This window comes from Ideonella margarita (assembly GCF_038066635.1).
Classification (GTDB): domain Bacteria; phylum Pseudomonadota; class Gammaproteobacteria; order Burkholderiales; family Burkholderiaceae_C; genus Ideonella; species Ideonella margarita.
In genome coordinates, this window is the sequence record NZ_JBBUTI010000001.1 from 110,702 (window position 1) to 334,852 (window position 224,151).

A 224,151-nucleotide genomic window follows, 5' to 3' on the forward strand; every position below is an offset into this window, starting at 1 on the left:
AGGGCCTGCAGGGAAGGGATGTTTCGACGCATGACATGCCAAACGCGGTGTGACTGTGGCGTGCAGTGTGGCGCATTTGAGAAGCAATTGGGCCTGCAATTTGCGCCCAGGTATGCGCTGTGTGCATGTCTGGGTGCGCAGAATTCGTTTGCCTCACAGTCGGCGGGCGCCTAGCATTCAAGCATTCACCGAACAACCGGAGCGAGACACCATGGCCAAAGCCACCTTCGACTGGAACGACCCGCTGCTGCTGGACAGCCAGCTGACCGACGACGAGCGCGCCGTGCGTGACGCCGCCCGGGCCTACTGCCAGGACAAGCTCGCCCCGCGCGTGGTGCATGCCTTCCGCAATGAGCAGACCGACCTGGCCATCTTCCGCGAGATGGGTGAGCTGGGCCTGCTGGGCGCCACCATCCCCGAGCAGTACGGCGGCGCCGGCCTGAACTACGTCTGCTACGGCCTGGTGGCCCGCGAGGTGGAACGCGTCGATTCTGGCTACCGCTCGATGATGAGCGTGCAGTCGTCGCTGGTCATGGTGCCGATCAACGAGTTCGGCACCGAAGCCCAGAAGCAGAAGTACCTGCCCAAGCTGGCGCGCGGCGAATGGATCGGCTGCTTCGGCCTGACCGAGCCCGACCACGGCTCCGACCCCGGCAGCATGGTCACCCGTGCCCGCAAGGTGGACGGCGGCTTCAGCCTGAGCGGCGCCAAGATGTGGATCACCAACTCGCCGGTGGCAGACGTGTTCGTGGTCTGGGCCAAGGACGACGAGGGCCAGATCCGCGGCTTCATCCTGGAGAAGGGCTGGAAGGGCCTGAGCGCCCCGGCCGTGCACGGCAAGGTCGGCCTGCGCGCCTCCATCACCGGCGAGATCGTCATGGACAACGTGTTCGTGCCGGAAGAAAACGCCTTCCCCGACGTGCGTGGCTTGAAGGGCCCGTTCACCTGCCTGAACAGCGCGCGTTACGGCATCGCCTGGGGCGCCCTGGGCGCCGCGGAAGATTGCTACACCCGTGCCCGCCAGTACGTGCTGGACCGCAAGCAGTTCGGCCGCCCGCTGGCCGCCAACCAGCTGATCCAGAAGAAGCTGGCCGACATGGTCACTGAAATTTCCCTGGGCCTGCAGGGCTGCCTGCAACTGGGCCGCATGAAGGACGCCGGCACCGCCAGCGTGGAAGTCACGTCCATCATGAAGCGCAACTCCTGCGGCAAGTCGCTCGACATCGCCCGTGTGGCCCGCGACATGATGGGCGGCAACGGCATCTCCGACGAGTTCGGCGTGGCCCGCCATCTGGTGAACCTGGAGGTGGTGAACACCTACGAGGGCACGCACGACGTGCATGCGCTCATCCTGGGCCGCGCCATCACCGGCATCCCGGCGTTCTCGAACTGACAGGTCACGGCAGTGAGCGCACCCCGGAGCCCGTCCAACAACGCTGAGCGCCAGGCGCCGCTGGCCGGGCTCAAGGTGCTCGATCTGTCGCGCGTGCTGGCCGGCCCCTGGGCGGGCCAGCTGCTGGCGGATCTGGGCGCCGATGTGGTGAAGGTGGAGCGCCCCGGTGCGGGCGACGACACCCGCAGCTGGGGCCCGCCCTTCCTCACCGATGTGGACGGCCGGCCGACCAGCGAGGCCGCCTATTTCCAGTGCGCCAACCGCAACAAGCGCTCGCTCACCGTGGACATGGCGCACCCGGACGGCGCGGCACTGATCCGCCGTCTGGCTGCGCAGGCCGATGTGCTGCTGGAGAACTTCAAGGTCGGTGGCCTGCAGCAATACGGGCTCGACTGGCCCAGCCTGCAGGCGATCAACCCGCGGCTGGTCTATTGCTCGATCACCGGCTTCGGCCAGACTGGCCCGTATGCGCCGCGTGCGGGTTATGACTTCCTCATCCAGGGCCTGGGTGGCCTGATGAGCGTGACGGGCCGCAGCGATGCCGAAGAAGGCGCCGGCCCGCAGAAAGTGGGCGTGGCCCTGACCGACGTGATGACCGGCCTGTACGCCACGATTGCCGTGCAAGGCGCACTCGCTGAGCGTGCGCGCTCCGGCCTGGGTCAGCACATTGACCTGGCGCTGCTGGACGTGCAGGTGGCGGCGCTGGCCAACCAGGCCTCCAGCTATCTGGTGTCAGGCCGGGTGCCGCAGCGCATGGGCAATGCCCACCCCACCATCGTGCCGTACCAGGACTTCCCGACGGCCGACGGCGACATGATCCTGGCGATCGGCAACGACGGCCAGTTCAGCCGCTTGTGCGCCGCGCTGGGTCATCCGGACTGGGCGCTGGACCCGCGCTTCGCGACCAACCCGCAACGCGTGGCGAACCGCGGGGTGCTCATCCCCTTGATGCGCCAGGCCACCGTCATGAAAACCACCGCTGAATGGGTGGCGCTGCTGGAATCGCAGGCCGTGCCCTGCGGCCCGATCAACCGCATCGACCAGGTGTTTGCCGACCCGCAGGTGCAGGCACGTGGCCTGCAGACCAGCCTGCCACATCCGCTGGCCGGCACGGTGCCGCTGGTGGCCAACCCGATCCGCTACAGCGCCACGCCGGTGGTGATGCACAGCGCACCGCCGCTGCTGGGCCAGCACACCGCAGAGGTGCTGGCGCACTGGCTGGGCGTGGATGATGCGGCCTGCCAACACCTGCGGGATCAACAGGTGATCTGAACTCGTCTGGCGGTCGAGAATGCAGAGGTCATCTGTGTTCACGAGACCGTCCATGACCTTGTCTGATCTTGCCCCTGTGCGGCTTGGTGGCGCCCGCCGCGCCGCCCTCGCTGCCGCCCTCCCTGCCGCTCTCACGGCGGCCTTCCTCCATGTGGCTTCACCCGCGCTGGCCGCGAAGCCGTCGCCCGAGTGGCTTACCCATGCCGAGCGCACCGCCTGGGTTGAAACCGGCCGCTATGCCGAGGTTGAGCAGCTGTGCAAGCGCATGGCCACGCGCTTTCCGAAGGCCGTGCGCTGCGAGACTTTCGGCACCACGCCGGAAGGCCGGCCGATGCTGGCCGTGGTGGCCAATACGCGTGGTGTGCTGAGCCCGGCCGCCGCACAGCGCGCGGGTGTGCCCGTGGTGCTGGTGCAGGGCGGCATCCACGCTGGCGAAATTGATGGCAAGGACGCTGGTTTTCAACTGCTGCGCCAGATGTTGACCGGCGAGGTGCCCAGCTTGCTGGACGAGCAGGTGCTGGTCTTCGTGCCGGTGTTCAACATCGACGGCCATGAGCGCTTCGGTGCCTGGCAGCGGCCCAACCAGCGCGGGCCGGCCGCGATGGGCTGGCGCACCACCGGCCAGAACTTCAACCTGAACCGCGACTACGCCAAGGCCGACAGCCCCGAGATGCGCGCGATGCTGCGCCTGGTGGAGCGCTGGGACCCGCTGGCCACCATCGACCTGCATGTCACCGACGGCGCGAAGTTCGAGCACGACATCGCCATCATGGTCGAGCCCGGCAAGGCCGGTGATGCCGCGCTGCAACCGCTGGGCCGCGCCCTGCGCGACGGCGTGATCGCCCAGATCGCCGACCGCGGCGCCTTGCCGGTGGCGTTTTATCCGAGCTTCGTGGTGGAGGACGACCCGGCCTCGGGCTTTGCCGAAGGGGTGTCGCCACCGCGGTTCTCGACCGGTTACTTCCACCTGCGCAACCGCTTCGGGATGCTGGTGGAAACACACTCCTGGCGGCCCTATGCCCACCGCGTCAAGCTGACGCGCGACACCATCGAGGCGGTGCTCACCCAGGTGGCTCGCCACGGTGCGGATTGGCTGGCGCAGGCTCGTGCCGCTGATGCCCGCTCGGCGCAGCTGGCCGGCCAGCCTGTGGTGCTGGATTGGCGCGTGACTGACGCGGCGCGCACCATCGGCTTCCGCGGTTATGCCTACACGCGCACGCCGTCGGAGGTGTCAGGTGCGCTGATGACGCGCTACGACGAAGCCACGCCGCAGCTCTGGCGCCTGCCGCTGCGCGACCAGGTGACGCCGCGCCTGCAGCTGCCCGCACCGGGTGCTGGCTACGTGGTGCCGCCGGCCTGGGCGGCGGATGCCGCGGCACGCCTGAGCGCACACGGCCTGCAGTTCGAGCGCCTGACAGTGGCCGTGCCGAAGGCCGCGCTGCAAACCTTCCGGGCGGCCAGCACCAAGCTGGATGCGAAGTCCGTGGAAGGCCACCAGCGCCTGACCGTGACCGGGCAATGGCGTGACGAGGCCCGCGATGTGCCGGCCGGTGCGCTGTGGGTGCCGATCAGGCAGCCGCGCGCCCGCTTGCTGATGGCGCTGCTGGAGCCGCAGGCCCCCGATTCCTGGCTGGCCTGGGGCGTGTTCAACAACGCCTTCGAAGCCAAGGAATACATGGAGCCCTATGTGGCCGAAGAGGTGGCGCGCCAGATGCTGGCGGCCGATGCGGCGCTGGCGGCGCGGTTCAAGCAGCGCGTGGCGGACGACGCCGCGTTTGCAGCTGACCCGGCCGCCCGGCTCGACTTCTTCTACCGCCTGCATCCGTCGTTCGACGAGCGGCTCAACCTCTATCCGGTCTGGCGGGCAGACCAGCCGCTGCGCTGAGGCTGGGCTTACCAGCTGCCCGTGTTGGCCATCGAGGCCCAGGGCTCTGCCGGGGCGAGCGAGGCGCCGTCCTGCAGCAGCTCGATGGAGATGCCATCGGGCGAGCGCACGAAGGCCATGCGGCCGTCACGCGGCGGGCGCAGGATGGTGACACCGTGGTCGGCCAGGCGCTGGCAGGCAGCGTAGATGTCGGGCACGGCGTAGGCCAGGTGGCCGAAGTTGCGGCCGCCGGTGTAGGTTTCCGGATCCCAGTTGTGGGTCAGCTCGACCTGCGCGTCTTCGTCGCCGGGAGCGGCCAGGTAGATCAGGGTGAAGCGGCCTTGCGGGTAATCGCGCCGGCTGATCACCTGCAGCCCGAGGGCGTCCTGGTAGAAGTGCAGCGAGGCGTCAACGTCGGTCACACGGACCATGGTGTGCAGGTATTTCATGCCTGAAGTGTGCCGTGTCGACGTGCGGCTTGCCCATGCTGGGGATATTGCCGGCTGACGGGCGTCGGCACGTACCATCGAGCTTGTCTTGAATTTTCCGAGAGAAAGCGAGTTGCGATGTTGCCGATCTGGTCCGTGGGCCTGCCGCTGGTGGCGGCCACCTTTCTCGGCCTGGGGCTGGGCTGGGGCCTGGCCGGTGTCGGTCTGTGGCTCGGTGCCGCCGCGTTGATGGGCGCGGTGCTGGCCTCTGTGCACCATGCCGAAGTGGTGGCGCACAAGGTCGGTGAGCCGCTCGGCACGCTGGTGCTGGCTGTGGCCATCACCGTGATCGAGGTGTCGCTGATCGTCTCGTTGATGCTGGCGGGCGGGCCCGACAAGGCCGCGTTGCCCCGCGACACCATCTTCTCGGCCGTGATGATCATCTGCAATGGCGTGGTGGGCCTGTGTCTGCTGTCTGGCGGCTTGCGGCACCAGGTGCAGACCTTCCGCACCGAAGGCGTGAACGGCGGGCTGGCTGCGCTGGTGGCGCTGAGCACGCTGTCGCTGGTGCTGCCGACCTTCACCACCAGCTCGGCGGGGCCGACCTACACGCCGGCGCAACTGGCGTTTGCCGCGGCCGCGTCACTGGCGCTGTGGCTGGTGTTCGTGTTCGTGCAGACGGTGCGTCACCGCGACTTCTTCCTGCCGGAGGACGATGCGCATGACCCGCATGTGCATGCCGCGCCGCCGAGCACCGCGCAGACCTGGGCCAGCCTGGGGCTGCTGATGGTGGCACTGGTGTCGGTGGTGGGCCTGGCCAAATTGCTGTCGCCCAGCATCGAGCAGGCCGTGGCGCAGGCCGGTGCGCCCAAGGCGGTGGTGGGCGTTGCCATTGCGCTGCTGGTGCTGCTGCCTGAAACCTGGGCGGCGGTGCGTGCGGCCGCCGCCAACCGGCTGCAGACCAGCCTGAACCTGGCCATCGGTTCGGCACTGGCCAGCATCGGCCTGACGATTCCGGCCGTGGCCGTGGCGGCGCTGTGGCTCGATATGCCGCTGGTGCTGGGCCTGTCGAACAAGGACTTGGTCATGCTCGGCCTGACCTTCCTGGTGAGTGCCATCACCTTTGCGCAGGGGCGCACGAACATGCTGCAGGGCGCGGTGCACCTGGTGATCTTCGCCAGCTTCCTGTTCCTGGCGCTGGTGCCCTGACGGGCGGCCTTCAGCGGACGGGCATCACCTGCCCGGTGGCCGCGAACAGGTCGGTCGGCTGGTTCAGCAGCCAGTCCACCAGGGCGGCCTCGGGCAGGGGCCTGCTGAACAGATAACCCTGGGCCAGGGTGCAGCCGGCGGCCAGCAGGGCATCGGCCTGGGCCGGTGTTTCAACCCCTTCGGCAATCACCTGCAGCTGCAGCGCTTCGGCCACCTGCACGGTCGAGCGCACCAGTGCAGCCTGGTAGCGGTTGTCGACCATCTTGATCACGAAGCTGCGGTCGATCTTCACGGCGTTCACCGGCAACAGATCGAGCGAGGCGAGTGAAGAGTAGCCGGTGCCGAAGTCATCCAGCGACAGACTGACGCCGAGGTCGCGCAGCTGCTGCAGCAGGCCCAGCATCGCGTCGGTCTGCATGGCCAGGCTTTCGGTCACTTCCAGGCGCAGGGCCGACGGCGGCAGATGGTGGTCGGCCAGCGTCTGGCGCACCACTTCCACCAGCGCCTGGTTGTGCAGCTGCGCGCGGCTCAGATTGACGGACACCGAGGCCGGCGCATGCGGGCCGAGATCGCGCTGCCAGCGGGCCAGATCCCGGCAGGCGCGGCGCAGCACGAACTCACCCACCGCCTCGATCAGGCCGGCCTCTTCGGCCACCGGAATGAACTCGACCGGCGGCACCAGGCCGCGCTGCGGATGCTGCCAGCGCGCGAGCGCTTCCACGCCCTTCACGTGCCCCGAGGCCAGATCGACGATGGGCTGGTAGACGACAAACAGATCGTCGTCGCGCAGCGCGCGCCGCAGGTCGGCTTCCATGTCGACCACCTTGCGAATGCGCTCGTGCATCGCCGGCTGGAAGGCCACGGCACGACCGCGGCCCTGGTGCTTGGCCTCGTACATGGCGGTGTCGGCGTCGCGCAGCACGCTCTCCACATCGGCCGACGAGACATCGCTGGTCAGCACGCCGATGCTGGCGCTCGACTGCACGCGCCGGCCCTGCAGGTCATAAGGTGCAGCCAGGGCCTTGAGCAAGCGGTTGGCCACGGTCATGGCGTCGTCCGGGTGGCGGATGCCGCTGAGCAGCACCACGAACTCGTCGCCACCCAGCCGGCCGGCCAGGTCACTGAGGTCGGCGCCCTGTGCCACGTTGTCGCCGGGCCGCAGCGTGGCGCGCAGGCGGCTGGCGATCTGGCGCAGCAGCTCGTCGCCGGCTTCGTGGCCGAGGCTGTCATTGACGACCTTGAACCGGTCGAAGTCCATGAACAGCACGGCGAAGTGCCAGTCGGGCTCCAGCTGCCGGCGGTCCACGCAGCGCCGGATGGCCTGCTGCATGCTGGCGCGGTTCGGCAGGCGTGTCAGCGTGTCGGTCAGGGCGGCGTCGCTCAGGGCCTGGGCCATGTGCTTGTGCGGCGTGATGTCGACATGCACGCCGGCCATGCGCAGGGCACGGCCTTCGCGGTCGCGCTCGATCACGGCGCCGGCGGCCATCACCCACAGCCATTCGCCGCTCTTGGCGCGCATCCGGAATTCGGTGCGGTAGGCCACCGAGGCATCGTTCAGGTGGGCGCGCAAGGCGGCCCGGGCCATGCTGGCGTCTTCCGGATGCACCAGGCGCATCCAGGCGTCGATCTTGTCGGGCAGCTCTGCCAGTGCAAAGCCGAACATGCGGGCCCAGCGGCCGTTGTAGCGGATGCGGCCACTCGGCAGGTGCCAGTCCCAGCTGCCCAGCCCGGCGCCGTCAATGGTCAGGTCGAGCATGCGCTGCTGCTCGCGCGATTCGGTTTCGTCGAGGAAGCAGGCGACCACGCCGCGCGAGCGGCCATCGCCGTGCAGCAGCAGGCGCGTGTTCACCCGCAACCATCGCCGCGTGCCGTCGGGCAACTGGATGCCGATCTCCGCGTCGGTCAGTGGCTCGCCGGTGCGCAGCGTGTGCATCGCGGGGTGACGCTCACCGGGCAGGTCCTGGCCCATGGCGTCGATCGCCGCCCACCGCGGGTCGAGCGGGGTCAGGCCCAGCAGTTGTTCCCGGGTCAGGTGCAGCACCCGCTCGGCTTCGGTATTGGCTTCGACGATGGCGCCGCTGGTGTCATGCACCACCACCCCGGCCGGCAGCGTGTGCAGCAGGGTGTGCAGGTCATCGAGCGGATGGCCTGTGGGGCGGATGTGGAGAACCGTGGCGGGCGGCATATCTCCGGGGATATCGGACAGCAGGCGTCACAACTTGACCCTGCATGTCGTCAATACGCACCGGGAGGGTGCGTTGCGCCGCTGCTCAGTTGCCCCGGAGTGGCCTGGGAAGTCGCCTCAGAACCCGCTCTGGCGGTCGGCGGTGCGGCCCACCGTGACGCGGCTGGCCACCGCCGCAGGCAGGTTGTACGGGTCTGCCGTCATCTGGCCCTGCACCACGTCGACGAGGTAGTAGCCGTCGTGGGGGCGCTGGGTCAGGTCGATGCTGCCACCGGCCTCCACGCGCCAGATCTTGAAGCCGCTGTAGGTCACTGGTTCAGCTTCGTTCTGGCAGCCGGCGGCCGGCTGGTCGGCCTGCACCAGGTAGGCGGTGTCGCCAAACACGGTGCCCCGGCCGTCGCGGTCGATCAGCAACACGCCGCCGTCGTTCAGGCCCAGACCCCAGGCCGAGGCCGAGCGGCCTCCGGCCACCTGACGGCACAGGAAGGTCATCAGCCGGCCCATGCGGTCGCGGCGCACGAAATGGCTGTCGGTCAGCAGGTCGGCCAGCGGGGCCCAGTCAAACAGGCGGTCGCTGAAGCTGACGCCGGGCTGGTAGGGCTCGGCCAGGGCCAGGCGTGAGCTGATGCTGCCGCGGCAGCCGTCGAACACCGCCAGCCCGCCCTGGATGGCCAGGCCGGCGCTGCCGCCGCCGGTGCCGCCGCCGCGCTCGACCAGCGCCTGCACTTCACGCACCGTGGCGCTGCCTTGCCAGCGCATGAAGTTGCATTGATCGCCGCCGCGGAAATAAACCACCTCGGCTTGCTGCAGGGCCGACACCACGTCGGGGTCGTCGGCGTCGTCGGCATCACGGATCACCACCGTGGTGCAGGAGTTGACCGTGGGCAGGCTGTTCAGCCGCAGACACTCGCCTTCGTAGTTGGCGAAGCTGGCGCCCAGCACCACCACGTCCAGCGGGTTGTCGGCGATGCGTTGGGTGAAGTTCTCGAAGGAGTCGAGTTCAGGCGGGCCATCGCCCTTCAGATACAGCGCCGGGCCGTGCAGCGCCGGTGCGGCGTCATCGGTGAAACCGAGGCGGCTGATGGTGACGGACGGGGCTGCCGCCTGCGCCAGGCCGGTCAGCAGGCACAGGCCCGCCGCCCACAAGCCCCTGGCTGCGCGTCGCTGCACGGCCAGCGCAACTTGGCGCGGGCGGGGCAGGGGGGCAAGGTGCTTGAACATGGAGCCACTCCAGAACATGAGAGGGATCAGCGTTGAGAGGGTTATAGCAAGGAACGGGCCGCTTCTTGATGACCACTGTGACCGGAATGGTGCCCCGCCAAGGTGCGATCATTGGCGCATGGGCATGCTTGTTGAGGGGTTTGGTGGATGTTTGGTTCCGTGAAGATGATGCGCTCGGTCAACCGGGGCACTCGGCGCATCAGGCTGTTCGCTGCTGGCTTGATCATCGCCGCTGGGTCGGCGCACGCACAATCCCCCCAAGTGACCGACTCGCTGGCGCAGCGCCTGCGGGCCTGCACCGCCTGCCACGCCGCCTCAGATCAAACCCTGTCGGACACCTTCGTGCCGCGCCTGGCCGGCAAACCGGCGGCGTACCTGCATGAGCAGCTGCGCAGCTTCCAGCAGGGCCGCCGGCTGTACCAGCCGATGCAGGGCCTGCTGGCGCCGCTGCCTGACGCCTACCTCGCCGACATCGCTCGCTTCTTCGCCACCCAGCCCGTGGTGCTGGCACCCCCTACGCCCTTGGGGGATGCCGCCCTGCGCACGCGCGGCGAGGCGCTGGCCCTGCGCGGTGATGCCGCCGCGAAGGTGCCGGCCTGCGTGGCCTGCCATGGCGCCGCGCTGACGGGCGTGCTGCCGGCCACGCCTGGCCTGGTGGGCCTGCCGCGCAACTATCTGGTGGCGCAGCTGGGCGCCTGGCGCAGCGGTGCGCGTCAGGCGCGATCGCCGGACTGCATGTCGCAGATTGCCCGGGCACTGGACCAGAACGACCTCGCCGCGGTGGCCGCCTGGCTGGCCAGCCAGCCCTTGCCGGCCGTGCATGACGCCGTTCCCCTCGCCAGCCTGCCGGCACCACCGCCGATGGCCTGCGGCAGCATCCCGGCCGTGGGTGCCGACAACCGCGGGGCGGTGCGACCATGAAGCGGTTTGTTGTCTTTGTTTCAGCGCTGGCCCTGGCGGCCCTTGGCGTTGCGGGCGCCCTGGCCGCGCGTGGTGGTTACTTCAGTGCCGGCGAGGTTGACGCGCGTCCGTCGTCGGCCACGCCCGAGCTGGTGGCGCGTGGCGACTACCTGGCCAAGGTCGGCGGCTGCGTGTCGTGCCACACCCAGGCCGGCCAGCCGCTGATGAGTGGCGGGGTGGGCATCACCACCCCGTACGGCGTGGTCTGGCCGGGCAACCTGACGCCGGACGCCACGACCGGCCTCGGCGCATGGAGCCTGGCCGACTTCCGTCGCGCGCTGCGCCACGGCCAGTCGCGCGACGGGCGTTTGCTGTCACCGGCGTTCCCGTACGCGGCCACCACTTTGTTGCCCGATGCCGATGTGCAGGCGCTGTGGGCCTGGCTGGGCACCTTGCCCGCCACCGCACGGCCTGCACCTGCGGCCACCTTGAGCTGGCCGACCAATGAGCGCTGGGCGCTTGCCATCTGGCGCGGCCTGTATTTCACGCCGGGTGAGCTGGCGCCGGTACCGGGCCAGAGCGCGGAATGGCAACGCGGCGCGCTGCTGGTGCGCGGCGTGGCCCATTGCAGTGCCTGCCACGACAGCCGCAATGCCCTGGGCGCCGCGCGTGAGCCGGGCTCGCTCGATGGGCAGTTGATGCCTGGCGGCGGCTGGCTGGCGCCGTCGCTGCTGCAGGCCGATCAGGCCGGCGTGCAAGCCTGGCGCACCGAAGACATCGTGGCCTTGCTGCGTGAAGGCCAGAGCCCGCAGGGCCGTGCCAATGGCCCGATGGCCGAGGTGGTGCATGCCAATACCCGCCACCTGACGCTGGCCGATGCGCAAGCGATGGCCACCTATCTGCGCGCCTTGCCTGTGCAGCCAGATGCCGCGCCGCAGGCACCGATGAAAACGCCTGCGCCAGCCACACCCGCCTCTTCCGCCTCGCAAGATGGCAGCGCGGCCATCGCCGTGCCGGGCGCCCGTCTGTATGCCCGCCACTGCGCCGAATGCCACGGCGATCAAGGCCAGGGCGTGCCGGGGGTGTATCCACCGCTGGCCGGCAATCGCCTGGTGACGATGTCTCGCCACAACAACCTGGTGCGCAGCGTGATGGAGGGCGGCTTCGCGCTGCCCACGGCCGCCGAGCCGCGCCCTTACGGCATGCCGCCCTTCGGCCCCTTGCTCAGCGACCCTGAACTGGCCGAGTTGCTCAGCTGGATGCGCACCGCCTGGGGCCACCAGGCTGCGCCGGTGAGCACGGTCGACATCAACCGCCTGCGCGGCGACCTGCAGCGATGAGCTTCCTGCGCGTGAGGCGCCTGCTTTCGCCAGCGCTACACCGCCAACGGGCGGGTGGCGTCTGGCACCAGCAGCGTCACATCGCGGCTTGCCACGGCCACGCAGGGCAGCACCCAGCCCTCGGCGCGCTCTTCGGCGCTCACGCCGGGCCAATCGATGCGGTAGCTCACCTCACCCGCCGTTATGCGGCACAGGCAGCGCCGGCAGGTGCCATTGCGGCATGAACGTACCAGCCGCACGCCCGCGCGTTCGGCGCTTTCCATCAACGACAGCCCGGCCTGCAAGGGCACTCGCCAGCCGTGCGGCGCCAGCAGCAGCACGGGGCCGTCGGGCGTTGGCGGTGTTGGTGAATCTGGCGGAGTTGACGGGGCGACCTGACACATGGCGCGATGCTAGCGCCACCCACCCGAGGAGATGAGCGATGGGACCGTTGCAAGGACTGCGTGTGATCGAGCTGGCCAGCATCGGCCCCGGGCCGCTGTGCGCCATGTTGCTGGCCGACCAGGGCGCCGACGTGGTGCGCATCGACCGCCTGCAGCCGAGCGGCCTCGGGCTGGATCTGGATGAGACGCAGGACATCGCGGCCCGTGGCCGGCGCTCGGTGGCGCTCGATTTGAAACACCCCGACGGCCTGGCCGCGGCGCTGGCGCTGGTGGCCGGGGCCGATGTGCTGATCGAGGGCTGGCGGCCGGGCGTGGCCGAGAAGCTGGGCCTCGGCCCTGCGGATTGCCATGCGCTGAACCCGGGCCTCATCTACGGCCGCATGACGGGCTTCGGACAGACCGGCCCCTTGGCCGCGGCGGCGGGGCATGACATCAACTACATCGCCCTCACCGGCGCGCTGCACGCGATCGGCACGGCGCAGCCCGGCAGCCCGCCCGTGCCGCCACTGAACCTGGTGGGCGACTACGGCGGCGGCGCCCTGTACCTGGCCTTTGGCGTGATGGCCGCGCTGTTCGAGCGCCAGCGCTCTGGGCGCGGGCAGGTGGTGGACGCGGCGATGGTGGACGGTGCCGCATCGTTGATGACGCTGTTTCACGGCCTGGCCGCCGGCGGTGGCTGGAACACGGCGCAGCGCGCCAGCAACCTGCTCGATGGTGGCGCGCCGTTTTATGGCTGCTATGCCACCTCGGATGAGCGCTGGGTGTCCATCGGCCCGCTGGAGCCCAAGTTCTTTGCCCAGCTGGCGGGTCTGATCGGGCTGCCGGCGCACTTCGTGAGCGGCCAGTACGATCGCGAAACCTGGCCGGCCATGCGTGCTGCGCTGTCGAGCATCTTTGCCAGCCGCACCCGCGACGCCTGGTGTGCGCTGCTTGAAGGCACCGACGCCTGTTTTGCCCCGGTGCTTGATTTGCACGAGGCCACCGGCCATGCCCACGCCGAGGCCCGCGGTGCCTATCTGACGATCAACGGCCTGCGCCAACCCGCACCCGCCCCGCGCTTTGGCCGCAGCGTGGCGGAGGTGCCTTCGCCGCCCCCGCAGCTCGGCCAGCACACCCACAGCGTGCTGCGCGAGGCGGGTCTGAGCGACGATCACATCGCCCGCTTGCTGGCCAGTGGTGCGGCGCGCCAGAATCCGGCCCCATGACCGCCCCCCGAGACTTTCAGCCCGCCCCGCAAGACCTGCAGGGCACCCGCCAGGCCGCCAGCCTGCTGTTGTTGCGCGACAGCCCCGCCGGCCCCGAAGTGCTGATGCTGCGTCGGGCCGAACGGGCGGACGACCTGCGCAGCGGCGTCTGGGTGTTTCCGGGCGGCGTGCTGGACCCGGTGGATGTCCGCCTGCATGCGCGGGTGACGGGCGCGGACGACGCGGCGCTGAGCGAGGACATGGGCCTGGCCGCTGGTGCGCTGGACTACGTGGTGGCCGCCATCCGCGAAAGCTTCGAGGAAGTGGGGGTGCTGCTGGCCGGGCCAGGCGAGGCGGCGCAGCGGGCGGCGCAAGAGCGCGACGGCTGCATCACCGGCGCTGACTTCGAAGCGCTGTGCCAGCGTCACGACCTGCAGTTGCAAGGCGATGCGCTGGTTTATTACAGCCATTGGCTGACCCCGCCCGGCATTCCCAAACGTTTCGATACGCGGTTCTTTGTGGCCCGCATGCCCGGTGGTCAGGCGGCAGTGGCTGACCGGGGCGAAGCCCAGGAGGTAGCCTGGTTCACGCCGGCCGCCGCGCTGGAGTCCGAGTTGAAATTGCTGCCGGTCACGCGCCGCACGCTGATGGACCTGGCCCGCGCGCCCGATGTGGACAGCGTGCTCGACCTGGCCCGGCGCCAGCCGCCCGAGCGTTGCATGATGCCGCGCTTAGGGCTGGGGCCGAAGGGTGTGCGCCCGGTGCTGCCCGATGAATGGGCCTGGGCTGAAATCGGCCGGCTGGACCCGACTGGCCAAGGCGATGTGGCGCTGGATTTGCAGCCGCTGCGCGCCGTGCCCTTGTCGCCCCGGGTGACGCGCCTGACCTGCGCCAATGGCTCGGTGATGACCGGCCCCGGCACCAATACCTACCTCGTGCGCTCTCCGGGCAGCATGGAGGTGGCCGTGATCGACCCCGGCCCCGATGACGCCCACACCGAGGCCCACCTGCAAGCCGTGCTGGCCGCAGCCGCGCCGGGGCGCATCACCCGCATCTTTGTCACCCACACCCACAAAGACCATTCACCCGCGGCGCAGCGGCTGCGTGCGCTGACCGGCGCGCCGGTGATTGGCCGGGTGGCTGATCACCCCGAGTGGCAGGACGCCACGATGCAGCCCGACCACGTTCCGGCCAACGGCGAATGGTTCGAGCTTGGGCCGGATGCGCACCTGCAGGCCGTGGCCACGCCCGGCCATGCGTCCAACCACGTCTGCTGGCTGCTGCCGCAAGAGCAGTTGCTGTTCACCGGCGACCATGTGATGCAGGGCTCGACGGTGGTGATCAACCCGCCCGACGGCGACATGGGGGCGTATTTCCGGTCGCTGGAAGCGATGCTGGCGCTGGACCTGGATTGGCTGGCGCCGGGGCATGGCTTCCTGATGCCTGAGCCGCATGCCGAAGTGCACCGCCTGCTGGCCCACCGGCGGGTGCGCGAAGCCAAGGTGATGGCCGCGCTGGCCGCCATCGGCCCGGCGACCGCCGAACAACTGGTGCCCGAGGTGTATGGCGACGTGCCGGTGGCCCGCCACGCCCTGGCTGCCCGTTCATTGACCGCGCACCTGCTGAAGCTGGCGGCGGAAGGGCGTGCTGTGCGTGGCGACGCCGAGGCCATCTGGCAGGTGGTGGCCTGACGGGCAGCACCCGCGCGGATGACCGCGGATGGCGCCGCTGCCGCCGTGCAGCGTTCTTGGGGCTTGAAAGCCCGGCGCCCATCCCCATGTGCACCGCTGGCCGCCCGGGAAAGCCGGGCGCGCGACTTCATCAAAACCCATAAACAGAGTCCTGACTCCTCGTCCCATCATGAGCAAACAGACCCATTCCTTCCAAGCCGAGGTCAAGCAGATCCTGCACCTCGTCACGCACTCGCTGTATTCGAACCGCGAGATCTTCCTGCGCGAGCTCGTCTCGAACGCGTCCGACGCCTGCGACAAGCTGCGCTTCGAGGCGCTCGACAACGCCGCCCTGCTGGAAGACGCCCCCGAGCTGGCCGTGCGCGTGCTGTTCGACGCCGACGCGAAGACCATCACCATCCGCGACAACGGCATCGGCATGAGCGCCGACGAAGCCGCTGCGCACCTTGGCACCATCGCCAAGAGCGGCACGCGCGAGTTCATGTCCAAGCTGGACGGCGACCAGAAGAAGGACGCCAACCTGATCGGCCAGTTCGGCGTGGGCTTCTACTCCGGCTTCATCGTCGCCGACCGCATCACGGTCGAAACCCGCCGCGCCGGCCTGCCGGCGGAGCAGGGTGTGCGCTGGTCGAGCGAAGGCACGGGTGAATACGACCTCGAAACCATCGAACGCACCCAGCGCGGCACCGACGTCATCCTGCACCTGCGCGAAGACGCCGCCGAATACCTGTCGACCTGGAAGCTGAAGTCCATCATCAGCAAGTACAGCGACCACATCTCGCTGCCCGTGCTGATGCAGAAGGACGAGTGGGACGCGGAAGCTGGCGCCCAGATCAAGACCGACGAGTGGGAGCCGGTGAACAAGGCTGCGGCCCTGTGGGCGCGCAGCAAGAGCGACGTGACCGACGCCGAGTACCAGGAGTTCTACAAGCAGATCAGCTACGACAGTCAGGCGCCGCTGGCCTACACCCACAACCGGGTGGAAGGCCGCACCGAGTACACCCAGCTGCTCTACATCCCCACCAAGGCACCGTTCGATTTGTGGAACCGCGACAAGCGCGGTGGCGTGAAGCTGTACGTCAAGCGCGTGTTCATCATGGACGATGCCGAGACGCTGCTGCCGGTGTACCTGCGCTTCGTCAAGGGCGTGATCGACTCGGCCGACCTGCCGCTGAACGTGAGCCGCGAGCTGCTGCAGGAGAGCCGCGACGTGAAGGCGATCCGCGAAGGCTCGACCAAGCGCGTGCTGTCGATGCTCGAAGCCCTGGCTGACAGCGACAGCGCCGAGGACAAGGCCAAGTACCAGAGCTTCTGGAACGAGTTCGGCGCCGTGCTCAAGGAAGGCATCGGCGAGGACATGGCCAACGCCGAGCGTCTGGCCAAGCTGTACCGCTTTGCCTCCACCCACGCGGACGAGGGCGTGAGCCTGGCTGATTACGTGTCGCGCATGAAGGAAGGCCAGGACACGATCTACGTGATCACGGCCGACACCCTGACGGCCGCGAAGAACAGCCCGCAGCTCGAGATCTTCCGCAAGAAGGGCCTCGAAGTGCTGCTGCTCACCGACCGCGTCGACGAGTGGCTGCTCTCGCACCTGCATGAGTTTGAAGGCCACTCGCTGCAAAGCGTCGCCAAGGGCGGCGTGGACCTGAGCAAGCTGCAGGACGACGAGGAAAAGAAGAAGGCCGAGGAAGCCGCCGAGACCTTCAAGCCGGTGCTGGAACGCCTGAAGGAAAGCCTGAAGAGCCGCGTCAAGGACGTGCGCGTGACGACCCGTCTGGTGGATTCACCGGCCTGCGTGGTGGTGGAAGAAGGCGACATGAGCGCCCACCTGGCGCGTCTGCTGAAGCAGGCCGGCCAGGAAGCGCCGTCGTCATTGCCGGTGCTGGAAGTGAACCCGGATCATGCGCTGGTGAAGAAGCTGGCCGATGACCCGCGGTTTGACGACCTGGCGCAGATCCTGTTCGACCAGGCCTTGCTGGCCGACGGCGCCCAGCTGGACGACCCGGCCGCCTATGTGCAGCGCGTGACGCGCTTGCTGGCGGCCTGAGCTTGAGCCGGCGCTGAGCCTTCGGGCTCAGCCGAGCAGGTCGCGCATGCGCTCGACCTGCTCGTTCAATTCGGTGGCCTGCTGTTGCCAGTAGCTCGGGCTGTCGAACCACGGAAAGCCGATCGGGAACGCCGGGTCTGACCAGCGCTCGGCGATCCAGGCGCTGTGGTGAATCATCCGCAGCGTGCGCAGCGGCTCTATCAGCAGCAGCTCCCGGTCGTCGAAGGGCGTGAAGTCGCGGTAGCCGTCGAGCAGATGGTGCAGCGCGGCGTCGGTGGCCTCGCGTTCACCGGGCAGCAGCATCCACAGGTCTTGCACGGCCGGGCCGGTGCAGCAGTCGTCAAAGTCGACGAGGTTCGGGCCGCTGTGCTGGCCTTCGTCGCGCCACAGCAGGTTGCCGGGGTGGCAGTCGCCGTGCAGGCGCAAGGTGCGCACGCCATCAAGGCGGGTGGTCAGCTGATCGATCAGTTCGAGGGCCTGGGCACTGGCGCGCAGCCAGCTGCCTTCGGTGTCCGGGTGCACGGTGCCACTGTCCAGCAGCCGTTGTCGGGCCGCGTGGCCGTAGGTCTGGCTGTTCAGCGTGCGCCGGTGCTCGAAGCGGCTGCGCCGGCCCACCGCATGCACGCGGCCGAGGAGGCGGCCCAGGCGCGCCAGCGTTTCCGGGTGTTCCAGCTCCGGGGCATGGCCCACGCGGCGCTCGGTCACGGCAAGGCGGAAGGTGCCGCCGTCCGGGGTGGTGAAGCGCCCCAGCTTGGGCGTGCACAGCACCAGGTCGGGCGTGCGCGGCTGCAGGGTCAGTGGCGTGACCACCGGCAGATCGGCTTCGGCCAGCTCAGCGGTCAGGGCATGTTCCTCGGCGATCTGGGCGTCGGTCCAGCGATTCGGCCGATAGAACTTGGCGACGACGGCGCTGCCGTCTTCCAGGTGCGCCATCCACACCCGGTTCTCGTAGGAGTTCAGCTGCAGCAGCCGCCCGTCGGCGTCAAAGCCGGCGGCGTAGAGCGCTTCGAGCACCGCCTGAGGATCGAGGCTGGCGTAGGGCGCCAGGGTGGGAGCGTGGTCAGATGCGGTGGGCATCGCCGCATCCTACGCGAGCAGGCTCACTCGATCGTGGTCTGCCGGGTCTTGCCGATGCCGGCCTTCACTTCCGAGAAGAAGTGCAGCAGCAGGTCCATGCGCTGTGCGTGGCTCTTCATCTGGTAGTCCAGCTCGGCGGCCTGCACTTCCACCATCTCCTCGACATGCGAGGCGAACGATTCAGGCGGCAGCTTCAGGCGGGCTTCCGACTCGCTGCCGTCGCGCACCACCTCGGCCCCCGACTTGCGGGCGATCTTCAGCATGGCGGTGTTTTCGCTCAGCGCGTGAATGATCATCGTGTCGACATTGCGGTTGCGGGCGTGCAGCACGGCATGGTCAAACAGGCGGCGGCCATAGCCGCGAGCGCGGGCCTTGGGCAGCACGGACACACCGAACTCGGCAGCCGCCGGCTCGTTGGGCAGCTCGGGCAGGTAAGCCAGGTGAGCCATGGCGATGAGCTCGAGCTTGCGGTTGAACACGCCAAAGACCTCGTCGCGGCGGAAGTCCAGCAGATCGACATAGCGGCCGATCTGGGCGTCGTTCGCTGCGTAGCCGAAGCGCAGATAACGGTCTTGCGGCTCCATGGCCAGCAGGTGCGTCAGCACACGCGGGCGGTGGCGCTCGGACAGCGAGCGGATCGGGATCCAGCGAAAGGAAGCAGGGTTGGCAACAGGCGTCACACCGGATTCGTCCATCGGGACACTCCAGGAACTAAGGGATTACCCGCAATGTACACGGCCCGTCTGGAGAGCGGTACCCAGAAGCCTGATGCGGCTGAGGCAGAATTCGCAGTGGACACAAAAGTTTTCTGCGATATACTCGCGGGCTTTCCCGCAATCGGCGGGGAGAGCGGGCCATTGTCGTGGCCATGTTCAGGGCAGTTGACTGACATGGCACGGCACCGGCGCCCGGTGTGACCTGAGAGGCCGCCGGTTGATGTGTTTTTCGAGAGTCAAAACTCTTCGGGCAGCGCACCAACCCCTCCAAAAGCGGTTCCGATGGCACTCGGCCAGCCGCTCATACAGCCGTAATTCTCATACAGAGACCATCTCATGAAGACCTTCAGCGCCAAACCGGCCGAGGTGACGCACGAGTGGCTTGTGATTGACGCCACCGACAAGGTGCTCGGACGTGTTGCCAGCGAAGTGGCACTCCGTTTGCGCGGCAAGCACAAGGCCATTTACACGCCTCACGTGGACACCGGTGATTTCATCATCATCCTGAACGCCGACAAGATCCGCGTCACTGGCAACAAGGCCAATGACAAGGTGTACTACCGTCACTCGGGTTTCCCGGGCGGTATCTACGGCACCAAGTTCAAGGACATGCAAGCCAAGCACCCGGGCCGCGCCCTGGAAAAGGCCGTCAAGGGCATGCTGCCCAAGGGCCCGCTCGGCTACGCCATGATCAAGAAGCTGAAGGTGTATGCGGGCGACACGCATCCGCACGCCGCCCAGCAGCCCAAGGCGCTGGAAATCTAAGGAGCGGTGATGATCGGTAATTGGAACTACGGCACTGGCCGTCGCAAGTCGTCCGTCGCACGTGTCTTCATGAAGAAGGGCACCGGCCTGATCACCGTCAACGGCAAGACCGTGGACGAGTACTTCGGCCGTCAAACCTCGATCATGATCGTCAAGCAGCCTCTGCTGCTGACGGCCAACGGCGAAACCTTCGACATCAAGATCAACGTGCATGGCGGTGGTGAGTCCGGCCAGGCAGGTGCAGCCCGTCACGGCATCACCCGCGCACTGATCGACTACGATGCAGCCCTGAAGCCCGAACTGAGCCACGCCGGCTTCGTCACGCGTGATGCGCGTGAAGTCGAGCGTAAGAAGGTCGGCTTCCACGGTGCACGTCGCCGCAAGCAGTTCAGCAAGCGCTGATACCGCGAAGCACCTTCGTGGTGTTTCATCTCAAAGGCCGCCCTATGCGGCCTTTGTCGTCTTTGGCCCCCGGTTTCAACCAGACACGGAGCGTTGCTGATGCGTTGGAAGTTGTTGCGCCGTCGCCTGTCCGTCAGTGCGCCGCGCATGATCGTCCGCAGTCACCTGCCGTGGCCCCTGCGTTGGGCCGTGGCGGCGGTCGCATTCGGTTTTTCTGCGGCGCTGGCCTTGTGGGCGTTCGAGTTCGGCAAGGACATTGCCGGCCTGGACCGGGGTGCCAAGGACGAGCTCAGCCGCCTGCGCAACGAGGCGGCCGAGCTGCGCGATGCCCGCGACAAGGCGCAGTCCATCGCCAACACCGCTGAAAGCCTGCTCAAGACCGAGCGGGTGGCGCAGGAGCGCCTGGCTGCGCAGTTGCGCCAGGCCGAATCCGACAACCTGACCCTGAAGGCCGACCTCGGCTTCTTTGAGCGGCTGTTGCCGGCCGCGGGTGCCGTTGAAGGCGCGCTGGTCTTGCGCGGTTTCCAGATCGAGCCCGACGGTGCCGGTTCCTGGAAGTACCAGTTGCTGGCCATGCAGAGTGGCAAGGCGAGCGGCGTGTTCAACGGCCGCTATGACGTCACGCTGTCGGGCACCTTGGACGGCAAGCCCTGGGCGATGAGCTTGCCGGCTGGCATGCAAACTTTGCAAGTGAAGCAATATGCAAGGGTGGAAGGACGCATCGCCGTGCCGGCATCGGCCGTGGTAAAAACCGCGCAGCTCAAGGTGGTTGATGCCAGTGGCGCCGTGCGTGCCAGCCAGACCACCCGACTGTGACGGCGCACGGGGTTGGATGCCCTGACGCGCTGCCCTGACAACTCGATTGGGACAATGGCTGATGCGCCCGCTACAAAGCAGGCCACGGCTGCTGTGGAGAACATCACATGTGGTTCAGCAAGAAGAAGCAACCCCCGATTCGCAGCCTGATTGGCGAAGGCACCGCGGTGCACGGCGAACTCCGGTTCACCGACGGTCTGCGCATTGACGGCGAAGTGCACGGCGACGTGATCGCCGAAAGTGGCACTGGCAGCCTGCTCGTGATCAGCGAAAATGCCCGTGTGGTGGGCAAGGTGATCGCGGGTCATGTGATCATCAACGGTACTGTTACCGGCCCGGTCATGTCCAATGAGCTGCTGGAGCTTCAGCCCAAGGCTCGCATCGTGGGTGATGTCACCTATGAATCGCTGGAAATGCACCAAGGCGCCACCATTGATGGCGGCCTGCAGCACCGTGCGGCTGGCACCAAGCTGTTGATTGAAGAAGACAAGCAGCCACCGCTGAAGCTGGCTGCTTCCAACGAATCCTGATTTTCCGAAAGGTCACCATGAACGCCGTCGCCGAAACCCTGACCCCCAGCACCGAAGGCATGCCTGCTCCGCTGGTCTTTACCGATGCGGCTGCTGCCAAGGTGGCTGATCTGGTGGCCGAAGAAGGCAACCCCGAGCTGAAGCTGCGTGTCTTCGTGCAGGGCGGTGGCTGCTCGGGCTTCCAGTACGGTTTCACCTTTGACGAGATCGTGAACGCTGACGACACCCAGATGGGCAAGAACGGCGTGACGCTGCTGATCGACGCGATGAGCCTGCAGTACCTGGTCGGCGCCGAGATCGACTACAAGGAAGACCTGCAAGGCGCCCAGTTCGTCATCAAGAACCCGAACGCCACCACCACCTGCGGTTGCGGCTCCAGCTTCTCTGCTTGAGTGGCCGGCACCTGCGGGTGCCTTGCCAGCGAATCAGCCACCTTCGGGTGGCTTTTTTTCGTTCGTACCTTGAATCAGGCGGGGTACAGCGCACCCAGCACGCGGGGCCCGCGGGCGCCCGTCACTTCGGCCCGATTGCCGGCATCGCGCTGGCAGAACGCGCGGGCCAGCCAGGCAAAAGCCACGGCCTCGACCTGCATGGCGGGCACGCCGGCCGAGTCGGTGGCCGCCACGCGCCAGCCGGGCAGCAGGGCCGCCAGGCGACGCATCAGGTGGTCGTTCAAGGCGCCGCCGCCGCACACCAGCAAGTCCCGGGTGCCGGGCAGGCTGTGCTGCGTCAGGGCGTCACAGGCAGCGCGGGCCGTGAATTCGGTCAGCGTGGCTTGCACGTCCACCGGCGCCACATCGCCATGGCTGGCCAGTTGGCGGGTGAGCCACGCCACATTGAACAGGTCGCGGCCGGTGCTCTTGGGCGGGCGCTGGGCCAGAAAGGGCTCTGAAAGCAGCTGTTCGAGCAGGGCAGCGTTTACCGTGCCGCTGGCGGCCCAGGCGCCGCCACGGTCAAACGGCTGGCCCAGGTGCTGCTGGCACCAGTGGTCCATCAGGGCATTGGCCGGGCCGCAGTCAAAGCCGGTCACGCGGCCTGCAGCGTCGTTGCGGGCGGGCAGCACGCTGAGGTTGCCGATGCCGCCAAGGTTGAGCACCGCGCGCGGCGCATCGGCCAGGGCGAACAGTTCGGCGTGACAGGCTGGCACCAGAGGCGCACCCTGGCCGCCGGCGGCCACGTCGCGGCTGCGGAAATCGCAGACCACGTCGATGCCGCACAACTCCGCCAGCAGGGCGCCGTTGTTGAGCTGGCAGGTGTAGCCGGTGCCGTCGAATTCAGCCGGGCGGTGCCGCACGGTCTGGCCATGTGAGCCGACGGCTGTGATTTCACGCGGCATGCAGCCGGTCTGGTCCAGCAACTGGTGCACCACCGAGGCCTGCAGGCGGGCCAGCGCGTTGGCGGCCAGCGTGCCCATGTGCAGCTCGTTATGGCCGGCCAGATTCAGGGCCAGCAGGGTCTGGCGCAGCTCTTCCGGCATCGGTGCAAAGACATGCGCCAGCGTTTGCAGCCGCGCGCCAGTGCCGCCTTGACCGCGGAAACGTGCAATCACGCCGTCCACGCCGTCGGTCGACGTGCCCGACATCAGCCCGATGAAGAGCGGGTCGGTTCCGGCGGGGTTGGCGTGTGGGGTGCCGGGCAGCGGCAAGTGGCTTACTCGATGCGCCGGCCGGGCTGGCCACGCAGATCGTCGGCCACATCCAGCTGGGTCTTCAGCTTCAAGGCTGCCTGCAGGAAGCGCGGACGCTGCTGCGGGTTCAGCGTGAAGGTTTCAGATGCCTTGGCGATCACCATCGGGTCTTGGTGGCGGCCGGCCACGCGGAATTCGAAGTGCAGGTGCGGCCCGGTGGCCCAGCCAGTGGCGCCCACTGCGCCAACACGCTGGCCCTGGTCGATGCGCTGGCCCTTGCGCACGTCAATGCGGCTCAGGTGGGCATACACGGTCAGGCGATCGCCGCTGTGGCGCACTTGCACGACATTGCCGTAGCCGTTCTGCTGGCCGGCGAAATCGACCACGCCGTCGCCGACGCTGCGCACCGGCGTGCCGGTGGGAGCGCCGTAGTCCACGCCCAGGTGGGCGCGCCAGGTCTGGTGGATCGGGTGGAAACGCATCGCGAAGCCGGAGGTGACCCGCGAAAACTCCATCGGGCTGGCCAGGAAGCTGCGACGCTTGCTCTGACCGTTGAAGTCGAAGTAGCCGCCCTTGCCCTCGCCGAACCACGCGCCCTGGTAGGTCTTGCCGTTGTTGATGAACTCGGCCGCCAGCACCTTGCCGCTGCCCTGGTTCCAGTTGATCGGCTCGCCGTCAGCCGTGAGTGCCTCATAGACCACGGCAAAGGTATCGCCCTTGCGCAGTTCGCGGTGGAAGTCGATGTCGCCCGAGAACATCTCGGCCATCTGCACGGCGACGGCGTCGGGAATGCCGGCGTCGTCGGTGGCAGCAAACAGCGAGGAGCGGATCGTGCCGCTGGCCAGGCGCGAGGTTTTCTCCAGCGGGGCCAGCTCCAGCGATGCGTGCCACTGGCCATCGGCCTGGCGCAGGCTCAACCGGGTGAACTGCTGGATGTCGGTGGCGTCGCCATTGGCGGGGTAGCGGGCCTGCAGCGATTGCAGGCGGCCGTCGGCGCCCACGCTGACGGTGACCAGCTTGCCGGCGCGGCCTTCCAGCAGCCGGCGGGCGACGCTGTCATTGCGGATCCAGTTGGCCGCGACGCTGTCTTGCACACCCAGGCGGCGCAGCAGCGATTCGGCGCTGTCGCCCGGACGGGTCACGTCGTTGCGTTGCAGGGCCATGCGCAGGCCTGCCAGCGCTTCGAGCTGGCTGTCGATGCTGCTGTGCGGCACGACGGCTTCCTCGATGACGCGCACCGGCAACTCGGCTGCGTCGGGCGCCATCGGCGCAATGCCGAAAGCTGCCACGCCGAAGCCAGCCAGGAGGGAGAGCACGGCCATCGAGATGCCGCGGCGGTGGGTGTGCAGACGGGTGCCCAGCGCCTGAGCGCGCTCGGGCAGGGTCTGCAGGAATCGGGAGACCAACGAAGTCAAGATGCGGATGCCGGTGCCGGAGTCAGTGTTCGGGGAAGCGCGCCGGGCGTGCTTCGTCGGAGGTGCTGTTTGCGCCGCCCGTAGAATCGGGCGCCTCCTGCAGACAGCTTGCAAGGAACATCACTAGCACGCTGCGTGCCCGTCTTTGCGGGCTGCGCTTCGCGCGTCAACGAGTATAACAATCCGGCTCCTGGCCCCAGACCCGGAAAACCACTGGCAGCTTCACCCATGTCCGACTCCGTTTCCGCCACCTCCGCCACCCCTGCGCCGGCCGCGCCCTTGAGCGACAAGGTCAGGGAAGCCCTGGCCGTCAGCCTGCGTGGTTGCGCCGAGCTCCTGCCCGAGGCGGACTGGGTCAAGAAGCTGCAGCGTTCGGAGGCCACCGGCCAGCCGCTGCGCATCAAGCTGGGCCTGGACCCCACCGCCCCCGACATCCACCTGGGCCACACGGTGGTGCTCAACAAGATGCGCCAGCTGCAGGACCTGGGTCACCGCGTGATCTTCCTGATCGGTGACTTCACCTCGCTGATCGGTGATCCGTCGGGCCGCAACAGCACCCGCCCGCCGCTGACCAAGGAGCAGATCGAGGCCAACGCCCAGACCTACTACAAGCAGGCCAGCCTGGTGCTCGACCCGAGCAAGACCGAGATTCGCTACAACAGCGAGTGGTGCGACCAGCTGGGCGCGCGCGGCATGATCCAGCTCGCCGCCAAGTACACGCTGGCCCGCCTGCTGGAGCGCGACGACTTCACCAAGCGCTACCAGGCCAATGTGCCGATCTCGATGCACGAGCTGCTGTACCCGCTGATGCAGGGCTACGACTCGGTCGCTTTGAAGAGCGATCTGGAGCTCGGCGGCACCGACCAGAAGTTCAACCTGCTGGTAGGCCGCGCCTTGCAGGCCGAGTACGGCCAGGAAGCCCAGTGCGTGCTGACCATGCCGCTGCTGGAAGGCCTGGATGGCGTCGAGAAGATGTCGAAGTCGAAGAACAATTACATCGGCATCACCGAGCCGGCCAACAGCATGTTCGCCAAGGTGCTGTCGATCAGCGACACGCAGATGTGGAAGTGGTTCACGCTGCTGAGCTTCCGCAGCGAAGGCGAGATCGCCGGCCTGAAGGCCGAGGTCGAGGCGGGCCGCAACCCGAAGGAAGCCAAGGTGCTGCTGGCCAAGGAGATCACGGCCCGCTTCCACGACGCCGCTGCGGCTGAAGCGGCCGAGCAGGACTTCAACAACCGCGCCAAGGGCGGCATTCCCGATGACCTGCCCGAGGTGTCGCTGAGCGGTGCGCCCATGGCCATCGGCGCGCTGCTGAAGGCCGCCAACCTGGTGGCCAGCGGCAGCGAAGGCCTGCGCATGGTGGAGCAGGGTGGCGTGCGCATTGACGGCGCCGTGGTCAGTGACAAGGCGCTGAAGGTGGGCGCGGGTACGATGGTGGTGCAGGTTGGCAAGCGCAAGTTCGCGCGCGTCACGCTGGCCTGAACCACTGACGATTCCGGAGACTGCCCATGACCCGTATTTCCTTGTTCGCCCGCCTCGCGCTGGCTGGTGTGGCCCTGGTGGGCGGCGCGGCCTTGGCCGCCGATGCGCCGGCCGCCGTGACCACGGCCAGCGGCCTGGTTTATCAAGAGCAGAAGGCTGGCCAGGGTGACAGCCCGGCGGCGACCGATGTGGTGCGCGTGCACTACCGCGGCACGCTCGCCAGCGGCAAGGAATTCGACAGCTCCTACGGCCGCGGCCAGCCGGCCGAATTCCCGCTGAACCGCGTGATTCCGTGCTGGACCGAAGGCCTGCAGAAGATGAAGATTGGCGGCAAGGCCCGCCTCACCTGCCCGCCGGAGATTGCCTACGGCTCTCGCGGTGCCGGTGGCGTGATTCCGGCCAATGCCACGCTGACCTTTGAGGTGGAGCTGCTCGGCATCAAGCGCTGAGCCTTTGGGGCCAGGCACGCGCCCGGCCTTGACGCACTTCACTCAAGGCGGCGGCAGGCCCAGCTCCTGCCGGGTGGCTTCCACCGCGTCCGACCAGGCGCGGTCGCCGGCTTGCACGCGGCGTGACGCCTGCTGCCAGGCCGCTGCAGCCGCAGCCCGCTGCCCCAACTGCTGCCGCACCACCGCGAGGTTGTTCCAGGCGGCCGTGCTGTCGGTCGACTTGGCCAGCCGCTCGAAAACGGTGGCCGCCTCCGCCGGCTGCTGCGTGGCCAGCAGCGCGTTGCCCCAGCCCATCGCCAACAGTTCTGATGCCGCGTGGCGCATGCTGCCGGCCCGCCACGCCGGCAGGGTGGCCGCAGGCCCCTGGCTGCGCTCGAAGGCCAGCAGCGTGGCGCCCAACGCGGTCGGGTCGGTCTCGACCGGCAACTCACCGGGCGGCAAGGCCACCATGGCCCAGTGCTGGCTGCGCGCCCAGGTGTGCTCCAGCGTGTGCAGCGGCCAGGCCGCGGCGGCCTGGGTGCCGGTGTGCAGCAAGGCCTGGTGGGCCGGGCGGTCCAGGCCCACTAGCACGGCGTAGTGCCAGCGCGGCCAGATTGGCAGACTCAGGTTCAGCAACAGGCCAGCCGGTCTGCCCTTCTGAAGCTCCTGCCACACGGCGTTCAGGGTGGGCTTGAGCACATGTGGCACCCGCCCGTGGCGTCGCGTGGCCGCCAGCATCTCGATCTGCAGGCTGCCATTGCGGCCGGGCAGGTAGACCTCGCGCACCAGTTGCGCCAGGGGCACCTTGATGCCAGACGCGGCCAGCAGCATGGCCAGCGTGGCCGGGCCGCAGAGCTCGTCGTCCTGCGGCACCAGCGGCGTCGCGGCACGAAGGTCGACACGGTCCGCCTGACCGGGGGCCGGTGCTTCACGCAACCAGCGCGCGGTCATCGGCGCGTCCAGCGCCGTCGCGCAACCGCCCACGCCGGTGGTGGCCCACGCCGCTGCGTGGGTGAGCCAGCGGCGGCGTGAGGCTGGCTGCATGGGTGTCAGCGGACTGAGCGGGTGAAGGGGAACACCTTGGTCAGGCCCAGGATGTCCGTCACCAGCAGCAGCACGAAGATGAAGACCAGCGTGCCGATGATGTCGCCCGCGCCGGCCGGGGCGGTATCCATCTGTTGCGCCATCCAGGCGGCTTCGGCGTCGCTCATCGCGTTCACGCGGGCCTGCACCTCTTCGACGCTCACGCCCCGGGCCTGCAGGCCCGCGACTACGTCGGCGCGCTCCAGCGCGGCCTGCACCTGGGCGCGGGCCGCGTCTTGCGAGGCGGCCGGGGCGGCCAGTTCAGCCGTGGTGATCACGCCGGCATGGGCGGTGGAGGCGAAGCCGGCGAAGCTCAGGCTGGCAGCAAGCAACCAGGTGAAGGGGCGTGATGAACGGGTCATGGAACTACTCCGGAAAGACAGGGGGTGGCAGGCCGGATGTGGCGCTGCATCGCGGGGCCGATGGTAGGCCCGGGCGGGCTGCCAGTTTGTCCATCCAGCATGGTGGATGTGTGCAGATGTGTCTGTGCGCTCGCGCGACAATGAAGGCAGATTGCCCTGCCCACCTACCTCGGACACCGTTTTCCCATGATGGCCTTGATCCAGCGCGTGCGCCGCGCCCATGTTGACGTCGCCGGTCAGACCATCGGCGCCATCGGGCCGGGCGTGCTGGTGCTGGTGTGCGCCGAGCCGGACGACACACCGGCCCACGGCCAGCGCCTGCTCGACAAGCTGCTCAAGCTGCGCATCTTCAGTGATGAGGCCGGCAAGATGAACCGCCCCCTGACCGACCTGGACGGGCAGGGCACGATGGGCGGCTTGCTGCTGGTGTCGCAGTTCACCCTGGCGGCCAATACCGCAGGCGGCAACCGACCGAGCTTCACGGCAGCGGCGCCACCCGCGCTGGGCCGCGCCCTGTATGACGACCTTGTGCAGCGGGCGCGCGCCGCACACCCTGATGTGGCCACCGGCGAGTTCGGTGCAGACATGCAGGTGCATCTGGTCAACGACGGCCCCGTCACCATCCCGATGCGGATCACGGCCTGAAACGGGAAAGGGCACCCGAAGGTGCCCTTGGTGCGCGGCTGAGCCGTGTGTGACCAGCTGGCGTGATTAGTCGGCGTATTGGCCAGCGGCCTTGATGACCGGGCCCCACTTGTTCAGCTCGGCTTCGACGAACTTCTTGTGCTCGGCCGGGTTGACGCGGGCATCGGTGACGATGACGGCGCCCAGGGCTTCTTCACGCTTGATGAACTCGGCGTCCTTCAGCGCAGTCTTGAGGGCGGCGTTGAACTTGTCCAGCACGGCCTTCGGCGTGCCCTTCGGTGCGTACAGGCCGTGCCAGATCGACACGTTGAAGCCCTTCAGGCCGGCTTCATCCAGCGTCGGCAGCTTCGACAGCGACGGCGTGGTCAGCTTCTTGGCGGTGGTCACGGCGAAGGCCTTGACCTTGCCCGATTCGATCTGGCTGGTCGTGTTGGTGGTCTGGTCGCACATGATGTCGACCTGGCCGCCGAGCAGGTCGGTCATGGCCGGTGCGGTGCCCTTGTACGGCACGGTGGTCATGTCGATCTTCATGCTCTGCTGGAACAGCAGGCCGCACAGGTGCGACGCTGACCCCAGACCCGCGTTGGCCATGTTGATCTTGCCCTTGTTGGCGTCGAGCCACTTGGCGAGTTCAGCGTAGTTGTTGGCGGGCAGGGTGCTGCGGCCGATCACGGTCATGGGCACTTCGTTGATCATGCCCATGTACTCGAAGTCGTCGAGCGTCTTGTACTGCATGTTGCGGTACAGGGCCGGCGACGTGGCCATGCCGATGTGGTGCAGCAGCACGGTGTAGCCATCAGGCGCAGCCTTGGCCACCTTGGTGGCGCCCAGCGTGCCGCCGGCGCCGCCGACGTTCTCGATCACGATGGTGCCGCCCATCGGCTTGCGCAGGGCTTCGGCCAGGTCACGGGCGACCTTGTCGGTCGGGCCGCCAGCGGCGAACGGCACGACGATGGTGATCGGCTTTTCCGGGTACTCGGCAAAGGCCGACACGGAGGTGGCCAGCAGTGCAGCGGCTGCGCTCAGGGTCAGGTGGCGACGAAGCATGGGGATGTCTCCTGGGTCTAACGACAAGTTGTGAGGGTGATCGTAGAGGCGGCTTTTGGCGGCGCCATCGCGGGAACTACGTAAGTGCACGCGGCGCCGTTACCATTTCGGACACCTTTTCACACCCTTGAGTTCCCACATGAGCGAGATCGTCGTTTTTGACCAGCCCGCCACCCCTCCGGTGATCGACCAACCCCGTGAGGAGCGCCGCGAGGTCGGCGTGCCTGACCGCCTGACCTGGTCGCTCTATGAAAGCGGCCCCGAGGGCCTGGCGGCCGGCATCTGGGAGTGCGGGCCAGGCCGCTGGCGCATTGCCTTCGGCCCGCGTGAGCACGAGTACTTCGTCGTGCTGTCAGGCCGGGCCCGCATCCACAGTGCGTCGGGCGCGGTGACGGACATCGGCCCGGGCCAGGCGGTCATCATTCCGGCGAACTTCCAGGGCTCGTTCGAAGTGCTGGAGCGGGTGCGCAAGCACTTCGTCGTCGTCGAGCAATGAGGCAGTCGCCAGCCTGACGCACGGGTTCACTGGTAGCTGCGGGCGTCCTCAATCACCTTGCCGTCGTTCGGCAGGCTGTTCGGTGTGCACCACACCACGTCGGCGCGCAGCTTGGTGATGTCGCGCACGCTGTGCGCCACGCGCTCGGCCAGCCCTTCAGGCACCTGGCCCAGTTCAACCTTCAGCGTCATGCGGTCGTTGGCCATTTCGCCTTCCACCACCAGGCGCAGCCGGCCCAGCTCCGGATGGCGTCGGCCCACCTCGGCCACCTGGCCCGGGTGCACGAACATGCCCCGCACCTTGGTGGTCTGGTCGGCCCGGCCCATCCAGCCCTTGATACGACGGTTGGTGCGGCCGGTCGGGCAGTGGCCAGCCAGCACCGCTGACAAATCACCCGTGCCGAAGCGGATCAGCGGGTAGTCGGGGTTCAGCGTGGTCACCACCAACTCGCCGACTTCGCCGTCGGGCACCGGGTCACCGGTGCCGGGGCGCACGATTTCCACCAGCACGCCTTCGTCAATCACCAACCCTTCGCGGGCCGAGGTTTCGTAGGCGATGAGGCCCAGATCAGCGGTGGCATAGGCCTGGTAAGCCGCCACGCCGCGTTCCAGCAGCCAGTCGCGCAGGCTGGGCGGGAAGGCCTCACCGGACACCAGCGCCTTGCGCATGCCGGCCACATTCACGCCGCCCTCAGCGGCCTTGTCGATCAGGATCTTCAGAAAGCTCGGCGTGCCGATGTAGCCCTGCGGCGCCAGTTCGGCCACGGCCTGCAATTGCAGCTCGGTATTGCCGACGCCACCTGCGAAGGTGGTGCAGCCGATGGCGTGCGCGCCGGTTTCCATCATCGAGCCGGCCGGCGTGAGGTGGTAGCTGAAGCTGCAATGCGCCAGATCACCCGGGCGGAAGCCGGCCGCCCAGATGGCGCGGGCCATGCGCCAGTAGTCGGCGGCGGTGCCTTCGGGCTCATAGATGGGGCCGGGCGACTGGAACACGCGGCGGGCACCGCGCGAGGCTTTCAAGCCTTCCCAGCCAATGGCGGAGAAGCCGCCGAAGGGGTCGCCGCCCGGGCCGGATTGGCGGCTGTGCTGCTGGCGCTCCAGCAGCTCGTGCTTGCGCACCACCGGCAGGCGCGCCAGAGCGTCGCGGCTGGTGATGGCGGCGGCGTTCACCCCCGCCAGCAACTCACCCATGGCGCTGCTGCGCGCCTGGGCATGGGCCACGCGGGCCGGCAGGGCGGCCAGCAGCGCGGCCTCGCGCACGGCAGGGTCACGCTGCTCGAGGGCGTCGTAGAACTCACTCATCGCGGTCACTCCAGGTGCTCAGTTGCTGTTTGATCTGCGTGAGCTGGTCACGCAGCTGGGCGCTGTCCTTCAGCACCTTGTCGCGCCACACCGGGCTGCGGCTGGGGCGCTCCGCCAGCGACACCACCAGCGTGTTGCCCGCCACCACCGCCTTCACCAGCGGCAAGCCGCGGCGCTCGAAGGCGCCGGCACGCTCGGTCAGGCCGGCTTCGCGCAGATCACGGCGCAGTCGTTGCAGGGCCTCGTCCGGCTTGAAGGCCGGCGCGGGGATGAAGAAGTCGCCGAGGTCGTCGCTCATGGCGTGTCGTCTCAAGCCAGCCAGCGTTTGCGGCGCTTGTAGCTCTTCACGTCCTTGAAGCTCTTGCGGTCTCCGCCGCCCATGCCGAGGTAGAACTCCTTCACGTCCTCGTTCTCGCGCAGGTCCTTGGCGGCGCCGTCCATCACGATGCGGCCGTTCTCCAGGATGTAGCCGTAGTCGGCATAGCGCAGCGCGATGTTGGTGTTCTGCTCGGCCAGCAGGAAGGTGACGCGCTCCTTGGTGTTCAGGTCTTTCACGATCTCGAACACTTCTTCCACGATCTGCGGCGCCAGGCCCATGCTGGGCTCGTCGAGCAGTACCATCTTCGGGTTCGCCATCAAGGCGCGGCCGATGGCGCACATCTGCTGCTCACCGCCCGAGGTGTAGGCCGCCTGGCTGGTGCGCCGGGTCTTCAGGCGCGGGAAGTAGTTGTAGACCTTCTCCAGCGTCTGCGCCACGGCGGCCTTGCCGTCGGTGCGGGTGTAGGCGCCGGTCAGCAGGTTCTCCTCGATGCTGAGGTGGGCGAAGCAGTGCCGGCCCTCCATCACCTGCACCACGCCGCGGTCGACCATGTCGGAGGTGCTGAGCTTCTCGATGCGCTCGCCGCGCAGCTCGATCGAGCCCTTGGTGACTTCGCCGCGCTCGCCGGCCAGCAGGTTGGACACCGCGCGCAGCGTGGTCGTCTTGCCCGCGCCATTGCCGCCCAGCAGGGCCACCACCTGGCCTTCGGGCACCTGCAGGGACACGCCCTTGAGCACCAGAATGACGTGGTTGTAGATGACTTCGATGCCGTTGACGTTCAACAGGATGTTCGGTGTGCTCATGCTCAGACCCTTCGTGTCTCTTGGCAGCACCGCACGGCGATGCTGGCAAGAGGGCCCGCCTCGCGGGCCCCGGGGATGCGCTCAGGCGCGTATCAGGATTGGCAGTCGGCCGGGGTACGGCGTTCCAGCTTCTTCTCGGCGGCGTACTTGTCGGCAGCGGCCTTCACCATCGGCTTCAGGATCTGCTGGTCACCTTCGTACCAGTCAGAGGTGAAGCCCCACTTCTTGCCGTCCCAGGTGTGGATGCGGGTCCAACCTGAGCCCATGTGGTCGACGCAGGAGGTGGACACCGGACGCATCACGCCAGCGAAGCCGAGGGCGTCGAGCTTCTTCTGGTCGAGGGCCAGGTTCTCCAGGCCCCAGCGGGTCTGTTCACCCGTCATGACCTTGCCCTTGCCGAAGCGCTCCTGTGCGCGCTTGACGCCTTCAACACCCAGCATCGCCGACAGCATGCCGCGCATGTAGAGCACCGAGCCGACTTCTTCCTTCGGGCCCGTGCCCTGGCCCTTGGCATGCACCTGGGCCATGATGTTCTGCACCACCTTGGCATCGGGTTGGGCGCCGTGCTGCATGGCGGCGGCGTTGTAGCCCTTGGCGTTGTCGCCCACGTCCTTCACGTCCGGCTCGGCGCCGGCCCACCACACGCCGTACATCTTTTCGCGCGGGTAGCCGGTGGCCACGGCTTCCTTCAGCGCGGCCGAATTCATCACGCCCCAGCCCCACAGGAAGACATAGTCCGGACGGCTCTGGCGCACCTGCAGCCAGGTGGCCTTCTGCTCGACGCCGGGGGCGGTGACCGGCAGCAGTTGCAGGTCGAAGCCGTGGGTGCGGGCGCGTTCCTGCAGCACCGGGATCGGCTCCTTGCCGAACGGGCTGTCGTGATAAACCAGCGCGATCTTCTTGCCCTTGAGCTTGTCCAGCCCGCCTTCCTTCTTGGCGATGTGCTGCACCAGCACGTCGGCGTTCACCCAGTAGGTGCCGAGCAGCGGGAAGTTCCACTTGAACACGCCGCCGTCGGCGCTTTCACTGCGGCCATAACCGGCGGTGATCAGCGGGATCTTGTCGGCCGGGGCCTTCTCGGTGAGCGCGAAGGTGATGCCGGTGGACAGCGGCTGGAACACGGTCGCGCCCTTGCCCTTCAGGCGCTCGTAGCACTCGACGCCGCGGTCCGTGGCGTAGCCGGTTTCGCATTCCTCGAACGTGATCTTCACGCCGTTGATGCCGCCCTGGGCATTCACCAGCTTGAGGTAATCGACGTAGCCATTGGCGAACGGCACGCCGTTCGGGGCGTACGCGCCGGTGCGGTACACCAGCACCGGGAAGAACTGCTCCTTCGCTTGGGCAAAGGCCGGGGACGTGGCCACGGCCGCGAAGCCGGCTGCTGCCAGCAGGGCCGTTTGGGCCAGGGTCTTGAACTTCATCATGTCTGCCTCCAGAGGGTGGAAAGAAGCACTCGTCAGTGCCGGGACTACAGGCCCGGGCCTCGTGGGGCCCGGTGTTTTGAACTCGTTGCGGGTCGGTGCGGCCAAGTGCAGCTCAGTGCGGGAAGGGCCACAGACGCAGCTTTTCCTTGGCCGTCGACCACAGCCGCGCCAGGCCATGCGGCTCGACGATCAGGAAGAAGACGATCAGGGCGCCGAAGATCATGGCTTCGAGGTGCGAGGCCAGTGCGGTGCTGATGGGAATGCCCATCGCCGCCGGGATCTGGTTCAGCGCGATCGGCAGGATCACGATGAAGGCCGCGCCGAAGAAGCTGCCCATGATCGAGCCCAGGCCACCGATGATCACCATGAACAGCAGCTGGAACGAGCGGTCGATCGAGAAGGCTGCCGGCTCCCAGGAGCCCAGGTGCACGAAGCCCCACAGCGCACCGGCCATGCCGACGAAGAATGAGCTGACGGCGAAGGCGGTGAGCTTGGCGTAGATCGGGCGGATGCCGATGACGGCGGCCGCCACGTCCATGTCGCGCATGGCCATCCATTCGCGGCCGATGTGGCTGCGCACCAGGTTCTTGGCCAGCCAGGCGCAGACGATCACGAAGCCGAGGCAGAACAGGTACTTGTCGAGCGGGGTGGTGATGTTCCAGCCCAGCAGCTTCAGGCCCGACACGCTGACCGAGCCCGACGACGAATCATTCGTGAACCACTTGATGCGCAGGAAGCTCCAGTCGGTGAAGAACTGGGCCGCCAGCGTGGCCACCGCCAGGTACAGGCCCTTGATGCGCAGCGACGGGATGCCGAACAGCACACCCACCACCGTGGCGCACACGCCGCCCAGCACCAGGGCCGCCAGCAGCGGCATGCCCTCGATGCGCACCATGAAGTTGTAGGCGCCGTAGGCCCCGATGGCCATAAAGGCGCCGGTGCCCAGCGAGATCTGGCCGCAGTAGCCCACCAGGATGTTCAGGCCGATGGCCGCCAGCGACAGGATCAGGAACGGCACCAGGATGGCGCGGTACATGTATTCGCTGGCCATCATCGGCACGGCGAAGAAGGCAAAGGCGATGAGCAGACCGATGACGACGCGGTCCTGCAGGATCGGGAAGATCTGCTGGTCAGCGCGGTAGCTGGTCTTGAACTGGCCGTTTTCGCGGTAGAGCATGTTGTTCTCCTTCTGCGCTCGCGCTCAGACGCGGTCGATGATCTTTTCGCCGAACAGCCCTTGCGGCCGCACCAGCAGGAAGCCCAGCGCCATCACGTAGGCGAACCAGATCTCGATGCCGCCACCCAGCAGCGGGCCGATGTAGACCTCGGAGAGCTTCTCGCCCACACCGATCAGCAGCCCGCCGATGATGGCGCCGGGCACGCTCGTCAGCCCACCCAGGATGACCACCGGCAGCGCCTTCAGGGCCACCTGCGACAGCGAGAACTGCACACCCAGCTTCGAGCCCCAGATGATCCCGGCGACCAGCGCGGCAAAGCCCGCCACCGACCACACGATGACCCAGATGCGGTTCAGCGGAATGCCGATCGACTGCGCGGCCTGGTGGTCGTCGGCCACGGCGCGCAGCGCCCGGCCGGTCGCCGTTTTCTGGAAGAAGACGGCCAGGGCCACCACCAGCGCAGCGGCGATGCCCGCGGCGATCAGGTCTTCCGAGCCGATCAGGATGCCGCCCGGGAAGGTCGACTCCATCAGGAAGATCGGGTCCTTCGGCATGCCCACGTCGATCTTGTAGATGTCGGAGCCGAAGATGGTCTGGCCGAAGCCGTCGAGGAAGTAGGTGATGCCCAGCGTGGCCATCAGCAGCGTGATGCCTTCCTGGTTCACCAGCTTGCCCAGCACGAAGCGCTCGATGACCCAGGCCACGATGATCATGCAGCCCATGGCCAGCACGAAGGCGATCAGGTTGGCGACGACCTTGTTGTCGAAGCCCAGCAGCGCCGGCACCCACTCCGAGAAGCGGGCCATCGCCAGCGCGGCGAACAGCACCATCGCGCCCTGCGCGAAGTTGAAGACGCCGGAGGCTTTGAAGATCAGCACGAAGCCGAGCGCGATCAGCGAATACAGCATGCCCGCCATCAGGCCGCCGAAGAGTGTTTCAAGGAAAAATCCCATGGTGTTGCTCCGGTAGCGTCAGTGCGAGGTGCCCAGATAGGCGCGGATCACGTCCTCGTTGGCGCGCACCTCGTCGGGCGCGCCGTCGCCGATTTTCTTGCCGTAGTCGAGCACCACGACGCGGTCGGAGATGTCCATCACCACGCCCATGTCGTGCTCGATCAGCACGATGGTGGTGCCGAACTCTTCATTCACGTCGAGGATGAACCGGCACATGTCCTGTTTCTCTTCCACGTTCATGCCGGCCATCGGCTCGTCGAGCAGCAGCACCTGCGGCTCCATGGCGAGCGCGCGGCCGAGGTCGACCCGCTTCTGCAGACCGTAGGGCAGGCGGCCCACCGGCGTCTTGCGGTGCGGCTGGATTTCGAGGAAGTCGATGATGTGCTCGACGAACTCGCGGTGCGCGCTTTCCTCGCGCTCGGCCGCCCCCCAGCGGATGGCCTGCTGGAAGATGTTGGTCTTCATCTTCAGGTTGCGGCCGGTCATGATGTTGTCGATCACGCTCATGCCCTTGAACAGCGCCAGGTTCTGGAAGGTGCGGGCCACGCCCATCTCTGCCACCTGCCGCGAGTTCATGTGCGAGAACGCCTGACCCCGGAAGGTGATGCGACCTTCCTGCGGCGTGTAGACGCCGTTGATGCAGTTCAGCATCGAGCTCTTGCCCGCGCCGTTCGGCCCGATGATGGCGCGCACCTCGTGCTCGCGCACGTTGAAGCTGATGTCGGTCAGGGCCTTCACGCCACCGAAGCGCAGGCTGATGTTCTGGACGTCCAGGATGACGTCGCCGATTTTCTTGTCCGTCATGTCAGGCTGCTTTCTGCGCGGCAGGCGCCGGGAAGTGCTTGGCGTCGGTGATCTTCAGCGTGGCGCTGACCTTGCCGCTGCGGCCGTCCTCGAACTTCACCACGGTCTCGATGAACTGCTCGGTCTTGCCCTCGTAGAGCGCATCGACCAGCACGCTGTACTTGTCGTTGATGAAGCCGCGCTTGACCTTGCGGGTGCGGGTCATCTCGCCGTCGTCGGCGTCGAGTTCCTTGTGCAGGATGAGGAAGCGGTGCACCTGCGTGCCGGCCAGCAGCGTGTCGCGCGCCAGGTCGCTGTTCACCTGCTCCACGCACTCGCGCAGCAACTCATACACCTCGGGCTTCTGGGCCAGGTCGGTGTAGCCGGCGTACGAGAGATTGCGGCGCTCGGCCCAGTTGCCCACGGCCTCGAAGTCGATGTTGATGAAGGCGCACACGCGCTCGCGCTTGTCACCGAAGGCCACGGCCTCCTTCACGTAGGGGAAGAACTTCAGCTTGTTCTCGACGTACTTGGGGGCGAACATCGCGCCGTCGTTTGCGCCGCCCATCAGCCGGCCCACATCCTTGGCGCGGTCGATGATCTTCAGGTGGCCGTTGCCATCGATGAAGCCGGCGTCGCCCGTGTGGTACCAGCCGTCGGCGGTCAGCACCTCGGCGGTGGCGGCCGGGTTCTTGTAGTACTCCTTCAGCAGGCCGGGCGACTTCACCAGCAGCTCGCCGCTGTCGGTCAGCTTGATCTCCACGCCTTCCACCGGCACGCCCACGGTGTCGGAGCGCGCTTCGTTGTCAGGCTGCAGGCAGACGAACACGGCGGTTTCGGTCGAGCCGTAGAGCTGCTTGAGGTTGATGCCGATCGAGCGGTAGAAGGTGAACAGGTCGGGGCCGATGGCCTCACCGGCGGTGTAGGCCACACGCACGCGGCTCATGCCCAGCGTGTTGCGCAGCGGGCCGTAGATGCACAGGTTGCCAAGCGCGTAGTGCAGGCGGTCGAGCAGGCCGATGGACTTGCCGTCCATCAGGTCGGGGCCGACGCGGCGGGCCAGCGCCATGAAGTGGTGGAACAAGCCGCGCTTGATGGCGCTGGCGTCTTCCATGCGGATCATCACCGTGGTCAGCATGCCCTCGAAGATGCGGGGCGGCGCGAAGTAGTACGTCGGGCCGATTTCCTTCAGGTCGATGCCCACCGTGGCGGCGGACTCGGGGCAGTTCACCACGTAGCCGCAGGTCAGCCACTGGCCGTAGCTGAAGATGTTCTGGCCGATCCAGGCGGGCGGCATGTAGGCCAGCACCTCTTCGTCGGCCGTGAGCTTGTCGAAGCGCTGGCCGGTGGCGGCGCGGTCGAGCAGCGAGTGGTGGGTGTGCACCACGCCCTTCGGATTGCCGGTGGTGCCCGAGGTGAAGAACATCGCGGCCACGTCGCCGGGCTTGATCTTGGCGACCTCCAGCTCGAAGAAGCCGGGGTGCTGCGCCATCCAGGCATCGCCTGCTTCGGCCAGGCTGTCGATCGAGCCCAGGCCGGGCTCGTCGTACTTGCGCAGGCCGCGCGGGTCGTCGTACCAGATGCGTGCCAGTGCCGGGCACGACTCGCGCACCTCCAGCATCTTGTCGACCTGCTCCTGGTCTTCAACCACCGCGAAGTGCACTTCGGCGTTGGTGACCGGGAACACGAATTCGGCCGCCACCGCATCCTGGTACAGCGGCACCGGCACGGCCCCCAGTGCCTGCGCGGCGAGCATGGTGGCGTTCAGGCGGGGGCGGTTGTCGCCCACCACGATGATGTGCTGGCCACGCTGCAGGCCGGCGGAGGCCAGCCCCGCTGCCAGGCGCTTCACCAGCACGGACAGCTCTGCCCAGGTGGTGGTTTGCCAGATCCCGTATTCCTTCTCACGCAGGGCCGGGGCCTGGGGCCGTTGGCTGGCGTGATCGAGCATCAATCGCACGAAGTTGGTGGGCACGAGCGCTGTCTCCGGTGGCGCTGTCAGCCCGACGCGGGCAGCAGCGATTCATCCTGTGATGGACCGGATACTAGGGCGCCGTTTGACGCCATGTTGTCGGTTGGACGACAATTTCAGGGTCTGCCCGGGGCGGACTTTCCCCGCCCCCTGTTGCAAGGCTGGCGTCAGCGCTGGCAGCGACAAGCGCAGCCGGAACCCCCAAGCGCACCCCATGGCCGACTCAGCAAAACCCCTGCGCGAACGCGCCCGCACCCCCACCGAGGACGAGCTGGCGGGTGTGCCCTGGCTGGCCGTGCTGGCCCCGGCCGACCGCGCTGCGGCGCGGCGCCAGATCGTGATTGCCAATGCCGAACCCGGCGACGTGATCTGCCGCATCGGCCGGCCCGCCACCTACTGGTTCGGGGTGGTCGAAGGGCTGCTGAAAATGAGCAACAACCCCGGCCAGGGCCCGGCCGTGACCTTCACCGGCGTACCGCCCGGGGCCTGGTTCGGTGAAGGCACGCTGCTCAAGCGCGAGCCCTACCGCTACAACATCGAGGCCCTGCGGCAGAGCGCGGTGGCTGGCCTGCCGATCGAGGCTTTCCATGCGCTGCTCGACACCAGCATCGCCTTCAACCGCTTCGTGCTGAACCAGCTGAATGAGCGGCTCGGCCAGTTCATTGCCGCGCGCGAAACCGACCGTCAGAACGACCCCGACACGCGCGTGGCGCGCAACCTGGCCGCCCTGTTCCACCCGGTGCTGTATCCCGGCGTGGGCCAGCTGCTGCGCATCACGCAGCAGGAGCTGGCTTACCTGGTGGGCCTGTCACGCCAGCGCGTGAACCAGGCCTTGAAATCGCTGCAGGCGCGGGGCCTGATCAGCATCGATTACGGCGGCCTGCGGGTGCTTGACCTGGCCGCGCTGCGGGCCTACGCGCCCGACTGAGCCGGCCCGATCAAGCGGGCCGAACCCGGCGCTGCGTCAATCCCGACGCATCAGCAGGCGGTTCAGCCATGGCGACAGCAACAGCAGCACCGCGCCCGCGCCAAACGACGAGCCAAACAGGAACACGTACGGCGGAATGCCGCTGCCGGCCAGCATGGTTTCGAGTGAGCCAGCCAGGTAGCTGGCCACGCCCGTGGCGGCCAGCCAGGCGCCCATCAGCAAGCCGCCCAGCCGGGCCGGGGCAAAGCGCGAGGCCAGCGCCAGGCCCACGGGCGAGAGCATCAGCTCACCGATGGTGTGCAGGGTGTAGACGATGGCCAGCCACTGCGGGCCGACCGTGCCGTGCAGCTCGGCCTGGGTCTGCGCCGAGGCCATCACCACGAAACCCAGGCCCAGCACGATCATGCCCAGGCCTTGCTTGGCCGGCTCGGACAGCGCGAAACGCGAAGCATCGAGCCGCGTCCACAGCGTCGAGAAGGCCGGTGCCAGTAGCACGATGACCGCCGGGTTGATCGACTGGAACCAGCTCGACGGGATTTCCCAGCCGAAGGCGTGGCGGTCGGTCTGCTGGTCGGCGAACAGGGCGAGCGAACCACCGGCCTGCTCGAAGCCCATCCAGAAGAAGATGACGAAAAACACCACCACGCAGATGCCCAGCACGCGGCCACGCTCGGCGGCCGTCAGCGGCGGCGGGGCACTGGCCTTGGCGCTGCCGAGCTGATCAGGCAACCACAGGGCGGCGGCCACCAGCGCCACACCACCCACCAGCTTCATCCAGGTCGGCACGCCCGGCATCAGGGCGTTGATGCCCAGCACGGCCATCGTGAACACGGCAGCGCCGATGCAGAAGGCGATCACCTTCGGCACATCGCGCCAACCCATGGGCGGCTGCCCGGGCCGCAAACCCGCATCACCCAGCAGGTGCTGCCAGCGCAGCAGCACCACCAGGCCCAGCGCCATGCCCACGCCGGCGCTGGCGAAGCCGTAGTGCCAGCCCACCGTCTGCCCCAGCGTGCCCGCCACCAGCGGCGCGAGGAAGGCGCCGACGTTCACGCCCATGTAGAAGATGGTGTAGCCGCCGGCCCGACGCGGATCGTCCTGCGCGTACAGCATGCCCACCAGCGCGCTGGTATTGGGCTTGAAGAAACCGTTGCCGATGACCAGCAGGCCCAGGGCCAGGTGCAGCAGCGGCTCGAAGGCCATCGCGAAGTGGCCGAGCATCATGATGGCGCCACCGATCACCGCGGCATGCCGGGTGCCCAGCCAGCGGTCCGCCAGCGCGCCACCCACCAGCGGGGTCAGGTAGACGAGGCCGGTGTACAGGCCGTAGAGCGCCAGCGCATCGGCGCGTTGCAGGCCCAGCGCATTCACGCAATAGACCACCAGCAGGGCGCGCATGCCGTAGTAGCTGAAGCGCTCCCACATCTCGGCCATGAAGATCACCTTCAGGCCGGCGGGATGCTGCAGGGCGGGGGACGAAGAGGTCGCAGGATTCAAGAGGATCACCCGTGTGCGAAAAGAGAGAAGGCGCCGCGGCCGGCCGGGTAGGCCGCCGCGGGCAGGCCCGAGCGTGGCGCGGATTGTCGCCCCTTGGCGCAATTCGTCGTGGCGCCTGTGCAGTTCATCGCCCGCGGCTTGGTGCGGGCCCCTCGAAACGCCGAACATGCGGCCAGCCTTTGTGGCTGCCCACACACATCGAGGAGACCCGCCATGCCGCAGCGCACCTATCCACCCGTCATTCACACCCGGCGCCCGACGTGGCTGGCCCGCTCACCGTTGTGGGCCCGGGCGCTGGCGCTGGTGGGCGTGGCGCTGTGCATCGGCATGGTCTGGCCGCTGCCCTCCAAGGCCGCGGAGCCCGGCGGCTGGAAGGCTGGCATCAGCGTGCAGCCGGAGGCGAGCGCCGCCGACACCGACCTGCCTGCTTACCCTGGCGCCAGGCCCTGGGTGGAAAAGGGCCGCAAGAGCACTGACCAGGGCGACAGCGACTCGGCCTTCATCAACATCTTCGCCGGCTCGTTCGGGGTGAAGGTGGCGGTGGCCAAGTACGTCACCAGCGACACGCCCGAGCAGGTGCTGGCGTTTTACCAACCCGCGATGGCGCGCTTCGGTGCGGTGCTGGACTGCGCTTCAGCCGAAGGCAGGGCCACCGCCCGGCGCAACGGGGGCAACGACAGCGGCGAGGCCCCCGTGCGCTGCGATGACGACAAGCCCCAGACCACCGAGCGGGTGCTGAAGGTGGGCACCAAGCGCCAGCAGCGGGTGCTGGAGGTGACTGCCACGCCGGGCCAGGGCACCGTGTTCACGCTGGTGAAGGTGCACGTGCGGGGCGGCTGAGTCGGGCTCAGGGTGGCAGCGGTGGGTCAGCCCGCGTTCGCCACACCGGCCGCCACATGGCCCGCCGGCACGTGCGCCGCGGCCGACTGCACATGGCCGGTCTGGTCATCAAAGAAGAAGTCGGGCTCGAACTCCCGCAGGAACTCGCCCTTGGGCAGACCGCCTAGGAACAGCGCTTCGTCCACGCCAATCTGCCAGTCGATGAGCGTGCGCACCGCGCGCTCATGCGCCGGCGCGCTGCGGGCCGTCACCAGCGCCGTGCGCACCCGCAGCGGCGCGTCGGGGTCTTGCTGCAGGCGGTGCAGGGCTTCCAGCAGCGGCTTGAAGGGGCCGGCGGGCAGCGGGGTGGCGGCCCGCTGGGCTTCATGCGCCTGGAAGGCCACCAGACCGTCGCGCTGGAACACCTGCTCGGCCTCATCGGAGAACAGCACGGCGTCGCCGTCAAAGGCGATGCGCACTTCGTCCGGGTGGGCCGCCGAGGCATGCGCCGCTTCCGGCAACACCCGCGCGGCCGGCACGCCCGCAGCCAGCGCCGAGCGCACATCGGATTCGTCGGTAGACAAAAACAGGTGGGCGCGCAAAGGCTTCAGGTAGCGCCAGGGCGATGCCCCGCGGGTGAATGCGCCACGCTCGATCGCCAGCCCGTAGTGGCGCGCCGAGCGGAATACCCGCAAACCAGACGCGGGGTCGTTGCGCGACAGGATCACCACCTCCACGCGCGGCCGGCCCTCGGTGTTGAAGGCGAGCAGCTTGCGCACCAGTGAAAACGCCACGCCGGGCGGTGCCGGCACGTCGAGGCGCTCAAGTTGCAGCCGCATGTAGGCGCGGTCGTCGCCGGTTTCGAAGACGCGGTTCTCTTCTTCGAAATCGAACAGCGCGCGCGATGAAATGGCGACCACCAGCCGCCCGTCGAGTGAGGCTCCCATGCGCTGATCATAGAGCCGCCCGGCCGGGCGCTGAGGGATGGGCCTCAGTGCATGAAGCCGATCTGCTGTCGGCGGCCGGCGGGGCTGGGCAGGTCTTTCGCCAGCAGCGTGCCGCGGCCATCGAGCTGGGCATTGCCGAAGGCCGTCATCCAGGCCCGGCGCATGTCGCGTGGCGCCAGTTGGGCGAGGCGGTCCAGCACCTCGGCGGAGGGCTCGGCATCAAACCGCTCGCCCCAGGCATGGCTCTGCCGGATGCTGTGGTGCAGGCGGCGGGCGATGGCGCGTGCGGCGTCCGCGTCGGGTGCTTCCACCTCGAACACGTTCATGCGGTTGAGGATGGGATCGGGGATGCTGCGCGCGTCATTCGCTGTGGCCACCCAGATGACCTGGCTGCAGTCGATCGGCACCTCGGCGAATTCATCCACGAAGGTCTCGGCGGTGTCGTGTTCCAGCAGGCTGTAGAGCGCGCCCAGCGGGTCGTAGGCATGCTCGCCCCGCGCCTTGTCGATCTCGTCCACCACCATCACCGGGTTGGCGTAGCGGCCGTCGACCAAGGTGTCGAACACCTTGCCCGGACGGGCGCCTTTCCATTGGCTGCTGGAGCCTGACAGCACCCAGCCGGCGGTCAGCGAGCTCATGCTCATGAACCCCATGCCCGTGCCCAGCAACTGCGCCAGTTCGCGGGCGAAGTGGGTCTTGCCCACGCCGGGCGGGCCGAGCAGCAGCATCGGCGTGATGTCGAGCGCGTCACGGCTGTGTTCGCACAGCGCCAGTTGCCGCTTCACGTCATCGAGCACCGGGTGGAAGTTCGGCAGCTCGTCGTAGAGGTGCTCCATCGCCGGCAGGCCGGACGGCTTCACCTGGAAGCGTTCGGGGCCCAGCTCCAGCATGCGCTCGTAGGTGTTGCGCAGGCTGTCGTGTTCATTGGCAGGCAGCTTGTTGAGCTTTTGCTCGACGTCGCCCATGCGGTAGACCTGCCGCAGGCGGGCGATCGGGATGGTGGCGGTGCCCATGGGCACCAGGTCGTTCGACATCGTCATCAGACACCTCCAACAGGAAAGCCAGTGACTTCATTGCAGCAGAGTGCCGGGGGTGGCATGCCTCGAACAGGGGCCGGAAGGTGCCGCATTACGCCCTTGCTTCAACGCCTCGGGCGGCCGGACGCGACGGGCACAAAAAAACCCGCCGGGCAGAAGCCTCGGCGGGTTGGGGTGCGTTGAGCCGGTCGTATCAGTACTGGTAGGTCACGCCGACGGTGTAGACCATCGGGTTCAGCTTGGCGTCGATGGTCTGGCCGGTCGACAGCGTGCCGCGGGTCTTCAGCGGCGTGTACAGCACGGCGGCGTCAATGCCCCAGCGCTTGTCGATGGCCACCGACACGCCAGCCTGGGCGCTGACGGTGAACTTCGACTGCATGCTCAGCGTGGTCGGGGTCGTGGGCGAGCCGCCGGTCAGACCGGTCAGCGTGGCCGTGCCGCGTGCCTTGTAGAACTTCGCGTAGGTCGGGCCGAGGCCGACGTACGGGCGGATGCTGTCGGTCGGGCTGAAGAAGCGGTACTGGGCCAGCAGCGTCATCGGCAGCGCCTTGACTTCACCGATCTTGCCAACGCCGGCGATGCCGCCCGCGCCAACGATCTCGTGCTTGAAGCCCAGGGCCAGCGGCAGGTCGAACGAGATGTTGTCGGTGTACATCCAGGTCACGCCAGCGGTGGGCTGGGTGTTGCTGTTCACGTCGATCTTGGTGCCGATGAACGACGGCGACGACAGGTCACCGCTGGTCACGTCCGGCGAGATCTGGGTGACGCTGATGCGGCCGATCAGGGCACCGGCGGATTGCGCCTGGGCGGCGCCGGCCAGCAGCAGGCCGGCGGCTGCGCAGAGGAGGGAAGAGGTACGGAATGCCATGGGTGTCTCCGGGTAGCGCACGGATCAGAGCCAGCCGGCGCGAGCCAGCGTGCGGGAAATGAGCTGCGAGGTCAGCTGGTGGGCGTAGGGCGTCGGGTGGAAGCTGTCGGAGAAGCCCCAGGTCTTGTACCAGCTCGTGCCGGTCTCGCCCGTCGGCGGCGCGGCGGCCAGCGCTGCGTCGGTGCAGGTGGCGAAGGTGTAGGTGGGCAGACCGTCAGAGCCGACGCCGGTGATCGGGCAGGCCGGGGTCTTGACGTTGGTCATGCCGAACTGGGCCGGGTACATGACCTGGTTGTTGAACTCGGTGTAGAAGTCGACCACGGCCACGCGGGCGTCGCCGGCAGCGCGCTTGTCCAGCTCGGCGTTGAAGGCTTCGATCCAGCTCTTGAACAGGGCTTCGCTCTTGGCGCGGGCGGTGGCGCCCGTGGTGCCGCCGCCAGACGCTGCAGCGATGCTGTCAAGCACCATCTGGAAGCGCGGCGTGTTGGTGATGCCGGGCATGTTCAGCAGGGCCACGCGTTGCGCGCCCTTGCTCAGGGCCTGGGCATTGATGATGTCGTAGAACTTGTCGGCCAGGGCCGTCATGTAGGTGGCACCCGCGGTGGCCAGGCCAGCGCTGCCGCCGGCTGCAGCCGTGGCCACCTGGGCGGGCGTCAGCACCGTGCCCAGCATCGCCACGTAGGCGGCGCCGCCGTCCGTCGAGGCCTTCAGGTAGGCGCCGACCAGGGCGGCAGCGTCGTTGCCGCCACCGTCCACCAGCAGCAGGTCGCCAGCGGTGTAGTTGCCACCGGCTGCGGCCGTGGCGAACTGCACGGCGATGCCGCGCGGATCAGCAGCGCTCATGCCGCTGCCTGCGGCGTTGATCACGCCGCCGCCGATGGCGTAGTTGGTGCAGCCCGGGGTCGGGTTGGCGATGAAGGTCGAGCCGTTGAACTTGAAGAAGCTGCACTGGCCGGTCAGGCCGAATTGCTTGCCCACGCGTTCCGGGTAGATGTCGTTGCCCTGGATGGTGAACTTGATGCCGAAGGTGCCGACGTCGGCGAGGCTGTCGCCCATGACCTTCAGGCTGGTGACATTGGCACGGGGGGTGGTGTCTGCACCGCCGCCGCCGCAGGCGGTGAGTGCGGCCGCCAAGGCCAGGCTGGCGAGCGCAAAAGTGCGATTGCGGATCGGGGTCATGGGGTCTCCTGGAGAGGTGGTCGCGCGTAAAAAGCACGACCGTTCGAAAACAAGACCTCCACTGTAGGCGCTCTGCAGTGCAGAGGCTGTCTGGGGTAACCCTGATCAGCGGGTTTGCAGGGGCGTGTTACGCCGCCATTCACTCTCAGTTTTGTGACTATTTCACCCAGGTGTTGAGCTGCATGATGGGCAGCAGTACCGCGAGCACGATGGCCATCACCATCAGGCCCATGCCGACGATGAGCAGCGGCTCAAGAATGGTGGCCAGGGCCATGGCGCGGCGCTGGACTTCATTGCCCAGCTGGCGTGCGGCGCGGTCCAGCATCACGGGCAGCTGGCCGGTCTGTTCACCCAGGCGGCTGAACATGGCCAGCAGGCCGGGGAAGCGTTTCTTGCCGGCCAGTGCTGCGGCCAGCGGAGCACCTTCACGCACCTGCACCAGGGCGTCCATGGCATCCGCGCGCATGGCGCGGTTGCCCAGGGTTTCGGCGGCGGCTTGCAGGGCTTTCAGAATGGGCACACCGGCGCCGGCCAGCATGGCCAGCGTGCCGGCAAAGCGGGCGGCGTTGTAGCCGCGGGTCAGGCGGCCGAACAGCGGCACCTGCAGTAGGCCGGCATCAAAACGTTCGCGGAAGGCCTCGTTGCGCAGCGCGAACGACAAGCCCACGCCGCCTGCGCCCAGGCCCAGCAGCACCAGCAGACCGTAGCTGCGCGCGAAGTCACTCAGGGCCAGCATGGCCACGGTCAGACCCGGCAAGGCGCGCTTGCCGTTGTTGAACACCGAGGCCACCTGCGGCACCACATAGGTGACGAGGAAGGCCACGATCACCACCGCGATCAGGGACACGATCGCCGGATACAGCATCGCGCCCATCAGCTTGGCCTTCAGCGCCTGCCGTTCTTCCAGGTCATCGGCGAGCTTTTCCAGCACCACGCCCAGGGCGCCGCTGGCCTCACCGGCGGCGACCACGGCGCGGTACACATCATCAAATTCGCGTGGGGCTGAACCGAGAGCGCGCGCGAACGGGCTGCCCGCATTCACTTCGCTCTTCAGGTGGGCGATGAGCTCACGCTGCCCCGGGTGTTCACATTCGTCGGCCAGAGCCGTGAGTGCCCGCTCCAGCGGCAGGCCGGAGCCCACCAGACCTGCCAGCTGCCGCGTCCACACCGTCAGGCCCGCCGCGTTGAAGGCGCGGCGGCTGAAGCGCATCTGGCCGGTGCCGGCGTCCGAGCTGCTGACGGGCGAGACCGACAGCGGCACCAGCCCCTGGGCGCGCACGGCGGCGCGTGCGGCCTTGGCATGGTCGGCCTCGATCAGGCCGGTGCTGGTCTTGCCGGCGGCGTCCAGCGCCTCGAACTTGAATGCGGTCATGGGGGGCTCAGTCGCGCGTCACGCGCATCACTTCCTCCAGCGAGGTGATGCCTTCGCGCACCAGGCGCTCGCCGTCTTCACGCATCGAGCGCATGCCGCTGGCGCTGGCCGCGGCTATGATCTCGCTCTCGGCGGCGCGGCTGTGGATCAGGCCTTGCACGGCGTTGTCCACCACCATCAGCTCGTACACGCCGGTGCGGCCCTTGTAGCCCGTGTGGCCACATTCCGGGCAGCCCACCGGATGCCAGCGGCCCTGGTCGTCCACGGTCTTGCAATGCGGGCACAACTTGCGCACCAGGCGCTGCGCCAGCACGCCAAGCAAGCTGGAGCTGAGCAGGAAGGGCTCGACGCCCATGTCGATCAGACGTGCCACGGTGGAGGGCGCGTCATTCGTGTGCACGGTGGCCAGCACCAGGTGGCCTGTCAGCGAGGCCTGGATGGCGATCTGCGCCGTCTCGAAATCGCGGATTTCGCCGATCATCACCACGTCCGGGTCTTGGCGCAGGATGGCGCGCAAGGCCTTGGCGAAGGTCAGGTCGATCTTGGCATTGACCTGCGTCTGACCGATGCCGGCGAGGTCGTATTCCACCGGGTCTTCCACCGTCAGGATGTTGGTGGTGGCGGTGTCGAGGCGGCCCAGCGACGCGTACAGCGTGGTGGTCTTGCCGGAGCCGGTCGGGCCGGTCACCAGCACGATGCCGTGGGGCTGGCGCACCAGCTTGTCGAAGGCGGTCAGCACCTCGCCGTCCATGCCCAAGCCTTCGAGCGTGAAGCGCGATTCGCTCTTGTCGAGCAAGCGCAGCACCGCCCGTTCGCCGTGGGCCGAGGGCAGCGTCGACACCCGCACGTCGATGGCCCGGCCACCGATGCGCAGGCTGATGCGGCCGTCCTGCGGCAGGCGCTTCTCGGCAATGTCGAGCTCGGCCATGATCTTCAGCCGGCTGATGAGGGCGGCGTGCAGCGCCTTGTTCGGCTGCACCACTTCGCGCAGCGTGCCGTCGACGCGGAAGCGCACGCTGGAGCTGCGCTCGTAGGCCTCGATGTGGATGTCGCTGGCGCCGTCCTTCGCGGCTTGCGTCAGCAGCGCGTTCAGCATGCGGATGATCGGCGCGTCGTTGGCTGCTTCCAGCAGGTCTTCGACCGCCGGCAGCTCCTGCATCATGCGCGACAGATCAACGGCGCTTTCCACTTCGCCGATCACCGACGCGGCGCTGGCTTCACCACCGGCATAGGCCGCGGCCAGGCGCTGCGACAGTTCGGCGCCGTCTTCGCGCTCGATGCGGTCGACCGCGTAGATGCGCAGCACTTCCGTCAGCGCGCTGCGCGGCGTGGTCGGCGCCATGCGCAGCAGCAACTGCCGGCCGTCGTCTTCCAGCAGCAGCGTGTTCGCCTTGGCGAAGGCGTAGGGCAAGGGGTGTCGCTGGGCCATGCTGTCAGTTCGCTGGAACGGCGCTGCCGTCCTGGCTGTCGGTCTGGGGCTGGCCTTGCAGCGGGCGGGTCAGGTTGCGGCCGTTCGGCAGGCGCTCCGGCAGCACCGGCGAGCTGTTGACTTCGGTGACCATGCTCTGCGCCGGCTGGCTGTTGGTCTGCAGCGCGCGGATGGCGTCGTAACGGTCCACCGTCAGCGCATCGGCCGAGTTGGCATTGCGGATCACGACCGGGCGCAGGAAGAGCATCAGGTTGCTCTTCACGCGCTTGCGGGCGTCGTTGCGGAACAGGCCGCCGACGATCGGCAGGCTGCCCAGGCCGGGCACGCGGCCTTCGGCGTCGCCATATTCATCCTTGAGCAAGCCGCCCAGCACCATGGTCTGGCCGTCGTCGACCACCACGGTGGTCTCGATCGAGCTCTTGTCGGTGATGGCGTTGTTGTCGGTGCGCAGCGAGGAGTTCTCCTGGAACACCGTCATGCGCACCGTGCCGCCTTCGCCGATCTGGCTCTTGATGCGCAGCGTGATGCCCACGTCCTTGCGCTCGACCGTCTGGAACGGATTGACCGAGCCGCCGCTGGTGCCGGTGTTGGTGAAGCTGCCGGTGACAAACGGCACGTTCGAGCCGATGACGATCTTGGCTTCTTCGTTGTCCAGCGCCACCAGGTTCGGCGTCGACAGGATGTTCGCGCCGGTATTGGTTTCCAGGAATCGGGCCAGCGCGCCCAGCGTGTAGACGCCGTTGATCTTGCGGAACAGGCCGAAGTTCAGGCCCTGCCCCGGCAGCGACACGCTGGTGGAGGTGGACGAAGAGCTGCTGCTGGTCACACCCGTCAGCGACAGGTTCAGCAGGTTGTTGCCGCCGCTGCCGAAGTTGGTGCCGCCCACGCCGACCACGCTGGAGTTGCTGCTGCCCAGCGCGCCTTGCCACTGGATGCCCCACTCGGCGGCCTTCTCGGCGTCGACCTTGACGATCATGGTCTCGACGTAAACCTGCGCGCGGCGGGTGTCGAGCTTGTCGATCACCTGGCGCATCTGGCGATACACCGCCTCCGGCGCCGAGATGATCAGCGAGTTGGTGGCCGGATCGGCCTGGATCTGCCCGCCGGTGGACGGACTGGCCGATGCCGAGACCGGCGTGGTGGCCGCCGAGCTGCTGGCGCCGCCGGTGTTGCCCGTCATGCCGGCGGTGGCGCCGCTCACGCCGCTCGGGCGCGCGGCCGACACGCCGCCGCTGGACAGGCCGCTGCCGCTGCTGCCGGCACCACTGCCGGTGCCGCTGCCGCTGGCCATGGCAGCGCGCAGCACTTCGGCCAGCTTCACCGCATCGGCGTTCTTCAGGTAGACGACCCAGATGTTGCCGGCCGGGCCGCCGCCATCAACCGCGCGGTCGAGCTTGGCGATCAGCGCCTTGGCAGCCGCCATGCGGGTCGGGTTGGCGGTGCGAAGGATCAGCGAATTGCTGCGCGGCTCGACCATCACCGAGGTGGCCGCCGCCGTCGTGTTCGCAGCGCCCGGCACGGCGGCTGCGGCAGCACTTTCCGTCAGCTTCTGCACCAGCGGCGCCAGGTCGGCAGCCAGGGCATGGCGCACCGGAATCACTTCCACTTCCGACGCGGCCGGCTGGTCGAGCGCGGCGATGATCTTGCCCAGACGCTGCAGGTTGTCGGCGTAGTCGGTGATGATCAGCGTGCCGTTGCCCGGGTTGGCATTGATCGTGTTGTTGGCGCTGATCAGCGGACGCAGCACGGCCACCAGGTTGTTCGGGTTCTCGTGGTTGAGACGGAAGATCTGGGTCAGGATCTGGTCGCCCCGCGCCGTCGGCGCACCGATGGCCACCGTGCCTGCCTGCAGCTTGGCTTCGGCTTCCGGCACCACCTTCAGCAGGCCGGCGTTTTCGACTACCGTGAAGCCCAGGCCACGCAGCGCGGCCAGGTAGCTGCGCCAGGCTTCCTGCGGCGGCAGGGCCTTTTCGCTGGTGATCGTGACCTGGCCCTTGACGCGCGGATCTACCAGGATCTGGCGGTCCAGCATGGCGCCGATGGCCCGCGACACCATCTCGATATCGGCATTGACGAAATTCAGCGTCACCGGCGCACGGGCCCGGGTGGTGGGCATCGGCGGGTCGGCGGCTTCGGCACCTTGCGCATGCAGGCCGCTGCCCTGACCAGCCAGACTGAGGGCCAGGGCCAGCGGCACCAGGCGCGGCAGACGGGCGCGGCGCGCAGCGGAAAGAAAGCGATGGGTCGTCATGGTCATCCGATCGTGATGACGGACGTCGCCCCTTGGCGGCGTCCGATGATGTTCAGCAAATTGTTCAACGCGGGTTCCTGGCCGGGCTGGGCCCGACCTTCGCCGCGGAAGCGCACGCCGCCCTTGGCGCGCAGCTCGCCGCTGCCGCTGAGCTGCAAGGCGCCTTCGAGGGTCTGCAGCTGCAGTGTCGCCGGTGCGGCCGGCTGGCCCACCAGGCTCAATTCATAGCTGCCCAGCGGGTTCAGCGTGGACAGGCGCGAGGAGGTCTGCATCAGGCCGACGCGGGCCTCGCCCTGCACCTGCCAGCCGGTGGCGCCGGCCGTCAGTTCGAAGTTCTGGCTGCTCAGGCGCAGCAGGCCGCCGGGCCGCAGGGTGTTCCAGGGCGCGCCCAGGCCGTCCAGCCAGGCAGCGGGCCATTGGCCGAGCAGGCCGGTGGCGTCGCCGGGTTGAACCAGCAAGGTGGCGTCGCGCCAGCCGGGTTGCAGGCGCAGCTTCAGGCCGGGCGCCACGCAGCAGTCCTGGGCCAGCGCCAGTTGCACGCCGTCCAGGTGCAGGCTGAGTTGCCAGTCCAGGCGCGAGGGCAGCACCGATGCATCACGGCTGCCGGGGCCGCCAGTCAGCATCAGCAGCGCGCTGCCGTCCCACACGGTGCCCCGGGCTTCGATCAGTTGCAGGCGGCCACCGGTGGCGTCGTCCACCGCGCGGGCCAGCCACACGGCGGGGGCCTGGCTCACTGCGCCGAGCAGAACACCGAGCAGCCCACCGGCCACCGCCCAGCGGCGCAAACGCTGCGGCCCGCTGACCGATGCGGCGGGTGAGCGCACGACGGGGCGGTTGAAGACGAGACGCGCCATGAACTCAGGCCGCTCCAGGCAGGCTGACCACCACGGTGCCCGACAGGCCGCCGTCGACCCGGCGCAGTTGCACCTCGACCGGCCGGCCACGGGCGCCCTGGCGGACTTCCTGCAGCCAGGCGCGCAGCTGGTCGGCGGTGGCGCCGGTGAGCGTGACCGTCGCGCGATCACCGATGACCGAGAGCTTGGCCTTGTCGCCCAGCCGCTCGGTGGCGGCCTTCAGCGCGGCGGCTGATTGCGATGCGTCGACCGGCGGCTGGCCTTTCAGCTCATGCGCTTCGGTGGCCATGCGCTGCAGTTGCAGGGTCTGGGTTTCCAGCGCGCGCAATTGCGCGGGGGCCTGCTTCCAGGTGGTCCAGGCCGGCGCAATGGCCACTTGCCAGACGATCAGCACGGCCAGCGCCGCGCCGGCGGCCATCAGGGCCTGGCGTTCACGCACGGCAAGGGCTTGCCAGCGGGCCAGCAGGGCGGGCGGCACAGTCATGCGCTTCATGGTTGGGCCTTGCCCTTGTAAAGAGTGAACTTGCCGGGCTCGGTGTCCAGCGACAGACCAAGCGCACGCAGGCGTTCGCGCAGGCCTTCAACCTCGGCCGGGCTCCAGCCCGTGCTGTTGAGCGTGAGCCGGCCCGGTTCGTACTTCAGCGCATCGGCGGGCCCGCGTGATGGCGGCCAGGCGGCTTCCGCGGCATACAGCAGCGGCTCCAGGTCGGTGTCGCCCGGCTTGCCAGCCAGCGTGCGCAGCAGATCGAGTTCCTTCTGCATCTGCACCGGCGCGTCGATCACGGCGCGCACCTGAGGGAAGGTGGTTTGCAGCAGGGCGGTGACGGCCAGCTTGCGCTCCGTCACGGCCTGGCGCTGCTGCCAGGCCCACACATTGGCGCCGATCAGCTGAACGCCCAGCAGCACGGCCAGACCCAGGCGCACCGGGCGCCAGGCTGTGTCGTTCCAGAAGCGGCGGGCGTTGTCACGCAGGGCGCGGCTGCCGCGGTGCTGCGGCGCCAGGTCGAACTGGCGCAGGTTCCAGTCGGTCTGCGTGGCGGCCAGCAGGCTGTCGGCATTGGAGCGGGCGGCCACGGCATGGCCGGCCACCTGCGACGCGGCTTCGGCGGCATCGGGGCTGGCGGTCCAGGTGGACGGGGTGTCGGTGCCGGGCTGGGTGAGCAGCGCGCGGGCGGCGTCGCTGTGCAGCGGCAGCACCACGGCGCCGGCATCATCGCGCCAGGCCAGGCGCAGTCCGGCGTCACCTTCCACGGTGGCTTCGCGGTACACATGCGCCGCCGGTGCGCCGGTCGGGGCCCAGGCGGGCACCACGCGGTCCACGGTCAGGCCGGTGGCTTCCAGCGCTTCAAGCTGTGCCTTGAGCCAGGCCTTGCCCACGGAGGCCACCCAGGCCGGCTCGCCGGCCTTCAGGCTGGGCGAGGCAGCCAGGTGCACGTCTTGTTCGTCTTCCAGCAGTTGCTCTTCGAGCATGCCGGCCAGCGCCATGCGCAGCCGTGCGGCCGGTGCCTTCGGGGCGGTGATGAGGTGCCAGCCCGCGTCATCGGCCGGCAGCACGGCCACCAGGCTCTGGGCACGCGGCAGCTGGGCCACGCCACAGCGGCCATGGGCCTGGCCGGCTGACGTGGCGGCGTCGGTGCTCAGCACCCAGTCGTACTCGGGCGTGGGGCGTGCCGCGGGCGTGTCTGCATGCACGGCAGCCAGCCGGGGTTGCGCTGGCAACTGGACGATCAATGTGGACATGGAGTGGCAGTGGCCTTGGTGACGGACGAAGAGTCACAACCTTCTATTGTGGCGTGGGCAAAGGCCCGTCCGGGGCGGGGGGAACGCTCATTCATGGGACAGGCGGTCTCGGCGCAACACCGTCACATCCTGGCCACGTCGCTGCACCAGCGAGACCTCGCGCAGGATGCTGTCTTCATAGCGCAATTGCCCGGTCACCTCGAAGTGCGAGGAGTTGATGGCGACATGGCGCTCTTCCAGCACCACCTTCTCGGGCAGCAGGGCCTTGATCGCGGCCAGGTTCTCGAAACCCTTGCGCAGCTGCAGCCGCTGCTGGGTCAGGCGCTGGGCGCTGGCGCGGTCGAGGCCGTCGATGGTGGCCATCATCACCTCGACCGAGGCGGTGTTCAGGTTGACCCGGGTGCGCTGCGGCAGGATGGTCACGAACGGCGTCAGCCGTTGCACGGTATCAGCGTCCAGGCCCAGCCAGCGCAGCTGCTCCACGCGCACCGGTCGCAGCGGCGCGCCGGTGGCCACGGCCTCCTTGTCGTCGAGCTTGTCTTCGGCCTCGCTGGCACCGCGCATGCCTTCGGCCAGGCGCTGGGCCACGCCCGAGGGCAGGCTCAGCACCTCGCACAGCCGCGTGATGATCTTCAGCTCGGCCTTGACCGCCTCGTCGTCGTCTTCCACCAGGTTGCGCAGGTTGTAGCGCGACTGCGCATCGGTGATCTGGCCGGACAGAAAGGCATCCAGGCCGGTGTCGCTGGTGTTGTCCTTGTCGGCCGCCAGGAATGTGGACAGGCGAATCTCTTCGAGGCCGGTGGCCCAGGGTTCGGTCAGGCCGTCGGGGCCACCATCGCGGGCGTCTTCCCGCAGGATCAACCGGGCCCAGTCGAGTGCGCCGGTCAGCAGCCAGGTCGATTGGGTGCGGGCGCGCTCGGCGCCTTCCACCTCGATGGCGCGCCATTGTTGCCACACCATGCCCGCCGCGAGCGTGGCCACCAGCGTCACGATGAGCATGGCCATCAGCAACGCAGCACCTTGCTGGGCGCGCCGAGCTTGCCGCCGGAAGGCCGGGCCGCCGTGGCTGATGGCGCAGTGGGAAAAGGCGGTACGCGTTGTCATTGGGCAGGTTGCAGCGCCACGTCGCGCAGCAGGCGGCCTTGCGGCAGGGTCAGCACCAGGCGAATGCCGATGGGCAAGGTGTCGTCACCGCTGTCGGTGTCCGGGAGGGTGGGCACGCCGCCATTGCCATTGGTGCCCGCCGTGCCGGCATCAGCGGGTGGGCTGTTGCCGGGGGCGCCGCCCGGCGGAGTGCCACCACCGGGCGGTGGCTTGGCAGTGCGGTTGCCAGATTTTCCGGTGCTGACGTTGCCGGTGGATTGCGCATTGCTCCAGGTGTTGTCGCCTTGTTGATAGAAGTAGATCTGCAACGCGGCCACGCCGTCGAGCATGGGCAGGGCGTCGGCCTGGATGACGGACCATTGCTGGCTGCGGAACCACCAGTCCTGCAGCTCCTGCACGCGGGTGACGGCCGGCGAGGCCCAGCGGTGGAGCTTGCCCTGCTGCATCGTCCACAACACCAGTTGCAGGCCGTCGCGGTGGCGGCGGGTCAGGCGCAGTGAGCTGCCGTCGAATTTGAGGGTCGGCGTGGCCGGGGTTTGTTGCAGGTGTTCCAGGTCGGCGTCCCATTGCGCCATCACGGTGCCCAGGCGCAGGGTGCTTTCGCTGGCCTGCTGTGCGCCGTCACGCGTGCGCACCAGCCCGTCGATGCCTTGCCAGGCCATGCCGGCCATCACCGCCATGATGAACAGCGCGACCAGCACCTCCACCAGCGTGAAGCCGTGCTGGGCGCGAGGGCGCAGCCGGATGGCGGTGCACTGGCGTAGGTGCGGTTTCGGGTGCATCGTGGGGGGCCGCATCAATACCGCGGCAGCACCGTGGACACGGTGACCACCGGTTGATTCCGGTCGTCGCTCATCATCACATCTACCCGGCGGAAGTTCGGGTTGGGTGTGCCTTGCACGCGCATCTTGCCGCGGAAGGTCTGGGACAACTGCTCACACTCGAAGCTGCTTTCCCCGGTGTCAGGGAAGCGGCGCGCCAGCTTCAGCCCGGTGAGCTGGTTGTCCGCGCACCACTGCGCGCTGGTCACCAGCTTGAGCCGGTCGGCATTGGCGAGCAGCGCGCCGCCGGCCCGGCTGCCCGCAGCCAGCGCTACCGCCACGATGGCCAGCGCCACCAGCACCTCGATCAAGGTGAAGCCGCTGGCATTGCGTGGCAGAGGAAGGGGGGAAGGCCGGTGCGGCATGGTGTCAGCGTGCGCCGGTGTCTTTGTCGGCGATGGGTGCAAAAGGCCCCAGCCCATCGGTGGCCAGCAGCAGTTGCCGGTCTTCGATGCGCAGGCGCACCCGCTGTGCGCCGATCACGGGTTCCGGCCCCAGCTGCAGCGCGGGCGCGCCCACCACTTCCGCGGTGGTGCGCTCATCGAGCCACTGGGTCGGCATGGTCACGGCCGCGGGCAGGCCGAGAAAGGCAAATCCGGGCCGGTCGCGGGCGGGCTGCCAGCGCACGTCCTGGCCAGTGGCGCGGGAGCGCGCACGGGCGCCTTCCAGCAACGCGGCCAGGCGGGCGCCTTCCTCGTCGAGCTTGCTGGCATTGCCGTCACGCAGGGCCAGTGTGGCCATGCCCACGGCGATGGCCAGCAGGGCCACCACCACCATCAGCTCAAGCAGGGTGAAGCCGTGCTGGCGCCGCGGCGCGTGCGTCATCAGGCCCGAGGGCATGCGGGGGTGTTGCAGCAGAGGGCCAGCCCGAAGGCCGGCATTGGCCTCATTGCCAGCTGCCAATATCGGCGTCCTTGCCTTCGCCGCCGGCCTGGCCGTCTGCGCCCAGGCTGAACACGTCGATCTCGCCCTTCACGCCGGGGTTGGCGTACTGGTAGGGGCGGCCCCAGGGGTCGTTCGGCAGCTTCTCGACGTACACCTTCCAGTTCGGCGGAATCACGCCGGTGGTGGGCTTGCGCAGCAGAGCCTCCAGGCCTTGCTCGCCGGTGGGGTAGCGCTGGTTGTCGAGCTTGTAGAGCTTCAGGGCCTGCATCAGGTTGCCCACGTCGGTGCGGGCCGCGGTGACGCGTGCGTCATCGGCACGCTCCAGCACGTTGGGCACGATCAGGGCAGCGAGCACGCCGATGATCACCAGCACCACCAGCAACTCGATGAGGGTGAAACCGGCTTGTCGCAGGCGGCGTTGCACCAGGGTCTTGCGCGAAGAAAAACTCATGGAAGTAAAGAGGCCGTTTTGGGGCCCCGTCTCTCGGGTGGCTTGAATCATAATCGTCGCATGGCTTCCAGATTGTTAACGTTTACCGTGTGGGCACTCATTGCCGCCAGTGCACTGTTCTGGGGGTTCCGTGTGCTTGTCAAACCCGCCCCCTTGCCAGCCCAGGCCCAGACGCCGATGCGCAGCCTCGCCATGGGTGGCGAATTGCTCAAGGTGCTGGGTGGCGCCGATGCGGCCGAGGAGGAGGATGACACTCCCGCCGCGACCCGCTTCCAGCTGCTGGGCGTGGTGGCGCCGGCTGCCGGCCGCCTCGACGGTGGCCTGGCGCTGATCGCCGTGGACGACGGCCGGCCGCGCACCGTGCGCGTCGGCGGTGTCATCGACGGCGACACCGTGTTGCTGTCGGTGGCGCGCCGCTCCATCAAGATCGGCCCGACCGGCGGTCCTGCATCGAACGAGCTCAGCCTGCCTGATCCGTCGTCCAGCGGCCACGCCTCGGCCAACCGCGCACTTGGCGCTCAGCCGGGTGCCATGGGTGCGTTGCGGCCGGGCATGGGTGGCGTGGCGCCGATGCCGGGCGCGCTGCAGGCGCCCAAGGGCGGCAAGGCCGCCGACGGCGAAGACGAAGACGAATAAGCCGCGTCAGCGGCAAGCGGCGGGCGGCTCGGGGTAGAACTCCCAGCCGTAGGGCCCGTCCCGCAGCTGCACGCTGCCTTGCGACGGGCCGCAGTGGCCCTGGCGCTGCCAGTCCAGTCGGGCCGCTGCAGCATCTGCGCGCCAGCTGCGCCATTGAAATTGCACACCCTCCGGTGCGCTGAAACTGAACTGCCGCGACCAGCGCGCACCCGCGCGTTGCCAGAGTGAAATCCGGCTGGTGGCTGAGCCCGGGGCATCGCTGCCAGCCGCCTCGCCGGTGCCAACCACCGCGAGCAAACGCCCCCCCGGTGCCGGCACCGGCAGGTTGTCGAGCTTCAGCGGCTGGCCCTGGGCAGGCACCAGCCACACGCGGGCCGGTTGCTCCGGCAACTGTTGCAGCACCAGGCTGGCTTGCAACTCGTCCACCGCACCCAGAAAGTGGTGCCGACTGGTGCTGTCGTCGGTGAATGCCACCGGCGGTGCGTCGGGGCGTTGCACGGTCAGGCGGGCGGCGTTGCGGCTCACCGAGCCACTGGCTTCGGTCAGGGCCCGGGTTTCCCGAATCTGCAGACATTCCAGTGGCACCGGCCCCGGCGCAGACGGGGGGCTGCCGCCGTGCAGGCAGTCGCGCCACCAGGCTTGCAACACCTCGTTGCCGATGGCGTGTGCTGGCTTGGTGATGCTGAGCCCGAGGCTCAAGGCCGCCATGCTCGTGGCGGCCAGGCCTGCCAGCCGATGCTGCTTGTGACCGGACGCAGGCAGTGCGCATGCCGCCGAAGGGCGCTGCGGCGCCGGGGTCGGCGGCACGAGTACGGGCACAAGCGAGGGCAAGGGCAGGCGGATCACGACGCTCCTGGGCGGCTGGCCGGGGATGAGAGCCCGGCTGGCCGATTGTGCGTCGCCCCGGCCCGTGGGTTCAAGCGGGGTTGAACAGGGCTTTGTGCTGCTCGCGCAACAGGTTCTTCTGCACCTTGCCCATGGTGTTGCGCGGCAGGTCGGTCACCACGAACACCCGCTTGGGCACCTTGAAGTTGGCGATCTTGCCTTTCAGGTGGCTGATGAGGCGGGCGCTGTCGAGTTCGGCGCCAGATCGGGCCACCAGCACGGCCACCACCGCCTCGCCGAAGTCGGCATGCGGCACGCCGATCACGGCGCTCTCGGCCACACCGTCGAGGTCGTTGAGCACGCTTTCAATCTCGGCCGGATAGACGTTGTAGCCGCCGCTGATGATCAGGTCTTTCGAGCGGCCGACGATGGTCACGTAGCCGTCGACGTCGACGCGGCCCACGTCACCCGTCTTGAACCAGCCATCGGCGGTGAACTCTTCGCGGGTCTTCTCGGGCATGCGCCAGTAGCCACCGAACACGTTCGGCCCACGCACCTGGATGCCGCCGATCTCGCCCGTCGGCACCGGCTGGCCCTGGTCATCGTGCACCCGCACACCCACGCCGGGCAGCGGGAAGCCGACCGTGCCGCCACGCCGCTCGCCGTCAGCCGGCAGGCAGGGGTTGGAGGTGAGCATCACGGTTTCGCTCATGCCGTAGCGCTCGAGGATGGTGTGGCCGGTGCGGCGCTGCCATTCGGTGAAGGTGTCCATCAGCAAGGGCGCGGAGCCGCTGATGAACAGGCGCATGTGGCTGCAGGCCTGCGGGGTGAGCCCGGCTTCTCCGAGCAGCCGCACGTACAGCGTGGGCACGCCCATGAAGATCGTGGCTTCGGGCAGACGGGCCAGCACCGCGGCCGGGTCGAACTTGCTGAACCAGATCATCGGGCTGCCGTTCAGCAAGGCGCCGTGCGAGGCCACGAACAGGCCGTGCACATGGAAGATCGGCAGCGCATGGATCAGCACGTCGTCCGGCTGCCATCTCCAGTAGCTGCGCAGCGTGAGCGCGTTGCTCAGCAGGTTGCCGTGGCTGAGCATCGCGCCCTTGCTGCGCCCGGTGGTGCCGCTGGTGTAGAGGATGGCGGCCAGGTCGGTGGCGGCCACCTGTGCCGGCTCATGCGTGTCGGCATGGAAGCTGGCGCGGTCGAGCAGCGTGCCGGTGCGGTCGTCGTTCAGCGTGTAGACATGCGTGGTGCCGGCCAGGAAGGCGATGCGGCTGACCCAGGTGAAGTTCTTGCCCGAGCACACCACCACGGCGGGCTCGGCATTGCCGACGAAGTAGCTGATCTCGCCGTCCTGGTAGGCCGTGTTCAGAGGCAGGAAGACGTGGCCGGCGCGCAGCACGGCGAGGTACAGCATCAGCGCTTCAACGCTTTTTTCCACCTGCACGGCGATGCGGCTGGCGGGCGGCAGGTCGAGCGAATCAAGCAGGTTGGCGATGCGCGCGCTGGCCTGGTCCAGGTCGCGCCAGCTGTAGAAGTGGGTGGTGTCCGGGCCGTCGGCCGGCAGGATGGCCGGTGCGTCCAGGTTGGCTGGGAAGGCGGCGCGCAGCGCGCAGAAGAGGTTGGCGTTGCTCATGTCGGGGGCAAGTTGGAGAAGGGTTGGGCCAGGGCGCGATTCGCTCAGAAGCGCGCGGGCCGCTTTTCATTGAAGGCGGCCAGGCCTTCGCGGTGTTCCGCGGAAGGGGCGTAGGCGTAATGGGGCGCGCGGCTGGCGGGCGTGCCGGCGTCGCCGTTGCCAAATTCGCGCAGCACCTGCTTGTTCAGGCGCATCGCTTGCGGTGACAGCTGCGCCATGCGGCTCGCCACCTGGGCCACCTCGGCGGCCAGGCCGTCGTCGGGCAGCACGCGGGTGATCAAGCCGCGCTCGAAGGCTTCGTGGGCCGTCAGCACACGGGCTTCCAGCAGCAACTCGCGCAGCACGATCGGGCCCACCACCCGGGCCACGATGGCCACTTCGGCCGGGGCCATCGGAAAACCGAGCTTGGCGATGGGCACGCCGAAGCGGCTGGTCTGGCCGCAGAGCCGGATGTCGCAGCAGGCCGCGATCTCCAGCCCGCCGCCGATGCAGGCGCCTTCGATGTGGGCGATCAGCGGCACATCGCAATCCAGCATGGCTTGCAGGGCGGGGGCCACCAGCGCTTCATGGAAGCGCGCCAGGGTGTGGGCCTCGAAGCGGAAGTCGGGGAATTCGGCGATGTCACCGCCGGCCACGAAGGTGCCGGCGGCGCCGCGCACCACCACCACGCGGGGGGCGGTGCGGGGTACGTGAACGCTGAAGACCTCGCGCAGGGCCTGCCACATGGCGGTGTCCAGCGCATTGAGCTTGCCCGGGTGGGCAATCAGGGCATGGGCCACGCCGTGCTCGTCGGGCGGGGTGTAGTCAACAAAACCAGGCATCGAGCAACCAGAAAACGCAGGGGCCCGGAGGCCCGACAAACCAGCGAAGGGCGCTCAGTCGAGCTTGGCGCCGGAGGCTTTCACCACCTGGCCCCAGCGCTTGACCTCGTTGCCCACGAACTTGCCGAAGTCGTCACCCCACACGTTGGGCGTGGCGGTGCCCAGGCCCGTCCAGGTGGCTTTCAGCTCGTCGCTGTTCAGGGCCTTCTTCAGCTCGGCCTGCATTTTCTCAATGACGTCCTTCGGCGTGCCCTTGGGCGCCCAAAGCCCGTACCAGGTGGCGACCTGGTAGGTGGGGACGCCGCCTTCGGTGCTGCTGGGTACGTCCGGGAAGCCGGGCGCGCGCTTGTCGCTGGCCACGGCCAGCGCCTTGATGCGGCCGCTCTTGATGTGGGTGGCCGACGAGCCGAGGCCGTCGAACATCACGTCCACCTGCCCTGCGATCAGGTCTTGCAGGGCCGGGCCGGCACCGCGGTACGGGATGTGGGTGATGAAGGTCTTGGTCTGCAGCTTGAACAGCTCGCCCGCCAGGTGGTGCGAGGTGCCGTTGCCCGCCGAGCCGTAGTTCAGCTTGCCGGGGTTCTTGCGCACGAAGTCGAGCAGGCCGGCCAGGTCATTCACCGGCACCCGCTGCGGGTTCACCACGATGACCTGCGGCACGCTGGAAATCAGGCCGACGGGCACGAAGTCTGACTCGATGTTGTAGTCGAGTTTCGGGTACATGTGCGGGGCGATCGCGTGGTGCACCGCGCCCATGAAGAAGGTGTAGCCGTCAGGCGCCGCCTTGGCCGCCACGCTGGCGCCGACCGTGCCACCGGCGCCGCCCTTGTTGTCGATGATGAACTGTTTGCCCGCGTTCTTGCTCATCACGGCCGTGAGCGGGCGTGCAAAGGCATCGGTGCCGCCGCCTGCAGGGAAGGGCACGATGATCGTCACGGGCTTGGCGGGCCAGCCAGCGGCCGATGGCGCCTGGCTTTGCGCCTGCACGCCGCCGCCCACCAGGGCGGCCAGCGGGATCAGGGCAGCCTGCAGCACAGCCCTCCGGGCGAGGTTGCCGGGCAGGGCGCGGGGCTGGTGGCGTCGGGGCATGCAGATCTCCTTGCGTCGATGAGTTCGACGTAGTGTCGCCCCACTGCCCCGGCAGATCCATCAGGGCTGACCTTGGGGTCCCCTGATGGATCTGGGACGGCGTCAGTCTTCGCTGCGCAGGCCGCGCCAGACGGCCGCCCCCAGCAAGGCGCCAGCGATCGGGGCCAGCCAGAACAGCCACAGCTGCTCCACCGCCCAGCCGCCGACATACACCGCCACACCGGTGCTGCGCGCCGGGTTGACCGACGTGTTGGTCACCGGAATGCTGATCAGGTGGATGAGCGTGAGGCCCAGGCCGATGGCGATCGGGGCGAAGCCCGGGGCCGCGCGGCTGTCGGTGGCGCCGAGGATGATGATGAGGAACATCGCGGTCATCACCACTTCACACACCAGCGCGGCGGCCATGCTGTAGCCACCCGGCGAGTGCGCGCCGTAGCCGTTCGAGGCAAAGCCCTTGGACACATCAAAGCCCGGCGCGCCGTTGGCGATCAGATAGAGCACGCCACCGGCGGCCACCGCACCGATCACCTGCGCCACGATGTACGGCAGCAGGCGGCTGGCCGGGAAGCGCCCGCCCGCCCACAGGCCGATCGACACCGCCGGATTCAGGTGGCAACCCGAAATCGGCCCCAGGGCATAGGCCATGGTCAGCACCGTCAGGCCGAAGGCCAGCGACACACCGTGCAAGCCGATGCCGACACCCGGAAACGCCGCCGCCAGAACCGCGCTGCCGCAGCCGCCCAGCACCAACCAGAACGTGCCGACCAGTTCAGCGCCCAAAGCTTTTTGCATGAAGATATCCCTCCTGTGATCAGGGCCGGACCGGCCCTTTGCGCGGCGATTCTGCGGGCGGAGCCTGGAGGCGTGGAGGGGTGGTTCTTGCCATTCATGGGATAGCGCACGGTGGTGTCGTTGCGTAACAACCCTGGGCTGCGACGTTGTTTGCACCGCAAGCCGATGTAAAGCCACGGTAAGAGCCTGTAGCCAATTGTGTTCGGCGCTCATGGGGGCCTTTCCGGCGCCGATCAGCGCTGGCAGCATCGCTGCCGCTGTGAGGCCGCGGAGGTCGCGACACGGCAAGGCTTCAGGAGTCCTCAGGATGATGTGGGTTGCAACAAGGCGCCGTTCGCTGTGGCGTGCGGCACAGGCGGTGGGATTGGGGTTGGGCTTGGCGGTGCTGTCGGCCTGTGGTGGCGGAGGTGGTGGTGATGCCGTCAATCCGCCGCCCGAGCCCGTGCCCGAGGTCAAGCCGACACGTGCCGAAGCCGCCCGCTTCTTGACCCAGGCCACCTTCGGCCCGACCACCGCGCACATTGACGCCGTGGTCGCCCAGGGTTACGCCGCCTGGCTGGATGCGCAACTCGCCAAGCCCGCCAGCCTCAGCTACGTGAGCTACTGGGACGCCCGCAATGCCGCACTCGGCGGCACCACCGCGAACCCGAAGGCCGGCCAGCGCGAGGTGCTCGATGCGTTCTGGACCCAGGCGGTGTCTGGCGATGACCAGGTGCGTGCCCGTGTGGCGTATGCCCTGTCGCAGATCTTCGTGGTGTCGATGCTCGACTCGGGCGTCGGCAACAACTCACGCGGTCTGGCCAGCTATGCCGACATGCTCGGTGCCAAGGGCCTGGGCCGCTACCGCGACCTGCTGGAATCGGTCGCCCTGCACCCGGTGATGGGCACCTACCTGACCTCGCTGCACAACATGAAGGAAAACACCCGGACCGGCCGGGTGCCCGACGAGAACTTCGCGCGCGAAGTGATGCAGCTGTTCTCCATCGGCCTGGTGCAGCTGAACGCCGACGGCAGCGTCAAGACCAGCGGCGGCAGCCCGGTGCCCACCTACACGCCCAGCGACATTTCCGGGCTGGCCAAGGTGTTCACCGGCTGGAGTTATGCCTGCCCGGTGTCCGACGACAGCTGCTTCTTCAACGGCGTCAGCCGGGACTCCGAACGCGACATCGACGCGATGATCAAGCCGATGCGCTCGTACCCGCAGTTCCATTCGTCGAGCGTCAAGTCCTTCCTCGGCGCCACCGTGGCCGACCAGGGCAGCAACGCTGATCCGGCCGCCAGCCTGAAGGTGGCGCTGGACACGCTGGCGGGCCATCCGAATGTCGGCCCGTTCCTGGCGCGGCAGATGATCCAGCGCATGGTGACCAGCAACCCGAGCCCGGCGTATGTGGGCCGCGTGGCCAGCGCGTTTGCCGCGGGCAACGGCGACATGAAGGCGCTGGTGCGCGCCGTGCTGCTGGACACCGAGGCGCGAAGCAGCAACGGGCTGACGGACCCGTCGTTCGGCAAGCTGCGCGAGCCGGTGCTGCGGCTGTCTGCGTTCCTGCGGGCCTTCGACGCCAAGTCCGATTCCGGCAGCTGGCTGGTGGGCACCACCGACAGCAATACCGACGGTCTGTCGCAAACGCCTTTCCGCGCGCCATCGGTCTTCAATTTCTACCGCCCGGGCTATGTGCCCTCCGGCGGGCAGCTCGGCCTGGCGGGCCTGCTGGCGCCCGAGATGCAGATCACCCACGAAAGCAGCGTCGTGGGCTATGTGAACTACATGTCGATGGCGCTGCAGTTCGGTGTCGGGCAGAACGGCTACGACTACAAGGCGACCCGCCGCGACGTGCAGCCCGACTTCCTGCGCGACACCACGCACGCCCTGCGCACCCTGGCCGCCACCGACGCCGAAGTGCCGGCCTTGGTGGACCAGGTGGCCACCCGGCTGCTGCCGTCGCCGATGCCAGCCGCCCTCAAGGACATCATCGCGCCCGCCGTGCTGTCGATCGCCGTGCCGGTGGCCAACGGAAAGAACCAGGACCAGATCGAATCAGCGAAGCTCAACCGTGTGCGCACGGCCGTGATGCTGACCCTGGCCTCCCCCGAATACACCGTGCAGAAGTGAGCCGCGCCATGCATCACGATCAAGCCGCGCGTCGCGCCTTCCTGCGCCAGCTCGGCGCCTTCACCTCGCTGGGTGCTGCTGCACCGCTGGCGCTCAATCTCGCAGCCATGAGCAGTGCGTCGGCCCAGGCCGCGTCCGACTACAAGGCGGTGGTCTGCCTCTTCATGTTCGGCGGCAATGACGCCTACAACATGTTCCTGCCGACCGACAGCACCTCGTTCGCCAACTACACGGCCGTGCGTGACCAGGCGCCCGATTCCATCGCGCTGCTCGCACCCGGCACGGCACCGGTGCCCACCGCGCAGGTAGCTTCGCCGGCGCGGCTGGGGGGCGTGCTGCCCATCGTGCCGGCTACTGCCCGCACCGCGCCCGGCGGGGGCACGCAGACGTTCGGCCTGCACCCGTCATTGGGCGCGCTGCAAACCTTGTTCAACAGCCAGAAGCGCCTCGCGGTGCTGGCCAATGTGGGGCCGCTGAAACAGCCCACCACCAAGGCCCAGTACGCGACCACCGGCTACCCCTTGCCGGCCAGCCTGTTTTCCCACAACGACCAGCAGAACACCTGGCAGGCCTTTGCACCGGAAGGTGCCACCAAGGGCTGGGGCGGCCGCATGGCGGACCTGCTGCTGTCGCAGAACACGCGGGCCAGCTTCACCGCGGTGTCGGTGGCCGGCAATGCGGTCTGGTTGTCGGGTGACACGGTGCGCCAGTACCAGATGAGCACCAGCGGCGCGGTGCGCATGGGCGCTGACAGCGGCGGCCGCCTGTTTGGCTCGACCACGGTGGCTTCGGCGCTGGAGCGGGTGGTGCGCAATGCGCGCAGCACCCACCGCTTCGAAACCGACATGGCCGACATCCACGGCCGCTCCATTGATGCCGAGGTGGCGCTGCGCACCACGCTCAAGGCGGCGAGCGACCCGCTGTTCGGCACCGCACCGGTCTCTGGCAGCTACAACGCCAACAACGACCCGAAGCTTCAGTACGACAACCCGCTGACCGGCGGCAAGAGCAGCAACAGCCTGGCCCAGCAGTTCCAGATGGTGGCGCGCATGATCGAGGCCAGCAGCTCGTCTGCGCTGGGCATGAAGCGGCAGGTGTTTTTCGTCAGCATCGGCGGCTTCGACAGCCACGACGGGCAGAACCGCAACCAGGCCGACAACATGGCCAAGCTGGCTCAGGCCCTGAAGTACTTCGACGACACGCTCGGCGGGCTCAACCTGCGCAGCAACGTCACAACCTTCACCGCGTCGGACTTCGGTCGCACCTTCACCAGCAATGGCGACGGCACCGACCACGGCTGGGGCAGCCACCACTTCATCATGGGGGGCGCGGTCAAGGGCGGCGATGTGTACGGGCAGGTGCCGGTGCTGTCGGCGCGCAATGCCAACAGCAACAACTTCGACGGCAGCCCCGACCAGATCGGCAACGGCGTGATGTTGCCCAGCACCTCGGTCGATCAGTACGGCGCCACGCTGGGCCGCTGGATGGGGCTGAGCGACGGCGAGCTGCTGTCGCTCTTCCCCAACCTTGCCAACTTCAGCCAGCGCAACCTGGGGTTCATGGCCTGACGTTCGGCCTGACGGGCCATGACCGTCTGGCCTGGCCCGTGTGGCAGGGGCGTCAGGCAGTGACGCTGACGCTGAAGCTGGCCGTGGCGCTGACGTCGGCGCCGCCCATCATGTCGGCATAGCGGCTGGCCAGCTGGTTCAGGAACGCGTTCACGTCGATGCCGCCGCTCTCGGGTGGCTCTGGTGGTGGCCCGTCGCCCTGCCCATGTCCACGCTCGTGCCCGAGCCCCTGCGCCTGGCCCTGCGCCTCGGCCGCGGCCATCATCTGCTCGCGGAACTGGTCGATCTCGTCGGTCGATAGATCACCGCTGCCGTCGCCGTCGATGGCCTTGAACAGGGCCTGAACTTCGCTGCTGGCGCCTTCCAGCCCGAACTCGTCGGCGGACACGCTGCCGCTGTCATCGCTGTCCAGCGACGCGACCGGATCCCCCGGCGGCTGCCCCATCGGGCGGCCCCCGCCCATCTGCTGCAGGCCCGCGAACTGCGCGGTCGACATGTCGTTGCTGAAGCTGGAGGGTGGCGGGCCGTGGTGGCCATGGTGCCCTCCGCGCGTTGCGCTGCCGGTGGCTGACGTGCTGGCCTCGGCATCCGTCGTCGCGGTGGTCGATGCTGCCGCGTAGCTGGCCGATGTGCCGGCAGTGCTGTTGGTGGCGCTGCCTTTGCCGAGCGAGCTGGCCGCCTGTTTCGACAACAGGCTCCAGAGCTGGCTGTTCGATGCATTGGATGAGACGTTCATCGCATCTCCTTTCAAACGAAGGTGGGTGGGTTGGATGGCATGGTTGCCGGCTTGTGGCGCCGGTTCATCAGCGATCGCGGGGGCCTTCGCCCGCCTCGAAGAGGTAACCCACCCCGCGCACCGTCTGGATGACGCGCGGCGCCTGCGGGTTGTCGTGCAATTTCTGGCGCAGGCGCGAGACCATCATGTCCACGGTGCGCGCGGCGTTCGGTGTGGCGCCGGGCGCGGTGTACGGGGCGGTGTCCCCGGGGCTTGATCCGCCATCGCTCACCAAGGCCAGCAGGTGTTCACGGCCCAGCGCGCTGTGCGGCGCACGCAGAAAGGCGCGCAGCAGCCGCATTTCCGGCTCCGACACCTGCACGCGCAGCCCGGTGGGCGTGTGCAGTTGCCGGGTCACCGGGTTGAGCCACCAGCCGCCCACTTGCAGCGGCTCGTCTTGCGGCTCCGGTGTCGGGGCGCTGTCGGCGGTCGGCCGAAACCGCGCCAGGTAGAGCAGGCGCGCCACCCGGGCGCGCAGCTCGCGGGGGTCAAAGGGTTGGGCGATCACTGCGTCGGCGCCCAGCTCGAAGGCCGCCGTGCGGTCGGTGGCGCCGCCGTGGCCCTGCAGCACGATGACCGGCAATGTGGGGCAGCGGTCGCGCAGGCCGCGCAGGCGCTGCCAGGCGTCCAGCCCGTGGCGGGTGCCGCGCTGCGCCCGGGCGTCCGGGTCCATCAGCAGCAGGTCGTGGCCGTCGCGGTGCGCCGTTTCAATCGCGTCGGCGTCCGCCGTGTCATGCACGTCGTGGCCATGCACCTGCAGGCACAGTGCGGCCCAGCGGCGCATGTGTTCGTCTGGCGCCACCACCAGCACGCGGCCCGGTGCTGCGGCCGTGCGGGTGGTGCGGGCGGGTACGTCGGTGGCGGGTCTGGCGGCGGGAGCGTTGCGCGAACGGGGGGTCTCGGAGGCGGGCATGGTGGCAACCTGAAAAGGATTGCCTCGCAGTCTGCCGATGGCGGTTCCAGCGTTTTCCCCCATCAAGGGCCGCGTGATCGCCCTATTTACAGAGCCTTAACGCGCCAGCAACAAAGGCTGCCTGCAGGTGCTGGCCAAGGTATTGTCAGTCCGCGCTCAGCGCTGGAACCGGCCGTCGGGCCCGATGATGGCCAGGTCGGCGTAGTCGAGGCCGCTGTGGTCCTGGGCGCTGAAAGACACGTCCAGACCGCCCAGGTCCACCCGCTGCATGCGCTCCAGCGCCTGAACCAGGCTGGCGCGGTCGGGGTTGCGGCCGGCGCGGCGCAGCGCTTCCACCAGCACCTTCGCGGCTGCAAAACCTTCGACCATCGCCGGGCTGACGTTCTGGATGCCCTTGGCCTTGGCCAGGGCCAGCACGTCCTTGATCATCGGCGTCGAGATCGAGCGCTCGGACGGAAACACCTGGCTGACGATGGTGCCGCGGGCCACATCGCCCAGCTGCTTGATGAATCCGTCCGATGCATTGTTCGACAGCGTCACCAGCTGGGCACGCGAGCCCGCCGCCCGCAGCGCCTTCATGCCGTCGACCACGGCCGTGCCCGAACCCACGTACAGCACGGCCTGCGCCTGCGCATTCACCACCACCGGCGTGAGCTGGCTGAAATCGGGCTTGCTGCGGTCGTAACGCTCATGCGCGGCCGGGCTCAGGCCGGCGGTCTTCAGGGCCTTGAGCGCGCCCTGCACGGCGTCGTCGCCGAAGCTGTCATTCACCTGCACCAGGGCCACACGGGTGATGCCGGTGTTCACCAGGTGGGCCACGGCGCGCTCGGCTTCGCGCTGGTAGGCCGCGCGCACATTGAACACCCAAGGCTGTACCGGCTTGTGCAGCACCATGGCGCCAGTGGACGGCCCGACCAACGGGATGCGGTTGGCGCTCAACAGCGGCAGCAGCGCCTGGTTGTGCGGCGTGCCGCGGGTCAGGAACAAGGCGATCACGCCGCTGTCGATCAGCTGTTTGGCGTTGTCCATCGAGCGCTGCACGTCGAACTGGTCGTCCAGCGTCTGCAGCTCGATCTTCTGGCCGTTCACGCCACCCTGGGCATTCACCGCATCGATCCACAGCAGCGCGCCCTGACGAGCCTCGCTGGAGGTGGCAGCCACCGGGCCGGTCAGCCCCACCGTCTGTCCGACGCGGATCTGGGCCTGGGCCGTTGCGCCGGCCAGTGCCAACGCCAGCACCATCAAGGTCGCACGCCCACGCGCTGCGACCACCCGAACAACCTGGTGGTGAACTTGCCCCATCGTCTTCCAACCTCTTCTTGACTGCTTGTGCCCGAGATTCTGAGGGGATTTCATGACGGCCCGTTGTGGATAGCGCGAACAGGGTCGATCCTGATTTCGCGTCAATCCCGAGACGCCGCTGAACAAGGGCCCGCATCGATGCCCCCGACCGCCCACGCCAGCCTCGTGCATGGCAACATGTCAGGTTCCATGATGTCTTCGTACCTGCCATGTCCGACGGTCTGATTCATATTCGCGGCGCCCGCCAGCACAACCTGAAGAACCTGGACCTGGACATCCGCACCGGCGAGATGACCGTGGTGACCGGCCCCAGCGGCTCGGGCAAGTCCAGCCTGGTGTTCGACACGCTGTATGCCGAGGGCCAGCGCCGCTACGTCGAGACCTTCAGCGCCTACGCGCGGCAGTTCCTCGACCGCATGGACCGCCCGGCCGTAGACAAGGTCGACGGCGTGCCGCCAGCCATCGCCATCGACCAGACCAACCCGGTGCGCACCAGCCGCTCCACGGTTGGCACGATGACCGAGCTGAACGATCACCTGAAGCTGCTCTACGCCCGCGCCGCGCAGCTGTTTGATCGTGAAACCGCGCTGCCGGTGCGCCACGACACGGCCGACACCATCTATGAAGACCTGCGCCAGCGCGCCGCCGCCAGCGGTGACCCGCGCCTGGTGGTGACCTTCCCGGTGGAACTGCCCGCCAACACCACTGCCGAGCAGCTGGAGCAGTGGCTGCAGGCCAGCGGTTTCTCTCGCGTGCAGGCCGAGCGGGTGGTGGAAGACAAGAAGGTGCTGGACGTGGTGGCTGACCGCTTCCGCTTCAGCAACGCCGAGCGGGTGCGCGTGATGGAGGCGATCGAGCTTGGCCTCAAGCGCGGCAGTGGCCGGCTGGCGGTGTATGCGCTGAACGTCGTGCCCTCAGGCCCTGCGGCTGAGGCTCCCGCCGAAGTGGTGGACGGCGACACCCAGCTCTGGCGCTACTCCACCGGCCTGCATTGCCCGGAGAGTGACCTGCGCTACGGCGATCCGCAGCCGGCGCTGTTCAGTTTCAACTCGGCCTACGGCGCATGCGAAACCTGCCGCGGCTTCGGCCGGGTGATCGGCGTGGATTTCGGCCTGGTCATTCCGGATGAGCGCAAGACGCTGCGCAACGGCGCCATCAAGCCGATGCAGACGCCGGCCTGGAAAGAGTGCCAGGACGACCTGGTGAAGTACGCCGGTGAGGCCGGCATTCCGCGTGACACCGCCTGGAACATGCTGTCGCAGGCCCAGCGCGACTGGGTGCTGGAAGGCTCGCCCGCCTGGACGGGCAACTGGAACAAGGCCTGGTACGGCGTGCGGCGCTTCTTCGAGTACCTCGAAAGCAAGTCGTACAAGATGCACATCCGCGTGCTGCTGTCGAAGTACCGCAGCTACACGCCGTGCGGCACCTGCGGCGGCGCGCGCCTGAAGCTCGAAGCGCTGCAGTGGCGCCTGGGCAGTGTCGAGAACGCCAACGCCGTGCTGAAGCCGGCGCTGCGCAATCTGCCGGTGGGCGCACGCTGGAGCCGTGAGCAGCTTGAAGCCCTGCCGGGCCTGAGCCTGCATGACCTGATGCTGCTGCCCATCGAGCGGCTGCGCACCTTCTTCGACACCCTGCAATTGCCCGACGTGCTGCACGACGAGGCGCTGAAGCTGCTGCTCGATGAAGTGCGCAACCGCATCCGCTACCTGTGCGACGTGGGCCTGGGTTACCTCACGCTGGACCGCCAGAGCCGCACGCTGAGTGGCGGCGAGGTGCAGCGCATCAACCTCACCACGGCACTCGGCACCTCGCTGGTCAACACCATGTTCGTGCTGGATGAGCCGAGCATCGGCCTGCACCCGCGCGACATGAACCGCATCGTGCAGGCCATGCACCGCCTGCGCGACGCTGGCAACACGCTGGTGGTGGTGGAGCACGACCCCGCCGTGATGCTGGCCGCCGACCGCCTGATCGACATGGGCCCCGGCCCGGGCGAGCGTGGCGGGCAGATCGTGTTCGACGGCACGCCCTCGCAGGCCCGCCATGCTGACACCCTCACTGGCGCCTACCTGGGCGCCCGCAAGACGGTGGGCATGGGCTTCAAGCGCGCGGTGGTCGACAGCACCCCGCGCCTGATTCTTGAAGGCGCGCGGCAGAACAACCTGAAAGACGTGCATGTGCAGTTCCCGCTGCAATGCCTGACGGTGGTGACAGGCGTGTCGGGCTCCGGCAAGAGCACGCTGGTGCAGGACGTGCTGGTGCCGGCGCTGAGCCGCCACTTCGGCAAGGCCACCGAAACCCCGGGCGAGCATGACCGCCTGCTGGGCGTTGACCACCTGGCTGATGCAGTGTTCGTCGATCAATCGCCGATCGGCAAGACGGCGCGCTCCAACCCGGCCAGCTACGTCGGCGCGTTCGACGAGATCCGCAAGCTCTTTGCCGTGGCGCCGCTCGCGGCCGAGCGCAGCTACACCGCCGGCATGTTCAGCTTCAACGCCGGTGACGGCCGCTGCCCGACCTGCGGCGGCTCGGGCTTCGAGCATGTGGAGATGCAGTTCCTGAGCGACGTGTACCTGCGTTGCCCGGACTGTGACGGCCGCCGCTACCGCGCTGAAATCCTCGACGTGAAGATCAGCCGCGGTGACCGCGAACTCAGCATCGCCGACACGCTGGACCTGACGGTGAGCGAGGCCGTGAAGCTGTTCGCCGCCGATCGCGAGGTGGTGCGCACGCTGCAGCCCATCGTCGATGTGGGCCTGGATTACGTGCGCCTGGGCCAGCCCGTGCCGACGCTGTCGGGCGGTGAGGCCCAGCGCCTGAAGCTGGCGGGTTTCCTGGCTGAAGCCGCTTCCACGCCGCGGCAGAAGCTGGCGAAGAAGGGAACGCTGTTCATCTTCGACGAGCCGACCACCGGCCTGCACTTCGACGACATCGCCAAGCTGATGCGGGCGATGCGCAAGCTGCTCGACGCCGGCCATTCGCTGCTGGTGATCGAGCACAACCTGGACGTGATCCGCGCGGCCGACTGGCTGATCGACCTCGGCCCCGAAGGCGGTGATGCCGGCGGCTGGGTGGTGGCCACGGGCACGCCCGAAGAGGTGCGCCTGCACCCCACCTCCCACACCGGCAAGGCGCTGGCCGAGTACGACGGCGCCTTGGGCGTGAGCGAAAAGATGGTGGCGGCCGATGGCGGCGCCTACCTGGGCAGCAAGCTGCGCGAGCGGCGCGTGGAGGACGAGTCCATCCGCATCGTCAATGCCCGCGAGCACAACCTGAAGTCGCTGAACGTCGACATTCCGCGCGGCAAGTTCAGCGTGGTCACGGGCGTATCGGGCTCGGGCAAATCAACGCTGGCGTTTGACATCCTGTTCAACGAGGGTCAGCGGCGCTACCTCGAATCGCTGAATGCCTATGCGCGCAGCATCGTGCAGCCGGCAGGCCGGCCCGAGGTGGATGCCGTGTGGGGCATTCCGCCCACGGTGGCGATCGAGCAGCGCCTGAGCCGCGGTGGCCGCAAGAGCACGGTGGCCACCACCACCGAGGTCTGGCACTTCCTGCGCCTGCTGTGGGTGAAGCTCGGCCTGCAGCACTGCGTGCACGACGGTGCACCGGTGATGCCGCAGACCGCAGAGAGCATTGCCGCGCAGCTGCTGCGCGACCACATGGGCCAGCACATCGGCTTGCTGGCGCCGCTGGTGGTGAACCGCAAGGGCGTCTACACCGACCTGGCCAAGTGGGCCAAGGCGCGTGGCCACACGCACCTGCGGGTGGATGGCGAATTCCTGCCGGTCGACCCCTGGCCGCGCCTGGACCGTTTCAAGGAACACACGCTGGAGTTGCCGGTGGGCGACCTGGTGGTGCGCGCGGACAACGAGGCCGAACTGCGTCGCCTGCTGGCGCTGGCGCTGGACGTGGGTAAGGGCGTGATGCACCTGCTGAGCCCGCTGGACGGCCTGGCGGGGCTGATCGAGTCGGGTGAATCCACGGCGCAGGTGGGCACGCTGAAGGTGTTTTCCACCAAGCGGGCCTGCCCGCAATGCGGCACCAGCTACCCCGAGCTGGACCCGCGCATGTTCAGCTACAACAGCAAGCACGGCTGGTGCACCACCTGCGTGGGCACGGGCCTGGCGCTGACGCGCGAGCAACGCAAGGCCTTTGACGACAGCGTCAAGGACGATGACAACAAGGGCCGCGAACAGAGCTTCCCGAGCGAGGAGCCGGACGTTGAAGGCGTGGCCGGTGAGCCATGCCCGGATTGCCACGGCGCGCGCCTGAACCTGTCGTCACGCGGCGTCACCTTCGCCCACAAGGCCATCCATGAAGTGGCGCAGTGGTCGGTGCGCGACACGCTGGCCTGGGTGGATGGCCTGGCGCTGGTTGGCCGCGAAGCCGGCATTGCGCGTGACGTGGTGGTCGAGATTCGCAACCGCCTGGCCTTCCTCGAAGAAGTGGGTCTGGGTTATCTGACGCTTGACCGCGCCGCGCCCACCTTGAGCGGCGGCGAGGCCCAGCGCATTCGCCTGGCCGCGCAGCTGGGCAGCAACCTGCAGGGCGTCTGCTACGTGCTGGACGAGCCGACCATCGGCCTGCACCCGCACGACAACGGCATCCTGCTGAACGCGCTGAAGAACCTGAGCGATCGGGGCAATACGCTGGTCGTGGTCGAGCACGACGAAGACACGATCCGCCGGGCTGACCACATCATCGACATCGGCCCGGGCGCCGGCAAACGTGGTGGCCGGTTGGTGGCCCAAGGCACGGCGGCCGACCTGGCGCTGGTGCCTGAATCGCTGACCGGCCGCTTCCTGGCCAACCCGCTGCACCACCCCTTGCATGCGCGCCGGCCGGTGACGGCTGACACGCCCGCCATCCAGGTGCGCGGCGCCACGCTGCACAACCTGCAGCAGGTGGATGCCGACGTGCCGCTGCACCGCCTGGTGGCGGTGACGGGGGTGTCCGGCTCCGGCAAGTCCACGCTGGCCCGTGACGTGCTGCTGGCCAATGTGGCCGCGCTGGTGACGGCCAAGGGCCGCAAGCCGGATGAAGCCGCGGCCTCGTCGGTGCTGCTCACCGGCTGCGCGTCGATCAGCGGCTGGGGCGTGGTGGAGCGCGTGCTGGAGGTGGACCAGACGCCGATCGGCAAGACGCCGCGCTCGTGCCCCGCCACCTACATCGGCTTCTGGGACGCCATCCGCAAGCTCTTCACCGAAACGCTGGAGGCCAAGGCCCGTGGCTACACGGCGGCGCGCTTCTCGTTCAACACCGGCCAGGGGCGTTGCCCGGCCTGTGAAGGGCAGGGCATGCGCACCATCGAGATGAGCTTCCTGCCCGATGTGAAGGTGCCTTGCGATGTGTGCCACGGCCAGCGCTTCAACACCGAAACGCTGGCGGTTACCTGGCGCGGCAAGAGCATCGGCGATGTGCTGAACATGGAGGTGGATGAGGCGGTGGAGTTCTTCGCCTCGATGCCGTCCATCTCGCATCCGCTGCAGCTGTTGAAGGATGTGGGCCTGGGCTACCTGACGCTGGGCCAGCCGTCGCCGACGCTGTCGGGCGGTGAGGCGCAGCGGATCAAGCTGGTGACCGAGCTCAGCAAGGTGCGCGACGAGTTCATGTTTGCGCCGGCGGCTGCACCGGGTGATGCACCGCGGCCGCGCCGCGGACCGAAGCCGCCGCACACCCTGTACGTGCTGGACGAGCCGACCGTGGGCCTGCACATGGCCGACGTGGAGCGCCTGATCCATGTGCTGCACCGCCTGGTGGACGGCGGCCACAGCGTGGTGGTCATCGAGCATGACCTTGACGTGATGGCTGAAGCCGACTGGGTACTCGACCTCGGGCCGGACGGCGGCATCGCGGGTGGTCGCATCGTGGTGGCGGGCACGCCGGAGCAGGTCGTGGCGCAGGGCACACACACCGGGCGAGCACTGGGGCCGGTACTGGCACGCTGACGTCACAATCGGCCGCAACCACAACGTGTTTGTCGTGCCGATGCCTCTCCATCTCCGCCGACGTTCTCTGTTTGCCTGCCTGGCGGCGCTGGGCCTGTCCGCCTGCGGGCGAGGCGGGGCCAAGCCGCTGCGCTTTGGCGCGCACCCGTGGCCGGGCTACCAGCTGCTTTATCTGGCGCGCGACCAGGGCTACTTGCCGGCGGCCGTGCAGCTGGTTGAAACGCCGTCGTCGTCCGCCAGCCTGCGTTCGCTGGCCAATGGCACGCTCGACGGCGCGGCGCTCACGCTCGACGAGGTCATCACCGCACGATCGCGCGGCCTGAACCTGAGGGTGGTGGCCGTGGTCGACGTGTCGCTCGGCGCCGACGTGGTGCTGGCCCGCGAGGGCATCACCCGGCCGCAGCAGCTGCGTGGCCGGCGCGTGGGCGTCGAGCCCAGCGCCACCGCCGCGGTGATGCTGGACGCCTTCCTGCGCGTCAACGGCATGGACCTCACCGAGCTGAAGCTGGTCGAGTTGACCGTTGATGAACACGTGGCCGCCTACCGGTCGCACCGTGTCGACGCGGTGGTGACGTACGCGCCAGCCAGCAACCTGCTTCGGCGCGACGGCGCGGTGCAGCTGTTCTCGAGTGCCCAGGTGCCCGGCCGCATCGTGGATGTGCTGGCCGTGCAGGCAGATCGCCTTGATGCCTGTGCCCAGGGCATTCGTGCGCTGGTCCACGGGCACTTCACGGCGCTGGCCGCCTGGCGCGCAGATCCGTCGCCGGCCCTGGCGGCCATGGCTCAGTCGCTGCACATCGAGCCGGCTGAGCTGGCCGCGGTGCTGAAAGAGCTGGAACTGCCCGACGCGGCGGCCAACCACAGCTGGCTGGCCACCGATGTTGGTCGTCTGAATGAAAGCGCGCGAATGCTGTCCAGGGTCATGCGTTCGGCCGGGCTGCTGCCCGAGCAGGTGGATGGACCTGACCTGAGCCTGTTGGTGGACGACCATTTCCTTCCAGCCACATGAACCTCTCCAACCTGCCCCCGCTGCCGCGCCCCCGCTTGTCGTTGAGGCTGGTGTTGCCTTTGCTGCTGGTGGTGGCCACCGGCCTGGAAATGACGGCCTCGCTGGCCCAGCGCCGGGCCGAGGAAGAGCAGCAACAGTGGGACAGCGCGCGCCTGCACGGCCAGCGCGAGCTGGCCTTGCTGACCGTGTCCGCCGAGCGCATCGGGCGGTCAGACCCGGCGCTGCTGGCCGAACTGGTGGTGCAGTCGATGGCCGATCCGCGCATCGGCTGGGCCGCGGTGATGGGGCCGGATCAGGAGGTCGTGGCCAGCACCGTGCAATCGCAACGGGGCCGCTCCGTGGTGGAGTTGCCGAACGTGCAGCCCGGCTGGCACAGCGACCTGACGGTTGGCGGTGCGGCGCAGCTCCATGAGGACCGCGAGCACCAGCGACTGGTGCTGACCCAGGCCTTTCCGTGGCCGGCCGCGGAAGGCCAGCTGCGGGGCACACGGCACGGCGTGGTGCTGCTGCGCTATGAGTTGGCGCCCGCCTTGAAGCAGATGCGTGAGGGCAGCCTGCAGTCGCACCTGCCGCAGATGGCCTTGCTGCTGCTGGCCGCGCTGGTGCTCTACCTGGTGCTCGACCGCCTGCTGGCCGCGCCGCTGCGCACCTTGGCTCGCGCGGCCGACAACCTGGGCCAGGGGCGTGCCGCCCAGCCGATGGCGCCGGTGCTGCTGTCCGAAATGGATCACCTGGTGCGGGCCTTCAACCAGATGGCGGATGAGCTGAACACCACGGTCAAGGCGCGGCTGGACAGCGAGCAGCGGCTGCGTGAGCTGGTGGCCAATGCCCCCGACGCCATCCTGACCCTCACCGCGGACAGCCGCATCGACAGCTTCAACCTCGCCGCCGAGCAATTGTTCGGCTACACCGAGGCGGAGATCATCGGGCAATCGTTGACGGTGCTCTTGCCGGAAGGCGTGGCCGATGATCACCAGCGCTGGCTGACGCGTTTTGCGCAGGGCGGCGACGTGCAGCTGGCGCGGCGTATGGCGGCCGGGCGGCATGTGAACGGCCGGCATCGGGACGGCCATGCGGTGGCCGTCGAAATCAGCATCTCGCGCAACAACACGAGCGAGCAGCCGCGGTTCACTGCGGTGGCGCGGGACGTGCGCGCGCGGCTGATGCTGGATGCGGAGCTGGCCCGTCACCGTGACCACCTGGAAGAGCTGGTGGCCGAGCGCACCGATGAGCTGGCCCGCGCCCGTGACCAGGCCGAGGCGGCCACCCGGTCGAAAAGCGAATTCCTGGCCAACATGAGCCACGAGATCCGCACGCCGATGAACGCCATCATCGGCCTGGCGCACCTGGCCCGTCGCGACGCCTCACCGCAGCAGCTCAGCCAGCTCGACAAGCTGGGCGGCGCGGCCCGCCACCTGCTCGCCATCCTGAACGACATCCTTGATTTTTCCAAGATCGAGGCGGGCAAGCTGACGCTCTCCAGTCGCGACTTTGATGTCGATGACCTCCTGGACCAGGCCTGCCAGATGGTGTGCGACCGGGCGTTGGCCAAGGACATCGAGGTGGTGCAGCGCATCGACCCGACATTGCCGGCCTTTCTGCGCGGTGATGACCTGCGCCTCGGCCAGGTGCTGGTGAACCTGATCGGCAATGCCGTGAAGTTCACGGACCAGGGCCATGTGCGCGTCAACCTCAGCCGCCTGAGCGGGCCGCAGGGCGAGCCGCTGGTGCGCTTCGAGGTTCGTGACACGGGCATCGGCATGGATGAAGCGCAGCAGCTGCGCATCTTCCAGGCCTTCGAGCAGGCGGACACCTCTACCACTCGGCGCTTCGGTGGCACCGGCCTCGGGCTCACGATCAGCCGCCGGCTGGTGGGCCTGATGGGGGGCACGCTGAGGGTGGATAGCCGGGTGGGCCAGGGCAGCCGCTTCTGGTTCGACTTGCCGCTGGTGTCGGCCCAGGTGGCAGTGGCTGGGCGCCGCGCGATGACCCGCTTCGAGGGCACCCGCGCGCTGGTGGTGGACGACCTGGCCGATGCCCGCGAGGCCTTCGGCGAAATGCTGGAAATGCTGGGCTTGCGGGTGACGGTGACCGACAGCGGCAGCCAGGCCCTGCAATTGCTGGCCCGTGCCGAGGCCGAGGGCGACGCGTTCGAGGTGTGCGTGCTGGACTGGCGCATGCCGGTGATGGACGGGCTGGCCACGGCTCGGCAGATCCGCCGCATGTCGCTGGCCGTGCAGCCGGCCTTCCTGATGATCTCGGCCATGGGCGGCCAGGTGCCGCCCGAGGAAGTGGGCGAGATAGGCTTTGCAGGCGTGCTGGCCAAGCCGGTGTCACCGTCCCAGCTCCACGACGCCCTCATGCGGGCTCTGCGGCGCAGCGTGGCTGACCAGCCGGTGGTGCTGCCGAGCTGGACGCCTGACCCGCGGGCCCGCGTGCTGCTGGTGGAAGACAACCCGCTGAACCGCGAGGTGAGCGCCGAATTGCTGGAGGCGCTGGGCCTGGTGCCAGACCTGGCCGGCGACGGTGTGGAAGCCGTGGAGCTGGCCCGCCACAGCCACTACGACCTGATCCTGATGGACGTGCAGATGCCGACCATGGACGGCCTGGAAGCGACGCGGCAGGTGCGCAAGCTGCCCGGCCATGCGCACACGCCGATCGTGGCGATGACGGCCAATGCCTTCCAGGACGACCGCGACCGCTGCCGCGAGGCCGGAATGGACGACTTCGTTGCCAAGCCGGTAGACCCGATGGACCTGGAGGCGGCGCTGCGTCGCTGGCTGGGCAGCGACGTGACGGTGTCAGCCGGCGGGCAGGGCCGCGAGGCCGAGCCAACGGCCCGGCTGAACTTCCGCATCCCGGGCCTGGACCTGACCCGTGCGCTGGCGGCGATGCGCGGCAACGAGGCCTTGCTCAAGCGCCTGCTGCAGGTGTTCGTGGATCACCATGCCAGCGATGATCAACACCTGCTGCAAGCCGCCGAAGCCGGTCGGCTCGACCAGGTGGGGCACCTGCTGCACGGGCTCAAGGGTGCGCTCTCGACGCTGGGTGCTCAAGACCTGGTGACGCAGATCCTGGCGCTGGAGGCGGAACTGGCGCGCGGCGTGCCGCCCTCCGCCCAAGACCTGCAACGTGTGGCGAGCGATCTGTCGCGTTTGGTCAGCGACATTCGCAGCGCACCGCGTTGAGCTGCAGACGTAGCAGCTTTCAGGCGCTGCCCGTCTGGCGGCGCCACCAGCGCCATCCCAGCAGCACGCCCACGATGAGGGCGTACACCGTGACTTCGGCGAAGTCCTGCTTGCCGGATTTCATCCAGAGGAAGTGCAGCAAGGCCACCGGCGCGATCACGTAGGTGACCTTGTGCAGATCTTTCCAGGCACGGCCGCCCATGGCCCGGATGGCGGCATTGAAGGAGGTGAGGGCCAGCGGCAACATCGCCAGCCACGCTGCGGTGCCCACCAGGATGAACGGGCGCTTGATGACGTCCTTCACCAGCGCATCGATGTCCAGCCCCTGATCGAGCCAGGCGTAGGCCAGCCAGTGCAGGCAGCCGTAGAGGAAGGTGGCCACGCCGATGTTGCGGCGCAGGCGGATCAGGCCATGCCAGCCCGTCCACTGGCGCAGCGGCGTGATGGCCAGCGTCAGGCACAGGCCGCGCAGTGTCCAGTCGCCCAGGCTGCGGATCAGCGCCTCAGCGGGGTTGGCGCCGAGCGTGTTCTGCACGGCGCCCCACAGCAGGCCCAGCGCCGGCAAGGCCAGCAGCAGCCACAGCACGGGCTTGACCGCCGGACGCGCCAGCAGCCGGTTCACCAGCACGGCCTGCATCTCAGTAGAACTTCTTCAGGTCCATGCCGGCGTAGAGCTGGCCCACCTGGGCTTCGTAGCCGTTGAACATCAGGGTCGGGCGCTTCTTGGCGAACAGGCCGTCTTCGCCGATGCGGCGCTCGCTGGCCTGGCTCCAGCGCGGGTGGTCGACCTGCGGATTGACGTTGGAATAGAAGCCGTATTCCTGCACGTTGGCGCGTTCCCAGCTGCTGACAGGCTGCTTGTCGACGAAGCGGATCTTGACGATCGACTTCGCGCTCTTGAAACCGTACTTCCAGGGCGTCACCAGGCGCACCGGCGCGCCGTTCTGGTTGGGCATCACTTCGCCGTACAGGCCGAAGGCCAGCAGCGTCAGCGGGTGCATGGCTTCGTCCATGCGCAGGCCTTCCACATACGGCCAGTCAAGCACGCCGGAGCGCACACCGGGCATCTGCGCCTTGTCGGCCAGGGTCACGAACTGTACGAACTTCGCATTGCCGGTGGGCTCGACGCGCTTGATCAGCTCGGCCAGCGAGTAGCCGATCCACGGAATCACCATCGACCAGCCTTCGACACAGCGCATGCGGTAGATGCGCTCTTCCATCGGGCTGAGCTTGAGCAGGTCTTCGATGCCGAAGACGCCGGGCTTGCGCACCTCGCCTTCGACGGTCACCGTCCATGGACGGGTCTTGAGTGAGCCGGCGGTGCGGGCCGGGTCGGCCTTGTCGGTGCCAAATTCGTAGAAGTTGTTGTAACCGGTGACGTCGGCATAAGCGGTGGCCTTGTCCATCACCATCGCGCCGGCCACACCGCTCTTGATGCCGGGCAGCTTGGCCAGGCGACCGGGCGGCGTGACTTGCGCCATGGCGTCGCGGCTGGCCATGGCGGCCAGGCCGCTGCCGGCCAGCGCGGTGCGCTGCAACCATTCGCGGCGCCCGAGCCACAGCCCCTGCGGGGTGATTTCGGAGGCGACAGGGTGCTGGAAACCGCGGTCTTTGAGCAGGTGCAAGGTTGGCTTTCGACAAACGTGAGGTCAGTGCACAGTGGTCGTGCGAACAGGCTCAGACCTTACGCGCGGCAGCCAGTTCCGTGTCTTCACCGCCACCAAGACCCCTGATGGGTGCAGGGCAAGGCGGGCGCGCGTGCCTGGCGCACCCAAGTCGTCAGCGGGCCGGGGGCACTTTGCCTTCGGTCGCGGGCAGCATCTGCTGCATGTCCGTCTCGCTGAACAGGCTGAGCGATTGCAGCGAGCGGCGCTCACGAAAGCCCTTGCGCGAGAACAGCTTGGCCTGCGCCTCGGCCGGCAGATCGGTGATGTTGATCAGGTGCTTGCCGATGAGCGTGTCGATGACGTCTTCCAGCACCCGCACGAAGTCGGCGTCGAGCCGCGCGAAATGGGCCTGGTCGGCATCGGGCTGGTTCAGGAAGGCCCGCACTTCCGGATGGTGGTCCGGCAGCAGTTCCTGGGCGCCGTCTTCAGCCTGGCGGTGCAGGCTCAGCACGGCGCCGGTGGCATCACGGCGTACGTAGGGCATGGCGCAATGTACGACGCCGGGGCGCATCCTGAAAAGCACAACAGGCCGTGAAACGGCCTGTTGATGGTGGATGGGGCACAAGCCCGCGGGTCAGAGCTCGCCGTAGGAGTGCAGGCCCGACAGGAACATGTTGACGCCCAGGAAGGCGAAGGTGGTGATCACCAGGCCACCCAGTGCCCACCAGGCCGATGCCGCGCCGCGCAGGCCCTTCATCAGGCGCATGTGCAGCCACGCCGCGTAGTTCAGCCAGACGATCAGCGCCCAGGTTTCCTTCGGGTCCCAGCTCCAGTAACCGCCCCAGGCCTCGGCGGCCCAGAAGGCGCCCAGCACTGTTGCGATCGTGAAGAAGGCAAAGCCCACCGCGATGGCCTTGTACATCACGTCATCGAGCACCTCGTAGCTGGGCAGGCGCTCGGCGATGCGCACGCGCGCGGCCAGGATGCCGCCCACGATCAGCGCGCTGACGCCGGCATACACCACCCAGTAGGCGACCGAATTGCTCGCCGACTGGCGAAACACCAGCGGCTCGAAGCACAGCACCATGCCCAGGCCGAACAGCGGCGCGAGCTTCCAGATGCTGCCGGCGCTGGCGTGCAGCTTCACGAGGTAGGCGAAGGCCACCATGGCCGCCAGCGCGAAGGTGCCGTAACCGATGAAGTTCGCCGGCACATGAAGCTTCATCCACCAGCTTTGCAGGGCTGGCACCAGCGGCTGGATCTCTTGCGCTTCACGCGCCACGGTGTACCAGAGCAGGAAGCCGACGGCAGCACTCACTACCAGCATCACGAAGGCGCCCAGCGAGCGGATCTTGTAGTGCTGCTCGTAGTACAGGTAGAAGGTGGTGGTCAGCCAGCAGAACAGCACGAAGACTTCGTAGAGGTTGCTGACCGGGATGTGGCCGATGTCGGCGCCGATCTGGTGGCTCTCGAACCAGCGCACCATGGTGCCCGTCAACGCCATGAACACGGCGACCCAGGCCAGGCGCGAGCCCAGCTTCAGTGCGGTGGCGTCTTCATTGCCGGCCTTGGCGAAGAAGCCGATCCAGTAGAAGACGGTGCTCATGAAGAACAGCACGCTCATCCACAGGATGGCACTCTGGCTGGAGAGGAAATACTTCAGCAGGAAGACCTTCTCGCCCGCGGCCAGGTCAGCGCCGAAATCGTCCGGGGTGCGCAGGTACAGGTTGATCGCCAGCAGCGTTGCCGCTCCTACGGCCAGCCCCAGCACCCGCAAGGCGCCCCAGAACCAGCCCATGGCGATCAGGCTCGGCACGGCACCGATCAGGATGCCTTTTTCATAGCCGTCCATGGCGCCGCCGTAGCGCGAGAAGACATAGCCGGCTCCGCCCAGGATCAGGGCCGCGAACAGCCAGTCGAATGGCGTGCGGCCTGACAACAGGCCCGGGCGGCCCAGGGTCAGCGTGGTGGTGCTCATGGGTTTTCTCCGGTCGGGGTGCTGCCCGCCAGCAGTTGCTGGCGCAGCGTCTCAAATTGGGCGTCGAGGTCCAGGGTGCGGCGCGGCAGCGACATCGCCACCAGGGCGCGCGTGTGGCCGGGCTGTGCCGGGTCGTCGCTCAGCCACACCCACAGGCGCCGCTCGCGCACATAGAGCATGGCGAACACGCCGATGATCAGCAGCACGGCACCCAGGTACACCAGCGTCTTGCCGGGCGCACGGGCCACCTGGAACACGCTGGCCTGCACCTGGTTGAATTCAGCCAGTTGCAGCATCACCGGGGCGGGGTAGAAGAAGCTGTCGGACAAGGACATCACGGCCTGGGTCATGAAGGTCTCGGTGGATGGACCCACTTCGAGCGCTTTCAGGCCGGCTTGTTCCCGCGCCAGTTGATTCAGTTCGAACAAACTGCCGTTGAGGATGCGCAGCAGCACTTCCGACACCCGGGCGCGCTCGGCCTGCGGCACGGTGCTTTCGATGAACTGGCTGAAAGCCACCAGGCCACCCGTCGGGCCGGTGGTGTTCGGCGGCACTTCGTCGCCGGCGAACAGGGCCAGGGCGCGCTGGCCCGTCACGCGCAGCTGCTCCAGCATTTCCGGCTTGTCGGCCGGTGCGGCCATTGCGGCGTATTGGCGGGCGGCCTTGTTGCGCAGCTCGGGGTCGAGCAGGGCCTGGCGCAGGCGTTGCCAGCCGTCCACGCTGCCGCGCTCATCGGCAGGAATGCGCAGGTAGCGGAAGGGGTCGGCCGGGCTGTCGCGCACGCCGGCGAGGAACACCAGCTGGCCGTCCAGCATCAGCGGCGACATGTAGTTGTGGAACTCGCGCGCCTGGCCGCTGGCATCACGCAGCTTGTAGTTGATGGCCGGGCCGACGTTGCGCAGGGTCTTGGCCTTGTCGCCGCGTGCGCCGCTGCCCAGGTGCTTGTTCAGGGTGCCGCCGAGGTCGACCTTGCGGACATCCACGGCGTCACTCACCTCGCCGCCCATGTTCTCGACGTTGATGACCTTCAAGCTGGTCACCTCCAGCGTGAGTTGCTCGTTGCCGTTGCTCAGGCGGGTGTTGTCGCCAACACGGCTGTCGATGTCGAAAGCCTTGCCGCCGGCACGCATCGGCAGCGCCTGCAGCTTCACCTTCGAGCCGCCGTCGTCGAAGCTGCTCTGGTAGATCGCCACGCCTCGGTGGAAGACCGGCTCGTTGACCTTGACCGTGGCGGTCTTCGATTCGCCGTAGTCGTGGTCGTGGATCACGATCTCGCTGGCGAACAGCTTGGGCATGCCGGTGTCGTAGTAGTCGACCACGAACTTCTTCAACTCGATGTCGAAGGGCAGGTCTTGCAGCACCACGCCGTCGGGCATGGTCAGCACGGCGGTGCCGGAGCGCGCACCTTCGGGCACCAGCAGGTTGCCGCGGAAGGTCGGGTTGTTCACCGACAGGCGGTGCTCGGGCGCCACGTCACGGATGAAGCCGCCGCCGTCGAAGCTGGTCTTGCCCGCAAACCACATCTGGGCCTTGACGATCAGGTCGCCGTCGAACAGCCCGCCCAGGCAGATCAGCACGATGGCCGAGTGCGCCGCGATGTAGCCGAGCTTGTTGATGCGGCCGGCGCGGGCCGCCACCATCGTGCCGTCCTCACGCACCTCGGCTTTGGCTTTCCAGCCATGCTGGCCCAGCACGGCCGCCACCTGCGCCAGGGCGCCAGCGCGGTCGAGCGGCAGCACGCCGTCGCCCTTGTGGTGGAAGGCCTTGAGCGACTGCACCCGCACGCTTTCCTTGAAGGTCTTCAGGTCAGCGAGGATCTTCGGCGTGTTGCGGGCGATGCACAGGCTGGTGGAGATCACCAGGAAGGCGAGGATCAGCAGGAACCAGCCCGCGCTGTAGACGTTGTAGAGCTGGAACTTGCCGAAGACTTCCGCCCAGAACGGCCCGAACTGGTTGATGTAGTTGTTGTAGGGCTCGTTCTGCTTGACCAGGGTGCCGATGACCGAGGCGATGCAGATGATGCTCAGCATCGAGATCGCGAAGCGCATCGATGCGAGCAGGTCCAGGACGAGGCGCCAGGGGCGCAGCGGGAGGACAGTGGCGGAGCCGTTCACAGCAGACATCAGGTGATTATCCGGGCGCGGGCGCGCCAATGAAGAAGGGCCGGTCAAAGACCGGCCCCGGGTGTGTGCTTAAGGCGGGCATCAGGTGCCCACCCGTGCTGAATGGTTCAGCGCAGGCCGGCTGCGTAGTCGGAGACGGCCTTGATTTCCTTGTCGCTCATCTTCGCGGAGATGGTCATCATCTGGGCGTTGTTGGCGCGGGCGCCGGAGCGGAAATTGTTCAGCTGCGTCTCGACGTATTCAGCGTGCTGGCCGCCGATGCGCGGGTACTGGGCGGGCATGCCAGCGCCGTTCGGGCTGTGGCAGCCAGCGCAGGCCGGCACGTTCTTCTCGGCGATGCCGCCGCGCCAGATCTTTTCGCCCAGCAGGACGGTGTCCTTGTTCTTGGCGGCGCCCGGCTTGGCTTGCTTGCTGGCGTAGAAGGCGGCGACGTTCTTCATGTCGGCTTCAGACAGCGGTGCGGCCATGCCGTTCATCACGGCGTTGACGCGCTTGCCGGCCTTGAACTCGGCCAGTTGCTTGGCCAGGTACTCAGGGTGCTGGCCCTGCAGGATCGGGTTGGCGGGCGAACCGCGCGAGCCGTCTGCCGTGTGGCAGGCTGCGCAGACGTTGGTCGCGATTTCCTGGCCCTTGGCCAGGTCTGCCTTGGCCGGGGCCGCAGCGCCCTCATTGGCGAAGACGGGAGCCGCGATCAGGGCGGCGAGCACGAAAGACAGCGCGTTGGCAGCAGGGAACTTCATCTCGAAGGGCCTCGGGGTGTAATGTTCTTGTGGGTGATCCGGGAGATTCCCGGGCGACCTAACTCAAGGATTTTACAATGCTCCATGACCGAATCATCCAGACCCGGCGCTAACGCGCTGTCAGACAGTGCGAAAACTGCCCTTGGCTGGGCACATACCGCCCGTTTTCTGACCACCGCCAGCCAGTTGGTGCACCTGCCAGAGGGCGACCTCGGCGAGATCGCCTTCGTCGGCCGAAGCAACGCCGGCAAGTCCACCGCGATCAATACCCTGGCGCAGCGTAGGCAATTGGCATTCGCTTCCAAGACACCCGGCCGCACGCAGCACATCAACCTGTTCGCGATGGGTCCGAAGGACGCGCCCGACACCTACCTGGCCGACTTGCCCGGCTACGGTTTCGCCTCTGTGGAGCGCAGTGCGAAGCTGCGCTGGCAGAAGGTGATGGCCGACTATCTGGAGGTGCGTCGCAACCTGCACGGCGTGGTGCTGATGGTGGACAGCCGCCTGGGCTTCACCCCGCTCGACAAGCAGTTGCTGGAGTTCATCGCGCCCCGCGTGGGCACGGGTGAAGTCAAGCTGCTGGTGCTGCTGACCAAGGCCGACAAGCTCAACAAGCGCGAGCAGGCCGCGTCGCTGGCCAGCGCGCAGGAAGTGCTGGCTGACTTGGCAACGGACGCCTCGGACCTCGGCATGCTGTTGTTTTCCGGCCCCAAACAGGTGGGCGTGGCCGACCTGGCTGAAACGCTGTACGGCTGGACCCATGCGCACAACGCCGCGGCAGCGGCTGCCGTGGCCGCCGTGACAACGGGTGACGTTGCCGGTGATACAACGGCATCGCCTGCCGCAGCAGCGACCGACCTGCCGGCCGACCCCGCCGAGCCCCTGTCGCCAGTTTGACGGCCAGCATGGCGGCGCCACCGCATACTGCGGTGAGCCAAGGAGCCGCCATGCCACTGTCTTCCAGCCGCCATCTGCTGCCCTCGCAAGGGGTGCAGCTGCAATTGCACCAGTCGGGCGCGCCGGGTTCTCCGCGCGTCCTGCTGCTGCACGGATTCCCCGAGGCCGCGTTCATCTGGCAGCCGCTGATGACGGCGCTGGCCGATGAGGCCCATGTGCTGGCGCCCGACCAGCGCGGCTACGGCGCGTCCGATGCGCCAGACGGTGCGGCGGCCTACCGGGCCCGCACCCTGGTGGCGGACATCGCCGAGCTGATTGAAACAACGGGCGGCCCCGTCGACTTGCTGGTGGCCCACGACTGGGGTGGTGCGGTGGCCTGGAACCTGGCCGCGGCTTGCCCGCAGTTGCTGCGGCGCCTGCTCATCATCAATTCGCCGCACCCCGCGCTGTTCCTTCAGGCCCTGCGGGACGACCCGGCGCAGCAGGCCGCCAGCGCCTACATGAACATGCTGTGCGAGGCCGATGCCGCCACGCGTTTGTCAGCCGATGATTTCGCACCGATGTGGCAGTTCTTCGAGGCCATGAGCCCGGCTGCTTCAGGCGACGACGGCTGGCTGACGCCGGCGATGCGCGCGCAGTACCGGGCGGTATGGGCGCGCGGTCTCGATCCGCAGCTCAACTGGTACCGGGCATCGCCTTTGCGACCGCCCCTGGGTGTGACGGATGCGATCCATCAACTGAGCCTGCCCGCCAGCATGACGCATGTGCCCGTGCCTGTGCGGGTGCTGTGGGGCGAGGCCGATCGTGCACTGCCACCCAGCTTGCTGGACGGCCTGGCCGAGCATGTGCCCGACCTGCGCGTGACCCGTGTGCCCGACGCCAGCCACTGGCTGATCCACGAGCAGCCCGCGCTGGTGCTGGCTGCCGTGCGCGAGGAGCTCGCCGCGCTCAAGGCCGGCCGATGAACAGCGCGAGGCCGGTTTCGCCGCGAGGCGCCCAGGTCACGCCCAGGTACATCGGGCCGATGCCGGTATCTGCGCCCATGTAGAGGCTGCCGCCGGCGCGCAGGCCGTTCAGGGTGATGGCGCGGCGGTCAGCCCAGGCGTTGCCGGCCTCCAGCGTGGCGCCCACGAAGAAGCCGCGCGCAAAGACCGGTGGATCGGCCAGGCGGCGGTACCAGCCCACCCGGCCCAGCAGCACGGCGTTGCCGGTCAACTGGCCGCTTTGGTACCCCGACAGCTGCTGGAAGCCACCGAGCTGGTACTGGCCCCCCAAGGTGTCCTGGCTGGCGTCGGCGGCCTTGACCTGGCCATAGACGCTGAAGGTGTGGCGACCGACGCTGGTGACGGCCTGGCCCTCGAACTCCACCCGTGTCAGGTTCTCGGACACCACCTGGTGGCGGCGGCCGTATTGCAGTTCGCTGGTCACGCGGTAGCCCCGCTGCGGGAAGTTGGCGAAGTCGAGCTGGTCTACCACCATGCGGGCGCGCACGGCGGTTTCGCGCCACACGGCGGCACTTTGCGGGCCGGCGTAGTCGGCTGACAGGATCAGCGGGCTGGTGCGGCCGATGGCTTGCACCAGGCCCATGCGCAGCTCACCCAGGTTGCCCCAGGGCTGGCCGAGGTCAATGCCGACGCGGCTTTCGGTGCGGCGCACCTGGCCCAGCTCGGTGTCCGTCTCGTTGAGGAACAAGGTCTGGCGACGCCGCTGCGCCTGGGCATAGGTCGAGATGAACCAGTCGTCCGAGATGCCGAGCTTCCAGTTCAGCGGGTGATACAGCTCGGTGAAGATGGTCGGTACCTCGCCGATCTGGATGCGGTTGCGCCATTCGGTGCCAGCTGGCGTGAGCCAATGTCGGTTGTGGCTGATCTTCACGTTGAAGGCGCTGCGGGCGGAGAAGTCGGTGGACAGATCCAGCCCCACGCGCAGGTAATTCGGCCCCCAGGGCTTGTCCTCCAGCTCGAACTGCAGCGTCTCGCCTTCCGGCGCGCTGTAGAGGTGGTAATCGACCCGCAGGTAGTCGTTGCTCGCGGCCAGGTTGTAGGCGTCGCGTGCGGCCTTCTGTGAGTCAAAAGGCTGGCCGGGTTTGCTCAGCAACTGGACTTCGAAACGCGCCGGGTTGGTCAGCTCGGAGCCTTCAAACACCACCCGCTGGATGACAGGCGCAGCCGGCTCGTTCGGGCGGCGTGCCAGGCGCCAGCCGGCGTAGTCTTCCGGCGGCAGGGCCAACTCTGCAAGGCGGGAGATTTGCTGCAGGGCGTGGGCTTCGCCCAGGCTGATCAGATCACGGGTGCGTTCGAAATCGCCCGAGGTGAGCGTGCCGAGATCGGGCGCAATCAGGATGTCGGTCGGCAGCAGCGTCGCGAGGCTGCGCCGCACGTTCTGCTCCGTCAGGATGTTGATCATCTGGGCCGTCAGGCCGATCGCCGAATTCAGCGTGTCGCGACCCGCCAGCGGCGTGCCGATGTTGACCACGATCACGATGTGCGCGCCCATGGCCCGGGCCACGTCAATCGGCACGTTGTTCACCAGGCCGCCGTCACCCAGCACCCGGCCTTCGATTTCGGTGGACGGGAACACGCCCGGCACGCTCATGCTGGAGCGCAGCGACATGGCCAGATCACCATGGTCCATCACCACCGCCTCACCGCTTTCCATGTCGGTGGCCACGGCGCGGAAGGGAATGGGCAGGCGGTCGAACTGCTCGGTGGTGCGCACCGGCAGGGTGTAGCGGCGCAGCAGGGTTTCGAGACCCCGGCTGGAGACGGCGGCCTGCGGCGCACGGAACTCGCCGTCGCGGTAACCCATCTCGATCGCGCTGGCGATCTCGAAGTCTTCTTCCTTGCGGCGCTGCGACATCTGCTGGCGGTTCACCCGGGTGGCGAACAGCCGGTTCCAGTCGACCTTCAGCAGCTCACGCTCGATCTCGTCGGCGGGCATGCCGCTGGCGTACAGCCCGCCAATGATGGCGCCCATCGACGTGCCCGCGATCACGTCGATCGGCACATGCGCCGCCTCCAGCACCTTCAGCACGCCCACATGGGCCAGGCCGCGTGCACCACCGCCAGACAGCACCAGGCCGACCCGCGGGCGGGGCAGCGCCATGGGGACAGGGGTGCCGGTGGGTGGGGTGACCGACTGCGGCGTCGGCTTCGGCTCAGGGGTGTCGGGCGCGGTGGCTGCGCTTGCGCTGGGCAAGCTTGCGGCCAGGGCGCTGGCATCGGTGAGCAGGAGAGCCAGAGCGGCGAGCAGGCTGGAGAGGGCAAATCGCATGTGCGGATTGTGACGGCGGGCCATGACAAACGAAAAAAAAGGGAGCCCTTGCGGGCCCCCTTCGTGCTCAGTCGCAAAAAGCGCTGTGCAGGACTTACATGTCCATGCCCATGCCGCCCATGCCACCCATGCCGCCACCCGGCATGGCCGGAGCGTCATCCTTGGGGGACTCGGACACCATGCACTCGGTCGTCAGCATCAGCGACGACACCGAAGCGGCGTTCTGCAGGGCGGTGCGGGTGACCTTCGTCGGGTCCAGGATGCCCATGTCGATCATGTCGCCATAGGTGTCGTTGGCGGCGTTGAAGCCGTAGTTGCCCGAACCAGCCAGCACGGCATTGACCACCACGCTCGGCTCACCACCGGCGTTGTAGACGATTTCGCGCAGCGGAGCTTCGATGGCCTTCAGGACCAGCTTGATGCCGGCGTCCTGGTCGGCGTTGTCGCCCTTGATGGTGCCGGCAGCCTGGCGTGCACGCAGCAGAGCCACGCCACCACCAGCCACGATGCCTTCTTCAACGGCAGCACGGGTAGCGTGCAGCGCGTCTTCGACACGGGCCTTCTTTTCCTTCATTTCGACTTCGGTGGCAGCGCCGACCTTGATCACGGCCACGCCGCCAGCCAGCTTGGCCACGCGCTCTTGCAGCTTTTCGCGGTCGTAGTCGGAGGTGGCTTCCTCGATCTGGATGCGGATCTGCTTCACGCGGGCTTCGATGTCGGCAGCTTCACCAGCGCCATCGATGATGGTGGTGTTTTCCTTGCCCACTTCGACGCGCTTGGCCTGGCCCAGGTCAGCCAGCGTCACCTTCTCGAGGGACAGGCCGACTTCTTCAGCGATGACCTTGCCGCCCGTCAGGATGGCGATGTCTTCCAGCATGGCCTTGCGGCGATCGCCGAAGCCAGGGGCCTTCACGGCGACAACCTTCAGGATGCCGCGGATCGTGTTGACCACCAGGGTGGCCAGCGCTTCGCCGTCAACTTCTTCAGCGATGATCAGCAGCGGACGGCCAGCCTTGGCGACGGCTTCCAGCACCGGCAGCAGGTCACGGATGTTGCTGATCTTCTTGTCGAACAGCAGGACAAACGGGTTGTCCAGCAGGGCGACTTGCTTTTCAGGGTTGTTGATGAAGTACGGCGACAGGTAGCCGCGGTCGAACTGCATGCCTTCGACGACGTCGAGTTCGTTGTTCAGGCTCTTGCCGTCTTCAACGGTGATGACGCCTTCCTTGCCCACCTTGTCCATCGCGGATGCGATGATTTCGCCGATGGATTCGTCAGAGTTGGCCGAGATGGTGCCGACTTGAGCGATTTCCTTGGAGGTGGTGGTGGCCTTCGAAGCCTTCTTCAGCTCGACGATCAGGGCTTGCACAGCCTTGTCGATGCCGCGCTTCAGGTCCATCGGGTTCATGCCGGCGGCCACGTACTTCATGCCTTCGCGCACGATGGACTGAGCCAGCACGGTGGCGGTGGTGGTGCCGTCACCGGCGTTGTCGCTGGTCTTGGAAGCAACTTCCTTGACCATCTGCGCGCCCATGTTCTGGAGCTTGTCCTTCAGCTCGATTTCCTTGGCCACGGACACACCGTCCTTGGTCACGGTGGGGGCGCCGAACGAGCGCTCGAGCACCACGTTGCGACCCTTGGGGCCCAGGGTGACCTTGACCGCGTTGGCCAGGATGTTCACGCCTTCAACCATGCGAGCACGTGCTTCGCCGCCGAAGATGACGTCTTTTGCTGCCATGTTCAATTCTCCGAATTCAGTTCAATGAGGTGGGTGATGGGGGCAGATTACTTCTGCACCACGGCGAAGAGGTCTTCCTCGCGCATCACCAGCAGTTCTTCGCCGTCAACCTTGACGGATTGGCCGCTGTACTTGCCAAACAGCACGCGGTCGCCGACGGCCACGTTCAGGGCAACGAAGTCGCCCTTGTCGTTGCGCTTGCCCGGGCCGACGGCCAGGACTTCGCCCTGGTCCGGCTTCTCAGCGGCGTTGTCCGGGATGATGATGCCCAGGGCGGTCTTGGTTTCTTGTTCCAGGCGCTTGACGATCACGCGGTCGTGCAGAGGACGAAGTTTCATGGCATCTCCAGAAAATGTTGCGATGGGACTCAAGGTGGGCACCTGCACCGGAGTGCGGATGCCAGTTCACAACCGGCGGCTCGGAAAATCGGCTGAGGCCGGGCCCGAACGGTCGACAAGCTGCCGAACCGGTTGTTAGCACTCGGCTAACTTGAGTGCTAACAAGGATTATAGGGACGGTCGGCTGGCTTTCAAGGGGTCCACGGAGCGCGTCCGTGAAATGCCCCGCTCAGTCGTCGATGTCTTCGACGCTGGGCTTGGCTTCAACGCGGTAGGCCTCGCTGGCCCATGCGCCAAAGTCATGGCCCTGGCAGCGGGCGCTGCAAAAGGGCCGGTACTGGTTGCTGGCGCTGTAGAGCGTCATGGCGCCGCAACCTGGGCAGCGCACTTCGATCGCACGGCCTTCGGCCGGTTGTGACGGGGTGGTCATGGGACAGGGAAGGCGGAAAGGCGGGTGTTCAGATGGCCGCTGGCGCGATCGCTCAGGAGCACAGCGCCAGATCGAACGGGGTGTCGGAGCCGCAGGGGCGCAGGCGGCCTTCGGCATCAGCCTTCATCAGCCGCACGGTCACCATCAAGCGGTGGCCGGTGATTTCAGGCACCAGTTCCAGGGTTTCATCGATGCGCAGACGCAGCAGCTGGTAGGTGCGGCCCTGGGGCAGACTTTGCTGGTAATTGCCACCGGCGGCCAGCACCTTGTGCGGCACGCCGCTGTCACGCAGCAGGTTGAGCAGCACGCGCAGGGCTTCGGCCAACGGCCACAGCGTGGCGATCCAGCGGCCGAGGTCGTCCTGGCGGCGCCCTGCGGGCAGTTGTTGCCACGCGAAATACGCCGGCAGGTCGAACTCGCAGGTGCCGCCCGGGATGCTGATGCGGCTGCGTATGCTCATCAGCCAGTCGTTCGTGGTCAGCGTGTGGCCGGCCTTGCCGGAGAGCTGGTTCAGGCCGCTGAAGGCGTGGTCGATGCGCCCGATGACTTCATCGAGGGCCGCTTCGGAGATGTTCGGATTGCCGCGGTAACTCAGCAGCTGGGCCTTGTGGCGTTCCAGCTCCTTCAGCAGATCAGACTTCAGGTCAGCACGCGACGCCACGTCCATGATCTCGAAGATCGTGGCCAGCGCGAAGTGATGGTCTACCGCGTCTTCCCGGGGCGTCAGGGTCTGCAGGCGCTCGAACAGGTGCTCGAGGCGCAGCATCGTGCGGATGCCTTCGTTGAACGGGTATTCGTAGAGGACCAAGGTGGGCTTTCCTGGCAGGTGCAGCAACGATTGTTTCACACCCTTGCCGTGATTCAGTCAAATCGCGGCCAATTGGCCCAGACTTCGGCAACGGCACGCTTCAAATCCGGCAGCGACAGTTCCTCATTGCGGATCACGTCGTCGGCGATGGCCAGCCGCTGTGCCCGGGTGGCTTGTTGCGCCATCACCCGCTGCACTGCGTCTGCGGGCCAGCCGCTCCGGCTTTGAACCCGCTCGATCTGCCGCTCTTCGCTGCAATCCACCACGAGGATGCGATCAACGCGCTCGCGCCAGCCTTTGGACTCGGCCAGCAGCGGCACATCAAACACCACCACCTGACCGTGCCCGGCCAATGCGGCCCGGGCTTCGGTCTGTTCGCGGATCATCGGGTGCAAGATCGCTTCCAGGCGCTGCTTGGCAGCGGGGTCGTGGAAGACGATCTCTCGCATCCGGGGGCGGTCCAGCGCGCCGTCGGGTGTTTGCACCTCTGGTCCGAAGGCGGCCACGATGGCGGGCATCGCGGCTCCGCCCGGCAGGGTCAGTTCACGCGCGATGGCGTCCGTATCGACCAGGTGGGCGCCGAGCTCGACGAGCATGGCGGCGACGGTGGATTTGCCACTGCCGATGCCGCCGGTCAGCCCGATGCGCAGGTTCACTGCCCGATCCAGCCCAGCACCCGGGCGGTGCCCGCCAGCATCACCACCACCCCGCCACCGGCCAGGAACGGGCCGAAGGGCACATACCGGCCCTGGCGCAGACCGCCCGTGAGCTTGAGCCCGATGCCGACGATGGCACCCAGCACGGACGACATCAGCACGATTGGCAGGATGGCCTGCCAGCCCAGCCAGGCGCCGAGCGCGGCCAGCAACTTGAAGTCGCCGTACCCCATGCCTTCCTTGCCCGTGGCCAGCTTGAAGAACCAGTACACCGACCACAGCGACAGGTAGCCCACGACCGCGCCCCACAAGGCCGTGGACAGCGGCAGCGTCCAGCCCAGGCAGGCGGCCACGAGACCGGCCCACAGCAGCGGCAGCGTCAGGGAGTCGGGCAGCAGGGTGGTGTCCCAGTCGATGGCGGTGAGCGCCACCAGCACCGCCAGCACGCCGCACCAGGCCAGCGTGACAGGCTCGGGGCCGAACCGCCAGGCGGCGGCGGCGAACAGACCGGACGTCAGCAATTCGATGAAGGGGTAGCGCGCCGAAATGCGCGTCTTGCAGGCCGAGCAGCGCCCGCGCAGCCAGAGCCAGCTCAGCACCGGCACGTTTTCATACCAGCGGATGCGGTGGCCGCAGGACGGGCAGGTGGATGCCGGCTTGGACAGCGTCATCGGCCCCAGCGCCTCCAGTTCGGCCTGGACCTGGGTGGCCGTGGCCGCCAGCGGCTTGGGTGCGGCCTTGCCGAAGGTGCGTTGCCAGGAGTCGGCGTCGCCGATCTGCAGGCCGGCATCAGCCCACCACTGCCGCTCCATCATGCGCGGCAGGCGGTGGATCACCACATTCAGAAAGCTGCCGACACACAGGCCGAACAACGCCATCACGACGGGGGACAACCACACCGCCAACATCTCGGGAGCAAACATCAGCTGAACTCAGACCACAGCGCCGAGCTTGAAGATAGGCAGGTACATCGCGACAACGATGCCGCCGATCAAGGTGCCCAGGAAGACGATGATGACCGGCTCCAGCAGGCTGGACAGGCCCTTCACGGCCTCATCCACTTCTTCCTCGAAGAACTCGGCCGCGCGGGCCAGCATGTCGTCAAGCGCACCCGATTCTTCACCGATGGCGGCCATCTGCAACACCATGTTCGGGAACACGCCGGTGGTGCTCATGGCGGCAGTCAGCGCCGTGCCCGACGCCACGTCGCGCTGGATCTGCTCGGTGGCTGCGGCATACACCGCATTGCCGGCGGTGCCGCCGACCGAATCAAGCGCCTCCACCAGCGGCACACCGGCCGCGAACATGGTGGACAGCGTGCGCGTCCAGCGGGCGATGACGGCCTTGCGGATCAGGTCGCCGAAGATCGGCATGCGCAGGAACAACCGGTCCATCGCGACCTGCATCTTTTCGGAGCGCTTCCAGGTCTGCAGGAACATGTAGCCGCCGCCGAAGATGGCGCCGAAGATGGCCCACCAGTAGGCGACGAAGACCTTGCTCATCGCGATCACGAACAGCGTGGGGGCCGGCAGTTCGGCGCCGAAGCCCTTGAACACCGACTCGAACGACGGGATCACGAAGATCATGATGATCGTCACGACGATGAAGGCCACCACCAGCACCGAGATCGGGTAGATCAAGGCCGACTTGACCTTCTGCTTGATGGCAAGCGTCTTCTCCTGGTAGAGCGCCAGGCGGGCCAGCAGCTCTTCCAGAATACCCCCGGCCTCACCGGCTTCCACCAGATTGCAATACAGCGAATCGAAGTACAGCGGGTGACGGCGGAACGCCGAGGACAAGTTCGTGCCGGTCTCCACGTCGCCGCGAATTTCGAGCAGCAGGCGTGTCAGGCGCGGGTTCGTGCTGCCGCGGGCCACGATGTCAAAGGCCTGCAGCAGGGGCACGCCAGCCTTCATCATCGTCGACAGCTGACGCGTGAAGATGGCGATGTCCTTGGCGCCGATCGAGCGGCCGCCACTGACGCGGCGCTTCTTGATCTTGTTGACCAGGATGCCCTGGCGACGCAGGCTGGCGCTGACAGCGGCCTCACCACCAGCACGCAGCTCACCGCGAACGATCTTGCCGTTGCGGTCTTTGCCTTCCCATTCGAAGGTTGCTTCCTTGATGTTCTTCGCCGCTGCTGTTGCCATTGCGTCTCCGGTCGGTACCGGGGGTGAGGTTCAATTGAGGTGCGCTGGTGGGCGCGCTTTATTCGTTCGTCGCCGCGATCACTTCTTCAAGTGTCGTCGAGCCCTGCTTGACCTTGACGAGCCCGGACTGGCGCAAGTCACGCACGCCCTCCACGTGGGCTTGTCGGGCGATGTCGGACACCGTGCCGTTGTTCAGGATCAGGCGCTGCATGGCTTCGGTGATCGGCATGGCCTGGTAGATGCCCACGCGACCGCGGTAGCCGTTGTTGCACGCGGTGCAGCCGACCGGCTTGTAGGGCTGCCAGTTGCCGTCAAGGTCTTCTTCCGTGAAGCCAGCCTTGCGCAAGGCCTCCAGCGGGTATTCGGTCGGTTGCTTGCAGCTCTCGCACAGGCGCCGAACCAGACGCTGCGCCGTGATCAGCAGCACGCTGGCCGCGATGTTGAACGGCGCCACGCCCATGTTCAGCAGGCGGTTCAGGGTGGACGGTGCGTCGTTCGTGTGCAGGGTCGAGAGCACCAGGTGGCCCGTCTGGGCGGCCTTGATGGCGATGTCGGCGGTTTCCAGGTCGCGGATTTCGCCGACCATGATGATGTCCGGATCCTGACGCAGGAACGACTTCAGGGCTGCCGAGAAATTCAGGCCCGCCTTGTCATTCACGTTGACCTGGTTGATGCCCGGCAAGTTGATTTCCGCCGGGTCTTCCACGGTGGAAATGTTGACGCCAGGCTGGTTCAGGATGTTCAGGCAGGTGTAAAGCGACACCGTCTTGCCGCTACCCGTGGGGCCGGTGACCAGCACCATGCCGTAGGGGCGGTTCACCGCATGCAGCAGGCGTGCCTTCTCCTCGGGCTCGTAGCCCAGCGCCTCGATGCCCAGCTTGGCGCTGGACGAGTCGAGGATACGGATCACGATCTTCTCGCCGAACAGCGTGGGCAGCGTGCTGACCCGGAAGTCGATCGACTTGGTGCCGAAGCGCAGCTTCATTCGGCCGTCTTGCGGCACCCGTTTTTCAGCGATGTCGAGGCGCGAGATGACCTTGATGCGCGAGGCCAGCTTGTCCTTGATGGCGATGGGCGGCTGCGTGATCTCGCGCAGTTCGCCGTCGACCCGGAAGCGCACGCGGTAGTTGAATTCGTAGGGCTCGAAGTGCAAGTCAGACGCGCGCATGTTGATCGCGTCCACCAGCATCTTCTGGAGGAAGCGCACCACGGGCGCGTCTTCCACGTCGCTGGTCACTTCCTGGGTAGGCGCGGCCGCGGCGGGGTCGTCTTCAGAGACGTCAAAGTCGAAATCGGTGGTGGCCAGCGCGTCGAGTGCCTGCGTCGTCGTCGTCGTCTGCTCATCGATCAGGCGCTTGAGCTTGTCGAACTCCACCACCACCCACTCGGGCGCCAGCTGGGTGGCGAACTTGATGCGCTCGCCGGCTTCCTGGTCGGTGGGGTCAGCGCAAGCCAGGAACAGCCGGCTGCCGCGACGGCCCAGGGGCATGACCTGGTATTGCGCAATGAGCTTGTTGTCGATGGCCGACTTGGGCAGGCGTGTGGCATCAACGGCGTCCAGGTCCAGCAGCGGCACGGAGAGTGCCTGGGACAAGGTGTGCGCCAACGCATTGGGCGTCATGCTGCCCGAGGCCATCAATTCGGAGACGAAGCTGACCTTCTTGTCCCGAGCGCTGTTCGCCAGTGTCTCGGCCAGTTTGGCGTTCAGTTTTCCGCCATGCACCAAGACCCGGGCCACGCCGGACAAGGCAGCAGAAGAAGCATCAATGATGGTGTCCACGGAGAAACGCTTGAAAAAGACGCAATCAGCCCACGATCATTCATCATCGCTGAAGCGGGGAAGGCTGTAAACCGACGGGCGCCGCGGGATCGTTTCACTGCAACACCGCTGTGACAACATGTTCGCGCAGCCTGGGGGGCGCGTTGTCCAGCTGGGGCCGTGCAGGTGCGGCAGCACCGGTGGCAAGTGGTTGCGCAGAGCGGGGCGATGTTGCCGAAGACGCAAGTTGCGCCGCACAAATGAAAAATCCGGAACACCGTTGCGCGAAGCAGATGTTCCGGATCTCATGTCTGGTCGGGGTGAGAGGATTCGAACCTCCGGCCTCTACGTCCCGAACGTAGCGCTCTACCAGGCTAAGCTACACCCCGTGGTGTTGATCTGAGGAGCCGAGCTTCTTAAGAAGAACGCCCCACCGACCGAGCACAGAATTCTAGCAGAGCTTTTCGCGATTCCGAGTCGGGCAGCGAAGAAAGGCATTCTGCTGCGACGGCGGCTTCTTTTCGGGCGGCTTCCCGCGTGGCGTCGAGGGCGCCCGTGCGGCGCACGATGCTGATGATGTCGGGCAATCGCGCTTCCTCGCCGTGCTCGATGGCGTGGCGGATCAGCTGGCGCTCTTCCTCGGTGCCGCGGGCCATGGCCACCAGCAGCGGCAGGGTCGGCTTGCCTTCGCGCAGGTCGTCGCCCACGTTCTTGCCCAGCGCTTCGGTGTTGCCCTCGTAATCCAGCAGGTCATCGATCAGCTGGAAGGCTGTGCCCAGCGCGCGGCCGTAGCCGGCGCAGCGCTCTTCGACTTCCGGCGATGCGTCCGCCAGCACGGCACCCAGGCGCGCGCTGGCTTCAAACAGCTTGGCAGTCTTGTAGCGAATCACGCGCAGGTAGTCATCGATGCTGATGTCCGGGTCGTGCATGTTCATCAGCTGCAGCACTTCGCCTTCGGCAATCACGTTGGTGGCGTCGGCCAGCACGTCGAGCACGCGCATGCGGTCGACCGTCACCATCATCTGGAACGCGCGTGAATAGAGGAAGTCGCCCACCAGCACGCTGGCGGCATTGCCGAACATCGCATTGGCCGTGGCACGGCCGCGGCGCAGCGAGGACTCGTCCACCACGTCGTCGTGGAGCAGCGTGGCGGTGTGGATGAATTCAACCGTGGCCGCCAGCGTGTGATGGTGCGTGCCCGTGTAGCCCAGGGCCTTGGCAAACAGCACGACCAGCCGGGGGCGGATGCGTTTGCCGCCTGCGGTCACGATGTAGTGACCGATCTGCTCAACCAGCGCAACGTCAGAGCTCAGGCGCTCGCGGATGACCGCGTCGACGCACTGCATGTCCGCCTGCATCGGGTCGATCGATCGGGCATCTGCGGCCTCTGGCGTTGTTGTGGTGATCGTTGGCACGGTGCAGCGTTTCGGGTGACGGCAAAACAATGATTATAGGAATGTGTCACGAACCGCGTCGGCGGGTCAGATCCCGTGTGGCGGGCGGGGTGCTGCATTTGCGGGCACATTGTGCTAAGATCGAGGGCTTCGCTTCGGAATGGTCCGGGCGATACGCACGTGCGGCTGCATGTTGCGGGGCTGGGCTGAGTGGGGAAAACCCGTGCAGTTCGGCGCCTGGGCAGCAAGCCGCAGGTGGAACTTGAGCAAAGGGCACATATGTACGCGGTCGTAAAAACCGGTGGCAAGCAATATAAGGTTGCAGCCGGCGAAAAGATCAAGGTAGAACAGATTGCTGCGGACGTTGGCCAGGAAATCGTGATCGATCAAGTGTTGGCCGTCGGTAGCGGCGCTGACCTGAAAGTCGGTTCTCCCCTGGTGAGCGGTGCAAGCGTGACGGCAGTGGTGGTGGCGCATGGTCGCCACGACAAGGTTCGCATCTTCAAGATGCGTCGCCGCAAGCACTACCAGAAGCATGGCGGTCATCGCCAGCACTACACCGAGCTGCAAATCAGCGCGGTCAACGGCTGAAGCCACAGCATTCCAAGGAGTTCTGAACCATGGCACAGAAAAAAGGCGGCGGTTCCACCCGGAACGGCCGCGACTCTCAACCGAAGATGCTGGGCGTCAAGGCGTTCGGCGGCCAAGTCATCCCGGCTGGCTCGGTCATCGTTCGTCAACGTGGCACCAAGTTCCACGCTGGCAACAATGTCGGCATGGGCCGTGACCACACGCTGTTCGCGTTGGTCGATGGCACCGTGTCGTTCGCCGTCAAGGGCGAGCTGAACCGCCACACCGTCAACGTGACTCCGCTGTAATACAGCGGCATCCGTCCGACGCAAAGCCCCGGCTCGCCGGGGCTTTTTGCCTTTTTGCGGGTGTTCGCGCTCCGCGACTCCTTTCGTTACCATCCGACCATCATGAAATTCGTTGACGAAGCCACCATCGACATCGCAGCCGGCAACGGTGGCGCCGGCTGCGCGAGCTTCCGGCGCGAAAAATTCATCCCCTTCGGTGGGCCGGACGGCGGCAACGGGGGCAAGGGCGGCAGCGTGTTTGCTGTTGCAGACCGCAATCTCAACACCCTGATCGACTACCGCTATGCGCGCCGCCACGAGGCCCGCAATGGCGAGTCCGGCCGCGGCGCAGACTGCTTCGGCGCTGCGGCTGACGACGTCATCCTGCGGATGCCGGTCGGCACGATCATCACTGACACCGAAACCGGCCGCGTGCTGGCCGAGCTGATCGAGCCGGATGTGCCAGTGCTGCTCGCCAAGGGCGGCGACGGCGGTTTCGGCAATCTGCACTACAAGAGCAGCACCAACCGCGCGCCGCGCCAGCACACGCCGGGCTGGCCGGGCGAAGGCTACAAGGTCAAGCTGGAGTTGCGCGTGCTCGCTGACGTGGGCCTGCTGGGCATGCCGAACGCCGGCAAGTCGACGCTGATCACGGCCATCTCGAACGCCAAGCCGAAGATCGCTGACTACCCGTTCACCACGCTGCACCCGAACCTGGGTGTCGTGCGCGTCGGCCCGGAGAAGAGCTTCGTGGTCGCCGACATCCCGGGCCTGATCGAAGGCGCCTCGGAAGGCGCCGGCCTCGGGCATCTGTTCCTGCGCCACCTGCAGCGCACCCGCTTGCTGCTGCATGTGGTTGACCTCGCTCCGTTCGACGACACCGTCGATCCGGTGCAGCAGGCCAAGGCCATCGTGGAAGAGCTGCGCAAGTACGACGAAAGCCTGCACGCCAAGACGCGCTGGCTGGTGCTGAACAAGCTCGACATGGTGCCGGAGGACGAGCGCGCCAAGCGCGTGAAGGACTTCGTCAAGCGCTACAAGTGGAAGGGCCCGGTCTTCGAGATCTCGGCCCTGGCCCGTGAAGGCCTGCAGCCACTGCTGCACGCCATCTGGGACCACGTGGCCGCCGAGCAGCGCGAGCCTGAGCCCGAGTACGACCCGCGTTTCGACGAACCGGCTCCTGACGACCAACAAGCCTGAGATCGCCCGATGAGCGACGTTCTGAAAAACGCCCGGCGCATCGTCGTCAAGGTCGGTTCCAGCCTCGTCACCAATGAGGGCCGCGGCGTGGACGCCGAAGCCATCGGCACCTGGTGCCGGCAGCTGGCTGCCCTTGCGCGTGAAGGCCGTGAGGTGGTGATGGTGTCCAGCGGCGCCATCGCCGAAGGCATGAAGCGCCTGGGCTGGACCACCCGTCCGACCGAACTGCCGGAGCTGCAGGCCGCTGCTGCCGTCGGCCAGATGGGCCTGGCGCAGATGTACGAGACCAAGCTCTCGGAGCACGGTATCGGCAGCGCGCAAGTGCTGCTGACCCACGCCGACCTGGCTGACCGGGAGCGTTACCTCAATGCGCGATCAACCCTGCTCACCCTGCTTGGATTGAAGGTCATTCCCGTCATCAACGAGAACGACACCGTCGTCAACGACGAAATCAAGTTCGGTGACAACGACACGCTGGGTGCCCTCGTGGCCAATCTGGTCGATGCAGACGCCCTGGTCATCCTGACGGATCAGCGCGGTTTGTATTCAGCCGATCCGCGCAAGGACCCGCAGGCGCGTTTCATCGACGTCGCCGAAGCGGGTGACCCGGCCCTGGAATTGATGGCCGGCGGCGCGGGCTCCAGCCTTGGCCGCGGCGGCATGCTGACGAAGATTCTGGCCGCCAAGCGCGCGGCCGGCAGCGGTGCCTCCACCATCATCGCCTGGGGGCGTGAGCCGGATGTGCTGCTGCGCCTGACCGCTGGCGAAGCCATCGGCACGGCCCTGGTGGCCGGCTTGCCGAAGCTGGCGGCCCGCAAACAGTGGATGGCTGACCATCTGCAGCTGCGCGGTGCCGTCACGGTTGATGACGGCGCAGTCATCAAGCTGCGCGACGAAGGCAAGAGCCTGCTGCCGATCGGCGTGCTGGAGGTGGAAGGTGAATTCCACCGCGGCGATGTCATCGCCGTGCGCAATGGTGCGGGGGCCGAAGTGGCGCGTGGCCTGGCGAACTACTCCAGCGCCGAGGCGCGCCTGATTGCCCGCAAGCCGTCGTCGCAGATCGGCGGCCTGCTGGGCTACGCGAACGAGCCCGAACTCATCCACCGCGACAACATGGTGCTGGGCTGAGCGCCCTGGCCCCTGGGCCAAAGGCCTCAGCCGGCGGCCAGGTCGGGGGGCGTCTCGTGGTGCAGGTCGGCCAGTTCGCTGTCGCTCATGCCGGCACCAAAATCACTGGCCCCGGCATGTTCGTGCTCATGGTCCCGGCCGTGTGAACGCATGCCGCCGCGCAGATAGCGGTTGTGGTGGTTCACCTTGGGCAGGTAGCGTGCGAGCTCGGTCAGCGCCATTTGATAGACGTCGCGCTTGAACTCGATCACGACGTCCAGCGGCACCCAGTATTCGTTCCAGCGCCAGGCGTCGAACTCGGGGTGGTTGGTGGCGCGCAGGTTCATGTCGCTGTCGCGCCCGGTCAGGCGCAGCAGGAACCAGATCTGCTTCTGGCCCTTGTAGTGGCCACGGGCATCCTTGCGGATGAAGTGATCGGGCACGTTGTAGCGCAGCCAGTCGCGTGTGCGGGCCAGGATCTGGACGTGGTCGGGGTAGAGCCCGACCTCTTCGTGCAACTCGCGGAACATCGCCTGCTCGGGCGACTCGCCGTATTTGATGCCCCCTTGCGGGAACTGCCAGGAATGGGTGCGCAAGCGCTTGCCCCAAAAAACCTGGTTGCGGGCGTTGAGCAGGATGATGCCGACGTTAGGCCTGTAGCCTTCCCGGTCGAGCATAATCGAACCCCAATTTTTGAACTGATTTCAATATAGCACCGGCGGGCCTGCGGGCACATGCCTCGCTTACCCCAAGCCTGCCAGGTGCACACACGGACCGCCCATGAAAGCCACCCAGTTCTTCATCTCCACGCTCAAGGAAGCGCCCGCCGACGCCGAGGTGGTCAGCCACCAGTTGATGATGCGTGCCGGCATGATCAAACGGCTTGGCGCAGGCATCTACAACTACATGCCGATGGGCCTGCGCGTGATCCGCAAGGTCGAGCGCATCATCCGTGAGGAGATGGAACGGGCGGGCGCGGTCGAGCTGCTGATGCCCGTGGTGCAGCCGGCGGAACTCTGGCAAGAGACGGGCCGCTTCGAGAAGATGGGCCCAGAGCTGATGCGCGTGAAGGACCGCCATGACCGCGACTACATCATTCAGCCCACCTCTGAAGAAGTGGTGACGGACATCGCCCGCCAGGAACTGCGCAGCTACAAGCAGCTGCCCAAGAATTTCTATCACATCCAGACGAAGTTCCGCGACGAGCGCCGCCCCCGCTTCGGCGTGATGCGCGGCCGCGAGTTCACGATGAAGGACGCTTACTCCTTCGACCGTGACGAGGCCGGCGCCACCAAGAGCTACGAGTCGATGTTTGCCGCCTACAAGCGCATCTTTGATCGCTTCGGTCTGGCCTACCGCGCAGTGGCCGCCGATACCGGCGCCATCGGCGGTGATCTCTCGCATGAGTTCCAGGTGATCGCCGACACCGGCGAAGACGCCATCGTCTACTGCCCGACCAGCGACTACGCCGCCAACATCGAACTGGCTGAAGGAGTGGCCTTGCTGCCCGCACGCGCCGCTGCAGCGAATGCCCTGGTGCGCACGCCCACGCCGGGCAAGAGCACCTGCGCCGACGTGGCGCAGTTCCTGGGCTTGCCACTGACGCAGACCGTGAAGTCGCTGGTGCTGGCCACCGACGAGCTGGACGACAAGGGCGACATCGCCAAGTCCACGATCTGGCTGCTGCTGCTGCGCGGCGACCACGACATGAACGAAGTCAAGGCTGGCAAGGTCGAAGGTCTAAGGGGCGGCTTCCGTTTTGCCACCGTCTCCGAAATCGAAGACCATTTCGGCACGAAGCCTGGCTACCTGGGCCCGATCGGCCTGAAGAAGCCGGTGAAGATCGTGGCTGACCGCACCGTGGCGCTGATGAGCGACTGGGTCTGCGGCGGCAACGAGGCCGACGTCCACATCACCGGTGTGAACTGGGGCCGTGACCTGCCTGAGCCTGACGCCGTGGCCGACCTGCGCAATGTGGTTGAGGGCGATCCGTCGCCCGACGGCAAGGGCGTGCTGGCCATCCAGCGCGGCATCGAGGTGGGCCATGTGTTCTACCTCGGCACCAAATACTCCAAGGCGATGAACGCCACCTTCCTCGATGAGACCGGCAAGCCGAAGCTCATGGAGATGGGTTGCTACGGCATCGGCGTCACCCGCATCCTGGGTGCAGCGATCGAGCAGAACCACGACGGCCGCGGCATCATCTGGCCTGTGTCCATCGCCCCGTTCGAGGCCGTGCTGTGCCCGATCGGTTATGACCGCTCGGAAGAGGTGAAGACGGCGGCCGACCAGCTCTATGCCGAGCTGAAGGCGGCTGGCGTCGACGTGCTGCTGGACGACCGGGGCGAGCGCCCCGGTGCGATGTTCGCCGACTGGGAACTGGTAGGCGTGCCGCAGCGCGTGGTCATCTCCGACCGCGGCCTGAAGGAAGGGCTGCTGGAGGTGCAAGGCCGCCGTGACGCTGAAGCCGCCAAGATCGCGACCACGGACGTGGTGGCCAGCGTGCTGGCCCGGCTCGGCCGATGAGCCGCCAAGGCGACGACCACGGCGTGGATCGTCGCAAGGTGCTGGGCGGGGCGGCAGCGGCGCTGCTGGCCCCCTGGGCACCACTTGCGCAGGCCGGCCGGCAGGCCGAGGAGCCGCTGGCGGATGCCGTGCGCACCATCCTGTCTGCTGCCATCGCCAACCCGGCGCCGCCCAAGCCGGTGTTCTTGAACATGGACGACCGGCTGGCCTACTTGCGCTGGCAGGGTGCGATGAGCGAGCGCCTCAAGCGCCGCAAGTCAGAGTTGCAGACGCGGCTCGAGTTTCTCGACACCCTCTGGTACGAGAGCAAGCGGGCCGGTCTGGAGCCCGCGCTGGTGCTGGGGCTGGTGCAGGCGGAAAGCGGTTTCCGCAAATACGCCATCAGCTCGGCCGGTGCGCGCGGCTACATGCAGGTGATGCCGTTCTGGGCGCGCCTGATCGGCAATGGCGATCCGGCATCGCTGTTCCACATGCAGACCAACCTGCGCTTCGGCTGCGTGATCCTGCGCCACTACCTCGACCGCGAACAGGGTGACCTGTTCCTCGCCCTGGGGCGCTACAACGGCAGCCGCGGCAAGTCCGAGTATCCGGACATGGTGTTTGGCGCCCGGCGCCAGTGGCTGGCCTGAGGCGGCTGCCTCAGAGCCCAGTCCAGCGCTTCGGGCTGCCCCGGCCCACGTTGAGCAGTTCGATCACGCGCTCGACCGTGTCGTCCACCAGCTCGTCGATGGTCTGCGGGCGGTGGTAGAACGCCGGCAGCGGCGGGAAGATGATGCCGCCCATCTCGGTCACGGCCGTCATGTTGCGCAGGTGGGCCAGGTTGAAGGGCGTCTCTCGCACCATCAACAGCAGGCGCCGACGCTCCTTCAAGGTCACGTCGGCCGCACGGGTCAGCAGGTTGTCGCCGAAGCCATGGGCGATGGCGGCGAGCGTCTTCATCGTGCACGGCGCAATCACCATCGCATCGGTCGGGTGGCTGCCGCTGGCAATGCAGGCGCCGATGTCACCCAGCGGGTGGCATTCATCGGCCATCGCTTCGAGGTCGGGCCGGCTCAGGCCGAGTTCGTGGTGCGCGTTCAGCACCCCAGCCGGTGTGACCACCAGGTGGGTGTGCGCGCCCAGCGCCTTGAGACGCTGCAGCAGCCGCACGCCGTAGATGGCGCCGGAGGCACCCGTCAGGCCGACGACGACGCGGGGCGCTGATGCCTCCATGCCGGGGTCAGCCTGCCAGCACTTCTTGCAGCTCGCCGGCCTGGTACATCTCCATCATGATGTCCGAGCCACCGACAAATTCGCCGTTGACGTAGAGCTGCGGGATGGTCGGCCAGTTGGCGTATTCCTTGATGCCCTGGCGCACTTCCTCGTCCGCCAGCACGTTGACGGTGGTGATGTCCTGCGCGCCGCAGGCCTTCAGGATCTGGATGGCACGGCCGGAGAAGCCGCACTGCGGAAACTGGGCAGTGCCCTTCATGAACAGGACAACCTTGTTGCCCTTGACGATCTCGTCGATGCGCTGCTGAACGTCGCTCATGGCGTGTCTTTCATTCGAATTGGGAGCAGCTCGTGCTGCGATGCCGGGTTTATACGGCAAAGCACAGCCGGCTTGCAGGTGTGGCCAGACAAGCCCCGACGCGGCGGGGCGGTAATCGGCGTCTATTGTCCCAGAGCGCGAGGCGCGCCGTCAGAAGCTGTACGACAAGTTCAGCTGGAACACCGGCGACAGCTGCATCGAGCGCAGCGTGAGGTCGAGGCTGTCACTGCCGCTCAGCAGCCGCCCGAGGCTCGCGCCGCCCGGCCGCTGGGCCAGCACACCCACATCGGCGCTGATGCCCAGACCCAGCTTGCGCCACCAGGTGCTGTAGCCCAGACCGAGGTAGGGCATGGCGGTGGCCGCCTGTTCACTGTTGTCGATCAGTGCGGCTGATTGGCCCGCGCTGATGTTCCAGGCTTCAGGGCCGATGGCGGCGGCAGAACCCAGCGCCACGGTCTTCGGACCCAGCCACAGCGCGGTGGTGGCCCGCAGACCGCCGCCATCGCCCAGGGGCGCGAGGTTGAAGTAGCGGTCGCTGCTGAGCCGGAGTGCGGCGCGTGCAGCGGGGGGCGTGAGGTTCGGGCGGGTGCTGTCGAGCGGCAGGGTCGAGGTGACGCTCAGCCGGGCCTGCCAGGTCGACCAAGCCGGGTTGGCGTTGTCCCAGCGCAAGCCTTGGCCGCCATCAGCGGCAGTGGCCGCCAAAGGCAGCAGCGTGGCGAGGACAGTTGCAAGCAGCACGATGCGCATAACACCTCCCGGAAGTCGGCCATCGAGACCTGCGTTGGGCACGCGGGCCAGTCGATGATTCATCGTAACGCGTCGGCCGGCTTCTGTGGGCCATCAAACAGTGGCGGAAAGCCCCTGTTTGTTTTGTTTACAGCTGCGCGCCGATGTTGGTCTTTTGGCCACCAGTGCAGCGGGCGCGGCCCGCCAGGTCCAGTTGCAGGCGCACGTTGTGCAGGCCGGCGGCGCGCAGCAAGGCTGGCACGCTGTCGCCCTGGTCGTAGCCATGCTCCAGCAGCAGCCAGCCGCCTGCGGCCAGCCAGGTGTCGCAGCCAGCCACGATCTCGCGGTACGCGGCCAGGCCGTCGCCCTCGGGCGTGAGCGCCATGCGCGGCTCGTGCGCCAGATCGGCCAGGTGCGGGTCGTCGCCCGGGATGTAGGGCGGGTTCGACAGCACCAGGTCGAACTGATCGCCCGCCACGCCTTGCCACCAGTGGCTGTGCAGCCAGTGCACGGCCAAGCCCAGTTGCTCGCCATTGCCGCGTGCCACCGCCAGGGCCTCCGGGCTGGCGTCGAGTGCATGCACCACGGCCCGCGGACACGCCTGCTTCACGGCCAATGCGATGGCGCCGCTGCCCGTGCCCAGGTCGATCACCCGGGGTGCGGGAAGATGTGCCAGCGCGCCGTTCAAGGTGTCCAGCGCCCAGTCGACCAGCACCTCCGTATCCGGCCGGGGCACCAGCACGGCAGGAGATACCTGCAGCGTCAGGCCGTGAAAGTCCTGCTGACCGAGCAGGTAGGCCAGCGGCTCACCGCCTGCCAGGCGGTGGCACCAGTCGGCCCAGGTGTGGGCATGGGCGGGCTGCAGCGGCGTGTCGCCATGGATGAACAGCCAGCTGCGGCTCTGGCCCAGCAGGCTGCCCAGCAGGTGTTGCGCATCCAGACGCTCGACGCCCTGTGCCTGTGCGTTGATGAGCGCTTGTGCCACCGTCATCGGTGTTGCTGTGGCGCCGGTCATGCCCCGGCCTCCAGCGCGGCCATCTGCTGCTGTGAGCGGAAGGCCTGCAGCGCCTGGATCACGTCACCGAGGTCACCTTCCATGATCTGCCCCAGCTTGTAGAGCGTCAGGTTGATGCGGTGATCGGTGAGCCGGCCTTGCGGGAAGTTGTAGGTGCGGATGCGGTCGCTGCGGTCGCCCGAGCCCACCAGCGCCTTGCGCGTAGCGGCTTCGCGCGCCTGCCGCTCGGTACGTTCTTTGTCTTGCAACCGCGCCTGCAGCACCGCCAGGGCCTTGGCCTTGTTGCGGTGCTGGGAGCGGTCATCCTGGCACTCAGCCACCAGACCGGTGGGCAGGTGGGTCACGCGGATCGCGCTGTCGGTCTTGTTGATGTGCTGGCCACCGGCGCCGCTGGCGCGGAAGGTGTCGATGCGCAGCTCGGCCGGGTTCAGTGTCACTTCCGCGGCTTCATCAGGCTCGGGCATCACGGCCACGGTGCAGGCGCTGGTGTGGATGCGGCCCTGGGTTTCGGTGGCCGGCACGCGTTGCACGCGGTGGCCCCCTGATTCGAACTTCATGCGGGCGTAGACCGAGTCACCTTCCATGCGGATGACCACGTCCTTGTAGCCGCCCAGATCGGAGGCGCTTTCGCTCATCAACTCGCAGCGCCAACCCAGGGCTTCGGCATAACGCAGGTACATGCGTGCGAGGTCAGCGGCGAACAGCGCAGATTCTTCGCCGCCGGTGCCAGCCCGTATTTCCACGAAGGCGTTGCGGCCGTCGTCGGGGTCGCGGGGCAGCAGGGCGGTTTGCAGCTGGCCAAGCAGACTGGCCAGGTCAGCCTTGGCTGCGGCTTGTTCTTCGCGGGCCATGTCGGCCATCTCCGCATCGTCGGCCATGGCGATGGCGTCGGCCAAGTCTTGCTCGCGTTGCTCGAAGGTGCGGAACAGGGCGGCCACCTCAGCGGCATCGGCTTGCTCACGCGCAATCTGGCGGTAGCGCTTCATGTCGGCCGTGACCTGGGGGTCGGCCAGCAGCGCGTCCAGTTCGGTGAGCCGGAAAGCCAGGCGTCGGAGTTGCTGGCGCAGCGAGTCGTTCATGGGGCGGGCGCCGGGCAGGGGGCGCTGGGTAGGCGATCGGGTGGGCGGTCGTTTGGGCCGTCGTGTCGGCCGTCGTGTCGGCGTTCGCCACCGGGGGCGTCAGCCTTGGCGCAGGCCAGGGCTGTTGCGCGGGGCCTGGCAGCAAGGCCAGGCGAAGCGAACACGCGCAGCGCTAACGGCCGGTGTCGTCGGCGGGGTCGCGGGGCGATTGCCGCAGGAACAGCCGCGACACCACCTCGGCCGTCTGGTGCCGCTGGCTGCCTTCGCTGGCGTGCAGTTCGGCCAGGGCGCCGTGCAGCATCTTCTGGGTCAGGCCCCGGCTCAGGGCTTCGAGCACGCTGTCGATGTCGTTGCCTTTGGCCAGCAGTTTGCGGGCACGGGCGATCTCGCCGGCGCGCCAGTCATCTGCCTGGCGGTTCAGGGCCTGGATCAGCGGCACGCTGGCGCGCTGGTCGAGCCAGTGCGCAAAACTCTGCACGCCGGCGTCGATGATGGTTTCAGCTTGCTCCACTGCCGCGAGGCGTTTCTCGCCAGCCGTGCGGGTGACTTCCGTCAGGTCGTCGACCGTGTAGAGGTAGACGTCAGAAAGCTGTCCTACTTCGGGCTCGATGTCGCGCGGCACGGCCAGGTCGACCATGAACATCGGCCGGCGCTTGCGGGCCTTCAGTGCGCGCTCCACCGCGCCCAGGCCGATGATCGGCAGGCTGCTGGCGGTGCAAGACACGATGATGTCGAAGTCTTGAAGGCGCGTTGGCAGGTCAGCGAGCCGCAGGGCCTGCGCGCCGAAGCGGCTGGCCAGTTTCTCGCCGCGCTCCAGCGTGCGGTTGGCGACAGCCATCAGCTTGGGCTCACGCGCGGCGAAGTGCGTGGCCACCAGCTCGATCATTTCGCCCGCGCCGACAAACAGCACGCGGGTATCGCGCAGGTCTTCAAACAGCTGCGACGCGAGCCGCACCGTGGCGGCCGCCATGCTGATCGAGTGCGAGCCGATTTCCGTCGACGTACGCACTTCCTTGGCCACCGAGAACGAGCGCTGGAAAAGCTGGTGCAGGGTGGTGCCCAGCGTGCCGGCTTCGTCAGCGCCGCGCACGGCCTGCTTCATCTGGCCCAGGATCTGCGGCTCACCGAGCACCATCGAATCGAGACCCGAGGCCACGCGGAAGGCGTGTCGGGCGGCTTCGCGGTTCTCCAGCACGTAGGTGTGGGCCTGCAGCTGGTCGCCGTGCAGGCCGCCATGGGCTGCCAGCCAATCGAGGGCTGGACGCACCAGCTCGCGGCTGCGGGCGGGGTCAGCCGCCACATACAGCTCGGTGCGGTTGCAGGTGGAGAGGATGGCCGCCTCGGGCATGGCGCGCAACAACTGCTCGCGGAAGCCGCGCAGGGCAGGGCTCAGTTGCTCAGGGGCAAACGCAAAGCGCCCGCGGATATCCAGCGGTGCGGTTTGATGGTTGAGCCCGAGAGCGAAAACACTCATGACGCGATTATAAAATTGCATTCACAAACGCTGCCTGAGACATAGCGGGCGTTTTGTGTGGGAATTGATCGGCATCAAGCTCGGTGCAGTGCGCAAGCGGCACAGCAGGGGCGCACATCACAGGTGAATCATGGGTCCGCTGGACGTGTTGTGGCATTTGCTGAACTTCTTCGCCCCCGCGGTGGGTGTGGCCGTGCTGGCGGCCAGCCTCAGCAAGCTGGTGTGGCGCCGGGGTTTGCGCGCCGTGCCCTGGCGCACGCTGGTGGTGTGGGCCTCGGTGGCTGGCGCGGTGGTGCTGGTGGCGGGCCTGGTGCTCTTCGGCCGTGACGGTCGGATGCTGACCTACCTGGCGCTGGTGGGCGCCACGGCGCTGGCCCTCTGGTGGAAGGGCCTGCGCCACCTCTGATCAGGCCGGCAGGCTGGCCGGGGCCGTGCCCGATTCGCGCACCAGCACCTCGGCGCGCAGCGAGTGCGGCATCGCGCTGGTGATCGTCACGTCGACCATCTGACCAATCAGGCGGGCCGAGCCGGGGAAATTGACGATGCGGTTGCACTCGGTGCGGCCCATCAGCTCCGCCGCGTTCTTGCGCGACGGGCCTTCAACCAGCACGCGCTGCGCGGTACCGACACGGGTGTCGCTGATCGCCTTGATGTTGGCTTCGATGCGGGCCTGCAGGGTTTGCAGTCGGGCAAGCTTCACCTCGTGCGGCGTGTCATCGGCCAGCGAAGCCGCCGGCGTGCCGGGTCGCGGGCTGAAGATGAAGCTGAACGAGGCGTCGAAGCCGATGTCGTCGATCAGTTTCATGGTCTTGGCGAAGTCATCGTCGGTTTCGCCGGGGAAGCCCACGATGAAATCGGACGACAAGGTGATGTCAGGGCGCACCAGCTTGAGCTTGCGGATCGTGCTCTTGAATTCCAGCGTGGTGTAGCCGCGCTTCATCGCCATCAGGATGCGGTCGCTGCCGTGCTGCACCGGCAGGTGCAGGTGGTTCACCAGCTGCGGCACCTTGGCGTACACGTCGATCAGGCGCTGGCTGAATTCGTTCGGGTGGCTGGTGGTGTAGCGGATGCGCTCGATGCCCGGGATCTCGCCGACGTATTCCAGCAGCAGGGCAAAGTCGGCGATCTCGCTGGTATTGCCCATGGTGCCGCGGTAGCCGTTGACGTTCTGGCCCAGCAGCGTCACTTCCTTCACGCCCTGGTCGGCCAGCCCGGCCACTTCCGTCAGCACGTCCTCGAACGGGCGCGAAACCTCTTCACCGCGCGTGTACGGCACCACGCAGTAGGTGCAGTACTTCGAGCAGCCTTCCATGATCGACACGAAGGCGGAGGCGCCCTCGACGCGGGCCGGCGGCAGGTGGTCGAACTTCTCGATTTCGGGGAAGCTGATGTCGACCTGCGCGCGCTGCTGCGATTGCCGGCGCTCGATCAGCTGCGGCAGGCGGTGCAGGGTCTGCGGGCCGAAGACGATGTCGACGTACGGTGCGCGCGCAATGATGGCCGCACCTTCCTGGCTGGCCACGCAACCGCCCACGCCGATCAGCACGCCCTTTTCCTTCAGGTGCTTGACCCGGCCCAGATCGGAGAACACCTTCTCGGACGCCTTCTCGCGCACCGAGCAGGTGTTGAACAACACGAGGTCAGCCTGGTCCACGTCGTCGGTCGGCTCGTAGCCTTCGGCTGCGCGCAGCACGTCGGCCATCTTGTCCGAGTCGTACTCGTTCATCTGGCAGCCGAAGGTACGAATGAAAACTTTCTTGCTCATGGCGAAGACTCCGTCGGTGCGCGCCTCGGCGCCGCACCCGTCAATCAAATGGGAGAGGCCGGTGCGCTCAGGGGCGCGACCAGGTCTGTGCGTCGGCGTTGAAGACCCAGCTCTGGGCTTCGGCGGTGGTGCGGGGCCACGGCTTCACGAGGATCTCGTCGGGGCGCAGCAGCCAGACGTCTTTCACCAGACCGAAGGGGTCGATGGTGTAGTTGACGATGGCGCGCGTGCCGGTGAGGTTGCCGGCCAGCTGCAGCAGGTTGTCGGTGCCACGAATGCGCGCGCCGGGGGCGAGGCGAGCGGCCTGGCCATTCAGCAGCACTTCGGGCTGCGACTGGAACTGCAGTTCGCCGCGCAGGGCGGAGGCAGGGAAGTTGCGGGCGGCCTGGGCTTGGGCTGGCAGATGCGTTGCCAGCAGGGCTGTCAGCAGCGTGGCCGACATCGCCAGAACCAATGCGGCGCGCAGTGCGTGCGCATTGAGCGCGTGACAAGCACTGCGCAAGCCGTGTTTCAGGCGGGCCGTCGTCATGGCACAGCGGTTCATGGTGTGTATCCAGGGGCTGTGAAATGATTCGGCCCAAGTTTCCTTTCGAAAACTCGGGCCGGCTTGTTTTGGTGGCGCTTCAGGGATTCGAACCCCGGACCTGCGGATTATGATTCCGTCGCTCTAACCGGCTGAGCTAAAGCGCCAACAGCCCATGACTATACATCAAGTATTGGGCGCAATGCAACAACTGTTCGCGACAAATTTCTTGAGCACCCCGACAATAGACCCATGTTCAGTTTTTTCCGCAAGAAGAGCCCGGCTCCGGCCGATGCGCCTCAACAGCCCGCGGTGGCCGCACAAGCACCCGCCCCAGCTGCTTCGCCCGCCGCCACGCCCCTGCCGTCGTCGGTGTTGAGCGCGCCCGCCAACGTGGCCGCCACGCCCAAGCCGCAAATGGAGCGGGCCAGCTGGTTCAGCCGCCTGAAGCAAGGCCTGGCACGCACCGGCTCCGGCATTGCCCAAGTGTTCACCGGCACGCGCATTGATGACGCGCTGTATGAAGAGCTGGAAACGGCGCTGCTGATGGCCGACACCGGCGTCAAGGCGACCGAGCACCTGCTGCGTGACCTGAAGCAGCGCGTGAAGGACACCAAGGCCACCGACCCGGCGCAGGTGAAGGCCTTGCTGATCGAAGGCGTGGCCGAGCTGCTGGCGCCGCTGGAGCGCCCGCTGGTGGTGGGCGAGTTCGTGCCCACGGTGATCATGGTGGTGGGCGTGAACGGTGCCGGCAAGACCACCAGCATCGGCAAGCTCACGCGGCATCTGGCTGAAAGCGGCGCCAAGGTGCTGCTGGCCGCCGCCGACACCTTCCGCGCCGCAGCGCGCGAGCAGTTGTCGGTGTGGGCCGGCCGCAACCAGGTCGAGATCGTCAGCCAGGAAGGCGGCGACCCCGCTGCGGTGACGTTTGATGCGGTGAACGCGGGCCGCGCCCGTGGCTGCGACGTGGTCATTGCCGACACCGCCGGCCGCCTGCCCACGCAGCTTCACCTGATGGAAGAACTGAAGAAGATCCGCCGGGTGATCAACAAGGCCGATGCCACGGCGCCGCACCAGGTGCTGCTGGTGGTGGACGGCAACACGGGCCAGAACGCACTGGCCCAGGTCAAGTCCTTCGATGACGCGCTGACCTTGACCGGCCTGATCGTCACCAAGCTCGACGGCACCGCCAAGGGTGGCGTGCTGGCCGCAATTGCGTTGTGGGTGCGTGAGCGCCAGGCGGCGGGTGGTGGCCCGGTGCCGGTGTATTTCATCGGCGTGGGCGAGCAGCTGGAAGATCTGCAGACCTTCAGCGCCCGCGAGTTCGCGAGCGCGCTGCTGAGCTGACGGATTGATGAGCGGTTGAGCAGGTGAGGGCAGCGCGGGGGCCGCGCGCCCGTCGCCGCATCAGGCGCCCGGGAAGCCGGGGGGCATCATCCCCTTCATGCCGCCCATGCGCTTCATCATCTTCATCAGGCCGCCGCCCTTCATCTTCTTCATCATCCCCTGCATCTGGTCAAACTGGTTGAGCAGGCGGTTGACGTCCTGGATCTGCACACCGGCACCGGTGGCGATGCGGCGCTTGCGGCTGGCCTTGCTCTTGCCGTCCATCAGCAAGCTGGGTTGGCGACGCTCCTTCGCGGTCATCGCGTTCAGGATGCCCTCCATGCGGCGCATGTCCTTCTCGGCGCGGTCCATGTCGCCTTGACCGGCCTTGGCGGCCAGGTGCGTCGGCAGCTTGTCCATCAGGCTGCCCAGGCCACCCATCTTCTTCATCTGGCTGATCTGCGACAGGAAGTCGTTGAGGTCGAAGCCGTCGCCCGAGCGCAGCTTGTCAGCCATCTTCTTGGCGGCGTCCAGGTCAACGCCCTTGGTGACCTCCTCGACCAGCGCCACGATGTCGCCCATGCCGAGCACGCGGCCCGCATGGCGCTCGGCGTCGAACACTTCGAGGCCGTCGATCTTCTCGGACACACCCGCGAATTTGATGGGCGCGCCAGTGATCTGCCGCACCGACATCGCCGCACCACCGCGTGAGTCGCCATCGAGCTTGGTCAGCACGATGCCGGTCAGCGGCAAGGCTTCCTTGAAGGCCTTGGCGGTGTTGATGGCGTCCTGGCCCTGCATGGCGTCCACCACGAACAGGGTTTCAACCGGGTTCAGCACCGCGTGCAGATCGCGGATCTCGGCCATCAGCGCTTCGTCAATCGCCAGGCGGCCGGCGGTGTCCACCAGCAGCACGTCGAAGTAATGCTTCCTGGCCCAGTCGATGGCCGCCAGCGCGATGTCACGCGGCTTCTGGTTCGGCTCGGACGGGAACCATTCCGCTCCGGCCTGCTTCGTCACGGTCTTCAGCTGTTCGATGGCGGCCGGGCGGTACACGTCGGCGGAGACGGTCAGCACCTTCTTCTTGCGTTTCTCGATCAGGTGCTTGGCCAGCTTGGCGGTGGTCGTGGTCTTGCCGGCACCTTGCAGGCCGGCCATCAGGATGACCGCCGGCGGCTGCGCATTCAGATTGATGTCGGCAATGCCTTCACCCATCGTCGCGGCCAGCTCCTTCTGCACGATGGAGACCAGCACCTGGCCGGGGTTCAGCGAGCCGACCACTTCCTGGCCCAGCGCCTTGTCCTTCACGCGGGCGATGAAATCGCGCACCACGGGCAGGGCCACGTCGGCTTCCAGCAGGGCCATGCGCACTTCGCGCAGCATGTCCTGGACATTCGATTCGGTGATGCGGGCCTGGCCGCGCATGGTCTTGACCAGGCGTGACAGGCGATCGGTGAGGGTAGTGGCCATGGCGTTTGCGCTCCTTCGTGCGGGGTTCACATTCACGCGGGTATGCGTGCAGCGTCGGACGGTTGAGGGGCGCCGGTAAACTGTGCCGATGATTTTATCTGCCGACTACGCCCAGCTGCTGGCGCTGCTCGCCGCGGCGGCCTATCTGCTTGCCGCCGTGCCCGTGCCGAGCGAGCGCCGCTGGCCGGTCCAGGCGCTGGTGGCTGCCTGGGTGCTGCAGGGCGCGATGCTGGTGGCGGGGGCGGGCGTGTGGGGCCCGCATGAAGCGGGTCTGCGCATCGGTTTTGCGCCCGTGCTGTCGTTCACGATCTGGCTGGTGCTGGCGGTGCATGGCATCGAAAGCCGCTTTGTGCCGATCGCCGGCTTGCGCCGAGCGCTGGCGGTGAGTGGTGCGCTGGCCGTGACGCTGGCCTTCCTGTTTCCGGGTGAGCTGCGGGCCGTTGCGCATTCGCGCTGGGCGCCGCTGCACTGGGTGCTGGGCATCAGCTCCTACGGCCTGGTGGCGGTGGCCGTGCTGCATGCGCTGATGCTCGACGCCGCAGAGCGCCAGATGCGCCAGAAGAAGCAGAAGGGGCCGTCCACCGCTCTCGGCATGCCATTGCTCAAGCTCGAGAAACTCACCTTCCGGTTTGTGGAGGCCGGCTTCGTGGTGCTGACGCTGGCGCTGGCGCTGGGCCTGGGCTCAAGTTACTGGCACTGGGACCACAAGACGATCCTGTCGATGATGGGCTGGGTGACGCTGGCCGCCTTGCTGGTGGGTCGCCTGTGGCGCGGCTGGCGCGGCCGCCAGGCCACGCGCTGGCTGTATGCGGGCGCCGTGCTCCTGCTGCTGGCCTATGTGGGTTCGCGCTTCGTGCTGGAAGTGCTGCTGCAGCGCGGTGGGGCAGGGGCTGTCTGATGTGGCGCCTGCTGTTGATCGTGGCGGTGGTGCTGGTGGTGATGGCCTGGTTGCGCCGGCCGTCATCCAAATCCGGCCAGGCGGCGGAGGTGCCGCCCGAATCGCCGCCCGAAGCTCCACCAAAAGCGCCATCCGCCACCCCTGCAACCGCTGACCCGATGCTGCCCTGCGCCCACTGCGGCCTGCATGTGCCGGCGGCTGAAGCCGTGCAGGACGAGCAAGGCCACGCCTATTGCTCGGCGGCGCACCGCGCCGCCGGCCCGGCCGCGCCATGAGCTGGTTCGGCAAGTCCGGGCCGTCCGGAGAGGCCCGGGCGTCGTCGTGGCACGGCGGGCGCGACAGCGTGGACGGCAGCGAAGAAAGCCGGCTGCTGGCCGGGCAGATGCGCCATCTGGATGCCGATGGCAACTCTGCGCAGCGGCGGGTGCTTTCCACCTACCTCGCTTCGCGCGCCATTCTTGGCGTGACGCTGTTGCTGGTGCAGGCCGTGGTTGATGCCCTCACGGGTCGCGCCGGGCCGATGTCCTGGCTGCTGTGCGCGGCTTACGCGGCGCAGTCACTGGTGTGGTGGCTGTGGCAAGGGCGTGGCCAGTCTCGCCGTACGCCCGTCAGCAATGAGCTGCGCTGGTCGACGGTGGGTGTGGATGCGGTGGTGTTTGGAGCACTGCATTGGCTCGATCCCTCGTCGACGCTGAATTACGCGGCCCTGCTGGTGCTGCCGGTGCTGATGGCCGGCGTGCTGATGTCGCGCACCTCGGCGCTCGCGATTGCGTCCTTGCTGGCGCTGGCGCTGCTGGCCGTGGCGTTCCGCCGGGCTTTCGGCATCAACGAGCTGGCCGTGCTGCTGCCCCAGGCGGGCCTGGCCGGCATGGGCCTGTTCCTCATCACGCTGGTGGCGGGCCAGCTGGCGGCCTGGCTGGCCCGGGAAGAGGGGCGCGCGCTGGGCGGCCTGGAACTGGCGCGACAGCAAGGTGAGTTGAGCCGCCTGGTGATCGACGAGATGAGCGATGGCGTGCTGGTGGTGGATCGCCAGGGCCGCGTGCATGCGGCCAATCCGGCGGCCCGGCAGCTGTTGTCGGAGAAGGGCGATTGCCCGACGCCGCCGTTTTCCCTGCATGCGGAAGCGGGCTGGCGCTCTCTGGTGACCTCGGTGGAAGCGGCTTACCAACGTGGCCGCTGGCCCTCGCAGGGCCTGGACTTGACGCTGGCCGCCAGCGACGAGGCGCCCCGCTCGGTGCGGGTGCGGGCTCGCTTCACGCGGGGGCGTCGCATATCGGTGGAGGCGCAGACCGCGGTGCGCAACGAGGTGCTGGCTGTGCTGTTCCTGGAAGAGCTCCGCAGCCTGCTGGCGCGCCAGCGACAAGAACGTCTGGCGGCGATGGGCCGGGTTTCGGCCGGCATTGCCCATGAAATTCGCAACCCGCTGGCTGCCGTGGCGCAGGCCAACGCCTTGCTGCAGGAGGATGCGCTGCGGCCTGACCAGCAGCGCCTGGTGCGCATCATGGCCGACAACGTCGAGCGCCTGAAGCGCATCGTCGACGACGTGATGGAAGCCGCGCCCGGCAAGTCGGCGCCGTCCACCAGCTTTGATGCCAACGCCGAAGTGGCGGCAATCTGCAGCGAATGGGCGCGCACCAGCGGTGTGGCGCTGGGCACGCTCAGCCGTCTGCGCGTGGACCTGCCCTCCGACCCGCTCGGCGTGTCGTTTGATGTGGAGCACCTGCGCCGCGTGCTCGTGAACCTGCTCGACAACGCCTGGCGCCACGCCCGTGAGCATGCGGGTTCGGTGCTTGTGACACTGGAGGCGGCCGATGCCGGCGTGGCACGCCTGTCGGTGGCGAGCGACGGTGACCTGATCGCGCCTGACGTGGAGCCGCACCTGTTCGAGCCCTTCCACTCCACGCGCAGCCGCGGCACCGGCCTGGGCCTCTACATCTGCCGGGAGCTGTGCGTGCGGCACGGCGGCAGCATTGATTACCTGCGCCGCCCCGACCAGCGGCACGGCAATGTATTTCAAGTGGTGATGCGGCGCGACTCGGTGCTGGCAGAAGGACGATTGCGCTATGAATGACAACCAGATCGGCAACCGCATTCTGGTGGTGGACGACGAGCCCGACCTGTTGACCCTGTATGAGCTGACGCTGCTGCGTGAAGGGTATGAGGTTGATGTGGCCGCCAGCGTCAGCGAGGCCTGGCAACTGCTGGGCGAGACGCGCTACGGCGTGGTCATCTCCGACATGCGCTTGCCTGACGGCACGGGGCTGGAACTCATGCGCCGCATGGAGCAGGCCGGACGCACCGAGAAGGTCATCGTCATCACCGCGTATGGTTCGGCCGAGAACGCGGTCGAGGCCCTGAAGGCCGGCGCGTTCGACTACCTGACCAAGCCGGTCGAGCCCAAGCAGTTCCGGTCGGTGGTGGCGTCGGCCACGGGCCGTATCGCGCCCGCGGCGCCCACGTCGGCCGGGCGGCCGGCCACGGTGGCCTCCACCAGCCCGCTGTCGCGGCTGGCGGGGCGCTCGCCCGCCATGCGTCAGGTGCACGAGATGGTCGAGAAGGTGGCGCGCAGCATGGCGCCCGTGCTCGTCAACGGCGAATCCGGTACCGGCAAGGAACTGGTGGCCTGCGCCATCCACGACGTCAGCGCCCGCAGCGGCCAGCCGTTCGTGGCGGTGAACTGTGGCGCCATCCCCGAACATCTGCTGGAGAGTGAGTTCTTCGGTTACCGCAAGGGCGCGTTCACCGGGGCCAATGAAGACCGCGGCGGCTTTTTCCAGGCGGCCCAGGGCGGCACCTTGTTCCTCGACGAAATCGGTGATCTGCCGCTGGCCATGCAGGCCAAGCTGCTGCGCGTCATCCAGGAGCGCTCGGTGCGTCCGGTGGGCTCCACCCAGGAGCAGCCGCTGAATGTGCGCATCGTCAGCGCCACCCACAAGGATCTGGCAGCGGAAGTCGCGGCTGGCCGGTTTCGCCAGGACTTGTTCTACCGCCTGAACGTCATCGGCATCCAGGTGCCGCCACTGCGCGACCGCCTGGCGGATCTGGACGACATCTGCCGCGCGCTGCTTGACCGCATTGCCCGCGATGCCGGCGTATTCCCGTCGCCGGTGTTGTCGCCGGAGGCGCGACTGCGGCTCGCCCGTTACCCGTTCCCGGGCAATGTGCGTGAGTTGGAGAACCTGCTGAACCGCGCGGTGGCGCTGAGCGCCAGTGAGCTGATCGAAGCGTCTGACCTGGGCCTGCCGGAACAGTTGTTCGTGCACAGCGGGCCGGGCGCACTGGGTGACCTTGATGCGTCGCCTGAAGCGCCTGTGCCGGTGCAGGCGGCCGTGCCCACCACGGCGGAGGCTGCCTTGCCCGCCGACTTGGCGGTGTACCTGGACGATGTCGAGCGTGTGCTGCTGACGCGCGCCCTCAAGGAGCACGGCTTCAACCGCACGGCCGCAGGCGCGCGTCTGGGCCTGACCCTGCGCCAGATGCGCTACCGCATGGCCCGCCTCGGCATCACCGAAGGTGGGAGCGACGCCGAGGGCCTGGATGCCTGAGGCGCCCGCATCGCAGTGGCGCGCTGGCTGGTGGTCTGGTGCGCGGGCCTGCCCGTCGCCCAACTTCGGGCAGCGGCCCGCTGGCGTGCCCATCACGCTGGCCTTGCTCCATTCCATCAGCCTGCCCCCGGGCGAGTACGGCGGCCCGCACATCGACCGCCTGTTCACCAACACGCTGGACTGGGACGAGCATCCGTACTTCCAGGGTATTCGCGGCCTGGAGGTGTCGTCGCATTTCGTGATCAGCCGGCTGGGCATCGTCACCCAGTACGTGTCCTGTGATGACCGTGCCTGGCACGCGGGCCGGTCGACGTGGGAAGGGCGCGACAACTGCAACGACTGGTCGATCGGCATTGAGCTGGAAGGCCTGGAAGGCGAGGTTTTTGAGCCCGCCCAATATGTAGCCCTCGATGAATTGCTTCTGGCACTGGCCGCGAGTTACCCGATCGAATCCCTGGCGGGTCATGAGCACGTGGCGCCCGGTCGCAAACTCGATCCGGGTCCAGGTTTCAACTGGAACAAGGTCGGTGCCTTGATCAAGGCTCAGGGCTGGCGCTGGCCGGCCGGCGTGCTTGATGCAGACTGAGTTTTTGTCCGACGCGCCTTGATTGGCGCGCCTCTGCGCGGGAAATTGGCCGGGAGGCCGCATGGTTGCTGGATCGGCAGGTTTTCTGCCCTCGTGCTGCTGCTGAAATAGGCGCCCGTTGATCAAAATCTGCGGAGACGTCAAGAGGGATGTTCACGCTATATCTAGTGCTTGAGGTGCCCTGGACCCCCAGATATAGTGTCTGCTTGTGCTAACCTACAAGCCTTGTCGCAGCACCCACATGCAGCAGCCAAATCCCTTCATCGCACGCCCCAAGGCGGCGCATGTCGCCCGGAATTCCAGCGTGAATCCGGCTCGGTTTGGTGCATTGGCCGAGGGCCGCTGTCGACGACGATGAGGTGACGTGTCCGCCAAGGCGGACCCCGGAACCAAGCCACTACGGATGCCGGCGACAACTGTCGTCAGCGCTAGCTTTTTCTGGTCGCGGTGAATGTCACCGGGCTCGCAGTCTTTCAACATATTTAGAGGGGAAACCATGCAATCTGTCGTCTCCAGCACCACCGACGCCGCCGCGGCGCCGCGCGCAGCCCAATCGCAGGGCAGCAGCGCCACCGCCAGCGCTTACCAGGGTTACCAGATCATTCGCCGCAATGGCGCCGTGGTGTCCTTCGAGCCCAACAAGATTGCCGTGGCCCTGATGAAGGCCTTCCTGGCTGTGCACGGCACCAGCGGTGCTGCATCCGCCAGCGTCCGTGACACGGTGGACGGCCTGACAGAAGCCGTGGTGCGCGCCCTGCTGCGTTCGCGTCCTGGTGGCGGCACCTTCCACATTGAAGATGTGCAAGACCAGGTGGAACTGGGCCTGATGCGTGGTGGCCACCACGAAATCGCCCGTGCCTATGTGCTGTACCGTGAGCGTCGCTCGCAAGAGCGTGCGAAGGCTGCGCCGGTGGTGGCTGAGGCGACCACGACCGGCCTGTTCGTCATCGACAACGGCCAGCGCGTGCCGCTGAACGAAGCCAGCCTGAAGGCCCTGGTGACCGAAGCCTGTGCCGGTCTGGGTGACGACGTTCGCCCGGAACCCATCCTGAGCGAAACCTTCCGCAACCTCTACGACGGCGTGCCGCTCGACGAGGTCTACAAGGCGTCGATCCTGGCTGCCCGCACGCTGATCGAGCAGGAGCCGTCGTACACCCGCGCCACCGCCCGTCTGCTGCTGCACACGATCCGCAAGGAAATCATCGGCGAAGAGCTGACCCAGGCGGAGATGAGCACCCGCTACGCCGAGTACTTCCCGAAGTTCATCAAGAAGGGCGTGCAGGCTGAGCTGCTGGACGAGAAGCTGATGCAGTTCGACCTGGCCAAGCTGGGCGCCGCCCTGCAAGCCGATCGCGACTTCCAGTTCGACTACCTCGGCCTGCAGACGCTGTTCGATCGCTACTTCCTGCACATCGACGAGCAGCGCATCGAAATGCCGCAGGCGTTCTTCATGCGTGTGGCCATGGGCCTGGCGCTGAACGAAATCAACCGCGAAGCCCGCGCCATCGAGTTCTACAACGTGCTGTCGAGCTTCGACTTCATGTCGAGCACGCCGACGCTGTTCAACGCCGGCACCCGCCGCTCGCAGCTGTCGTCGTGCTACCTCACGACCGTGGCCGATGACCTCGACGGCATCTACGAAGCCCTGAAGGAAAACGCGCTGCTGTCGAAGTTCGCAGGCGGTCTGGGCAACGACTGGACGCCGGTGCGTGCACTCGGCTCCTACATCAAGGGCACCAACGGCAAGTCGCAAGGCGTCGTGCCGTTCCTGAAGGTGGTGAACGACACGGCCGTGGCCGTGAACCAGGGCGGCAAGCGCAAGGGCGCCGTCTGCGCGTACCTGGAATCGTGGCACCTGGACATCGAAGAGTTCCTGGAGCTGCGCAAGAACACCGGCGATGACCGCCGCCGCACCCACGACATGAACACGGCGAACTGGATTCCCGACCTGTTCATGAAGCGCGTGATGGAAGGTGCCGACTGGACGCTGTTCTCGCCGTCGAGCTGCCCGGACCTGCACGACCTGATGGGTGCCGAATTCGAGAAGGCCTACTCGGCTTATGAAGCCAAGGCCGACCGCGGCGAGATCAAGCTGTTCAAGCGCATGCCGGCGAAGGACCTGTGGCGCAAGATGCTCTCGATGCTGTTCGAGACCGGCCACCCCTGGATCACCTTCAAGGACGCTTGCAATGTGCGCTCGCCGCAGCAGCACGTCGGCGTGGTGCACTCGTCGAACCTGTGCACTGAAATCACGCTGAACACGAACGACGACGAGATCGCCGTCTGCAACCTCGGCTCGGTGAACCTGTCGCAGCACTTGAAGGACGGCGCCGTCGACCACGAGAAGCTGAAGAAGACGATCAGCGTCGCGATGCGCATGCTCGACAACGTCATCGACATCAACTACTACGCCGTCAAGAAGGCCCGTGATTCGAACCTGCGTCACCGTCCGGTGGGCCTGGGCATCATGGGCTTCCAGGACGCGCTGTATGAGCTGCGCACGCCGTACGCCAGCCAGGCTGCCGTCGAGTTCGCTGACCGTTCGATGGAAGCTGTCTGCTACTACGCCTACTGGGCCTCGACCGAACTGGCTGCCGAACGTGGCCGCTATTCGACCTACCGCGGCTCGCTGTGGGACCGTGGCATCCTGCCGATCGACTCGCTCGACCTGCTGGCGCAAGAGCGCGGTGGCTACGTCGATGTCGACCGCAGCGTCACGATGGACTGGGACGCGCTGCGTCAGCGCATCGCCGCCAACGGCATGCGCAACAGCAACTGCGTCGCCATCGCGCCGACCGCCACCATCTCGAACATCATCGGCGTGGACGCTTCGATCGAACCTTGCTTCGGCAACCTGTCGGTCAAGTCGAACCTGTCGGGCGAGTTCACCGTGGTCAACGAGTACCTGGTGCGTGACCTGAAGAAGCTGGGTCTGTGGGACTCGGTGATGGTCATGGACTTGAAGCACTACGACGGCTCGCTGCGTCGCATCGACCGCGTGCCTGAAGAGCTGAAGGCCCTCTATGCCACCGCGTTCGAAGTCGAGACGCAGTGGCTGGTGGAAGCCGCAGCACGTCGCCAGAAGTGGATCGACCAGGCGCAGTCGCTGAACATCTACATGGCCGGTGCATCAGGCAAGAAGCTCGACGACACCTACAAGCTGGCATGGGTGCGTGGCCTCAAGACCACGTACTACCTCCGCACGATGGCGGCCACGCACGCCGAGAAGTCGACCATCGCCACGACGTCGCTGAACGCCGTGTCGAACTCTGGTGGCAGCACCGGCATGTCGGCGCTCGATGCCGTCGCAGCACAAGCGCAGGCCATGATGGCTGCGGCGTCGACGCCGGCCACCGACATCAAGTTCTGTGGTGTGGATGACCCGGGTTGCGAGGCTTGCCAATAAGCCCCGAGCCGGTCATCAACGTCTCGCACTTCAACGCGATCTGATGAGCGTGTTGCAGGTCCTCGCAGCGATGCAGGCCTGCAACAACGACATCGGTTTGATGTCAAGAAGTGCTTGGTGTTTGAACACAACACTCCGATAATTCGACCCCATAGGAAACACACACATGCTGGTCTGGGAAGACGAACCTCGTACCCCGCCGTCACCTGCTCAACGCACCGCTCCTGGCCTGTCCAGTGACCCGCGGAATGTGACCCCAACGAACCAACCTTCGCATGCATCTTCGATGTCTGCGGCTGTGTCTTCCTCTCCTGTTTCCGCATCTGCTGCGGCATCGGCTGAAGCCCCGACGCAACGTCGCGTGAACGTCGCCGACAAGCGCATCATCAACGGCCAGACTGACGTGAATCAGCTGGTGCCGTTCAAGTACAAGTGGGCCTGGGAAAAGTACCTCGCCACCTGCGCCAACCACTGGATGCCGCAGGAAGTGAACATGAGCCGCGACATCGCGCTCTGGAAGGACCCGAACGGTCTGACCGAAGACGAGCGCCGCATCATCAAGCGCAACCTCGGCTTCTTCGTCACCGCCGATTCGCTGGCGGCGAACAACATCGTGCTGGGCACCTATCGCCACATCACGGCGCCTGAGGCTCGCCAGTTCCTGCTGCGCCAGGCCTTTGAAGAAGCGATCCACACGCACGCCTACCAGTACATCGTCGAGAGCCTGGGCCTGGACGAGAGCGAGATCTTCAACGCGTACAACGAAGTCCAGTCGATCCGCGACAAGGACCAGTTCCTGATCCCCTTCATCGAGGCGATCATGAAGCCGGAGTTCGTCACGGGCACGCCCGAGACCGACCAGACGCTGCTGAAGTCGCTCATCGTTTTTGCGTGCCTGATGGAAGGCCTGTTCTTCTACGTCGGCTTCACGCAGATCCTCGCGATGGGTCGCCAGAACAAGATGACCGGTGCTGCCGAGCAGTACCAGTACATCCTGCGCGACGAGTCGATGCACTGCAACTTCGGCATTGACCTGATCAACCAGATCAAGCTGGAGAACCCGCACCTGTGGACGGCCGAGTTCAAGGCCGAAATCAAGGCGCTGTTCCTGAAGGCTGTCGAGCTTGAGTATCGCTACGCCGAAGACACCATGCCACGTGGCGTGCTGGGTCTGAACGCGTCGATGTTCAAGGGCTATCTGCGCTACATCGCCAACCGCCGCGCGACCCAGATCGGTCTCGAGGCGCTGTTCCCGAACGAGGAAAACCCGTTCCCGTGGATGAGCGAAATGATCGACCTGAAGAAGGAACGCAATTTCTTTGAAACGCGTGTCATCGAGTATCAATCCGGTGGCGCACTGAGCTGGGACTGACCACCGGCGCGGCCGGCGTTGTCCTGACGAGAGAGATCAAGATCCGCAACTCGGATCAGCAAGGCCGAACAGAAGCCGAGCATGCGAGTTGCCTCCCCGTTCACCGCACCGGGGGAGCCTGGCGGCACCAAGCTGCGTCAGGAATACCAACGGGCGGTGGATCGCCGGGCTGTATCGAGCGGCCCGGTGTACTTGCAACTTGATCAAGGAGTTAGTTATGGCAACTGCAAAGAAGGCCGCTCCGGCCAAAAAGGCGGCTCCGGCAAAGAAGGCTGCAGCACCTGCGAAGAAGGCCGCTCCGGCCAAGAAGGCTGCTGCACCCGTGAAGAAGGCTGCCGCTCCGGTGAAGCCGATCGTCAAGGCTGCGCCCAAGAAGGCTGCTGCTCCGGCGAAGAAGGCTGCTGCGCCCGTGAAGAAGGCCGCCGCTCCGGTGAAGCCGATCGTCAAGGCTGCGCCTAAGAAGGCTGCTGCTCCGGCGAAGAAGGCTGCTGCGCCCGTGAAGAAGGCCGCCGCTCCGGTGAAGCCGATCGTCAAGGCTGCTGCCAAGAAGGCCGCTGCTCCGGCGAAGAAGGCTGCTGCACCCGTGAAGAAGGCCGCCGCTCCGGTGAAGCCGATCGTCAAGGCTGCGCCTAAGAAGGCTGCTGCTCCGGCGAAGAAGGCTGCTGCACCCGTGAAGAAGGCTGCTGCTCCGGTGAAGCCGATCGTCAAGGCTGCTGCCAAGAAGGCTGCTGCTCCGGCGAAGAAGGTCAGCACCGCTGGCAAGAAGCCTGCTGCCACCCCGGCAGCTCCGGCCAAGAAGGCTGCCAAGAAGGCTGCAGCCAAGAAGACGGCCCCTGCCCCTGCGCCGTCGGCAGCAGCAGCACCCGCTGCCAAGACTGCACTGAGCCCGGCAGCCGCCTGGCCGTTCCCGACGGGCAACAAGCCCTGATGGACGACACCCCGCACTCAGGCGGGGTGTTCAGTCAAAGCCCGGTTCCTGCCGGGCTTTTTTTCGTCTGTACGTGCTCGTTATGAGCTGGTCAGGCGAGGCCGAGTGCGGCGCGGTCGATCACGTGGTTCTGGCCGCCCTGCTGGGCGATCTTCAGCGCGCCGAGCTGATTGCCCAGCGTCACGCACTTCACCAGGTCCCAGCCCAACTCCAGGCCATACAGCAGGCCGCCACGGAACGCGTCACCACAGCCGGTGGGGTCGACCACCGCGGTGGCGGCAACACCATCCACGCGCTTGCTCTGGCCCTTCACCCACACGTCACAGCCTTCGGCACCCAGCGTGACGATGACACCGGCGAGGTGCGAACTCGACATCTCAGCCAGGCTCTGGCCGGTGCGGTCACACAGCATGCGGGCCTCGTAGTCATTCACCGCGACCCAGGTGGCCAGGCTGATGAAATGGCGCAGCTCTTCACCGTTGAACATCGGCAGGCCCTGGCCCGGATCGAACACGAACGGGATGCCTGCCGCATGCAGATCGCGTGCGCGCTTGAGCATGGCATCGCGACCATCGGGGCCGATCAGCGCCAGGCGGATGTCGGCACGCACCGGCAGATCGATGCGGTGCGCTTCCTGCATCGCGCCCGGGTGGAAGGCCGTGATCTGGTTGTTGTCGGCGTCCGTGATGATCATCGCCTGCGCGGTGTACGACTCCGGCACCTTGAACACGAGACCGGTGTCGATGCCCAGCTTGGCCATGCGGGCCAGGTACTCGTCACCGTCATTGCCCAGTGCTGCCATGACAACGGCCTGGCCCCCCAGGGCCTGCAGGTTGTAGGCGATGTTGCCGGCGCAACCGCCAAACTCCCGGCGCAGCGTGGGCACTAGGAAGGACACATTCAGGATGTGAACTTGCTCCGGCAGGATCTGGTCGGCGAAGCGACCATGGAAGTTCGTGATGGTGTCGAAGGCGAGAGAGCCGCAGACAAGGCTGGCCATGGGCGTGTCCTGGTGAATGTCAGGGATAAAAGGCTTCAACAGTGAAGCCGGTGATGGGCAGGTTGGCCACGGCGAGAACGACGTCGACCTGCCAGGAGGATTCGGGGGCGATGCCGGTGTCCTTCGGGCGCAGCTCGGATGGCAGCAGCACCTTGCGCGCTACCAGCTGGCCTTGCGTGTCGGTGAAGCTCACTTCCAGCGCAGGGGTGCGCACCACGTGGGCAGCGCTGTTGCGCAGCTCGGCCGACAGCCGAAGCTCACCCGGCCGCGCCGTCTGCACCAGGTGGCTGCTGTCCAGCACCAGGTGGCCTAGCGAGCGGGGCGCCTGCACTTCACAACCCACCCACTGGCAGGCCGCCGCCAGCACAGGGGCCGTGGCCGGCACACGCGCCGCCAGCAGGTCACGGGACTGTCCCGTCACCTGAGCCAGCAGACCACCTGCGAGCACGGCGGCCAATGCCCATTGGGCACCCACCACCCGCGGGCTGCGCCAGCGCTCGGCGCGATCGGCCTTGCGCACGAACGCCGGCACCACAGGAAGCGGAATCTGTTGCGTGGCCGCGTAACTCTGGCTTTCGCCGCCCGCGGTGTTTTCAGGCAGCACGGGCCGCGTCTCGGCGGGTGCGTGTCGGGCAGATTCGGCGCGGCTGGGCCGTGAATCCTTGCTCTTGCTTTTGCGCTTGCGGATCCCCGTCCAGCTGGAGTCGCCTTCCGGCAGCCGTGACGCCGCCCAATGGCTGGCGGCGAAATCACCTTCACTCCGGGCGACCATGGGTTGCACTGAGGGTGCGGTCGTCGGCGCAGGCGCAGGTGCTGGTGCTGGTGCTGGTGCTGGTGCTGGTGCTCTTGGCACGCGCGGCGCCAGTCCGTCGAAGGCGGCGGGGAGCGTGTCGCGCAGGTCGTGGTCTTGAACCGCCGGCGGTGGCGGAGGCCGTGGCGGCGCCATGGCCGCCGGTGCCGGGGAGGGCGCAGGCGCTGCTGGTGCAGGGGCCGGCGGCTCGGTCATCAGCGCAGGCTTTGGCTGTGGCGCCATCGGCGGTGCGGGCGTACTTGGCGCTGGTGCGCCTGTGCTTCCCGGCGTGGCCTGAAGGTCAGGTTCCGGCGCGAGATCGAAGAGGCTCTCGAGCGCGTTGAACACGTCCTGGCACTGGCCGCAACGCACCCATCCTTCGGAGATCTTCAACTGGTCTTGGACGACCCGAAAAACGGTGCCGCAAGACGCACAACGCGTGGCCAGACTCATGGCGCGCATGATGCCATGACGGCGCCTCGGCCAAGGCGCCAACAGACACGGGAGGGTGGCTGCCAGCGCCTTGCTGCACGTCGTGCAGCCCCCGGGTCGGCGCCCAGTTTGACGCTCAGTTGGGCAGTCAGGCCGGGCGCTGTCCGCCCATCAAGATCCAGCCGTCGTCGGTGTTCAGCACCTCCAGCTTGATCCACGGAGCGTAAGCGGCCTTCAACTCATCCGCCTGGCGTTCCAGGATGCCGGCCAGCACCAGGTGGGCACCGGGCGCCAGGTGGCCGCACAGCAGCGGTGCCAGCAGCTTCAGCGGCGTGGCCAGGATGTTGGCCAGCACCAGCGGGTACTCGCCACTGGCCTTGTCGGGCAAGCCCGCAGCGATCGTCACACCGTTGGCCACGGCGTTGTCGGTCGTCGAGATGACGGCCGCCGGGTCGATGTCGACCGCGTCAACGGAGCGTGCGCCCAGCAGCGCTGCGCCGATGGCCAGGATGCCTGAGCCGCAGCCGTAGTCGAGCACACGGTCCCAGCCGGCCGCCAGCGCAGGCGCCTGGTTGGCGATCCAACCCAGGCACATGCGCGTGGTCGGGTGGGTGCCCGTGCCGAAAGCCAGACCCGGGTCCAGGCGCATCACGTGCTGAGCCTGCGGCGGGGCCTCATGCCAGCTCGGAACGATCCAGAAGCTCGGGGTGATCTCGACCGGGGCGAACTGCGACTGGGTCAGTCGAACCCAGTCTTGCTCCTCCACGGCGGCGAGGCTCAACACGCCCAGGCCTTCAGCCCAGTCCTGAGCCAGCAGCAAGGTGGCTGCCTGCTGGGCCTGCGCCTCGTCGGGGAACAGGGCCTTCAGCGTGGAACGGTCCCAGCCCGGACGAGGCGCGGGCATGCCCGGCTCGCCGAACAGGGCGTGCTCGGCCTCCGTGTCGGCATCGGCGTCTTCCACCGATACCGACAGGGCGTCGAGTTCGTTCATCAGCGCTTCGGAGACCGGCTCCACCAGCGCTTGGGGTGCGCTCAGCACCAGCTCATACATGGCCATCAGGCAGGGTTCCGATCAGCGACGGTGCTGGCTCAGCCAGCCTTCCAGGTAGTGGATGCTGGTGCCACCCTGCACGAAGCCGTTGTCGACCATCAGCTCGCGGTGCAGCGGGATGTTGGTCTGGATGCCTTCGACCACGGTTTCCAGCAGGGCCGTGCGCATGCGCGCCAGAGCCTGTTCCCGCGTGTCGCCGTGCACGATGATCTTGCCGATCATCGAGTCGTAGTTCGGCGGCACGAAGTAGTTGGTGTACACGTGCGAATCCACGCGCACGCCCGGGCCGCCCGGCGCATGCCAGGTGGTGATCCGGCCCGGCGAGGGCACGAACTTGTACGGGTCTTCGGCATTGATCCGGACCTCGATGGCGTGGCCGCGCATCTGGATCTGGCGCTGGGTGAACGGCAGCTTTTCGCCTGCAGCGATGCGGATCTGCATCTGCACGATGTCGATGCCCGTCACCAGTTCCGTCACCGGATGCTCCACCTGCACGCGGGTGTTCATCTCGATGAAGTAGAACTCCCCGTTTTCGTAGAGGAACTCGAAGGTGCCGGCACCGCGGTAGCCGATCTTGCGGCAGGCGGCGGCGCAGCGATCGCCGATCTTCTCGATCACGCGGCGCGGGATGCCCGGTGCCGGTGCTTCTTCGATGATCTTCTGGTGGCGGCGCTGCATCGAGCAGTCGCGCTCACCCAGCCACACGGCATTGCGGTGCTCGTCGGCCAGGATCTGGATCTCCACATGGCGCGGGTTCTCGAGGAACTTCTCCATGTAGACCGCCGGATTGCCGAAGGCTGCGCCCGCTTCGCTGCGGGTCATCTGCACGGCATTGATCAGGGCGGCTTCGGTGTGCACCACGCGCATGCCGCGGCCACCGCCGCCACCTGCCGCCTTGATGATCACCGGATAACCCACGGTGCGGGCAATGCGGATGATCTCCTTCGGGTCTTCGGGCAGGGCGCCTTCAGAGCCTGGCACGCAAGGCACGCCCGACTTGATCATGGCCTGCTTGGCCGAGACCTTGTCACCCATCACGCGGATGGAAGCCGGGGTCGGACCGATGAAGGTGAAGCCGCTCTGCTCGACGCGCTCAGCGAAGTCGGCGTTTTCCGACAGGAAGCCGTAGCCGGGGTGGATGGCCTCGGCGTCCGTGACTTCGGCGGTCGAGATGATCGCCGGCATGTTCAGGTAGCTCTGGCTCGACGCTGCCGGGCCAATGCACACGGCTTCTTCAGCCAGGCGCACGTACTTGGCGTCGCGGTCGGCTTCTGAATAGACCACCACCGATTTGATGCCCATCTCTCGACAGGCGCGCTGAATCCGCAGGGCAATTTCCCCGCGGTTCGCGATCAGGATCTTCTTGAACATGGATCGCGGCTTATTCGATGATGAACAGCGGCTGACCGAATTCGACCGCCTGGCCGTTCTCGACCAGCACGCGGCTCACGGTGCCAGCCACGTCGGCTTCGATCTCGTTCATGATCTTCATGGCTTCGATGATGCAGACGGCGTCGCCTTCCTTGATCGTCGAGCCCACTTCCGCCAGCGGCTTGCCGCCCGGGGTGGACGACGAGTAGAAGGTGCCCACCATCGGCGACTTCACCACATAGCCAGCAGGCGCTTCCGGTGCGGCAGCCTCAACGGGCGCAGCAGCCACCGGTGCAGCCGGTGCGGCGGCCACCGGTGCGGCCTGGTAGGTCATGACCGGGGCAGCCGACATGGCGCCACCCGACTTCACGATCCGAACCTTGCCTTCGTTTTCAGTGATCTCCAGTTCGGCGATGTTCGATTCCGACACCAGGTCGATCAGGGTCTTGAGCTTGCGCAGGTCCATGGGAGATCGGTCTCCAAGAAAGGGAAAGAAACACCCGGCAGCGCGTTGGGCGGGCTGCCGGCCACGACGTCCGACCGCCTTGGAGGCGAGTCGCGCGGCCCGATGGGCCGCAGTGGCAGGTTGCAGGCAGCCGGTTGGCTGCGTTGCACGTATTGTCGGCGAACTCCCCGCAAAAAGGGGCAGTTCTCATCATTACGGCTGAACCTCTTGCAACCCCACGGGGGTTCCCAACGAACAAGTGACCAGCCTGCCAGCGTTCCGACAGATGCGTAGTGGCTTTAGAAGCTACCCGCATCCGGTGGCTCGCCGTTTCAAGACCGCGAACTTTACGCCTTTTGACCGCTTTTCTAGACGGCTTGACCCAAAATATTGTGTCTTCGGGCTCTTGACAGGTGTGGTCGGGCTTGTTCCGGTTTGGCTTGGAAAGTCAGAGCGCCTTGGCCCACTGTTCCAGCTCAACTTCCGTGGTTGAGCCCATCTTGACCTGGGCCACTCGTCCCTTGGCGTCAATCAGCACGCTGAACGGCAGGCCGCCGGCCGCATTGCCAAGCGCCTTGACGAGGTCCAGGCCACCCAGTCCGCCGAGCACGATCGGGAACTTGACGGGCGTACGGGCCAGGAATTCGTTCACTGCGTCGGATTGGTCGATGGCGATGCCCAGCACTTGGCCGCCCTTGGGTGCAAAGCTGGCGGCAAAGCGGTCGAGCTCCGGCATCTCCTTGACGCACGGCGGACACCAGGTGGCCCAGAAGTTGATCAGCAGCGGCCGCCCCTGGAGCGGCGCCATCGGCATGCCAGCGCCGTGCGGCGTCTTGAACTCGCTGGTCCAGAAGTTCGCCAGGGCGGTGTCCTGCGGGCTGGCCGGTTGCAGACGGCGGTTCGACCACCAGGCGCCGGCCCCCAGGGCGGCCACACCAGCGGCGCCCAGCAATGCACGTCGAGCCAAGGTCATGTTACGTTCTCCAGCAGGCGTCGCAGGGCAGCGGCGTCACCGCGCCAGCTGCGGCCGCGCGCGTCAGGTTTGAGGGCGCCACGCACATCGTCGTGGTCGTGGATGATGAAGTGCACCGTCACGCGTTCGCCCAGTTCCGGGCAGCGCGAGGCCACGCTCAGCACCGGAGCGTCGCGGCCGTTTTCGCCGCCGGCGCTGTCGAAGTCGACGCCCCGGTTGAGGAAGGCGATCTCGGGCGCCTTGATGTCGTCGGCATACAGATCAATGAGGATGTTCGACAGCCGGGTGGCCGTGCCGCGCCAGACTGCGCCGCCCAGGTGGGGGCGGAACTCCGTCAGCCGCTCCATCCAGACCAGTGCCAATTCGCGCAGTGCCCTCAGTTCGACGGGCTGGGTGTCGGCGCAGAACAGCTCGAGGTAGTCGCGCACCTCGTCTTCCACCATCTCGTTCGGCGGCATTTCGCCGCTGCGGCCCGCATGGCGCCCGAGGTCGCGCGCGGCGCGCTGCTTGGCGCTGGCGTATTCAAGGCCTTCTTCCACCACCAGCCTGGCGGCGGCGGCGGCTATCTCGAGGGTCGCGCTCACGGTAACTCCACTGCGCCCATGCGCGCCGCGATGGTAGCGGCCCGACCGATGACATACGCCGAGCCGGGCCTTTTCTCGAAAGCCTTCGGCGCCGGCAGCATCACCGCCAGGCGCGCGGCCTGTTGCGGTGCGAGCCGGCCGGCATCCACGCGGAAGTAGTGTCTGGAGGCGGCCTGGGCGCCAAACACGCCTTCGCCCCACTCCACGTTGTTCAGGTAGATGGTCAGCAGCGTGCGTTTGTCGAGCACGGCTTCCAGCATGAAGGTGATCACGAACTCCTGCGCCTTGCGCAGGGCGGTGCGCTCACCCGACAGGAACAGGTTTTTGGCCAGCTGCTGGCTGATGGTGGAGCCGCCCACGACCTTCGGTGTGACCTTGGCCGGCGCTGCCTTGCTCGTGTTCTGGGTGCGCTGCTCGCGCTGGGCATTGATCTTCTCGGCGCGCGCTTCGGCTTTCTGGTTGCGCTCCCAGGCCTTTTCGATGGCGTCCCACTCGACGCCGTTGTGGTCGACGAAGCCCGCGTCTTCGCTGGCGATCACCGCCCGCCGCAGGTGGTCACTGATCTGCTCGGCGGGCACGCTGTCCTGCGACCACAGCACCTGGTGCTGTTCGGTGGCCAGGCGCCAGATTTCACTGCGCTGGAAGGTGGTGGATTGCGGGGCCAGCACCAGCATCAAGACGATGCGCAGCAAGAAATAGAGTTGCAGCGACAGACCGCACAGCGCCAGCAGACCAACCAGGCGCCCCAGCGACCGGAGGGGTCGGCCAGTCATGCGGTGGCGACGCCGTCGACCTCGGCGCGCAACTGGGCCAGCACCCCGGCCGTTGCAGGCAGCACGCCTCGCCAGACGGCGAAGGCTTCAGCGGCCTGCTCCACCAGCATGCCCAGGCCGTCGCGGCCCTGGGCACCAGCGGCTTCCGCCCAGGCGATGAAGGGGCGCGCGCTGGCGCCGTACATCAGGTCGAGCGCCAGAGACCCGGGCCGCAGCACGCTGGCAGGCACCGGAATGTCGCCGCCGCCCAGGCTGCTGGCGCTGGCATTCAGCACCACATCAAAAGCGGCACCCGGCTCAGCCAGTGTCGCGGCGCTCAGGCGCACGCCGTGTGAGGCGGCCAGCGCCTGGTGGCTCGCCACCAGCGCTTCGGCACGCTCCAGGGTGCGGTTGGCCACCACCACCTCGGCCGGCAAGGTGTCCAGCAACGGGCCCAGCACGCCGGCCGCGGCACCACCGGCGCCCAGCAGCAGCACGCGGGTGCCTTGCAGCGGCACCTGGGCATTGATCTGGATGTCGCGCATCAAGCCGATGCCGTCGGTGTTGTCGGCCAGCCAGCCGTCAGCGTCCAGGCGCAGCGTGTTGGCGGCCCCCGCCAGCACGGCCCGCTCGGTGCGGCGGGGGCAGGCCTGGAACGCCTCGAACTTGAAGGGCACCGTCACGTTGCAGCCACGGGCGCCGCTGCTGGCAAAGGCTTGCAGCGTGGCAGCAAACCCGTCGAGCGGAGCCAGCACGCGCTCATAGCTGATCTGCTGGCCGGTGGCGGCCGCGAAAGCCGCATGAATCGACGGCGACCGGCTGTGGGCCACCGGGTTGCCGATCACGGCATAGCGGTCAGGTGTGGTCATGGCATTCAGGGGGTTCCGGGGCGGCCGCTGAGGGTGGTTTCCAGCCCGTCGTCGCGGGTGAAGCGGAAGCGCGAGGTGACCACGATCTGGTCGGCCTGCCGGCGCATGTCATTGCTGAAGGGGCCGAACGGACCGGCTGCGCGCACGATGGCGATGGCACGGCGATTGAGTTGCGCCGACTTGGCCGGGCGCACCACCTCGGCTTCCACCACGTGGCCGGCGTTGTCGATGGTGATGTTCATCGTCAACTCGCCGTAAAGCTTCTGGCCCTTGTATTCAGGGAAGTCGCGCGTGCCGCGGTCTTCGATGCGCCGCCGCAGGTTGTCGTAATAGACGGCGTAGACCTCTTCCCGCGTGGCCGGGCTGATGTAGCGCTTCTTCGGCCGCGCGTTTTCCTCGTTGATGCGCTTTTCCAGCTCGGCCAGGTTGCGCAGCAGCAGCTTGCGGCGCTCTTCGCGCTCAGCCTCTTCACGGCTCATCAGCGGCTTGGACGGATCGGGCGGCGGCAGCAGGGCCACCTCGCGCCGGATCTGCGCCAGCAGTTGCTGCTGGATGTCCTGCATCTGCTGGATCTGCTGACGGGCGTCGTCGAGCGAGTCACCGTTCAATGACGTCATCGACGGCGGCAGCGGCGAGGTGGCGCGGCCCTGGTCGGCCTCACCGCCCCCGGCCAGGCTGGCCTGGGCGATCGCCTGGGCCTTCACCGGCTTGTCGTCCGACTTCGCGTTGACGAGGATCACCTCCAGCGGCGTGTCTTCGAAGATGCGGTTGAAGCGCTCGGGGTCGACAAAGCGCACCGAGATCAACAGCGCATGCGCGGCCACGGACACCGCCAGCGTGGCTTGCAGCACGCTGGGACGCCACGAAACGAGGGTGGAGATCGACATCGGCCGCGATTCTCGCCGCGCTCAGGAAGGATTGGCAGCCGGGGTGTCGGCGGAATCCGACAGATCAATCGCCAGCGTCAGGCTGCCTGTATCGGCGGCCGACTCGTCTTCGCCATCACCTTCGTCGGCGTCACCGGCCGCTGTCGGGTCGTCCAGACGGCTCACCAGGCTGGCGTGCACTTCCAGCTGCAGCAGGTCGATGCCCGTGATGCGTACCCGGACGCGCGTGTTGCGCTCGAAGCTTTCGCAGCCCAGCGCACGAAATACCAGCGGCAGGCTGTCGGTGCGGACCAGGCCGTCCTTCATCACGCTGGCGTCGAGCTCGGTCACACTCTGTTGCTCAAGCCAACGCAGCGCCCAGTAGCGTTCGATGCCCGACTGGAAGCCGTTGTAGGCGCTGTAGGCCGCATCGAAGCTGGAAATGATCGAGAACAGCATCGCGTCACGCGGCTTGAACGGCGCGGCCAGTGCTGCCGTGGCGCCATGCCGTGCGCACGCGATGATCTGCCACTGGTTGACCAGGTCGACGTAACGGCGCAGCGGCGACGTGGCCCAGGTGTACTGCGACACGCCCATGCCGGCATGCGGTGCCGGCTTCACGCCCATGCGCACCTTCACGCCGGGTGCCAGGCTGGCCTGGCTGCGGTAGATGCCGGGCACGCCCAGCTCGCCGAGCCAACCGCCCCAGCTGCTGTTGGCCAGGATCATGGCTTCCGAGACGATCAGGTCGAGCGGCGCACCACGGCGGCGTTCGGTGATGCGCACGGTTTCCGAACCTTCGGGCTCGCCTTCATTGCCGTCGAGGCGGAAGTTGTAGTCCGGGCGGTTGAAGTTCTCGGGCTTGCCGCGCACCACTTCGCGGGCGGACTTCAGGTGCCGCGCCAGGCGGAAGCAGAAGGCCAGCTCGGGCGCAAACGGGTACTCGGCCACGGCCTCGCCCGTCAATGTGGCTGCGGTGATGACGTCGTCCAGCTGGTCGTGGCGCAGGTTGGCCGCGATCGGCACCCGCTCCAGGCGGGTCTCGACGCTCTTGACCGCCAGCGTGGCTTCGTCGAAGCGCACATACAGGCTGACGGCCGGGCAATCACGGCCTTCGATCAGCGTGTAGGCCTGCACCACCTCGTCGGGCAGCATGGTCAGCTTCCAGCCGGGCATGTAGACGGTGGACAGGCGTTCGCGCGCGACCTTGTCCACGGCCGAATCCGGCTGGATGGCCAGGCCGGGCGCGGCGATGTGCACGCCGAAGACGATCTCGCCCGAGCCCAGGCCGGTGACCGACAAGGCATCGTCGATTTCCGTGGTCTGCGAATCGTCGATCGAGAAGGCCTGCACGGGCGCCAGTGGCAACTCGTCGGTGATGACCGGGGCCTGCAGCGCGGGGAAGCCCGTGCCCTTGGGGAACTGGTCAAACAGGAAGCGGCGCCAATGGAACTGGTAGGGGCTGCTGATGGCGCCAGCGTCCTTCAGCAGATCAAGCGGTGCACGCTGGCTGCGCTTGGCCGCTTCCACCACCGCCTTGTATTCAGGCCCGTTCTTGTCGGGCTTGAACAGGATCTTGTAGAGCTCGTTGCGGACGTTGTCCGGGCACTCGCCAGCCACCAGGGCCTCGGCCCAGGCTTCGATCTGGGCGGCCTGCTGCTGCTTGCGCTCGATGGCGAGCAGGGCGGCCTTCACGATCTCTTCCGGGGCCTTCTTGAACTGGCCCTTGCCTGCGCGGCGGAAGTAATGCGGCGCATCAAACAGGCGGAACAGGGCGGCCGCCTGCAGCGTGATGCCGGCGCTGGCGTCGAAATAGTCGCGGGCGAATTCGACGAAGGTGAACTCGCCCTCGGGGGCAAACTCCCAGGCCAGGTCGAGGTCGATCTCGCCGGCTTTCGCCTGCGCGGTGGTCATCAATTCGGCTGGCTGCGGCTTGTCAAAGCGCAGCAGCACGTTGGCATTTTTCACCTTGACGCGCTTGCCCGAATCCAGCTCGATCTGCATCGAACTGTCGGCCTCGGACATCACGCGGCCGGCGAGGAATTTGCCGGCGTCATCAAATAGGGCATACATCACCCGGCGATTGTCGCCGATGCGCTGCCAGCCTGTCGGATCAGACGGTCAGGCCACCCGAGACTTCGATCACCGCCCCGTTGATGTAGCTGGCTTCGTCGCTCGCCAGGAAGGCATACACGTTGGCGATGTCTTCGGGCTGACCCAGGCGGCGCAGCGGCACGTCCTGCTTCATCTGCTCGATGACCTTGGTCGGCACAGTGGCAATGATCGGCGTCTCGACGAAGCCGGGCGCCACCGCATTGACGCGGATGCCCTTGGGGCCGAGCTCGCGGCTCCAGGTCTTGGTGAAGCCGATGACGCCGAACTTCGCGGCGGCGTAGTTGGTCTGGCCGAAGTTGCCGTAGATGCCCACGACGCTCGACGCGTTCAGGATGACGCCGCTGCCTTGCACGCTCATCGGGCCGGCCACGGCCTGGGCGCAGTGGAAGACGCCGCGCAGGTTCACGTCGATGACGGCGTCGAACTGCTCGATGCTCATGTTCACCAGGCGGGCGTCGCGGGTGATGCCGGCGTTGTTGACCAGCACATCGATGCGGCCATGTTCGTTCAACACCTCGGCCACCATGGCATCCACGGCGGCGCGGTCGGTCACGTTGACGGCAAAGCCCTGCGCTGGTGCGCCCGCGGAACGGCAGGCGGCCACGGCGGCGTTCACCGCCTCGGGCTGCATGTCGCAGACGATGACGGTGGCGCCTTCACGGGCGAACTTCAGGGCAGTGGCCAGGCCGATGCCTTGGGCGGCGCCGGTGACGATGCAGATCTTCTGGTTCAGTCGCATGGTTGGAGTTGCAGAAAGTCGAGCAGGAAGGAAAACGGTTGGTCGAAATCCGACAGGGCGTGGTCGCTGCCTTCGAGCAGCAACACCTGCGCGCCCTGGCAGTGCGCGTTCATCTCGCGCCAGTCGAGCACCTCGTCGCCCTTGGCGATGACGGCGGCGCAGCGCTCGGGCGCGGTGAGGGTGGCTGGTGACAGAGCCAGCAACTCGTCGATGTAGCCGGGCTGGAAGAAAAACGCCTGGGTCGGGTCTTGCCAGGTGTGCTGCTCGCCGATGTGGCGGGCCAGGTCACGCGCGGGTTGAACGGCAGGGTTCAGCAACACGGCGCGGCAGCCCGTGCGCTGGTGCACCACGGAGGCATAAAAGCCGCCGAGCGAGCTGCCCACCACGGCCATGTTCGCCACCGGCCAATGTGCGATTCCGTTCAGTACCAGGGCCATCGCCTCGGCCGGCGACGGCGGCAGTTGCGGGCACCAGACGTGCACATCAGGGCGGTGCTGCGCCAGCCAGCGGCCCACGTGCTGCGCCTTGGTCGACAGCGGCGACGAGCGGAAACCGTGCAGGTAGAGCAGGTGGGTGACGTGCGCCTGCGGCGGCGCGACGAGCGAAGGCGAAGTAGGCGAGGAAGCTGCGGCCATGGCCGTCAGTGTAGGCGCGGCTTTGTTGGGTGGCCCGCCGGCGCGGTATGCCCCTTGCTTAGGCAAACCACCCTTGACCACTTCGCAGCACTGCGCGAAAGTAGGTCGAAGGCGTGCAGCTCGTGCACGGCGGCCCACAAGGCCCTTTTTGCCAACCCGGCCGGTCAGGATCTGATCGGCCTTCTGTTTTACGCGACATGTCCATTGCTGTTGATTTCCGGCTGCGCAGCCTGACGCTGGCCGTTTCCCTGGCATTTGCCGGCACTTGCAGCGCTGCCGGCCCCACCGGCCAGGCCGCAGCCCCGGGCGCCGCGCCCACCCCGGCCGCCTCCGCCGCTTCGGGCCCTGCCGCCAGCGCGGCCGCCAAGCCCGCAGACCCTTCCGCCCCCAAGCCCTTCGCTGACGTCATCAAGGACGCCAAGCAGCAGGACGGCTTCGTGCCGGTCTGGCGCAAGGACGACAAGGTCTGGCTTGAAGTGCCCGCCGCCTTGCTGAACCAGCCCCTGATGTTCACCGCCAACATCAGCCAGTCGGTCGGTGAGCGTGGCCTCTATGCCAGCCAGATGGGCCCGGCCTGGATGGTCGAGTTCCGCCGCGTGGGCAACAACATCCAGCTGCTGGCGCGCAACACCGAGTTCCGCCCGGGCGCCGATGCTGCGTCGCGGCAAACCGTGCAGCAGGCGTTCTCTGACAGCCTGCTGGCGTCGGCCCCGGTGGCCAGCGCGGCCCACCCGGACCGCAAGAGCGTGCTGGTCGACGCCAGCTTCCTGCTGGCTGACCTGATGGGCTACAGCACCCGTCTGGAAGCCGCCTTCCGCCTTCCCTACAACCTCGACAAGGGCAACTCCAGCTTCGAAGCCGCGCGCACCGATGCCGACATCACGGCCCTGACCACGCGCCTGCACTTCAACACCGCGCGCCTGCCTGCACCGCCGCTGGCACCGAGCCCCGTGCCCGTGCCGCCGCCGCCGCGCACCGTGCCTGATGCCCGCAGCTTCTTCGTGGGTGTGGTGTACAGCTTCGCCAAGCTGCCTGAGCAGCCAATGGCCGCCCGCCTGGCCGACCCGCGCCTGGGTCACTTCACCGAAGACTTCGTGGACTTCAGCGGTGACCTGAAGCCGAACCAGCGCGTGCATTTCGTGAAGCGCTGGCGCCTTGAAAAGAAGGACCCGGCAGCGGCGCTGTCCGAGCCCGTCAAGCCGATCACCTACTGGCTCGACCGCAACATCCCGGTGCGTTACCGCGCCGCCGTCACGGCCGGCATCACGGAGTGGAACAAGGCGTTCGAGAAGATCGGCTACAAGAATGCGGTGGTTGCCCAGCAGCAGGCTGACGACGCCGACTTCGACAACATGGACGCCAACCACGCCTCTATCCGCTGGTTCGTGGGCGCCGACGTCGGCTTCGCCATCGGCCCGTCCAAGGCCGATCCGCGCAGCGGCGAAATCATGGACGCCGACATCGGCATGAGCGATGTGTTCAGCCGTGGCGCGCGCCGCCTGATCGTGGAGGAAGGCACGGCCACCGGCCAGGCTGGAACGCAGTCCCACCACCAGCATGATGCACATTGCGACTACGCCGCCGAGGCTTCCCGCGAGATGCACTTCGCGATGGACGTGCTTGAAGCGCGCGGTGAGCTGGACCCGGAAAGCCCGGAAGCCGAAGCCTTCGTGAATGCCGTGATCAAGGACACGATCATGCACGAGGTGGGTCACACGCTCGGCCTCAAGCACAACTTCAAGGCGTCCACCACCATCACCCGCGAGCAGCTGCGTGACCAGGCCTTCACCGTGGCCAATGGCATTTCCGGCTCGGTGATGGACTACAACGCCTACAACCTGCCGCTGCGCGGCGAGAAGGCTGGCGGCACCCCCAACAACACGACGTTGGGTGCGTATGACTACTGGGCGATCGAGTACGCCTACAAGCCGCTGGCACCACAGGACGAAGCGGCAGAGCTGAAGAAGATCGCCGGCCGCAGCACCGAGCCGGCGCTGGCTTATGCCGACGACGCCGACGCCGAAGGCGGCCCGACGGGCAGCATCGACCCCCTGGCCAACCGCTTCGACCTGGGCGATGACCCGCTGGCATGGCAGCAGAAGCGCCTGCAGCTCTCGCGTGAGCTGTGGCAGCGTGTGCAGGCCCGCGGCACCAAGCTGGGCGACGACCCGCTGCGTGCCCGCCGCGTGCTGGCCAGCGGTTTCCGCCAGCTGCGCAACCTGCCCGAGATGGTGGCCAAGTACGTGGGTGGCATGGTCACCGTGCGTGACCTGCCGGGCACCACCGGCCGCGCTGCCTACCAGCCCGTGTCGAGTGCGCGCCAGCGTGAGGCGCTGGCCTTCCTGACCAGCGGTCTGTTCGCCAGCGACAGCTTCGACTTCCGCCCCGAGTTCCTGACCAGCCTGAGCCCGGATTACCTGGAGTGGGAGCGTGCCCGTCCGGTGAGCGTGCCTGATCTCGTGGTCGGCTTGCAGACCCCGGCGCTTGACCGCCTGCTGTCAGCCGGCACCGCGCAGCGTGTGCTGGAGTTGCCGAACTACCTGCCGAGCGCACAGCGCAAGGGCGTGCTGACGCTCGACGAGGTGTACGCCACGTTGCAGAAGTCGGTGTGGAGCGAGCTGGACGGTGGCCGCGAAATCTCGCCGCTGCGCCGTGCGCTGCAGCGTGAGCACCTGAAGCGCGTGCAGGCCTTGCTGGTGCGCGCTGCGCCGGGCATGCCGGCCGACGCGAGCAGCCTGCTGCGCTGGCATGCCACCCGACTGGCAGCTGACCTCAAGCGTGCTTCGGGTGCCGCCGGCCTGTCGGTGGACAGCCGCGCGCACATCGCCGAAAGCTTGTCGAGCCTGAACGAAGCCCTGCGGGCCTCGATGATCCGAAGCTGAATGATTTGATTGCGAGCGCTGGCCTGGGGTTATCAGGCTGGCTTTTCAGGCGCCGGTCCTTTTGGGGGCAGGCGCCTTTTTTGCTGTTTGAGCGTCAGCTACGCGCTGCCAGTGCCGCCAGCAGCTTGTCGTGCACGCCACCAAAGCCGCCGTTGCTCATGCACAGCACATGGTCGCCCGGGCGGGCGGCTTTCACCACCGCGGCCACCAGGCTGTCGATGTCCGGGCACACACGGGCGGCGTCGCCCATCGGGGCCAGGGCTTCGGCCGCGTCCCAGCCCAGGTTGGCGCCGTGGCAGAACGACAGGTCGGCTTCTTCCAGCGCCCATGGCAGCTGCGCCTTCATCGTGCCCAGCTTCATGGTGTTGGAGCGGGGTTCGAAGGCGGTGAGGATGCGGTCGGTGCCCACCTTGCGGCGCAGGCCGTTGACGGTGGTGTGGATGGCGGTGGGGTGGTGCGCGAAGTCGTCATAGACCTTCACGCCATTGGCTTCGCCACGCAACTCCAGCCGGCGACGCACGTTCTGGAATTCACCCAGCGCGGCCGCGGCCGCCTCAGGCGATACGCCCACATGCTCGGCCGCAGCCAGTGTGGCCAGGGCATTGAGCTGGTTGTGCTCACCGAGCAGGTGCCATTCCACCCGGGCCACCTTCATCGAGCCGCGCAGCACGTCGAAGGCGTCGGGCTCACCCCGGGCGCGCAGGCTGCCGGACTCTTCCTTGCGGCTGCCAAAGCGGCTGACTTCGCTCCAGCAACCACGGCTCAACACGCGCTGCAGGGCTTCCTCGCGCGCATTCACGACGACGCGGCCACTGGCCGGCACGGTGCGCACCAGGTGGTGGAACTGGGTTTCGATGGCGGCCAGGTCGGCAAAGATGTCGGCGTGGTCGAACTCGAGGTTGTTCAGCACCGCGGTGCGGGGCCGGTAATGCACGAACTTGCTGCGCTTGTCGAAGAACGCGGTGTCGTATTCATCGGCCTCGATGACAAACGGGCTGCCTTCACCGAGGCGCGCCGAGATGCCGAAGTTCTGCGGCACGCCGCCCACCAGGAAGCCCGGCTTCAGGCCCGCATGCTCCAGCACCCAAGCCAGCATCGAGGTGGTGGTGGTCTTGCCGTGCGTGCCGGCCACGGCCAGCACATGCCGGCCCTGCAGCACGTGTTCGGCCAGCCACTGCGGGCCGCTGGTGTAGGGCAGGCCCGCATCGAGGATGGCTTCCATCAGCGGGTTGCCGCGCGACACCACATTGCCGATCACGAACAGGTCGGGCTTGAGGCTCACCTGAGCCGGATCAAAGCCTTCGATCAGTTCGATGCCCAGCGCCCGCAGCTGATCGCTCATCGGCGGATAGACATTGGCATCGCAGCCGGTGACGGTGTGGCCGGCTTCGCGGGCCAGCGCGGCCACGCCACCCATGAAGGTGCCGCAGATGCCGAGGATATGGATGTGCATGTCGGGGTTCCGTGCCCGGGCGGTCAGCGCCCGTGGCCGTCAAGATCAGGCGGTCAGGCTTTGCATGCCGGCCCAGTCCTGGCCAGGAGCCAGGCGGACCGGATCGACGATGGTGGCAGCCTCGACGCAGAGCATGTTCTGCCAATCGGCATCGGGCATGTCGCTCAGCGCAGCAGCGCCGGCTTCACCCGGGTTCCACACCACCACGTCGTCAAAGCCGCTGGTGGCGACCTGTGTGCGTCGACCGATCTCGCGCAGCGTCAGCGTGCGTCGCACCATCTTGTAGATGCGGTCGATCGGGCCGACGAAGGTCAGCACGTCACCCCACTGCTGGCCTTGCAGGCCGTCGGGCATGTCTTCGTAGTCGCAGCCCTGCAGGCCTTCGACCTGCAGCTTCAGCAGATCGTGGCAATGGAAGTAGGTGTGCAGCGCGGCGGTGAAATCGAAGGTGGTGTCACCGGTGTTGGTGATCGCCAGTTCGATGTCGAGGTTGCGCCCGGCCAGGCTCACCGTCAGCTCCGCCTCGAAGCCGTGGGGCCAGTGGGTGCGGGTGGCCATGTCGTCGGTGAAGCGCAGCACGCCGATGGCGTGGCCCGCGCGAACCACCGATTCCACCGGCGCCCAGCTGCGGCTGCGCACCAGGCCATGGCGTGGCAGCGGGCCGCGTTCATTGAACTGCGGGAAGATGACCGGCACGCCACCGCGCACGGCGGTGCCCATGCCGAACTTGGCATCGGGCGACAGGTACAGCTGTTCCTCGCCGCCGGCGGGCACCCACGAGACCAGGTGCGCGCCGTGCAGCAGCACCGTGGCGCGGGCACCGTCGGGCGCGCGCAGGGCCAGCGCCGGTTGCCCCTGGAAGGACGTCAGGGCGATGTCGCTCATGCGGTGGTCGGTGCGTTGGCGGCTTCGATGCGCAGCACGTCGGCTGCGGCGGCCACGGTGGCGGCGATGTCGGCTTCGGTGTGCGATGCGCTGACGAAGCCCGCTTCGTACAGGGCGGGGGCCAGGTACACGCCGCGGTCGAGCATGCCGTGGAAGAAGCGGTTGAAGCGCTCCTTCTGGGTGGCCATCACGACGTTGTAGTTCTGCGGCAGGCCTTCACCGGCATGGTTGGTGAAGAAGAAGCCGAACATGCCACCTTCGCTGTCGCCGACGAACGGCACGCCAGCAGCCTTGGCCGCTTCGGTGAGACCGGACACCAGCGCCTGGGTGCGCGCGCCCAGCGCTTCATAGAAGCCGGGCTTGGTGATTTCCTTCAGCGTGGCCAGGCCGCAGGCGGTGGCCACCGGGTTGCCGCTCAGGGTGCCGGCCTGATAGACGCCGCCGAGCGGCGCAAGGTTCTGCATGATCTTGCGGCTGCTGCCGAAGGCGGCCAGCGGCATGCCGCCACCGATCACCTTGCCGAACACCGAGATGTCAGGCTGGAAGCCCGGGATGTCGCGGGCATAGACGCTCTGGGCCGAGCCCAGCGCCACGCGGAAACCGGTCATCACCTCGTCGAACACGAACAGTGCGCCGTACTGGTCGCACAGCTCGCGGATGCGCTTGACGAAGGGCACGCTGGCGCGCACGAAGTTCATGTTGCCGGCGATCGGCTCGATCATCACGCAGGCGATGTCGCCGCCCTGCGCCTTGAAGGTCTCCTCGATCTGCTCGATGTTGTTGAACTCGAGCACCAGGGTGTGCTGCACCACTTCGGGCGGCACGCCGGCGCTGGTCGGGTGGCCAAACGTGGCCAGGCCCGAGCCGGCCTTCACCAGCAGTGCGTCCGCATGGCCGTGGTAGCAGCCTTCGAACTTGATGATCTTGCTGCGGCCGGTGGCGCCGCGTGCCAGGCGGATGGCCGTCATGCCGGCTTCGGTACCGGAGCTGACCAGGCGCACCTGCTCGATGCTCGGCACGTTGCGGATGATCTCTTCCGCCAGTTCCACTTCGCGCTCGGTGGGGGCGCCGAAGCTGAAGCCTTCATGCGCGGCGCGGATGACGGCGTCGAGCACGGCCGGGTGGCCATGGCCGAGGATCATCGGGCCCCAGGAGCCGATGTAGTCGATGTAGCGCTGGCCCTCGGCGTCCCACATGTAGGGGCCTTGAGCGCGGGCGATGAAGCGCGGGGTGCCGCCGACGGCGCGGAAGGCGCGCACCGGGGAATTCACGCCACCGGGAATGGACAGCTGGGCGCGTTCGAAAAGGGCTTGATTAGTGGACACGGCGCGAGGCTCCGGGAGGCAGGGGGTCGTCATGGTCAGGGGACAGTTCGGGCTCGCCTTCCAGCGGCATGTCGCCTTCTTCGGGCGGCACCGCCCAGAAGAAGCGATCGGGCACGACATTGCCCATGCCGGGTCGGAACCCGGCGTCCAGGCTCTGGTCGAGGAATTGCAGCGCCTCGCCGACAGCGGCCTGGATTTCACTGCCGACCGCCAGCAGCGAGGCCAGCGCCGCCGACAGCGTGTCGCCCGCGCCGACGAAGGAGACTTCGAACAGCTCGAACTTCTCGCCGGTGAGTGCGCCCTGGGCCGAAGCCAGCACGTTGTCGATGAACTGGCCGGCGCCCTTGATCGGCAGCATCACGCCCGTCACCAGCACATAGCTGGCGCCGTGCTCGGCCGCGGCCACCGCCAGCTCACGCGGTGAGGCCGGGCGCTCGGCGTCCCATTCGGGCAGCAGGAAATCGGTGAGTGTCTTGTGGTTGCCGACCAGCACCTCGCAGGCCGGCAGGATCAGTTCGCGGAAGGCGTCGACATAGGCCTGCTGCTCGTCCTCGTCCATCCAGGACAGGTTGGGCAGGTAGGCCACCATCGGCACTTCGGCGTAATCGGACAGCACCTCGGCCACTGCGCTGACGTTCTCGGCCGAGCCCAGGAAGCCGACCTTGAAGCCGCCGATGGTGACGTCTTCCAGGATGCTGCGGGCCTGCTCCACCACCGGGTCACTCTCGATCACGTGCTGATCGAACACCTCGGCGGTGTCGCGCATGACGATCGTGGTAACAACGGGTAACGCATGCGCGCCCATCGCGGCGATGGTGGCGATGTCGCCGCCCAGCCCGGTGGCGCCGCTGGGATCGCTGGCGTTGAAGCTCATCACGCAGGCCGGTGCAGGAATCTCCTGCATGGGGTCCGGCACGGCGCCGTCGTCGGGTTGGGTGAGAGTGGTCATGGGGGCCTGGCTTGAGGGGGAGTTCAGGAGGGGCGAACGGGCCGGCCTGGGACTTGGGTCATTCTCGAAACTGTGTTGTGTATGTGCCGACAAACCCTTGGCTTTTGCAGAGGGGCCGTCGCTATACTCTGAGCCGATTGTAGTGATCTGGCATCGAACCCGTGAGCGAAAACCGAACCTGGATGTGCCTCATCTGTGGATGGATCTATGACGAGGCCGCTGGCGACCCCGAGCATGGCATTCCACCCGGCACCGCATGGGCTGATGTGCCCATGAACTGGACCTGCCCTGAATGTGCAGCCCGCAAGGAAGATTTCGAGATGGTTCAGATTTGAAGCCCGCGCGAAGCATGACGCGGGCTCGCCAGTCACTTGAGGACGTGCAACGTTGTGGGAGCGCAGTGTGACCGCTGATGGTCTGAAGCAAGTGTCGGCATCGCCGACCCGGGTGTTGGTCATTGATGACAGCAACACCATCCGCCGCAGTGCGGAGATTTTCCTGCGCCAGGGTGGCTACGAGGTGGTGCTGGCCGAAGACGGCTTCGACGCCCTCGCCAAGGTCAACGACCACGATCCCCAGATCATCTTCTGCGACATCCTCATGCCGCGGCTTGATGGTTACCAGACCTGCGCCATCATCAAGCGCAACCCGCGCTTCGCCGATGTGCCCGTGGTGATGCTGTCGTCCAAGGACGGCGTCTTCGACAAGGCCCGGGGCCGGATGGTCGGCTCCGACGACTACCTCACCAAGCCGTTCACCAAGGACCAGCTCCTGAAGGCTGTGGCGCAGTTCTGCGCCACCTCCGCCTGAGTCCCTGCGCGCCCGCGGCTGTCGCGGCTGCGCACATCTGGTTTTGATCTGACCCGAAGGGGTTTCTCATGTCCTCCATCCACAACATCCTGCTCGTTGACGATTCCAAGACGGAATTGCATGTCCTGACCGAAATGCTGACCAAGCGCGGCTTTGCCGTGCGCACCGCCGAAAGCGGTGAAGAGGCGCTGCGCCGCCTGGCCGAGCTCAAGCCCGACCTGATCCTGATGGACGTGGTGATGCCCGGCACGAATGGCTTCCAGCTGACCCGCACCATCACCCGTGATCCGCGTTACGCGGGCGTGCCGGTGATCATGTGCACCAGCAAGAATCAGGAAACCGACCGCGTCTGGGGCATGCGCCAGGGCGCGAAGGACTACGTCGTCAAGCCGGTGTCCGCTGAAGACCTGATGGCCAAGATCGCTGCCCTCGGCTGATTCGAAAGGGCAGCCGACATGGCCAACAAAGAAGCACTGCGCGAATTGCAGACCCGCCTGGCGACGCGCTTGCAGGCGGCTCGTGAGCAGCCGCGCGACGCCGGTTGGCTGGCCGTGGAGTGTGGCTCAGCAGGTTTGCTGCTGCCCCTCGGGCAGGCCGGTGAAATCCAGGCGGTGAAAGACCTCACCCCGGTGCCGCATTCGGCCGCCTGGCTGGCTGGCGTGGCCAATGTGCGTGGCCAGCTCGACGCCGTGATTGACCTGGCTGTGTTCCTGCGACTGCGTGCCGCTGCGGCGCCGCGCCCGGGTGCGCAGCTGGTGGTGTTGAACACGTCGCTGCGCGTGAACGCCGCCTTGATGATTGACCGACTGGCTGGCTTGCGTGACACGAGCCAGCTCACCCGGATGCCTGACGATGGTCTGCCTCGGCCGGCCTACGCCAAGCAAGCCTGGCGCGATGAGCGCGGACGCCGTTGGGACGAGCTTGATCTGGCTCGTCTGGTGTCGGATCCCCTGTTTCTGGATTTGGCGGCGTGATCCCTGCCGTCCATCGATGCCGTGACCAACGGCAGCCCTGAGAGGAAGAAATGAGTCTGCTCGATCAGTTCAAGAACAAGTTCGGCGGCCCGGCAGATGAGCCGGCGCAAGCCACTTCGGTCGCATCCGATGCCACCGCCACCGAAGCCAAGTCGGACGACCCTGAAGTGGACTTGCTGCTCAGCGAGATCGACCAGCGCCTGGCTTCCCAGAGCGAGGGCGAGCCCAGTGCCGTCCACCTCGACGCCCAGGACCTGACGACCGCCGCAGCGCCGCTGGACGCCCTGGACGATCGTCAGCTGGATGACGGTGATGCCAACCACGCGGCCCTGTCGCGCCTGGCTGAGCCTTCCACGTTTGGCGAAGAATCCACCGGCCTGCCGCTGATCGGCAAGCGCCCGGTGCTGCTGCAGCAGCGTCTGCTGGTGGGCCTGCTCGGTGGCGGTGCTGCCGTGTTCCTGCTGACCGGCTTCCTCGCGCTGAACGCAGGCAGCAAGCAGGCCGGCCAGCTGACCGCGACCGGTCAGGCGCTGATGCAGTCGCAACGTCTGGCGAAGTCGGTATCGCAGGCCTTGATCGGCAGCCCCGCAGCCTTCCCGGAAGTGCGCGAGAGCGGCGAAGTGCTGGCGCGCAACCTGCGCGGTCTGGCCACCGGCAACGACCAGCTGTCGGCCGTGCCTGCTTCGGTGCAAGACCCGCTGGAGCCGCTGCTGCCCCTGGTCGACCGCGCTGAAAAGAACGCCGGCATCGTGCTGGCCCAGCAGACCACGCTGACCCAGGTCGGTCAGGCCCTGCGCCTGATCAACCGCCAGTCGTCGGACCTGCTGGAAACCGCTGAAACCGTGTCGTCGCTCAAGCTGCAGACCGGTGCCTCGCCGGCTGAGCTGTCGGCGGTGGGTCAGCTCGTGATGCTGACGCAGCGTATCGGCAAGAGCGCCAACGAATTCCTGACGCTGGAAGGCGTGAGCCCCGAGGCCGTGTTCCTGCTGGGCAAGGACTTGAACTCGTTCCGCGAAATCGCTGACGGCCTGCTCAAGGGCAATGCCGAGCTGCGCCTGCCCGGCACGAAGGACCCGCAGACCCGCGAGCGTCTGGAGCAGCTGATCGGCCAGTACGAACAGACCCGCAACCAGGCCAGCGCCATTCTGGGCAATCTGCAAGGTCTGGTGTCTGCGCGTGAAGCCCAGTCGGCCATCGTGGCTGACTCGGAACCGCTGCGCAAGGGCCTGGAAACCGTGCAGAGCGCGCTGGAAGGCGAGGGCGGCCTGACGCTGCCCTACGTCATCGCCTTGCTGCTGGGTGCCTTGGCCATCGTGGCCGGTGGTGCCGGCTTCCTGCGCCTGTATGTGCGCAACCAGGCGCTGCGTGCACAGCAGGCTGAAGGCCAGCGTCTGGCGGCTGAAGAGCAGGAGCGTGACGCCAAGCGCGTGAATGACGCCAACCAGGCCGCCATTCTGCGATTGATGAATGAGCTGCAGTCGGTCGCTGAAGGTGACTTGACACAACAGGCGACGGTGACGGAAGACATCACCGGCGCCATCGCCGACTCGGTGAACTACACGGTGGAAGAGCTGCGTTCGCTGGTGGCCCAGGTGCAGGGCACGGCTGAGCGGGTGACCTCGACCACGCAGCAGGTGGAATCCACGTCCACCGAACTGCTGGCAGCGTCTTCCGAGCAGCTGCGCGAGATTCGCGAAACCGGTGAGTCGGTGCTGCAGATGGCGAGCCGAATCAACGAGGTGTCGGCACAAGCCCAGCAGACCGCCGAGGTGGCACGTCAATCGCTGACGGCTGCATCGACGGGTCGTCAGGCCGTGGCCGACACGATCGACGGCATGAACGCGCTGCGCGAGCAGATCCAGGAAACGTCGAAGCGAATCAAGCGACTGGGTGAATCGTCCCAGGAGATTGGCGAAATCACCGAGCTGATTTCCGACATTACCGAACAGACCAACGTGCTGGCCCTGAACGCCGCCATCCAGGCGGCCTCGGCAGGTGAAGCAGGCCGAGGCTTCTCGGTGGTGGCGGAAGAAGTGCAGCGACTGGCTGAACGCTCCGGCGATGCAACCCGTCAGATCGCGGCCCTGGTGAAGACCATTCAGACCGACACCCAGGACGCCGTGGCCGCCATGGAAAACTCCACGCAGGGTGTGGTGCAGAACGCCACGCTGTCTGACGCGGCAGGTACTGCGCTGAACGACATTGACCGTGTGACGCGCGACCTGTCGAACCTGATTGAAGAGATTTCGGCTGAAGCACGCCGCGAGGCGGTCTCCGCCAACGTGGTGGCTGCCAACATCCAGCACATTTTTGCGGTGACCGAACAGACCGGAGAGGGCACGCGCTCGACGGCCCAGATGGTGCATGACCTGTCGCGTACGGCTGACGAGTTGCGCCAGTCGGTTGAACGGTTCAAGATCGTCTGACCTCAGCGCTGTTCACGCTCCACTGAAACCTCTTTCCGGCATCACCATGGACCAAGACCGCGACCACGAAGGGCCGGGAGATCTGAGCGCATTGGCTTGGGTAAACGACGAGCTGCGCCGCACGCTCGAAACGGCGCACAAGTCCTTGCGCCGCCAGCTGCGCGAGAGCGACTCCCGCCCGCTGGATTTCGAAGGTGGGGCGCCGACGGCCTTGTTGCAGGCCCGGCACCTGATTCACCAGGGTGTTGGTGCCCTGGACATGATCGGTCTGCCGGCAGCCGCGCGCTTCCTGCGGGCCAGCGAGCAGACGGTGCAGCGGCTCTCCAACGGCACGTTGGCGGTCGACCACGACGTGGTCGCCACGCTGGAGCGTGCGTCGTTCGCCTTGCTGGATTACCTGCGCCGCATGCTGGCCGGCCAGCCCGTGCCTGCGCTGGCGCTGTTCCCGCAATACCGTGACGTGCTGGCGCTGGCGGGCGCCGAGCGCGTGCACCCGGCCGACCTGTGGGACGCGCCTCCGGTGCGTCATGCCGGCGCCGCCGTGACGGGCAGCCGCGTGGCCGTCGTGGCGGATACCCGCGTGCGTGGCTCCATCGAGCGCAAGCTGCTCGACTATTTCCGTACCGGCAGCCCGGCCGCGGCGGGTGTCATGGGCGAACGCTTCCACACGCTGGCGCAAGCCACCGCGGGCGAGCTGACCTTGCCTTGGCAACTCGCGGCCGCGTTTTTTGAAGCCCAGGCCCAGGGCCTGCTGGCAACCGATCTGTACACCAAGCGCATGGCCTCGCGCCTGCTGGCCCTGCTGCGTGCGGCCGAGCGCGGCCAGACCGAGTGCCCGGAGCGCCTGCTGCAAGACCTGCTGTTCTACTGCGCCCGCGCCCGACGTGACGACGACGTGGCGCCGCGCCTGGGCAAGGTCTGGGACGAGCATGGTCTGCAGGCTGCTCATGCGGTCGACGTCAATGCCGCTTCGCTGGGCCGTTTTGATCCGGCTTTGCTGCCGGTGGCGCGACGCCGTGTGGGTGCGCTGAAAGACACCTGGTCGGCGCTGACCGCCGGCGAATACGGAGCCCAGACCGGCCTGAACGAACAAGCCGCGCTGGTCGCCGATTCGGTTCGCCAGCTCTACAGCAGTGGCCAGACACTGGCCACCTCGCTGACGGCGGCCGTGGCTTCGTGCGGCGACGCCGCTCCGAGCGCGCCGCTGGCCATGGAAGTGGCCACCTGCCTGCTGTGCATTGACGCCTCGCTCGACGAGATCGATCTAGAGCAGCCCGACATGCAACGCCGCATCGTCCGGCTGGCCCAGCGCCTGGATGTGGTGGCCGCGGGCCGTCCGTCCGAGCCTGTCGAGCCGTGGGTGGAAGCGCTGTACCGCGATGTGTCTGACCGCCAGGCCATGGGCAGCGTGGTGCAGGAGCTGCGCTCTTCGCTGGCCGAAGTTGAAGCGCAGATGGACCGCTTCAGCCGCAACCCTGAAGAACATGAATTGCTGATCCCGGTGCCGGGGCAGCTGTCCGCGATGCGCGGTGTGATGTCGGTGCTGGGCCTGGACCAGGCCACGCAAGCCCTGGCCCGCATGCGCGAAGACGTCGACGCCGCGATGACGGCACCCGACCAGGCACAGGCCCTGGCGGGCCGCCTGGCCGACAACGTCGGTGCCCTGTCCTTCCTGATCGACATGCTGGGCGTGCAGCCGCAGCTGGCCAAGTCGCTCTTCCAGTTTGATGCCGCCACCGGCCGTTTCGCCGCAGTGATGGGCCGCGCCCGCACGGCCACGGCGGCCGATGCCGCTGATGCACAGCTGGCCGAGCAAGTGGCCGGCCTGATGCAGACCGCCACCGACGAAGATATTTCCTCGGCCGATCTGAGCCGCACGCTGGAAGACCTGAGCCACCAGGCGATGGCGGCTGATCTGCCCTCGCTGGCGGAAACCGCGGCGCAGGCGCGCCGCGCCATCGAGGCCGCTGACAACGACGACGAGCGCGAAATGGCCCGCGCCGATGCCACGCAGGCCCTGAACGACTTTGCCGACGCCGCGCGGCCGGCACCGCCGCCAGACAGCGCCCATGCGCCGCTGGACGATGACGCAGACATGCGCGAGATCTTCTTTGAGGAAGCGCGCGAAGTGTTTGGCCAGGCCGCCGAGGCCGTGCAGGCCCTGCAGGCCGATGACAGCGACCTGGGTGCGCTGACGGCCGTGCGCCGCGCCTTCCACACGCTCAAGGGCAGCTCCCGCATGGTCGGGCTCAAGGCCTTTGGTGAAGGCGCGTGGGCATGCGAGCAGCTCTTCAATGCCCGTCTGGCAGATGCCCAGGCGCGTGCCGATGCGCCGACGCGCGAGTTCACGGCTGAGGCCCTGGCCACGATGGCCGGTTGGGTGGACGCACTGGAAGTGGACGCTGATGCGGCCATTCGCCCGGATGACTTGATGGCGCGCGCCGATGCGCTGCGCAAGGCGCCGGTGTTCGCACTGGAGTCGGAGTCGCAGCCGGAGTTGCCGCCTGAGCTGGACGTGGTGCCCGAGGTGCCAGCCGCTGAGTCCGTCCTGGATCTGGACGTCGCAGGTTTTGCCTTGCCGGCGTTGACCGAGGGCCTCGAGGTCCAGGACAACATCGAAACCGCTGACCTCGACGCATCCGCGTTCGAGGCGGTGCCGGGCCGCTTGTCGGCGCTCGATCTGCCATCGCTGGACTTGCCGTCGCTGGATCTTGGCGAGGCTGCTGCCGGTGAAGCGCTGGAAGCCTCCGCTGTTGAATCGGTGGACGCCGTTGAGGAACAGCCGGTGGAAGCGGTTGCGGAAGCACCGACCGCCGAAGCTGCCGCCGCACCCGCTGAGTCTGTCACCGAAGCCGCTTTGCCGGTGCTCGATGCGCTGCCGACCGAGGCCGCGGACGAGGTGGCTGAGCCCGACGCGCTGGCTGCGGAGGCCTCCAATGAGGCCAGCGACTGGGCCCCCACCACCGAGGTGGTGCCGCCTGAATTGCGCGCGCCGCAGATCGACGTTGAACTCGACCTGGACGTGGACCCCGTGGCTGAAATCCCGGAAGGCATGTCGCCCGATGAGGTCGATGCCGAGCGGTACAAGGTGGTGGGTCCGCTGCGGATTTCCATTGCCCTGTTCAACATCTATCTGAACGAAGCCGACGAGCAGTCGCGACGCCTGTGTGTCGAGCTGTCCGAGTGGCAGCTGGAGCTGGACCGTCCGGTGAGCGAGACCGCGCTGGCCCTCGCACACTCGCTGGCGGGCAACTCGGCCGCTGTCGGCTACACGGCACTCTCCGGCCTGGCCCGTCGGCTGGAGCATGCGCTGGAGCGCTCACGCGGCCGGGGTGTTGGTGAGCCTGCCGAAGCGCAGTTGTTCCTTGACGCCGCTGACGAGATCCGCCGCCTGCTGCACCAGTTCGCCGCCGGGTTCCTCAAGGCGGTACCGGAAGAGTTGACGGCCCGCTTCGACGAGCACGAAGCGCAGGAGTCGCAGCAGGTCAGCCACCCTGCGGCGCTGACGCTGGTCAGCAACCACGCCGTGGAACCGGAAGCCCTGCAAGCCGATGACCTGCCGGCCGAAGGCGATGAGCAGGTGCTGTCGTCTGAAGAAGCCGGCAGCGACGACTTGCCGTCCGAGCACGCCGAGATGCAGGCCACCCAGCTGGGCGGCCTGAGTTACTCCGCGCTGACCGAGGAGGCGCCGGTGGTTGCCGCGCCGCAGCTGCGCCGCAATGTGGCGTCGCTGGAAGGCCTGGGTGACGACATCGACGTCGCTGACGCGATCGACCCTGAGCTGTTTGAGTTCTTCAAGGAAGAAGGCCAGGAGCTCTTGCCGACGCTGGCCGAACACCTGCGTCTGTGGGAGCAGACCCCGGCCGACATGGGCTCGGGCGTGATGGTGATGCGTGCCTTGCACACGCTCAAGGGCGGTGCCCGTCTGGCCGGCGCGATGCGCCTCGGCGAGATGGCTCACCGACTTGAAACGGCGGTCGAGCAGGTGGCCAGCCGTGGCCACGCCGACGCCGTGTTGCTGGCCCGCCTGCAAGCGGGCGCCGACACGCTGGTGGATGAATTTGATCGCCTGCGCCGCGGTGAAGCGGTGCAGGACGGCAGCTCGGCAGCGCCTGATGCGCTGGCTGCACTTGGTCAGGTGCTGAGCCAGTCCGCACCTTTGGCCAGCGATGTGATGCCGGCATTGGCGGCCATTCCGGCCGCCTTGGTCACCGCCGCCGACGCCCATGTGGCCGCGCCTGCCGAGGCAGCCTCGGCGCCGCAAGCCGCCGTTGCCACCGCCGCTGTGGCGCCCGGCACCGTGGTCGATCGGACCCCGCTGGACTGGTCCCTGCTGGTGGGCGATGGCTCGACGGCTGCCACGGCTGCGCCGGCCTTCACGCAGGATGCCGGCAGCGGCGCCAGCGTGCGGGTGCGTGGCACCCTGCTCGATCGCCTGGTCAGCCACGCCGGCGAGGTGGGCATTGCCCGCGCTCGAATCGGCAGCGAACTCGGCCAGATGCAGCTGGGCCTGCGCGACCTGACGGACAACCTGGAGCGTCTGCGCCGCCAGCTGCGTGACCTGGAGCTGCAGGCTGAAACGCAGATGGCCACGCGCCTCGAAGCTGCGCGGCAGTCCCAGCAGGCGTTCGATCCGCTCGAAATGGACCGCTTCACCCGCGTGCAGGAGTTGACCCGCATGCTGGCCGAATCGGTCAATGACGTGGGCACCGTGCAGCGCGGTCTGGCGCAGACGCTGCAGGCCTCGGAAGACCAGCTGGCCGTGCAGACCCGTCTGACCCGCGACCTGCAGGACGACCTGCTGCGCGCCCGGATGGTGGAGTTCGATACTCTGTCCGATCGCCTGTACCGCGTGGTGCGCCAGTCCGCCAAGGACAGTGGCAAGCAGGTTCGCCTGAACCTGAGTGGCGGCAGCATCGAACTCGACCGAAGCGTGCTGGACCGCATGGCACCGGCCTTCGAGCACCTGCTGCGCAACGCCGTGGCCCACGGCATCGAAGCCCCGGGCCTGCGCGAAGCCACCGGCAAGGACGCTGCCGGCACCATCGACGTCTTGCTGCAGCAAAGCGGCAACGAAGTGCAGATCGAGGTGCGTGACGATGGCGGTGGCCTCGATCTGTCGCGCATCGCCGAGCGTGCCCGTCAGATGGGCCTGCTGGACGACGACGCTCGTCCGACCGAAGCCGATCTGGCGGGTCTGATCTTCACGCCGGGCTTCTCGACCGCCGACAAGGTGACCGAGCTGGCCGGCCGTGGCGTGGGCATGGACGTTGTGCGTGCTGAAGTGACCGGCATGGGCGGTCGCATCGAGACCGCCAGCGGCAGTGGCCGCGGCACCTCGTTCAAGATGGTGCTGCCGCTGACCACCGCCGTGACGCAGGTCGTGCCGGTGATGTGCGGCACGCAGATGACGGCGCTGCCGTCGACCCTGATCGAGCTGGTGCGTCGCGTGCCGGTGGCCGAGGTCGACCAGGCTTACCGCACCGGCGCGCTTCGCCATGGCGACCGCGACATCCCGTTCTTCTGGCTGGGCAGCCTGCTGCAGCAGGGTCTGCGGGGTGCCGTCGAAGGCCGCACCGCACAGGTCCTGATCGTGCGAAGCGCGGCGCAGTACGTGGCCGTGCACGTGGGTCAGGTGCTGGGCAACCAGGAAGTGGTTGTGAAGAACCTGGGCCCGCAGCTGTCGCGCCTGCCAGGCCTGGCCGGCATGTCGCTGATGCCTTCCGGCCAGACCGTGCTGATCTACAACCCGGTGGCACTGGCGGCCGTGTACGGCCAGGCCGTGCGCGACCAGCTGCTGGCCCAGCTGGCCAGTGGCTTGCCCGAACTGCCGACGGATGCACAGGAGGCGACGGCCCCGGCCGAAGCGGTGGCGCCGCTGGTGATGGTGGTCGACGATTCCCTGACGGTGCGTCGCGTGACCCAGCGCCTGCTGGTGCGCGAAGGCTACCGGGTGGTGCTGGCGAAGGACGGTCTGGATGCGCTGGATCGTCTGAGCGACGAGCGCCCGGCCGTGATGTTGTGCGACATCGAAATGCCCCGCATGGACGGCTTCGACCTGGTGCGCAACCTGCGCAACGACCCGCGTCTGGCCGACCTGCCGGTGGTGATGATCACGTCGCGCATCGCGCAGAAGCACCGTGATCACGCGACCGAGCTCGGTGTTCAGCATTACCTCGGCAAGCCGTACGACGAAGACCAGCTGTTGATGCTGGTCCGCGACTATGCAGGCGCCCCAGTCGCCGTTTGACATCCTGGACGGTGTCGCAGCCCTGACCGGGCTGCGCGACCGCGACCTGCTCGACCAGCAACTGGTGGCCGTGCTGGCCCGCTGGCTGGCGGTTGATCAGGCGCATCTGCACCGGCTGTCTGGTGACGAGGCTGATCTGCGCTGGCTGACCACCTTCCGGCAGACCACGGCAGGGCAGACGCCCGACGCCGTGCCCTTGTGGATGGACTGGCGTGCCTTGCCCACCCAGGGCGATCGGCCTGACTGGGCCCGCTGCGCCAGCGTGGCCGAGCCGCATTACGCCCAGCACCCGTCCCCGGCCCTGCTGCTGCCATTGCCCGGCGACCACGCGCCTCAGGGCGTGCTCGAGCTGTGCGGAGCCCCCGCACTCGATGCCCAGACGCTGGAGCAGTTGATGAAGTTCATGCGGGTCTGGCGCCATGTGCAGGGCCTGATCGACTACAGCGAGCGTGATTCGCTCACCGGCTTGTTCAACCGCAAGAGCTTCGACGAATCGTTTTACAAGGCCTCGGCGCTGCCCAAGGCCAGTGATGATGACGGCACCGAGCGGCGACAGGACACCCACACAGGCGGCTGGTGGCTGGCGTTGCTCGACATTGACCATTTCAAGAGCGTGAACGACCGCTTCGGGCACCTCATCGGGGACGAAGTGCTGCTGTTGCTCTCGCGCGTGATGCGCCAGTGCTTCCGCTTCTATGACCAGCTTTACCGTTTTGGCGGCGAAGAGTTCGTGGTGCTGCTGCGCTGCCCGGAGGAGGTGGGCGCCATGTCGGCCCTGCAACGCTTACGCGAGGCCGTGCGCCAATTCCCGTTTCCGCAGGTGCAGCAGCTGACCGTGAGCATCGGCTTCACCGATGTGCGCCCGGGTGACACGCCTTCGGCCGCGGTGGAGCGGGCCGACAAGGCGGTGTATTTCGCCAAGCGCAATGGCCGCGACCAGGTGCGCCACCACGCCACGCTGCTGCGCGACGGCGACCTGGAAGAAGACAAGCCCGACAGCGACGTCGAGCTGTTCTGAGGGCTTTGCCGCCCGCTCAGGCGCCGGCCTTGCCCTCACGCGCAGCTGCAAAGCGCGCCAGCGTCAACTGCCGGGCGGCGTCGTGGTCCACCACCGGCTCGGGGTAGTCGATGCCCAGCTTGACCGAGGCTTCCACCAGCTCCAGCGGCTTGGCCAGCCACGGCGCGTGGATGGCCTTGCGGCCCAGCCCGGCCAGTTGCGGCAGGTAGCGTCTGATGAACTTGCCATCAGGATCAAAGCGCTCGCTCTGCGTGACGGGGTTGAAGATCCGGAAGTAGGGTTGCGCGTCACAACCCGTGGAGGCTGCCCACTGCCAGCCGCCGTTGTTGGCGGCCAGGTCAAAGTCATTGAGGTGCAGCGCGAACCAGGCTTCGCCGCGGCGCCAGTCAATGCCCAGGTCCTTGGTCAGGAAGCTGGCGCTGATCATGCGCAGGCGGTTGTGCATGTAGCCGGTCTTCAGCAGCTGCAGCATCGCGGCATCGACCAGCGGATAGCCGGTGCGGCCCTCGCACCAGGCGGCGAACAGCGCATCGCCATGCTTGCCGTGCTCCCACTTCACGGCGTCGTACTCGGGCTTGAACGAATGCCCGACGACGCGCGGATGGTGGTGCAGGATCTGGTGATAAAAATCGCGCCAGATCAGCTCCGACAGCCAGACCTCGGCCCCACGCGAGCCGCCCTGCGAGCGATGCAAGGCCTCCCGTGCCAAGGTGCGGATGGACACCGTGCCGAACCGCAGGTGCGTGCTGAGGTAGCTCGGGCCCTTCACGGCCGGGAAGTTGCGCGCGTCCTCATAGAGGTCAATGCGGTGCAGGAAATCATCCAGCAATTCACGAGCGCCGGTGCTGCCGGTGGGCAACTTCAGGGTGTGCAGATCAGAAGGCTCGAACCCGATGTCTGAGAGCGCTGGCACGCCGGGTTGTCCGACCCGCGCGGGCCAGCCTGCGAGCGCCGAGGCGTGACGAGCGACCGGCCATGCGCGCAGATAAAACTCGTTGACCTTGCGCAGCCAGGCGTTCTTGTAGGGCGTGAACACGCTGTACGACGTGCCGCCACCGGTCATCACTTCATCGCGCTCGAACACGACGTGGTCTTTGGTGGTGTAGAGCGACACGCCGGCCTCAGACAAGGCGCCACGCACCTGCGCATCACGCGAAACGGCGTCCGGTTCGTCGTCGTGGTTGGCAAACACGGCCTGCACGCCCAGCTGCCGGGCCAGCGCCGGGATCTCACGGGTGGCCCAGCCGTGGCGGACGATCAGGTGCACGTTCTCCCGGCCATGCGATTGGCCCAGGGCGGTGAGCTGTGCGTCCAGATCCACCAGGCTGTCCCGGATGAACTCGACCCGGCGATCCTTGCGCGGCAGGGCGTCCAGAATCGCCGAGTCGAAGACGAACACGCACCACACCTGACGGGCGGCGCGGCAGGCGGCATACAGGGCGGCATGGTCATCCGCGCGCAGATCGCGCCGGAACCAGACCAGCGCGGCATCGATGGAAGCTTGCATGGGTGCGCAGTGTCTTACGAATCGGCCGTTCTTGCCTGGCGCGCCTGCCGCCCCCCTGAAATAGAATGGGTGCATGGCATCGGACGGCATCAATCTCACCCATCAATTCCTGATCGCGATGCCCGGCATGGCCGATGAACAATTCACCGGCGCCGTGGTTTATCTCTGCGAACACAACGACAAGGGTGCACTCGGCTTGGTCATCAACCGGCCCAGCGACATCACCCTGAAGGACTTGTTCGACAAGATCGACCTGCCGCTGGCCAGTGAGCAGCTCGGCCGCCAGCCCGTGTTTCTGGGCGGCCCGGTCCAGCCGGAGCGTGGTTTCGTGCTGCATGAGCGACCCGACGACGACGCTGCGGCCTACCACTCGACCCTGAACGTGCCCGGTGGTCTGTCGATGACCACCAGCAAGGATGTGCTCGAAGCCCTGGCCGAGGGCAGCGGCCCGCGCCGGGTGCTGGTGACGCTGGGTTACAGCGGCTGGTCGGCCGGGCAACTCGAGGACGAGATCGGCCGCAACGGCTGGCTGACGGTGGATGCGCAGCCCGAAGTCATCTTCGACACGCCGATCGAGCAGCGTTACCAGCGGGCGGTGGCCCTGCTCGGGTTCGACCCGCGCATGCTCTCGCAAGAGGCGGGGCACGCATGAGCGTGGCCAGCCCAATTGCCCCGGGTCTGTCCAGTTCCGCCACCCTGCTGGCCTTTGATTTTGGTACCCGCCGCGTGGGCGTGGCCACCGGCAACGTGCTGATGCGCCGCGGCCAGGGCCTGCGCACCATCGCGGCCGAGGGCGATGCGCGCTTTGCCGCGATCGACGCGCTGATCAAGGAATGGCAGCCCGAGGCCCTGGTCATCGGCGTGCCCTGGTACCCCGACGGCGCACCACACGACAATACGCGCCGCGCGCAGCGCTTCGGCCGCCAGTTGCACGGGCGATTCCGCCTGACGGTGCATGAGGTGGACGAGCGCTACACCACCACCGAAGCCATCGCGTCGGGCGCCCAAGACGCCGACGCGGCCTCGGCCGTGCTGATCCTCGAACAATTTTTCCGCGAGCACTTCACATGAGTACCTTGACCCTCGACGCGCAAGCGCTGTACCAGGAGCTGCTGAACGGCGTGCGGCCGCTGCTCAAGCCCGAGACCTCGCTGGTCGGTGTGTGGTCGGGCGGCGCCTGGCTGGCCGAGCGGCTGCAGGCTGATCTGAAACTGCCGGGCGCTGCGGGCGTGATCTCCAGCACGCTGCACCGCGACGACTTCGGTTCACGCGGCCTGGCCGCCACGGCCGATCCGACCAGCCTGCCGTTTTCCATCGACGGCCGCCACATCCTGCTGGTGGACGACGTGCTGTTCACGGGCCGCACGATCCGCGCCGTCATCAACGAGTTGTATGACTACGGCCGCCCGGCCAGCGTGACGCTGGCGGTGCTGGTTGACCGCGGTGGCCGCGAGCTGCCGATCCAGGCCTCGTTTGCCGCTGCCCGCGTGGCGCTGCCCGCCCAACAACGCCTGTCGCTGGCCCGGGCCGCCGACGGCGCCCTGACTTTCACCCTGACCGAGGAGCACTGACGTCATGCTCTCCCGACGCAACCCCCAACTCAACCGCCACGGCGAGCTGATTCACCTGCTGTCCATCGAAGGGCTGCCGAAGGCTGTGCTGACGCACATCCTCGACACCGCGGGCACCTTCCTGTCGGTCAATGACCGCGAGGTGAAGAAGGTGCCGCTGCTGCGTGGCAAGAGCGTGTTCAACCTGTTCTTCGAGAACAGCACCCGCACCCGCACCACCTTCGAGATCGCGGCCAAGCGCCTGTCGGCCGACGTGATCAACCTCGACATCGCCAAGTCCAGCGCGTCGAAGGGTGAAAGCCTGATCGACACCATCTCCAACCTGTCGGCCATGCATGCCGACATGTTCGTGGTGCGCCACAGCGAGTCAGGCGCGCCCTACCTGATCGCCCAGCACTGCGCGCCGCATGTGCACGTGGTGAATGCCGGTGACGGCCGGCACGCCCACCCGACGCAGGGCTTGCTGGACATGTACACGATCCGGCACTTCAAGAAAGACTTCACGCAGCTGAGCGTGGCGATCGTCGGCGACATCGTGCACTCGCGCGTGGCCCGCTCCGACATCCACGCCCTGACCACGCTGGGCGTGCCCGACATCCGTGCGGTGGGCCCGAAGACGCTGGTGCCGGGTGACCTGGCGCAGATGGGCGTGCGGGTCTGCCACGACATGGCCGAGGGCATCCGCGGCGCCGACGTGATCATCATGCTGCGCCTGCAGAACGAGCGCATGAGCGGCGCGATGCTGCCGAGCGCCGGCGAGTTCTTCAAGAGCTACGGCCTGACCGACGAGAAGCTGGCGCTGGCCAAGCCCGACTGCATCGTGATGCACCCGGGTCCGATCAACCGCGGCGTGGAAATCGACTCGTCGGTGGCCGATGGCTCCCACAGCGTGATCCTGCCGCAGGTCACTTTCGGCATCGCCGTCCGCATGGCGGTGATGTCCATCATTGCGGGGAATGAAGCATGAAGGTCCTGATTCGCAACGGACGCGTGGTGGACCCGGCTTCGGGCCGGGATGAAGTGGCCGATGTGGCCGTCGCCAACGGCCGCATCGTGGCCATCGGCCGGGTGCCCGGTGATTTCGACAACGCCCGCGTCATCGACGCGACGGGCTGCGTCGTCGCCCCCGGCCTGGTTGACCTGGCTGCCCGCCTGCGGGAGCCTGGCCATGAGCATGAAGGCATGCTCGAATCCGAACTCAATGCGGCAGCCGCCGGCGGCGTGACCAGCTTGGTGTGCCCGCCCGACACCGACCCGACCCTCGACGAGCCGGGCCTGGTCGACATGCTGAAATTCCGCGCCCGCAAGCTGAGCCTGTGCCGCCTGTTCCCCCTGGGCGCCTTGACGCGCGGGCTGGCCGGCGAGGCGCTGACCGAAATGGCCGAGCTCACCGAGAGCGGCTGCGTCGGTTTCTCGCAGGCGGAAGTGCCGGTGAAGGACACGCTGGTGCTGCAGCGCGCCATGCAATACGCCGCTACCTATGGCTATACCGTGTGGCTCCGTCCGGTTGATGCCTTCCTGGGCAAGGGCGTGGCGGCCAGCGGCGCCATGGCCACGCGCCTGGGCCTGTCTGGCGTGCCGGTGGCGGCAGAAACCATCGCCCTGCACACCATTTTCGAGCTGATGCGCGTGACGGGTGCGCGGGTGCACCTGTGCCGCCTCTCCAGCGCGGCGGGCGTGTCGCTGCTGCGCCGTGCCAAGGCCGAAGGCCTGAAGGTCACCGCGGATGTCAGCATCAACTCGCTGCACCTGACCGACGTCGACATCGGCTTCTTCAACTCGGCCATGCGCCTGAGCCCGCCGCTGCGCCAGCAGGCTGACCGCGAAGCGCTGCGCGCGGCGCTGGTTGACGGCACGATTGACGCGCTGGTGTCTGACCACACCCCGGTGGACGAAGACGCCAAGACCTTGCCCTTCGGTGAAGCCGAACCCGGCGCCACCGGTCTGGAGTTGCTGCTCAGCCTGGCGCTGAAGTGGGGCGAGGACACGAAGCTGCCCATGGCCGCCACCCTGGCCCGCGTGACCAGTCTGCCGGTGCAGGTGCTGGGCGATGCGCTGGGCTCGCTCGCGCAAAGCGCCGGCCGTGTGGTGGAAGGCGGCGTGGCCGACCTGTGCGTGTTCGACCCCGAGGCCATCTGGCAGGTCGAGCCCAAGCTGCTGAAGAGTCAGGGCAAGCACACGCCGTTTGATTTCGGCATCACGGGCACGGCGCTGCCGGGTCGTGTGCGTGCGACCCTGGTGGCCGGCACGGTGGCCTACCAGGTCTCTTGATGCGGGTATTGCTGGCGATGTGGCGCATGGCCCGGGTGCTGGTGCACCTCGGCCACGGCATGATCCTGATGGCCTTGCGCTTCGAGCGCATGACCGTGCAGCAGCGCCATGCCATGGTCCAGTGGTGGAGCCGCAAGTTGCTGGCGGTGGTCGGCCTTTCGCTCACGGTGAATGGGCAGGCCCGGCAGGCGGGCGGGCTGCTGATCGCCAACCACGTGTCGTGGCTCGACATCGCGGTGCTGCATGCGGCGTGTCCGCAGGCGCGCTTCGTGTCGAAGGCCGATGTGCGCAAGTGGCCCTTGCTGGGTTGGCTGATCGCCGGTGTGGGCACGCTCTTCATCGAGCGTGAACGCAAGCGCGATGCCATGCGCATGGTGCACGACATGGCGGCCGCGCTGCAGCGGGGCGAAACCGTGGCCGTGTTCCCTGAGGGCACCACTGGTGCCGGTGCACAGACGCTGCCGTTTCACGCCAATCTGCTGCAGGCCGCGATCGCGGTGGAGGCGCCGATCATTCCGGCGGCGCTGCGTTACAGCGAGCCTGGCCACGCCTTTGCATGGTCGGCCCAGTACATCGACGACACCACGCTGGTGCAGAGCATCTGGCGGGTGGTGAGTGCGCGCGGCTTGGCCGTGGAATTGACTATCCTGCCTCCGCACGGCAGCGCGCACGCGGATCGGCGCGCGCTGGCTGCGCACATGCAGGCGCAGATCCAGCAGGTGCTGGATGCTGCGCCCAGCAGCTCATCGGCCTGATCAGGCCTTCTTGCTGCCCTGTGCGGCAACCGCTGCTGCGGCCTTCGCGGCGGCTTCGGCGTCGCCCAGGTAGTAGCTGCGGATCGGCTTGAGGTCGGCGTCCAGCTCATACACCAGCGGAATGCCGTTGGGGATGTTCACGCCCACGATGTCGGCGTCGGCGATGTTGTCGAGGTACTTCACCAAGGCACGGATCGAATTGCCGTGCGCGGCAATGACCACGCGCTTGCCGGACTTGATGGCCGGCGCCAGCTCTTCATTCCACCAGGGCATCACGCGCGCCACCGTGTCCTTCAGGCATTCGGTCAGCGGCACCTGCGACGGGTCGAGCTTGGCGTAACGCAGGTCCTGGCGTTGGCCGCGCGGGTCGTTCGCATCCAGTGCGGGCGGCGGGGTGTCGTAGCTGCGACGCCAGATCAGCACTTGCTCATCGCCGTACTGCTTGGCCATGTCGCCCTTGTTCAAGCCTTGCAGGCCACCGTAGTGACGCTCGTTCAGACGCCAGTCCTTCAGCACCGGCACCCAGGTCCGCTCCATCGATTCGAGGCAGTACCAGAGCGTGGCAATGGCGCGCTTGAGGACCGAGGTGTAGGCCAGGTCGAACTCAAAGCCTTCGGCCTTCAGCAGGGCACCAGCCGACTTGGCCTGGGCGACGCCGGTGTCGGTGAGTTCCACATCGGTCCAGCCGGTGAAGCGGTTTTCGAGATTCCAGGTCGATTCACCATGGCGAATCAGCACGAGCTTGTACATGGCCTTGAGGGCGCGACGGGACGCGCCGGGGGTGAGGGTTGCAGGGCAGGAAATACCGTCGAATTCTATAATCCGTACCTTCGTGTACTTTGCCTTCGGACATCTCTGTGAACTTCCTGATTGAAAACTGGCTGCTGATTGCAGCCGCCCTGGTGTCCGGTGGCCTGTTGTTCTGGCCCATGCTGCGTGAAAGCGCCTCGGCCGGTGGCGTTTCGCCGCAGGAAGCCGTGCGCCTGATCAACCGCGAGAAGGCCGTCGTGATCGACGTCTGCGAGGTGGCTGAATTCGCGGCGGGCCACGTGGTCGGTGCGCGCAACGTGCCGCTGGCCAAGCTGGAAGGCGCCAAGGAAGTGCCGTCCAACAAGACCCTGCCGCTGGTGGTCGTCTGTGCATCGGGCGCCCGCGCTGCCCGCGCCGTGGCCACGCTGCAGAAGGCCGGCCATGCCAACGCCCAGGTGCTGGCTGGTGGCATGCGCGCCTGGCGCGAAGCCGGCTTGCCGGTCGAAACCAGCGCGGCTTGAGTCAGCCGAGGCAGGCCGCACCGGCCTGCCCGTTGCCGAGCGAGGTTTTTCGCTCTTGGCGACAATCGCTCCATCGAATTTCAAAGCGTGCCGCCATGAACAAAGTCGTGATGTACACCACCCAGGTCTGCCCTTACTGCGTGCGGGCCAAGTCCTTGCTGAAGCAGCGGGGCGTGGAGGCCATCGAGGAAATCCGCGTGGACACCGACCCGGCCCAGCGTGATCGCATGATCGAGTTGACCGGCCGCCGCACGGTGCCGCAGATCTTCATCGGCGACACCCACGTGGGTGGTTGCGACGACCTGATGGCGCTCGACCAGAAGGGCAGCCTGATGCCTTTGCTGCAGGCCTGACCAAAGCTTCAACCACGTCGCGTTGGCGCCGGAGACCGGTGCAGACGCTGGGCCATAATGCGGCCCGCAGCCCGCACCATCCCGGTTGCGGGCTTTGTTTTTTCTGAAAGCCCCTCATGGCCGAGCAAGACCTGACTCCCGTGTTCCAGTTGCAGCGCATGTACCTCAAGGACCTGTCGCTTGAGCAGCCGAATTCGCCCACCATCCTGCTCGAGCAGGAACAGCCCCAGGTCGACATCCAGCTGACCATGGGCGCCGAGCCGGTCGCTGACGGCATCGTTGAAGTCACCGTGACGGCCACCGTCACCACCAAGATCGGTGAGCGCACCCTGTTCCTGGTTGAAGCCAAGCAGGCCGGCATCTTCGAAATGCGCAACATCCCGGACGAACAAGCCCAGGGCATCGTCGGCGTGGTCTGCCCGCAGATGATCTACCCGTACCTGCGCGCCATCGTGTCGGACGTCTGCACCCGCGCCGGCTTCCCGCCGATCCTGCTGGCCGAAGTGAACTTCCAGGCCATGTATGAAGCCCAGCAGGCAGCCGCTGCCGCTGGTGTTGAAGGTGCCGAAGGCGCGACCCTCAACTGAGCTTGAACGAGCCCGCATGCAGTTGACCGTGTTGGGGGCCGGTGCCTGGGGCACCGCGCTCGCTATTGCTGCCGCCCGTCGTCACGACGTGGTGTTGTGGGCTCGTGATGCCGCGCAAGCGGCCGACATGCAGACGGCGCGCCGCAATGCGCGCTACCTGCCAGATTCAGAATGGCCTGCGGGCCTGAATGCCAGCAGCGATTTGCCCCAGGCGCTGGCGCATGCTGCCGGGCCTGACGGACTGTACGTTGTGGCCACGCCCATGGCGGGGCTGCGCGGGGCGCTGTCGCTGCTGCCGGCCCACGCCCGCGTGCTGTGGCTGTGCAAGGGCTTCGAGGCCGGCACTGGCCTGCTGGGCCACCAGATCGCCGCACAGGTGTTGCCTGAAGCGCGCGCCGGTGTGTTGTCGGGCCCGAGCTTTGCCCAGGAAGTGGCAGCCGGCATGCCCACCGCCCTGGTGGCCGCCAGTGTTGATGCTGACCTCGCCGACATGGCCGTGACTGCCTTTCATGGCGGCCCTCTGCGCATCTACACCTCGCCGGATCCGGTGGGCGTGGAGGTGGGCGGCGCCGTCAAGAACGTCATGGCGATCGCGACCGGCATCGCCGACGGCCTGGCGCTCGGCCTCAATGCCCGCGCGGCGCTCATCACCCGCGGGTTGGCTGAAATGTCGCGACTCGGCGTCGCCATGGGCGCGCAACCCGCCACCTTCATGGGCCTGACGGGCCTGGGCGATCTGGTGCTGACGGCCACAGGCGATCTGTCGCGCAACCGACGTGTTGGCTTGTTGCTGGCCGAAGGCCTGGCGCTGCCCGACGTGCTGGCCCGCCTCGGTCATGTGGCGGAAGGCGTTTACAGCGCTGCCACCGTGGCCGCACAGGCGCGCAGCCTGGGCGTGGACATGCCGATTGCTGCGGCGGTGCATGACGTGCTGTCGGGCGAGCTCTCGGCCCGGGAAGCCTTGGGCCGTTTGCTGCAGCGCGAGGCGCGCTCGGAGTTCAGCTGAGGTTGAATTCGACGTCGCCGGCGCCTGTGACTCAGGCCGCTCCGCCAAACCCGTTCTGACGCCAGGCCTCGAACACCGACACCGCGACCGCGTTGCTCAGGTTCAGGCTGCGCTGACCCTCGCGCATCGGCAGGCGCACCCGTTGATCCAGCGGAAAACTGTCGCGCAGGCTGGGCGGCAGTCCCGCGGTTTCCTGACCAAACACCAGCGTGTCGCCGGGCAACCAGGCAATGTCCGTGTGTGGCCGGCTGCCGCGCGTGGTGAAGGCGAACATCCGGCCAAAGTCGGGCTGCTCCTTCTGCAGGAAGCTGTCCCAGTCGGCATGCCGTTGCACGGGCGCGTACTCGTGATAGTCCAGGCCGGCGCGCTGAAGCTGGCGGTCGTCCATGGAGAATCCCAGCGGCTCGATCAGGTGCAGGCTGCAACCCGTGTTGGCCGTCAGGCGAATGATGTTGCCCGTGTTGGGCGGGATTTCCGGGTGGACAAGCACGATGCGAAACATGGCTGCATTGTCGCTGGCCGGCGGCGTTGAATTGTGGCGCCCGAGGTGAGTCGTGTTCAGGGCAGCTCATCAGGCGCCGGTGTGCGGGCCAGCACCCACAGGTGCACCTGCGAGGCGCCACCTTCCAGCAGCGCGGTGGCGGCCGCCCGGGTGGTTGCGCCGGTGGTCATCACGTCATCCACCAGGGCCACGCTGCGCCCTGTCAGCGTGTGGCGCTGTGCGGGGGTGGGCAGGAAGGCGCCTTGCAGCAGGTCGCCGCGTTCCTGGCGATTCGCGCCGCCGCTCAACGGGTCGAGGTGCCTCCAGCGCTGCAACAAATGGGGCAGGGCGGGGCGGCCCACGCGCCGGGCCACCTCGCGTGCCAGAAGCCACGATTGGTTGTAGCCGCGCTGTGCCAGTCGTTGTGCTGACAGCGGCACCGCGGTGACGATGTCCGGCGGCGGGTGTGTGCCTGACCGCACCACCGCCTGCGCCAGCAGCGCGCCGAGCAAGGGCGCCCACTCAGGCGCCTGCTGGAACTTCAGGCGACTGATCAGCTGGTCGATGGGGAATTGGTAGTCCAGCGCCACGACGCAGGCCACCTGTGGTGTCGGGTGTTGCAGGCAGGCGCCGCAGCGCAGCACGCCGGGCCGGCCGCAGGTGGTGCAGCGAGCTTTCCAGCCGGCAAATCGAGTGCGGCAGGGCTGGCACAGGCCCTCGCGCGTCCAGGTGCTGCACACCGCGCAGGGCGCTGGCCAACCCTGGAGCCGCCATGGCGCTTCCGCCGCAATGCCTGCGGGCCGGCGGGTCAAGTCGTCGGCTTGATGTGCGTGGGGTGGCTCGTCCATATACTTGCCCGCCATGTCCTTGACCACGTCTCAGAATCCCGCCGATCGCATTGATGCGGCCGCTTTGCGCCGCCTCATGCAGCGCCGCCAACACAACGCGGATCTGCCGTGGCTGCACGGTGAAGTGGCCACCCGCATGGCCGATCGCCTGCAGATCATTCGCGACCAGCCCGAGCAGGTGCTGGACTGGTCTGAAGACGCGGGCGCCTTGCCACCCGCGTTGCTGGCGGCCTGTCCCAAGGCTCGTTTTCGCCGGGTCGACGAGACGGCCGCCGTGCGGTCGCCCGAGGGCTGGCTGGGCAAGCTGACCCGAGCCCTGAGGGGTGGTGAGGCCGAGCGCCTGCCTGCCGGCGCGGTGATGCCCGCCAGCGCCGGCCTGCTGTGGTCGAACATGCGGCTGCACCTGGCGGCCTCGCCTCCTGAACTGCTGAAGACCTGGCGCCAGGCCCTGCAGCCCGAAGGTTTTGTCATGTTCTCCACCTTGGGGCCCGGCTCACTGCGGCAAATTCGCGACATTTACCAGGCGCGGGGCTGGGGCGTGCCCCATGTGCCCTTCGTCGACATGCATGACCTGGGCGACATGATGGTGGAGGCCGGCTTCGCTGATCCGGTGATGGACCAGGAGGTGCTCAGATTGACATATGTCACGCCGGAGGCGCTGCTGGCGGAGTGGCGTGCACTCGGCGCGAACCTCGACCCGGCCCGCACGGCGGGTTTGCGCACTCCGCGGTGGCGTGCGCAGTTGTGTGCCGCACTGGCTGAAACAGCCGGGCCGGACGGTCGGATCGTGCTGGACGTGGAGGTGGTTTATGGCCATGCGTTCAGAGCGCCAGACAAGGGGCCGGCCGTGGCCGCCGACACGCGGATTGACCTTGCTGACATGAAATTGATGTTGCGCAAGCCGACCCCGCGCAAATAGTGTCGGATAGAATTTCGCGATTGATGTGGATCAGGTAACGGTTGCGACAGCCGCTTCAGGGAATGCCCGATTTTTCCGGGTAGACCTGCAAGGTAGCGTGATCGTGTACTTCCAGCCCTTGCACCATGCCTTCCGCGTGTCCAGTTCCCAGCGTGCTGCCGGTCCCTTCGGGCCAGCCGCAGGCATGGGGCGACGACGCTCTCCAAGCGGTTGATCTTTCGCAAGCCGATGCGCATTGGCTGCTGAAGCGCAACTGCTCGCTGAGCCCGCGGGATCTGTGCATCGTGCTGAGCTCGCTGGGTCTGGTGTCGGTGCTGATTGCTGGCGCCTTCTGGTGGCTCGGCGCGCCGATGGTGTTGCCGTTTGCGTGCATCGAGCTGGCTTGCCTGGCGGTGGCCGTGGTGGTGTTTGCGCGGCGCTCCGGCGACCACGAACTGTTGTGGATTGCCCATGGCCGCTTTCATGTGAAGCTGGCCGTTGGGCAAAACACGGAAGAACATGCGTTTCTCGCACGATCAGTGCGGGTTCGCCATGGCCATGATGTGCATGGCTTGATTGAACTGTCGGCAGACGGTCGTCGGGTTCTGGTGGGTCGCCACCTGAGCCCGCATCGGCGTTCTGCTCTCGCGGAATCGATGCGGGGCGCCTTGCGCGCCGCCGGTCATTGGGGTTTGGAATGGAAGTGACGACAACGATGAAGACAAGCACCTCGCTGCCCAAGCGGCTCCTGCAAGGCTCGGCGGCTCTGGCCGCTTCTCTGGTGACGGCTGCAGCCGTTGCCGTTGAAAGCCTGCCCGGCGGCCCCGCCGTCAACCAGACCGACCTGCACCCGCCGGTCACCAAGATCGCCGCTGAGGTGCAGACGCTGCACTACGGCTTGATGATCGTCTGCCTGGCGATTTTTGTCGCCGTGTTCGGCGTGATGTTCTATTCGATCCTGAAGCACCGGAAGTCGGTCGGCGCCAAGTCCGCCAACTTCCACGAAAGCGTCTCGGTCGAAATCGCCTGGACCATCGTGCCCTTCATCATCGTGACCGCGATGGGCTTCGCCGCCACCAAGACCGTGGTTGCGCAGAAGGACACCTCCAACGCCGACCTGACCATCAAGGCCACCGGCTACCAGTGGAAGTGGGGCTACGACTACCTGAAGGGCGAAGGCGAAGGCATCAACTTCCTGGCCACGCTCGACACCGCACAGCGCGAAATGTCGAATTCCGGCCATCCGTCGGGCGACAACTACCTGCTGAAGGTCGACAACCCGCTGGTCGTGCCGGTTGGCAAGAAGGTCCGCATCATCACCACCGCCAACGACGTCATCCACGCCTGGATGGTGCCGGCCTTCGGTGTCAAGCAAGATGCCATCCCCGGCTTCGTGCGCGACACCTGGTTCAAGGCTGAGCAGACCGGCGACTTCTACGGCCAGTGCGCCGAACTGTGCGGCAAGGAACACGCCTACATGCCCATCCACGTGAAGGTGCTGTCGGCTGAAGACTACAGTGCCTGGGTGCAAGGCAAGAAGAAGGAATTGGCTGCCAAGGCCGATGATCCGAGCAAGGTCTGGACGCAAGCCGACCTGGTGGCCCGTGGCGAGAAGGTCTATGCCTCGAACTGCGCTGTCTGCCACAAGGCCGACGGCAAGGGCGCTGGCCCGATCAAGGCGCTGGACGGCTCGACCAAGGTGCTGGACGCCGACAAGATGGTTCAGGTGCAAGTGCTGCTGAATGGCCAGAACAATGGTGCGATGCCTGCCTGGAAGCAGCTGTCGGACACCGAAATCGCGGCCGTCATCACCTACACCAAGAACTCGTGGAGCAACAAGACTGGCCAGACGGTGCAACCGTCGGAAGTCGTTGCCGCCCGCAAGTGAATCCCCGGGATATCTGAAAAGGAAACCTCATGAGTGCAGTTCTCGATCATCACGGGGATCACGCGCACGACCACGCGCATGACCACCCTCACGGCTGGCGCCGCTGGGTGTTCGCCACCAACCACAAGGACATCGGTACGCTGTACCTGCTGTTCAGCTTCACGATGCTGATGATTGGCGGCATCCTGGCGCTGTGCATCCGCGCCGAGCTGTTCCAGCCTGGCCTGCAGTTCTTCAACCCGGAGTTGTTCAACCAGTTCACGACCATGCACGGGCTGATCATGGTGTTCGGCGCCGTGATGCCTGCCTTCGTGGGCTTTGCCAACTGGATGATTCCGCTGCAGATCGGCGCATCGGACATGGCCTTCGCCCGCATGAACAACTTCAGCTTCTGGCTGATGATTCCTGCCGCGCTGATGCTGGTGTCCTCGTTCTTCATGCCCGGTGGCGCCCCCGCTGCCGGCTGGACGCTGTATGCCCCGCTGACGCTGCAGATGGGCCCTTCGATGGACGCCGGCATCTTCGCGATGCACATCCTCGGCGCGTCGTCGATCATGGGTTCGATCAACATCATCGTCACCATCCTGAACATGCGCGCTCCGGGCATGACGCTGATGAAGATGCCGCTGTTCGCATGGACCTGGCTGATCACGGCTTACCTGCTGATCGCAGTGATGCCCGTGCTGGCTGGCGCCATCACCATGACGCTGACGGACCGCCATTTCGGCACCAACTTCTTCAACCCGGCTGGCGGCGGTGACCCGATCATGTACCAGCACATCTTCTGGTTCTTCGGACACCCAGAGGTGTACATCATGATCCTGCCGGCCTTCGGCATCGTGAGCGCCATCATCCCGGCCTTCGCCCGCAAGAAGCTGTTCGGCTACACCTCGATGGTTTACGCCACGGGTTCGATCGCCATCCTGTCGTTCATCGTGTGGGCTCACCACATGTACACGACCGGCATGCCGGTGACGGGTCAGCTGTTCTTCATGTACGCGACCATGCTGATCGCGGTGCCCACGGGCGTGAAGGTGTTCAACTGGATCGCGACCATGTGGCGCGGTTCGATGACCTTCGAAACCCCGATGCTGTTCGCCGTCGGCTTCCTGTTCGTGTTCTCGATGGGCGGCTTCACCGGCCTGATCCTGTCGATGGCCCCGATCGACCAGCAGCTGCAGGACACCTATTACGTCGTGGCTCACTTCCACTACGTGCTGGTGGCTGGCTCGCTGTACGCCCTGTTCGCAGGCGTGTACTACTGGGGTCCGAAGTGGACCGGCGTGATGTATTCGGAAACCCGTGGTCGCATCCACTTCTGGGGCTCGCTGGTGTTCTTCAACGTCACCTTCTTCCCGATGCACTTCCTGGGTCTGGCCGGCATGCCCCGTCGTTATGCCGACTACCCGATGCAGTTCACTGACTTCAACCAGATCGCCAGCATTGGCGCCTTTGGTTTCGGTCTGATGCAGGTCTACTTCTTCCTGTTCGTGGTCGTTCCGATGATGCGCGGCAAGGGCGAGAAGGCCCCGCAGAAGCCTTGGGAAGGTGCTGAAGGCCTGGAGTGGGAAGTGCCGTCGCCGGCCCCGTTCCATACCTTCGAGAACCCGCCGAAGCTGGACATCACCGCCACCAAGGTGATCGGCTGAATCCGCCATGGCGCAGACTCCTGAACAACGCAAGGCCAACCTGAAGCTCGGACTCGTGCTGGCTTCGGTGGCCGTGGTGCTGGGTGTCGGCTTCGTGGTGAAGATCGCGCTGCTTGGCGGCGTCCACTGAGCCCCCCATGACCCTGATCGAGCGACTCCGGCGCGACAACCACCAGATGGTGGTGAAGCTGCTCGTGGTGACGGCCCTGATGTTCGGCTTCGGCTATGCGCTTGTGCCCATGTACAAGCACATCTGCGAGGCCCTGGGCATCAACGTGCTGTCGCTGTCCGAGCAGAAGAATGGCGGCGTGAGTGGCACGCGCGAGCGGCCTGCGAACACGCAGGTTGATCTCACGCGCAGCATCACGGTCGAGTTCGACGCCAACGCACGCGGTCCTTGGGAGTTCAAGCCCGCGCAGCGTTCGGTCGTGGTGCACCCGGGTGAAATGGCCACCGTGATGTACGAGTTCCGCAACGTGCAGAACCGTGTCATGGCAGCCCAGGCCATCCCGAGCTACGCACCGCACCAGGCGTCTACGCACTTCAACAAGCTCGAATGCTTCTGCTTCAACGAGTACACCCTGCAGCCCGGCGAAAGCAAGCAGTGGCCTGTGGTGTTCTACATTGATCCGAAGCTGCCGCGCGACGTGACCACCATCACCTTGTCGTACACCTTCTTCGAGGTGGGCGGCAAGACGCCAGCGGCACCTACCGGCAAGGCCGCAGCCGTTGTCACCGGCACCGGGGAGCGCTCATGAGCGAGCCCAGTGACCTGCGCCAGGCGGCCGCTCGCAAGGGCACGTTTCTGGGCACGATGAAGGCGGTGGCCTGGTCGTTTTTTGGTGTCCGTCGTGGCGCCGACTATGAAAAAGATGTGAGCCAGATCAATCCGGTGCATCTCGTCATCGCGGGCCTGCTGGGCGCCGCGGTGTTCGTGGGCACCTTGGTGGTCCTGGTGAAGTGGGTGGTTGGCAGCGGCGTGGCCGCATGACCACCCCTGGTTGATTTCAAGATACAGCGTTCAAGTTACTGAGCCAATTCGAATTGGTGTCAAGGAGAGACAAGCAATGTCCGCAGTAAGCAACCACGGGGCGACGCCCTATTACTTCGTGCCGGGGCCTTCGCGCCACCCGGTGATGGCCGCTATCGGCCTGTTCTTTGTCATCCTTGGCGCCGGTCAATGGGTCAACGGCCACGGCTGGGGCGCCTGGTCGCTGCTGCTCGGCATGGTGATCTGGCTGACGGTGCTGTACCAGTGGTTCGGCGACGCCATCAGCGAAAGCCAGAGCGGCCAGTACTCTGACCGCATCGATGTCTCCTTCCGCTGGAGCATGAGCTGGTTCATCTTCTCGGAAGTGATGTTCTTCGCAGCGTTCTTCGGTGCGCTGTACTGGGCTCGCAACCATTCGCTGCCGATGCTGGGCAACCTGGATCATCAGGTGCTGTGGCCCGACTTCAAGGCCATCTGGCCGAGCGCCATGGCTGGCCTGACCGCTTCGCCGGCTGGCACGGTTGAGCCGTTCACCACGATGGGCCCGTGGCCGATCCCGACGATCAACACCGGCATCCTGCTGACGTCCGGCATCACGCTGACCATCGCTCACCACGCCCTGATCGCCGGCCAACGCGCCAAGACGATCTTCTGGATGTGGGTGACGGTCTTGCTGGGTGTGGTCTTCCTGGGCTTCCAGGCCTACGAGTACATGCACGCCTACAGCGAGCTGAACCTGAAGCTGACCTCGGGCATCTACGGTTCGACCTTCTACATGCTCACCGGCTTCCACGGCTTCCACGTGTTCCTCGGCATGCTGATGCTGCTGATCATCACGCTGCGCCTGACGAAGGGTCACTTCACCGCTGATCGCCACTTCGGTTTCGAAGGCGCGGCCTGGTACTGGCACTTCGTCGACGTGGTCTGGCTCGGCCTCTACATCGTCGTCTACTGGATGTAAAAAGCAGATGGGCCCGCGCGAGGCCCATGCTTTCAAGAGAACGCCGCCTTGTGCGGCGTTTTTGCTGCCTCGGTCAGCTGCCGATCGGCAGCCCGGTCGGACGGATCCAGCCCATGTGCCAGGACAGCAGGATGAACAGGAACAGCGTCACCGACAGGCCGACGCGCACCGCCAGGGCCCAAGCCATGCGCGAGTTCTGCTCTTGTTTGCCCTGGCCACGGCGCAGCATGAACAGGCCCGCACCCGCAAGGGCGCAGAGGATGGCGATCAAGGCCAGCACAATGATGATTTTCATGACGCCTGATTATTCCACCCTGTTCGAGATGGGCGCTTTGCCATGACCCTGTCCACCACCGGGCGACGTCGGCTCGTGCTGCTGGCTGCTGTGGTCGCCTGCCTCGTCACCGCCAGACTGGGTGTGTGGCAGCTCGATCGGGCAGAGTCCAAGCTTTCGCTGCAGGCGGCCATCCAGACCGCTGCTGACGCCCCACCGCTGAGCCAGGCCGAATTGGCGCGCGACGAGGACGGGCTCGCCCGCCAGCTGCATCGCCAGATCACCTTGAAGGGCGAATGGCTGGACAGCGCCACGGTCTACCTCGACAACCGCCAGATGCGTGGCCGGCCCGGCTTCTTCGTGGTCACGCCCTTGCGGCTTGCCAGTGGCGATGCAGTGCTGGTTCAACGCGGCTGGTTGCCGCGCGATGCCCAGGACCGCAGCCGGGTGCCCTCCTTCACCACGCAGGTCGGGGAGGTGAACGTGCTGGCCCGCATCGAGGCCGCGCCGTCACGGCTGGCGTCACTGGGTCAGGAGGCGCCGGGCCCAATCCAGCAGAACATCGATGTTGACGAACAATCCAGGGCGCTGGGCCTGAGCTTGCGCCCGCTCTCCGTGCAGCAACTGGTGGCCCCGGGCGACCAGCCGGATGGCCTGTTGCGTGATTGGCCGCAAGTGTCCGTGGATGTGCACAAGCATTACGGGTATGCGGCCCAGTGGTTTGTCTTCTGCGCGATGATCGCGGGTCTTTATGTCTGGTTCCAACTCCTCCGCCCACGCCGTGTCCGCACCTCATGATGATCCCGTCTCGATGACGGTCCACACCTTGCCCGCCGCTGAGTTGGCGCCCGTTGGTCAGACCCGCAAAGGCCGTCTGACGATGCTGCTGGTCCTGCTGGCCTGCGCCGCGCCGGTGATCGCTTCCTACTTCAGCTATTACGTCGTCCGGCCGAGTGCCCGCAGCAACTATGCGGAGCTGATCCAGCCGACGGTGGGTATTCCGGCAGCCCTCGCGCTCACCGACGCGGCAGGTCAAGCTGTGCCGCCGCTGACCCTGAAAGGGCAGTGGCTGATGGTGGTGGTCGCTGGTGGCGCCTGCGACGAACGCTGCGAAAAGCTGCTTTTCGCCCAGCGACAGCTGCGGGAAATGATGGGCCGCGAGAAGGAGCGCGTCGACCGCGTCCTGCTCGTGACCGACGACGCACCCGTGCGGGCACCCATCCAGGAAGCCTTGCGTTCTGGCACGCCGGCGACGGTGCTGCGCGTACAGCGTGAGGCCTTGGCCAGCTGGCTCAAGCCTGACACTGGCAGCGCCCTGGAAGACCACATCTACCTGGTCGACCCGATGGGCGAATGGATGATGCGCACGCCGGTCGATCTGGATCCGGCCCGCTTCCGCAAGGACCTGGAGCGCCTGCTGCGCGCCTCGTCGTCCTGGGACCGCGAAGGTCGGGGCTCGTGATGCCAGACGTCAGCGCAGCCGACCATTGGCTCACCGGCCTGCAGCTCTTGCTGCTCGCCGGCGTGTTGAGCTTGCTGCCGCTGTCGGTGTGGGTGTGGCGCACGCGCACCGCGCCGCCTTCCACGCGCCTGCGCGCGCTCACGGCATTGACGTTGTTTCTGACCTTCGACCTGATCATCTTCGGCGCCTTCACGCGGCTGAGCGATTCCGGCCTCGGTTGCCCCGACTGGCCCGGTTGCTACGCCGAAGCTACGCCCTGGGCGGCGCATGAAGAAATCCATGCCGCGCAGAGCGCGCAGCCGACCGGCCCGGTGACGTACAGCAAGGCGTGGATCGAGATGATCCACCGCTACCTCGCCATGACGGTGGGGGCGTTGATCCTGCTCTCCTGCGCGTTGTCATGGCGCTGGCGGGCACAGGTGCCGCAAGGCTGGAAATGGCCGCTGGCCACGCTGGTCTGGGTGCTGGTGCAAGGGCTGTTCGGCAAGTACACGGTCACGTTGAAGCTGTATCCGGCCATCGTCACCCTGCACCTGATGGGCGGCATCACCTTGCTGGCCTTGCTGGTGGTGCAGCATGAGCGGTACCTCGCGAAGCCCGTCGCGGTAACAGCCGCACTGCGCCGCGGGCTCTGGCTCGTGCTGGGGCTGCTGGTGGTGCAGGTCGCCCTCGGCGGCTGGGTCAGCACGAACTACGCCGTGCTGGCATGTCGCGGTTTCCCGACCTGCAATGGCCAATGGTGGCCCGGCATGGACGCTGGCCACGGCTTCACCATCCTGCGTGAACTGGGCCGCGCCGGCAGCGGCGAGTACCTGCCTGCGAACGCCCTCGTGGCCATCCACATGGCGCACCGGCTGATGGCCGTGGTTGTGTTGGCGGCACTGCTGTCGCTGGCGCTGGCTTGCTGGCGCTCCGGCGGCGCCATGAAGCGCACGGCGGTTTGGCTGCTGGGCTTGAGCACCCTGCAGTTGGCCACTGGCCTGGGCAACGTGGTGCTGCACTGGCCTCTGATTGGCGCGCTGCTGCACACGGGTGGCGCAGCCGCGTTGGTGGCGGTGCTGGTCGCTGCGCTCCAGCGAACCGCCTTGCCCAAATCAAGTATTTCCCCCGCAAGTGCGTTCCAATCGGTTCGCACTGCCTGATCCTTGTTTCCTGATGACTCCCACCCTTGCCCCGACCCCGCCCGTGCCTTCGCGCTGGTCCCAGTATTACGCGCTCACCAAGCCCCGGGTGGTTCAGCTGATCGTGTTCTGTGCCGTCATCGGCATGCTGCTGGCCGCACCCGGTCTGCCGTCGTGGCGCATCCTGGTGGCGGCCACGGCCGGCATCTGGCTCGTGGCGGGCGCAGCAGCAGCCTTCAATTGCCTGATCGAGCGCGAGATCGACCGCCGCATGAAGCGCACCGCCTGGCGCCCGACCGCCAAGGGCGAGTTGCCTGAAGCCCAGACGCTGATGTTCTCGGGCGTGCTGTGCAGCATCGGTTGCGCCGTGCTTTGGATCTGGGTGAACCCGCTCACCATGTGGCTGACGCTGGGTACCTTCGTCGGTTACGCCATCATCTACACGGTGGTGCTGAAGCCGCTGACCCCGCAGAATATCGTGATCGGCGGGGCTTCGGGTGCCATGCCGCCCGTGCTCGGTTGGGCCGCCGTGCGTGGCGATGCCGGGCCGGAAGCCTGGCTGCTGTGCCTGATCATCTTCCTGTGGACGCCGCCGCATTTCTGGGCGCTGGCGCTCTACCGCGCCGAGGAGTACCGCGCCTCCGGCCTGCCCATGCTGCCGGTCACCCACGGCGCTGAGCTGACACGGCTGCATGTATTCCTCTACACCATCATCCTGCTGGCCGGCACCATGCTGCCGTTCATCTATGGCATGAGCGGCTCGATCTACCTGGTCAGCGCCCTGGTGCTGGGCCTGGCTTTCATGGCCTATGCATGGCGTCTCTGGCGCAACTATTCTGACGCCCTCGCGCGTCAGACCTTCCGCTTCTCCATCCTGCACCTGTCGCTGTTGTTCGCGGCCCTGCTGGTGGACCACTACGTCAGCCCATGGATGCACCAATGAACTCCGGTCGCGCGCGCCGGCACGCCCTGCTGGCTTTCGCTGGTGCCGCCACCACGCTGCTGGGTCTGACCACCGGCTTGTCGGGCTGTGACCAGCCGGGCGGGCAGGGCGCTGCAGGCGTCAGTCCGTTCAAGGGCACCGACCTGACCGGGGCGGATTACGCCAAGGAGCTGGGTCTGCCTGACATCGACGGCAAGGTGCGCACGCTCGCCGAGTTCAAAGGCAAGGTCGTGGCGGTCTTCTTTGGCTACGTGCAGTGCCCCGATGTGTGTCCGACCACGATGGCCGAGCTGGCTGCCGTGAAGCAGCAACTGGGAGCGGATGGCGCCAAGCTGCAGCCGGTGTTCGTCACGGTAGATCCGGAGCGCGACACGGCCGAGATACTCAAGCCCTACCTCGCCAACTTCGGCAGCGATTTCATCGCGCTGCGCGGTGAGTCTGAACAGATCAAGAACCTGGCCAAGTCTTTCAAGGTCTTCTACGCCAAGGTGCCGGGCAAGTCAGACGCCAACAACTACACGATGGACCACTCCGCGGCGGTCTATCTCTTCGATACCGAAGGCCGGGTACGTGTGTACGAGCGTTACGGCACGCCGGTCGAGGCGCTGACCAACGACGTGAAGGTCTTGCTGGCCGGTCGTTGAGCTGGCACCAACAACAAAGGCTCCCGCGGGAGCCTTTGTCTTGTCTGCCGCCCGCAGCACTTGCTCGGGCAGCGGCGCGTGAGCAGGTCCTCAGACCGTCTCGATCGCCTTGCGCATCTTCTTCAACGCAGCCACCTCGATCTGGCGGATGCGCTCGGCGCTGACGCCGTATTCCGAGGCCAGTTCGTGCAGCGTCATGCCGCCCGAGCTGTCGTCGTTCACCTTCAGCCAGCGCTCTTCCACGATGCGGCGGCTGCGGTCGTCCAGTGCTGCCAGCGCCTGGGTGATGCCGTCGCTGGAAAGATGGTCGCGCTTGCGGGCTTCCAGCACACGGGTCGGTTCATGGGTGTCATCGGCCAGGTAGGCGATGGGCGCGTAGCTCTCTTCGCCGTCGTCGGTCTGCGGCTCCAGGGCCACGTCGCCGCCCGACATCCGGGTTTCCATCTCGATGACTTCTTCCGGCTTCACATTCAGCTGCTGAGCCACCACGTCCACCTCGTCGGGCGTCAGCGTGTTGCGGAAGGTTTCGGTGTCACCGGCCTGGCTCTTCAGGCCCTGCTTCATCGAGCGCAGGTTGAAGAACAGCTTGCGCTGGGACTTGGTGGTGGCCACCTTCACCATGCGCCAGTTCTTCAGGATGTATTCGTGGATCTCGGCCTTGATCCAGTGCAGCGCGTAGCTGACCAGACGCACGCCCTGGCCCGGATCGAAGCGCTTGACCGCCTTCATCAGGCCGACATTGCCTTCCTGGATCAGGTCGCCCTGCGGCAGACCGTAGCCCATGTACTGGCGCGACACCGATACCACCAGGCGCAGGTGCGACAACACCAGCCGACCGGCGGACTGCACATCACCATCGGCCTGCAGCTTGCGGCCGAGTTCGGATTCTTCCTCGGGGGTGAGCAGAGGAATGCGGTTGACCGCCGTGATGTAGGCATCCAGGTTGCCGATGGACGGCACCATGGCCCACGGGTCACGCAGGGCAACAGCGGTGGGGGTGGTCTTGATGTTCATGCCGAGTCGGAGTGTCTGAAAGACGAAAGGTTCCAGAGATATTAGCACTCTCCGAAGAGGAGTGCTAAACCCTGGAAAAGCCCCCGAAGCGACCTTTTTGGCGGTTTCCCGCCGTCAGACGTTGAACAGGAAGTTCAGCACGTCGCCGTCCTTGACGACGTATTCCTTGCCTTCAGCGCGCATCTTGCCGGCGTCCTTGGCCCCTTGTTCACCCTTGAACTGGATGAAATCGTCGAAGGCGATGGTCTGGGCGCGGATGAAACCGCGCTCGAAGTCGGTGTGGATCACGCCGGCGGCCTGTGGGGCGGTGTCGCCCACATGGATGGTCCAGGCGCGCACTTCCTTCACGCCTGCGGTGAAGTAGGTCTGCAGGCCCAGCAGCTTGAAGGCCGCGCGGATCAGGCGGTTCAGGCCCGGCTCGTCCTGGCCCATTTCTGCCAAGAACATCGCGCGGTCTTCATCTTCCATCTCCGCCAGCTCGGCTTCGGTCTTCGCGCAGATCGCCACCACGAAGCCCTTCTGGGCAGCGGCGTATTCCTTCAGACGCTCAAGGAAGGGATTGTTCTCGAACCCGGTTTCCGAGACGTTGCCAACGAACATGGCCGGCTTGGCCGTGATCAGGCACAGCGGCTTCAGGATGACCAGCTCGTCCTTCGAGAAGTCGATCGAGCGAACAGGCTTGGCCTGGTCCAGCGCCGCCTGGCACTTCTCCAGCACCTTCACCAGCGCTGCGGCTTCCTTGTCATTGCCCGAGCGCGCGGCTTTGTTGTAGCGGTGCAGGCTCTTCTCCACCGTGCCCAGGTCAGCCAGGCAAAGCTCGGTCTGGATGACCTCGATGTCGGAGATCGGATCGACCTTGCCCGACACGTGGATCACGTTGTCGTCTTCAAAGCAGCGCACCACATTGACGATCGCATCGGTTTCGCGGATGTGGCTCAGGAACTGGTTGCCCAGGCCTTCGCCCTTGGACGCGCCCGCCACCAGGCCAGCAATGTCCACGAACTCGACGATGGCCGGCAGGATGCGCTCAGGCTTGACGATCTCGGCCAGCGCAGCCAGGCGGGGGTCAGGCACTTCCACCACGCCGACGTTCGGCTCGATCGTGCAGAACGGGTAGTTCTCGGCAGCGATGCCAGCCTTGGTCAGGGCATTGAACAGGGTGGACTTGCCGACGTTGGGCAGACCGACGATGCCGCACTTCAGGCTCATGGGGAACTTTCGCTGTTGGGGACGGGAATGAAACGGTGGGGCCAGCAAGGGCACCAAACCGCGCATTTTAAGGCGGCTCCCTACAATCGGCTGCATGAGCAACCTGGATGTGCGCATTCTTGGCACCGGCATCGTCAGCCGGACCCTCGCCCTGGCCCTCGCCCGACGGGGGCTGCGGGTGGCGCTGCAGGCCCGATCAGCCGCGGTGCCTTCCCAGCCTGACCTGCGCGCCTACGCGCTCAACCCGGCCTCGGTGGCGCTGCTCACCGACCTGAAGGTGTGGGACGCCTTGCCCGCCGACGCGCGTACTGAAGTGCACGACATGCGGGTGGCGGGTGATGCCCCCGGCGCGCAGCTGGCCTTGTCGGCGTGGCAGCAGGCCGTGCCGGCCCTGGCCTGGATCGTTGACGCGGCTGCGCTGGAAGCCACCCTCGACGCCGCATCGCGCTTCGCCCCGAATGTCGAATTGCAGGAAGAGCCGGCCCCCGCGCCCCTGACCGTAGTCGCCGAAGGCAAGGCCTCGGCCGCCCGTGAGCAATTGGGCGTGCGCTTCGAGCGGCATGCCTATGGCCACAGCGCGCTCGCAGCCCGCTTGGTCAGCGACCGGCCCCATGCCGGCGTGGCCCACCAGTGGTTCCGCTCGCCGGACGTGCTGGCGCTGTTGCCCTTCGACCGTCCGGAAGTCGGCCACAGCTTCGGCCTGGTCTGGTCACAGCCGGAAGAGCAGGCACGCAATTGGCTGACGGCCGAGCCCGAGGCACTGGAGGCCGTGCTCAACGCCATGACGGGCGGCGCGGCGGGCACCCTGCGCCTGGCCAGTGACCGCGCGGTGTGGCCGCTGGCGCTGGGCCATGCGAGTGATGTGTGCGGCCCCGGCTGGGTGCTGGTGGGTGATGCCGCCCATGTGGTGCACCCGCTGGCGGGCCAGGGCCTGAACCTGGGTCTGGCCGATGTGATGGCCCTGACCGATGTGCTGGCCAGCCGCGAAAGCTGGCGCAGCACCGGCGACCACGATCTGCTCAAGCGTTATGCCCGCCGCCGCCGGGCCGCCACATGGGCAATGGCCCGCACCACCGATGGCCTGTGGCAGCTGTTTGCGCAGAATCCACCCGGTCTTCGGGAACTTCGCAACGCCGGACTGAGTCTGGTTGAACACCTGCCCCCCCTCAAGCGCTGGCTGGTTGGTCGGGCGCTTGACGTATAAAGCGCGTTCCACGGCTCTGCGTGCGGGCCATTCACCTCAGGATGTTCATGCTGTCTCACCACCTTCGCCGGCCGTCCGGCCTGCACCGCGCCTTCCTGCTGTCGCTGACGGCCGCGGCCCTGACCAGCCCGGCCTGGGCTGACGAAGCCGCCATCCGCAAGACGCTGGCCGACCGCATGCCCAGCCTGCCGAAGATCGACGAGATCAGCAAGACGCCGGTGGCGGGGCTGTATGAAGTGCGCATGGGTGCCGAGCTGCTCTACACCGACGAGACCGGCAACTTCCTGATCGACGGCTCCATCTTTGACACCAAGGCCCGCGTCAACCTGACGCAGGCGCGCGTTGAAAAGCTCACGGCGATCGACTTCGCCAACCTGCCGCTCAAGGACGCGATGGTCATGAAGCAGGGCAATGGCTCCCGCAAGATGGCGGTGTTCGCCGACCCGAACTGCGGCTACTGCAAGCGCCTCGAAAAAGACCTGCTGACCCTGAAGGATGTGACGATCTACACCTTTGTGCTGCCCATCCTGGGTGGTGATTCGGCCTTGAAGTCGCGCAACATCGTCTGCGCGAAAGAGCCGATGAAGACCTGGCGCAGCTGGATGATCGACGGCGCGGTGCCGGCCCGCTCGGCCGAGGGCTGTGACGCCACCGCGCTGGAGCGCAACCAGGAATTCGCCCGCAAGTACAAGATCAACGGCACCCCGGCCCTGGTCTTCGAAGACGGCACGCGCGCCCCGGGGGCCTGGCCCGCTGATCGCATCGAGAAACAACTCGTCGCGGCCCGCAAGTCCTGAGCGTCCGGTTGGCGCCACGGTCTCTCGCCGCAGCCGCCCCGAACGCCGGGCGCTGAAGCGACAATGCGCGCCCATGAGTGACCTACACCTGACCCCTTCGCCCCACGCGGCCGAGCCGCCACAACTGGCTCGCCGCCTGGGCCACGCCGGGTTGATTCCGTTCGTGCTCGGCGCCCTGCTGGTCTGGCTGGTGGCGCACAACCCCGACGCACACGCCTTCGTGACGCTGGCACTGGCCGGTTACGCGGCCACCATCGTGGCCTTCCTGGGCGGTGTGCACTGGGGCCTGGCCATGCGGGTCGATGGGCCTGGCCCGCGTTCTTTCCGCTGGGCCATGGTGCCGCCGCTGGTGGCCTGGCTGGGCGTGATCATGCCCGCCTATGCCGGCCTGGCTTTGCTCGGCGCCATGCTCATCGTCTGCTACGTGGTGGATCGCCGCCTGTACGTGGTCAACGGCCAGGCCCACTGGCTGACGCTGCGCTTCCGCCTCACGCTGGTGGCCTCGCTGGCCTGCTTTTTTGGTGCCGCCGGCACCTGACACTCCACAAGACACCCCCGCCCATGGCTGACATCCTCTACCGCATCGAGCCCGTCGACCTGACCGGTCACCGCTACCAGGTCACGCTGACCATTCCGGCGCCGGCTGCCGACCAGACCGTCAGCCTGCCGGTGTGGATCCCCGGCAGCTACATGGTGCGCGAGTTTGGTCGCCACCTGAGCGGCATGACGGGCCGCCAGGGGCAGACGCCTGTCGCCCTGACCCAGCTCGACAAGACCACCTGGCAAGCCGACTGCACTGGCCGCACGGCGCTGGTGCTGCAGTACCAGGTCTATGCCTTCGACAACTCGGTGCGCACCGCCTGGCTGGACGACGAACGCGGCTTCTTCAACCCCACCAGCCTGTGCCTGCGGGTGCATGGCCGGGAAGCCGACGTGCATGCGGTTCAGCTGGCCGGCCTGCCCACGGGCTGGGACGTGGCCACGGCGATGCCGGCGGCAGCCAAGGGCCGCAACGCCTTTGTCTCGGCCAATTACGACGAGCTGGCCGACCACCCCTTCGAGCTCGGCCGCTTCTGGCGCGGCAGCTTCGACGCCGGCGGCGTGACGCACGAGTTCGTGGTGGCCGGCGCGTGGCCGGGCTTTGACGGCGCCCGCCTGCTGGCCGACACCAAGCGCATCTGCGCGGCCCAGATCAGCTTCTGGCACGGCCGCAAGAAGCCGCCGTTCCAGCGCTACGTCTTCATGCTCAACGTGGTGGAAGAGGGCTACGGCGGCCTGGAGCACCGCGCCAGCACCGCGCTGATCGCCAACCGCCGCGACCTGCCGCGCCAGGGTGATCCGGCCAAGGACGCATCCGAGGGTTACCTCACGCTGCTGGGCCTGATCAGCCACGAGTATTTCCACACCTGGAACGTCAAGCGCCTCAAGCCCGCCGAGTTCCTGAACTACGACTACACCCGCGAAAACTACACCGAGCTGCTGTGGTTCTTCGAGGGCTTCACGTCATACTACGACGACCTGTTCCTGGTGCGCGCCGGCCTGATCGACGCCCCGCGTTACCTGAAGCTGCTGACCCGCACGATCAACGGTGTGGCCGCCACGCCGGGCCGTGCGGTGCAAAGCGTGGCCGAGTCCAGTTTTGATGCCTGGGTGAAGTACTACCGCCAGGACGAAAACACGGCCAATGCCACGGTGAGCTACTACACCAAGGGCTCGCTGATCGCCTTGCTGCTGGACCTGCGACTGCGCGCCACCGGCGAGGCTTCGCTGGATGATGTGATGCGCGGCTTGTGGGCCACCTGCCCGGACGGCGGTGTCACCGAGGCGGCCATCCTGGCCCAGGTTGAAGCCTTGGCTGGCCCGATGCTGCGCCTGGAACTGCTGGGCTGGGTGCATGGCCGCGGTGACTTGCCGCTGAACGATGCGCTGGCCGCCAACGCCGTGAACATCGGCGCAGACAACGCGGCCTGGGCGGCGGGTCTCGGCCTGCGTCTGTCCGAAGGCCCCGTCACCGGCATCGTGGTCAAGTCGGTGCTGCAGGGCAGCGCGGCGGCCGAGGCCGGCCTGAGCGCGGGCGACGAGCTGCTGGCCGTGGAAGGCTGGCGCGTGCGCCGCTTCGAGGACGCCCGCCAGTGGGTGGCCCCTGACCAGCCCTTCGAGGTGCTGTTGAGCCGCCAGCAGAAGGTGCGCAGCGTGCGCATCACGCCGCAGGCCGAGGCGCCGCTGGCCGCCACCTGCGCCTTGACGCTGAACCACGCCGCCCCGGCGCCTGCGCAAGCCCTGCGCAAGGCCTGGATCGGCACCTGAAGCGTGGGTGCAGCCGGTCTTCGGTGACAACGTGCTGCACCTTGGCCCTGACCCGCTGAAGCAAGCGAAGACGTGACTCCCTCCCGGCTGATCCCGTCGCGCCGCGTGGCCTGGTGGCTCTCGCTGCTGCTGGTGCTGCTGGCGCATGCCTGCGTCGGTCATCAGGTGCTCGACAGCCAGATCGGCGATGGCGATGCGAGCACGGTGCCCGAGGCCATCGACGTGGCCTTCGTGCGCGAACTTGCGCCCACCACGCCGCCGGTGCTGACCGCAGCCACACCGCCCGTGGCGGTCGCGGCCGCCGCGCAGCCGGCTTCCAGCCCGGCCAAGGCGGCGTCGTCGCCGGATGCCGCCGCCTCAATGCCGCCCCGCCTCGCTGCCGGCGAGGCCCTGCCTGAACTCGGTGCGCCAGAGCCGGTCATCGTGCCCCCCGTGGCGCAGGCCGCCAGCATGCCGCCACCCGTCATCGTGCCGGGCCCGCTGGATGCCCCGGCGGGCCTGCCACCGGCCGCCACGACGGCGGCGACAGCTGCCTCGGCCCCGGTGGCGCAGGCCATGGACTGGCCGCCTTCCACCCGCCTGCGCTACAAGCTGGAAGGCAACTTCCGCGGCCCCTTGTTCGGCACGGCCCAGGTGGAATGGCTGCGCCAGGAGGCGCACTACCAGGTGCGGCTGGGCGTGAAGGTCGACCCCGTGTTCGAGCGGCGCATGCTCAGCGACGGCACCCTCACGGCAGCCGGGCTGGTACCGCGCCGCTACGACCAGCAGACCGACATCCCTTTCCGGGGCACACGCACCGAGACCGTCCAGTTCGACAACGACGTGGTGCGCCTGGCCAACGGACAAAGCGTGGAGCGCCCGGCCGGCGTGCAAGACACCGCCAGCCAGTTCGTGCAGATGACCTGGCTGTTCCTCTCGCGGCCGCAGCAGCTGCAGGTGGGGCAGTCGGTGGAGTTTCCGCTGGCGCTGCCGCGCCGCCTGGGCCGCTGGACTTACGACGTGGTGGAAAAGGTGGAGCTGGCGCTGCCATTCGGCACCGTCGAGGCCTTCCACCTGAAGCCCCGATTGACCGGCAGCCGGCCGAACGAGTTGTCGGTGGAAATGTGGATCGCGCCTTCGCTGCAGTACTTGCCGGTGCGCATCGGCATCCGCCAGGACGCGGAAACCTGGCTCGACCTGCAATTGCAGCAACGCCCGCAGCAGGCCGCGCCCCGCTGACCCAGAATATCGACATCGCCCGCACCCGAATCGGGCATCACTGGAGACTTGCCAATGACCTACGAATGCATCCTGACCGACGTGCGCGGCGAAGGCGCCCTGAAGACCGGCCTGATCACGCTCAACCGGCCCAAGCAGATGAACGCCCTGAACGACCAGCTGATGGACGAGCTGGGCCAGGCGCTGCTGGCCTTTGATGCGGACGACGGCATTGGCTGCATCGTGGTCACCGGCAGCGAAAAGGCCTTTGCGGCCGGCGCCGACATCGCGGCCATGAAGGACTACGACTTCGCCCACACCTATCGCCACGAATACATCAGCCGCAATTGGGAAACCATGCGCAAGGTGCGCAAGCCCGTCATCGCGGCCGTGGCCGGTGTGGCGCTGGGCGGTGGCTGTGAAGTGGCGATGATGTGCGACATGATCGTCGCGGCCGACAACGCCCGCTTCGGTCAGCCCGAGATCACCATCGGCGTGATTCCGGGCGCCGGCGGCACCCAGCGTCTGCCGCGCGCCATCGGCAAGGCCAAGGCCATGGACATGGTGCTGACGAACCGCTGGATCACCGCCGCCGAAGCCGACGCCTGGGGCCTGGTGTCACGCGTGGTGCCTGCCGCCACGCTGATGGACGAAGTGATCGCCATCGCCGAGAAGATCAACGGCCTGGGCCAGCTGGCGCTGTTCGCTGCCAAGGAATCGGTGAACCGGGCGTTTGAAAGTTCGCTCAACGACGGGCTCTGGTATGAGCGCCGCCTGTTCCACGCCATGTTCGGCACGGCCGATCAGCGCGAAGGCATGGCCGCGTTCCTCGACAAGCGGCCGGCCAAGTTCAACGCCGCCGATTGACCGGCGCAGACCTGATCGGCTCAGTTCAGGTTAGGTCAGGGTTGCAGCCAGCGCGCACCGTCTGCGCCGAGCAGGGCGCGGCGATGCCCGCTGGGCTGCAGCGACAACCAGTCGATCGACACGACTCGCGCCTCGATCACCGCGAAGTGACCTCGGTTTTCGCCGGCCGGCGGGCCTTCGTGGGCTGCGCCCGCAGCGTCGAGCAAGGAGCCCGGCGCCTGCGGGGCGAGGTAGTCATTCGCGGCACGGCTGAGCTGCATCGAGGCCCAGCGCGACGACACCGCCAGCCCACTGGCCAGCAGCGACAACTGCACCCGCAGCCGCAACTGCCAAGCCAGCTCGGGGCACCAGGCCACGATCAGGCCCTGCGGTTGCTGCTCAATCTGCCCGGCCTTGGGGGAGCGGGCGTCCGTGTAGAAGCGCAGCACCTGCTGCGAGGCATCGGCCTCCCGCAGGATGACGGTGCGCGCATCCGGCGCGCCCTCATGGTCGACCGTGGCCAGTGTCACCTGCCGCCAGCCATGGCCGCGATCACGCGCGGCCCGGGTCAGCTCGGCCCAGACGCGGCCGTGCAGCTCGTCGAGTTGCACGGGGTCTGGGGCAGGGTGGGGCACGGCAGACATGAAGCTACTTTCGCGGCAAGCGTGGCCTGGCGCCACCCCGTCAAACCCGCAAGGGGTCAGCTTTCGCGGCGCAGGGCCGGGAACAGGATCACGTCACGGATGGCCGGCGAGTCGGTCAGCAGCATCATCAGGCGGTCAATGCCGATGCCGCAGCCGCCCGTCGGGGGCATGCCGTATTCGAGGGCGCGGATGAAATCGGCGTCGTAATACATCGCCTCGTCGTCACCGGCTTCCTTGTTCTCGACCTGGGCCAGGAAACGTGCGGCCTGGTCTTCGGCGTCGTTCAGCTCCGAGAAGCCATTGCCGAACTCGCGGCCGGTGATGAACAGCTCGAAGCGTTCGGTCAGGGCCGGGTTGGTGTCCGATGCGCGGGCCAGCGGGCTCACCTCAACCGGATAGTCGATGATGAACGTCGGCTGCCACAGCTTTTCTTCCACCACGGCTTCGAACAGGCCGAACTGCAGCTGCGCCAGCTTCCAGTGCTTCGGCGGCTCTTCGCCCAGGGCGGTGAGCTTGGCGTGCACGGCTTCTGCCGAATCGGCTTCGGCTTCGCTCAGGCCGGCGTGGGCCACCAGCGAATCACGCACCGACAGGCGGGCGAACGGCTCATCGAGGTGCACTTCACGGCCGGCGTAGCTCACGCGGGCCGAGCCGGTGGCCGAGCGCGCAGCGTGGCGCAGCACGGCTTCGGTGAAGTCCATCAGGTCGTGGTGGTTCCAGTAGGCCGCGTAGAACTCCATCATCGTGAATTCCGGGTTGTGCCGGACGCTCACGCCTTCATTGCGGAAGTTGCGGTTGATCTCGAACACGCGCTCGAAGCCGCCCACCACCAGTCGCTTCAGGTACAGCTCGGGCGCGATGCGCAGGAACATTTCCTGGTCGAGTGCGTTGTGGTGCGTGACGAACGGACGGGCATTCGCGCCGCCGGGAATCGGGTGCAGCATCGGCGTTTCCACTTCCAGGAAGCCGTGCTCGACCATGAAGTTGCGGATCGAGGCCACGCCCTTGCTGCGGGCGATGAAACGGGTGCGGGCCGTCTCGTCCATCATCAGGTCGACATACCGCTGGCGGTACTTCTGTTCCTGGTCGGTCATGCCGTGGAACTTGTCAGGCAGCGGGCGCAGGCTCTTGGTCAGCATGCGCACCATGGTGGCCTTGATCGACAGCTCGCCGGTCTTGGTGCGGAACAGCGTGCCTTCGCAGGCAATGATGTCGCCCATGTCCCAGTGCTTGAACGCAGCCAGCACGTCAGGGCCAACGTTGTCCTGGGTGATGTAGAGCTGGATGCGGCCCGTGGCGTCCTGCACGGTGGCGAAGCAGGCCTTGCCCATCACGCGCTTGAGCATCATGCGGCCAGCCACGCTGACCGTCACGGCCTTGGGCTCCAGCTCTTCGTTCGGCAGCTCACCGTAGGCGGGGTGCAGATCGGCAGCGCGGTGCTGCGGCTTGAAGTCGTTCGGGAACACGGCCTGGCCCGCGGCCTTGGCCTGCTCGCGCATCACAGCCAGTTTTTCGCGGCGTTCGGCAATCAGCTGGTTGTCGTCGGTCGCGGCGGGTGCGGTGTGGTCTTGGCTCATGGGGCGGTGGCTCAGGGGTGCTGGGCGGTATTGCTTGGGCGGTACGGCGCTTTGGCGGTACCAGGGTCGGGCGGCCGCGGCGTTCAGGCGCTTCCCCCCGGTGGGAACCCGCGATTTTAAGCGTCTGTGCCGGGGCAGCAGAGGGCAGAACTAAAATTGCCGTTTTGATTGCTGAGGTGCAGGCAGCCCGCGTGTGGACGGGCGGCGCGCCGCAGCCACTCTCATGCATCGCAAAGTTGCCGTTGTTGGTCTGGGTTATGTGGGCCTGCCTGTGGCCGTGGCATTTGGTCGCCATGCGCCCATCGTCGGGTTTGACATCAATGCCGCCCGGATTGCCGAGCTGCGTGCCGGCCACGACCGCACCGACGAGGTGAGTGCTGAAGACCTGGCCCGCGTGCAGGTGCTGTACACCGACCAGATCGACGACCTGCGCGCTGCCGACTTCTTCATCGTGGCCGTGCCCACGCCCGTGGACAGCGCCAACAAGCCCGACTTGTCGCCGCTGATCGCGGCTTCCCGTACCGTGGGCAAGGCGCTCAAGCGCGGCGACATCGTGGTGTACGAATCCACCGTCTATCCCGGCGCCACCGAGGAAGACTGCGTGCCGGTGCTGGAGCAGGTCTCCGGTCTGAAGCACGGCGTCGATTTTTTCAGCGGCTACAGCCCCGAGCGCATCAACCCGGGCGACCGCGAGCACCGCTTCGAGACCATCCGCAAGATCGTCTCCGGCTGCGACGCCGCCACGCTCGACATCGTGGCCGAGGTGTATGCCTCGGTGGTGACCGCCGGCGTGCACCGCGCGGCCAGCATCAAGGTGGCCGAGGCCGCCAAGGTCATCGAGAACACCCAGCGCGACCTGAACATCGCCCTGATGAACGAGCTCTCGGTGGTGTTCGCCCGCCTGGGCATCGACACCGGCGAGGTGCTGGCCGCGGCCGGCACCAAGTGGAACTTCCTGCCCTTCCGGCCCGGCCTGGTGGGCGGGCACTGCATCGGCGTTGACCCGTATTACCTGACCTACAAGGCCGAGCAGCACGGCTACATCCCGCAGGTCATCCTGGCCGGCCGGCGCATCAACGACAACATGGGCCGCTACGTGGCCCGCAACACCGTCAAGCTGATGCTGCAGAACGGGCTGGATGTGCCGCGCTGCCGCGTTGGCGTGCTGGGCCTGACCTTCAAGGAAAACTGCCCGGACATCCGCAACTCCAAGGTGATCGACCTGGTGAACGAGCTGCGCGACCACGGCACCACCGTGGTGGTGATGGACCCGCATGCCGACCCGGCCGAGGTGCTGCATGAATGCGGCATCACGCTGGCCGACCCTGCGGCTGAAGCGCCGTTCGATGCACTGGTGGTGGCCGTGGCCCACCGCGAATACCGCGCCCTCAGCGTGGCTGACCTGCGCGCCCTGGTGCGCGGCAGCAAGCCCGTGGTGGCCGACGTGAAAGCCCTGTTCCCGCGCGATGAACTGGCCGCCGCCGGCACCACCGTGTTCCGCCTCTGAGCCCCGAATTGCAACCTGAGCCCCGCATGAAGAACTTTGCACTGATCGGCGCTGCCGGCTACATCGCCCCGCGCCACATGCGCGCCATCAAGGACACCGGCCACCACCTGGCCGTGGCCTATGACATCAACGACTCGGTCGGCATCATCGACAGCATCGCGCCGCAGGCCGAGTTCTTCACCCAGTTCGAACGCTTCCAGGAATTTGCCCACCAGCTCAAGCGCCAGCCGGCCACGCAGCTGCACTATGTGTCGGTGTGCAGCCCCAACCACCTGCACCACGCGCACATCGCGGCGGGCTTGCGCCTGGGTGCGGACGTGATCTGCGAGAAGCCGCTGGTGCCGACGCCCGAGTTGCTCGATGAGCTGGCGCTGGTCGAGCGCGAAACCGGTGGCCGGGTGCACAACATCCTGCAACTGCGCCACCACGACGCCATCCTGAAGCTGCGCGAGAAGGTGGCCGCGGCCCCGGCCAATACCAAATTCGACGTCGAGCTGACCTACATCACCTCGCGCGGCAAGTGGTACGCCGAGAGCTGGAAGGGCGACCCCCGCAAGTCCTTCGGTGTGGCCACCAACATCGGCGTGCACTTCTTCGACATGCTGCACTTCATCTTCGGCCAGCTGCAGACCAACGTGGTGCACCACAACGCCGAGCAGAGCGCGGCAGGCTATCTGGAATACGAGCGCGCCCGGGTGCGCTGGTTCCTGTCGATCGATGCGAATGACCTGCCTGACGGCGTGAAGGGCAAGAAGCCCACCTTCCGCAACATCGACATCGGCGGCGAGCAGCTGGAGTTCTCCGAAGGCTTCACCGACCTGCACACCGTGAGCTACCAGGAGATCCTGGCGGGCCGCGGTTATGGCCTGGCCGATGCGCGGCATTGCGTGGAAACCGTCAACGTGATCCGTTCGGCGCGGCCGGTGGCGGCGGGCGCTGATGCCCACCCGTTCATTCGCCAGCGTCAGGCCTGAGCACCATGCAAGCCTGGGCCCACGACACCGCCATCGTCGACGCCGGCGCGCAGCTGGGCGAAGACACCAAGGTCTGGCACTTCAGCCATGTGTGCGCCGGGGCGCGTGTTGGCGAGCGCTGCTCGTTCGGGCAGAACGTGTTCATCGCCAATGACGTGGTGATCGGCCACAACGTGAAGATCCAGAACAACGTGTCGGTCTACGACGCGGTGACGCTGGAAGACGATGTGTTCTGCGGCCCGAGCGTGGTGTTCACCAACGTGCATAACCCGCGTGCCGCCGTGCCCCGCAAGGCGGAGTACCGCCGCACCACCATCCGGCGCGGTGCCACGCTGGGCGCCAACGCGACCATCGTGTGCGGCGCCACGGTGGGGGCGTGGGCGTTTGTGGGCGCGGGCGCCGTGGTCACGCGTGATGTGCCTGACTTTGCGCTGGTCACCGGTGTGCCGGCGCGCCAGACGGGCTGGATGAGCCGTCATGGCGAGAAGCTGGCGCTGCCCGTGCGGGCCGTTGACGGCGCCGAAGCTGCGTGCCCGGCCACCGGTGAGCGTTACCGTCTGGTGGCGGGCCGGCTCACGCTGCAGGCGGGCTGATCAGCCGCCCGGGCTGATTCAGCTCAAGCCACCCGTTCCGGCCAGCACAGGGCCAGCATGCGCTGGTGATAGGCCACCAGCGTCGGCATGGCCAGCACGCGCGCCTTCAGCGGGATGTCGAGTGGCGTGTTCAGCAAGGTGTGCAGGAAGGCAAAGCCAGTGGCGTCGATCGTCGCTGGCGCATCACCCAGCAGAAATGGTTGATCGCCCAGAAAGTCGCGCAGCGCGGACATGATCTGCTCGCCGTTGGCCGTGAGCTCTTCCGGAGATTTGCGGCCCGCGCCCTGGGCCTGCAACTGCTTCTGGATGCCATTGCGCGCCTGGGCAAAGGCCAGCGGTGCAAACAGCTTCGGCACGCCCAGGCCCTGGAAGTAGTGCGCCATCTCGGCGCGCAGCAGCGCCTGGTTGCCGGGCGGCGTCCAGCGCCACCACACAGCCGTGAAGTAGAGATCTGTTTCCAGCATTGATTGCACCGCCCGGGCGAGGGCGCGCTGCTCAGGCGTGCGTTGCCAGTCACCGAGCGGGTCGCCGTGGCGCTCCCGCAGCGCATTGATGATGGCGGTGGAGTCGGGTAGCCGCTGGCCGTCCATGTCGAGCACCGGCAGTTTGCCCTGGGGCATGCGCGAAGGAATGGACAGCCGGGTGGTGAAGGGCAACCTGGCCAGCCGCAGCCAGGTTTGCAGCTTCACGCTGAAGGGGCTGAGGTCGATGGTGTTCCAGGCGGGGCCGTAGGTGTGAACGATCAGATCGGGCATGCGGGCATCATCAAGCGTGTTCCGGAGCGCGCATCATCGCCGCTGTTTGGCTACCCGCAGCCGGGCTTTGCCCACCTGCAGCCACCCATGTCCGCGTCCATCCCAAAGTTGGCGACAATCACGGCATGCAGTTCACGGACCTCCAAGCCCAGTACGCGGCCCTCAAGAGCCAGATCGACAGCCGTATCCAGCGTGTGCTGGACCACGGCCAGTACATCATGGGCCCCGAGGTGGCCGAGCTCGAAGGCGCGCTGGCGAAGTTCACCGGCAGCCGGCACTGCATCACCGTGTCCAGCGGCACCGAGGCGCTCCTGATCGCGCTGATGGCCCTGGATCTGCAGCCCGGCGACGAGGTCATCACCAGCCCCTTCACCTTTGCGGCCACGGCCGAGGTGATCGTGCTGCTGGGGGGCGTGCCCGTGTTCGTGGATGTGGAGCCGGACACCTGCAACATCAACGCCGCGCTGATCGAGGCGGCCATCACGCCACGCACCCGCGCCGTGATGCCGGTGAGCCTGTACGGCCAGGTGGCCGACATGGACGCCATCAATGCGGTGGCTGCACGCCACGGCCTGCCGGTGATCGAAGACGCCGCACAAAGCTTCGGCGCCAGCTACCAGGGGCGGCGCAGCTGTGCGCTGTCGACCTTCGGCGCGACGAGTTTCTTTCCGAGCAAGCCACTGGGTTGTTATGGCGATGGTGGCGCGCTGTTCACCGACGACGATGCGCTGGCGCAGGCGGCCCGCGAGATTCGCGTGCATGGCCAGAGCGCCCGCTACACCCACACCCGCGTGGGCGTGGGGGGGCGCATGGACACCCTGCAATGCGCCGTGGTGCTGGCCAAGCTGCCGCGCTTCGAGTGGGAGCTGGCGCGTCGCCATGCGCTGGGGGAGCGTTACCGCGAGTTGCTGGCCGGCCTCAAGCTGCAACTGCTGGCCGTGCGGCCGGACCGTGATTGCGTGTGGGGCCAGTTCACCGTGATGGTGGAGGGCCGCACCGAGGTGCAGGCTGCGCTCAAGGAGCTGGGTGTGCCCACGGCCGTGCATTACCCGCGCCCGATGCACCAGCAGCTGGCCTATGAGCGCTTTGCGCCGGCCGCCGGCTGCCCGGTGAGTGAGCAGGTGGCTGCCCGCGTGATGAGCCTGCCGATGAGCGCTGACCTGACCGAAGCCGACCAGGACCAGGTGGTGGCGGCGTTGCGCAGCGTGGTGGGCGCCTGAAGCCGACCTCTGCCCCCACCGTGAGCGGCAAGCCCCTGCAAGGCCTGGCCCGGGCCACCTTCACGCTGCTGGTGGGGGGCGCGATGGCGCAAGCCTTGCCCTTGCTGCTCGTGCCCTTGCTGACGCGCCTGTTTTCACCGGCTGAGTTTGGTTTGTTCCACCTGTTTGCTGCGGTGGCGGCCAACCTCGCGGTGGTGGCCTGTGCGCGGTTTGAATTTGCCTTGCCGCTGGCTGCTGACGAGCCCGAAGCGCAGGCCCTGCGCGCGCTGTGCCTGCGCGTGCTGGCAGGCACGGTGGCTTTGAGCGCGCTGGGGGCCGTGGGCTGGTGGCTGGCGGGCGCCGCTGCATGGGTGGCATGGCTGCCGGCGGCGGTGGCCGCGGCCGGGGCGGTGTCGCTGGCCACGATGTGGGCCACGCGCGCCCAGCGCTTCCAGGCGCTGGCGGTGGCACGGGTGCTGCAGTACGGCGGTGCGGCGCTGGCGCAGGTGGCCGCGGGCTGGGCGGGTGCCGGGGTGCCTGGCTTGATCGCCGCGCCCATTGCCGCTGCGCTGCTGGCCACGGCCTGGCTGCGGCTGCCGCTGGCATGGGGATCGGCCGATCTGGTGGATTGGCGAGTGCTGGTGCGCAAGTACCGCGACTTCCCGCTGCTCAACACCCCGCATGCCTTTGCCGGCGCCCTGCAAGACACCGCCAGCGTGGCCCTGATTGCCGCCACGCTCGGCCCGGCCGCTGCGGGCTTCTGGGGCCTGGGCCTGCGTTACCTGAAGGCACCGGCCACGCTGGTGGGCAGTGCGGTGTCGCAGGCGCTGTATCCGAAGCTGGCCGCAGGCGGTGGCCGGGCCACGGTGGCGGGGCGGCAGGCGGTGCGGCAACTCATCGGCTTGTTGGCATTGGGCGCGGCGCCGCTGGTGCTGGTGTTGTGGACACTCGGCCCCTGGCTGTTTGCCTGGCTGTTCGGGGAGGCCTGGCGTGAAGCCGGCTCACTGGCCCAGGCACTGGCGCTCTACATCGGCCTGCACTTCATGGCCGCGCCGCTGGCGGTGGTGACCATGGTCTGGCAAGCGCAGGCCTGGGCGCTGAAGCTGGCGCTGTTCGGCCAAGTGCTGTTCGTGGGTGCGTTGGTGGCCGGCATGGCCTGGGGCGGCCTGCAGGGCGCGGGCTGGGCTGTGTCGGTGGCCATGACCGGCTATTTCGGCTATTACATGCTGGCACTGGCCCGCTGGCCGGTGAGCACCGACCCCGTGCCCGATCCAATGGAACAATCTGCACCGTGAAAACCGCCTTGCGAGCCCTCATCAACCGCTGGCGCCGCCGTTGGGTGCGCGCGCTGCATCACCGCGTGCTGTTCGGCGAGCGCAGCCAGGGGCGATTGCTGCCGCACACGCGCATCTCGCCGTCGGCCTGCATCGAGCATGAAGACCGGCTGGAGCTGGGCGATCACGTTTTCATCGGCCCGTTCAACTTCATCGAGGCCAGCGGTGGCATCACCCTCGGCGAGGGCGTGCAGGTGACCAGCCATTGCAGCATCGTCACGCACTCGTCGCACCGCTCGCAGCGCCTGCTCGGCGACGCCTTCGCCAACTGGCCGACCGGCATGGTGGGCACGCGGCCGGGCTGGATCAGCGGTCCGGTGGAGATCGGCGCGTACAGCTTCATCGGCCCGCACAGCCTGATCGAGGCCAATACCCGGCTGGGCAAGGGCACGCTGGTGTGTGCTGGCAGCTTCGTGCGCGGCGAGTACCCGGATTTCGTGATCCTCGAAGGCCAGCCCGCCCGCGTGGTGGGCGACAGCCGGCGCGCTGACGAAGCGCTGCTGGTGCGCCACCCCGAGCTGCGCCCTCTGTATGAAGCCTGGGCGGGCACCGGCGGGCCGCTGTGATGCGCCTGGTGCTGATCGGCGATGGCGACAGCCCGCACCTGCTGAAATGGGCGCGCGCGCTGGCGCCCCGGGTGGAGTTGTGGGCGGTGTCCAGCCGCGGCTTTTTGCCGGGCTTTGATGCCGTGCTGCCGCCCGAGCGGCGATTGGCGCTGGGCACGAACCCCCGTTTTGAAGGCGGCAACGCCGGCTTGCTGAAGGCCCTGCCGACGCTGGTGCGCTGGCTGCGGCAGGTGCAGCCGGACTGGCTGGCGCCGCACTACCTCACGTCGCATGGCACGCTGGCCTGGCTCGCCGTGCGTTGGGGTGGTGTGCGGGCCCGCATCGCTGGCTCGGCCTGGGGCTCGGACGTGCTGGTGGCGCCTGAGCGCAGCCGCGTGCTGCGCTGGCTCACCAGCCGTGTGCTGCGCGCCTGCACGCTGTGCACCAGCGATTCCCGCCACATGACGGGCCGCATGTTGGCCCTGGGGGCGGGCGAGGTGATGACCTTTCCGTTCGGGCTGGAAGCCCTGCCTGAACTGCCGGCCACGCGCGATGAACACCTGTTTTTTGCCAATCGTGGCCTGGAGCGTCTGTACGCGCCCGGTCGGGTGCTGGAGGTGTTTGCGGCCCTCAGCCAGGGCTGGCCCGAAGCACGGCTGGTGGTGGCACACGACGGCAGCGAACGCGCCGCCCTGGAAGCCCGCGCCGCGCAGCCGGACCTGCTCGGCCGAGTTGCCTTCACGGGCCGGCTGGACGCTGAAACGCAGGCCGGCTGGTATGGCCGAGCCCGCTGGTACCTGAGCTTGCCAACGAGCGATTCGGTGTCGGTGTCGGTGCTTGAAGCCATGGCCCATGGCGCGATGCCCGTGCTGTCTGATCTGCCCGCCAACCGGGAGCTGGTGGTCGACGGCGAGAACGGCATCATCCTGGCCGATGGCGAATTGCCAGGTCGGCAGCGCCTGGCGCCACTGGCCAGCCGGGCCGATGCGGTGAGCCGCCAACTGCACGACTGGGTGGGCGAGCATGCCCTGTTCCCGCGCAGCGTGGCGACGTATGTGGAACGCCTGGAGCAGCTGGGCGGGCAGCGCGCTTCATGAACATCCTCTACCTGAACCACTACGCCGGCTCGCCCGCACTGGGCATGGAATACCGGCCCTACTACCTGGCCCGTGAATGGGTGCGCGCCGGCCACAAAGTGACCATGGTGGGCGCTGATTTTTCGCATGTGCGCAGCCGCCAGCCCACGGCTTCCAGCGAGGTGGTCGACGGCATTGACTACCGGTGGTTCAAGACGCCTGCCTACCAAGGCAATGGCCTCGGCCGGGTGAAGAACATCGCGGCATTCCTGAAGCAGGTCTGGCAGCAAGCCCCGGCGCTGGTGGCGGCGCACAAGCCCGATGTGGTGATCGCTTCCAGCACCTACCCGATGGACATCTGGGTGGCGCGCCGCCTGGCTCGGCTGGCTGGCGCCACGCTGGTGTTCGAGGTGCATGACCTGTGGCCGCTGTCGCCCATTGAGCTCTCGGGCATGTCGCCCTGGCACCCGTTTGCGTTGCTGTGCGGCTGGGCTGAAAAAACCGCCTACCGCTGCGCCGATGTGGTGATCTCGATGCTGCCCAAGGTGCATGCGCACATGGCCTCGCGCGGGCTGGACCTGCGCAAGCTGACCATCGTGCCCAACGGCATTTCGCCCGACGACTGGCAGCAGCAACCCGAGCCGCTGAAGCCCGAGGTGGCGCAGGCCATCGCCCAGGCCCGGCAAGCCGGCCACACCGTGCTGGGCTATGCCGGCTCGATGGGCTTGCCGAACGCGCTGGACACGCTGCTCGACGCCGCCGCCAGCATGCGGAGCGCCCCGGTGAGCGTGGTGATGGTGGGTGACGGCCATGAGCGCGCCCGGCTGGTGCAACGCATCGCTGACGAGCAGCTCGCGAACGTGCATTGGCTCGGCCCGATTCCGAAGGCGCAGATCCCGTCGTTCCTCGCGGCGATCGACCTGGCCTACATCGGCTGGCAGCGCGTGCCCATCTACCGCTTCGGCATTGCGCCCAACAAGCTGATGGACTACCTGATGGCGGGCTGCCCGGTGCTGCATGCGGTGGAGGCGGGCAACGACCCGGTGGCCGAAGCGGGCTGTGGCGTGACCGTGCCGCCCGAAAGCGCCGAGGCCGTGGTGAGCGGCCTGAACACGCTGCTGCAAGCCTCGCCCGACGAGCGCCGCGCGATGGGTGAGCGGGGCCGCGCCTTTGTGCTGGCTGAGCACACCTACCCCGTGCTGGCCGAGCGCTTTCTGCAGGCCTGCCGCGCGGCGGGTGCAGGGCCTGGCACCTCGCCCTGAGGGCGGCGTTCCGGTGGACAATCTGCCTTGTGCCGCGCCACCTGCGCGCTGAACCGATATTTCCTGAACCATGACCGCTGCTGCCGACCTGCCATTTCTGCCCTTCGCCCTGCCCGAGATCGGTGAGGAAGAGATCAATGAAGTGGTCGACACGCTGCGGTCAGGCTGGGTGACCACCGGCCCGAAGGCGCGCCGCTTCGAGCAGGCCTTCACAGAATTCCTGGGTGACCCGTCGCTGCAGAGCATCGCCGTCAACTCGGCCACGGCCGGCCTGCACCTGGCCCTGGAAGCCCTGGGCATCGGCCCGGGCGATGAGGTCATCACCACCACCCACACGTTCACCGCAACGGCGGAGGTGGTGCGCTACCTTGGGGCCGACGTCAAACTGGTCGACATCGACCCGCGCACCCTGAACATCGACGTGGCGGCCGTGGCCGCGGCCATCACGCCGCGCACCAAGTGCGTCATCCCGGTGCACTACGCCGGCCTGGCTGCCGACATGACCGCGCTGCTGGCCCTGGCCCGCCAGCACGGCTTGAAAGTGGTGGAAGACGCTGCGCACGCGCTGCCCACCACCCACCATGGCCAGCTCATTGGCACGCTGGGCAGCGACGTGACCGTGTTCAGCTTCTACGCCAACAAGACCATCACCACCGGTGAAGGCGGCATGCTGGTGACGCGTGATCCGGCGATTGCCGATCGGGCCCGCGTGATGCGCCTGCACGGCATCAACCGCGACGCGTTTGACCGCTTCACTGCCAAGGTGCCGAGCTGGTTTTATGAAATCGTCGCGCCCGGCTTCAAGTACAACCTGACCGACATTGCCGCGGCGCTGGGTCTGCATCAACTCGGTCGTGCGCGTGGCTTCCAGGCCAAGCGTGTGGCGCTGGCGGCCGATTACGCCGAGGCGCTGGCTGGCCTGCCGCTGGTGCTGCCACCCGAGCCGGCTGCGGGTGATCTGCATTCGTGGCACCTGTATGTGGTGCGCCTGAGCGATGACGCGCCCATCTCGCGTGACGCCTTCATCGAGGCGCTGTACGCCGAAGGCATCGGCTGCAGCGTGCACTACATCCCGCTGCACCTGCACCCCTATTGGCGCGAGACCTACGGCCTGCGCGCCGAAGACTTCCCGCACAGCCAGCATGCGTTCGAGCGCATGGTGAGCCTGCCGCTTTACACCCGCATGGGCCGCGACGACGTGCTGCGCGTGGCCGCGGCGGCGCGGCGCGCACTCGGCCGCGCCTGACACCGCTGATGGCCAAACGTGCCTTTGATGTGCTGGTGGCCTTGCTGGGGCTGCTGGTGCTGGCGGTGCCCGGGATGTGCCTGGCACTGGCCATCAAGCTCGACAGCCCGGGGCCGGTGTTCTTCAGGCAAGAGCGCGTGGGCCGGGGCGGGCGCTTGTTCCGCATCCACAAGTTCCGCACGATGCGGGTGGATGCCGAGCGCGCCGGCCAGTTGACCGTGGGCGACGACCAGCGCATCACCCGCGTTGGCCATTGGCTGCGTGCCCGCCGGCTGGATGAGTTGCCGCAGCTGATCGACGTGCTGGTGGGCAGCATGAGCCTGGTGGGCCCGCGCCCGGAAGTGCCGCGCTACGTGGCGCTGTACCCGGCCGACCTGCGGGCCGTGGTGCTGAGCGTGCGCCCCGGCATCACCGACCCCGCCTCGCTGGCCTTCCGCAACGAGGGCGAGCAACTGGCGGCTGCCGCCGACCCCGAGCGCGAGTATGTCGAGGTCATCCTGCCGGCCAAGCTGGCCGCTGCGGCGCACTATGCGGCGCAGGCCTCGCTGCTGCGCGATGTGGGTGTGCTGCTGCGCACAGTTCGCGTCTTGTTGCGCGGCTGAATTCAGGGGGTGGCATGCGGCCATCCAACCGCTGCGCCCCACTTAAAATCTCTCGATCCAACCACCTTCAGGGAACACACCTTGGCAACCGTACTTCTGACCGGCGCGACTGGCTACATCGGCTCGCACACCTGGCTTTCGCTGTTGGCGGCTGGTTTCCAGGTGGTGGGGGTGGACGACTTTTCGAACAGCTCGCCAGAAGTGCTGAAGCGGCTCGAAGCCCTGTCGGGCCAGCAGCCCGACTTCGTTCAACTCAATGTGTGTGACCCGGTGGCGATGGATGCACTGTTCGCCGCGCGCCGCATCGACGCCGTGGTGCACTTCGCCGCGTTCAAGGCCGTGGGCGAATCCACTGCCAAGCCGCTGGAGTATTTCCAGAACAACCTCGGCGGCCTGCTGAACACCTGCCAGGCCATGCGCCGGCATGGCGTCAAGCGCATCGTCTTCAGCTCGTCGGCCACGGTGTACGGCCAGCCCGACGTGCTGCCGATCCGCGAAGATGCCCGCACCAGCACCACCAACCCGTATGGCGCCACCAAGCTGATGGGTGAGCAGATGCTGGAGGCACTCGCCGCTTCTGATGCTGAATGGCAGATCGCTTGCCTGCGTTATTTCAACCCGGTTGGCGCTCATGAGAGTGGCCAGATCGGCGAAGACCCGAGCGGCATCCCGAACAACCTGATGCCCTACGTGGCGCAGGTGGCCGTGGGCCGCCGCGCTCGTCTGCAGGTGTTTGGCAGCGACTACGACACCGCCGACGGCACCGGCGTGCGCGACTACATCCATGTGGTGGACCTGGCCGATGGGCACGTGGCTGCGTTGACTGCGCTGCTGCGTGGCGAACCCAGCTTCACCGTGAATCTGGGCACGGGCCAGGGCTACAGCGTGCTGGACGTGGTGGCGGCCTACGAGCGCGCCAGCGGCCGCCCGGTGCCTTATGACCTGGTGCCGCGTCGCCCGGGCGATGTGGCCGCCTGCTACGCCGACCCCGCCACCGCCAAGGCCAAGCTGGGCTGGGTGGCCACGCGCGGGCTTGATCAGATGTGCGCGGACAGCTGGCGCTGGCAGCAGCAGAACCCGAACGGGTTCGGGCAGCCTGCGGCGTGATGCGCTCACTCGAAGCGCTGGTGCAGCGAGCGCTGACCCTGGCGCGGCGCTACCGCCCGTGGGCGGCGTCGGCCGTCGACGCGCTCGCCATCGTGCTGGCGTGGCAGGCGACGTATCTGTTCCGCCTCGGCTTCGAGCGCTGGTTGCATGAGCGTCCGCCGTACGACGCATGGGTGTTGTTGGGCGTGGTGGCTGTCTACCTGAGCGCTTTCGCCTTGCTGAAGCTGCCGCAAAGCCTGTGGCGCTTTTCCGGCTTTGGCGAGGTGCGGCGCCTGACGCTGGCCTGCTTCGGTGCTGGCCTGGTGTGTGCCGCTGGCGTGATGGGCCTGCAGTTGTATGGCGTGCCGCGTGCGGTGCTGGCGCTGCACCCTTTTGTCGCCTTGATGGCGGTGTGCGTGGTGCGCATCGGCTATCGCATGCTGCACGAACATGCCCGCGCCCGGGCGGCTGGGAGCGATGCCGATATCCGCCGCGCGGTCGTGATGGGGGCAGGTGAGGCGGCCCGCCGCCTGGTGGCGGGCATTCACCAGCAAGGTTGGCTGGTGGTGGGCTTGCTGGACGACGACACTGCCAAGCACGGTGCCCGGATCGCCGGCGTGCCGGTGCTCGGGCCCCTGGACGCCGTGCGCGACAAGGGCGTTCTGGGCGATGCCACGCACCTGATCATTGCGCTGCCCTCCGTCAGCGCGGCGCGTCGTCGCCGTGCGGTGGAGTTGGCTGGCGAAACCGGCTTGCCCGTGCTGACCGTTCCCTCCGCTGACGAGCTGCGTGAAGGCAATGCGGGCGTGACCCGAGTGCGCGACATCGAGCCGGAAGACCTGCTCGGGCGTGAGCCGGTGCAACTGGACGAGGCCGGCATCAGCGAAGCGCTGACTGGCAAGGTGGTGCTGATCACCGGTGGTGGTGGCAGCATCGGCAGTGAGCTGTGCCGGCAAGTGGCGCGCTTCAACCCGGCGCGGCTGGTCATCGTCGAGCTGTCGGAGTTCAACCTCTACACGATCGAGCAGGAACTGAGCGAGCGCCACCCCGCGCTGCCCCTGACCAAGCTCATCGGTGACGTCAAGGACCTCGACGCGCTGCGCATCATCTTCAGGCGCCAGCGCCCGCAGGTGGTCTTCCACGCGGCTGCCTACAAGCACGTGCCGCTGATGGAAGAAGACAACGCCTGGGCCGCGCTGCGCAACAACACGCTGGGCACGTACCACGCGGCGCTGGCCGCGGCGGAAACCGGGGTTGAGCGCTTCGTGCTCATCAGCACCGACAAGGCGGTGAACCCTACGAATGTGATGGGTGCCACCAAACGTGCGGCCGAAATGGTGATCTCGGCCATGGCCGCCGAGCACCCGGGCACCCGGTTCATGGCGGTGCGCTTCGGCAATGTGCTCGGGTCCAGCGGCAGCGTCATCCCGAAGTTCAAGGAACAGATCGCCAAGGGTGGCCCGATCACGGTCACCCACCCCGACATCATTCGCTACTTCATGACCATTCCCGAAGCCGCGCGCCTGGTGATCCAAGCAGCCACCATCGGTGAGAGCGGGCAGGTGCTGGTGCTGGACATGGGGGAGCCGGTGAAGATCGTTGATCTGGCGCACCAGTTGATCAAATTGGCCGGCCTGGGGCCGACCGGAATATCAATTGTGTTCACCGGGCTTCGTCCCGGTGAAAAGCTGTACGAGGAACTGCTGGCTGATCGGGATACCACGATTCCGACGCACTTCCCTCGACTTTTGCTTGCGAGCCTGGGTGATTCCGACTCGGTTGCTGATGTTTTGTCCTGGGTCGATGATCTCGCCTCGAATATCTCTGAATCTCTAGATGATCAAGATGTGCGAATCAGGCTTCGAGGTATCGTCCCAGAGTTTAAAAGTGCCTGAGCCAATACGGGGTCTTGAAGCTCACGATGCGCCAATACAGCAGCAGATAGGCTGCTGCGAAAGCGGCGGAAGCAATCAACAGAGCCGCCGTGTTGTCCCACCAGACAATCGCTGGGACGACGGCGATCATGTTGATCAGCCAAAGCGGGGGAGAGGTTCTGGCGTTTCCCGTGTTCGTTTCTAGGTTGCCGACATTCTTGCTGGACCACCGCATTTTCCTGCGGTAGATCAGCGTGTGCAGATGCATGCCATCGGGTCGGCTGATGCTCCTTCCTTGCAGAAAGTGTCGTCGATACATCGTGAAGAGGGTCTCGAAGAGCGGGTAGGCCATCAGGAGCATCGGCGATACAACCGACACGGATTGATTTCGGTTGATGAGCAAGAGCCCGAGAGATGCGACCCAGAAGCCCAGCAGATAGGCGCCTCCATCCCCAAGAAATATGATTCCTCGCGGATAATTCCAGACGAAGAACCCGAGAACCGCACCGCTGCAAGCCAATGCCAAACCGGCAACCAGTACGTCGCCATTCACCTTGGCGATGATGAATATTCCGGTGGATGCCGCGATCACCGACATTGATGCCAGACCGTTCATGCCATCAATAATATTCACAGCATGCACGACGCCGGACACAAAGAATATGGTGATGAATACGATTGCGATTGTCTGGATGCTTGCCAGGTCGCCTTTCAGAAATTCAATTTCCGGGCTTGGAATGTGAATATTCAGAATAAAGTACGCCATGAGTCCGGATATGAGCGCTGCAAATAGGCGTCGGCGCGGCGAAACATTCTTGGTGATGTCTTCCACAATGCCAGAAGCGAACGCGGGCGTTGCGCAAAGGGCGATTTGTATGCACTGAAGTGCGGTGTCTGGCGAGATTTTGGCGAGGACCATCACTCCCACGCAAAGCCCTGCCGATATACCAATCCCGCCTATTCTGGGCACAGGCACCAAATGCATCTTCTGTGGCCCCGTCAGGTCATGGTCAGCAGACCAGTGCCCGTGTGATTTTGACGAGCGGATTACACAGAGGCAAATCACCGCCGCCAAGACGAATGACGTTGTAAGAATCCAAAACATCAATGCTCTTCCAATATTTCTGCTGCTTGCCTGCCCGAGGGCTGTCGATCAAGCTATCATCTGTTCAATGATTGAACGCACCCCACTCCCTGTGCCGGTGCCTCCGTCTGGCAGTGGAGCTGACGGAGGTGTCGACGATGCGTCCAAGCTGGCTTTGCTGCGCTTCCTCACTGACCAGCACCAGCTTTCGCAGAGGCAATTGTCTCAGGCCTTGGGCCTCAGCCTTGGAAAGACGCACTATGTGTTGCATGCCCTGTTGGATCGAGGACTCATCAAGGCGCGCAACTTCCGGCGCAGCGATAACAAGCTGGCGTACGCGTACTTTTTGACACCTGCTGGGGTTAGTGAAAAGTTAAGGATTGCGCGCCGCTTTTTGGCGCTCAAGGAGAGTGAGTATGAGGCGCTGCAATGCCTTATACAGGAGTTGCGGGCCGATATCGCTACCCAAGAAGGGTGTGCGGAGCGTGGGGCTTGAGGCTCGTCGACGAGACTAGTGAGCGAAATGATCGTGAAAAATTTGAACAAGATTGCCCTGATTACTGGCGTTACCGGACAGGATGGCGCCTACCTCGCCGAGTTCCTTCTGAAGAAGGGCTACGAGGTGCATGGCATCAAGCGCCGCTCCAGTCTCTTCAACACGGATCGCATCGATCACCTGTATGAGGATCCGCATGTCGATGGTCGGCGCTTCATCCTCCATTACGGCGATCTCACCGACTCGACCAGCTTGACGCGCATCATCCAGAAGGTGCAGCCGGACGAGATATACAACCTGGCTGCCCAGAGCCACGTTGCTGTCTCCTTCGAGGAGCCTGAGTACACCGCCAATGCCGACGGTATCGGGGCGCTGCGCATCCTGGAGGCGATCCGAATTCTTGGTCTGACCAAGAAGACTCGCTTCTATCAGGCCAGCACCTCTGAGCTTTACGGCTTGGTGCAGGAGATCCCGCAGAAGGAGACCACGCCCTTTTATCCGCGCAGCCCTTACGCGGTCGCCAAGCTCTACGCCTACTGGATCACGGTCAACTACCGCGAGGCTTACGGCATGTACGCCTGCAACGGCGTGCTGTTCAACCACGAGAGCCCGCTGCGTGGCGAGACCTTCGTGACGCGGAAGATCACCCGTGCGATCAGCCGTATCGCGCTGGGCATGCAGGACTGCCTCTACCTTGGCAACCTCAGCGCCCTGCGCGACTGGGGTCATGCCCGTGACTACATCGAGATGCAGTGGCTGATGTTGCAGCAGGAACAGGCCGAGGACTTCGTCATCGCCACCGGTGTGCAGTACAGCGTGCGTCAGTTCGTCGATTTCGCGGCGCGCGAACTGGGCATCGAGCTGACCTTCGGTGGGGAGGGCGATGCCGAGATCGGCACCGTCCGGGCCGTGCACCCCGTCGATGGCGTAATCAAGGCGCAGTGCAAGGTCGGTGAAGTCATCGTGCGCGTCGATCCACGCTACTACCGCCCCACCGAGGTCGAGACCTTGCTGGGAGACCCTACCAAGGCACGTGAGAAGCTGGGCTGGACGCCGCGCACCACGCTGCCCGAACTGGTCCGGGAGATGGTCGAGGCCGACTACAACACGGCCCGCAAGGACCATCTGGTCAAGCAGGCAGGCTTCCAGGCCTTTGACCACCATGAGTGAGTCGCGGCAGGCCCCGGCGCGTGACTCCGTGATCTTTGTCGCGGGAGCCCGCGGCATGGTGGGCAGCGCCCTTGTGCGCCGTCTGCACGCGGGTGGCTACACGCGCGTGCTGGCTCCCGGGCGGGACGAACTCGACTTGATGGACGGTCCGGCCGTCCACGCGTGGTTGCAGCGTCACCAGCCCGAGTACCTGTTCATCGCGGCGGCCAAGGTGGGCGGCATCCAGGCCAACAACACCTACCGTGCTGACTTCCTTTACCAGAACCTCAGTATCCAGAACCACCTGATCCACGGCGCCCACCTCGCCGGGGTGCAGCGGCTGATGTTCCTGGGTTCCAGCTGCATCTACCCCAAGCTGGCGCCGCAGCCGCTGGTGGAAGACTGTCTGCTCACGGGTCCGCTGGAACCGACCAACGAGCCTTACGCGGTGGCCAAGATCGCCGGCATCAAGATGTGCGAGGCCTACAACGCCCAGCACGGTCGGCAGTACGTCAGTGTGATGCCGACCAATCTGTACGGTCCGAACGACAACTATGACCTGGCCAACAGCCATGTGCTGCCAGCGCTCATCCGCAAGGCCCACGAGGCCCGGCTGCGTGGCGATGCCGAATACGTTGTCTGGGGCAGCGGCACGCCGCAGCGCGAATTCCTTTACGTGGATGACCTGGCCGACGCCTGCGTGCATCTGATGGAGGCCGGCTACGACGGTCCCTTGGTCAATATCGGCACCGGCGAGGACGTGACCATCCGCGAGCTAGCCGAAACAGTCATGCGTATCGTCGGCTTCGAGGGACGCATCGTGTTCGACGCCAGCAAGCCCGATGGCACGCCGCGCAAACTGCTGGACGTCAGTCGACTGCGCGCTCAGGGCTGGCAGGCCCGCACCACGTTGGCCGAGGGTATCTCCGCGGCCTACAAGGATTTCCTCAGGGGCGGGTTGCGCACCGGGGCGGCGTCTGCCGCTTCTGCGGGCTGAAGCGGTACCGCCCAAACTCCTTTTCTTGCCGGTCCGCTCCGCAAGCGCCGGTTTCATCGCGTCTCAACCTGCAGCGATCATGTTCAATCAAAAATCCATCCTCATCACCGGTGGCACGGGCTCGTTCGGCAAGAAGTATGTGCAGACCCTGCTGTCACGTTACAAGCCCAGCCGAATCGTCATCTATTCCCGCGACGAGCTTAAGCAGTTCGAGATGCAGCAGGAGTACAACGCACCGGCCATGCGCTATTTCATCGGTGATGTCCGCGACCGCGAGCGCCTGTCGCAGGCCATGCGTGGCGTGGACTACGTCATTCACGCCGCTGCCCTGAAGCAGGTGCCGGCCGCCGAGTACAACCCGATGGAGTGCATCAAGACCAACATCCACGGCGCCGAAAACGTCATTGCGGCGGCGATCGAGAACAAGGTCAAGAAAGTCATCGCGCTGTCCACCGACAAGGCTGCCAACCCGATCAACCTGTACGGTGCAACCAAGCTGGCCTCTGACAAGCTGTTCGTGGCCGCCAACAACATGGTTGGCCAGGGCGGCACCTCCTTCGCAGTGGTGCGTTACGGCAACGTGGTCGGTTCGCGCGGCTCGGTTGTGCCCTTCTTCGAGAAGCTCGTCGCCGAAGGCGCCAAGGAGCTGCCGATCACCCATGAGCAGATGACCCGTTTCTGGATCAGCCTGCAGGAGGGCGTGGACTTCGTGCTGAAGAACTTCGACCGCATGTGGGGCGGCGAGATCTTCGTGCCCAAGATCCCGTCCATCCGCGTCACCGATCTGGCCGCCGCCATCGCGCCGCAATTGCCGATCAAGGTCATCGGCATCCGTCCCGGCGAGAAGCTGCACGAGATCATGTGCCCGGCCGACGACTCGCACCTGACGCTGGAGTTCGGTGACCACTTCGTGCTGCGCCCCACCATCAAGTTCCACCACTCCGACCTGGACTACACCACCAATGCCCTGGGCGAAGTGGGCACGCCAGTGGTGCAGGGCTTCGAGTACCACTCGGGCACCAACCCGCACTTCCTGAGCGTGGACGAGATCCAGACCTTCAACCACAAGGCGATGGCATGATTCCCTACGGCCGCCAGCACATTGAACAGGGCGACATCGACGCCGTCGTCGAGGTGCTGCGCTCGGACTTCCTTACGCAGGGTCCGCGCGTGGTGGAGTTCGAACGCTGTGTGGCGGCCTATGTCGAGGCGACGCATGGCGTGGCGGTCAACAGCGCCACTTCGGCGCTGCACATCGCCTGCATGGCACTCGATCTCGGGCCGGGTGACTGGCTCTGGACCGCGTCCAACACCTTCCTCGCCTCGGCCAACTGCGGGCGCTACTGTGGCGCCTCGGTGGACTTCGTCGACATCGATCCGCTGACCTACAACATGAGCGTGCCAGCCCTGGCCGCCAAGCTCGTTCAGGCCGAGCAGCAGGGCCGTCTGCCCAAGGTGGTGGTGCCGGTGCACTTTGCCGGCCAGAGCTGTGACATGCGCGGCATCGCCGAGCTGGCTGCCCGCTACGGCTTCAAGGTGATCGAGGACGCCTCGCACGCCATCGGCGCCCGCTATCTGGACCGGCCGGTGGGCAATTGCGCCTACTCCGACATCACGGTCTTCAGCTTCCACCCGGTCAAGATCGTGACCACCGCCGAGGGGGGGTTGTGCACCACCCGGGATGCGGGCCTGGCCCAGAAGATGGAGCTGGCACGCAGCCACGGCATGACGCGCCTGCCCGAGCTGATGGAAGGTGAGTCGGAGGGCCCCTGGTACTATCAGCAGGTCTCCCTGGGCTACAACTACCGCCTGACCGAACTGCAGGCGGCACTGGGCCTGCACCAGATGCAGTCGGTCGACCGTTTCGTGGCCCGCCGCCATGCGCTGGCCGAGCGCTACGACCAACTGCTGGCCGGCCTGCCGCTGAAGCGGCCACACCAGACGCCGGACTCGTACTCGGCGCTGCACCTCTACCCTGTGGTGCTGGACGATGCAGGCCAGCGCCATCGCGTGTTCGAGGGTATGCGTGCTGCCGGCATTCTGGTCAACGTCCACTACATCCCGGTGCATCTGCAGCCCTACTACCGGCGCCTGGGCTCGCAGCCCGGCGACTGCCCGCAGGCCGAGGCCTATTACGCCGGCACAATCAGCCTGCCGCTGTACTACGACCTCGGCGAGGCCCAGCAGGACCATGTCGTGGCCGCGCTTGCCGCGTTGCTGAGCGCCGGGAAGTAAATTGCTGAGCCAATGACGCGCCGCATCCAGCTTGTGCTTCAAGCACGCACGGGTTCGAGCAGGCTCCCCGGCAAGGCGCTGCTCCCTTTGGCGGGCCAGCCTGCCGTATTGTTGGCTGCACGTCGTGCAACCCGCGGCGGCTTGCCGCTCATCGTGGCTACATCTGACGAAGCTGCCGATGACCTTCTCGCAGAGACAGTCAAGGCTGCAGGTATCGTCGTCCACCGCGGCGCGCTACAAGACGTTCTCGGGCGGTTTGAAGGCGCCGTGGCGCACCTGAACGCGGATGATGTCGTCGTGAGACTGACGGGCGACAACGTGTTGCCTGATCACGACTTCCTGGTTGCCCTGTTGACCATGTTTGATAGCGAGGGCGTTGACTATCTCGGAACGCATTCGCCCTGGGATGGTCTTGCCTACGGCCTCAGTGCAGAGATATTCAGCGTGGGTGTTCTGAGGGCAGCCGCGAGGCATGCCGACTCGCGCTTCGACCGTGAGCATGTCACCCCATGGATTCGCCGTCACGCAAAGACCGTCCCCGTGCAATGGCCGCATGCTGAGCCTGCGTGGGCCCGTCTGCGCTGCACCATGGACAGCTTTGCAGACTATCAGGCCCTTGTGGAGGCGTTCCACGGAGTCGATGACCCGGTAGCAGTTGCATGGCCACAGATTCTTGATCGGCTAGCGGCCGTCAGCCCAGGCCGGTTTTCTGCGCGAATCCCCTGCAAAGTGGATCCCCATGGCAAGCTGCAGAGCATTCTGACTCTGGGCGGAGCACAGTTCGGTCTGGACTACGGCATCGCCAACGAGGCAGGGCGGCCGGATGACCTGGAGCTCGGTCGGCTGCTGCGCATGGCTGCCGACGCGGGCATTTCGGCGATCGACACTGCGCGAGCTTACGGAGATTCGGAGCAGCGACTTGGCCATTGGCTCACCGGCCGGCATGAGGATCGTCTGCGGGTCATCACCAAGCTCGATCCTCTCGATGCTTTGCCGCAGGATGCCCACCCCGGCCATGTACAAGCGGCAGTTGACGCCAGTGTGCTCGCTTCATTGCGCGCACTGAAGCGTGACGAACTGGACACACTGCTGCTTCACCGTGCCGAGCACCGAACAGCGTGGAAGGGAATGGCCTGGCAACGGCTGATCTACTGGCGCCGTCAAGGGGTCATTGGGCGTCTCGGGGTGAGCGTTGCTGCTCCGCAGGAAGCAATGGATGCCTTGGCTGACCCCGAAGTGACTGTTCTCCAGTGTCCGGTCAACCTGCTTGACCAGCGTTGGCGCCAACCTGCCTGGCTTGAGGCAATTGCCGCGAGGCCGGACGTGGTGGTGTTCGCGCGCAGCGCCTTGCTGCAGGGATTGTTGGTACTGCCTGCCTCCCGCTGGCCGGAAGTCCCTGGCGTTGATGCGTCTGTCTTGCTGGATTGCCTCGACCGATCCGTGACGGCATTGAAGAGGCGCGATCGGTTGGACCTTGCGCTCGCCTACGTGCGCGGCTTGCCTTGGGTGCATAGCGTGGTGGTAGGTGTAGATCAAGTGTCGCAATTGGCGGAGCAATTGGCACTTGCGCAGTTGTCACCGCTAGACGCCGGCGCACGCGAGTTGGTGACTGCTGAACTGCCGTTCTTGCCTCTAGGCCTTCTGGATCCTTCGAAATGGAATCGCGCTCCATGACCTCCACTTCCGCTCCATTCGACCTTCGCCTGGACGGTCGCCGTGTGCTGGTCACCGGTGCGGCTGGCCACCTTGGTGCGCCAATCAGCCGCGGAATCGCGGCCTGCGGCGGTACGCCGGTACTGGCAGGTCGCACCGAGGCAACCTTGCATGCGCTCGCCGATGAGATTCGGGCGACTGGGGGGCAGTGCCAGGTACTCGTGCTTGATGTCAGCGACCGCGATGGCACACGTGCGGCCATCGATCATCTGTTGTCCGATGGCTCAGGTCTCGATGGCATCGTGAATGCCGCCTATGGTGGACGTGCGATCCCGTTCACCGAGGCAGTTGATGAGGATTTCGAACATGCGGAGCGTCTCAACGTCAGCGGCCCATTCGCACTGATTCGACAGGCCTTGCCTGCATTGGCGGCCAGCCGTGCCAACGGTGGTGCCTCGGTGGTAAACCTCAGCTCCATGTATGGGCATGTCAGTCCCGATCCGAGCATCTACGGTGACTCCGGCAAGAACAACCCGCCCTTCTACGGAGCGAGCAAGGCGGCGCTGTCGCAACTGACCCGGTATATGGCCGTACACCTTGCGCCGCAGGGTGTTCGTGTCAACAGTGTCAGTCCGGGACCGTTTCCTCCTGCTTCAATCGCGCAGAGCAACCCAGCGTTTCACGCAGCGCTGTGTGCCAAGGCGCCCCTTGGGCGAATCGGCGCGGCTCACGAACTGGTAGGGCCGGTGTTGTTCCTGCTATCGGCTTCTGCGTCTTACATCACGGGGATTGATCTGCCTGTTGATGGTGGCTGGAGGGCCTGGTGAGGGTTTCGTCGGAGCAGTTCAACGCTCCCGATGCTCGAGCTAGTGTCGTCTTCCGGCTGGACGCCTCGGCTCACATCGGCAGCGGCCACTTGATGCGCTGTCTGGCACTGGCTGCCGTGTTGAAAGAGCGGGGTGCAGATTGCGCCTTCCTGTTGCGGCCCTCGGCCAATCCTTGGGCAGAGCAGGTGCGGGCGGCCGGACATGTCCTGTACTGGCTGCCCGAGCCAGACGGCGCCATGACGGAGCCGGACGCGCCACCACAGGCAGACTGGCTCGGCACGTCCCAGGCTGCCGATGCACGGGAATGCCAGGCGCTGCTGCGCGATCGGCCGCGGCCAGACTGGTTGGTGGTAGACCACTATGCGCTGGACGCCCGCTGGGAGCGCGCATTGAGGCCGGCTGTCGGACGAATTCTCGTCATCGATGACCTGGCAGACCGACCCCACGAGTGTGACCTGCTGTTGGACCAGAACTTCCAGGACCCACTGCTGGGCGATCGCTATGCCAGCTTGTTGCCGAGTACTGCAAGGAGTCTGCTGGGGCCGCGCTATGCGCTGCTGCGCAAGGAGTTCGTGCGGCAGTCCGCGACCGACTTGCCGGATTGCAGGCGCCCCGTTCGGCACGTGCTGGTCTGCTTTGGCGGTGTAGCGCAGCAGGACATCACTCTGCGTTGCGTACGTGTCCTGGCCAGCCTGCCGGGGCTCACTGCCACCGTCATCGCTCCACAGACGATGCACGCTGATCTGCAGGTCGCGGCACATCCCGGCCTGTCGCTGAGGTTGCTGCCCCACACAGACAGGATGGCTGCTCTCATGCGGTCCTGTGATCTGGCTATTGGGGCCGGCGGTGGAATGCTCTGGGAGCGCTTCAGTCAGGGCCTGCCTGGCCTGGTGCTGGGCGTCGCCGACAACCAGAGACCCGGCATTGCTGCCTTGCTGCAGGGTGGCCTGGTGTGCGGCCACCCCGACGCAGATGCGCTGGACGATGACGATCTACGTGCACTGCTGCGCGGATTGCTGAGAATGGACGAGCTGCGAGCTGGGCAGGCCAGGCGCGCAGCCGCGCTGGTCGACGGTCAGGGCGCCGCGCGTACGGCCCGGCGGTTGCTGCAGCCGAGCCTGCAGTTCCGGCGCGCCTCGGCGGCAGACGCAGAGGCGCTGTTCGAATGGCGCAACCATCCCGACGTACGGCGCTTTTCGCACGATGACCGGCCGCTGGAGCGCGCCAGCCACGAACGCTGGTTCGCGCAGGTTCTGAGCAATCCGCAGCGCTGCCTGCTGATCGGCCAGCTCGACGGGACCCCAGTTGGTGTCGCCCGCTTTGACCTGAGCGAGTCGTCGGCGCTTATCTCTGTCTACCTTGCTCCGGACCATCTCGGCTCCGGCTTCGGGCCGCCCCTGATCAACCAGGCCTGTGAGTGGTTGCAGGGCCAGCATCCAGAGGTTCGGCAGATCCATGCCGAGATCCAAAATCGCAACGCAGCCTCACTGGCTGCATTCGCCACGGCGGGCTTCCAGCCCCACGCCCAAACTCTGATCCGTATCCAGGAATGACAATGAGCACCAACGATTTCATGATCGGCGACTTCCCGATCGGCCGCCATACCAAGCCCTTTGTGATCGCCGAGATGTCGGGCAACCACAACCAGTCACTGGATCGCGCCCTGGCGATCGTGGATGCGGCCGCCGACTGCGGTGCCCACGGCCTGAAGATTCAGACCTACACCCCAGACACCATGACGCTCGACCTCGCGGAGGGCGACTTCGTCATCGCGGACAAGAAGAGCCTGTGGGAAGGCAACACTCTCTACAAGCTTTACGGTGAGGCGATGACGCCATGGGAGTGGCATGCCCCAATCTTCGAGCGGGCCCGGTCGCGGGGCATGGTGCCCTTCAGCACACCCTTTGACGCCAGCGCGGTCGATTTCCTCGAGACACTTGACGTGCCCTGCTACAAGATTGCCTCGTTCGAGAATACCGACTTGCCGCTGATTCGCCGCGTCGCCGCCACTGGCAAGCCGCTGATCATCTCGACTGGCATGGCCTCCATCGCCGAACTGGACGAGACCGTACGTGCGGCCCGTGAAGCCGGCTGCCGTCACTTGATCCTCCTCAAGTGCACCAGTACCTACCCCGCCACGCCAGCCAACACCAACATCGCCACCATCCCACACCTGCGCGATCTGTTCGGCTGTGAGGTCGGGCTGTCCGACCACACCATGGGTGTGGGGGTGTCGGTGGCCAGCGTAGCGTTGGGTGCGACGGTTGTGGAAAAGCACTTCACCCTGTCACGTGCCGATGGTGGGGTCGACTCATCCTTCTCGATGGAGCCTGCAGAAATGCAGACCTTGGTCACCGAAACTGAGCGAGCCTGGCAGTCTCTGGGCCAAATCAGCTACGGTCCTACCGCGGCCGAGCGGCCATCGCTCAAATTCCGGCGTACGCTCTACATCACCCGGGACGTGCAGGCTGGCGAGCGCTTCGACGAAAGCAACCTGCGCGCCATCCGCCCCGGGGGTGGTCTGCCACCCAAGCACCTGGAGCAGTTCATCGGCCGCCGCGCCGGCCGCGCCATCGCCCGCGGCACGCCGGTGAGCTGGGACCTGCTGAGTGATGCGGCTGACGCCAGCCAGACCAACTGAGTTGCGAGCACTGGAATTTTGTCTTGAGTCTGATCAATAAGATCCTGCGCGGCGCGGCGCGTGTGCTGGCCCGTCGCCCCACCGATCCGCGTGTGGCTCCGCTGTGTGCTGCACTTCAGGCTGAAGCGGACCGGCTACCTGCTCCATCCGAAAACGGTCCGCTGCTGGCCGTTCAAGGTGTGGAGGACCCGCTGTTCTATGGGCTGTTCGCCTCGCTGGCTCTGGCGCTGCGCGACGCCACCGGCGCGCGCACCGCTCTTCTTCAGGTGCGTGCCATCAACGGAGCCATAGGTAACGACTGGATCGCCCGCATCGCTCGCTCGCTGCCTCTGAATTGGCTGGTCAACCGGCAATGGGCTGCAGCAAATCATGGGCTCATCGGATCGGTGGCCTACAGAAGTGATTCGCTCTCCCATCCGCTGGGCGATGCAGCCGACTGGTTTCGCGCGGGCCGCCTGTGGCGCTCGCTTCAGGCTTGCGACGACATCTCAGGGCTGCGCATCGATGGCGTTTTGGTGGGTGATCTGGTCATTGATTCGTTCCTGCGCTTCCGTCCCTCGCCCCGTTTCGACGTCACTGATCCATTTGTGCGGCACGTGTTGTGGCAATGCCTGCGCGATCTGCGTCGTGCCGGTGCCTGGTTTGCCAAGGCACGACCGTCGATGTATCTCAGCAGCTACTCGACCTACATCGAGCACGGCATCGCCGTGCGCGTTGCTTTGGCTCATGGCGTGCCAGTGCGCGTCTACGGCAACTTCATCACATTCGGCAAACGGCTAAGTACTGAAGACGTATTTCACACTGTCGACACCAGCGACTACCGGCGCGCCTTCGACGCCCGCCCGGACCAGGCCGAATGTCTGGCCGAAGCTGATCGGCAGCTGAGCGTTCGCCTGTCTGGGGGAATCGACACGGCTACGTCCTACATGAAGGTTTCTGCATACGCCGACAGTGGCACTGCGGTGCCTGTTGAGGTCAATGGTGCTGTCGTGATCTTTCTTCACGACTTCTATGACAGCCCACATGTTTACGGCGATCTAGTCTTCCCCGATTTCTGGGTTTGGCTGGATTTCACGGTCAAAACTTTGCGTGAGGCCGGCATCCCCTTCTGGGTGAAGCCGCATCCAAACCAGATCGCACTCAGCAGCGAGGTGATGAAGGATTTGCAGCGCGAGCACCCGGACCTGCGTTTGCTCTCCGCCAGCATCACCAATGCTCAGTTGGTGCGTGCCGGGATGCGCTGCGGAGTGACCGTCTATGGAACGGTGGCGCATGAGTTGGCCTACCTGGGCGTGCCGTGCATCTCCTGTGCGCGCCACCCGCACCATGCCTTCGAGTTTGCTCGCACTGCAAGCACTGCAGCCGAATACCAGAGCATGCTCCGCACACCGGGACATTGCCCTTTGCCGCAAGCGGAGATGAAGCGCCAAGCTCTGGCCTTCTACTTCATGCATAACCTGAACGGCGACCCTGAACTGCTTGCTCTGCGTCGCCAGTTCATCGCGTTTTGGAAGTCCAGCAATGCCGAGGACGCAAAGCCAGACAGCGTGCGCGATGGCCTGGCCGCGCTGCGCGCCCTTCCAGGGTGGCGCGATCACCTCGAGATACTGATCAAGGAGTTCACATCCCATGCTCGCTAAAGCCATGCAGTTGCCGGTTTTGGGTCCGGTCCTGGCGGCGCTGCGCGTCGCCGTGCTCAACCTCCGCAGCGTGTTGGTGCTGCCTTGGGGATTGCTGCGCTACCGGCAGACCCAGCGTACTCCTGAGGCTGCCTACCAGGCCATGGTCTGGCTCTTCTGCGTCAGCCGTGGCAAGTTCAACGACGTTGCTTCCCGGCTCCTCGCGCGGCGCAGGCCAAAGCTGCCACTGAGCTCTCGCTGTGGTGTGCTGGGCGATCTTGATGCGGGTCGCAGCGCGCCGTTGGTGGAGCGCCTGCGCGAGGATGGCTATGTCGTATTTCCCGGCGCGCTGCCGGCCGAGGCCTGCGATCGATTGATGAACTTTGCCCAGCGTACGCCCGCGCTGGTTCGCCGCATGGATCATGAGGCGGTGTCGAGCGTGCCGCGCAAGGCATTGTTCGATGCTGCTGAGCCGCTTGCCGTGCGCTACGACTATGACCCAGCCGATCTCCTCAATCACCCGGATGTACAGGCGCTGCTGGCCGACGGCTCGCTGCTGGAGGTTGTCCAGGAATACCTGGGCTGCGAGCCGCTCGCTGACGTACTCAGCATGTGGTGGCACACCAATTACCACACTCAGCCCGACGCTGAGGCCGCCCAGTTCTTCCACTTCGACATGGACCGGTTCAAGTGGTTGAAGATCTTCATCTACCTGACCGACGTGGGGCCCGAGAACGGCCCGCACGCGTTCGTGCGCGGTTCGCACCAGACCGGCGCCATACCTGACCACATCCTTCGTCGAGGCTATGTCCGCCTGACCGACGAGGAGGTGGCTGAGCACTATCCCGCCAAAGACGTGCTGGCTTTCTCGGCGCCCCGCGGCAGCATCATCCTTGAGGATACCCGCGGGCTGCACAAGGGGGCCCATGTCACTGGCGCCCCACGGCTGATTCTGCAACTGCAGTTCAGCAATACGCTGTTCGGTACCAACTACCCGCGCGCCCGGATCGGCCAGGTTGTAGCGCCAGAACTGTTGGCGATGCTGGACCGTGCTCCTTCGATCTACCGCCAGTACGCGTGACGATGCTGAAACCGTTGCTGCGAGCGCTCTACTGGTTCCTCTTCAATGCCTGTCGAGCTTGGGGGGCGATGCGGGGCGTCCGCATCGAGCCAAGCGTGCAATGGCGAGGCCGGGCACGCTTCTCTGTCGGGCATGGCAGTTACATCGGCGCTCGCACCGTGCTCAGCGGTGATGCCGGCGCAAGCGTGCAGATCGGCGAGCGCGTCTGGATGGGCAGCGACTGTGAGATCTCAGCGCTGGGCCGTGTCGACATTGGTGCCCACACCACGCTGCAGCATCGCAGCCAACTGCACGGTGATGTACGCCTGGGCGCTGGCTGTACCGGGGCGGCTGACCTCTACATTTCTTCAGGCCGGCACGAGTTTCGGCGCAATCCCCCCCTGCCAATTCGCCTGCAGGACCGCGCTCGCGCGGGTCTGCCGGCGGCCGAGCGCAGTCAGCCTGTGGAAGTGGGCGACGACTGCTGGCTGGGCATCGGCGTGGCGGTCATGCCGGGGGTGCGAATCGGCCGTGGTTGCGTGCTGGGCGCCCATTCGGTGGTGACCACCGACCTGCCGCCTTACAGCATTGCAGTCGGGTCGCCGGCACGCGTCATCGGCCAGCGCCTCGCTTACGCCCCGCCGGCTGCACTGGATGCCGCTCGGGACGAGCATCTGCCGTATTTCGACGCTGGCTTCAGCCAGATCGGCCACGACGAGGGCGATGCCGGTGTGCCCAGGGTGGCCGGCGGGCTGGCGCTGAACCGCGCCGAATGCCGAATCGCGCTGGCCGTCTTGCCAGGGCAGGGCGTGCGGCTGCAACTGCGGGCCGCGGGGCCTGGCCAGCTGCTGCATGCCGGCGTGGTCCGCAGCGTGCCGGCCGGCTTGGCAACCCTGGAGTGGCAGGCTGCGCCGGACGCGCGCGGCCTGTTGTCCTTTGACTGGCGGCCCGAGGGCGGGGCGGCGAGTGCTTGCCTGGTGCTGCTGTCCGCGCAAGCGATCACTCTGGAGGAGCAGCCATGAGCGCCCCCGGCAAGACCTCTGGCGGCCAAGCGGTGCTGCTGTTCATGGCGCATGTCCTGCGCCGCTTCCCCCTGGCCCGCTGGGCGGTGCTGCTGACCTTCGTGCTGCTGGTGCTGGAGTACGTGGGCATCAGTCTGATGATCCCGCTGGCATCAGCCAACAATCCGGATGCGCACCCGAGCAAGGTTGCGGAGCTCTGGAACGAGGTGGTCCGCGCGGTGGGCCTGCCGCCCACCATCATGACCTGGGTCTGGCTGTTCCTTCTGCTTCTGACCCTGCGCAGTGCCGCAGGCTACCTGCATGTGCTGCTGACCACCTTCGTGGCCAAGCAGGTGCACCGGCAGCTCAGCGAGGATGTCTTCCGCCGCGTGCTGATCGACGAACCCATGGCCAGCGTCTACAAGCGCTCGATCGGGCACTACGTGTCGCTGGCTGGCGACGACACCTTCCGTGCCGGCTCGCTCATCCATTCCGGTCTGCTGATGCTGGCCGGTGCCTGCTCGGCCGGCGCGGGCCTGGTGCTGCTGTACCTGTTCTCGCCGCTGATGTTCTGGGCAACGATGGGTTTTCTGGGCGTTTCGGCCGTGCTGGTCGGGCTGTGCCTGAAGCAGATGCTGCGCCTGAACCGGCGCTCGGTGGACCTGTCGCGGGAGGCAGGCACCGGCTTCCTCGAAGCACTCAACAGCCTGCGCTCGATCCGTTCCATGGATTGCGAGCCCTTCGTGCACGCGACCTACCGCGACCAGATGCGCCGCTATACCCGTTTGCTGTTCGAGATCGACGCCTTCAAGGCCGGTATCCGCGCTGTGCCCGGCCTGGTTGCGCTGCTCACGGGCGTGATCGGGCTGGCGCCCTGGTGGGCGGGTCAGGTGCCGTTGGCGTCGGAGACCGTGTTTGCTGGCACCACCATCATCATCCGTGTGTTCGTTTCGCTCGGCGCACTGATGACGGCCGGTGGCACTTTCCTTGTAGATGCCCGTGCCGCCAAGGATCTGCGTGAGCTGATCGAGGGCCCAGGGCAGACGCCCCGCGCCAGCGGCCCGGGGGCGCCGTTGGCCGCGCCCTTCGACGAGCTGGCCCTCGTCGGCCTGCGCTATGGATACCTGGCCGACATGCCAGTGCTGCGTGACTTGAGTTTCGACTTCCGCCGTGGCTGCACCCACGCCATCATCGGACCCTCCGGCTCGGGGAAGTCCACTCTGGCCGATGTACTGCTGGGCATGGTGGAGCCGGACGAGGGGCGCATCCTTCTAGACAAGCGCGCCGTGGCTGCGGCCGATCTGCGCCAGCGCGTGGTGCTGGTCGAGCAGCAGCCACGCATCTTCTCGGCGTCGGTGCGTGACAACCTCTGCCTGGGCTTGACGCTGGACGACCATGCCTTGAACGAGGCCCTGCAGACGGTGGACATGCTGGAGGTGGTGCAAGGCCTGCCAGCCGGACTGGACACGCCGCTGGACTACCAGGGCTCCAACCTCTCCGGTGGGCAACGCCAGCGCCTGTCCATCGCCCGCGCTCTGCTGCGCCAGCCTCAGATCCTGATCCTGGACGAGGCCACCAGCGCCCTCGACCCCACCACCCGCGACACGGTAGTGGCTCGCATCAAGCAGCGTCTGCACGACGGCGTGCTGGTCTTCATCACCCATGATGAAACCATTGCCGCGCTGGCCGACACGGTGCTGGCCCTGAGCCCCTCGGGTGCAGAGACACCGGCCGCCAAGAGTACTGCCGAGGCAGCCCATGACTGAGCAGCTGCTGCCTTTCGAGCCCGCTCCGGTGGCCTTGTTCGCCTACATGCGGCCTGACCATCTGGCCCGAACGCTGCAGGCCCTTCAGGCCGACCCGCTGGCACCGCGAACGCGGCTTTACCTCTTCCTGGACGCGGCGCGCTCGCCGGCCCACCAGGCCGGCGTCGATGCCGTGCGCGCCCTGGTGAAGGACCTCCAGGGCTTTGCCGCCGTGGAGTGCCTGTCGCGCAGCCAGAACATGGGCCTGGCCCGCTCCATCATCGACGGCGTGGGGCAGGTGCTTCACCATCACGAGCGGGTCATCGTGCTGGAGGACGATTTGGTCGTCTCGCCGCATTTCCTGGGTTACATGAACAGTGCGCTGCAGCTGTACGCAGACGACGAGGCGGTGGCCTCGGTGCATGGCTACATCTACCCGGTCAACCGGGCCCTGCCCGAGACCTTCTTCCTGCGTGGTGCGGACTGCTGGGGATGGGCCACCTGGCGCCGCGCCTGGGCCCATTTCAATCCGGACGGCGCCGCGCTGCTGGCTGATCTGCGGGCACAGGGACTGACCAGTGCCTTCGATTTCAACGGTGCCTATCCCTACACGCGCATGCTGGAGCATCAAATCGCCGGCCGAAACAACTCCTGGGCCATCCGCTGGCATGCCAGTTGTTTCCTGCGTGGCATGCTGACCCTCTATCCGGGTCGCAGCTTGGTACGCAACATCGGCAATGACGACAGCGGTACCCACAGTGCCACCAACCGCGACTTCGACGTGGAACTTGCCACGACGTCGCCGCGGCTGGAGCGCTTGCCGTTGCGGCCTTCCGACGAAGGCACGCGCGCGGTGCGTGACTACTTCGTGCGCACGCGCTGGCTGCCACGCCGTCTCCTGCGGCACGTCCGCGCCCGGTGGGCTCGCTGGCGCAGGTCGGCCTGAGGCCGGCCGCATCCTTCTCACCTTGATCCAAGGACATTGCATGACTGACTATCGCGACAAGCGGGTGCTGATCACCGGGGGCATCGGCTTCATCGGCTCCAGCCTGGCACGCGCCCTGGTGGCTCAAGGCGCCCGCGTCACCCTGGTCGACAGCCTGATCCCGACCTACGGCGGCAACCTGCAGAACATCGCCGACATCCGCGACCGGGTGACGGTCAACGTCTGTGACGTGCGGGACCGTTTCGCCATCGAATACCTGCTGCGCGACCAGGACTTCCTGTTCAATCTTGCTGGACAAACGAGCCACATGGACTCGATGTCGGATCCCAAGACCGATCTGGACATCAATGCGGCGGCGCAGCTGTCCATCCTCGAGGCCTGCCGGACCGTCAACCCTGGCATCCGCATCGTCTTCGCCAGCACGCGCCAGATTTACGGCAAGCCCGACTACCTGCCGGTGGACGAGAAGCACCCGATCCGCCCGGTTGACGTGAACGGCATCAACAAACTGGCCGGCGAGTGGTATCACCTGCTGTATGCCAAGGTCTACGGCATCCGCGCCTGCGTGCTTCGCCTGACCAACACGTACGGCCCCGGCATGCGGGTCAAGGATGCACGCCAGACCTTCCTGGGCATCTGGATCCGTCAGCTGATCGAAGGGCAGCCCATCAAGGTCTTCGGAGACGGCACGCAGCTGCGTGACTTCAACTACGTGGACGACTGTGTCGATGCGATGCTCATTGCTGGTGTGGCCCCGCAGGCCAACGGCCAGGTCTACAACCTGGGCAGCGACGAGGTCGTCAACCTCAAGGACCTGGCGCAGATGATGGTCGAGCTGGTGCCTGGTCGCAGCTTCGAGATCGTGCCTTTTCCGCCTGAGCGCAAGGCCATCGACATCGGCGATTACTACAGCGATTTCTCGCTGGCGCGTACGGAACTGGGCTGGTCGCCGAAAATCGATCTGCAGGAGGGCCTGCGCCGCAGTCTGGCTTACTACCGCGAACACGGACAACACTACTGGGACGCTCAACCATGATCCTGATGAATGACTTCAAGGCCGAGCCGGCCGAATTGCAGACCGAGATGCTGGCGGCAGTACAGCGTGTCATAGCGTCTGGCTGGTATGTGCTTGGTCCGGAGGTGCAGGCCTTCGAACAACGCTGGGCCGAAGATTGCCAATTGCCGCGGGCGATCGGCGTTGGCAATGGCATGGACGCCATCGAACTGATCCTGCGTGGCTTGAATATTGGCCCTGGCGACGAGGTCATCACCACGCCGATGACGGCCTTTGCCAGCGTGCTGGCTATCCTGCGTGCAGGTGCGGTGCCGGTGCTGGCCGACATCGATCCCGATACCGCGCTGCTCAGTCGCGCCAGTGTCGAACGTTGCTTGACGCCGCGCACCCGCGCGGTGTTGCTGGTACACCTGTACGGCCAGGTGCGTGACATGGCCGAGTGGCAAATCCTGGCACGAGACAAGGGCTTCGCCTTGGTCGAGGACTGTGCACAGTCGCATCGCGCGACGCTCGGCGGTGTGCGGGCAGGTGGTTTCGGTGTGGCAGGAGCGTACAGCTTCTACCCCACCAAAAACCTCGGCGCGCTCGGTGATGGTGGCGCCGTCGTGACGCGCGATATGGCGCTCGCCGACCGGGTGGCTCGTCTGCGCAACTATGGCCAGAGCGAGCGCTACCACCACCCCGAGATCGGGATGAACAGCCGGCTTGATGAGATGCAGGCGGCCATCCTCTCGGTGCGTCTCAATTGGTTGGCAGGCTACACCGAGCGGCGTCAGCAAATCGCGCAACGTTATCGCGCCGAATTGAAGCAGCCTGCCATTCGGCTGCTGGCCGCTCCTCAAGAGACGGCAGCACACGCATATCACCTCTTCGTGGTCTGCAGCGCGCACCGAGATGCCTTGGTGGCGCATCTGAAGGCTGCCGGCGTACAGGCGCTGTTGCATTACCCTGTGCCCATGCATCACCAGCAAACCTGTCTCGATATGCGACGTGA

The 224,151-nt window shown here is 66.8% G+C and carries 207 protein-coding genes, 2 tRNA genes and 1 pseudogene (2 of these 210 only partly in view); 109 read left to right on the plus strand and 101 right to left on the minus strand.

What is annotated here, in order from left to right; genetic code table 11:
• Positions 1 to 32: the start of a LysR substrate-binding domain-containing protein gene (locus tag AACH00_RS00535; RefSeq protein WP_341396985.1), read on the minus strand. The gene continues 874 nt to the left of window position 1, outside the view; the window shows 32 of its 906 coding nt (coding positions 1-32); its start codon is at positions 30 to 32; the stop codon falls past the left edge of the window.
• 179 nt (positions 33 to 211) lie between these two features.
• On the opposite strand from AACH00_RS00535, the gene AACH00_RS00540 reads away from it, so the two are divergent.
• The 3 genes from AACH00_RS00540 to AACH00_RS00550 are packed head-to-tail and all read left to right on the plus strand — an operon-like array spanning position 212 to position 4,550.
• Positions 212 to 1,393: an acyl-CoA dehydrogenase gene (locus AACH00_RS00540; protein ID WP_341396986.1), complete on the plus strand. Its 1,182-nt coding sequence runs from the start codon at positions 212 to 214 to the stop codon at positions 1,391 to 1,393.
• Between the two features lie 12 nt (positions 1,394 to 1,405).
• On the plus strand, positions 1,406 to 2,665 hold the full coding sequence (locus AACH00_RS00545; RefSeq protein WP_341396987.1) for a CaiB/BaiF CoA transferase family protein: 1,260 nt from the start codon (positions 1,406 to 1,408) through the stop codon (positions 2,663 to 2,665).
• A gap of 52 nt (positions 2,666 to 2,717) precedes the next feature.
• Positions 2,718 to 4,550 carry a M14 family metallopeptidase gene (locus tag AACH00_RS00550; RefSeq protein ID WP_341396988.1) on the plus strand — a complete coding sequence of 611 codons (1,833 nt, stop codon included), beginning with the start codon at positions 2,718 to 2,720 and terminating at the stop codon, positions 4,548 to 4,550.
• An 8-nt stretch (positions 4,551 to 4,558) separates the two neighbouring features.
• On the opposite strand, the gene AACH00_RS00555 is transcribed toward AACH00_RS00550, so the two are convergent.
• Positions 4,559 to 4,978, minus strand: coding sequence for a VOC family protein (locus tag AACH00_RS00555; RefSeq protein ID WP_341396989.1), 420 nt, complete (start codon positions 4,976 to 4,978; stop codon positions 4,559 to 4,561).
• 117 nt (positions 4,979 to 5,095) lie between these two features.
• On the opposite strand from AACH00_RS00555, the gene AACH00_RS00560 reads away from it, so the two are divergent.
• Positions 5,096 to 6,166 (plus strand): calcium:cation antiporter, encoded by a 1,071-nt coding sequence (locus tag AACH00_RS00560; RefSeq protein ID WP_341396990.1) that lies wholly within the window; start codon positions 5,096 to 5,098, stop codon positions 6,164 to 6,166.
• A 10-nt stretch (positions 6,167 to 6,176) separates the two neighbouring features.
• Here the strand turns inward: AACH00_RS00560 and AACH00_RS00565 are convergent, their stop codons facing one another.
• Positions 6,177 to 8,351 carry a putative bifunctional diguanylate cyclase/phosphodiesterase gene (locus AACH00_RS00565; protein WP_341396991.1) on the minus strand — a complete coding sequence of 725 codons (2,175 nt, stop codon included), beginning with the start codon at positions 8,349 to 8,351 and terminating at the stop codon, positions 6,177 to 6,179.
• Between the two features lie 117 nt (positions 8,352 to 8,468).
• Positions 8,469 to 9,572: a hypothetical protein gene (locus AACH00_RS00570; protein WP_341396992.1), complete on the minus strand. Its 1,104-nt coding sequence runs from the start codon at positions 9,570 to 9,572 to the stop codon at positions 8,469 to 8,471.
• A gap of 261 nt (positions 9,573 to 9,833) precedes the next feature.
• Here AACH00_RS00570 and AACH00_RS00575 point away from each other — a divergent pair, with 261 nt between their 5' ends.
• Positions 9,834 to 10,493 carry a c-type cytochrome gene (locus AACH00_RS00575; protein ID WP_341396993.1) on the plus strand — a complete coding sequence of 220 codons (660 nt, stop codon included), beginning with the start codon at positions 9,834 to 9,836 and terminating at the stop codon, positions 10,491 to 10,493.
• Entirely contained in the window at positions 10,490 to 11,812 is a 1,323-nt protein-coding gene (locus AACH00_RS00580) for a c-type cytochrome (RefSeq protein ID WP_341396994.1), read from the plus strand. Before AACH00_RS00575 ends, AACH00_RS00580 begins: the two co-directional genes overlap by 4 nt.
• Before the next feature lie 35 nt (positions 11,813 to 11,847).
• Here AACH00_RS00580 and AACH00_RS00585 read toward each other — a convergent pair whose 3' ends face one another.
• Positions 11,848 to 12,195, minus strand: a complete 348-nt coding sequence (locus AACH00_RS00585; RefSeq protein ID WP_341396995.1) for a 2Fe-2S iron-sulfur cluster-binding protein — start codon at positions 12,193 to 12,195, stop codon at positions 11,848 to 11,850.
• Positions 12,196 to 12,233: 38 nt separating this feature from the next.
• Between AACH00_RS00585 and AACH00_RS00590 the strand changes: the two genes are divergently transcribed.
• From AACH00_RS00590 to htpG, 3 genes are all read left to right on the plus strand, one after another.
• Positions 12,234 to 13,400 carry a CaiB/BaiF CoA transferase family protein gene (locus AACH00_RS00590; protein WP_341396996.1) on the plus strand — a complete coding sequence of 389 codons (1,167 nt, stop codon included), beginning with the start codon at positions 12,234 to 12,236 and terminating at the stop codon, positions 13,398 to 13,400.
• Positions 13,397 to 15,070: an MBL fold metallo-hydrolase gene (locus tag AACH00_RS00595; protein ID WP_341396997.1), complete on the plus strand. Its 1,674-nt coding sequence runs from the start codon at positions 13,397 to 13,399 to the stop codon at positions 15,068 to 15,070. Before AACH00_RS00590 ends, AACH00_RS00595 begins: the two co-directional genes overlap by 4 nt.
• Before the next feature lie 169 nt (positions 15,071 to 15,239).
• Positions 15,240 to 17,120 carry a molecular chaperone HtpG gene (htpG, locus tag AACH00_RS00600; protein WP_341396998.1) on the plus strand — a complete coding sequence of 627 codons (1,881 nt, stop codon included), beginning with the start codon at positions 15,240 to 15,242 and terminating at the stop codon, positions 17,118 to 17,120.
• 27 nt (positions 17,121 to 17,147) lie between these two features.
• Here htpG and AACH00_RS00605 read toward each other — a convergent pair whose 3' ends face one another.
• A complete protein-coding gene (locus AACH00_RS00605; protein WP_341396999.1) occupies positions 17,148 to 18,197 on the minus strand; it encodes a serine/threonine protein kinase in 1,050 nt (349 codons plus the stop codon).
• 23 nt (positions 18,198 to 18,220) lie between these two features.
• Positions 18,221 to 18,892, minus strand: coding sequence for a GNAT family N-acetyltransferase (locus AACH00_RS00610; RefSeq protein WP_341397000.1), 672 nt, complete (start codon positions 18,890 to 18,892; stop codon positions 18,221 to 18,223).
• 357 nt (positions 18,893 to 19,249) lie between these two features.
• Here AACH00_RS00610 and rplM point away from each other — a divergent pair, with 357 nt between their 5' ends.
• The 5 genes from rplM (at position 19,250) to erpA (ending at position 21,818) form a co-directional block, all read left to right on the plus strand.
• On the plus strand, positions 19,250 to 19,678 hold the full coding sequence (gene rplM, locus AACH00_RS00615) for a 50S ribosomal protein L13 (protein WP_341397001.1): 429 nt from the start codon (positions 19,250 to 19,252) through the stop codon (positions 19,676 to 19,678).
• A gap of 9 nt (positions 19,679 to 19,687) precedes the next feature.
• Positions 19,688 to 20,080, plus strand: a complete 393-nt coding sequence (rpsI, locus tag AACH00_RS00620) for a 30S ribosomal protein S9 (RefSeq protein WP_341397002.1) — start codon at positions 19,688 to 19,690, stop codon at positions 20,078 to 20,080.
• Between the two features lie 99 nt (positions 20,081 to 20,179).
• Positions 20,180 to 20,896, plus strand: a complete 717-nt coding sequence (locus AACH00_RS00625; RefSeq protein WP_341397003.1) for a DUF6776 family protein — start codon at positions 20,180 to 20,182, stop codon at positions 20,894 to 20,896.
• A gap of 107 nt (positions 20,897 to 21,003) precedes the next feature.
• Positions 21,004 to 21,426 carry a bactofilin family protein gene (locus AACH00_RS00630; protein WP_341397004.1) on the plus strand — a complete coding sequence of 141 codons (423 nt, stop codon included), beginning with the start codon at positions 21,004 to 21,006 and terminating at the stop codon, positions 21,424 to 21,426.
• 17 nt (positions 21,427 to 21,443) lie between these two features.
• A complete protein-coding gene (gene erpA / locus AACH00_RS00635) occupies positions 21,444 to 21,818 on the plus strand; it encodes an iron-sulfur cluster insertion protein ErpA (RefSeq protein ID WP_341397005.1) in 375 nt (124 codons plus the stop codon).
• Between the two features lie 74 nt (positions 21,819 to 21,892).
• Here erpA and AACH00_RS00640 read toward each other — a convergent pair whose 3' ends face one another.
• Together AACH00_RS00640 and AACH00_RS00645 are read right to left on the minus strand one after the other, a co-directional pair.
• On the minus strand, positions 21,893 to 23,065 hold the full coding sequence (locus tag AACH00_RS00640; RefSeq protein ID WP_341397456.1) for an anhydro-N-acetylmuramic acid kinase: 1,173 nt from the start codon (positions 23,063 to 23,065) through the stop codon (positions 21,893 to 21,895).
• 11 nt (positions 23,066 to 23,076) lie between these two features.
• Positions 23,077 to 24,468, minus strand: a complete 1,392-nt coding sequence (locus AACH00_RS00645; protein ID WP_341397006.1) for a M23 family metallopeptidase — start codon at positions 24,466 to 24,468, stop codon at positions 23,077 to 23,079.
• Between the two features lie 228 nt (positions 24,469 to 24,696).
• On the opposite strand from AACH00_RS00645, the gene tyrS reads away from it, so the two are divergent.
• Positions 24,697 to 25,950, plus strand: a complete 1,254-nt coding sequence (tyrS, locus tag AACH00_RS00650) for a tyrosine--tRNA ligase (RefSeq protein WP_341397007.1) — start codon at positions 24,697 to 24,699, stop codon at positions 25,948 to 25,950.
• A gap of 26 nt (positions 25,951 to 25,976) precedes the next feature.
• The gene (locus AACH00_RS00655; protein ID WP_341397008.1) at positions 25,977 to 26,399 is read left to right on the plus strand and encodes an FKBP-type peptidyl-prolyl cis-trans isomerase; all 423 of its coding nucleotides are present in this window, start codon (positions 25,977 to 25,979) and stop codon (positions 26,397 to 26,399) included.
• A 42-nt stretch (positions 26,400 to 26,441) separates the two neighbouring features.
• On the opposite strand, the gene AACH00_RS00660 is transcribed toward AACH00_RS00655, so the two are convergent.
• Both AACH00_RS00660 and AACH00_RS00665 read right to left on the minus strand, forming a co-directional pair.
• Positions 26,442 to 27,422 (minus strand): PA2778 family cysteine peptidase, encoded by a 981-nt coding sequence (locus tag AACH00_RS00660; protein WP_341397009.1) that lies wholly within the window; start codon positions 27,420 to 27,422, stop codon positions 26,442 to 26,444.
• 5 nt (positions 27,423 to 27,427) lie between these two features.
• Entirely contained in the window at positions 27,428 to 27,823 is a 396-nt protein-coding gene (locus AACH00_RS00665; RefSeq protein ID WP_341397010.1) for a PA2779 family protein, read from the minus strand.
• Positions 27,824 to 28,009: 186 nt separating this feature from the next.
• Between AACH00_RS00665 and dtd the strand changes: the two genes are divergently transcribed.
• The gene (gene dtd, locus AACH00_RS00670; protein ID WP_341397011.1) at positions 28,010 to 28,468 is read left to right on the plus strand and encodes a D-aminoacyl-tRNA deacylase; all 459 of its coding nucleotides are present in this window, start codon (positions 28,010 to 28,012) and stop codon (positions 28,466 to 28,468) included.
• Between the two features lie 66 nt (positions 28,469 to 28,534).
• Here the strand turns inward: dtd and AACH00_RS00675 are convergent, their stop codons facing one another.
• A complete protein-coding gene (locus AACH00_RS00675; protein WP_341397012.1) occupies positions 28,535 to 29,515 on the minus strand; it encodes a tripartite tricarboxylate transporter substrate-binding protein in 981 nt (326 codons plus the stop codon).
• 139 nt (positions 29,516 to 29,654) lie between these two features.
• Here AACH00_RS00675 and AACH00_RS00680 point away from each other — a divergent pair, with 139 nt between their 5' ends.
• Positions 29,655 to 30,011 (plus strand): cupin domain-containing protein, encoded by a 357-nt coding sequence (locus AACH00_RS00680; RefSeq protein ID WP_341397013.1) that lies wholly within the window; start codon positions 29,655 to 29,657, stop codon positions 30,009 to 30,011.
• 26 nt (positions 30,012 to 30,037) lie between these two features.
• On the opposite strand, the gene AACH00_RS00685 is transcribed toward AACH00_RS00680, so the two are convergent.
• The 8 genes from AACH00_RS00685 to AACH00_RS00720 all read right to left on the minus strand — a co-directional run bounded on the left by AACH00_RS00685 (position 30,038) and on the right by AACH00_RS00720 (position 38,747).
• The gene (locus AACH00_RS00685; protein WP_341397014.1) at positions 30,038 to 31,312 is read right to left on the minus strand and encodes a phenylacetate--CoA ligase family protein; all 1,275 of its coding nucleotides are present in this window, start codon (positions 31,310 to 31,312) and stop codon (positions 30,038 to 30,040) included.
• Complete coding sequence (locus AACH00_RS00690) at positions 31,305 to 31,610, minus strand: hypothetical protein (RefSeq protein WP_341397015.1); 306 nt, start codon at positions 31,608 to 31,610, stop codon at positions 31,305 to 31,307. Before AACH00_RS00690 ends, AACH00_RS00685 begins: the two co-directional genes overlap by 8 nt.
• A gap of 11 nt (positions 31,611 to 31,621) precedes the next feature.
• A complete protein-coding gene (locus tag AACH00_RS00695; protein ID WP_341397016.1) occupies positions 31,622 to 32,434 on the minus strand; it encodes an ABC transporter ATP-binding protein in 813 nt (270 codons plus the stop codon).
• Between the two features lie 92 nt (positions 32,435 to 32,526).
• Positions 32,527 to 33,855, minus strand: a complete 1,329-nt coding sequence (locus AACH00_RS00700) for an ABC transporter substrate-binding protein (protein ID WP_341397457.1) — start codon at positions 33,853 to 33,855, stop codon at positions 32,527 to 32,529.
• A gap of 115 nt (positions 33,856 to 33,970) precedes the next feature.
• Entirely contained in the window at positions 33,971 to 35,035 is a 1,065-nt protein-coding gene (locus AACH00_RS00705) for a branched-chain amino acid ABC transporter permease (RefSeq protein ID WP_341397017.1), read from the minus strand.
• 24 nt (positions 35,036 to 35,059) lie between these two features.
• Complete coding sequence (locus AACH00_RS00710) at positions 35,060 to 35,989, minus strand: branched-chain amino acid ABC transporter permease (RefSeq protein ID WP_341397018.1); 930 nt, start codon at positions 35,987 to 35,989, stop codon at positions 35,060 to 35,062.
• 18 nt (positions 35,990 to 36,007) lie between these two features.
• Complete coding sequence (locus AACH00_RS00715) at positions 36,008 to 36,793, minus strand: ABC transporter ATP-binding protein (RefSeq protein ID WP_341397019.1); 786 nt, start codon at positions 36,791 to 36,793, stop codon at positions 36,008 to 36,010.
• A gap of 1 nt (position 36,794) precedes the next feature.
• Positions 36,795 to 38,747 carry an AMP-dependent synthetase/ligase gene (locus tag AACH00_RS00720; protein WP_341397021.1) on the minus strand — a complete coding sequence of 651 codons (1,953 nt, stop codon included), beginning with the start codon at positions 38,745 to 38,747 and terminating at the stop codon, positions 36,795 to 36,797.
• A 211-nt stretch (positions 38,748 to 38,958) separates the two neighbouring features.
• On the opposite strand from AACH00_RS00720, the gene AACH00_RS00725 reads away from it, so the two are divergent.
• The gene (locus tag AACH00_RS00725) at positions 38,959 to 39,672 is read left to right on the plus strand and encodes a Crp/Fnr family transcriptional regulator (RefSeq protein ID WP_341397022.1); all 714 of its coding nucleotides are present in this window, start codon (positions 38,959 to 38,961) and stop codon (positions 39,670 to 39,672) included.
• Between the two features lie 36 nt (positions 39,673 to 39,708).
• On the opposite strand, the gene AACH00_RS00730 is transcribed toward AACH00_RS00725, so the two are convergent.
• Positions 39,709 to 41,169, minus strand: coding sequence for a peptide MFS transporter (locus AACH00_RS00730; RefSeq protein WP_341397023.1), 1,461 nt, complete (start codon positions 41,167 to 41,169; stop codon positions 39,709 to 39,711).
• Positions 41,170 to 41,382: 213 nt separating this feature from the next.
• On the opposite strand from AACH00_RS00730, the gene AACH00_RS00735 reads away from it, so the two are divergent.
• Positions 41,383 to 42,009: a hypothetical protein gene (locus tag AACH00_RS00735; RefSeq protein ID WP_341397024.1), complete on the plus strand. Its 627-nt coding sequence runs from the start codon at positions 41,383 to 41,385 to the stop codon at positions 42,007 to 42,009.
• Positions 42,010 to 42,035: 26 nt separating this feature from the next.
• Here the strand turns inward: AACH00_RS00735 and AACH00_RS00740 are convergent, their stop codons facing one another.
• The 15 genes from AACH00_RS00740 to gspG form a co-directional block, all read right to left on the minus strand.
• Entirely contained in the window at positions 42,036 to 42,935 is a 900-nt protein-coding gene (locus tag AACH00_RS00740) for a 5'-nucleotidase (protein ID WP_341397025.1), read from the minus strand.
• Positions 42,936 to 42,979: 44 nt separating this feature from the next.
• Entirely contained in the window at positions 42,980 to 43,975 is a 996-nt protein-coding gene (locus AACH00_RS00745) for an AAA family ATPase (RefSeq protein ID WP_341397026.1), read from the minus strand.
• Positions 43,976 to 44,165: 190 nt separating this feature from the next.
• Entirely contained in the window at positions 44,166 to 44,840 is a 675-nt protein-coding gene (locus tag AACH00_RS00750; protein WP_341397027.1) for an OmpW/AlkL family protein, read from the minus strand.
• Between the two features lie 24 nt (positions 44,841 to 44,864).
• Positions 44,865 to 46,019: an SGNH/GDSL hydrolase family protein gene (locus AACH00_RS00755; protein WP_341397028.1), complete on the minus strand. Its 1,155-nt coding sequence runs from the start codon at positions 46,017 to 46,019 to the stop codon at positions 44,865 to 44,867.
• A gap of 157 nt (positions 46,020 to 46,176) precedes the next feature.
• A complete protein-coding gene (gene gspF, locus AACH00_RS00760; RefSeq protein WP_341397029.1) occupies positions 46,177 to 47,391 on the minus strand; it encodes a type II secretion system inner membrane protein GspF in 1,215 nt (404 codons plus the stop codon).
• Positions 47,392 to 47,398: 7 nt separating this feature from the next.
• Positions 47,399 to 48,820, minus strand: a complete 1,422-nt coding sequence (gspE, locus tag AACH00_RS00765; protein WP_341397030.1) for a type II secretion system ATPase GspE — start codon at positions 48,818 to 48,820, stop codon at positions 47,399 to 47,401.
• Between the two features lie 4 nt (positions 48,821 to 48,824).
• Positions 48,825 to 51,071 carry a type II secretion system secretin GspD gene (gene gspD, locus AACH00_RS00770; protein ID WP_341397031.1) on the minus strand — a complete coding sequence of 749 codons (2,247 nt, stop codon included), beginning with the start codon at positions 51,069 to 51,071 and terminating at the stop codon, positions 48,825 to 48,827.
• A 2-nt stretch (positions 51,072 to 51,073) separates the two neighbouring features.
• Complete coding sequence (gspN, locus tag AACH00_RS00775) at positions 51,074 to 51,925, minus strand: type II secretion system protein N (protein WP_341397032.1); 852 nt, start codon at positions 51,923 to 51,925, stop codon at positions 51,074 to 51,076.
• Positions 51,926 to 51,929: 4 nt separating this feature from the next.
• Positions 51,930 to 52,418 carry a type II secretion system protein GspM gene (gene gspM / locus AACH00_RS00780; protein ID WP_341397033.1) on the minus strand — a complete coding sequence of 163 codons (489 nt, stop codon included), beginning with the start codon at positions 52,416 to 52,418 and terminating at the stop codon, positions 51,930 to 51,932.
• Positions 52,415 to 53,665, minus strand: coding sequence for a type II secretion system protein GspL (gspL, locus tag AACH00_RS00785; protein ID WP_341397034.1), 1,251 nt, complete (start codon positions 53,663 to 53,665; stop codon positions 52,415 to 52,417). Before gspL ends, gspM begins: the two co-directional genes overlap by 4 nt.
• Positions 53,666 to 53,752: 87 nt before the next feature.
• A complete protein-coding gene (gene gspK, locus AACH00_RS00790; RefSeq protein ID WP_341397035.1) occupies positions 53,753 to 54,769 on the minus strand; it encodes a type II secretion system minor pseudopilin GspK in 1,017 nt (338 codons plus the stop codon).
• The gene (locus AACH00_RS00795; RefSeq protein WP_341397036.1) at positions 54,766 to 55,551 is read right to left on the minus strand and encodes a PulJ/GspJ family protein; all 786 of its coding nucleotides are present in this window, start codon (positions 55,549 to 55,551) and stop codon (positions 54,766 to 54,768) included. Before AACH00_RS00795 ends, gspK begins: the two co-directional genes overlap by 4 nt.
• Positions 55,552 to 55,565: 14 nt before the next feature.
• On the minus strand, positions 55,566 to 55,955 hold the full coding sequence (gene gspI, locus AACH00_RS00800) for a type II secretion system minor pseudopilin GspI (RefSeq protein WP_341397037.1): 390 nt from the start codon (positions 55,953 to 55,955) through the stop codon (positions 55,566 to 55,568).
• 4 nt (positions 55,956 to 55,959) lie between these two features.
• Positions 55,960 to 56,430 carry a pilus assembly FimT family protein gene (locus AACH00_RS00805; protein ID WP_341397038.1) on the minus strand — a complete coding sequence of 157 codons (471 nt, stop codon included), beginning with the start codon at positions 56,428 to 56,430 and terminating at the stop codon, positions 55,960 to 55,962.
• Positions 56,431 to 56,476: 46 nt separating this feature from the next.
• Positions 56,477 to 56,926 (minus strand): type II secretion system major pseudopilin GspG, encoded by a 450-nt coding sequence (gspG, locus tag AACH00_RS00810; protein WP_341397039.1) that lies wholly within the window; start codon positions 56,924 to 56,926, stop codon positions 56,477 to 56,479.
• An 87-nt stretch (positions 56,927 to 57,013) separates the two neighbouring features.
• Between gspG and AACH00_RS00815 the strand changes: the two genes are divergently transcribed.
• A complete protein-coding gene (locus tag AACH00_RS00815) occupies positions 57,014 to 57,562 on the plus strand; it encodes a hypothetical protein (RefSeq protein ID WP_341397040.1) in 549 nt (182 codons plus the stop codon).
• Positions 57,563 to 57,568: 6 nt separating this feature from the next.
• On the opposite strand, the gene AACH00_RS00820 is transcribed toward AACH00_RS00815, so the two are convergent.
• The 5 genes from AACH00_RS00820 to aqpZ form a co-directional block, all read right to left on the minus strand.
• Positions 57,569 to 58,408: a hypothetical protein gene (locus AACH00_RS00820; protein WP_341397041.1), complete on the minus strand. Its 840-nt coding sequence runs from the start codon at positions 58,406 to 58,408 to the stop codon at positions 57,569 to 57,571.
• A gap of 70 nt (positions 58,409 to 58,478) precedes the next feature.
• The gene (locus AACH00_RS00825) at positions 58,479 to 60,023 is read right to left on the minus strand and encodes a malonate--CoA ligase (RefSeq protein WP_341397042.1); all 1,545 of its coding nucleotides are present in this window, start codon (positions 60,021 to 60,023) and stop codon (positions 58,479 to 58,481) included.
• A 44-nt stretch (positions 60,024 to 60,067) separates the two neighbouring features.
• Entirely contained in the window at positions 60,068 to 60,844 is a 777-nt protein-coding gene (locus AACH00_RS00830) for an enoyl-CoA hydratase/isomerase family protein (protein ID WP_341397043.1), read from the minus strand.
• Between the two features lie 54 nt (positions 60,845 to 60,898).
• On the minus strand, positions 60,899 to 61,933 hold the full coding sequence (locus tag AACH00_RS00835) for a Bug family tripartite tricarboxylate transporter substrate binding protein (RefSeq protein ID WP_341397044.1): 1,035 nt from the start codon (positions 61,931 to 61,933) through the stop codon (positions 60,899 to 60,901).
• 102 nt (positions 61,934 to 62,035) lie between these two features.
• Complete coding sequence (gene aqpZ, locus AACH00_RS00840; protein ID WP_341397045.1) at positions 62,036 to 62,725, minus strand: aquaporin Z; 690 nt, start codon at positions 62,723 to 62,725, stop codon at positions 62,036 to 62,038.
• Between the two features lie 307 nt (positions 62,726 to 63,032).
• On the opposite strand from aqpZ, the gene AACH00_RS00845 reads away from it, so the two are divergent.
• Positions 63,033 to 64,835 carry a DUF1800 domain-containing protein gene (locus AACH00_RS00845; protein WP_341397046.1) on the plus strand — a complete coding sequence of 601 codons (1,803 nt, stop codon included), beginning with the start codon at positions 63,033 to 63,035 and terminating at the stop codon, positions 64,833 to 64,835.
• An 8-nt stretch (positions 64,836 to 64,843) separates the two neighbouring features.
• Positions 64,844 to 66,403, plus strand: a complete 1,560-nt coding sequence (locus tag AACH00_RS00850) for a DUF1501 domain-containing protein (RefSeq protein ID WP_341397047.1) — start codon at positions 64,844 to 64,846, stop codon at positions 66,401 to 66,403.
• A gap of 52 nt (positions 66,404 to 66,455) precedes the next feature.
• Here the strand turns inward: AACH00_RS00850 and AACH00_RS00855 are convergent, their stop codons facing one another.
• The 3 genes from AACH00_RS00855 to AACH00_RS00865 all read right to left on the minus strand — a co-directional run bounded on the left by AACH00_RS00855 (position 66,456) and on the right by AACH00_RS00865 (position 69,333).
• Positions 66,456 to 67,139, minus strand: coding sequence for an EF-hand domain-containing protein (locus tag AACH00_RS00855; protein WP_341397048.1), 684 nt, complete (start codon positions 67,137 to 67,139; stop codon positions 66,456 to 66,458).
• 67 nt (positions 67,140 to 67,206) lie between these two features.
• A complete protein-coding gene (locus AACH00_RS00860) occupies positions 67,207 to 68,091 on the minus strand; it encodes a response regulator transcription factor (protein WP_341397049.1) in 885 nt (294 codons plus the stop codon).
• Positions 68,092 to 68,247: 156 nt separating this feature from the next.
• Entirely contained in the window at positions 68,248 to 69,333 is a 1,086-nt protein-coding gene (locus AACH00_RS00865; protein WP_341397458.1) for an ABC transporter substrate-binding protein, read from the minus strand.
• A gap of 269 nt (positions 69,334 to 69,602) precedes the next feature.
• On the opposite strand from AACH00_RS00865, the gene uvrA reads away from it, so the two are divergent.
• The 3 genes from uvrA to AACH00_RS00880 are packed head-to-tail and all read left to right on the plus strand — an operon-like array spanning position 69,603 to position 79,541.
• The gene (gene uvrA, locus AACH00_RS00870) at positions 69,603 to 75,344 is read left to right on the plus strand and encodes an excinuclease ABC subunit UvrA (protein WP_341397050.1); all 5,742 of its coding nucleotides are present in this window, start codon (positions 69,603 to 69,605) and stop codon (positions 75,342 to 75,344) included.
• A gap of 40 nt (positions 75,345 to 75,384) precedes the next feature.
• The gene (locus AACH00_RS00875; protein WP_341397051.1) at positions 75,385 to 76,353 is read left to right on the plus strand and encodes an ABC transporter substrate-binding protein; all 969 of its coding nucleotides are present in this window, start codon (positions 75,385 to 75,387) and stop codon (positions 76,351 to 76,353) included.
• Positions 76,350 to 79,541, plus strand: a complete 3,192-nt coding sequence (locus AACH00_RS00880; RefSeq protein ID WP_341397052.1) for a hybrid sensor histidine kinase/response regulator — start codon at positions 76,350 to 76,352, stop codon at positions 79,539 to 79,541. The genes AACH00_RS00875 and AACH00_RS00880 overlap by 4 nt, the downstream gene beginning before the upstream one ends.
• Positions 79,542 to 79,560: 19 nt before the next feature.
• Here AACH00_RS00880 and AACH00_RS00885 read toward each other — a convergent pair whose 3' ends face one another.
• The 6 genes from AACH00_RS00885 to AACH00_RS00910 form a co-directional block, all read right to left on the minus strand.
• Complete coding sequence (locus AACH00_RS00885) at positions 79,561 to 80,178, minus strand: protein-methionine-sulfoxide reductase heme-binding subunit MsrQ (protein ID WP_341397053.1); 618 nt, start codon at positions 80,176 to 80,178, stop codon at positions 79,561 to 79,563.
• A gap of 1 nt (position 80,179) precedes the next feature.
• Complete coding sequence (gene msrP / locus AACH00_RS00890) at positions 80,180 to 81,166, minus strand: protein-methionine-sulfoxide reductase catalytic subunit MsrP (protein WP_341397054.1); 987 nt, start codon at positions 81,164 to 81,166, stop codon at positions 80,180 to 80,182.
• Between the two features lie 154 nt (positions 81,167 to 81,320).
• Positions 81,321 to 81,692 carry a hypothetical protein gene (locus AACH00_RS00895; protein WP_341397055.1) on the minus strand — a complete coding sequence of 124 codons (372 nt, stop codon included), beginning with the start codon at positions 81,690 to 81,692 and terminating at the stop codon, positions 81,321 to 81,323.
• A gap of 90 nt (positions 81,693 to 81,782) precedes the next feature.
• Entirely contained in the window at positions 81,783 to 83,126 is a 1,344-nt protein-coding gene (gene ccsB, locus AACH00_RS00900) for a c-type cytochrome biogenesis protein CcsB (RefSeq protein ID WP_341397056.1), read from the minus strand.
• Entirely contained in the window at positions 83,123 to 85,249 is a 2,127-nt protein-coding gene (locus AACH00_RS00905) for a cytochrome c biogenesis protein ResB (RefSeq protein WP_341397057.1), read from the minus strand. The genes ccsB and AACH00_RS00905 overlap by 4 nt, the downstream gene beginning before the upstream one ends.
• A gap of 107 nt (positions 85,250 to 85,356) precedes the next feature.
• Positions 85,357 to 85,989, minus strand: coding sequence for a c-type cytochrome (locus AACH00_RS00910; protein WP_341397058.1), 633 nt, complete (start codon positions 85,987 to 85,989; stop codon positions 85,357 to 85,359).
• 84 nt (positions 85,990 to 86,073) lie between these two features.
• On the opposite strand from AACH00_RS00910, the gene yihA reads away from it, so the two are divergent.
• Positions 86,074 to 86,886: a ribosome biogenesis GTP-binding protein YihA/YsxC gene (gene yihA, locus AACH00_RS00915; RefSeq protein WP_341397059.1), complete on the plus strand. Its 813-nt coding sequence runs from the start codon at positions 86,074 to 86,076 to the stop codon at positions 86,884 to 86,886.
• Between the two features lie 50 nt (positions 86,887 to 86,936).
• Positions 86,937 to 87,851, plus strand: coding sequence for an alpha/beta fold hydrolase (locus tag AACH00_RS00920; RefSeq protein WP_341397060.1), 915 nt, complete (start codon positions 86,937 to 86,939; stop codon positions 87,849 to 87,851).
• Here AACH00_RS00920 and AACH00_RS00925 read toward each other — a convergent pair.
• From AACH00_RS00925 to ispB, 11 genes are all read right to left on the minus strand, one after another.
• Positions 87,835 to 90,159, minus strand: a complete 2,325-nt coding sequence (locus tag AACH00_RS00925) for a patatin-like phospholipase family protein (protein ID WP_341397061.1) — start codon at positions 90,157 to 90,159, stop codon at positions 87,835 to 87,837. The genes AACH00_RS00920 and AACH00_RS00925 overlap by 17 nt on opposite strands.
• Before the next feature lie 94 nt (positions 90,160 to 90,253).
• Complete coding sequence (gene groL / locus AACH00_RS00930) at positions 90,254 to 91,897, minus strand: chaperonin GroEL (protein WP_341397062.1); 1,644 nt, start codon at positions 91,895 to 91,897, stop codon at positions 90,254 to 90,256.
• Between the two features lie 47 nt (positions 91,898 to 91,944).
• On the minus strand, positions 91,945 to 92,235 hold the full coding sequence (locus AACH00_RS00935) for a co-chaperone GroES (RefSeq protein WP_341397063.1): 291 nt from the start codon (positions 92,233 to 92,235) through the stop codon (positions 91,945 to 91,947).
• Between the two features lie 229 nt (positions 92,236 to 92,464).
• Complete coding sequence (locus tag AACH00_RS00940; protein WP_341397064.1) at positions 92,465 to 92,665, minus strand: DNA gyrase inhibitor YacG; 201 nt, start codon at positions 92,663 to 92,665, stop codon at positions 92,465 to 92,467.
• Between the two features lie 52 nt (positions 92,666 to 92,717).
• Complete coding sequence (gene zapD, locus AACH00_RS00945) at positions 92,718 to 93,473, minus strand: cell division protein ZapD (protein ID WP_341397065.1); 756 nt, start codon at positions 93,471 to 93,473, stop codon at positions 92,718 to 92,720.
• Positions 93,474 to 93,526: 53 nt separating this feature from the next.
• Positions 93,527 to 94,129, minus strand: a complete 603-nt coding sequence (gene coaE, locus AACH00_RS00950; RefSeq protein WP_341397066.1) for a dephospho-CoA kinase — start codon at positions 94,127 to 94,129, stop codon at positions 93,527 to 93,529.
• Positions 94,126 to 95,052 (minus strand): prepilin peptidase, encoded by a 927-nt coding sequence (locus tag AACH00_RS00955; protein ID WP_341397067.1) that lies wholly within the window; start codon positions 95,050 to 95,052, stop codon positions 94,126 to 94,128. The genes coaE and AACH00_RS00955 overlap by 4 nt, the downstream gene beginning before the upstream one ends.
• A gap of 9 nt (positions 95,053 to 95,061) precedes the next feature.
• Positions 95,062 to 96,279 (minus strand): type II secretion system F family protein, encoded by a 1,218-nt coding sequence (locus AACH00_RS00960; RefSeq protein WP_341397068.1) that lies wholly within the window; start codon positions 96,277 to 96,279, stop codon positions 95,062 to 95,064.
• Positions 96,280 to 96,337: 58 nt separating this feature from the next.
• A complete protein-coding gene (pilB, locus tag AACH00_RS00965; RefSeq protein ID WP_341397069.1) occupies positions 96,338 to 98,059 on the minus strand; it encodes a type IV-A pilus assembly ATPase PilB in 1,722 nt (573 codons plus the stop codon).
• Positions 98,060 to 98,350: 291 nt separating this feature from the next.
• Positions 98,351 to 98,427, minus strand: a tRNA-Pro gene (locus tag AACH00_RS00970).
• Positions 98,428 to 98,454: 27 nt separating this feature from the next.
• Complete coding sequence (ispB, locus tag AACH00_RS00975) at positions 98,455 to 99,396, minus strand: octaprenyl diphosphate synthase (RefSeq protein WP_341397459.1); 942 nt, start codon at positions 99,394 to 99,396, stop codon at positions 98,455 to 98,457.
• A 315-nt stretch (positions 99,397 to 99,711) separates the two neighbouring features.
• On the opposite strand from ispB, the gene rplU reads away from it, so the two are divergent.
• The 4 genes from rplU (at position 99,712) to proB (ending at position 102,617) form a co-directional block, all read left to right on the plus strand.
• The gene (gene rplU, locus AACH00_RS00980) at positions 99,712 to 100,023 is read left to right on the plus strand and encodes a 50S ribosomal protein L21 (protein WP_341397460.1); all 312 of its coding nucleotides are present in this window, start codon (positions 99,712 to 99,714) and stop codon (positions 100,021 to 100,023) included.
• A 29-nt stretch (positions 100,024 to 100,052) separates the two neighbouring features.
• The gene (gene rpmA / locus AACH00_RS00985) at positions 100,053 to 100,310 is read left to right on the plus strand and encodes a 50S ribosomal protein L27 (RefSeq protein WP_341397070.1); all 258 of its coding nucleotides are present in this window, start codon (positions 100,053 to 100,055) and stop codon (positions 100,308 to 100,310) included.
• 102 nt (positions 100,311 to 100,412) lie between these two features.
• Complete coding sequence (gene cgtA / locus AACH00_RS00990) at positions 100,413 to 101,489, plus strand: Obg family GTPase CgtA (RefSeq protein WP_341397071.1); 1,077 nt, start codon at positions 100,413 to 100,415, stop codon at positions 101,487 to 101,489.
• Positions 101,490 to 101,498: 9 nt separating this feature from the next.
• Positions 101,499 to 102,617 carry a glutamate 5-kinase gene (gene proB, locus AACH00_RS00995; RefSeq protein ID WP_341397072.1) on the plus strand — a complete coding sequence of 373 codons (1,119 nt, stop codon included), beginning with the start codon at positions 101,499 to 101,501 and terminating at the stop codon, positions 102,615 to 102,617.
• A gap of 26 nt (positions 102,618 to 102,643) precedes the next feature.
• On the opposite strand, the gene AACH00_RS01000 is transcribed toward proB, so the two are convergent.
• Positions 102,644 to 103,273 (minus strand): RNA pyrophosphohydrolase, encoded by a 630-nt coding sequence (locus AACH00_RS01000; protein ID WP_341397073.1) that lies wholly within the window; start codon positions 103,271 to 103,273, stop codon positions 102,644 to 102,646.
• 103 nt (positions 103,274 to 103,376) lie between these two features.
• On the opposite strand from AACH00_RS01000, the gene AACH00_RS01005 reads away from it, so the two are divergent.
• Complete coding sequence (locus AACH00_RS01005) at positions 103,377 to 105,122, plus strand: proline--tRNA ligase (RefSeq protein ID WP_341397074.1); 1,746 nt, start codon at positions 103,377 to 103,379, stop codon at positions 105,120 to 105,122.
• Positions 105,119 to 105,751: a lytic transglycosylase domain-containing protein gene (locus AACH00_RS01010; protein ID WP_341397075.1), complete on the plus strand. Its 633-nt coding sequence runs from the start codon at positions 105,119 to 105,121 to the stop codon at positions 105,749 to 105,751. Before AACH00_RS01005 ends, AACH00_RS01010 begins: the two co-directional genes overlap by 4 nt.
• A gap of 10 nt (positions 105,752 to 105,761) precedes the next feature.
• On the opposite strand, the gene AACH00_RS01015 is transcribed toward AACH00_RS01010, so the two are convergent.
• The 6 genes from AACH00_RS01015 to hemA all read right to left on the minus strand — a co-directional run bounded on the left by AACH00_RS01015 (position 105,762) and on the right by hemA (position 110,947).
• On the minus strand, positions 105,762 to 106,334 hold the full coding sequence (locus tag AACH00_RS01015; RefSeq protein WP_341397076.1) for a UbiX family flavin prenyltransferase: 573 nt from the start codon (positions 106,332 to 106,334) through the stop codon (positions 105,762 to 105,764).
• Positions 106,335 to 106,341: 7 nt separating this feature from the next.
• Positions 106,342 to 106,653 (minus strand): Grx4 family monothiol glutaredoxin, encoded by a 312-nt coding sequence (gene grxD / locus AACH00_RS01020; RefSeq protein WP_341397077.1) that lies wholly within the window; start codon positions 106,651 to 106,653, stop codon positions 106,342 to 106,344.
• Positions 106,654 to 106,803: 150 nt separating this feature from the next.
• Positions 106,804 to 107,400 (minus strand): hypothetical protein, encoded by a 597-nt coding sequence (locus AACH00_RS01025; RefSeq protein WP_341397078.1) that lies wholly within the window; start codon positions 107,398 to 107,400, stop codon positions 106,804 to 106,806.
• Positions 107,401 to 107,527: 127 nt separating this feature from the next.
• Positions 107,528 to 108,394, minus strand: coding sequence for a peptide chain release factor N(5)-glutamine methyltransferase (gene prmC, locus AACH00_RS01030; RefSeq protein ID WP_341397079.1), 867 nt, complete (start codon positions 108,392 to 108,394; stop codon positions 107,528 to 107,530).
• On the minus strand, positions 108,391 to 109,473 hold the full coding sequence (prfA, locus tag AACH00_RS01035) for a peptide chain release factor 1 (RefSeq protein WP_341397080.1): 1,083 nt from the start codon (positions 109,471 to 109,473) through the stop codon (positions 108,391 to 108,393). The genes prmC and prfA overlap by 4 nt, the downstream gene beginning before the upstream one ends.
• 172 nt (positions 109,474 to 109,645) lie before the next feature.
• Positions 109,646 to 110,947 carry a glutamyl-tRNA reductase gene (gene hemA, locus AACH00_RS01040; RefSeq protein WP_341397081.1) on the minus strand — a complete coding sequence of 434 codons (1,302 nt, stop codon included), beginning with the start codon at positions 110,945 to 110,947 and terminating at the stop codon, positions 109,646 to 109,648.
• Positions 110,948 to 111,077: 130 nt separating this feature from the next.
• Here hemA and AACH00_RS01045 point away from each other — a divergent pair, with 130 nt between their 5' ends.
• Entirely contained in the window at positions 111,078 to 111,353 is a 276-nt protein-coding gene (locus AACH00_RS01045) for a hypothetical protein (RefSeq protein WP_341397082.1), read from the plus strand.
• Here AACH00_RS01045 and miaB read toward each other — a convergent pair whose 3' ends face one another.
• The 3 genes from miaB to AACH00_RS01060 form a co-directional block, all read right to left on the minus strand.
• Positions 111,354 to 112,712 carry a tRNA (N6-isopentenyl adenosine(37)-C2)-methylthiotransferase MiaB gene (miaB, locus tag AACH00_RS01050; protein WP_341397083.1) on the minus strand — a complete coding sequence of 453 codons (1,359 nt, stop codon included), beginning with the start codon at positions 112,710 to 112,712 and terminating at the stop codon, positions 111,354 to 111,356.
• 67 nt (positions 112,713 to 112,779) lie between these two features.
• Complete coding sequence (locus AACH00_RS01055) at positions 112,780 to 113,256, minus strand: hypothetical protein (RefSeq protein ID WP_341397084.1); 477 nt, start codon at positions 113,254 to 113,256, stop codon at positions 112,780 to 112,782.
• A gap of 69 nt (positions 113,257 to 113,325) precedes the next feature.
• Positions 113,326 to 113,402: transfer RNA gene (locus AACH00_RS01060), tRNA-Met, on the minus strand.
• Positions 113,403 to 113,487: 85 nt separating this feature from the next.
• Here AACH00_RS01060 and ftsY point away from each other — a divergent pair.
• On the plus strand, positions 113,488 to 114,582 hold the full coding sequence (gene ftsY, locus AACH00_RS01065; protein WP_341397085.1) for a signal recognition particle-docking protein FtsY: 1,095 nt from the start codon (positions 113,488 to 113,490) through the stop codon (positions 114,580 to 114,582).
• 60 nt (positions 114,583 to 114,642) lie between these two features.
• Here ftsY and ffh read toward each other — a convergent pair whose 3' ends face one another.
• Positions 114,643 to 116,031 carry a signal recognition particle protein gene (gene ffh, locus AACH00_RS01070; protein ID WP_341397086.1) on the minus strand — a complete coding sequence of 463 codons (1,389 nt, stop codon included), beginning with the start codon at positions 116,029 to 116,031 and terminating at the stop codon, positions 114,643 to 114,645.
• 88 nt (positions 116,032 to 116,119) lie between these two features.
• Between ffh and AACH00_RS01075 the strand changes: the two genes are divergently transcribed.
• The 8 genes from AACH00_RS01075 to AACH00_RS01110 all read left to right on the plus strand — a co-directional run bounded on the left by AACH00_RS01075 (position 116,120) and on the right by AACH00_RS01110 (position 126,766).
• Positions 116,120 to 116,929 (plus strand): cytochrome C assembly family protein, encoded by an 810-nt coding sequence (locus tag AACH00_RS01075; RefSeq protein ID WP_341397087.1) that lies wholly within the window; start codon positions 116,120 to 116,122, stop codon positions 116,927 to 116,929.
• The gene (locus AACH00_RS01080) at positions 116,929 to 117,204 is read left to right on the plus strand and encodes a PP0621 family protein (protein WP_341397088.1); all 276 of its coding nucleotides are present in this window, start codon (positions 116,929 to 116,931) and stop codon (positions 117,202 to 117,204) included. The genes AACH00_RS01075 and AACH00_RS01080 overlap by 1 nt, the downstream gene beginning before the upstream one ends.
• Positions 117,201 to 119,000 carry a sensor histidine kinase gene (locus AACH00_RS01085; protein WP_341397089.1) on the plus strand — a complete coding sequence of 600 codons (1,800 nt, stop codon included), beginning with the start codon at positions 117,201 to 117,203 and terminating at the stop codon, positions 118,998 to 119,000. Before AACH00_RS01080 ends, AACH00_RS01085 begins: the two co-directional genes overlap by 4 nt.
• Positions 118,993 to 120,474, plus strand: a complete 1,482-nt coding sequence (locus AACH00_RS01090) for a sigma-54-dependent transcriptional regulator (RefSeq protein ID WP_341397090.1) — start codon at positions 118,993 to 118,995, stop codon at positions 120,472 to 120,474. Before AACH00_RS01085 ends, AACH00_RS01090 begins: the two co-directional genes overlap by 8 nt.
• Positions 120,467 to 121,060: a 1,6-anhydro-N-acetylmuramyl-L-alanine amidase AmpD gene (gene ampD / locus AACH00_RS01095; protein WP_341397091.1), complete on the plus strand. Its 594-nt coding sequence runs from the start codon at positions 120,467 to 120,469 to the stop codon at positions 121,058 to 121,060. The genes AACH00_RS01090 and ampD overlap by 8 nt, the downstream gene beginning before the upstream one ends.
• 496 nt (positions 121,061 to 121,556) lie before the next feature.
• Positions 121,557 to 124,466, plus strand: a complete 2,910-nt coding sequence (locus AACH00_RS01100; RefSeq protein WP_341397092.1) for a ribonucleoside-diphosphate reductase subunit alpha — start codon at positions 121,557 to 121,559, stop codon at positions 124,464 to 124,466.
• A gap of 166 nt (positions 124,467 to 124,632) precedes the next feature.
• On the plus strand, positions 124,633 to 125,838 hold the full coding sequence (locus tag AACH00_RS01105; RefSeq protein WP_341397093.1) for a ribonucleotide-diphosphate reductase subunit beta: 1,206 nt from the start codon (positions 124,633 to 124,635) through the stop codon (positions 125,836 to 125,838).
• A 217-nt stretch (positions 125,839 to 126,055) separates the two neighbouring features.
• Complete coding sequence (locus AACH00_RS01110; protein ID WP_341397094.1) at positions 126,056 to 126,766, plus strand: hypothetical protein; 711 nt, start codon at positions 126,056 to 126,058, stop codon at positions 126,764 to 126,766.
• A 91-nt stretch (positions 126,767 to 126,857) separates the two neighbouring features.
• On the opposite strand, the gene AACH00_RS01115 is transcribed toward AACH00_RS01110, so the two are convergent.
• The 14 genes and pseudogenes from AACH00_RS01115 to AACH00_RS01175 form a co-directional block, all read right to left on the minus strand.
• On the minus strand, positions 126,858 to 127,766 hold the full coding sequence (locus tag AACH00_RS01115) for a carbohydrate kinase family protein (RefSeq protein ID WP_341397095.1): 909 nt from the start codon (positions 127,764 to 127,766) through the stop codon (positions 126,858 to 126,860).
• 19 nt (positions 127,767 to 127,785) lie between these two features.
• Positions 127,786 to 128,538 (minus strand): DUF3426 domain-containing protein, encoded by a 753-nt coding sequence (locus tag AACH00_RS01120; RefSeq protein WP_341397096.1) that lies wholly within the window; start codon positions 128,536 to 128,538, stop codon positions 127,786 to 127,788.
• A gap of 366 nt (positions 128,539 to 128,904) precedes the next feature.
• Positions 128,905 to 129,018 (minus strand): annotated as a pseudogene (locus AACH00_RS19865) (zinc-ribbon domain-containing protein); the annotation flags it as partial.
• 118 nt (positions 129,019 to 129,136) lie between these two features.
• Positions 129,137 to 130,039, minus strand: a complete 903-nt coding sequence (prmA, locus tag AACH00_RS01125) for a 50S ribosomal protein L11 methyltransferase (protein WP_341397461.1) — start codon at positions 130,037 to 130,039, stop codon at positions 129,137 to 129,139.
• Between the two features lie 21 nt (positions 130,040 to 130,060).
• Positions 130,061 to 131,410 carry an acetyl-CoA carboxylase biotin carboxylase subunit gene (accC, locus tag AACH00_RS01130; RefSeq protein WP_341397097.1) on the minus strand — a complete coding sequence of 450 codons (1,350 nt, stop codon included), beginning with the start codon at positions 131,408 to 131,410 and terminating at the stop codon, positions 130,061 to 130,063.
• Between the two features lie 10 nt (positions 131,411 to 131,420).
• Entirely contained in the window at positions 131,421 to 131,876 is a 456-nt protein-coding gene (gene accB / locus AACH00_RS01135) for an acetyl-CoA carboxylase biotin carboxyl carrier protein (RefSeq protein WP_341397098.1), read from the minus strand.
• A gap of 427 nt (positions 131,877 to 132,303) precedes the next feature.
• Complete coding sequence (locus tag AACH00_RS01140; RefSeq protein ID WP_341397099.1) at positions 132,304 to 132,828, minus strand: TlpA family protein disulfide reductase; 525 nt, start codon at positions 132,826 to 132,828, stop codon at positions 132,304 to 132,306.
• Positions 132,825 to 133,412, minus strand: coding sequence for a hypothetical protein (locus tag AACH00_RS01145; protein WP_341397100.1), 588 nt, complete (start codon positions 133,410 to 133,412; stop codon positions 132,825 to 132,827). The genes AACH00_RS01140 and AACH00_RS01145 overlap by 4 nt, the downstream gene beginning before the upstream one ends.
• A complete protein-coding gene (locus AACH00_RS01150; RefSeq protein WP_423221880.1) occupies positions 133,409 to 134,260 on the minus strand; it encodes a transglycosylase domain-containing protein in 852 nt (283 codons plus the stop codon). The genes AACH00_RS01145 and AACH00_RS01150 overlap by 4 nt, the downstream gene beginning before the upstream one ends.
• On the minus strand, positions 134,182 to 135,033 hold the full coding sequence (aroE, locus tag AACH00_RS01155; RefSeq protein WP_341397102.1) for a shikimate dehydrogenase: 852 nt from the start codon (positions 135,031 to 135,033) through the stop codon (positions 134,182 to 134,184). The genes AACH00_RS01150 and aroE overlap by 79 nt, the downstream gene beginning before the upstream one ends.
• Before the next feature lie 5 nt (positions 135,034 to 135,038).
• A complete protein-coding gene (locus AACH00_RS01160; protein ID WP_341397103.1) occupies positions 135,039 to 135,920 on the minus strand; it encodes an energy transducer TonB family protein in 882 nt (293 codons plus the stop codon).
• Positions 135,921 to 135,941: 21 nt separating this feature from the next.
• Positions 135,942 to 137,972 carry a ribonuclease catalytic domain-containing protein gene (locus tag AACH00_RS01165; RefSeq protein ID WP_341397104.1) on the minus strand — a complete coding sequence of 677 codons (2,031 nt, stop codon included), beginning with the start codon at positions 137,970 to 137,972 and terminating at the stop codon, positions 135,942 to 135,944.
• A gap of 40 nt (positions 137,973 to 138,012) precedes the next feature.
• Entirely contained in the window at positions 138,013 to 138,753 is a 741-nt protein-coding gene (fabG, locus tag AACH00_RS01170; RefSeq protein WP_341397105.1) for a 3-oxoacyl-[acyl-carrier-protein] reductase, read from the minus strand.
• Complete coding sequence (locus AACH00_RS01175) at positions 138,744 to 139,388, minus strand: YqiA/YcfP family alpha/beta fold hydrolase (RefSeq protein ID WP_341397106.1); 645 nt, start codon at positions 139,386 to 139,388, stop codon at positions 138,744 to 138,746. The genes fabG and AACH00_RS01175 overlap by 10 nt, the downstream gene beginning before the upstream one ends.
• Positions 139,389 to 139,585: 197 nt before the next feature.
• Between AACH00_RS01175 and AACH00_RS01180 the strand changes: the two genes are divergently transcribed.
• Entirely contained in the window at positions 139,586 to 142,270 is a 2,685-nt protein-coding gene (locus AACH00_RS01180; protein WP_341397107.1) for a zinc-dependent metalloprotease, read from the plus strand.
• Between the two features lie 94 nt (positions 142,271 to 142,364).
• Here AACH00_RS01180 and mpl read toward each other — a convergent pair whose 3' ends face one another.
• From mpl to thiD, 4 genes are read right to left on the minus strand one after another with little or no spacing between them, the layout of a single operon-like run.
• Complete coding sequence (gene mpl, locus AACH00_RS01185; RefSeq protein ID WP_341397108.1) at positions 142,365 to 143,723, minus strand: UDP-N-acetylmuramate:L-alanyl-gamma-D-glutamyl-meso-diaminopimelate ligase; 1,359 nt, start codon at positions 143,721 to 143,723, stop codon at positions 142,365 to 142,367.
• Positions 143,724 to 143,768: 45 nt separating this feature from the next.
• Positions 143,769 to 144,608, minus strand: a complete 840-nt coding sequence (locus AACH00_RS01190; RefSeq protein ID WP_341397109.1) for a D-hexose-6-phosphate mutarotase — start codon at positions 144,606 to 144,608, stop codon at positions 143,769 to 143,771.
• Positions 144,605 to 145,966 carry a glutamate-1-semialdehyde 2,1-aminomutase gene (gene hemL, locus AACH00_RS01195; RefSeq protein WP_341397110.1) on the minus strand — a complete coding sequence of 454 codons (1,362 nt, stop codon included), beginning with the start codon at positions 145,964 to 145,966 and terminating at the stop codon, positions 144,605 to 144,607. The genes AACH00_RS01190 and hemL overlap by 4 nt, the downstream gene beginning before the upstream one ends.
• Positions 145,923 to 146,882 carry a bifunctional hydroxymethylpyrimidine kinase/phosphomethylpyrimidine kinase gene (thiD, locus tag AACH00_RS01200; protein ID WP_341397111.1) on the minus strand — a complete coding sequence of 320 codons (960 nt, stop codon included), beginning with the start codon at positions 146,880 to 146,882 and terminating at the stop codon, positions 145,923 to 145,925. The genes hemL and thiD overlap by 44 nt, the downstream gene beginning before the upstream one ends.
• A gap of 182 nt (positions 146,883 to 147,064) precedes the next feature.
• Here thiD and AACH00_RS01205 point away from each other — a divergent pair, with 182 nt between their 5' ends.
• The 7 genes from AACH00_RS01205 (at position 147,065) to AACH00_RS01235 (ending at position 158,360) form a co-directional block, all read left to right on the plus strand.
• The gene (locus AACH00_RS01205) at positions 147,065 to 147,217 is read left to right on the plus strand and encodes a rubredoxin (protein WP_341397462.1); all 153 of its coding nucleotides are present in this window, start codon (positions 147,065 to 147,067) and stop codon (positions 147,215 to 147,217) included.
• A gap of 67 nt (positions 147,218 to 147,284) precedes the next feature.
• Positions 147,285 to 147,692 (plus strand): response regulator, encoded by a 408-nt coding sequence (locus AACH00_RS01210; RefSeq protein WP_423221874.1) that lies wholly within the window; start codon positions 147,285 to 147,287, stop codon positions 147,690 to 147,692.
• 68 nt (positions 147,693 to 147,760) lie between these two features.
• Complete coding sequence (locus AACH00_RS01215) at positions 147,761 to 148,129, plus strand: response regulator (RefSeq protein WP_341397112.1); 369 nt, start codon at positions 147,761 to 147,763, stop codon at positions 148,127 to 148,129.
• A gap of 18 nt (positions 148,130 to 148,147) precedes the next feature.
• A complete protein-coding gene (locus AACH00_RS01220) occupies positions 148,148 to 148,666 on the plus strand; it encodes a chemotaxis protein CheW (RefSeq protein ID WP_341397113.1) in 519 nt (172 codons plus the stop codon).
• A 50-nt stretch (positions 148,667 to 148,716) separates the two neighbouring features.
• Positions 148,717 to 151,092, plus strand: a complete 2,376-nt coding sequence (locus AACH00_RS01225; RefSeq protein ID WP_341397114.1) for a methyl-accepting chemotaxis protein — start codon at positions 148,717 to 148,719, stop codon at positions 151,090 to 151,092.
• Positions 151,093 to 151,138: 46 nt separating this feature from the next.
• Positions 151,139 to 157,342, plus strand: coding sequence for a hybrid sensor histidine kinase/response regulator (locus AACH00_RS01230; RefSeq protein ID WP_341397115.1), 6,204 nt, complete (start codon positions 151,139 to 151,141; stop codon positions 157,340 to 157,342).
• A complete protein-coding gene (locus AACH00_RS01235) occupies positions 157,317 to 158,360 on the plus strand; it encodes a GGDEF domain-containing protein (protein WP_341397116.1) in 1,044 nt (347 codons plus the stop codon). The genes AACH00_RS01230 and AACH00_RS01235 overlap by 26 nt, the downstream gene beginning before the upstream one ends.
• Before the next feature lie 16 nt (positions 158,361 to 158,376).
• On the opposite strand, the gene AACH00_RS01240 is transcribed toward AACH00_RS01235, so the two are convergent.
• Entirely contained in the window at positions 158,377 to 159,867 is a 1,491-nt protein-coding gene (locus AACH00_RS01240) for a cryptochrome/photolyase family protein (protein ID WP_341397117.1), read from the minus strand.
• 73 nt (positions 159,868 to 159,940) lie between these two features.
• Between AACH00_RS01240 and AACH00_RS01245 the strand changes: the two genes are divergently transcribed.
• Genes AACH00_RS01245 through AACH00_RS01270 form a run of 6 tightly spaced genes read left to right on the plus strand, consistent with a single transcriptional unit; the run spans position 159,941 to position 164,464 of the window.
• The gene (locus tag AACH00_RS01245) at positions 159,941 to 160,519 is read left to right on the plus strand and encodes a YqgE/AlgH family protein (protein WP_341397118.1); all 579 of its coding nucleotides are present in this window, start codon (positions 159,941 to 159,943) and stop codon (positions 160,517 to 160,519) included.
• Positions 160,516 to 160,938 carry a Holliday junction resolvase RuvX gene (gene ruvX, locus AACH00_RS01250; RefSeq protein WP_341397119.1) on the plus strand — a complete coding sequence of 141 codons (423 nt, stop codon included), beginning with the start codon at positions 160,516 to 160,518 and terminating at the stop codon, positions 160,936 to 160,938. The genes AACH00_RS01245 and ruvX overlap by 4 nt, the downstream gene beginning before the upstream one ends.
• Positions 160,935 to 161,438, plus strand: coding sequence for a bifunctional pyr operon transcriptional regulator/uracil phosphoribosyltransferase PyrR (gene pyrR, locus AACH00_RS01255; RefSeq protein WP_341397120.1), 504 nt, complete (start codon positions 160,935 to 160,937; stop codon positions 161,436 to 161,438). The genes ruvX and pyrR overlap by 4 nt, the downstream gene beginning before the upstream one ends.
• Before the next feature lie 4 nt (positions 161,439 to 161,442).
• Complete coding sequence (locus AACH00_RS01260) at positions 161,443 to 162,405, plus strand: aspartate carbamoyltransferase catalytic subunit (RefSeq protein ID WP_341397121.1); 963 nt, start codon at positions 161,443 to 161,445, stop codon at positions 162,403 to 162,405.
• Positions 162,402 to 163,709 (plus strand): dihydroorotase, encoded by a 1,308-nt coding sequence (locus tag AACH00_RS01265; protein ID WP_341397122.1) that lies wholly within the window; start codon positions 162,402 to 162,404, stop codon positions 163,707 to 163,709. Before AACH00_RS01260 ends, AACH00_RS01265 begins: the two co-directional genes overlap by 4 nt.
• A complete protein-coding gene (locus AACH00_RS01270) occupies positions 163,709 to 164,464 on the plus strand; it encodes a lysophospholipid acyltransferase family protein (protein WP_341397123.1) in 756 nt (251 codons plus the stop codon). Before AACH00_RS01265 ends, AACH00_RS01270 begins: the two co-directional genes overlap by 1 nt.
• Here the strand turns inward: AACH00_RS01270 and gpmA are convergent, their stop codons facing one another.
• Complete coding sequence (gene gpmA, locus AACH00_RS01275; RefSeq protein WP_341397124.1) at positions 164,465 to 165,214, minus strand: 2,3-diphosphoglycerate-dependent phosphoglycerate mutase; 750 nt, start codon at positions 165,212 to 165,214, stop codon at positions 164,465 to 164,467.
• A 107-nt stretch (positions 165,215 to 165,321) separates the two neighbouring features.
• Between gpmA and AACH00_RS01280 the strand changes: the two genes are divergently transcribed.
• The 4 genes from AACH00_RS01280 to AACH00_RS01295 all read left to right on the plus strand — a co-directional run bounded on the left by AACH00_RS01280 (position 165,322) and on the right by AACH00_RS01295 (position 167,681).
• Positions 165,322 to 165,735, plus strand: coding sequence for a rhodanese-like domain-containing protein (locus AACH00_RS01280; RefSeq protein ID WP_341397125.1), 414 nt, complete (start codon positions 165,322 to 165,324; stop codon positions 165,733 to 165,735).
• A 95-nt stretch (positions 165,736 to 165,830) separates the two neighbouring features.
• Positions 165,831 to 166,088: a glutaredoxin 3 gene (gene grxC / locus AACH00_RS01285; RefSeq protein ID WP_341397126.1), complete on the plus strand. Its 258-nt coding sequence runs from the start codon at positions 165,831 to 165,833 to the stop codon at positions 166,086 to 166,088.
• 116 nt (positions 166,089 to 166,204) lie between these two features.
• Positions 166,205 to 166,675 (plus strand): protein-export chaperone SecB, encoded by a 471-nt coding sequence (gene secB / locus AACH00_RS01290; RefSeq protein WP_341397127.1) that lies wholly within the window; start codon positions 166,205 to 166,207, stop codon positions 166,673 to 166,675.
• 16 nt (positions 166,676 to 166,691) lie between these two features.
• Entirely contained in the window at positions 166,692 to 167,681 is a 990-nt protein-coding gene (locus AACH00_RS01295; RefSeq protein WP_341397128.1) for an NAD(P)H-dependent glycerol-3-phosphate dehydrogenase, read from the plus strand.
• A gap of 31 nt (positions 167,682 to 167,712) precedes the next feature.
• Here the strand turns inward: AACH00_RS01295 and trmL are convergent, their stop codons facing one another.
• Together trmL and AACH00_RS01305 are read right to left on the minus strand one after the other, a co-directional pair.
• Positions 167,713 to 168,183 (minus strand): tRNA (uridine(34)/cytosine(34)/5-carboxymethylaminomethyluridine(34)-2'-O)-methyltransferase TrmL, encoded by a 471-nt coding sequence (gene trmL / locus AACH00_RS01300; RefSeq protein WP_341397129.1) that lies wholly within the window; start codon positions 168,181 to 168,183, stop codon positions 167,713 to 167,715.
• A gap of 56 nt (positions 168,184 to 168,239) precedes the next feature.
• On the minus strand, positions 168,240 to 169,025 hold the full coding sequence (locus tag AACH00_RS01305) for a ComF family protein (RefSeq protein ID WP_341397130.1): 786 nt from the start codon (positions 169,023 to 169,025) through the stop codon (positions 168,240 to 168,242).
• Positions 169,026 to 169,086: 61 nt separating this feature from the next.
• On the opposite strand from AACH00_RS01305, the gene AACH00_RS01310 reads away from it, so the two are divergent.
• The 8 genes from AACH00_RS01310 to AACH00_RS01345 all read left to right on the plus strand — a co-directional run bounded on the left by AACH00_RS01310 (position 169,087) and on the right by AACH00_RS01345 (position 175,397).
• A complete protein-coding gene (locus AACH00_RS01310; protein WP_341397131.1) occupies positions 169,087 to 169,929 on the plus strand; it encodes a methyltransferase domain-containing protein in 843 nt (280 codons plus the stop codon).
• Positions 169,930 to 170,213: 284 nt separating this feature from the next.
• Positions 170,214 to 170,615, plus strand: coding sequence for a DUF2244 domain-containing protein (locus AACH00_RS01315; RefSeq protein WP_423221875.1), 402 nt, complete (start codon positions 170,214 to 170,216; stop codon positions 170,613 to 170,615).
• Positions 170,616 to 170,623: 8 nt separating this feature from the next.
• Positions 170,624 to 171,796, plus strand: coding sequence for a cytochrome c oxidase subunit II (gene coxB, locus AACH00_RS01320; protein WP_341397133.1), 1,173 nt, complete (start codon positions 170,624 to 170,626; stop codon positions 171,794 to 171,796).
• A gap of 29 nt (positions 171,797 to 171,825) precedes the next feature.
• Positions 171,826 to 173,445: a cytochrome c oxidase subunit I gene (gene ctaD, locus AACH00_RS01325; protein WP_341397134.1), complete on the plus strand. Its 1,620-nt coding sequence runs from the start codon at positions 171,826 to 171,828 to the stop codon at positions 173,443 to 173,445.
• 7 nt (positions 173,446 to 173,452) lie between these two features.
• The gene (locus AACH00_RS01330) at positions 173,453 to 173,575 is read left to right on the plus strand and encodes a cytochrome oxidase small assembly protein (protein WP_341397135.1); all 123 of its coding nucleotides are present in this window, start codon (positions 173,453 to 173,455) and stop codon (positions 173,573 to 173,575) included.
• 7 nt (positions 173,576 to 173,582) lie between these two features.
• Complete coding sequence (locus AACH00_RS01335; protein WP_341397136.1) at positions 173,583 to 174,203, plus strand: cytochrome c oxidase assembly protein; 621 nt, start codon at positions 173,583 to 173,585, stop codon at positions 174,201 to 174,203.
• Positions 174,200 to 174,436 (plus strand): DUF2970 domain-containing protein, encoded by a 237-nt coding sequence (locus tag AACH00_RS01340; protein WP_341397137.1) that lies wholly within the window; start codon positions 174,200 to 174,202, stop codon positions 174,434 to 174,436. Before AACH00_RS01335 ends, AACH00_RS01340 begins: the two co-directional genes overlap by 4 nt.
• A gap of 76 nt (positions 174,437 to 174,512) precedes the next feature.
• Positions 174,513 to 175,397, plus strand: a complete 885-nt coding sequence (locus AACH00_RS01345) for a cytochrome c oxidase subunit 3 (protein ID WP_341397138.1) — start codon at positions 174,513 to 174,515, stop codon at positions 175,395 to 175,397.
• 73 nt (positions 175,398 to 175,470) lie between these two features.
• Here AACH00_RS01345 and AACH00_RS01350 read toward each other — a convergent pair whose 3' ends face one another.
• Complete coding sequence (locus AACH00_RS01350; RefSeq protein ID WP_341397139.1) at positions 175,471 to 175,692, minus strand: twin transmembrane helix small protein; 222 nt, start codon at positions 175,690 to 175,692, stop codon at positions 175,471 to 175,473.
• A 42-nt stretch (positions 175,693 to 175,734) separates the two neighbouring features.
• On the opposite strand from AACH00_RS01350, the gene AACH00_RS01355 reads away from it, so the two are divergent.
• From AACH00_RS01355 to AACH00_RS01375, 5 genes are read left to right on the plus strand one after another with little or no spacing between them, the layout of a single operon-like run.
• Positions 175,735 to 176,469, plus strand: coding sequence for an SURF1 family protein (locus AACH00_RS01355; RefSeq protein ID WP_341397140.1), 735 nt, complete (start codon positions 175,735 to 175,737; stop codon positions 176,467 to 176,469).
• A gap of 13 nt (positions 176,470 to 176,482) precedes the next feature.
• Positions 176,483 to 177,133, plus strand: a complete 651-nt coding sequence (locus AACH00_RS01360; RefSeq protein ID WP_341397141.1) for an SCO family protein — start codon at positions 176,483 to 176,485, stop codon at positions 177,131 to 177,133.
• Positions 177,133 to 178,275 (plus strand): COX15/CtaA family protein, encoded by a 1,143-nt coding sequence (locus AACH00_RS01365; RefSeq protein ID WP_341397142.1) that lies wholly within the window; start codon positions 177,133 to 177,135, stop codon positions 178,273 to 178,275. Before AACH00_RS01360 ends, AACH00_RS01365 begins: the two co-directional genes overlap by 1 nt.
• Positions 178,276 to 178,288: 13 nt before the next feature.
• Positions 178,289 to 179,197: a heme o synthase gene (gene cyoE / locus AACH00_RS01370; RefSeq protein WP_341397143.1), complete on the plus strand. Its 909-nt coding sequence runs from the start codon at positions 178,289 to 178,291 to the stop codon at positions 179,195 to 179,197.
• Entirely contained in the window at positions 179,194 to 179,841 is a 648-nt protein-coding gene (locus tag AACH00_RS01375; RefSeq protein WP_341397144.1) for an SCO family protein, read from the plus strand. The genes cyoE and AACH00_RS01375 overlap by 4 nt, the downstream gene beginning before the upstream one ends.
• Before the next feature lie 90 nt (positions 179,842 to 179,931).
• Here AACH00_RS01375 and rpoH read toward each other — a convergent pair whose 3' ends face one another.
• Positions 179,932 to 180,855: an RNA polymerase sigma factor RpoH gene (gene rpoH, locus AACH00_RS01380; RefSeq protein WP_341397145.1), complete on the minus strand. Its 924-nt coding sequence runs from the start codon at positions 180,853 to 180,855 to the stop codon at positions 179,932 to 179,934.
• A 114-nt stretch (positions 180,856 to 180,969) separates the two neighbouring features.
• On the minus strand, positions 180,970 to 182,064 hold the full coding sequence (gene ychF, locus AACH00_RS01385) for a redox-regulated ATPase YchF (RefSeq protein ID WP_341397146.1): 1,095 nt from the start codon (positions 182,062 to 182,064) through the stop codon (positions 180,970 to 180,972).
• Positions 182,065 to 182,158: 94 nt separating this feature from the next.
• Between ychF and AACH00_RS01390 the strand changes: the two genes are divergently transcribed.
• The 6 genes from AACH00_RS01390 to AACH00_RS01415 all read left to right on the plus strand — a co-directional run bounded on the left by AACH00_RS01390 (position 182,159) and on the right by AACH00_RS01415 (position 188,436).
• Positions 182,159 to 183,268: an FAD-dependent monooxygenase gene (locus AACH00_RS01390; protein WP_341397147.1), complete on the plus strand. Its 1,110-nt coding sequence runs from the start codon at positions 182,159 to 182,161 to the stop codon at positions 183,266 to 183,268.
• A gap of 47 nt (positions 183,269 to 183,315) precedes the next feature.
• Complete coding sequence (locus AACH00_RS01395; RefSeq protein WP_341397148.1) at positions 183,316 to 184,065, plus strand: DsbC family protein; 750 nt, start codon at positions 183,316 to 183,318, stop codon at positions 184,063 to 184,065.
• Between the two features lie 73 nt (positions 184,066 to 184,138).
• Entirely contained in the window at positions 184,139 to 184,603 is a 465-nt protein-coding gene (locus tag AACH00_RS01400; protein WP_341397149.1) for a DUF3429 domain-containing protein, read from the plus strand.
• 23 nt (positions 184,604 to 184,626) lie between these two features.
• Positions 184,627 to 186,372, plus strand: coding sequence for a M61 family metallopeptidase (locus AACH00_RS01405; RefSeq protein ID WP_341397150.1), 1,746 nt, complete (start codon positions 184,627 to 184,629; stop codon positions 186,370 to 186,372).
• Positions 186,373 to 186,444: 72 nt separating this feature from the next.
• A complete protein-coding gene (locus AACH00_RS01410; protein WP_341397151.1) occupies positions 186,445 to 187,590 on the plus strand; it encodes a DUF3108 domain-containing protein in 1,146 nt (381 codons plus the stop codon).
• Positions 187,591 to 187,644: 54 nt separating this feature from the next.
• On the plus strand, positions 187,645 to 188,436 hold the full coding sequence (locus tag AACH00_RS01415) for an enoyl-CoA hydratase (RefSeq protein WP_341397152.1): 792 nt from the start codon (positions 187,645 to 187,647) through the stop codon (positions 188,434 to 188,436).
• Between the two features lie 35 nt (positions 188,437 to 188,471).
• On the opposite strand, the gene AACH00_RS01420 is transcribed toward AACH00_RS01415, so the two are convergent.
• Together AACH00_RS01420 and lysS are read right to left on the minus strand one after the other, a co-directional pair.
• Positions 188,472 to 189,059, minus strand: coding sequence for a pyridoxamine 5'-phosphate oxidase family protein (locus AACH00_RS01420; protein WP_341397153.1), 588 nt, complete (start codon positions 189,057 to 189,059; stop codon positions 188,472 to 188,474).
• A gap of 56 nt (positions 189,060 to 189,115) precedes the next feature.
• Positions 189,116 to 190,636: a lysine--tRNA ligase gene (gene lysS / locus AACH00_RS01425; protein ID WP_341397154.1), complete on the minus strand. Its 1,521-nt coding sequence runs from the start codon at positions 190,634 to 190,636 to the stop codon at positions 189,116 to 189,118.
• Between the two features lie 223 nt (positions 190,637 to 190,859).
• Between lysS and AACH00_RS01430 the strand changes: the two genes are divergently transcribed.
• From AACH00_RS01430 to AACH00_RS01440, 3 genes are read left to right on the plus strand one after another with little or no spacing between them, the layout of a single operon-like run.
• A complete protein-coding gene (locus AACH00_RS01430; protein WP_341397155.1) occupies positions 190,860 to 192,143 on the plus strand; it encodes a nucleotide sugar dehydrogenase in 1,284 nt (427 codons plus the stop codon).
• 26 nt (positions 192,144 to 192,169) lie between these two features.
• A complete protein-coding gene (locus AACH00_RS01435; protein WP_341397156.1) occupies positions 192,170 to 193,117 on the plus strand; it encodes a Gfo/Idh/MocA family protein in 948 nt (315 codons plus the stop codon).
• Positions 193,118 to 193,122: 5 nt separating this feature from the next.
• Positions 193,123 to 193,710, plus strand: coding sequence for an acyltransferase (locus AACH00_RS01440; RefSeq protein ID WP_341397157.1), 588 nt, complete (start codon positions 193,123 to 193,125; stop codon positions 193,708 to 193,710).
• 23 nt (positions 193,711 to 193,733) lie between these two features.
• On the opposite strand, the gene AACH00_RS01445 is transcribed toward AACH00_RS01440, so the two are convergent.
• Positions 193,734 to 194,465, minus strand: coding sequence for a glutathione S-transferase family protein (locus AACH00_RS01445; protein ID WP_341397158.1), 732 nt, complete (start codon positions 194,463 to 194,465; stop codon positions 193,734 to 193,736).
• A gap of 125 nt (positions 194,466 to 194,590) precedes the next feature.
• Between AACH00_RS01445 and AACH00_RS01450 the strand changes: the two genes are divergently transcribed.
• The 9 genes from AACH00_RS01450 (at position 194,591) to AACH00_RS01490 (ending at position 204,710) form a co-directional block, all read left to right on the plus strand.
• The gene (locus AACH00_RS01450; protein ID WP_341397159.1) at positions 194,591 to 195,685 is read left to right on the plus strand and encodes a DegT/DnrJ/EryC1/StrS family aminotransferase; all 1,095 of its coding nucleotides are present in this window, start codon (positions 194,591 to 194,593) and stop codon (positions 195,683 to 195,685) included.
• A 20-nt stretch (positions 195,686 to 195,705) separates the two neighbouring features.
• Positions 195,706 to 196,959 (plus strand): lipopolysaccharide biosynthesis protein, encoded by a 1,254-nt coding sequence (locus AACH00_RS01455; RefSeq protein ID WP_341397160.1) that lies wholly within the window; start codon positions 195,706 to 195,708, stop codon positions 196,957 to 196,959.
• A gap of 8 nt (positions 196,960 to 196,967) precedes the next feature.
• Complete coding sequence (locus tag AACH00_RS01460) at positions 196,968 to 197,564, plus strand: acyltransferase (RefSeq protein WP_341397464.1); 597 nt, start codon at positions 196,968 to 196,970, stop codon at positions 197,562 to 197,564.
• Positions 197,564 to 198,640: a glycosyltransferase gene (locus AACH00_RS01465; protein ID WP_341397161.1), complete on the plus strand. Its 1,077-nt coding sequence runs from the start codon at positions 197,564 to 197,566 to the stop codon at positions 198,638 to 198,640. The genes AACH00_RS01460 and AACH00_RS01465 overlap by 1 nt, the downstream gene beginning before the upstream one ends.
• Entirely contained in the window at positions 198,637 to 199,881 is a 1,245-nt protein-coding gene (locus AACH00_RS01470; protein ID WP_341397162.1) for a glycosyltransferase family 4 protein, read from the plus strand. The genes AACH00_RS01465 and AACH00_RS01470 overlap by 4 nt, the downstream gene beginning before the upstream one ends.
• Positions 199,882 to 199,951: 70 nt before the next feature.
• Positions 199,952 to 201,127, plus strand: a complete 1,176-nt coding sequence (locus AACH00_RS01475; RefSeq protein ID WP_341397163.1) for a DegT/DnrJ/EryC1/StrS family aminotransferase — start codon at positions 199,952 to 199,954, stop codon at positions 201,125 to 201,127.
• A gap of 8 nt (positions 201,128 to 201,135) precedes the next feature.
• On the plus strand, positions 201,136 to 201,729 hold the full coding sequence (locus tag AACH00_RS01480; RefSeq protein ID WP_341397164.1) for a sugar transferase: 594 nt from the start codon (positions 201,136 to 201,138) through the stop codon (positions 201,727 to 201,729).
• Positions 201,730 to 201,810: 81 nt separating this feature from the next.
• The gene (gene galE, locus AACH00_RS01485) at positions 201,811 to 202,836 is read left to right on the plus strand and encodes a UDP-glucose 4-epimerase GalE (RefSeq protein WP_341397165.1); all 1,026 of its coding nucleotides are present in this window, start codon (positions 201,811 to 201,813) and stop codon (positions 202,834 to 202,836) included.
• The gene (locus AACH00_RS01490) at positions 202,836 to 204,710 is read left to right on the plus strand and encodes a polysaccharide biosynthesis protein (protein ID WP_341397166.1); all 1,875 of its coding nucleotides are present in this window, start codon (positions 202,836 to 202,838) and stop codon (positions 204,708 to 204,710) included. Before galE ends, AACH00_RS01490 begins: the two co-directional genes overlap by 1 nt.
• Here AACH00_RS01490 and AACH00_RS01495 read toward each other — a convergent pair.
• Positions 204,697 to 205,608 carry an MraY family glycosyltransferase gene (locus tag AACH00_RS01495; RefSeq protein WP_341397167.1) on the minus strand — a complete coding sequence of 304 codons (912 nt, stop codon included), beginning with the start codon at positions 205,606 to 205,608 and terminating at the stop codon, positions 204,697 to 204,699. The two genes, AACH00_RS01490 and AACH00_RS01495, sit on opposite strands and share 14 nt — an antisense overlap.
• Before the next feature lie 253 nt (positions 205,609 to 205,861).
• Between AACH00_RS01495 and AACH00_RS01500 the strand changes: the two genes are divergently transcribed.
• The 16 genes from AACH00_RS01500 to AACH00_RS01575 form a co-directional block, all read left to right on the plus strand.
• Positions 205,862 to 206,269, plus strand: a complete 408-nt coding sequence (locus AACH00_RS01500) for a MarR family EPS-associated transcriptional regulator (protein ID WP_341397168.1) — start codon at positions 205,862 to 205,864, stop codon at positions 206,267 to 206,269.
• A gap of 27 nt (positions 206,270 to 206,296) precedes the next feature.
• Positions 206,297 to 207,439 carry a GDP-mannose 4,6-dehydratase gene (gene gmd / locus AACH00_RS01505; protein ID WP_341397169.1) on the plus strand — a complete coding sequence of 381 codons (1,143 nt, stop codon included), beginning with the start codon at positions 206,297 to 206,299 and terminating at the stop codon, positions 207,437 to 207,439.
• Entirely contained in the window at positions 207,432 to 208,415 is a 984-nt protein-coding gene (locus tag AACH00_RS01510) for a GDP-L-fucose synthase family protein (protein WP_341397170.1), read from the plus strand. Before gmd ends, AACH00_RS01510 begins: the two co-directional genes overlap by 8 nt.
• Positions 208,416 to 208,494: 79 nt before the next feature.
• A complete protein-coding gene (pseB, locus tag AACH00_RS01515) occupies positions 208,495 to 209,496 on the plus strand; it encodes a UDP-N-acetylglucosamine 4,6-dehydratase (inverting) (RefSeq protein WP_341397171.1) in 1,002 nt (333 codons plus the stop codon).
• Positions 209,493 to 210,650 carry a UDP-4-amino-4,6-dideoxy-N-acetyl-beta-L-altrosamine transaminase gene (gene pseC, locus AACH00_RS01520; protein ID WP_341397172.1) on the plus strand — a complete coding sequence of 386 codons (1,158 nt, stop codon included), beginning with the start codon at positions 209,493 to 209,495 and terminating at the stop codon, positions 210,648 to 210,650. Before pseB ends, pseC begins: the two co-directional genes overlap by 4 nt.
• Before the next feature lie 12 nt (positions 210,651 to 210,662).
• Positions 210,663 to 212,324 carry an aldo/keto reductase gene (locus tag AACH00_RS01525; protein ID WP_341397173.1) on the plus strand — a complete coding sequence of 554 codons (1,662 nt, stop codon included), beginning with the start codon at positions 210,663 to 210,665 and terminating at the stop codon, positions 212,322 to 212,324.
• Entirely contained in the window at positions 212,321 to 213,130 is an 810-nt protein-coding gene (locus AACH00_RS01530) for an SDR family NAD(P)-dependent oxidoreductase (protein ID WP_341397174.1), read from the plus strand. The genes AACH00_RS01525 and AACH00_RS01530 overlap by 4 nt, the downstream gene beginning before the upstream one ends.
• Positions 213,127 to 214,683 carry a UDP-2,4-diacetamido-2,4,6-trideoxy-beta-L-altropyranose hydrolase gene (pseG, locus tag AACH00_RS01535; RefSeq protein WP_341397175.1) on the plus strand — a complete coding sequence of 519 codons (1,557 nt, stop codon included), beginning with the start codon at positions 213,127 to 213,129 and terminating at the stop codon, positions 214,681 to 214,683. The genes AACH00_RS01530 and pseG overlap by 4 nt, the downstream gene beginning before the upstream one ends.
• A gap of 2 nt (positions 214,684 to 214,685) precedes the next feature.
• On the plus strand, positions 214,686 to 215,771 hold the full coding sequence (gene pseI / locus AACH00_RS01540; protein ID WP_341397176.1) for a pseudaminic acid synthase: 1,086 nt from the start codon (positions 214,686 to 214,688) through the stop codon (positions 215,769 to 215,771).
• A 23-nt stretch (positions 215,772 to 215,794) separates the two neighbouring features.
• Positions 215,795 to 217,411 carry a hypothetical protein gene (locus tag AACH00_RS01545; RefSeq protein ID WP_341397177.1) on the plus strand — a complete coding sequence of 539 codons (1,617 nt, stop codon included), beginning with the start codon at positions 215,795 to 215,797 and terminating at the stop codon, positions 217,409 to 217,411.
• The gene (locus tag AACH00_RS01550; RefSeq protein WP_341397178.1) at positions 217,401 to 218,471 is read left to right on the plus strand and encodes a phytanoyl-CoA dioxygenase family protein; all 1,071 of its coding nucleotides are present in this window, start codon (positions 217,401 to 217,403) and stop codon (positions 218,469 to 218,471) included. Before AACH00_RS01545 ends, AACH00_RS01550 begins: the two co-directional genes overlap by 11 nt.
• Before the next feature lie 2 nt (positions 218,472 to 218,473).
• Positions 218,474 to 219,472, plus strand: coding sequence for an acyltransferase (locus tag AACH00_RS01555; RefSeq protein WP_341397465.1), 999 nt, complete (start codon positions 218,474 to 218,476; stop codon positions 219,470 to 219,472).
• Positions 219,469 to 221,217 (plus strand): ATP-binding cassette domain-containing protein, encoded by a 1,749-nt coding sequence (locus AACH00_RS01560; protein ID WP_341397179.1) that lies wholly within the window; start codon positions 219,469 to 219,471, stop codon positions 221,215 to 221,217. The genes AACH00_RS01555 and AACH00_RS01560 overlap by 4 nt, the downstream gene beginning before the upstream one ends.
• Complete coding sequence (locus AACH00_RS01565; RefSeq protein WP_341397180.1) at positions 221,210 to 222,142, plus strand: glycosyltransferase family protein; 933 nt, start codon at positions 221,210 to 221,212, stop codon at positions 222,140 to 222,142. The genes AACH00_RS01560 and AACH00_RS01565 overlap by 8 nt, the downstream gene beginning before the upstream one ends.
• A 40-nt stretch (positions 222,143 to 222,182) precedes the next feature.
• On the plus strand, positions 222,183 to 223,178 hold the full coding sequence (locus AACH00_RS01570; RefSeq protein ID WP_341397181.1) for an NAD-dependent epimerase/dehydratase family protein: 996 nt from the start codon (positions 222,183 to 222,185) through the stop codon (positions 223,176 to 223,178).
• 5 nt (positions 223,179 to 223,183) lie between these two features.
• A protein-coding gene (locus tag AACH00_RS01575) for a DegT/DnrJ/EryC1/StrS family aminotransferase (RefSeq protein WP_341397182.1) crosses the window boundary here: on the plus strand, positions 223,184 to 224,151 show its 5' portion. It continues 127 nt past the right edge of the window; 968 of the gene's 1,095 nt are visible here — the first part of the coding sequence; the start codon lies at positions 223,184 to 223,186; its stop codon lies beyond the right edge, outside the window.

What these genes read in the sequence shown, in the direction of transcription:
- AACH00_RS00715 (WP_341397019.1), bottom strand. Translation starts at nt 36,793, where the DNA reads ATGACGGACAAGAAAATCGGCGACGTCATCCTGGACGTCCAGAACATC.
- AACH00_RS01420 (WP_341397153.1), bottom strand. Translation starts at nt 189,059, where the DNA reads ATGTCTGCCGTGCCCCACCCTGCCCCAGACCCCGTGCAACTCGACGAG.
- AACH00_RS01270 (WP_341397123.1), top strand. Translation starts at nt 163,709, where the DNA reads ATGCGGGTATTGCTGGCGATGTGGCGCATGGCCCGGGTGCTGGTGCAC.
- AACH00_RS01530 (WP_341397174.1), top strand. Translation starts at nt 212,321, where the DNA reads ATGACCTCCACTTCCGCTCCATTCGACCTTCGCCTGGACGGTCGCCGT.
- AACH00_RS00550 (WP_341396988.1), top strand. Translation starts at nt 2,718, where the DNA reads ATGACCTTGTCTGATCTTGCCCCTGTGCGGCTTGGTGGCGCCCGCCGC.
- AACH00_RS00705 (WP_341397017.1), bottom strand. Translation starts at nt 35,035, where the DNA reads ATGCTCTACCGCGAAAACGGCCAGTTCAAGACCAGCTACCGCGCTGAC.
- AACH00_RS01400 (WP_341397149.1), top strand. Translation starts at nt 184,139, where the DNA reads ATGAGTGACCTACACCTGACCCCTTCGCCCCACGCGGCCGAGCCGCCA.
- AACH00_RS01525 (WP_341397173.1), top strand. Translation starts at nt 210,663, where the DNA reads ATGACGCGCCGCATCCAGCTTGTGCTTCAAGCACGCACGGGTTCGAGC.
- yihA (WP_341397059.1), top strand. Translation starts at nt 86,074, where the DNA reads ATGACCGAATCATCCAGACCCGGCGCTAACGCGCTGTCAGACAGTGCG.
- cyoE (WP_341397143.1), top strand. Translation starts at nt 178,289, where the DNA reads ATGACTCCCACCCTTGCCCCGACCCCGCCCGTGCCTTCGCGCTGGTCC.
- AACH00_RS00795 (WP_341397036.1), bottom strand. Translation starts at nt 55,551, where the DNA reads ATGCACCCGAAACCGCACCTACGCCAGTGCACCGCCATCCGGCTGCGC.
- AACH00_RS00835 (WP_341397044.1), bottom strand. Translation starts at nt 61,933, where the DNA reads ATGCCCCGACGCCACCAGCCCCGCGCCCTGCCCGGCAACCTCGCCCGG.
- AACH00_RS00685 (WP_341397014.1), bottom strand. Translation starts at nt 31,312, where the DNA reads ATGAGTGAGTTCTACGACGCCCTCGAGCAGCGTGACCCTGCCGTGCGC.
- AACH00_RS00910 (WP_341397058.1), bottom strand. Translation starts at nt 85,989, where the DNA reads ATGAAGTTCCCTGCTGCCAACGCGCTGTCTTTCGTGCTCGCCGCCCTG.
- AACH00_RS01235 (WP_341397116.1), top strand. Translation starts at nt 157,317, where the DNA reads ATGCAGGCGCCCCAGTCGCCGTTTGACATCCTGGACGGTGTCGCAGCC.
- AACH00_RS00565 (WP_341396991.1), bottom strand. Translation starts at nt 8,351, where the DNA reads ATGCCGCCCGCCACGGTTCTCCACATCCGCCCCACAGGCCATCCGCTC.
- AACH00_RS01045 (WP_341397082.1), top strand. Translation starts at nt 111,078, where the DNA reads ATGGGTCCGCTGGACGTGTTGTGGCATTTGCTGAACTTCTTCGCCCCC.
- AACH00_RS00570 (WP_341396992.1), bottom strand. Translation starts at nt 9,572, where the DNA reads ATGTTCAAGCACCTTGCCCCCCTGCCCCGCCCGCGCCAAGTTGCGCTG.
- gpmA (WP_341397124.1), bottom strand. Translation starts at nt 165,214, where the DNA reads ATGTACAAGCTCGTGCTGATTCGCCATGGTGAATCGACCTGGAATCTC.
- AACH00_RS01475 (WP_341397163.1), top strand. Translation starts at nt 199,952, where the DNA reads ATGACCGCTGCTGCCGACCTGCCATTTCTGCCCTTCGCCCTGCCCGAG.
- AACH00_RS00805 (WP_341397038.1), bottom strand. Translation starts at nt 56,430, where the DNA reads ATGCCCTCGGGCCTGATGACGCACGCGCCGCGGCGCCAGCACGGCTTC.
- AACH00_RS01260 (WP_341397121.1), top strand. Translation starts at nt 161,443, where the DNA reads ATGCTCTCCCGACGCAACCCCCAACTCAACCGCCACGGCGAGCTGATT.
- AACH00_RS00725 (WP_341397022.1), top strand. Translation starts at nt 38,959, where the DNA reads ATGGCCGACTCAGCAAAACCCCTGCGCGAACGCGCCCGCACCCCCACC.
- AACH00_RS00880 (WP_341397052.1), top strand. Translation starts at nt 76,350, where the DNA reads ATGAACCTCTCCAACCTGCCCCCGCTGCCGCGCCCCCGCTTGTCGTTG.
- AACH00_RS01445 (WP_341397158.1), bottom strand. Translation starts at nt 194,465, where the DNA reads ATGCCCGATCTGATCGTTCACACCTACGGCCCCGCCTGGAACACCATC.
- AACH00_RS01100 (WP_341397092.1), top strand. Translation starts at nt 121,557, where the DNA reads ATGCAATCTGTCGTCTCCAGCACCACCGACGCCGCCGCGGCGCCGCGC.
- AACH00_RS01495 (WP_341397167.1), bottom strand. Translation starts at nt 205,608, where the DNA reads ATGGTCCTCGCCAAAATCTCGCCAGACACCGCACTTCAGTGCATACAA.
- AACH00_RS01480 (WP_341397164.1), top strand. Translation starts at nt 201,136, where the DNA reads ATGGCCAAACGTGCCTTTGATGTGCTGGTGGCCTTGCTGGGGCTGCTG.
- ychF (WP_341397146.1), bottom strand. Translation starts at nt 182,064, where the DNA reads ATGAGCCTGAAGTGCGGCATCGTCGGTCTGCCCAACGTCGGCAAGTCC.
- AACH00_RS01560 (WP_341397179.1), top strand. Translation starts at nt 219,469, where the DNA reads ATGAGCGCCCCCGGCAAGACCTCTGGCGGCCAAGCGGTGCTGCTGTTC.
- AACH00_RS00955 (WP_341397067.1), bottom strand. Translation starts at nt 95,052, where the DNA reads ATGTTTGCTCCCGAGATGTTGGCGGTGTGGTTGTCCCCCGTCGTGATG.
- AACH00_RS01010 (WP_341397075.1), top strand. Translation starts at nt 105,119, where the DNA reads ATGAGCCGCCAAGGCGACGACCACGGCGTGGATCGTCGCAAGGTGCTG.
- AACH00_RS01115 (WP_341397095.1), bottom strand. Translation starts at nt 127,766, where the DNA reads ATGGCCAGCCTTGTCTGCGGCTCTCTCGCCTTCGACACCATCACGAAC.
- rpoH (WP_341397145.1), bottom strand. Translation starts at nt 180,855, where the DNA reads ATGAACATCAAGACCACCCCCACCGCTGTTGCCCTGCGTGACCCGTGG.
- AACH00_RS01365 (WP_341397142.1), top strand. Translation starts at nt 177,133, where the DNA reads ATGCCAGACGTCAGCGCAGCCGACCATTGGCTCACCGGCCTGCAGCTC.
- AACH00_RS00665 (WP_341397010.1), bottom strand. Translation starts at nt 27,823, where the DNA reads ATGACCCGTTCATCACGCCCCTTCACCTGGTTGCTTGCTGCCAGCCTG.
- AACH00_RS00675 (WP_341397012.1), bottom strand. Translation starts at nt 29,515, where the DNA reads ATGCTTCGTCGCCACCTGACCCTGAGCGCAGCCGCTGCACTGCTGGCC.
- AACH00_RS01265 (WP_341397122.1), top strand. Translation starts at nt 162,402, where the DNA reads ATGAAGGTCCTGATTCGCAACGGACGCGTGGTGGACCCGGCTTCGGGC.
- aqpZ (WP_341397045.1), bottom strand. Translation starts at nt 62,725, where the DNA reads ATGCAAAAAGCTTTGGGCGCTGAACTGGTCGGCACGTTCTGGTTGGTG.
- AACH00_RS00855 (WP_341397048.1), bottom strand. Translation starts at nt 67,139, where the DNA reads ATGAACGTCTCATCCAATGCATCGAACAGCCAGCTCTGGAGCCTGTTG.
- AACH00_RS00610 (WP_341397000.1), bottom strand. Translation starts at nt 18,892, where the DNA reads ATGGACGAATCCGGTGTGACGCCTGTTGCCAACCCTGCTTCCTTTCGC.
- uvrA (WP_341397050.1), top strand. Translation starts at nt 69,603, where the DNA reads ATGTCCGACGGTCTGATTCATATTCGCGGCGCCCGCCAGCACAACCTG.
- AACH00_RS01015 (WP_341397076.1), bottom strand. Translation starts at nt 106,334, where the DNA reads ATGGAGGCATCAGCGCCCCGCGTCGTCGTCGGCCTGACGGGTGCCTCC.
- AACH00_RS00865 (WP_341397458.1), bottom strand. Translation starts at nt 69,333, where the DNA reads ATGGTGCTGGCGTTGGCACTGGCCGGCGCAACGGCCCAGGCCCAGATC.
- AACH00_RS00735 (WP_341397024.1), top strand. Translation starts at nt 41,383, where the DNA reads ATGCCGCAGCGCACCTATCCACCCGTCATTCACACCCGGCGCCCGACG.
- AACH00_RS01175 (WP_341397106.1), bottom strand. Translation starts at nt 139,388, where the DNA reads ATGGCCGCAGCTTCCTCGCCTACTTCGCCTTCGCTCGTCGCGCCGCCG.
- ctaD (WP_341397134.1), top strand. Translation starts at nt 171,826, where the DNA reads ATGAGTGCAGTTCTCGATCATCACGGGGATCACGCGCACGACCACGCG.
- AACH00_RS01305 (WP_341397130.1), bottom strand. Translation starts at nt 169,025, where the DNA reads ATGGCGGGCAAGTATATGGACGAGCCACCCCACGCACATCAAGCCGAC.
- AACH00_RS01080 (WP_341397088.1), top strand. Translation starts at nt 116,929, where the DNA reads ATGTGGCGCCTGCTGTTGATCGTGGCGGTGGTGCTGGTGGTGATGGCC.
- miaB (WP_341397083.1), bottom strand. Translation starts at nt 112,712, where the DNA reads ATGAGCAAGAAAGTTTTCATTCGTACCTTCGGCTGCCAGATGAACGAG.
- AACH00_RS01240 (WP_341397117.1), bottom strand. Translation starts at nt 159,867, where the DNA reads ATGCAAGCTTCCATCGATGCCGCGCTGGTCTGGTTCCGGCGCGATCTG.
- AACH00_RS00960 (WP_341397068.1), bottom strand. Translation starts at nt 96,279, where the DNA reads ATGGCAACAGCAGCGGCGAAGAACATCAAGGAAGCAACCTTCGAATGG.
- AACH00_RS01415 (WP_341397152.1), top strand. Translation starts at nt 187,645, where the DNA reads ATGACCTACGAATGCATCCTGACCGACGTGCGCGGCGAAGGCGCCCTG.
- AACH00_RS00750 (WP_341397027.1), bottom strand. Translation starts at nt 44,840, where the DNA reads ATGGCATTCCGTACCTCTTCCCTCCTCTGCGCAGCCGCCGGCCTGCTG.
- AACH00_RS00595 (WP_341396997.1), top strand. Translation starts at nt 13,397, where the DNA reads ATGACCGCCCCCCGAGACTTTCAGCCCGCCCCGCAAGACCTGCAGGGC.
- ampD (WP_341397091.1), top strand. Translation starts at nt 120,467, where the DNA reads ATGCCTGAGGCGCCCGCATCGCAGTGGCGCGCTGGCTGGTGGTCTGGT.
- AACH00_RS01075 (WP_341397087.1), top strand. Translation starts at nt 116,120, where the DNA reads ATGATTTTATCTGCCGACTACGCCCAGCTGCTGGCGCTGCTCGCCGCG.
- AACH00_RS01295 (WP_341397128.1), top strand. Translation starts at nt 166,692, where the DNA reads ATGCAGTTGACCGTGTTGGGGGCCGGTGCCTGGGGCACCGCGCTCGCT.
- AACH00_RS01105 (WP_341397093.1), top strand. Translation starts at nt 124,633, where the DNA reads ATGCTGGTCTGGGAAGACGAACCTCGTACCCCGCCGTCACCTGCTCAA.
- AACH00_RS01430 (WP_341397155.1), top strand. Translation starts at nt 190,860, where the DNA reads ATGCATCGCAAAGTTGCCGTTGTTGGTCTGGGTTATGTGGGCCTGCCT.
- AACH00_RS00700 (WP_341397457.1), bottom strand. Translation starts at nt 33,855, where the DNA reads ATGAAGTTCAAGACCCTGGCCCAAACGGCCCTGCTGGCAGCAGCCGGC.
- lysS (WP_341397154.1), bottom strand. Translation starts at nt 190,636, where the DNA reads ATGAGCCAAGACCACACCGCACCCGCCGCGACCGACGACAACCAGCTG.
- AACH00_RS00755 (WP_341397028.1), bottom strand. Translation starts at nt 46,019, where the DNA reads ATGACCCCGATCCGCAATCGCACTTTTGCGCTCGCCAGCCTGGCCTTG.
- groL (WP_341397062.1), bottom strand. Translation starts at nt 91,897, where the DNA reads ATGGCAGCAAAAGACGTCATCTTCGGCGGCGAAGCACGTGCTCGCATG.
- AACH00_RS01350 (WP_341397139.1), bottom strand. Translation starts at nt 175,692, where the DNA reads ATGAAAATCATCATTGTGCTGGCCTTGATCGCCATCCTCTGCGCCCTT.
- AACH00_RS00920 (WP_341397060.1), top strand. Translation starts at nt 86,937, where the DNA reads ATGCCACTGTCTTCCAGCCGCCATCTGCTGCCCTCGCAAGGGGTGCAG.
- accB (WP_341397098.1), bottom strand. Translation starts at nt 131,876, where the DNA reads ATGGACCTGCGCAAGCTCAAGACCCTGATCGACCTGGTGTCGGAATCG.
- dtd (WP_341397011.1), top strand. Translation starts at nt 28,010, where the DNA reads ATGATGGCCTTGATCCAGCGCGTGCGCCGCGCCCATGTTGACGTCGCC.
- trmL (WP_341397129.1), bottom strand. Translation starts at nt 168,183, where the DNA reads ATGTTTCGCATCGTGCTTGTCCACCCGGAAATCCCGCCCAACACGGGC.
- AACH00_RS01360 (WP_341397141.1), top strand. Translation starts at nt 176,483, where the DNA reads ATGACGGTCCACACCTTGCCCGCCGCTGAGTTGGCGCCCGTTGGTCAG.
- AACH00_RS01215 (WP_341397112.1), top strand. Translation starts at nt 147,761, where the DNA reads ATGTCCTCCATCCACAACATCCTGCTCGTTGACGATTCCAAGACGGAA.
- AACH00_RS00695 (WP_341397016.1), bottom strand. Translation starts at nt 32,434, where the DNA reads ATGAGCACACCGAACATCCTGTTGAACGTCAACGGCATCGAAGTCATC.
- AACH00_RS00690 (WP_341397015.1), bottom strand. Translation starts at nt 31,610, where the DNA reads ATGAGCGACGACCTCGGCGACTTCTTCATCCCCGCGCCGGCCTTCAAG.
- AACH00_RS01465 (WP_341397161.1), top strand. Translation starts at nt 197,564, where the DNA reads ATGCGCCTGGTGCTGATCGGCGATGGCGACAGCCCGCACCTGCTGAAA.
- AACH00_RS00655 (WP_341397008.1), top strand. Translation starts at nt 25,977, where the DNA reads ATGACCCGTATTTCCTTGTTCGCCCGCCTCGCGCTGGCTGGTGTGGCC.
- AACH00_RS00660 (WP_341397009.1), bottom strand. Translation starts at nt 27,422, where the DNA reads ATGCAGCCAGCCTCACGCCGCCGCTGGCTCACCCACGCAGCGGCGTGG.
- AACH00_RS01550 (WP_341397178.1), top strand. Translation starts at nt 217,401, where the DNA reads ATGCTCGCTAAAGCCATGCAGTTGCCGGTTTTGGGTCCGGTCCTGGCG.
- AACH00_RS01230 (WP_341397115.1), top strand. Translation starts at nt 151,139, where the DNA reads ATGGACCAAGACCGCGACCACGAAGGGCCGGGAGATCTGAGCGCATTG.
- AACH00_RS01500 (WP_341397168.1), top strand. Translation starts at nt 205,862, where the DNA reads ATGATTGAACGCACCCCACTCCCTGTGCCGGTGCCTCCGTCTGGCAGT.
- AACH00_RS01435 (WP_341397156.1), top strand. Translation starts at nt 192,170, where the DNA reads ATGAAGAACTTTGCACTGATCGGCGCTGCCGGCTACATCGCCCCGCGC.
- AACH00_RS00585 (WP_341396995.1), bottom strand. Translation starts at nt 12,195, where the DNA reads ATGTGTCAGGTCGCCCCGTCAACTCCGCCAGATTCACCAACACCGCCA.
- proB (WP_341397072.1), top strand. Translation starts at nt 101,499, where the DNA reads ATGAGCGACGTTCTGAAAAACGCCCGGCGCATCGTCGTCAAGGTCGGT.
- AACH00_RS01330 (WP_341397135.1), top strand. Translation starts at nt 173,453, where the DNA reads ATGGCGCAGACTCCTGAACAACGCAAGGCCAACCTGAAGCTCGGACTC.
- AACH00_RS01450 (WP_341397159.1), top strand. Translation starts at nt 194,591, where the DNA reads ATGCAGTTCACGGACCTCCAAGCCCAGTACGCGGCCCTCAAGAGCCAG.
- AACH00_RS00740 (WP_341397025.1), bottom strand. Translation starts at nt 42,935, where the DNA reads ATGGGAGCCTCACTCGACGGGCGGCTGGTGGTCGCCATTTCATCGCGC.
- rplM (WP_341397001.1), top strand. Translation starts at nt 19,250, where the DNA reads ATGAAGACCTTCAGCGCCAAACCGGCCGAGGTGACGCACGAGTGGCTT.
- AACH00_RS01355 (WP_341397140.1), top strand. Translation starts at nt 175,735, where the DNA reads ATGACCCTGTCCACCACCGGGCGACGTCGGCTCGTGCTGCTGGCTGCT.
- AACH00_RS01110 (WP_341397094.1), top strand. Translation starts at nt 126,056, where the DNA reads ATGGCAACTGCAAAGAAGGCCGCTCCGGCCAAAAAGGCGGCTCCGGCA.
- AACH00_RS00895 (WP_341397055.1), bottom strand. Translation starts at nt 81,692, where the DNA reads ATGCCCTACGTACGCCGTGATGCCACCGGCGCCGTGCTGAGCCTGCAC.
- htpG (WP_341396998.1), top strand. Translation starts at nt 15,240, where the DNA reads ATGAGCAAACAGACCCATTCCTTCCAAGCCGAGGTCAAGCAGATCCTG.
- AACH00_RS01120 (WP_341397096.1), bottom strand. Translation starts at nt 128,538, where the DNA reads ATGGTCGCCCGGAGTGAAGGTGATTTCGCCGCCAGCCATTGGGCGGCG.
- AACH00_RS00745 (WP_341397026.1), bottom strand. Translation starts at nt 43,975, where the DNA reads ATGACGATGTCGAACGACCTGGTGCCCATGGGCACCGCCACCATCCCG.
- AACH00_RS00680 (WP_341397013.1), top strand. Translation starts at nt 29,655, where the DNA reads ATGAGCGAGATCGTCGTTTTTGACCAGCCCGCCACCCCTCCGGTGATC.
- AACH00_RS00630 (WP_341397004.1), top strand. Translation starts at nt 21,004, where the DNA reads ATGTGGTTCAGCAAGAAGAAGCAACCCCCGATTCGCAGCCTGATTGGC.
- AACH00_RS01395 (WP_341397148.1), top strand. Translation starts at nt 183,316, where the DNA reads ATGCTGTCTCACCACCTTCGCCGGCCGTCCGGCCTGCACCGCGCCTTC.
- cgtA (WP_341397071.1), top strand. Translation starts at nt 100,413, where the DNA reads ATGAAATTCGTTGACGAAGCCACCATCGACATCGCAGCCGGCAACGGT.
- grxC (WP_341397126.1), top strand. Translation starts at nt 165,831, where the DNA reads ATGAACAAAGTCGTGATGTACACCACCCAGGTCTGCCCTTACTGCGTG.
- AACH00_RS01335 (WP_341397136.1), top strand. Translation starts at nt 173,583, where the DNA reads ATGACCCTGATCGAGCGACTCCGGCGCGACAACCACCAGATGGTGGTG.
- AACH00_RS00845 (WP_341397046.1), top strand. Translation starts at nt 63,033, where the DNA reads ATGATGTGGGTTGCAACAAGGCGCCGTTCGCTGTGGCGTGCGGCACAG.
- AACH00_RS00905 (WP_341397057.1), bottom strand. Translation starts at nt 85,249, where the DNA reads ATGTCTGCTGTGAACGGCTCCGCCACTGTCCTCCCGCTGCGCCCCTGG.
- hemL (WP_341397110.1), bottom strand. Translation starts at nt 145,966, where the DNA reads ATGACGACCCCCTGCCTCCCGGAGCCTCGCGCCGTGTCCACTAATCAA.
- mpl (WP_341397108.1), bottom strand. Translation starts at nt 143,723, where the DNA reads ATGCACATCCATATCCTCGGCATCTGCGGCACCTTCATGGGTGGCGTG.
- AACH00_RS01375 (WP_341397144.1), top strand. Translation starts at nt 179,194, where the DNA reads ATGAACTCCGGTCGCGCGCGCCGGCACGCCCTGCTGGCTTTCGCTGGT.
- AACH00_RS00580 (WP_341396994.1), top strand. Translation starts at nt 10,490, where the DNA reads ATGAAGCGGTTTGTTGTCTTTGTTTCAGCGCTGGCCCTGGCGGCCCTT.
- gspF (WP_341397029.1), bottom strand. Translation starts at nt 47,391, where the DNA reads ATGACCGCATTCAAGTTCGAGGCGCTGGACGCCGCCGGCAAGACCAGC.
- AACH00_RS01340 (WP_341397137.1), top strand. Translation starts at nt 174,200, where the DNA reads ATGAGCGAGCCCAGTGACCTGCGCCAGGCGGCCGCTCGCAAGGGCACG.
- gspL (WP_341397034.1), bottom strand. Translation starts at nt 53,665, where the DNA reads ATGTCCACATTGATCGTCCAGTTGCCAGCGCAACCCCGGCTGGCTGCC.
- accC (WP_341397097.1), bottom strand. Translation starts at nt 131,410, where the DNA reads ATGTTCAAGAAGATCCTGATCGCGAACCGCGGGGAAATTGCCCTGCGG.
- AACH00_RS01000 (WP_341397073.1), bottom strand. Translation starts at nt 103,273, where the DNA reads ATGCTCGACCGGGAAGGCTACAGGCCTAACGTCGGCATCATCCTGCTC.
- grxD (WP_341397077.1), bottom strand. Translation starts at nt 106,653, where the DNA reads ATGAGCGACGTTCAGCAGCGCATCGACGAGATCGTCAAGGGCAACAAG.
- AACH00_RS01190 (WP_341397109.1), bottom strand. Translation starts at nt 144,608, where the DNA reads ATGAGCGACATCGCCCTGACGTCCTTCCAGGGGCAACCGGCGCTGGCC.
- tyrS (WP_341397007.1), top strand. Translation starts at nt 24,697, where the DNA reads ATGTCCGACTCCGTTTCCGCCACCTCCGCCACCCCTGCGCCGGCCGCG.
- AACH00_RS01440 (WP_341397157.1), top strand. Translation starts at nt 193,123, where the DNA reads ATGCAAGCCTGGGCCCACGACACCGCCATCGTCGACGCCGGCGCGCAG.
- AACH00_RS00885 (WP_341397053.1), bottom strand. Translation starts at nt 80,178, where the DNA reads ATGCAGGCCGTGCTGGTGAACCGGCTGCTGGCGCGTCCGGCGGTCAAG.
- AACH00_RS01220 (WP_341397113.1), top strand. Translation starts at nt 148,148, where the DNA reads ATGGCCAACAAAGAAGCACTGCGCGAATTGCAGACCCGCCTGGCGACG.
- ispB (WP_341397459.1), bottom strand. Translation starts at nt 99,396, where the DNA reads ATGCAGGCGGACATGCAGTGCGTCGACGCGGTCATCCGCGAGCGCCTG.
- AACH00_RS01085 (WP_341397089.1), top strand. Translation starts at nt 117,201, where the DNA reads ATGAGCTGGTTCGGCAAGTCCGGGCCGTCCGGAGAGGCCCGGGCGTCG.
- gspG (WP_341397039.1), bottom strand. Translation starts at nt 56,926, where the DNA reads ATGAGTTTTTCTTCGCGCAAGACCCTGGTGCAACGCCGCCTGCGACAA.
- AACH00_RS01405 (WP_341397150.1), top strand. Translation starts at nt 184,627, where the DNA reads ATGGCTGACATCCTCTACCGCATCGAGCCCGTCGACCTGACCGGTCAC.
- fabG (WP_341397105.1), bottom strand. Translation starts at nt 138,753, where the DNA reads ATGCGACTGAACCAGAAGATCTGCATCGTCACCGGCGCCGCCCAAGGC.
- rplU (WP_341397460.1), top strand. Translation starts at nt 99,712, where the DNA reads ATGTACGCGGTCGTAAAAACCGGTGGCAAGCAATATAAGGTTGCAGCC.
- gspI (WP_341397037.1), bottom strand. Translation starts at nt 55,955, where the DNA reads ATGCCGCACCGGCCTTCCCCCCTTCCTCTGCCACGCAATGCCAGCGGC.
- AACH00_RS01090 (WP_341397090.1), top strand. Translation starts at nt 118,993, where the DNA reads ATGAATGACAACCAGATCGGCAACCGCATTCTGGTGGTGGACGACGAG.
- pseC (WP_341397172.1), top strand. Translation starts at nt 209,493, where the DNA reads ATGATTCCCTACGGCCGCCAGCACATTGAACAGGGCGACATCGACGCC.
- AACH00_RS01180 (WP_341397107.1), top strand. Translation starts at nt 139,586, where the DNA reads ATGTCCATTGCTGTTGATTTCCGGCTGCGCAGCCTGACGCTGGCCGTT.
- aroE (WP_341397102.1), bottom strand. Translation starts at nt 135,033, where the DNA reads ATGACCACACCTGACCGCTATGCCGTGATCGGCAACCCGGTGGCCCAC.
- AACH00_RS01205 (WP_341397462.1), top strand. Translation starts at nt 147,065, where the DNA reads ATGTGCCTCATCTGTGGATGGATCTATGACGAGGCCGCTGGCGACCCC.
- prmA (WP_341397461.1), bottom strand. Translation starts at nt 130,039, where the DNA reads ATGTATGAGCTGGTGCTGAGCGCACCCCAAGCGCTGGTGGAGCCGGTC.
- AACH00_RS01565 (WP_341397180.1), top strand. Translation starts at nt 221,210, where the DNA reads ATGACTGAGCAGCTGCTGCCTTTCGAGCCCGCTCCGGTGGCCTTGTTC.
- ffh (WP_341397086.1), bottom strand. Translation starts at nt 116,031, where the DNA reads ATGGCCACTACCCTCACCGATCGCCTGTCACGCCTGGTCAAGACCATG.
- AACH00_RS00560 (WP_341396990.1), top strand. Translation starts at nt 5,096, where the DNA reads ATGTTGCCGATCTGGTCCGTGGGCCTGCCGCTGGTGGCGGCCACCTTT.
- thiD (WP_341397111.1), bottom strand. Translation starts at nt 146,882, where the DNA reads ATGACCACTCTCACCCAACCCGACGACGGCGCCGTGCCGGACCCCATG.
- AACH00_RS01245 (WP_341397118.1), top strand. Translation starts at nt 159,941, where the DNA reads ATGGCATCGGACGGCATCAATCTCACCCATCAATTCCTGATCGCGATG.
- ccsB (WP_341397056.1), bottom strand. Translation starts at nt 83,126, where the DNA reads ATGAGCACCACCACGCTGACCCTGGGCCGCCCGGGCCTGTTGTCAGGC.
- AACH00_RS01555 (WP_341397465.1), top strand. Translation starts at nt 218,474, where the DNA reads ATGCTGAAACCGTTGCTGCGAGCGCTCTACTGGTTCCTCTTCAATGCC.
- prfA (WP_341397080.1), bottom strand. Translation starts at nt 109,473, where the DNA reads ATGAACGACTCGCTGCGCCAGCAACTCCGACGCCTGGCTTTCCGGCTC.
- gspD (WP_341397031.1), bottom strand. Translation starts at nt 51,071, where the DNA reads ATGACGACCCATCGCTTTCTTTCCGCTGCGCGCCGCGCCCGTCTGCCG.
- AACH00_RS00875 (WP_341397051.1), top strand. Translation starts at nt 75,385, where the DNA reads ATGCCTCTCCATCTCCGCCGACGTTCTCTGTTTGCCTGCCTGGCGGCG.
- AACH00_RS00605 (WP_341396999.1), bottom strand. Translation starts at nt 18,197, where the DNA reads ATGCCCACCGCATCTGACCACGCTCCCACCCTGGCGCCCTACGCCAGC.
- AACH00_RS01025 (WP_341397078.1), bottom strand. Translation starts at nt 107,400, where the DNA reads ATGCGCATCGTGCTGCTTGCAACTGTCCTCGCCACGCTGCTGCCTTTG.
- AACH00_RS01345 (WP_341397138.1), top strand. Translation starts at nt 174,513, where the DNA reads ATGTCCGCAGTAAGCAACCACGGGGCGACGCCCTATTACTTCGTGCCG.
- AACH00_RS00555 (WP_341396989.1), bottom strand. Translation starts at nt 4,978, where the DNA reads ATGAAATACCTGCACACCATGGTCCGTGTGACCGACGTTGACGCCTCG.
- AACH00_RS00825 (WP_341397042.1), bottom strand. Translation starts at nt 60,023, where the DNA reads ATGAGCAACGCCAACCTCTTCTGCGCGCTGCGCGCCGCCTTCCCAGCC.
- coxB (WP_341397133.1), top strand. Translation starts at nt 170,624, where the DNA reads ATGAAGACAAGCACCTCGCTGCCCAAGCGGCTCCTGCAAGGCTCGGCG.
- AACH00_RS00710 (WP_341397018.1), bottom strand. Translation starts at nt 35,989, where the DNA reads ATGGGATTTTTCCTTGAAACACTCTTCGGCGGCCTGATGGCGGGCATG.
- pseI (WP_341397176.1), top strand. Translation starts at nt 214,686, where the DNA reads ATGAGCACCAACGATTTCATGATCGGCGACTTCCCGATCGGCCGCCAT.
- pseB (WP_341397171.1), top strand. Translation starts at nt 208,495, where the DNA reads ATGTTCAATCAAAAATCCATCCTCATCACCGGTGGCACGGGCTCGTTC.
- erpA (WP_341397005.1), top strand. Translation starts at nt 21,444, where the DNA reads ATGAACGCCGTCGCCGAAACCCTGACCCCCAGCACCGAAGGCATGCCT.
- AACH00_RS01390 (WP_341397147.1), top strand. Translation starts at nt 182,159, where the DNA reads ATGAGCAACCTGGATGTGCGCATTCTTGGCACCGGCATCGTCAGCCGG.
- gspN (WP_341397032.1), bottom strand. Translation starts at nt 51,925, where the DNA reads ATGGCGCGTCTCGTCTTCAACCGCCCCGTCGTGCGCTCACCCGCCGCA.
- AACH00_RS01310 (WP_341397131.1), top strand. Translation starts at nt 169,087, where the DNA reads ATGCAGCGCCGCCAACACAACGCGGATCTGCCGTGGCTGCACGGTGAA.
- rpmA (WP_341397070.1), top strand. Translation starts at nt 100,053, where the DNA reads ATGGCACAGAAAAAAGGCGGCGGTTCCACCCGGAACGGCCGCGACTCT.
- AACH00_RS00850 (WP_341397047.1), top strand. Translation starts at nt 64,844, where the DNA reads ATGCATCACGATCAAGCCGCGCGTCGCGCCTTCCTGCGCCAGCTCGGC.
- prmC (WP_341397079.1), bottom strand. Translation starts at nt 108,394, where the DNA reads ATGACCGGCGCCACAGCAACACCGATGACGGTGGCACAAGCGCTCATC.
- AACH00_RS00590 (WP_341396996.1), top strand. Translation starts at nt 12,234, where the DNA reads ATGGGACCGTTGCAAGGACTGCGTGTGATCGAGCTGGCCAGCATCGGC.
- AACH00_RS00830 (WP_341397043.1), bottom strand. Translation starts at nt 60,844, where the DNA reads ATGCCTGGTTTTGTTGACTACACCCCGCCCGACGAGCACGGCGTGGCC.
- AACH00_RS01165 (WP_341397104.1), bottom strand. Translation starts at nt 137,972, where the DNA reads ATGTATGCCCTATTTGATGACGCCGGCAAATTCCTCGCCGGCCGCGTG.
- pyrR (WP_341397120.1), top strand. Translation starts at nt 160,935, where the DNA reads ATGAGTACCTTGACCCTCGACGCGCAAGCGCTGTACCAGGAGCTGCTG.
- AACH00_RS01510 (WP_341397170.1), top strand. Translation starts at nt 207,432, where the DNA reads ATGAGTGAGTCGCGGCAGGCCCCGGCGCGTGACTCCGTGATCTTTGTC.
- AACH00_RS01470 (WP_341397162.1), top strand. Translation starts at nt 198,637, where the DNA reads ATGAACATCCTCTACCTGAACCACTACGCCGGCTCGCCCGCACTGGGC.
- AACH00_RS00925 (WP_341397061.1), bottom strand. Translation starts at nt 90,159, where the DNA reads ATGCGATTTGCCCTCTCCAGCCTGCTCGCCGCTCTGGCTCTCCTGCTC.
- AACH00_RS00625 (WP_341397003.1), top strand. Translation starts at nt 20,180, where the DNA reads ATGCGTTGGAAGTTGTTGCGCCGTCGCCTGTCCGTCAGTGCGCCGCGC.
- AACH00_RS01570 (WP_341397181.1), top strand. Translation starts at nt 222,183, where the DNA reads ATGACTGACTATCGCGACAAGCGGGTGCTGATCACCGGGGGCATCGGC.
- gmd (WP_341397169.1), top strand. Translation starts at nt 206,297, where the DNA reads ATGATCGTGAAAAATTTGAACAAGATTGCCCTGATTACTGGCGTTACC.
- AACH00_RS01005 (WP_341397074.1), top strand. Translation starts at nt 103,377, where the DNA reads ATGAAAGCCACCCAGTTCTTCATCTCCACGCTCAAGGAAGCGCCCGCC.
- ruvX (WP_341397119.1), top strand. Translation starts at nt 160,516, where the DNA reads ATGAGCGTGGCCAGCCCAATTGCCCCGGGTCTGTCCAGTTCCGCCACC.
- rpsI (WP_341397002.1), top strand. Translation starts at nt 19,688, where the DNA reads ATGATCGGTAATTGGAACTACGGCACTGGCCGTCGCAAGTCGTCCGTC.
- AACH00_RS00540 (WP_341396986.1), top strand. Translation starts at nt 212, where the DNA reads ATGGCCAAAGCCACCTTCGACTGGAACGACCCGCTGCTGCTGGACAGC.
- AACH00_RS00860 (WP_341397049.1), bottom strand. Translation starts at nt 68,091, where the DNA reads ATGCCCGCCTCCGAGACCCCCCGTTCGCGCAACGCTCCCGCCGCCAGA.
- AACH00_RS01490 (WP_341397166.1), top strand. Translation starts at nt 202,836, where the DNA reads ATGCGCTCACTCGAAGCGCTGGTGCAGCGAGCGCTGACCCTGGCGCGG.
- AACH00_RS00940 (WP_341397064.1), bottom strand. Translation starts at nt 92,665, where the DNA reads ATGACCACCCCGTCACAACCGGCCGAAGGCCGTGCGATCGAAGTGCGC.
- AACH00_RS01140 (WP_341397099.1), bottom strand. Translation starts at nt 132,828, where the DNA reads ATGACCTTGGCTCGACGTGCATTGCTGGGCGCCGCTGGTGTGGCCGCC.
- gspM (WP_341397033.1), bottom strand. Translation starts at nt 52,418, where the DNA reads ATGAAGCGCATGACTGTGCCGCCCGCCCTGCTGGCCCGCTGGCAAGCC.
- hemA (WP_341397081.1), bottom strand. Translation starts at nt 110,947, where the DNA reads ATGAGTGTTTTCGCTCTCGGGCTCAACCATCAAACCGCACCGCTGGAT.
- AACH00_RS01160 (WP_341397103.1), bottom strand. Translation starts at nt 135,920, where the DNA reads ATGTCGATCTCCACCCTCGTTTCGTGGCGTCCCAGCGTGCTGCAAGCC.
- secB (WP_341397127.1), top strand. Translation starts at nt 166,205, where the DNA reads ATGGCCGAGCAAGACCTGACTCCCGTGTTCCAGTTGCAGCGCATGTAC.
- AACH00_RS01055 (WP_341397084.1), bottom strand. Translation starts at nt 113,256, where the DNA reads ATGAACCGCTGTGCCATGACGACGGCCCGCCTGAAACACGGCTTGCGC.
- gspK (WP_341397035.1), bottom strand. Translation starts at nt 54,769, where the DNA reads ATGACAACGCGTACCGCCTTTTCCCACTGCGCCATCAGCCACGGCGGC.
- ftsY (WP_341397085.1), top strand. Translation starts at nt 113,488, where the DNA reads ATGTTCAGTTTTTTCCGCAAGAAGAGCCCGGCTCCGGCCGATGCGCCT.
- AACH00_RS01225 (WP_341397114.1), top strand. Translation starts at nt 148,717, where the DNA reads ATGAGTCTGCTCGATCAGTTCAAGAACAAGTTCGGCGGCCCGGCAGAT.
- AACH00_RS00935 (WP_341397063.1), bottom strand. Translation starts at nt 92,235, where the DNA reads ATGAAACTTCGTCCTCTGCACGACCGCGTGATCGTCAAGCGCCTGGAA.
- gspE (WP_341397030.1), bottom strand. Translation starts at nt 48,820, where the DNA reads ATGGCCCAGCGACACCCCTTGCCCTACGCCTTCGCCAAGGCGAACACG.